147 protein-coding genes and 3 pseudogenes (1 of these 150 cut by a window edge) are annotated in these 167,713 nt (G+C 62.5%); 73 read left to right on the top strand and 77 right to left on the bottom strand.

Going from position 1 to position 167,713, the window contains the following annotated elements; all coding sequences use genetic code 11:
- From AWB82_RS03030 to AWB82_RS03065, 8 genes are all read right to left on the bottom strand, one after another.
- On the bottom strand, nt 1–47 hold the beginning of the coding sequence (locus AWB82_RS03030) for an alkaline phosphatase family protein (RefSeq protein ID WP_086965798.1). The gene continues 1,420 nt to the left of window position 1, outside the view; the window shows 47 of its 1,467 coding nt (coding positions 1–47); the start codon lies at nt 45–47; its stop codon lies off the left edge, out of view.
- A 147-nt stretch (nt 48–194) separates the two neighbouring features.
- Nucleotides 195–566 carry a GFA family protein gene (locus AWB82_RS03035; protein WP_086965670.1) on the bottom strand — a complete coding sequence of 124 codons (372 nt, stop codon included), beginning with the start codon at nt 564–566 and terminating at the stop codon, nt 195–197.
- Between the two features lie 27 nt (nt 567–593).
- Entirely contained in the window at nt 594–986 is a 393-nt protein-coding gene (locus tag AWB82_RS03040; protein WP_086965671.1) for a tautomerase family protein, read from the bottom strand.
- Nucleotides 987–1,089: 103 nt separating this feature from the next.
- Nucleotides 1,090–2,256, bottom strand: a complete 1,167-nt coding sequence (locus AWB82_RS03045) for an ABC transporter permease (RefSeq protein WP_086965672.1) — start codon at nt 2,254–2,256, stop codon at nt 1,090–1,092.
- Between the two features lie 9 nt (nt 2,257–2,265).
- Nucleotides 2,266–3,420 carry an ABC transporter permease gene (locus AWB82_RS03050; RefSeq protein ID WP_086965673.1) on the bottom strand — a complete coding sequence of 385 codons (1,155 nt, stop codon included), beginning with the start codon at nt 3,418–3,420 and terminating at the stop codon, nt 2,266–2,268.
- 6 nt (nt 3,421–3,426) lie between these two features.
- On the bottom strand, nt 3,427–4,119 hold the full coding sequence (locus AWB82_RS03055; RefSeq protein WP_086965674.1) for an ABC transporter ATP-binding protein: 693 nt from the start codon (nt 4,117–4,119) through the stop codon (nt 3,427–3,429).
- Nucleotide 4,120: 1 nt separating this feature from the next.
- The gene (locus AWB82_RS03060) at nt 4,121–5,329 is read right to left on the bottom strand and encodes an efflux RND transporter periplasmic adaptor subunit (protein WP_086965675.1); all 1,209 of its coding nucleotides are present in this window, start codon (nt 5,327–5,329) and stop codon (nt 4,121–4,123) included.
- Nucleotides 5,330–5,440: 111 nt separating this feature from the next.
- Nucleotides 5,441–6,361: a LysR substrate-binding domain-containing protein gene (locus AWB82_RS03065; protein ID WP_086965676.1), complete on the bottom strand. Its 921-nt coding sequence runs from the start codon at nt 6,359–6,361 to the stop codon at nt 5,441–5,443.
- A 122-nt stretch (nt 6,362–6,483) separates the two neighbouring features.
- Between AWB82_RS03065 and AWB82_RS03070 the strand changes: the two genes are divergently transcribed.
- Nucleotides 6,484–7,569 carry a tartrate dehydrogenase gene (locus tag AWB82_RS03070; protein WP_086965677.1) on the top strand — a complete coding sequence of 362 codons (1,086 nt, stop codon included), beginning with the start codon at nt 6,484–6,486 and terminating at the stop codon, nt 7,567–7,569.
- Between the two features lie 121 nt (nt 7,570–7,690).
- Nucleotides 7,691–9,010, top strand: coding sequence for an MFS transporter (locus tag AWB82_RS03075; RefSeq protein WP_086965678.1), 1,320 nt, complete (start codon nt 7,691–7,693; stop codon nt 9,008–9,010).
- Nucleotides 9,011–9,023: 13 nt separating this feature from the next.
- Here AWB82_RS03075 and AWB82_RS03080 read toward each other — a convergent pair.
- Nucleotides 9,024–9,581: pseudogene (locus tag AWB82_RS03080) on the bottom strand (GntR family transcriptional regulator); the annotation flags it as partial.
- On the opposite strand from AWB82_RS03080, the pseudogene AWB82_RS03085 reads away from it, so the two are divergent.
- From AWB82_RS03085 to AWB82_RS03100, 4 genes and pseudogenes are all read left to right on the top strand, one after another.
- Nucleotides 9,578–9,849: pseudogene (locus tag AWB82_RS03085) on the top strand (aldehyde dehydrogenase family protein); the annotation flags it as partial. The pseudogenes AWB82_RS03080 and AWB82_RS03085 overlap by 4 nt on opposite strands.
- Nucleotides 9,850–10,083: 234 nt before the next feature.
- Entirely contained in the window at nt 10,084–12,375 is a 2,292-nt protein-coding gene (locus AWB82_RS03090; RefSeq protein WP_143756674.1) for a site-specific recombinase, read from the top strand.
- A 277-nt stretch (nt 12,376–12,652) separates the two neighbouring features.
- The gene (locus AWB82_RS38795; protein ID WP_268811016.1) at nt 12,653–12,778 is read left to right on the top strand and encodes a hypothetical protein; all 126 of its coding nucleotides are present in this window, start codon (nt 12,653–12,655) and stop codon (nt 12,776–12,778) included.
- A gap of 158 nt (nt 12,779–12,936) precedes the next feature.
- On the top strand, nt 12,937–13,710 hold the full coding sequence (locus AWB82_RS03100) for a hypothetical protein (protein WP_235023148.1): 774 nt from the start codon (nt 12,937–12,939) through the stop codon (nt 13,708–13,710).
- Between the two features lie 23 nt (nt 13,711–13,733).
- Here AWB82_RS03100 and AWB82_RS03105 read toward each other — a convergent pair whose 3' ends face one another.
- The 7 genes from AWB82_RS03105 to AWB82_RS03135 form a co-directional block, all read right to left on the bottom strand.
- Nucleotides 13,734–15,215: a M81 family metallopeptidase gene (locus tag AWB82_RS03105; protein WP_086965681.1), complete on the bottom strand. Its 1,482-nt coding sequence runs from the start codon at nt 15,213–15,215 to the stop codon at nt 13,734–13,736.
- Nucleotides 15,212–16,471, bottom strand: coding sequence for a Zn-dependent hydrolase (locus tag AWB82_RS03110; protein WP_086965682.1), 1,260 nt, complete (start codon nt 16,469–16,471; stop codon nt 15,212–15,214). Before AWB82_RS03110 ends, AWB82_RS03105 begins: the two co-directional genes overlap by 4 nt.
- A 36-nt stretch (nt 16,472–16,507) precedes the next feature.
- A complete protein-coding gene (locus AWB82_RS03115; protein ID WP_086965683.1) occupies nt 16,508–17,209 on the bottom strand; it encodes an ABC transporter ATP-binding protein in 702 nt (233 codons plus the stop codon).
- A complete protein-coding gene (locus AWB82_RS03120) occupies nt 17,206–17,973 on the bottom strand; it encodes an ABC transporter ATP-binding protein (protein WP_086965684.1) in 768 nt (255 codons plus the stop codon). Before AWB82_RS03120 ends, AWB82_RS03115 begins: the two co-directional genes overlap by 4 nt.
- Nucleotides 17,970–18,959: a branched-chain amino acid ABC transporter permease gene (locus AWB82_RS03125; RefSeq protein WP_235023161.1), complete on the bottom strand. Its 990-nt coding sequence runs from the start codon at nt 18,957–18,959 to the stop codon at nt 17,970–17,972. Before AWB82_RS03125 ends, AWB82_RS03120 begins: the two co-directional genes overlap by 4 nt.
- A 29-nt stretch (nt 18,960–18,988) precedes the next feature.
- Entirely contained in the window at nt 18,989–19,849 is an 861-nt protein-coding gene (locus AWB82_RS03130) for a branched-chain amino acid ABC transporter permease (RefSeq protein ID WP_086965686.1), read from the bottom strand.
- Between the two features lie 84 nt (nt 19,850–19,933).
- Nucleotides 19,934–21,142: an ABC transporter substrate-binding protein gene (locus AWB82_RS03135; protein ID WP_086965687.1), complete on the bottom strand. Its 1,209-nt coding sequence runs from the start codon at nt 21,140–21,142 to the stop codon at nt 19,934–19,936.
- Nucleotides 21,143–21,359: 217 nt separating this feature from the next.
- Here AWB82_RS03135 and AWB82_RS03140 point away from each other — a divergent pair, with 217 nt between their 5' ends.
- The 3 genes from AWB82_RS03140 (at nt 21,360) to AWB82_RS03150 (ending at nt 24,714) form a co-directional block, all read left to right on the top strand.
- A complete protein-coding gene (locus tag AWB82_RS03140; protein ID WP_086965688.1) occupies nt 21,360–22,196 on the top strand; it encodes a FadR/GntR family transcriptional regulator in 837 nt (278 codons plus the stop codon).
- A gap of 196 nt (nt 22,197–22,392) precedes the next feature.
- On the top strand, nt 22,393–23,973 hold the full coding sequence (locus AWB82_RS03145) for a sensor domain-containing diguanylate cyclase (RefSeq protein ID WP_235023149.1): 1,581 nt from the start codon (nt 22,393–22,395) through the stop codon (nt 23,971–23,973).
- A gap of 96 nt (nt 23,974–24,069) precedes the next feature.
- Complete coding sequence (locus AWB82_RS03150; RefSeq protein ID WP_086965689.1) at nt 24,070–24,714, top strand: LysE family translocator; 645 nt, start codon at nt 24,070–24,072, stop codon at nt 24,712–24,714.
- Nucleotides 24,715–24,848: 134 nt separating this feature from the next.
- On the opposite strand, the gene AWB82_RS03155 is transcribed toward AWB82_RS03150, so the two are convergent.
- Nucleotides 24,849–25,043, bottom strand: coding sequence for a hypothetical protein (locus AWB82_RS03155; RefSeq protein WP_086965690.1), 195 nt, complete (start codon nt 25,041–25,043; stop codon nt 24,849–24,851).
- 351 nt (nt 25,044–25,394) lie between these two features.
- Here AWB82_RS03155 and AWB82_RS03160 point away from each other — a divergent pair, with 351 nt between their 5' ends.
- From AWB82_RS03160 to AWB82_RS03190, 7 genes are all read left to right on the top strand, one after another.
- Complete coding sequence (locus AWB82_RS03160) at nt 25,395–27,338, top strand: sigma-54-dependent Fis family transcriptional regulator (RefSeq protein WP_086965801.1); 1,944 nt, start codon at nt 25,395–25,397, stop codon at nt 27,336–27,338.
- A 207-nt stretch (nt 27,339–27,545) separates the two neighbouring features.
- Nucleotides 27,546–27,620: a pyrroloquinoline quinone precursor peptide PqqA gene (gene pqqA / locus AWB82_RS03165; protein WP_008347847.1), complete on the top strand. Its 75-nt coding sequence runs from the start codon at nt 27,546–27,548 to the stop codon at nt 27,618–27,620.
- A gap of 66 nt (nt 27,621–27,686) precedes the next feature.
- Nucleotides 27,687–27,968 carry a pyrroloquinoline quinone biosynthesis peptide chaperone PqqD gene (gene pqqD, locus AWB82_RS03170; protein WP_086965691.1) on the top strand — a complete coding sequence of 94 codons (282 nt, stop codon included), beginning with the start codon at nt 27,687–27,689 and terminating at the stop codon, nt 27,966–27,968.
- Between the two features lie 240 nt (nt 27,969–28,208).
- A complete protein-coding gene (locus tag AWB82_RS03175; RefSeq protein WP_086965692.1) occupies nt 28,209–29,948 on the top strand; it encodes a methanol/ethanol family PQQ-dependent dehydrogenase in 1,740 nt (579 codons plus the stop codon).
- Nucleotides 29,949–30,021: 73 nt separating this feature from the next.
- Nucleotides 30,022–31,239, top strand: a complete 1,218-nt coding sequence (locus AWB82_RS03180) for a c-type cytochrome (protein WP_086965693.1) — start codon at nt 30,022–30,024, stop codon at nt 31,237–31,239.
- Nucleotides 31,240–31,383: 144 nt separating this feature from the next.
- Nucleotides 31,384–31,569 (top strand): hypothetical protein, encoded by a 186-nt coding sequence (locus AWB82_RS03185; RefSeq protein WP_086965694.1) that lies wholly within the window; start codon nt 31,384–31,386, stop codon nt 31,567–31,569.
- A 215-nt stretch (nt 31,570–31,784) separates the two neighbouring features.
- Complete coding sequence (locus AWB82_RS03190) at nt 31,785–32,846, top strand: FUSC family protein (protein ID WP_086965695.1); 1,062 nt, start codon at nt 31,785–31,787, stop codon at nt 32,844–32,846.
- Here AWB82_RS03190 and AWB82_RS03195 read toward each other — a convergent pair.
- The 7 genes from AWB82_RS03195 to AWB82_RS03225 all read right to left on the bottom strand — a co-directional run bounded on the left by AWB82_RS03195 (nt 32,843) and on the right by AWB82_RS03225 (nt 42,851).
- Nucleotides 32,843–33,991, bottom strand: a complete 1,149-nt coding sequence (locus AWB82_RS03195; protein ID WP_086965696.1) for a DSD1 family PLP-dependent enzyme — start codon at nt 33,989–33,991, stop codon at nt 32,843–32,845. The two genes, AWB82_RS03190 and AWB82_RS03195, sit on opposite strands and share 4 nt — an antisense overlap.
- A 96-nt stretch (nt 33,992–34,087) precedes the next feature.
- Nucleotides 34,088–35,326, bottom strand: a complete 1,239-nt coding sequence (locus tag AWB82_RS03200) for a CaiB/BaiF CoA transferase family protein (protein ID WP_235023150.1) — start codon at nt 35,324–35,326, stop codon at nt 34,088–34,090.
- 1 nt (nt 35,327) lies between these two features.
- On the bottom strand, nt 35,328–36,110 hold the full coding sequence (locus AWB82_RS03205; protein WP_086965697.1) for an enoyl-CoA hydratase/isomerase family protein: 783 nt from the start codon (nt 36,108–36,110) through the stop codon (nt 35,328–35,330).
- An 85-nt stretch (nt 36,111–36,195) separates the two neighbouring features.
- Complete coding sequence (locus tag AWB82_RS03210) at nt 36,196–37,482, bottom strand: MFS transporter (RefSeq protein ID WP_086965698.1); 1,287 nt, start codon at nt 37,480–37,482, stop codon at nt 36,196–36,198.
- Nucleotides 37,483–37,776: 294 nt separating this feature from the next.
- Nucleotides 37,777–40,815, bottom strand: a complete 3,039-nt coding sequence (locus AWB82_RS03215; RefSeq protein ID WP_086965699.1) for an FAD-binding and (Fe-S)-binding domain-containing protein — start codon at nt 40,813–40,815, stop codon at nt 37,777–37,779.
- Nucleotides 40,816–40,869: 54 nt separating this feature from the next.
- Complete coding sequence (locus AWB82_RS03220) at nt 40,870–41,634, bottom strand: 2-keto-4-pentenoate hydratase (RefSeq protein ID WP_086965700.1); 765 nt, start codon at nt 41,632–41,634, stop codon at nt 40,870–40,872.
- Nucleotides 41,631–42,851, bottom strand: a complete 1,221-nt coding sequence (locus AWB82_RS03225) for a pyridoxal-phosphate-dependent aminotransferase family protein (protein WP_086965701.1) — start codon at nt 42,849–42,851, stop codon at nt 41,631–41,633. Before AWB82_RS03225 ends, AWB82_RS03220 begins: the two co-directional genes overlap by 4 nt.
- 164 nt (nt 42,852–43,015) lie before the next feature.
- On the opposite strand from AWB82_RS03225, the gene AWB82_RS03230 reads away from it, so the two are divergent.
- Together AWB82_RS03230 and AWB82_RS03235 are read left to right on the top strand one after the other, a co-directional pair.
- On the top strand, nt 43,016–43,771 hold the full coding sequence (locus tag AWB82_RS03230; RefSeq protein ID WP_086965702.1) for a GntR family transcriptional regulator: 756 nt from the start codon (nt 43,016–43,018) through the stop codon (nt 43,769–43,771).
- Nucleotides 43,772–43,854: 83 nt separating this feature from the next.
- Entirely contained in the window at nt 43,855–44,217 is a 363-nt protein-coding gene (locus tag AWB82_RS03235) for a hypothetical protein (RefSeq protein ID WP_200818027.1), read from the top strand.
- A 32-nt stretch (nt 44,218–44,249) separates the two neighbouring features.
- Here the strand turns inward: AWB82_RS03235 and AWB82_RS37885 are convergent, their stop codons facing one another.
- Nucleotides 44,250–44,417: a hypothetical protein gene (locus tag AWB82_RS37885; protein WP_200818028.1), complete on the bottom strand. Its 168-nt coding sequence runs from the start codon at nt 44,415–44,417 to the stop codon at nt 44,250–44,252.
- A gap of 160 nt (nt 44,418–44,577) precedes the next feature.
- Between AWB82_RS37885 and AWB82_RS03240 the strand changes: the two genes are divergently transcribed.
- Together AWB82_RS03240 and AWB82_RS03245 are read left to right on the top strand one after the other, a co-directional pair.
- Nucleotides 44,578–45,501, top strand: a complete 924-nt coding sequence (locus AWB82_RS03240) for a DNA-3-methyladenine glycosylase family protein (protein ID WP_086965804.1) — start codon at nt 44,578–44,580, stop codon at nt 45,499–45,501.
- Nucleotides 45,502–45,730: 229 nt separating this feature from the next.
- The gene (locus tag AWB82_RS03245) at nt 45,731–47,749 is read left to right on the top strand and encodes an MFS transporter (RefSeq protein ID WP_086965805.1); all 2,019 of its coding nucleotides are present in this window, start codon (nt 45,731–45,733) and stop codon (nt 47,747–47,749) included.
- 7 nt (nt 47,750–47,756) lie between these two features.
- On the opposite strand, the gene AWB82_RS03250 is transcribed toward AWB82_RS03245, so the two are convergent.
- Nucleotides 47,757–48,887 carry a peptidyl-alpha-hydroxyglycine alpha-amidating lyase family protein gene (locus AWB82_RS03250; protein ID WP_407642972.1) on the bottom strand — a complete coding sequence of 377 codons (1,131 nt, stop codon included), beginning with the start codon at nt 48,885–48,887 and terminating at the stop codon, nt 47,757–47,759.
- 158 nt (nt 48,888–49,045) lie between these two features.
- On the opposite strand from AWB82_RS03250, the gene AWB82_RS03255 reads away from it, so the two are divergent.
- Nucleotides 49,046–49,477, top strand: coding sequence for a hypothetical protein (locus AWB82_RS03255; RefSeq protein ID WP_086965704.1), 432 nt, complete (start codon nt 49,046–49,048; stop codon nt 49,475–49,477).
- 57 nt (nt 49,478–49,534) lie between these two features.
- On the top strand, nt 49,535–50,089 hold the full coding sequence (locus AWB82_RS03260) for a TetR/AcrR family transcriptional regulator (RefSeq protein ID WP_086965705.1): 555 nt from the start codon (nt 49,535–49,537) through the stop codon (nt 50,087–50,089).
- A gap of 8 nt (nt 50,090–50,097) precedes the next feature.
- Here AWB82_RS03260 and AWB82_RS03265 read toward each other — a convergent pair whose 3' ends face one another.
- Entirely contained in the window at nt 50,098–51,051 is a 954-nt protein-coding gene (locus AWB82_RS03265; protein WP_086965806.1) for a D-2-hydroxyacid dehydrogenase family protein, read from the bottom strand.
- 259 nt (nt 51,052–51,310) lie between these two features.
- Between AWB82_RS03265 and AWB82_RS03270 the strand changes: the two genes are divergently transcribed.
- From AWB82_RS03270 to AWB82_RS03280, 3 genes are all read left to right on the top strand, one after another.
- Entirely contained in the window at nt 51,311–52,378 is a 1,068-nt protein-coding gene (locus tag AWB82_RS03270; RefSeq protein WP_407642970.1) for a hypothetical protein, read from the top strand.
- A gap of 168 nt (nt 52,379–52,546) precedes the next feature.
- A complete protein-coding gene (locus AWB82_RS03275; RefSeq protein ID WP_407642971.1) occupies nt 52,547–53,887 on the top strand; it encodes a TAXI family TRAP transporter solute-binding subunit in 1,341 nt (446 codons plus the stop codon).
- A gap of 27 nt (nt 53,888–53,914) precedes the next feature.
- A complete protein-coding gene (locus AWB82_RS03280; RefSeq protein WP_086965707.1) occupies nt 53,915–55,471 on the top strand; it encodes a phospholipase D family protein in 1,557 nt (518 codons plus the stop codon).
- Between the two features lie 14 nt (nt 55,472–55,485).
- Here the strand turns inward: AWB82_RS03280 and AWB82_RS03285 are convergent, their stop codons facing one another.
- From AWB82_RS03285 to AWB82_RS03300, 4 genes are all read right to left on the bottom strand, one after another.
- Nucleotides 55,486–56,463: an aldo/keto reductase gene (locus tag AWB82_RS03285; RefSeq protein WP_086965808.1), complete on the bottom strand. Its 978-nt coding sequence runs from the start codon at nt 56,461–56,463 to the stop codon at nt 55,486–55,488.
- A gap of 218 nt (nt 56,464–56,681) precedes the next feature.
- Nucleotides 56,682–57,578: a transglutaminase family protein gene (locus AWB82_RS03290; protein WP_086965708.1), complete on the bottom strand. Its 897-nt coding sequence runs from the start codon at nt 57,576–57,578 to the stop codon at nt 56,682–56,684.
- Nucleotides 57,575–60,199: a circularly permuted type 2 ATP-grasp protein gene (locus AWB82_RS03295; protein WP_086965709.1), complete on the bottom strand. Its 2,625-nt coding sequence runs from the start codon at nt 60,197–60,199 to the stop codon at nt 57,575–57,577. Before AWB82_RS03295 ends, AWB82_RS03290 begins: the two co-directional genes overlap by 4 nt.
- 44 nt (nt 60,200–60,243) lie before the next feature.
- A complete protein-coding gene (locus tag AWB82_RS03300; RefSeq protein ID WP_086965710.1) occupies nt 60,244–63,684 on the bottom strand; it encodes a transglutaminase family protein in 3,441 nt (1,146 codons plus the stop codon).
- Nucleotides 63,685–63,848: 164 nt separating this feature from the next.
- Here AWB82_RS03300 and AWB82_RS03305 point away from each other — a divergent pair, with 164 nt between their 5' ends.
- The gene (locus AWB82_RS03305; protein WP_086965711.1) at nt 63,849–64,919 is read left to right on the top strand and encodes a zinc-binding metallopeptidase family protein; all 1,071 of its coding nucleotides are present in this window, start codon (nt 63,849–63,851) and stop codon (nt 64,917–64,919) included.
- Between the two features lie 10 nt (nt 64,920–64,929).
- Here the strand turns inward: AWB82_RS03305 and AWB82_RS03310 are convergent, their stop codons facing one another.
- Nucleotides 64,930–65,949 carry an alpha-E domain-containing protein gene (locus AWB82_RS03310; protein ID WP_086965809.1) on the bottom strand — a complete coding sequence of 340 codons (1,020 nt, stop codon included), beginning with the start codon at nt 65,947–65,949 and terminating at the stop codon, nt 64,930–64,932.
- Nucleotides 65,950–66,010: 61 nt separating this feature from the next.
- Nucleotides 66,011–67,483, bottom strand: coding sequence for a circularly permuted type 2 ATP-grasp protein (locus AWB82_RS03315; RefSeq protein ID WP_086965712.1), 1,473 nt, complete (start codon nt 67,481–67,483; stop codon nt 66,011–66,013).
- Between the two features lie 430 nt (nt 67,484–67,913).
- Between AWB82_RS03315 and AWB82_RS03320 the strand changes: the two genes are divergently transcribed.
- From AWB82_RS03320 to AWB82_RS03345, 6 genes and pseudogenes are all read left to right on the top strand, one after another.
- Nucleotides 67,914–68,621 (top strand): YceH family protein, encoded by a 708-nt coding sequence (locus AWB82_RS03320; RefSeq protein ID WP_086965810.1) that lies wholly within the window; start codon nt 67,914–67,916, stop codon nt 68,619–68,621.
- A gap of 3 nt (nt 68,622–68,624) precedes the next feature.
- A pseudogene (gene mnmD / locus AWB82_RS03325) lies at nt 68,625–69,332 on the top strand (tRNA (5-methylaminomethyl-2-thiouridine)(34)-methyltransferase MnmD); the annotation flags it as partial.
- Between the two features lie 293 nt (nt 69,333–69,625).
- Entirely contained in the window at nt 69,626–69,826 is a 201-nt protein-coding gene (locus AWB82_RS03330) for a DUF3311 domain-containing protein (protein WP_086965714.1), read from the top strand.
- Entirely contained in the window at nt 69,823–71,304 is a 1,482-nt protein-coding gene (gene mctP, locus AWB82_RS03335; RefSeq protein ID WP_086965715.1) for a monocarboxylate uptake permease MctP, read from the top strand. The genes AWB82_RS03330 and mctP overlap by 4 nt, the downstream gene beginning before the upstream one ends.
- A 103-nt stretch (nt 71,305–71,407) precedes the next feature.
- Nucleotides 71,408–72,367 carry an LLM class oxidoreductase gene (locus tag AWB82_RS03340; protein ID WP_086965716.1) on the top strand — a complete coding sequence of 320 codons (960 nt, stop codon included), beginning with the start codon at nt 71,408–71,410 and terminating at the stop codon, nt 72,365–72,367.
- A gap of 26 nt (nt 72,368–72,393) precedes the next feature.
- Nucleotides 72,394–73,866 (top strand): amidase, encoded by a 1,473-nt coding sequence (locus AWB82_RS03345; RefSeq protein ID WP_086965717.1) that lies wholly within the window; start codon nt 72,394–72,396, stop codon nt 73,864–73,866.
- 35 nt (nt 73,867–73,901) lie between these two features.
- Here the strand turns inward: AWB82_RS03345 and AWB82_RS03350 are convergent, their stop codons facing one another.
- Nucleotides 73,902–74,333 (bottom strand): H-NS histone family protein, encoded by a 432-nt coding sequence (locus AWB82_RS03350; RefSeq protein ID WP_086965718.1) that lies wholly within the window; start codon nt 74,331–74,333, stop codon nt 73,902–73,904.
- Nucleotides 74,334–74,670: 337 nt separating this feature from the next.
- Nucleotides 74,671–75,255 (bottom strand): DUF3331 domain-containing protein, encoded by a 585-nt coding sequence (locus AWB82_RS03355; protein WP_235023151.1) that lies wholly within the window; start codon nt 75,253–75,255, stop codon nt 74,671–74,673.
- A 208-nt stretch (nt 75,256–75,463) separates the two neighbouring features.
- Between AWB82_RS03355 and AWB82_RS03360 the strand changes: the two genes are divergently transcribed.
- Complete coding sequence (locus AWB82_RS03360) at nt 75,464–75,838, top strand: DUF1488 family protein (RefSeq protein ID WP_235023152.1); 375 nt, start codon at nt 75,464–75,466, stop codon at nt 75,836–75,838.
- Nucleotides 75,839–75,868: 30 nt separating this feature from the next.
- Here the strand turns inward: AWB82_RS03360 and AWB82_RS03365 are convergent, their stop codons facing one another.
- The 4 genes from AWB82_RS03365 to AWB82_RS03380 form a co-directional block, all read right to left on the bottom strand.
- The gene (locus tag AWB82_RS03365; protein WP_086965721.1) at nt 75,869–77,137 is read right to left on the bottom strand and encodes a cytochrome c; all 1,269 of its coding nucleotides are present in this window, start codon (nt 77,135–77,137) and stop codon (nt 75,869–75,871) included.
- Nucleotides 77,138–77,147: 10 nt separating this feature from the next.
- Nucleotides 77,148–79,382, bottom strand: coding sequence for a xanthine dehydrogenase family protein molybdopterin-binding subunit (locus AWB82_RS03370; RefSeq protein WP_086965722.1), 2,235 nt, complete (start codon nt 79,380–79,382; stop codon nt 77,148–77,150).
- Between the two features lies 1 nt (nt 79,383).
- The gene (locus AWB82_RS03375; protein WP_086965723.1) at nt 79,384–79,839 is read right to left on the bottom strand and encodes a (2Fe-2S)-binding protein; all 456 of its coding nucleotides are present in this window, start codon (nt 79,837–79,839) and stop codon (nt 79,384–79,386) included.
- Nucleotides 79,840–80,126: 287 nt separating this feature from the next.
- Complete coding sequence (locus tag AWB82_RS03380; protein WP_086965724.1) at nt 80,127–81,002, bottom strand: LysR family transcriptional regulator; 876 nt, start codon at nt 81,000–81,002, stop codon at nt 80,127–80,129.
- Nucleotides 81,003–81,103: 101 nt separating this feature from the next.
- On the opposite strand from AWB82_RS03380, the gene AWB82_RS03385 reads away from it, so the two are divergent.
- Nucleotides 81,104–82,108, top strand: coding sequence for a zinc-dependent alcohol dehydrogenase family protein (locus AWB82_RS03385; protein ID WP_086965811.1), 1,005 nt, complete (start codon nt 81,104–81,106; stop codon nt 82,106–82,108).
- 11 nt (nt 82,109–82,119) lie between these two features.
- Here the strand turns inward: AWB82_RS03385 and AWB82_RS03390 are convergent, their stop codons facing one another.
- The 7 genes from AWB82_RS03390 to AWB82_RS03420 form a co-directional block, all read right to left on the bottom strand.
- Nucleotides 82,120–82,647: a chromate transporter gene (locus AWB82_RS03390; protein ID WP_086965725.1), complete on the bottom strand. Its 528-nt coding sequence runs from the start codon at nt 82,645–82,647 to the stop codon at nt 82,120–82,122.
- 4 nt (nt 82,648–82,651) lie between these two features.
- Entirely contained in the window at nt 82,652–83,263 is a 612-nt protein-coding gene (locus tag AWB82_RS03395) for a chromate transporter (protein ID WP_086965726.1), read from the bottom strand.
- Between the two features lie 30 nt (nt 83,264–83,293).
- Entirely contained in the window at nt 83,294–84,280 is a 987-nt protein-coding gene (locus AWB82_RS03400; protein WP_086965812.1) for a substrate-binding domain-containing protein, read from the bottom strand.
- 64 nt (nt 84,281–84,344) lie between these two features.
- Nucleotides 84,345–85,058 carry a class II aldolase/adducin family protein gene (locus AWB82_RS03405; RefSeq protein ID WP_086965727.1) on the bottom strand — a complete coding sequence of 238 codons (714 nt, stop codon included), beginning with the start codon at nt 85,056–85,058 and terminating at the stop codon, nt 84,345–84,347.
- An 87-nt stretch (nt 85,059–85,145) separates the two neighbouring features.
- Nucleotides 85,146–86,234: a Bug family tripartite tricarboxylate transporter substrate binding protein gene (locus tag AWB82_RS03410; RefSeq protein WP_086965728.1), complete on the bottom strand. Its 1,089-nt coding sequence runs from the start codon at nt 86,232–86,234 to the stop codon at nt 85,146–85,148.
- Between the two features lie 74 nt (nt 86,235–86,308).
- Nucleotides 86,309–88,504, bottom strand: coding sequence for a tripartite tricarboxylate transporter permease (locus AWB82_RS03415; protein WP_086965729.1), 2,196 nt, complete (start codon nt 88,502–88,504; stop codon nt 86,309–86,311).
- 265 nt (nt 88,505–88,769) lie between these two features.
- Complete coding sequence (locus AWB82_RS03420; RefSeq protein WP_086965730.1) at nt 88,770–90,008, bottom strand: aromatic ring-hydroxylating dioxygenase subunit alpha; 1,239 nt, start codon at nt 90,006–90,008, stop codon at nt 88,770–88,772.
- Nucleotides 90,009–90,306: 298 nt separating this feature from the next.
- On the opposite strand from AWB82_RS03420, the gene AWB82_RS03425 reads away from it, so the two are divergent.
- From AWB82_RS03425 to AWB82_RS03445, 5 genes are all read left to right on the top strand, one after another.
- Complete coding sequence (locus AWB82_RS03425) at nt 90,307–90,861, top strand: MarR family winged helix-turn-helix transcriptional regulator (protein WP_086965731.1); 555 nt, start codon at nt 90,307–90,309, stop codon at nt 90,859–90,861.
- Complete coding sequence (locus tag AWB82_RS03430; RefSeq protein WP_086965732.1) at nt 90,861–92,021, top strand: Gfo/Idh/MocA family protein; 1,161 nt, start codon at nt 90,861–90,863, stop codon at nt 92,019–92,021. Before AWB82_RS03425 ends, AWB82_RS03430 begins: the two co-directional genes overlap by 1 nt.
- An 85-nt stretch (nt 92,022–92,106) precedes the next feature.
- Nucleotides 92,107–93,081 (top strand): PDR/VanB family oxidoreductase, encoded by a 975-nt coding sequence (locus AWB82_RS03435; protein ID WP_235023153.1) that lies wholly within the window; start codon nt 92,107–92,109, stop codon nt 93,079–93,081.
- 126 nt (nt 93,082–93,207) lie between these two features.
- Entirely contained in the window at nt 93,208–93,774 is a 567-nt protein-coding gene (locus tag AWB82_RS03440; protein WP_086965734.1) for a cytochrome b, read from the top strand.
- 115 nt (nt 93,775–93,889) lie between these two features.
- Nucleotides 93,890–95,014: a VIT1/CCC1 transporter family protein gene (locus AWB82_RS03445; RefSeq protein WP_086965735.1), complete on the top strand. Its 1,125-nt coding sequence runs from the start codon at nt 93,890–93,892 to the stop codon at nt 95,012–95,014.
- 46 nt (nt 95,015–95,060) lie between these two features.
- Here AWB82_RS03445 and AWB82_RS03450 read toward each other — a convergent pair whose 3' ends face one another.
- From AWB82_RS03450 to AWB82_RS03460, 3 genes are read right to left on the bottom strand one after another with little or no spacing between them, the layout of a single operon-like run.
- Nucleotides 95,061–96,053, bottom strand: a complete 993-nt coding sequence (locus AWB82_RS03450; protein ID WP_086965736.1) for a 4,5-dihydroxyphthalate decarboxylase — start codon at nt 96,051–96,053, stop codon at nt 95,061–95,063.
- A gap of 57 nt (nt 96,054–96,110) precedes the next feature.
- On the bottom strand, nt 96,111–97,151 hold the full coding sequence (locus AWB82_RS03455; RefSeq protein ID WP_086965737.1) for a 2Fe-2S iron-sulfur cluster-binding protein: 1,041 nt from the start codon (nt 97,149–97,151) through the stop codon (nt 96,111–96,113).
- 26 nt (nt 97,152–97,177) lie between these two features.
- Complete coding sequence (locus AWB82_RS03460; RefSeq protein WP_086965813.1) at nt 97,178–97,999, bottom strand: IclR family transcriptional regulator; 822 nt, start codon at nt 97,997–97,999, stop codon at nt 97,178–97,180.
- A 484-nt stretch (nt 98,000–98,483) separates the two neighbouring features.
- Here AWB82_RS03460 and AWB82_RS03465 point away from each other — a divergent pair, with 484 nt between their 5' ends.
- The 6 genes from AWB82_RS03465 (at nt 98,484) to AWB82_RS03490 (ending at nt 104,070) form a co-directional block, all read left to right on the top strand.
- A complete protein-coding gene (locus tag AWB82_RS03465; protein WP_086965738.1) occupies nt 98,484–99,620 on the top strand; it encodes a porin in 1,137 nt (378 codons plus the stop codon).
- 85 nt (nt 99,621–99,705) lie between these two features.
- Entirely contained in the window at nt 99,706–100,746 is a 1,041-nt protein-coding gene (locus tag AWB82_RS03470; RefSeq protein WP_086965739.1) for an ABC transporter substrate-binding protein, read from the top strand.
- A gap of 9 nt (nt 100,747–100,755) precedes the next feature.
- A complete protein-coding gene (locus AWB82_RS03475) occupies nt 100,756–101,580 on the top strand; it encodes an ABC transporter ATP-binding protein (protein ID WP_086965740.1) in 825 nt (274 codons plus the stop codon).
- Nucleotides 101,577–102,410, top strand: a complete 834-nt coding sequence (locus AWB82_RS03480) for an ABC transporter permease (protein WP_086965741.1) — start codon at nt 101,577–101,579, stop codon at nt 102,408–102,410. Before AWB82_RS03475 ends, AWB82_RS03480 begins: the two co-directional genes overlap by 4 nt.
- A gap of 25 nt (nt 102,411–102,435) precedes the next feature.
- Nucleotides 102,436–103,146 (top strand): class II aldolase/adducin family protein, encoded by a 711-nt coding sequence (locus tag AWB82_RS03485; protein WP_086965742.1) that lies wholly within the window; start codon nt 102,436–102,438, stop codon nt 103,144–103,146.
- Nucleotides 103,147–103,158: 12 nt separating this feature from the next.
- Nucleotides 103,159–104,070: a CobW family GTP-binding protein gene (locus tag AWB82_RS03490; protein WP_086965743.1), complete on the top strand. Its 912-nt coding sequence runs from the start codon at nt 103,159–103,161 to the stop codon at nt 104,068–104,070.
- Nucleotides 104,071–104,111: 41 nt separating this feature from the next.
- On the opposite strand, the gene AWB82_RS03495 is transcribed toward AWB82_RS03490, so the two are convergent.
- Nucleotides 104,112–104,438 (bottom strand): non-heme iron oxygenase ferredoxin subunit, encoded by a 327-nt coding sequence (locus tag AWB82_RS03495; RefSeq protein ID WP_086965744.1) that lies wholly within the window; start codon nt 104,436–104,438, stop codon nt 104,112–104,114.
- 189 nt (nt 104,439–104,627) lie between these two features.
- Here AWB82_RS03495 and AWB82_RS03500 point away from each other — a divergent pair, with 189 nt between their 5' ends.
- From AWB82_RS03500 to AWB82_RS03515, 4 genes are all read left to right on the top strand, one after another.
- Nucleotides 104,628–105,914: an aromatic ring-hydroxylating dioxygenase subunit alpha gene (locus tag AWB82_RS03500; RefSeq protein ID WP_086965745.1), complete on the top strand. Its 1,287-nt coding sequence runs from the start codon at nt 104,628–104,630 to the stop codon at nt 105,912–105,914.
- Between the two features lie 43 nt (nt 105,915–105,957).
- Entirely contained in the window at nt 105,958–107,094 is a 1,137-nt protein-coding gene (locus AWB82_RS03505) for a zinc-dependent alcohol dehydrogenase (RefSeq protein ID WP_086965746.1), read from the top strand.
- Nucleotides 107,095–107,201: 107 nt separating this feature from the next.
- Complete coding sequence (locus AWB82_RS03510; protein ID WP_235023154.1) at nt 107,202–107,585, top strand: hypothetical protein; 384 nt, start codon at nt 107,202–107,204, stop codon at nt 107,583–107,585.
- 46 nt (nt 107,586–107,631) lie between these two features.
- Nucleotides 107,632–108,915 carry an MFS transporter gene (locus AWB82_RS03515; RefSeq protein WP_086965748.1) on the top strand — a complete coding sequence of 428 codons (1,284 nt, stop codon included), beginning with the start codon at nt 107,632–107,634 and terminating at the stop codon, nt 108,913–108,915.
- Between the two features lie 112 nt (nt 108,916–109,027).
- Here AWB82_RS03515 and AWB82_RS03520 read toward each other — a convergent pair whose 3' ends face one another.
- Both AWB82_RS03520 and AWB82_RS03525 read right to left on the bottom strand, forming a co-directional pair.
- Nucleotides 109,028–109,993 carry a PDR/VanB family oxidoreductase gene (locus AWB82_RS03520; RefSeq protein ID WP_086965749.1) on the bottom strand — a complete coding sequence of 322 codons (966 nt, stop codon included), beginning with the start codon at nt 109,991–109,993 and terminating at the stop codon, nt 109,028–109,030.
- 42 nt (nt 109,994–110,035) lie between these two features.
- A complete protein-coding gene (locus tag AWB82_RS03525; RefSeq protein WP_235023155.1) occupies nt 110,036–110,815 on the bottom strand; it encodes an IclR family transcriptional regulator in 780 nt (259 codons plus the stop codon).
- A 150-nt stretch (nt 110,816–110,965) separates the two neighbouring features.
- Between AWB82_RS03525 and AWB82_RS03530 the strand changes: the two genes are divergently transcribed.
- From AWB82_RS03530 to AWB82_RS03545, 4 genes are read left to right on the top strand one after another with little or no spacing between them, the layout of a single operon-like run.
- Nucleotides 110,966–112,309 (top strand): Rieske 2Fe-2S domain-containing protein, encoded by a 1,344-nt coding sequence (locus AWB82_RS03530; RefSeq protein ID WP_086965751.1) that lies wholly within the window; start codon nt 110,966–110,968, stop codon nt 112,307–112,309.
- 21 nt (nt 112,310–112,330) lie between these two features.
- Entirely contained in the window at nt 112,331–113,353 is a 1,023-nt protein-coding gene (locus tag AWB82_RS03535; protein WP_086965752.1) for an aldo/keto reductase, read from the top strand.
- A gap of 55 nt (nt 113,354–113,408) precedes the next feature.
- Nucleotides 113,409–114,488, top strand: coding sequence for an ABC transporter substrate-binding protein (locus AWB82_RS03540; RefSeq protein WP_086965753.1), 1,080 nt, complete (start codon nt 113,409–113,411; stop codon nt 114,486–114,488).
- A 54-nt stretch (nt 114,489–114,542) separates the two neighbouring features.
- Nucleotides 114,543–114,908 carry a VOC family protein gene (locus AWB82_RS03545; RefSeq protein ID WP_086965754.1) on the top strand — a complete coding sequence of 122 codons (366 nt, stop codon included), beginning with the start codon at nt 114,543–114,545 and terminating at the stop codon, nt 114,906–114,908.
- Nucleotides 114,909–114,933: 25 nt separating this feature from the next.
- Here AWB82_RS03545 and AWB82_RS03550 read toward each other — a convergent pair whose 3' ends face one another.
- Genes AWB82_RS03550 through AWB82_RS03575 form a run of 6 tightly spaced genes read right to left on the bottom strand, consistent with a single transcriptional unit; the run spans nt 114,934 to nt 120,967 of the window.
- On the bottom strand, nt 114,934–115,971 hold the full coding sequence (locus AWB82_RS03550) for an NAD(P)-dependent alcohol dehydrogenase (protein ID WP_086965755.1): 1,038 nt from the start codon (nt 115,969–115,971) through the stop codon (nt 114,934–114,936).
- A gap of 32 nt (nt 115,972–116,003) precedes the next feature.
- Nucleotides 116,004–116,750 carry an SDR family oxidoreductase gene (locus AWB82_RS03555; RefSeq protein ID WP_086965756.1) on the bottom strand — a complete coding sequence of 249 codons (747 nt, stop codon included), beginning with the start codon at nt 116,748–116,750 and terminating at the stop codon, nt 116,004–116,006.
- A gap of 10 nt (nt 116,751–116,760) precedes the next feature.
- The gene (locus AWB82_RS03560) at nt 116,761–117,741 is read right to left on the bottom strand and encodes a sugar-binding transcriptional regulator (RefSeq protein WP_086965757.1); all 981 of its coding nucleotides are present in this window, start codon (nt 117,739–117,741) and stop codon (nt 116,761–116,763) included.
- A 34-nt stretch (nt 117,742–117,775) separates the two neighbouring features.
- Nucleotides 117,776–118,642 carry a carbohydrate ABC transporter permease gene (locus AWB82_RS03565; protein WP_086965758.1) on the bottom strand — a complete coding sequence of 289 codons (867 nt, stop codon included), beginning with the start codon at nt 118,640–118,642 and terminating at the stop codon, nt 117,776–117,778.
- The gene (locus tag AWB82_RS03570) at nt 118,639–119,568 is read right to left on the bottom strand and encodes a carbohydrate ABC transporter permease (protein ID WP_235023156.1); all 930 of its coding nucleotides are present in this window, start codon (nt 119,566–119,568) and stop codon (nt 118,639–118,641) included. Before AWB82_RS03570 ends, AWB82_RS03565 begins: the two co-directional genes overlap by 4 nt.
- Nucleotides 119,569–119,596: 28 nt before the next feature.
- Nucleotides 119,597–120,967, bottom strand: a complete 1,371-nt coding sequence (locus tag AWB82_RS03575; RefSeq protein WP_086965760.1) for an ABC transporter substrate-binding protein — start codon at nt 120,965–120,967, stop codon at nt 119,597–119,599.
- 257 nt (nt 120,968–121,224) lie between these two features.
- Here AWB82_RS03575 and AWB82_RS03580 point away from each other — a divergent pair, with 257 nt between their 5' ends.
- Both AWB82_RS03580 and AWB82_RS03585 read left to right on the top strand, forming a co-directional pair.
- Nucleotides 121,225–122,346, top strand: a complete 1,122-nt coding sequence (locus AWB82_RS03580; RefSeq protein ID WP_086965761.1) for an ABC transporter ATP-binding protein — start codon at nt 121,225–121,227, stop codon at nt 122,344–122,346.
- Nucleotides 122,347–122,669: 323 nt separating this feature from the next.
- A complete protein-coding gene (locus AWB82_RS03585) occupies nt 122,670–123,554 on the top strand; it encodes an EAL domain-containing protein (protein ID WP_086965762.1) in 885 nt (294 codons plus the stop codon).
- A gap of 118 nt (nt 123,555–123,672) precedes the next feature.
- Here the strand turns inward: AWB82_RS03585 and AWB82_RS03590 are convergent, their stop codons facing one another.
- Both AWB82_RS03590 and AWB82_RS03595 read right to left on the bottom strand, forming a co-directional pair.
- A complete protein-coding gene (locus tag AWB82_RS03590) occupies nt 123,673–123,960 on the bottom strand; it encodes a DUF4148 domain-containing protein (RefSeq protein ID WP_086965763.1) in 288 nt (95 codons plus the stop codon).
- A 98-nt stretch (nt 123,961–124,058) separates the two neighbouring features.
- Nucleotides 124,059–124,502 carry a MarR family winged helix-turn-helix transcriptional regulator gene (locus AWB82_RS03595; protein ID WP_086965764.1) on the bottom strand — a complete coding sequence of 148 codons (444 nt, stop codon included), beginning with the start codon at nt 124,500–124,502 and terminating at the stop codon, nt 124,059–124,061.
- 145 nt (nt 124,503–124,647) lie between these two features.
- On the opposite strand from AWB82_RS03595, the gene AWB82_RS03600 reads away from it, so the two are divergent.
- Entirely contained in the window at nt 124,648–126,189 is a 1,542-nt protein-coding gene (locus AWB82_RS03600; RefSeq protein ID WP_086965765.1) for a DHA2 family efflux MFS transporter permease subunit, read from the top strand.
- Between the two features lie 49 nt (nt 126,190–126,238).
- Here AWB82_RS03600 and AWB82_RS03605 read toward each other — a convergent pair whose 3' ends face one another.
- From AWB82_RS03605 to AWB82_RS03620, 4 genes are all read right to left on the bottom strand, one after another.
- Complete coding sequence (locus AWB82_RS03605) at nt 126,239–128,230, bottom strand: tetratricopeptide repeat protein (protein WP_327344014.1); 1,992 nt, start codon at nt 128,228–128,230, stop codon at nt 126,239–126,241.
- A gap of 50 nt (nt 128,231–128,280) precedes the next feature.
- A complete protein-coding gene (locus tag AWB82_RS03610) occupies nt 128,281–130,350 on the bottom strand; it encodes a putative bifunctional diguanylate cyclase/phosphodiesterase (protein WP_086965766.1) in 2,070 nt (689 codons plus the stop codon).
- 108 nt (nt 130,351–130,458) lie between these two features.
- Nucleotides 130,459–131,742: a cardiolipin synthase gene (gene cls, locus AWB82_RS03615; RefSeq protein ID WP_086965767.1), complete on the bottom strand. Its 1,284-nt coding sequence runs from the start codon at nt 131,740–131,742 to the stop codon at nt 130,459–130,461.
- Between the two features lie 77 nt (nt 131,743–131,819).
- The gene (locus AWB82_RS03620) at nt 131,820–132,641 is read right to left on the bottom strand and encodes a DUF4410 domain-containing protein (protein ID WP_200818029.1); all 822 of its coding nucleotides are present in this window, start codon (nt 132,639–132,641) and stop codon (nt 131,820–131,822) included.
- Between the two features lie 287 nt (nt 132,642–132,928).
- Here AWB82_RS03620 and AWB82_RS03625 point away from each other — a divergent pair, with 287 nt between their 5' ends.
- On the top strand, nt 132,929–133,717 hold the full coding sequence (locus tag AWB82_RS03625; protein ID WP_086965768.1) for an SDR family NAD(P)-dependent oxidoreductase: 789 nt from the start codon (nt 132,929–132,931) through the stop codon (nt 133,715–133,717).
- A 5-nt stretch (nt 133,718–133,722) separates the two neighbouring features.
- On the opposite strand, the gene AWB82_RS03630 is transcribed toward AWB82_RS03625, so the two are convergent.
- Together AWB82_RS03630 and AWB82_RS03635 are read right to left on the bottom strand one after the other, a co-directional pair.
- Nucleotides 133,723–135,141: a UdgX family uracil-DNA binding protein gene (locus tag AWB82_RS03630; RefSeq protein WP_086965769.1), complete on the bottom strand. Its 1,419-nt coding sequence runs from the start codon at nt 135,139–135,141 to the stop codon at nt 133,723–133,725.
- Nucleotides 135,141–136,352, bottom strand: coding sequence for a putative DNA modification/repair radical SAM protein (locus AWB82_RS03635; protein ID WP_086965770.1), 1,212 nt, complete (start codon nt 136,350–136,352; stop codon nt 135,141–135,143). Before AWB82_RS03635 ends, AWB82_RS03630 begins: the two co-directional genes overlap by 1 nt.
- A gap of 116 nt (nt 136,353–136,468) precedes the next feature.
- Between AWB82_RS03635 and AWB82_RS03640 the strand changes: the two genes are divergently transcribed.
- The 3 genes from AWB82_RS03640 (at nt 136,469) to AWB82_RS03650 (ending at nt 137,740) form a co-directional block, all read left to right on the top strand.
- The gene (locus tag AWB82_RS03640) at nt 136,469–136,690 is read left to right on the top strand and encodes a hypothetical protein (RefSeq protein WP_086965771.1); all 222 of its coding nucleotides are present in this window, start codon (nt 136,469–136,471) and stop codon (nt 136,688–136,690) included.
- Nucleotides 136,691–136,841: 151 nt separating this feature from the next.
- Complete coding sequence (locus tag AWB82_RS03645) at nt 136,842–137,141, top strand: hypothetical protein (RefSeq protein ID WP_235023158.1); 300 nt, start codon at nt 136,842–136,844, stop codon at nt 137,139–137,141.
- Between the two features lie 299 nt (nt 137,142–137,440).
- Nucleotides 137,441–137,740, top strand: coding sequence for a hypothetical protein (locus tag AWB82_RS03650; RefSeq protein ID WP_086965772.1), 300 nt, complete (start codon nt 137,441–137,443; stop codon nt 137,738–137,740).
- Nucleotides 137,741–137,751: 11 nt separating this feature from the next.
- Here the strand turns inward: AWB82_RS03650 and AWB82_RS03655 are convergent, their stop codons facing one another.
- The gene (locus AWB82_RS03655; protein ID WP_086965773.1) at nt 137,752–138,684 is read right to left on the bottom strand and encodes an aldose 1-epimerase; all 933 of its coding nucleotides are present in this window, start codon (nt 138,682–138,684) and stop codon (nt 137,752–137,754) included.
- On the bottom strand, nt 138,681–139,481 hold the full coding sequence (locus AWB82_RS03660; protein WP_086965774.1) for a phytanoyl-CoA dioxygenase family protein: 801 nt from the start codon (nt 139,479–139,481) through the stop codon (nt 138,681–138,683). Before AWB82_RS03660 ends, AWB82_RS03655 begins: the two co-directional genes overlap by 4 nt.
- 210 nt (nt 139,482–139,691) lie before the next feature.
- On the opposite strand from AWB82_RS03660, the gene AWB82_RS03665 reads away from it, so the two are divergent.
- From AWB82_RS03665 to AWB82_RS03695, 7 genes are all read left to right on the top strand, one after another.
- Nucleotides 139,692–140,780 carry a LacI family DNA-binding transcriptional regulator gene (locus AWB82_RS03665; RefSeq protein ID WP_235023159.1) on the top strand — a complete coding sequence of 363 codons (1,089 nt, stop codon included), beginning with the start codon at nt 139,692–139,694 and terminating at the stop codon, nt 140,778–140,780.
- Between the two features lie 123 nt (nt 140,781–140,903).
- Nucleotides 140,904–141,911 carry an ABC transporter substrate-binding protein gene (locus AWB82_RS03670; protein ID WP_086965775.1) on the top strand — a complete coding sequence of 336 codons (1,008 nt, stop codon included), beginning with the start codon at nt 140,904–140,906 and terminating at the stop codon, nt 141,909–141,911.
- 67 nt (nt 141,912–141,978) lie between these two features.
- On the top strand, nt 141,979–143,547 hold the full coding sequence (locus tag AWB82_RS03675; RefSeq protein ID WP_086965776.1) for a sugar ABC transporter ATP-binding protein: 1,569 nt from the start codon (nt 141,979–141,981) through the stop codon (nt 143,545–143,547).
- Nucleotides 143,544–144,527, top strand: a complete 984-nt coding sequence (locus AWB82_RS03680) for an ABC transporter permease (protein ID WP_086965777.1) — start codon at nt 143,544–143,546, stop codon at nt 144,525–144,527. The genes AWB82_RS03675 and AWB82_RS03680 overlap by 4 nt, the downstream gene beginning before the upstream one ends.
- A gap of 8 nt (nt 144,528–144,535) precedes the next feature.
- On the top strand, nt 144,536–145,489 hold the full coding sequence (locus tag AWB82_RS03685; protein WP_086965778.1) for an ABC transporter permease: 954 nt from the start codon (nt 144,536–144,538) through the stop codon (nt 145,487–145,489).
- Between the two features lie 148 nt (nt 145,490–145,637).
- Complete coding sequence (locus tag AWB82_RS03690) at nt 145,638–147,443, top strand: hypothetical protein (RefSeq protein ID WP_086965779.1); 1,806 nt, start codon at nt 145,638–145,640, stop codon at nt 147,441–147,443.
- A 15-nt stretch (nt 147,444–147,458) separates the two neighbouring features.
- On the top strand, nt 147,459–147,944 hold the full coding sequence (locus AWB82_RS03695; RefSeq protein ID WP_086965780.1) for a hypothetical protein: 486 nt from the start codon (nt 147,459–147,461) through the stop codon (nt 147,942–147,944).
- 114 nt (nt 147,945–148,058) lie between these two features.
- Here the strand turns inward: AWB82_RS03695 and AWB82_RS03700 are convergent, their stop codons facing one another.
- Nucleotides 148,059–149,486, bottom strand: coding sequence for an MFS transporter (locus AWB82_RS03700; protein WP_086965781.1), 1,428 nt, complete (start codon nt 149,484–149,486; stop codon nt 148,059–148,061).
- A gap of 300 nt (nt 149,487–149,786) precedes the next feature.
- Nucleotides 149,787–150,041 (bottom strand): DUF6723 family protein, encoded by a 255-nt coding sequence (locus AWB82_RS03705; RefSeq protein WP_086965782.1) that lies wholly within the window; start codon nt 150,039–150,041, stop codon nt 149,787–149,789.
- A gap of 294 nt (nt 150,042–150,335) precedes the next feature.
- Here AWB82_RS03705 and AWB82_RS03710 point away from each other — a divergent pair, with 294 nt between their 5' ends.
- Entirely contained in the window at nt 150,336–155,210 is a 4,875-nt protein-coding gene (locus tag AWB82_RS03710; protein ID WP_086965783.1) for a response regulator, read from the top strand.
- Between the two features lie 13 nt (nt 155,211–155,223).
- Here the strand turns inward: AWB82_RS03710 and AWB82_RS03715 are convergent, their stop codons facing one another.
- A complete protein-coding gene (locus AWB82_RS03715) occupies nt 155,224–156,342 on the bottom strand; it encodes a 3-deoxy-7-phosphoheptulonate synthase (protein WP_086965818.1) in 1,119 nt (372 codons plus the stop codon).
- A gap of 177 nt (nt 156,343–156,519) precedes the next feature.
- On the opposite strand from AWB82_RS03715, the gene AWB82_RS03720 reads away from it, so the two are divergent.
- The gene (locus tag AWB82_RS03720; RefSeq protein WP_086965784.1) at nt 156,520–157,194 is read left to right on the top strand and encodes an HAD family hydrolase; all 675 of its coding nucleotides are present in this window, start codon (nt 156,520–156,522) and stop codon (nt 157,192–157,194) included.
- 30 nt (nt 157,195–157,224) lie between these two features.
- Complete coding sequence (locus tag AWB82_RS03725; RefSeq protein WP_086965819.1) at nt 157,225–158,250, top strand: aldose epimerase family protein; 1,026 nt, start codon at nt 157,225–157,227, stop codon at nt 158,248–158,250.
- Between the two features lie 7 nt (nt 158,251–158,257).
- Here AWB82_RS03725 and AWB82_RS03730 read toward each other — a convergent pair whose 3' ends face one another.
- The 6 genes from AWB82_RS03730 to AWB82_RS03755 all read right to left on the bottom strand — a co-directional run bounded on the left by AWB82_RS03730 (nt 158,258) and on the right by AWB82_RS03755 (nt 165,365).
- Complete coding sequence (locus tag AWB82_RS03730) at nt 158,258–159,394, bottom strand: porin (RefSeq protein WP_086965785.1); 1,137 nt, start codon at nt 159,392–159,394, stop codon at nt 158,258–158,260.
- A 209-nt stretch (nt 159,395–159,603) separates the two neighbouring features.
- Nucleotides 159,604–161,118, bottom strand: coding sequence for an ATP-binding cassette domain-containing protein (locus AWB82_RS03735; RefSeq protein ID WP_086965786.1), 1,515 nt, complete (start codon nt 161,116–161,118; stop codon nt 159,604–159,606).
- Nucleotides 161,115–162,041, bottom strand: a complete 927-nt coding sequence (locus AWB82_RS03740; RefSeq protein WP_086965787.1) for a branched-chain amino acid ABC transporter permease — start codon at nt 162,039–162,041, stop codon at nt 161,115–161,117. Before AWB82_RS03740 ends, AWB82_RS03735 begins: the two co-directional genes overlap by 4 nt.
- A 2-nt stretch (nt 162,042–162,043) precedes the next feature.
- The gene (locus AWB82_RS03745; protein WP_086965788.1) at nt 162,044–162,919 is read right to left on the bottom strand and encodes a branched-chain amino acid ABC transporter permease; all 876 of its coding nucleotides are present in this window, start codon (nt 162,917–162,919) and stop codon (nt 162,044–162,046) included.
- A gap of 114 nt (nt 162,920–163,033) precedes the next feature.
- Nucleotides 163,034–164,272, bottom strand: coding sequence for an ABC transporter substrate-binding protein (locus AWB82_RS03750; RefSeq protein ID WP_235023160.1), 1,239 nt, complete (start codon nt 164,270–164,272; stop codon nt 163,034–163,036).
- A gap of 196 nt (nt 164,273–164,468) precedes the next feature.
- Nucleotides 164,469–165,365, bottom strand: coding sequence for a LysR family transcriptional regulator (locus tag AWB82_RS03755; protein ID WP_086965790.1), 897 nt, complete (start codon nt 165,363–165,365; stop codon nt 164,469–164,471).
- Nucleotides 165,366–165,457: 92 nt separating this feature from the next.
- Here AWB82_RS03755 and AWB82_RS03760 point away from each other — a divergent pair, with 92 nt between their 5' ends.
- From AWB82_RS03760 to AWB82_RS03770, 3 genes are read left to right on the top strand one after another with little or no spacing between them, the layout of a single operon-like run.
- Nucleotides 165,458–166,234: an NAD(P)H-dependent oxidoreductase gene (locus AWB82_RS03760; RefSeq protein WP_086965791.1), complete on the top strand. Its 777-nt coding sequence runs from the start codon at nt 165,458–165,460 to the stop codon at nt 166,232–166,234.
- Between the two features lie 59 nt (nt 166,235–166,293).
- On the top strand, nt 166,294–166,920 hold the full coding sequence (locus AWB82_RS03765) for a glutathione S-transferase family protein (RefSeq protein WP_086965792.1): 627 nt from the start codon (nt 166,294–166,296) through the stop codon (nt 166,918–166,920).
- Nucleotides 166,921–166,935: 15 nt separating this feature from the next.
- On the top strand, nt 166,936–167,571 hold the full coding sequence (locus AWB82_RS03770; protein ID WP_086965793.1) for a glutathione S-transferase family protein: 636 nt from the start codon (nt 166,936–166,938) through the stop codon (nt 167,569–167,571).
- Nucleotides 167,572–167,713 lie beyond the last annotated feature (142 nt).

The raw sequence follows: 167,713 nt of genomic DNA on the forward strand, positions 1-167,713 counted from the left end.
AGACGCCGGGGTAACGCGCCGGGTTCGATAGAGAGCTTCTGTGCCATGACGGCGCTCCGTCTGAGTGTATTTATCGAACGCCGTTCCAAGGCAACGCGGTTGCGTTTCGGAACGTCGAACGCGAACGGCTCGTGGGTGTCGGGGCTCAGCATGCGGCGCGTTCCCGGCATCTTTCGCTCACACGGGCGGCGCGGCTACGCGCGTCCGACGACCGAACTGCTCGCGCCATCCTTGACGGGCGCATCGAGCGAATAGGCGTCGACGCCATCGATACAGCCGAGGTTGACGCGCCACTCATCCGGATTCGAGCGCGTCTGATGAAACGTGTAAATTCCACAGCGCTTGCAGAAGAAATGCTTCGCGACCTGCGTGTTGAATTGATAAAGCGCGAGGTCGTCTTCACCTGACAGGATGCGAAGCCGGTCCCTGAGAAACGGCGGCGACATCACCGCGCCGCGCCGCCGGCAGAAACTGCAATTGCAGCGCGCGGCGGGTTCCGACCGAGTGTCCACTTCGAACGTGATCGCGCCGCAGTGACACGCGCCTTTCAGGGTCGTCGGATTCATCGTGGGTTCGTCTCCTTCGGTTTTCGGTCAGGGCGCGTCCTCCACATACTGCGCGAGCCCGCGTCCGAACGACCAGTCTTCGCGGCGATTCGGCGCGAGCGCGATCATCACGTCGTCGGGGCGCAGTCCCGGCGATGCGACGAGCTTCGCGACCAGTGTCCTGTAGAACGCTTTCTTCGTCGCCGTGTCGCGCCAGTCGCTCGCGGTAATGTGAATGAACACGAGATCGTCGCTTCGTTCGACATCGAGATAAGTGGGATCGTAAATGAAGTGGTCGCGCTCGTGTTCATCGATCAACTGAAAACGATCGTTGGCGGGCACCTTGAACGCTTCGACGAGTGCTTCGTGCACACCGTTCGAGATCGCGCGAATATGCTCGCGCGGCTTGCCTTTCACGAGTGAGATTCTGACGAGCGGCATGATGAAGCTCCTTCGAAATCGAGTTCGGGTGAATTCGACTCTACGCCGCTCAATCGATGCTGAAAATTGAATTGTTTTGCATCGACCATTCGAAGAAACCGGATTATCGCGCCCGCAACGCGTCGACAATATTCATGCGCGAAGCCCGCATCGCCGGCAGGAATCCGCCGACCAGTCCCATCAGAAGCGAAAACGCGAGCGTCTTCGCGATGACCGAAGGCGTCAGGAGAAAGCGGAACGACAGGTCCGCGAAAGTCTGAAAATTGGTCGTCGAGAACGAAGCAAATTGCATCAGCGCGGCGCACGCAAGCCCGGCCACGCCGCCGACCAGTCCAAGCAACAACGCTTCGAGCAGAAACGCCCCGAGCACATCGAAGCGCTTGAACCCGAGCGCGCGCAAGGTGCCGATCTCCGCGACGCGATTCGCGACCGACGCGTACATCGTGATCATCGCGCCGATCATGGCCGCGATCGAAAAGATGATCGACAGCGAGAAGCCGAGGATATTGATGAACGTCGACAGCGACTTCGACTGATCGCCGTAGAACACCTGTTCACGCTTTGCTTCGTCGGCGAGGCGCGGGTCCACGTCGATATCGGCGCGAAAGCGCTCGAACGCATCGCTGCGCGCGAGCCGCACGACCATCGACGAATAACTCGTGCGCCGGAACGATTGCATCAACTGATCGACGTCGCCCCATATTTCCGAATCGAAGCCGCTGCCGCCCGCATCGAAATGGCCGACGACGGTCCAGTCACGCTGCGCGAAACGCAAGTGATCGCCGATGCGCGTGCCGCCGAATCCCTTCGCGATGCTGCTGCCCACGATGATCTCCGACGACCCGCGCCTGAACATGCGCCCCGCCCTGAGCGTCACTTGCGGACGCAATTGCGCGCCCATCGGCGAGACGCCGCGAATCACGACGTTGGCGGGCGTGTTCGCGCCGCGCTTGGTGAGCGTGATCAGCACGACGGTTTCCTTCGAAGCGAGCGGCTCGCCGTCGCCGTTCATCGCGACCGATGGGTGCATCTCCATCACGTTCGCCTGATTGCGGTCGATTCCGCTCTGGATCTCCGTTTCCGCGCCCTTGCGGATCACGACGACGTTGTCCGCTTCGCCCGTCGATACGAGCGTTTTCTTGAGGCCCGCGTCGAGCATCAGCACGGTCGCGAACACGAACACGACGAGCGCGAGACCGCCCGCGGTGAGCATCGTCGTGAGACGGCGCGCCCAGAGATTGCGCGCGACGTAGGAAACGGGAATGGCCATCGCGCGTCCTCAGCCGATCGCCCGCAGGCCTTCGACGATGCGCACGCGGCTCGCCTGCACCGCCGGCACAATCGCGGCCGCCATCGCGACGACGAACGCGCATGCGGCCTGCAGAAGCATCGTCTCGCGCGACACCATGAAGACGGGAAACACGCCGCCGGTCGCGTGCTTGAAGACTTCGGCGATCGGCGGCGTCGCCAGTATCCCGATGCCGCCGCCGATCGCGCAGATCGCCATCGATTCGCCGAACACGAGCACGGAGAGAAACGCGGAGCCGAAACCGAGCGCCTTCAGCGTGGCGTACTCGGTAGTGCGTTCACGCGCGCTCATCGCCATGGCGTTCGCCATCACAGCCATGATGATCAGGATCACTACATAAGAAACGACGCGTATCGCCGCGATGATCTGATTCGACATCGCGACGAAGCCGAGTTGAAACGCCTGCTCCGTTTCCGTCAGTGTTTCGGCGAGCGAGTTCCTGAAAACGTTGTCGATGTTGCGCGAGACGGCAGCCGCTTCGTCCGGGTCCTTGATGCCGACCACGTACACGCCGACCTGATCGACGTTGCGTTTGGTCGTCTTGCGGGCCGTCTCGTTCAGGTAGTCGTAGTGAAAGATCAGTTGCCGCGTGATGGTCGATTCATCGCGCCCTTCCATGATGCCGCGCACGACGAAGTCCCATGTCCCCGGATAGATCGTGCCCTTCAGCGGAATGACGTCGCCGACCTTGAAGCCGTATTGATCCGCAAGCTGACGGCCGATGAGCGCGCCTTTGCGATCGCGTCGATAATCGGCGCGTTGCTGCTCGGAGATGATGAACTCGGGATAGAGGTCGAGATAATTGTCCGACACGGCGAACTGCGCGAAGAAGTTCTTCCGATCGCGATAGATGCCGCCGAACCAGTTCGAGCGCGCGACGAGCGTCACGCCATCGACGCCGCGTATGCGATTCTCGTAGGCGAGCGGCAGCGGAAACACGAGCGAGATCGCGTTGCGCGTGACGAGCCGCGCGTTCGATGCCGCCGCCGCGCCCGCATACCAAGCATCGACGACCGTATGCAGCAGGCCGTAGGCGAGCACCGCGATGGTCAGCCCGAGCACCGTCAGCGTGGTGCGCAGCTTGTGCCGCAGCGCGTTGCGCAGAATCAGCTTGAGCACGAACATGATGGTTTAGCGCGTGGTTCCATCGATCAGCTCGCCCTTCTCCAGATGCACGAGCGCCTTCGCCGCGCCGGCCGCGTGCGCGTCGTGCGTCACCATGATGATGGTCTTGCCGAGCTTGTCGTTGAGACGCTGCAGCATCGCGAGGACATCGGCGGCCGAGCTGCGGTCGAGATCGCCGGTCGGCTCGTCGGCGACGATCAGCGTCGGGTCCGTGATCAGCGCCCGCGCAATCGCGACGCGCTGCTGCTGCCCGCCCGACAACTCCGACGGAAAATGGCTCATGCGGTCCGCCATGTTGACCATGTCGAGCACCATCGCGACGCGTTCCTTGCGTTCATGGCGCGTGAGGCGCGTCAACATCAGCGGCAGTTCGACGTTCTCGAACGCGGACAACACCGGCATCAGGTTATAGAACTGAAAGATGAAGCCGACGTGCGCCGCGCGCCAGTCCGCGAGCGCGGCTTCCGGCAGGCGCGTGATATCGAGCCCGCCGACGAGCAACTCGCCGCTATCGGGCCGGTCGATGCCCGCGATCAGGTTGAGCAGCGTGCTCTTGCCCGAACCCGACGGCCCCATCAACGCGACGAAATTGCCCTGCGCGATGGACAGCGTGATGTCGGTCAGCACCGGCACGATCTGCACGCCGCGCCGATACGACTTCACGACATGACTGATCTGAACGAGAGGCGTCGTGCTCACGTTATTTCTTCGCCAGCGTGACTTTTGCGCCGTCCGCGATCTTGTCGCCGGGCGCGAGCACGAGCACGTCGCCGGGCTTCACGCCCCGCACCGCCAGCAGATCGCCAATGCGCTCGCCGGTCGTCACCGGCACTTCGCGCGCGGTGTCGTGTTCAACCGCATAGACGACCTTCTTGCCGCCGCGCGTGACGACCGCCGATGGCTGCACGGCGACGACCGCCTTTTTCTCCTCGGGCGGCACCGGCTTCGACAGAAACGCGATCTTCGCGGACATCTCGGGCAGCACGCGCGAATCGCGCTCGACGAAACGCACTTTCACGAGCACGGTGGCTTTGGAGCGATCGACCGTGGGCACGATGCGCGACACGCGGCCCGCGAAGCGCACATCCGGCAGCGCGTCGAGCTGAATCTCGCACGGCTGGTCCACGGCGATGCGCGCGATGTTCGACTCGGCGACATCGGCTTCGACTTCGAGCGTCTTCATGTCGGCGATGGTGACGACCGCGCCCTTGCTATCCGACGCCGACGAGAACGGCGTGATGTTGTCGCCGACGTTCGCGTGCTTTTCGATCACGAGGCCGTCGAAGGGCGCGCGGATCACCGTTTGATCGACGGCCACTTGCGCGGCTTGCGCGTTGGCTTGCGCCGAAACGATCGCGGCTTCGTCGCTGTTGATGGACGCGCGCGCCTTGTCGTAGCGGGCGAGCGCGGCGTCGTACTGTGTCGCCGGAACCGCGCCTTGCGGTGCGAGGATCTTGTAGCGTCTGAGATCGACGTCGGCGTTCTTCAGCTCGGCGCGCTGAAGTTCGAGATTGGCTTGCGCGACCTTGACCTGCGCCCGCGCCTGCGCGAGCGACGCGGCGACGTCATTGCTCTCCAGCCGCGCGATGATCTGACCTTCCTTCACCGGCGTGCCTTCGAGCACGCCGAGCCATTCGACGCGCCCTTGCCCTTTCGATGCGACCGCCGCCTTGCGCTGCGGCACGACATAGCCTGTGGCGTTCAGAAGCGTATAGCTTTGCGAGGGATACACGGATGTGACCGTGGCGGTCTCCACGGCCTGCGGGCCGGTAAGACGGAGCGCCACGCCGATGAGCGCAAGTACAATTGCAACGACGATGACGTAACGAAGCCAGTTGCGCCGGCGCCGCGGCATCGCGGCAGACGGACCCCGGTCGATTTTGAGCTTTGCCAGATCGTGTTCAGCCAATTTATGGACGTGCGCCGCGGGATGGGCCGGCGGATCGGGTGCGGTGAAGGGACGCTCAGTATAGCGCCGTCGATTCGCACATTTACGAAGCCTTTACGTGTTCATCGACACTCAAACGCCATGCGCGCGCTTCAGATCGTCCGCGATGAAATCGACGAACGCGCGAATCCGCGCCGACATCTGATGCCGTTGCGAATACACCGCGTAAATGTCCGCATTCGGCGTCTCGTGCTCGGGCAGCACGAGCACGAGGCGGCCGTCGTCGAGATAGTCCCTGATGTCCCACTCGGCGCGCATCAGAATGCCGTGCCCTTCCAGCGCCCATTTCACAGCGATCTCGCCATCGTTCGTCGTGAGATTGCCCTTGATGCGCACGGCCTCCGTCTTGCGCGCCGCGCCGCGGCCCGTGCTCAGGCGCCATACGCCGTAGGCTTCGTCGCCCTGACGAATGCCGATGCAGTTATGCCGCGTCAATTCGTGCGGCGTCGCGGGCATGCCGTGCGCGGCAATATACGCAGGCGCCGCGCACAACAGACGCCGGTTCGGCGCAAGGCGTCGCGCGATCACCCGCGTGTCGGGCGGCTCGCCAAAGCGGATGCAGACGTCGAAGGTATCGTCCGTGAGCGGCGGCGGCGCAACTGACAACTGAAGCTGCACCGACACCTGCGGATGCCGCGCGACGAAGCGCGAAATTGCCGGCGCGATGTGACTGCGCCCGAAGCCGAGCGTCGCGTTCACGCGCAGCAGCCCCTTCGGACTCTTTTTCGCGCTGCCGAGCAGTTCGGCCAGTTCGTCGATCTCGTCGAGAATGCGCCGCGCGTGCTCCAGATACAGCTCGCCTTCGGGCGTGAGCATCATCCGGCGCGTCGTGCGGTTCACGAGCGGCACGCCCGCGCGCGCTTCCATCTGCGTGAGACGCTTGCTGACGGCCGCAGCCGTTACGCCCAGTTCGCGCGCCGCCGCGCTCAGGCTGCCCGAGGCGGCAAGCGTCGAGAAAAAGCTCAGATCCGAGGGCTGAACGGTGTCCGCCATGACGCTCACTTGTGAATAAAAGTTAAAGATGCTTTGAGTTTAGCACCGGTTTCGGCAGCGTAAGTTGGGTAAAGTGAGCCCACGCTGTAACACACCCGACACATCGAAAACGGAGACGAGACATGAAGACATATCGCATCGCGACCATTCCCGGCGACGGCATTGGCAAGGAGGTCGTGCCCGCCGGCCAGCAAGTGCTCGAAGCTTTGGCACGCTGCACGCAAAATTTTGAATTCCAATTCGAAAATTTCGACTGGGGTGCGGACTATTACCGCCAGCACGGCGTGATGATGCCCGCCGATGGTCTCGACGCGATTCGCGACAAGGACGCGATCCTCTTCGGCTCCGCCGGCGACCCGGACGTGCCCGATCACATCACGCTGTGGGGCCTGCGCCTGAAGATCTGCCAGGGCCTCGACCAGTACGCCAACGTGCGCCCGACGCGCATCCTGCCGGGCATCGACGGGCCGCTCAAGCGCTGCAAGCCCGAGGATCTGAACTGGGTGATCGTGCGCGAGAACTCGGAAGGGGAATACTCCGGCGTCGGCGGCCGCGTGCATCAGGGCCATCCGATCGAGGCGGCGACCGATGTGTCGATCCTCACGCGCGCCGGGGTCGAACGCATTATGCGTTTTGCATTCAAACTCGCGCAGTCGCGTCCGCGCAAGTTGCTGACCGTCATTACCAAGAGCAACGCGCAACGTCACGCGATGGTCATGTGGGACGAGATCGCGCTCACGATCTCGAAGGAATTCCCCGACGTGAAGTGGGACAAGGAACTCGTCGATGCCGCCACCGCGCGCATGGTCAACCGTCCGGCCACGCTCGACACCATCGTCGCCACGAATCTGCATGCCGACATCCTGAGCGACCTGGCCGCCGCGCTCGCGGGCAGCCTCGGGATCGCGCCGACCGGCAATATCGATCCGGAGCGCCGCTATGCGTCGATGTTCGAGCCGATCCACGGCTCCGCGTTCGACATCATGGGCAAAGGTCTCGCCAATCCGATCGGCACGTTCTGGTCCGTCGTGATGCTGCTCGAACACCTCGGCGAATTCGAAGCCGCGAAACGCGTAATGGCCGCGGTCGAAGCGGTCACGGCCGATCCCGCGCTGCATACCGGCGATCTCGGCGGCAAGGCGACGACCGCGCAAGTGACGGCCGCCGTGTGCGCCTTCGTCGAGCGCGTGGAAGCCGCCGCCGCGTAACGACCCCCAGAATCCGGCCGCATCACGCGGCCGTCACGCCTGACGCGCGATGCCATGCACATCGCGCGCAGGGAACGCGCATGCCTTCGCTGCGCGTATTTTCCTCAACAGGAGGAGACACATGCAACCCTGCACCGAATCCGGCGTCGAAGCTCGCGTATCGCGCAAGCTCGCGTGGCGCATCATTCCGTTCGTGATGCTGCTCTACTTCGTCAGTTTTCTCGACCGCGTCAACGTGGGTTTCGCCGCGATGACGATGAACAAGGCCATCGGCCTTTCGCCCACCGCGTTCGGTCTCGGCGGCGGGCTGTTCTTCATCGGCTACTTTCTGTTCGAAGTGCCGTCGAACCTGATTCTGCACAAGGTGGGCGCGCGCATCTGGATCGCGCGCGTGATGGTGACGTGGGGCATCGTGTCGGTGGCCTCCGCGTTCGTCACGGGACCGACGAGCTTCTACGTATTGCGCTTTCTGCTCGGCGTCGCCGAAGCGGGCTTCTTTCCCGGCGTGATCCTGTATCTGAGCTTGTGGTTCCCCGCCAAGCAACGCGCGGTCGCGGCCGCATGGTTCATGGCCGCCGCGCCGATTTCGACGGCGATCGGCTCGCCGCTCTCCGGCGCGATCATGCAGTTGCCGCCGATGTTCGGCCTCGCCGACTGGCAGATCCTCTATGTCATCGAAGCGTTGCCCGCGATCGTGCTCGGCTTCGTCGTGCTCCGGTTTCTGACGGACTCGCCCGCGAAGGCGCACTGGCTTGCGACCGATGAACGCGAATGGCTCATCGCCAAGCTGAAAGCCGAAGCCGATGAGAAGCAGTCGCACGCAGGCCATACCGCGGGCGCATGGAGTGCGCTGCGCGATCCGCGTGTGCTGGCGCTCGCGCTGATTTACTTCGGCACCTCGGCGGGACTCTATACGCTTGGGCTGTGGGCGCCGCTCATCATTCGTCAATACGGTTTCAGCGCGCTGGAGACGGGGTTCATCACCGGGATTCCGAGCGTGATCGCAGTCGTCGCGATGATTCTTTGGGCAAAGCATTCGGACCGTACGCAAGAGCGCACGTGGCACGTCGTGATTCCTTGCGCGCTTGCCTGTATCGGATTCATCTTCGCGGGTCAGGCGAGCACGGCGCTCTTCGTGATCCTCGCGCTCATCGTCGTGAACGTGGGTATCAGCGCGGCCAAAGCGCCGCTCTGGGCAATGCCGAGCATGTTCCTCTCGGGCGCGGGCGCGGCGGCGGGTATCGCGATGATCAACTCGATCGGCAACCTCGGCGGCTTCGTCGGACCGTTCGCGATCGGCTGGCTCAAGAACACGACGGGCAGCTATTCGGCGGGCTTGTATGTGGTCGGCGCGACGCTCGCGATGTCCTCAGTGATCACGCTCTTGTTGAGTCGCAAGGCGAAGAACGACGAACGACATGCGGCGACGGCAAGAACATAGTCGGCATCTTCGTTCAACTAAAAAGAGCGGCACGTGCCGCTCTTTTTTTTGAACCCAACGCCACCCGCTCCGGCTCATCCGGCTCGAACCAATCGGGGTTACGTTCCGCGATGGGATGCAGCGACACCAGAAGTTCGCGCAGATGCGCGCGCATGGCTTCCTCGGCGCCATCGGGATCATGCGCCTTCAATGCGCTCACGATCCGCGCATGTTGCTTGATGAGCAGATCGAGCGGCGCTACGTCAGGCAAGCTCAGATACCGCACGCGATCCATCTGCGCCTTGATGTCCTGAATCGTGTCCCATGCGGCCACGCAGTCGATCGATTGCGCGATCTGCATGTGGAACTGCTCGTCGAGCATGAGAAAGGCGCTGGTGTCGTTCGCTTTCGATGCGCTCTTCTGCTCGCGAAGATTCGCGGCGAGATCGTCGAGTTGAGAATCGGTGATGGCGAGCGTGGCCTTGCGCGCGACCGCCGTTCCAATCGCCTCGCGAATGAAATGCCCTTCGCGCACCTGACGTGGCGCGATCTTCTTCACGAAGGTGCCGCGCTGTGGCAACACTTGCAGCACGCATCGTTTGCGGCGGCAAGGCGCACACGGCGGCATGCGTGCTCGCGCATGAGGAAACCTTCGAGCCGGTGGCGGCGCTGTTCCGTTTCGATAGGGAAGAAGAAGCGATCCAGGCCGCGAACGATGCCAATTTCGGTCTTGCCGCGTATTTCTATTCGCACGACATCGGCCGTGTGTGGCGGGTGGCGGGAATCATCTCGACCGAGGCGGCGGTGTGAGAGAGTCGGGCCTCGCGCGCGACGGGCCGAAGTACGGACTCGATGAATAACCCGAAACGAACAACATGATGGTGGGTGTATTAGCTGACAAAACTGTAAGCCGAACACTCCCCACGCGACCTGCGCCGGCTGGCCGCGCGCGTTGCCTGTTCCGGGTGGAAGCCGTCACGTGAGAGCGTGGCGGCTTTTTTGTTTCCCGGGCGCTCACAGTCAGTCCATCCGCATTCGTGCGCGGCCAATCGTCGCTAGGCCTGCGTGGCCGAGAACCCGCCACAGGAAAGGGCTTGACCGGCGACAACTCAAGGCGACTTACGACTTTCTCTGACGTCGTGTTCAACTTAACCTGTCGCGTTCCTAAACACCTGCTCATCACCACTCCTCCATTCGGCATTGCCTTTCGCTCCCCGCCGCTGACGCCACGTCTTCTGTGCAAGTTCTGTACAGGTGGCCCCCGATCTCTCGCACTTGTTGTCCCGCAGCCCATGAAGAATCCCGTCGCTCCCGAAGATCACCAGTCGGCTTTCGAGTCTGTCCTGAGTCGTTCGGCTCGCGTTCACGAACCCGATATCGCGCTCCTGAACGACGTTGTCAGTTGCATGCGCCCACCCCGAGCAAATGACGGCGATGCGGCCCGGCACGCAATCCACACGCTCTGCGAACTGCTGGAACGGAACGACCAATATCGGGCGCGGCTACGCGGTGCGCTGTGGCGTCTGATGACGGAGCGCAGACAAGTGGCGCTCTACGCGGACGTCGGCATTTTTCCGAATCGCGGCTTTGTCACGGAAGTTGCGCGCCGTCTCGCCCGCAGCACGCTGCTGCCCGATCTCTTCGATTTGTCACAGTTATGCGATGTGATCGCCAAGGTCTTCAAACGGGCAAGCGATCAACTGTGGGTTCGAGAGGCCGGCACTCAGGCGTGGACCCGGCTGCTGCAAGCGCTGCGCTTCGACGAGGCGTCCGAGCCGAATGGCGCTTGCGACGCGCAGGGCTCCGTGCGGCCGCTACACCAGTTACTCGAAGCGTTGCGGGTGCTCTCTTACCGTATCGCAGCCATTGGTCTGGAGCGGGAGGTGCGTCGGCACGATCCCACGCTCAATTCGGGGCGTTCGCCATTCATGGCGCAAAACCAGGAAATGATCGCGTATCTCGCGCGCTTCGACATGGCGTCGAACGCCGCGCTTTTGCCCGCCGTCGATCCTTGTGGCCACGGCAATGCGATCCAAATGCGCGCTGAGGGCGAGGACGCGCAACGTCTCACGGCGCTACTGAACGAATGCCGCGCGGTGGGCGACCGCATTCGCATGCGCGCCGCGCAGACCGGCACGAGCGTTTCGTTGACGCTGCATCTGCTGCGCCTGAACCAGCATCTGGCGCGTGCGGAAAGACTGATCGACCTGACGAGCGCCCTGGGTGAAAAGCGCGGCGCGGAAATCGAGCTGCCCATGATCGCCGACCTGGGTTCCGAACTGATTCAAGCGGAATGTTGCCGCAATAATCTGCACGATTATTTCCGGCAGAACGTCGAGTTGATCGCACTGCGTGTCACGGAGAACGCCGGACGTGCGGGCGAGCACTATATAACGTCGAACCGCAGGGACTATTTTGCGTTGCTGCGTTCCGCGCTGCTCGGCGGCTTTCTGATCGGCTTCATGTCTGCAATCAAGTTCATGATCGTGGGACTCGATTGGACGCCGCTTAACAAATCGATTGCCTTCGGCCTCAACTATGGCCTTGGCTTTGTCCTGATTCACCTCTTGCATGGCATCGTAGCCACCAAACAGCCGGCGATGACGGCTCATGCACTCGCTGCCGCGATCAAGGACAACAGTCGCAAGGGCGGGCGCGACCTCGGACATCTGGTGACGCTGATCGTGCGGACCATGCGCAGCCAGACGGCGGCGATTCTCGGCAACGTCGTACTTGCAGTGCCCGTGTCGATAGCGATCGCTCTCGCGTACCAGAAAGTGATGGGGCATCCGTTCATCAGCCCCCCGGCAGCGACGGAACTGCTCAAGGAGGTGGCCTTCCGGCCGTCCACGCTTTTCTATGCCGCAATCGCGGGCGTGTGCCTCTTTCTTGCCGGTCAGATCAACGGGTATTGCGACAACATGTGTTCCTATGAACGCATCCCCGAGCGCATCATGCATATCCGCTGGGCGCGCCGCATGTTCGGCGAACGTCGCCTCCAGCGAATCGCCAACTATGTGAAAGACAACCTCGGCGCGTTAATCGGCAACTTCGTTTTCGGCTTCATGTTGAGCGGCGTCTGGGCGCTCGGCATGCTGTTCGACTTGCCGCTCGACGTCCGGCACGTCGCGTTCGTGTCCACCTACTCGGGTTTCGCCAACGTCTCGCTCAACTTCGCGGCGCCTCACTCGCTCATGTTGGCAGCCGTCGTGGGCACCTGGGCCATCGGAACGTTGAACCTGTTCGTCAGCTTCAGCCTTGCAATGTGCGTCGCGCTGCGCTCGCGCGGCGTGACACTTGCAGAGACACGCCAGCTCTTGCGCGACGTGCTGCTGCGCCTGCGCCGTTACCCGAGCGAATTCTTCTTCCCCCCTCAATCGCACTAGTCCGCGGAGCCGGGCGCATATCGGGGCCCGGCTAAATCCGTAGCACGCAGAAGCCGTTGCAGACTGCCGAACACGCCGATTTGCATGTCGATGTGTTCGAACACGTCGATCGTGATGGGTCTTTCGAAGGGTGCCGTGACCGCTGCGACGTTGACGTGAAGGCAAGCAGCCGGCTCTGCCCGACGCAAACTATCGCGTCGCGGCGGCGCCCGCGGTAGTTGCTGTAGTCGCCGAAGACGCGACCACGCCGGAAAGCCTCTTCGATGCACTCCCCGCCGTGAACGAAGTCTTCCCTGCATCGCTGGCACGCAATCCGGTTCTTCGCGATGCGCTTCTGCGCGCGGCGACGAAATTCGAGGAAGGCGCGCTCGCGGCGATCAATGAATACGCGCGAATGGATTGAATTCATTATCACGCGTGCAAAATACCGATCGGCTCGCTTCGTTTTAAGATAGCCACTTCCATCACGATCGGCGGATGCGCCAGGAGTGGCATGTGTATTTATTGAAACGTGGACGTAGCACTGCGCTTTGCATCGCCTGCTCGTTGTCATGCGTGTCGGTGTCCGCTTTCGCGGCGACGGCGGGCGCCTCCGCCGCGCCGCGCGGCGCCCATGCGGGCAGCGCTGTCGAGGTCGCAAGCGGCGTAACTGGGCAAGGCATCATGTCGGTCGATGCGCTCGCGCCCAATTTCACGGGCGATGATCCCGAACACGTCCGCGACGCGCTCGCCGGTCATCCCGCACCGGGACAGCCGGCGTCGATCACGAGCCGCGTGCGGGCGTTTCTTTCGCGTCCATTTACCAAGGCGCAGCATGCCGCCAGCCAATCGAGCGCGCGAGCAGATCGCACGTTCACGTTCGTCATTCCGGTTTCCTACGGCGTGCGCTATCTGTCGAAGAAGAAGGTGCTGACCGTGAACGTCTCGCTGGCGGCGTCCGAAGATCCCTCCGCCATTCTGCTCAAGGAAACGGTGAAGGGGCAAAGCGGCCGCAAGCTCGTCGTCGCGGCCGAAGCAAAGGAAAAGGGCTTCGTTCAGACCTTCGACAGCATTCAATTGAAGCAGGAAGGCAGCGCCAGAACGACCGTCCGCTTCAGCGCGGTGCTCCCGAACTTCGATCACGAGCACGGCAACGGCGACTTCGCGATCGTGCTCATCTGCACGCTTGCGCCGCCCTATCTGACCGACGACATCGAGCACAGCGCGCCCACCGACGAAGAACCCACGGATATCACGCGCCGAACATCGACGTTGCATGGACATGTCGATGCAGCCTGGCTCATCGACCGCAATGAAGGCACGATCATTTCGAAGCGGCTGCGCCTCGTGAAGTGAGACGCGCGCCGCTTTCGCGTCGATCAATACTCGACGTTCGAGTCCAGCGGATAGACTGGCCGCTTCAAATTCTCGAACGCAAAGAGTCCGTAATCGGAACTCGTGACGCCACGGCTATCGCATTCGACGAGGCCGCCCGATATCGGAACGAACACGGGGCGGCAGTACATGCGCGACTTGAGGATCAGAAAGCGGGCACTGCGAGGATCGATGCCGACACTCTCGAACACGCCCAGGTCCCACGGCTCGTGCGTGCGTTCCGTCACGAGAATCCGCGCCGCTGCCGTCTCGATCACGGCCGCGCGGCCCATATAAGCATGCTGTCCTGTATAGGTTGGTCCACTGATGATGTATTCGCCATCTGTCAGCGCGCGCACGACGCCCGTAACTTTCAATGGCGGCTTTCCTCGCGAGGCCACGCTCGCAAGCTTGTTGCCGATACCGATCGTGACGGACGTATCCTCGCCAACTGCGAAGAGCCGCGCGACCGCTTCCGGATCGCATAAAGGTCCGACGACGATGCCATCGAGTCCTTGCTTCAACGCTTCTTCGAATGCGTCGGTCGTGTCGCACGTTCCGCCCGACATGCAGTTGTCGCCGTGATCGAGCAGCAGCACGGGCTTGTCGGTTTCGCGCGCGAGTGCCGCGCCTTCGCCGATCGATTGCGTAAGCGGCGCACTGCGATAGACGAACGCGTCACGCTCGTTCCAGATCTGCCGCGCGATACGGTCCGCCACGTCCTGCGCCTTCTTGCTGTCGCCCTCGGCCACCACGACCACGCTGATGCAAGGCGCGGGGATATCCGCAAGCGAGAAACCCGACAGCACCGATACGGCCAGCACGCCATCCTCACCTTCGGCTGCGCGCGCGGCGTCGACGGCGCGTTTCATCGCGCCTTGCGCTGTCGAACTCCTCAGCGTGTGCGTGAGCAGCGGCGGCTGCGCCCACGCGATCACGGGCTTCGCCCTCTCATGAACGAGATCGAACAGAAGCCGCGCCGCATGCTCGCCGCTTTCGTACATATCGACGTGCGGATAAGTCTTGAAGCTTGTGATCACGTTCGCGTTATCGATCATCTTCTGCGTCACGTTCGCATGCAGATCGAGCGAGACGGCGATGGGCGCATGCGGTAGCGCGCGTCGCACGCGTTCGAGCAGATCGCCTTCGCCATCCGGCGAGTTCTCCGCGACCATTGCGCCGTGCAGATCGAGCATCACGGCATCGCATCCTTCGGTTGCATCGACGATCGACTGGCAGATCGCGTCATAAGCTGCAGCGGCGACGCGCCCGCTCGGATTCGCCGAGGCCGATATCGGCGTAACGATCTGCGCATGCTCGCGCTTCGCCGCATCGATAAACGCGGACATTGCCGTGCGCATGCCGTCGTTCTCGCGATACGCATCGTCGCCATAGCACGGACCGTCCCGCCCGAACGCTTCGATCGGCGTCGCAACGGGCGAGAACGTGTTGGTCTCGTGATTCATCCGCGCGATAAGGATCTTCATGCCGCTTCTCCTTCGGACGCGTTCGCCGCGCGCAGCATGGCTTGCAGCAGCACATTGCAGCCCGCTTCGAGATGATCGGCGCGTGCATCTTCGATTTCGTTGTGACTGATGCCGTCCTTGCACGGCACGAAGATCATCGCCGCCGGTGCCACGCGCGCGAGATAAACGGCGTCATGGCCCGCGCCGCTCACGATATCCATCGACGTTAAGCCGAGCGCATGCGCGCTCTCACGCACCGAAGCGACCAGCGATGCTTCGAACGGTTGCGGCGCAAAGTAGACAACTTCGTCTACCTTGACCGGCAAGCCCGCTTGCTCGCATGCTTCGCGCAATGCGCGGTCCATTGCAAGGAGCGTGGCATCGTCGGCGGCGCGCAGATCGACGGTCAGCTTCACGCGTCCGGGAATCACATTGCGTGAGTTCGGATGCACGTCGACCCAGCCGACCGTTCCGCGTCCATGCGGCGCGTGCGCGAGCGCGATGCGATTCACCTCGCGTATAAGATCGGCCGCGACGAGCAAGGCATCGCGGCGCAGTTCCATCGGCGTCGGGCCCGCGTGCGCTTCCATGCCTTCGATCGTCACGTCATACCAGCGCTGGCCGAGCGCTGCTTGCACGACGCCGATAACCTTGTCGTTCGCCTCCAGCACAGGGCCCTGTTCGATGTGCGCTTCGAAATACGCACCCACGTCGTGCGCGACGACGCCTTCGCCGGCATAGCCGATAGCCGCGAGCGCATCGCGCACGGACACGCCTTCGCGATCCTTCTGCGCGAGCGCATGGTCAAGCGTGAATGCGCCCGCGAATACGCCGGAGCCCATCATCACCGGCACGAAACGCGAGCCTTCCTCATTGGTCCAGACCGCGACTTCGAGCGGGGCCGCCGTGCGCACGTTGTTATCGTTCAGCGTATGCAAAACTTCGAGTCCCGCCAGCACGCCGTAGTTGCCGTCGAACTTGCCGCCGGTCGGTTGCGTATCGATGTGGCTGCCGGTCATCACGGGCCGCAGATCATCGCGCGTGCCAGCCCGGCGCGCGAAGATATTGCCTATCGCATCCACACGCACCGTGCAGCCGATATCCTTCGCCCACGCGATGAAAAGATCGCGACCCTGCTTGTCGAGTTGCGTTAGCGCGAGACGGCATACACCGCCCTTCTCCGTCGCGCCGATACGCGCGAGCTCCATCAGACTGTTCCAGAGACGCGCACCGTCGACGCGCAAGCCGGCCAGCGCCGGCATATCATGAACTTGCATTCGAGGTTCCTGAGCTTAGTGTTGCTGATATGACGTTCAGACGACGCCCACGCCGAGATAACGATCCTTGATCGACTCATCGGCGATGAATGCATCGTTAGCACCTTCGTACACGATGCGCCCTTGCTCGATGATGTAATGGCGATCGGCGAGTTGCGTGCATACTTCGAGGTTCTGTTCGACGAGCAAGATCGCCACGCCCGCTTGGCGAATCAGCTTCAACTGCGCGACGATCTCTTCAACGATCACCGGCGCGAGTCCTTCCACCGGTTCGTCCAGCATCAGCAATCGCGGATGATTCATCAACGCGCGGCCTATCGCGAGCATCTGCTGCTCGCCTCCGGAAAGTTGTCCTCCACCGTTCGTGCGCCGCTCTTTCAGGCGCGGAAAGATACGATAGATATCCGCGAGCTGCCACGGTGAATCCTTGCGCGCGCCGAGCCGCAAGTTCTCTTCGACGGACAAGAGCTTGAAGATGCCGCGATGCTCCGGAACGAAGCACACGCCGCGCGAAGCGATCTTGTGCGGCGGCAGCTTGGCGAGTTCCACGCCCTTGAACTTCACGCTGCCTTGCTGCGGCGTCACGACGCCCGCAATGCTTTTAAGCGTGGTCGATTTGCCCGCGCCATTGCGCCCGAGCAGCGTGATGGTCTCGCCCTCACCTATCGTGAGCGACACGCCCTGAAGAATATGACTCTTGCCGTAATAGCCGTGAATGTTATCGACATCGAGCATCATGCGCGGCCTCCGGTGATCATGTTGCCGAGATAGGCCTGGCGAACGCGCTCGTCGCCGCGAATCTCGGCGGGTTTGCCTTCGACAAGCACACGGCCTTGCTGCATCACCGTGATGGTGTCGGAGATGTCCATCACGATATCCATGTTGTGCTCGATCAGCACGACCGTGTAGTCGTCGCGCAGACTGCGGATCAGATGCTTCATGTCGTCGAGATCGTCTATGCCCATGCCCGAGGTCGGCTCGTCGAGAAAGATCGCCTTGGGCCGCGCGGCGAGCGCCATGCCGACTTCGAGACGCCGCTGCTGGCCGTGCGATAACGCGCTCGCTTGCGTCGAAGCCAGGCGTTGCAGCGCGAGACGTTCGAGAATGCCATCGACGGTATCGCGATGTTCGAGCGCGCCACGTGGCGGCGTCCATGCATTGAGCGCGCGTTTCGAATCCACGCCTTGCGCGGCGAGCCGCAAATTCTCACGCACCGATAGATTCGCGAAGAGACTCGTCACCTGAAACGAACGCGCGATGCCACGCTTCACGCGACGATGATCGGGTTCGTGTGTCACGTCATGACCGTCGAACACGATATTGCCCGCGCTGATCGGCAAGGTGCCCGTCAGCACATGAAAGAGCGTGGTCTTGCCCGCGCCGTTCGGTCCGATCACGGAATGCACCGTGTTCTTCGCGATGCGCAGGTTCACATCGGTGAGCGCCGCGAACTTGCCATAACGCTTCGCGACGCCCTTTGCCTCCAATATCGACGCGCTCATGCCGGCTCTCCTCGATCGCGCTTCACCGCGCGCCAGATGCGTTCACCCAGTCCCCACAAACCGCGCTGCATGAAGAGGCTCGCGGCGATCAGCACGAGTCCGAGCAACAGTAGCCAGCGCGGCCAGAGTGTCGAAAGCCAGTCGGCGAAGAGCACATAGAACGCTGCGCCGAGCACGGAAGAAAAGAGATTGCCCGTGCCGCCGATAACCGTCATCACGAGAATCATCTCGCTCGTGTGATAGTCGATGTTCGATAACGGCGCGATGCCTGTCATCATCGCGTGCAATGCGCCGGCGAGACCGGTAACGGCGCCCGATACGATGAACGCAACGAGCTTGAAACGCCTGACGTCATAACCCACGGCAGCGGCGCGCGCTTCGTTATCGCGGATTGCGAGCAGCGTGCGGCCGAACACCGAATGCGAGACGCGCAGCATCAGCCAGAACGCGATCAGGAACAACACCGCGACGAACGCGTAGTACTGCCACGGCGATGCGAGCGAGACGAGTCCCTGTCCGAAGATCGACAACGCGGGGCGCGGGATATCGAGCAGGCCATTGTCGCCGCCGGTGAGATCGGGCGTCGTATAGGCGAGGAAGTAGAACATCTGCCCGAATGCGAGCGTGAGCATCACGAAGTACGCGCCGCGCTGACGAATCGAGAACCATCCGACGACGGCCGCGGCGATAGCACCGACGACGATTGCGCCGAGCAATGCAGCAGGCGCCTGAAGCCCCGACTTCGTGAGTATCAGGCCCGCGGCATAACTTCCCAGGCCAAAGAAGATGCCTTGTCCAAAGGACAGCAAGCCCGTATGCCCTAGCAACAAATTGCAGCCGAGCGCGGCGAGCGCATAGACGAGCACTTCGGTTGCGAGCGATCCGGAACGAATCGTCATCGGGAGAATGCAGACGACGATAGCCGCGAGCAACAGGAAGCGATAACGATGCAGCGAATGTCTAAGAGATCGTTGCGGCACGCTCATATCCAGTGTCTTCGAATCCAGTTTGGAATTCACGCGGTCCTCCCGAGCAATCCATTCGGACGCAGCAGCAACACCGCGGCCATCGCCACATAGATCATGAGACGCGCGCCTTCGGGCCACAGCGTGCTCATCACGCTCTGCACGATGCCGACCAGCAATCCGCCGACGAGCGCGCCGAGAAAATTCCCCATGCCGCCCACGACCACGACGACGAACGCCACCCCCAGCGCCTCGATACCCATGAACGGTTCGACGCCGCGTATGGGCGCGGCAAGCACGCCCGCGAGCGCCGCCGTGCCTGCGCCGAGCGCGAATACAAGGCTGAAGATGCGCGTCACGTTGATGCCGAGCAGCGCGACCATCTCGCTCGATTCGCTGCCGGCGCGCACCGCGCTTCCGAGCCGCGTGCCTTCGAGCACCCACCATAAAATGCCGGCGAGCACGGCCGTGAACGCGATCACGAAGAGGCGGTACTTCGGGTAGATGAAGCTGCCCCACATCACGACGCCATTGAGCACGTCGGGCACCGGCACGTTATCGCCGATCGGTCCCCACGCGATGATTGCGCATTCCTGGATGACGAGTGCGAGACCGACCGTCGCGAGAATATGAAATTCGTGCTGCTGTGCATAGACATGCCGCAGCACCACCTTCTCGACGATCCATGCGATCGCACCGACGACAATCGGTACGACGACGAGCGCGCTCCAGAAATTCATCGACCACTGCATCGCCTGATAGCAGAAGTACGCGCCCAGCAGATAGAAAGCGCCGTGCGCGAAGTTCACGAAGCGCAGCAGCCCGAACACGATCGACAAGCCGACTGCGAGCAAAAAATACAGCATGCCCACGCCGATGCCGTTCACGACCTGCAACAGATAAACGTTCATGGCCTTGCATCAGAAGAGTGGCGGCGCGAACGCAGGGCTGGCCCGCATTCGCATGAGAACGACGCGCGTCAGGACATCGCTCGATCAGGCGAGCTTGCACTGCGTCTTGTCGAGCGGCAGGAACGATTGACCGGAACTCACGATGTCGGCGTAATCGTCCTTGTCCTTCATCTTGCTCTTGGGCTTACCCTTCAGCAGATAATAGTTTTTCAGCACCTGATGATCGCCTGCGCGAATCTCCTCGGACCCGGTCAGTCCCGCGTACTTCATGCCCTGAAGCGCCGCGACTACTTTCTTCGGATCGGCGGTGCCCGCTTTCACGATGCCATCGAGAAGAATCTTCGTGCAGATGTAGGAACCCGCGAGGCTATAGTTCGGGTTCGCCTTGTAGACTGCGTTCACGCGCTTGACGAGATCGTGATTGAGCGGCGCATCGATCGCATGCCAGTATTGCGCGCCGAAATACACGCCCTCGCAAATATCCGGTCCGAGCGCTTCGAATTGCTCCAGACCCGATGCCCATGCCATCAGAATCGTGCAGTTGTTCTTCATGCCGAAACTCACGGCCTGACGCAATGTGTCCGACGATTGCGAGCCGAAGTTGAGGATAAGAAGAACGTCCGGTTTAGCGGCGACCGCATTCGTCAGATAACCGCTGAACTCTTTTTCATTGAGCGAGTGATAACTATTGCCCACATGCTCGATACCTTTCTCTTTAAAAATGTTCTTGGCCGCCGATAAAAGTCCGTCGCCGAACACGTATTGCGGCGTGATCGTGTACCAGCGCTTCGCGTTGGGCATCGACTGAATGAGCGGTCGCACGGTCTGTTCGATCGCGCCGAACGTCGGCACCGACCAGCGGAAGGTCGCGCTGTTGCAGTCCTTGCCCGTGAGTTCATCCGCACCCGCCGTCGTGATGAAGATGCCACCGGCCTTTTCGGCTTCCTTGCCCATCGCGAGCGCTTCAGAGGAAAGAATGCCGCCCGCGAAATAACGTGCATTCTTCTGTTGCGCGATTTCCTGCACACGTCGCACGGCGGTTGCGGGTTTTCCCTCGGTATCGAGCGTCGTATAGGCGAGCGGTTGGCCGAGCACCTTGCCGTATTGATCGATCGCCAACTTCATGCCGAGATCGGCGTACTTGCCATTGGCCGCGAATGGACCGGACATCGGCACCGGGCACGCGAACTGGATCGGCGAGCCCTGCGCGAAGGCGCTTCTTGCGACGAGGGCTTCGATCGATCCCGGAATGGCCGACAGCGCGGCCAGCTTCAACATGTTTCGGCGATTCAAAATTGACGCTCCTTGAGAAGATAACCTGCGCAGTCGCCCCGCATTTTTTGTCGTGGTAGGTTCGAGCCTCGGTGCGGTTCATTCTATTTATCATGATAAATAGAATGAACACGATGCTAGGAACAATAAATTCGGGTGTCAATAAGGCAATATTCCAGTCTGCGATTTCGCGATGCGCGCGCGTATAAAGCAGGCAACGACGACAGGGAGCATCGACATGGTGATGGAGCATGCAAAGCGCGCGGGCGCGGCAATCGAGATCGCGCAGCAGCCGATCAAGCAGCCCAAGCGCGCCGATCTGGTCGCGGAAGAGATCAAACGGCTGATCACGGAAAAGAACCTGAAGCCCGGCGACAAGCTGCCGCGCGAAGTCGAACTGCAGCAACTCTTTTCCGTGAGCAAGAGCACGATTCGCGAGGCGCTCAAATCGCTCGAAGTGCAAGGGCTCATCAAGGTGACGACGGGGCCGTCAGGCGGCGGCACGATCGTCGAGGTACCGCTCGATCGAACGTTGCAGCTCTTGCAGAACTATTTGTTCTTCAAGGACGTGACCATCGACGACATCTATACGGTGCGTCAATTGCTTGAGCCGGAACTCGCGGCAGGCGCGGTGCCGCACCTCACCGACGAGGACTTCACGGCGCTGGAAACGAACATCGCGTGTTGCGACGAACACGCCTCGACGCATGCGAATCGCGATATCGTGCGGCAGCGGCAGGAAGACGTGAACTTCCACGACATTCTCGCTGCAGCGAATCCCAATCCGTTCTTGCGCTTCACGTGCGAACTGATCAACGAGATGATCCGCCAACTCATCGAGTTCAGGAACGACACGCCGCAAGCCGAACATGAACGCTTCGGCCGCGCGAACGTGAAGATCCATAGGGCGATCACGGAAGCAGCGCGGGCGCGGGACGCTGACAAGGTCCGCGAACTGATGGTGATTCATATGACCGAGGCGCCGCGCTTTGTAAAGCGCATGAAGGGCAAGCTGCGCGGGCGGCTCATTCTCGACTCGGAGATTCGCAAGCGCATGGGCGGACGCGGCGGGTGATTCATGCACGCCCGCGCGAAACGACCCGGCCCGACCGACTACAATCGGAGAGCCAATACGTGCATTGCTATTCATCAGATGCGCGTCAGATGCAAATCACCCCCTAAAACACGGAGTTTTTCGACACACAGCGTAGTCGCGCTGCACACCATGTCGTACTCGGTCGTGCGGAAATCGCGTCACGCGGAGAACCTGAATGCCCGCCAGATTGAAGGCCGTTCGCAAGACCGGACGCATGGTCGGCCGCCGGTTGATGCGACGCAACAGCACCGCCGGGATGCGCTTCGCCGAAGCGTTTTCGCGCTTTCCGGCGCTCGCCGGATTCATCGGCACGGCCATCGCCATTTGCATGGCCGTGTTGTCGTTTGCGGCGCTGTGGCAAGGACGCGCGCAGGCGCTGCAAAACGCGCATCAGGCCGCGGCCAATCTCGTCGCCACCTTGAGCGCCGATATCGCGCACAACATCGAATCGAGTGACCTGTCGCTGCGTACCATTGTCAGCGGCGCGCAAAACCCTGCCGTGATGGCGCTTTCGCCCGACCTGCGCAAGCTCGTTCTTTTCGATGGCGCCACCGGTATGAACTCGGTGGGCGGCGCGTTCGTGATGAATCGCGAGGGACGCATCGTCGTCGAGCGCGATCCTTCCGAGCATGCCGATCTGCTCTTCAACGATCGCGATTACTTCAAGGTTCATGCCGAGCGTCCCGACGCCGGCCTCTATATTTCCGGGCCCTACGCGTCGCGATTGCGCGAGGGCGCGGCGTCGCTCGCAATGAGCCGGCGCATCGATGCACCGGATGGCTCGTTCGCGGGCGTCGCCGTGATAGCTTTGAACGTCTCCTATTTCAAGGACCTGCTTTCGCGCGTGAAGGTCGGCCGGTCGGGCTCGGTGTTCATCGTGCAGCAGGACGGCGTGATGATCGCGCGCAAGCCTGCGCTGCCTTCCGATGGCGAGGGCTATGTTGCCAAGTCACCGAGCTTCACCGCGATGCAGGATGCGCCCTCCGGTTCGTATATCTCACGGTCCGCGCTCGATGGCGTCCGGCGGCTCTATACCTTCCAGCACGTGCCGGGCACGCGGTTGATCGCGGCGGTCGCGCCCGCCGAGGATGAGGTGCTTGCGGCCTGGCGCGAACGCAGCCTCGTTATCGGCGGGTTGACGATGGCGTTCGGAGGCGGCTTTATCGTCATCTCATGGCTGCTCGCGATCTCGCTGCGCTCACGGGCGATCGCGCAAGAGAAGCTGCAACGGCTTGCAGGTACGGATTCGCTCACCGGGCTGTGCAATCGCCGCGCGCTGGACCGTCGGCTCGAAGACGAATGGCGTCGCGCCCGTCGTGCCGGTGATCCGCTGTCGGCACTGTTCATCGACGTAGATCACTTCAAACTCTATAACGACACTTACGGTCACGTGATGGGCGACGATGCGCTCGTCGCGGTGGCCGACTGCATACAGAATGCCGCGAAACGGCCCGGCGATATCGTCGCGCGCTACGGCGGCGAGGAATTCGTCGTGGTGCTGCCGGGCGCAGCGGCGAGCGGGGCGCTCACATTCGCGGAGCGTCTGCGCGCGAACGTGGAGGGACTCGCCATTCCCCACAGTGCGGCGCACAAGGGCGTGCTGACGATCAGCATCGGCATTGCGACCGCCTCGCCACGCCATAGCGACGACGCGCTCAAGTTGCTCAACAACGCCGACGCCGCGCTCTATCTCGCCAAACGCACGGGACGCAATCGCGCGATCCACGAAGACAGCGTCGCGGGCAACGACGCCTGACGCATCGCTCGCGAGGCCGGGCGTATCATGCATCGTGAATGCGATTCGGCGTTTTGCATATCGCATTCAAATTAGATATTCGAAGGAGAAAATCCGATGACCGCATCGACCGCCGTGCTCGCGATCTTGTTTTCACTACTGCTGGGCGCGATGATTCCGGGCCCGAGTTTCGTGATCGTGGCCCGCAATGCAATCGGCATATCGCGCGCCGATGGTGTCGCGACCGCGCTCGGCATGGGCGTGGGCGGCATCTTCTTCGGCGGCGTCGCGCTCGCGGGCCTGTACACCCTGCTCGTTGCCGTCGAGTGGCTCTACGTCGCGCTGAAAGTAGCAGGCGGCCTGTATCTGATTTATGTCGCGTCGAAGATCTGGCGGAGCGCCGCTCAGCCGATGCAGATGCCGGCACGAGACGATGCGCCCCGGTTCGGCGGACGCGCGCGCAAGTCTTTCTGGCTCGGCCTTTCGACGCAACTGAGCAATCCCAAAACCGCCATCTGGTACGCGAGCATCTTCGCGGCGCTGCTGCCGCAACACCCTCCGCTGTGGTGCTACTTTGTGTTGCCGCCGATGGTCTTCGCCGTCGAGACCGGCTGGTACACCATCGTCGCGCTGGGCTTCTCCAGCAGACGTCCGCGCGAGATGTATCTGCGGACCAGGAAGTACACGGACCGGATCGCGGCGAGCGTCATTGCGATGCTCGGCCTGCGCCTCGTGCTCACGGCGGGTCGAACGGGTCTGTGATTTCGCATGCAAAACGCATAACGCAAAACACCATCGGACATTCTGGATGCAAAAGGCAAAAGGCAAAAGGCAAAAGGCCGGGCGCGCCGCGAGGCACGTCCGGCCTTCCTACAAGCAGGCTCGAAGCGCGTGCATTACAGCGGATGCAGTTTGCCGTCGAGATCCATCGTCCACTTCGAGCCGTCCTTGAACGTCAGCACGCCGCTCTGAGCGTCGATATGAGTTGGCCGGCCAGCCGGTTCGTTCTTGTCGCCTCCGACGATGCGGGACATCTCGGAAGTGGAAAGCTCCTGGGTATGTTGCAGGTCGTCGAGCTTCAGGTTCGGCATGACGTTTCTCCTTGCGGTGCGTGAGCGAGAGGTTCATCTGATTCGAATCGAGCGTGTGTCGGCGCTCGTCTGGTCCTTTGCATTGGTTATGCCAATGCGTAGCGTCTGAGGCTTGGATGCCCGCAACGCCTTACGCCGCGTGCTTGCGGCCTGCCGACGCGCATTCCGTCGGCGCCCGCGCGTCAGACGTAACCCAACACAACACGGGCGGCTCTGTTGGTCTCGCGATAACACACCTCAACCTTTCGTTTCCCCAACACAAACAATCGACTACATTCCTTGGCGCACGTCTTGCTTTTATCCGCGTTCAACATCCGGCGACTCGACCGGCACTTGCACAAGGAGGAGATGATGCAAGACGATATCCGCGAGATCGCGGCGACCCACGATGAACGAGAGAGCGCCTGGCTGATCCCGGCGATTCGCAAGGCGCACGAACGGTCGGAGACGTTCGGCCTGAACGCATCGACGCGACCCGACTATGACGTGCTCACCGAAGGCGAGTTGCTGCTCAAGCTCGAACAGAACCGCGTGCTGTGCGCGCACGCGACGCCGGTGATGGAGACGCTGCGCGAGCAGATCGTCAACACGCAGAGCATGATCGTGCTGACCGACGCGCAAGGACTGATTCTCCATTCCACGGGCGACGACGACTTCCTTGCACGCGCCGAAAAGGTCGCGCTCAGGGCCGGCGCGAACTGGGCCGAGGAACGGCAAGGGACCAATGCCATCGGTACGGCCATCGCGGAGTGCTCGCCGACGGTCGTCCATGGCGATCAACACTATCTCGCCGCCAATCGCTTTCTCACCTGTTCCAGTGTGCCGATTCTCGATCCATACGGCGATCTGATCGGCGTGCTCGACGTCACGGGCGATCATCGCAGTTACCATCGCCACACGATGGCGCTCGCGCGCATGTCCGTGCAGATGATCGAAAACCATCTGTTTTCAAGCACTTTTCAGGGAATGCTGCAGATCGCATTTCATAGCCGCCCCGAATTTCTCGGCACGCTAATGGAAGGCATCATGGCCTTCACTTGCGATGGACGCTTTCTCTCCGCCAATCGCAGCGCGCAGTTTCAGTTCGGCCTGCCGCTCTCGGCGCTGCGCGCGCATACGCTGTCATCGCTCTTCGGACTCACCAGCGCCCAACTGATCGATCGTTCGCATGCGAGCCGCGCGCCGCACATTCCGCTCGATCTCAACAACGGCGCCGTCGTGTGCGCACGCGTGCGCCTGAACCGCGCGCCCTTCGCCGAGGTGGCGTCCACGTCCATCGCGATGAAACCCGCGCCGCGGGCATCGTCAGCGATGAATGCATCGTCGAAACTCGCATCGCTCGACACAGGCGACCCGAGAGTGGCAGCGGTCATCGGCAAGGTGCGCAAGGTGATCGGCAAGGACATACCGATACTCATCACCGGCGAAACGGGAACCGGCAAGGAACTGCTCGCGCAGGCCATTCATAGCGACTCGCCGCGCCGCGCGGGACCGTTCGTCGCGGTGAACTGCGCATCGATTCCGGAGAACCTGATCGAATCGGAACTCTTCGGTTATGAGGAGGGCGCGTTCACGGGCGCAAGGCGCAAGGGCGCGGCCGGCAAGTTGCTGCAGGCCAACGGCGGCACGCTCTTTCTCGACGAAATCGGCGACATGCCCTACCCGCTGCAAGTTCGTTTGTTGCGCGTGCTGCAGGAGCGCGTCGTCGATCCGCTCGGCTCCAGCAAGTCGATCCCCGTCGATGTGGCCATCATCTGCGCGACGCACCGCAACTTGCGCGAGATGATCGAGCAGAACCGCTTCCGCGAGGACTTGTACTATCGCCTGAACGGGCTCGTCGTCAAGCTGCCGCCATTGCGCGAACGCACGGACCTCGCGGCCGTGATCACGAAAATGCTGCACGCCGTGAGCGCCGATGAAGCATGCGGCATGCGCCTGTCCATCGATGACGAAGTCATGGCGCTCTTCGAGCATTGCGCGTGGCCCGGCAACTTCCGGCAATTGTGCAACCTGCTGCGCACCGCAGCCGCGATGGTGGACGACGACGGCTGCATCCGCCGGCAACATCTACCGGAAGACTTCTTCGATGAACCTCGCGTCAACGCGCAAAGCACGTCTGAAACATGTGCTCCATCGGCGCTTGCTTCGGGACGCTTGCAGGAGGTCACGGCTTCCGTGATCGCAGCGACGCTCGCGCGACATCGTGGCAATGTTTCCGCCGCCGCGCGTGCGCTGGGGATTTCGCGCAACACGATCTATCGCAAGATGCCCGCTTGTTCAGCAATGGAGCAATGAACTGTTCCATGAAGTGTTCCACTTCGATACACCCTTGTTACGAAGAAGAACAGCTTCGACACGATGACCACGCGTCATCGAAATCGAAGTGAAAGGCAGAAAGCGTGCACATGCACTGTCTTTTATCGAAGGCACGGACTTTGCATTTCGACGCCCGATTGCGAAACGGTTCGCGATCCAACTCGAACATCACCCAAGGAGATGAACATGCAATGGACGACGCCCGCCTTCACCGATCTGCGCTTCGGCTTCGAGATCACGATGTATATCGCCACACGCTAATGCTTCGATGACGGCAAGCCCGGGTCGCATCGAACCCGGGCCTGCACCCTTCTCTTTGCCTCCCACATGAACTCTTCGACCGCGCATGCGGGCGCATTCGCGCGTCCGCGACTGCGTGCGCCATTGAAGCTGCATTGGCATGCGGACATGCGCACGTGCGAGATCGTGCATCCGCGCGGCAGCGTCGAACTGAACCGCAGCGCGGGCGAGATACTCGCGCGCTGCGACGGCACGCGCGAACTCGACGACATCATCGGCGAACTGGAAACGCGCTTCGGCATCGCGGGTCTCGCGACAGATGTGTATCGCTTCATCGATGCAGCACGTCGTCTCGGCTGGCTCGACTGAATTCGCGCTGTCACATCGGGCAACACGTCAAACGTCCCACTGCTCCACGATGCAACACCTCTGCAATAACGCGTAGCGACGCTCGCATCGAGCGCTTCGTGTCCGATAGCCGCATACAGCAAGGCATTCGCGCGCATCGATGGTCAATGGCACATGACTTGCCTTGACGATGTCGCAACCGTTTCGCATCGCTATCGAGTTTCAATAAGACGTTGCATCGACAATACTCAGGAGACAACGATGAAGATTCGCTTCAGTCCGGCCATGCGCATCGCGGCCCTTGCAGCAGGCGCCGTTGCTGCATTCAGCGTAGCGCAGCATCATGCCATCGCGGCACAGGGCACACCGGCGCAGTATCCGGACGTCAGCTATGAACGTCTCGCGAGCGCGCAAGACGATCCCGGCTGGCTCACGTACTACCGCACGTATAACGGTCATGGGCATTCGCCGCTCAAGCAGATCGATACGAGCAACGTGAAGAACCTGAAGCAGGCATGGAGCTATAAGTTTCCCAAGGATTTGCAGCAAGGCTTCGAGGCCACGCCCATTGTCAACGGCCGCTTTCTCTTCGTGACGACGCCCAAGGACAACGTCTACGCCTTCGATGCGGCAACGGGCAAACAGCTCTGGAAATACGAGCCGAATCTCGATGCGAGATCGTTCAAGACCGCATGTTGCGACGTGGTCAATCGCGGCGTCGCGCTATACGGCAAGAATGTCTATGTCGCGATGCTGAGCGGCGAAGTGGCCGCGCTCGATGCGCAAACGGGCGCACTCGTGTGGAAGAAGGCGATGTTCGATCCGGGCGTGGGCTACTCGTTCTCGCTTGCTCCGCTCGCGCTCGATGGCGCACTCGTCGTCGGCAGCTCGGGCGGCGAGTATGGCGCGCGCGGCTTTATCGCGGCACTCGATCCCAACGATGGCAAGGTGCTGTGGAAACGCTATACGGTGCCCGGCGCGAAGGAACCCGGCGGCAACACATGGCCCGACGGCATGCAGGAACACGGCGGCGCGCCCGCATGGCTCACGGGCACCTATGACGCGGCGAGCAAGACGCTCTATTGGGGCGTCGGCAATCCGGGACCGTGGCTCGCCGATCTTCGTCCCGGCGACAACCTCTATTCCGACTCGCTGCTCGCACTCGATCCGAAGACGGGCGATCTCAAGTGGCACTATCAATACACGACGCATGACACGTGGGACTACGACGGCGTCAACACGCCCGTGCTCGCTAACATCAAGTATCAGGGCAAGGACTACGACGCGATCATTCACGCGGACCGTAATGGCTTTTTCCATGCTATCGACCGCAGCAACGGCAAGCTGATCTATGCGCGCCCCTTCGTCACCGCGACATCGGTAACGGGCTATTCGGACGACGGTAAGCCGATTCAGGATGCGGCCAAGTATCCGAAGACGGGCACGACCATCGAAACGTGTCCGAGCTTCCTGGGCGGCAAGAACTGGTGGTCCGTGTCATACGATCCGCAGACGCATCTCGCGATCGTGCCGGCTCTGCATGCGTGCATGTCCCTGTCCGGCAAGTCGGTGAATTACATGGAAGGTCTGCCTTATCTCGGCGAAGGCTTCGAAATCAAGCCGGAACCGAACAGCAAGGGCTATGGCGAATTGCAGGCCATCGATGTCGATACGGGCAAGAAGGTCTGGAGCCACTGGACCAAGTTGCCCTGGAACGGTGGTGTCGCGACGACGGCGGGCGGCCTCGCATTCAGCGGCTCGCTCGACGGTCATCTCTACGCGTTCGACGAAAAGACCGGCAAGGTCTTGTGGCAAAGCCCCAAGCTCGCAAGCGGCATCATCGCTCAGCCTTCGGTGTATGAGATCGATGGCAAGGAATATGTCGCCATTCTCGCGGGCTACGGTGGCGCCAACCCGATCTGGGGCGGACCGATGGCGAAGGCCGCGGACAAGGTGCCGCGCGGCGGCACGCTCTACGTGTTCGCGCTCAATCGCACCTGACCCATCCCGATCGATCCGCGGGCGCGCATCGTCGCGCGCTCGCGGTGTCACCGACATCACCGGACGCTTCGACATGAATCATTCCCTCAATTCCATTCGTGCAGCGGGCATGCTGGCGGCATGCATCGCGCTCGCGCCATCGGCTTCGGATGCCGCCGTGAAGATCTGCACGTTTCCCGGTAGCCCTTCGGCGGCGCTGGATCGTAGCGTGGCGCAAGCCGTCTTCGCGCGCGCGAACATCGCCGCGACGTTCGTGTCGCACGGTATCGGCGAAGGCGACGACGACGGCGTGTCGCTCCACGAACTCGACAAGACGCTCGCGCGCGATTGCGATGTTATCGCGGGCTTTCCCCGCTCCACGGTAGCCGATGCATCCGGCAGCAAGATGCAGTTTTCGCGCGGCTATTTGCGCGCGGGCTACGTCAGCATCGAAGCGCCCGGCGTCGAACTGAACGACGCGGCCAAGCGCACGGTCGCCGCGACATACGCAAGCCCCGCACAACTGATCGCCGTGCAACAGCACGACATCACGTTAGATCTTGAGAACACGTCGGCATCGACGGTCGATGCCGTTGCGAACGGACGCGCTCGACGTGCAATCGTGTGGTATCCGGCTGTCGTCGCTTATCGCAGGGCGCATCCGGAACATAGCTTCACCGTTGCAACCGCGGATTCGCCGTATGCGGACTGGCATCTGGCATTCGCATTCGGCGATAGAAGCGCCCCGTTGCGCCCACGCATCGACGATGCGCTTACATCGATGACCAACGAAGGCCGCCTGCAAGCTATGACGAAGCTATGGACGCTGCCTGTCCAGACCGCTTCGGCGGCGCGCTATCTCGACACGCCTTCCGCAGCCTCGTCGATGCATTCGGGCTTCATGCTCGCGGATGCGAACGCAGCGCGCGCCGGCCGTTTCATCAAGGTCGCGAATGAGGGAGGAGCCGAACCGCCGACGTTCGAACAAGCGCAAACCACGCACGGCAAGACGCTTTATTCGAGCTCGTGCGCGAAGTGTCACGGCGCGCAGTTGCAAGGCGTGACCGCACCCGCGTTGCAAGGTCCTTCGTTCGCGCCGCCATCGAACTCGCATCTCACTCTCGGCGGCATCTTCACCTATATGACGACCAATATGCCGGCGGATCGTCCAGGCAAGATGAAAGATCAGGACTATGCCGACATCATGGCCTTCCTGCTCATGTCGAACGGCTACAAGCCAGGCGGACCGAAGATGACAGCCGACAGCGCGCGCGCATCGAAACTGCCGCTCAACGCCGGGCCCGCCCGATAAGGCCGGCATATGAACACCGTCCGCGCGGGTTTAAATACATCACAACGTGACATATAATTGAGATGTCGCGCGGGCGGATCGACACGGCCGCAACGCGGCGCAACGTGCAAGTCAGCCGGTTCGAACCGGCGGGAGGCCAGCGTCGTGCTCATCGATAACAATTTTGAAATCGGCTATCTTGTCGTGGTTTTTGCTTTGCTCGGCGTCATCCTGATCGGCGCGCTGCTCACGGCGCTGCATCTGGATCGCTGGCATCCGAAGCTCATCGGCGCAGCCCTCGGGGCGCTACTCGGGCTTGCACTGATCGAAGCGGTGCCGATCCTCACCTGACGGCACACCCTGACGCTTCGTCGAAACTTCGGTTCGTCGCGACACAAGGCGGCGCACATGCCCGGCAACATCGGGCATGTGCGCCGCCTTGTTTCCTTTTCCCTCTGAACAAACTTCATTCGTTTCGCGCCGTGCGCATTGGCATAATGCAGCACCGGGCGCGCGCGTGCGTCGCGTCTTCGCGCCCGTCCCGCTTCGTCACCCACCGAGACCGCATGACTGCGATTACCCGCACTCCACCTCAGGCGCGCGCCTTCTTCGGCGCACCCGAAGCAAGACGCCTCCTTCGCACGCTGATGAGTTGCACGATCAGCTACGGCGCCGCGCGACTCGCTACGCTGCCCGAAGGATATTGGGCGCTCATTACGACGCTCGTCGTCGTGACGCAACCGACCCTCACGCAGGCCGTCGATATCGCGCGCGATCAGATCATCGGCGCGTTCATCGGCGCGATGGCGGGCGTGCTCGGCATCGTCGCGATGCAGCGCGGGGCGCCGCCGCTCGCGGTCTTCTCGATCGCGCTCGTGCCGCTTGCCGCGTTGAGCGCAAAGCGTCCCGCACTCAGGCTCGCATGCGTGACGCTGGTGATCGTCGTGCTGATTCCGGCGGGACCGGGCTCGCCTTTCGAGCGGCCGATGCATCGCGTGCTGGAGATTCTGATCGGCGCGGCTTCGTCGTTCGTCGTGTCTGCGGTCTGGCCGAATCCCACACTCAAGGCCGCGCATCGCAGCGTCGCGGATACATTGAAGAGTCTCGGTCAGTTGATCGGGCTTTATCTGTCGGGCGAGCCGAACGAAGCTCGCGCGACGCGCCTCGAAACGCAAAGCACCGATGCACAAAAAGCTCTGGACGATGCATTGAAGGAAGCTGAACGCGAGCACGTCATCGTGCTCGTGCAGGATCGTCGCTCGGATGCCATCGATAAGGCAGCGCCTTTTCTGCGGCGTCTGCATGGCGATGCGCTCTTCCTCGCGAAAGCGGTATCGCACCTCGACCGCGATACTTGCGCGGCCCGGCTCGGCACGACCGGTCGCGAATTGCAGGCGTTGTTCGAGACGCTCGCGGGCGTGCTTGCATCGAATCGTCCATCGAATCGTCAGGACGATGCGAAGCTCGCGGGCGCACGGTCGGCCGTGGAGGACATCAAGAGCATGCTCGCCCAGCAAGAGGCGACGCACGGCGCGCAGGCCGTGGCGCAGTTCGTGATCGGCTTGATCGTCGCGGATCTCGATGCGCTGATCGCCACGATCTATCCACCGAAGGAGTCAGCGGCCTAGCGCGAGAGACCGCGTGCATCGATCCGCCATATATCGGTCACGCGTTCGCCTCGATAGCACACGTATTCGTCGTAGAGATTCACGGTCGGATCGCAATGGCCCGGCGGCAACAGCAGACGCTTGCCGACGAGATCCGCAAAGCGGCCTTCAGAATCGTGCTGCGCTTGCAGCATGCCGTGCTCATCGTTCGCGGAGACATACGCAAGCGCGGGCTCGGCGCTCGCATCGAGCCAGTTCGCGCTGCGCGGCAAGCCCGAATCCACCGCCAGACCCTTCAGGCCGACATCGCATACGGCCATGCCGGGCCGCGTCGCGCTCATGACCGTCGACAGCACGAATAGGCTATGACGCCAGCGCAATTCGCCGCTCCAGCCGATGCCGCCATAATCGCCATCCATGAACAGATACGAGCCGGGCTGCAATTCGGTGAAGACGCCGCTCGCCGCATCGAACTCGACGGTGCCGGTGCCGCCTCCCGTCACGATATCGCAACGCACGCCGCGTGCATCGAGCGCGCGGACGTAGCGTGCCGCGATATCGGCGGCGCGGTTTGCTTCGGCCTTGCGCGCGGTCCAGTCGGCGACATGCTGGATGCCGCCGTGGTAGGCCTGCAGTCCCGCGAAGCGCAGCGCGCTCTGCGCCGCAATGCCGTCGACGAGCGCGAGCAGCGCATCTTCGCTCGTCACGCCGCAGCGATGCTGACCCGCATCGACTTCCGGCAGGACGTCGATCGCTACGCCTGCGCGCGCCGCCGCGTCACCGAGCGCCTGGACTTGCGGCAACGCATCCACGCATACCGAGAGCCGCACATGCGACGCGAGTTCGACGGCCATCGCGAGTTTGTCCGCGCCGACGAACTCGTTGCTGACATGAATGCTCGCGATGCCCGCCGCCGCGAACGGATACGCCTCCGACAGCTTCTGACAACACACGCCGACCGCGCCCGCGCCGATCTGACGCTTCGCGATCTCGCTGGACTTGTGCGCCTTCGCGTGCGGACGCAACGCCACGCCATGACGCGCCGCGAATGCCGCCATCGCCGCGAGATTGGCGTCGAAGGCATCGAGATCGATCATCAGGGAAGGCGTGGCGACGGATGCGAGTGAATCGCCCACGCGGGCGGCGAGAGGAGGTGCGAGCGTCATGGCGGGTCGGGTCGATGAAGTTGGATCAGGCATCGATCATAGCGTCTGCATGTTGCATGATGAATGCATAAAACCATTTTTGCTCGCGCGTCGATCTCACGCGGGAACTTCCGTTTCCAGGATCGCGCCTTCGTCCTTGAGCGCCTGAATGCGTGCTTCATCGAAGCCATATTCGTCGAGCACTTCGCCCGTGTGCTGCCCGAGCAGCGGCGCGGGACGCGAAGCCTTCGTGCAACCCTCCGAGAAGTGAATCGGCAAGCCGATGCCGCGCATCGGGCCTGCGAGCGGGTGCGCTGTCTCGACGATCATCCCGCGCGCGATCGCCTGCTCGTGCGACGACGCTTCCGGCACGCCCAGCACCGCGCCGCTGGGCAAGCCGATCTCATCGAACGAAACGAGCCACTCGTCGGTCGTGCGCTCGACAAGGCGCGCGCTCAGGATCTCGACAAGCGCCTCGCGATGCTTGAGGCGACCCGCATTGGTCTGAAAGCGTTCGTCTTCGTCGAGGCCCGGAATATTCAACACGCCGACGAGACGCTCGTAGTTGCTCTGATTCGCCGCGCCGATGTTGACCCAGCCGTCGCGCGTGCGAAATGCCTGATACGGCGCGCTCGTCGGATTGGCCGAGCCGGCTTTCGGCAAGACCGTGCCATCCGCGAAGTAATTGGCGAAGGCCCAGTACATCTGCTGCAGGCCGGCTTCGAAGAGCGAGGTATCGACCATCTGCCCGAGGCCGGTCGCCTGCTTTCTCGCATAGGCCGCGCTGATGCCGAGCGCCGCCAGAATGCCCGCGTTGATGTCCGTGACGGGCGAACCGGCCTTGATCGGCGCTTGCCCCGGCTCGCCGGTCATGCTCATCAGACCGCTCAGGCCTTGCGCGATGAGATCGAAGCCGCCCTTGTCGGCCATCGGTCCGCTGCGGCCATAACCCGATATCGCGCAATAGATAAGCCCGGGATTCATCGCCTTGAGCGCTTCATATCCCATGCCGAGCTTTTCCATCGTGCCGCGTCGATAGTTCTCCGTCACAACGTCCGCGCTCGCAAGCATCTTTCTCAGCACTTCCTTGCCGCCTTCCGTCTTCAGATTGAGGGCGATGCCGCGCTTGTTGCGGTTCACGATCATGAACGAAGCCGATTCTCCGCTCGGGAGAATGGGCGCGAAACGACGGCAATCGTCGCCGCCGGGGAACTTCTCCACCTTGATGACGTCGGCGCCCATGTCCGCGAGCATCATCCCGCAGATCGGCCCCGACATGATGTGCGCGAGCTCGATCACGCGCATGCCCGCAAGCGGACCCGCGCCAGGCGCTGCCGTCGATTTCGTGTCTGCCATGTCAACGTCCCTTGAATTGCGGTTTGATCTTGTCGAGGAAGGCCTGATAGCCGGTGCGAAAATCCTCTGTGCCGAAGCATGCGAAGCCTTCATCGCGCTCTTCGTCGGTGAGCGGCTCGGGTTCCATCACGCGACGCACGAATTGCTTGTGCCAGCGCGCGACGAGCGGCGCGCCGTCCGCAATGCGCCGCGCGGTTTCATAAGCGTGCGCGGTGACTTCCCCATCCGCGACGACGCGCGTGACGAGGCCTTTCGCGAGCGCTTCCTTTGCATCGAAAATGCGTCCTTCGAGAAGTATTTCGAGCGCGGCGGCAGGCCCCGCCAGACGCACGAGCCCTTCCATTTCCGCATGCGCCATCACGAGGCCGAGATTCTTGATGGGCACGCCGAAGCGGCTCGATTCGCCGCAGATGCGCAGATCGCACATCGCGGCGATTTCGAGACCGCCGCCGACGCAGATGCCATGAATCATCGCGACGACCGGATGCCGGCACTCGCGCAATGCATGCAAAGTGCGATGTATGATCGCGCCATACGCGCGCGCCTGTCCGACGTTCGAGCGATCCGTGCGGAACTCTCCGATGTCGTTGCCCGGCGAAAACGCCTTTTCGCCCGCGCCGCGCAACACGATGCAGCGCAGTGTGTCGTCGCCGGACAGCGTCTCGATGGTCTCGCCGAGCGAGCGCCACAAGTGCTTGGTCATCGCGTTGAGCTTCTCGGGCCGGTCAATCACGACCGTCGCGATATCGCCGTCGCGCTCGATCAGGATGGATGGTTCCGCCACGTCGCCTCCATGAATTGAATGCTAAATGCGTTATTCGATGCGGTTCAATGCATGCAAAATGCATTGAACCGTTGCCTGCGCAGGGTCACACGAACTTGCGCGCGTCAGCCGCGTCTTTCTCCTCCTCTACTTCGAGCGCGCGATCCGGGCGCATCGTGAACGACAGGATGATGCCCGCTGCCATCAGGATCATCGACACGGTGAACGGCAGGTTCCAGTTGCCCGTCCGGTCGATCAGCCAGCCGCCCATGACAGGGCTGATGATCGCCGCCAGCGCCGAACCCGAATTCATGATGCCGGACGCGGTGCCCGAATGCTTGGGCGCGATATCCATCGGCACGGACCACATCGGACCGATGGTCATTTCGTTGAAGAAGAAGCCGGCGGAAAGGCACACTGCCGCGAGCGTGATGGAGATGTCGGAAACCAGCATGATCGGCGCGAGAGACAGCAGCGTCAGCAGCATGCACACGCCGACCATCACGTTGCGCGCGAGACGCACATTACCGCTTTTTCTCAGGATGCGGTCGGTGAGGGAACCACCGAGCCAGTCGCCGAGCACGCCCGCGAAGAACACGCCCGACGCGAACAACGCCGACTTGCCGAGCTGCATGTGATAGCTATGCAGGAAGTACTGCGGAATCCAGCCGAGAAAGAGCCACAGCACCCAGCCATAGCAAAAATATACGGCCGTGACGGGCGCCATGCGGCCGAGCAGCGCGCGCCATGGCACGGGGGTGCGTTGCTTCACGCCCGAATAGGTCGCGAGCGTCGCGCATTCGGTCTCCGTGATGCGCGGATGATCTCGCGGGTTGTCGCGGAAGTAGAAAACCCACGCCAGCGCCCAGATGAAACTGATGACCCCGGTGATGATGAACGCGCCGCGCCAGCTCGTCGCGATCATCAACCAGACGATGAGCGGCGGCGCCACTGCATTGCCGATGCGTGATGCTGCATGCGTAATGCCTTGTGCAAAGCCGCGCTGATCGGCGGGCATCCAGTTGGACATCGCGCGCGTCGCGGTCGGGAAGGTCGCGCCTTCGCCGAGGCCGAGCAGCACGCGTGCCACGATCAGCGATATGAAGCCGCCCGAGAGACCGGTCAGCACGGTGGCGCCCGCCCAGATCATCGCGCACAGCGTGAGCGTGCGGCGCGGGCCGAAACGGTCGCCCACCCATCCACCGATGATCTGAAACACGAGATACGGATACGCAAATGCGGAAAACACGAAACCGATTTGCGTGTGCGAGAGGCCAAGCTCCGCGCCGAACTGGACCGCCGCGGTGCTGACATTGACCCGGTCGATATAGGTGATGAAATACATCGCGCATAGCAGCAGCAAAACGCGCGTCGTGGCTCGACGGAACATCATCGTCTCCTTGTTGGCCGCGTGCGCGCCCGACGCCCTCGAATATCGAATGGCGCCGATGTCACGGCATGCGGAACTTCGCGTGGGTACGTCGGATGAGGACTGCGGCTCGACAGGAGCCTGCTTATTGCGTTCTACGGCGCAGCTTGCGAATGCGTGGTTTGCGCGGTGATGTCATGCTTCGTCTCCTGGTCGCGGCTCGTCGATGTCCGCTGTTTTGCTTCGGTGAATGAAACTCTCGTCTTGCTGGTCTTGCTGGTCTTGCTGGTCTTGCTGGTCTTGCTGGTCTTGCTGTCTTCAATCCTTTGCATCGAGCGCCATCGCGAGCACGCGCGCGACATGCAACGCCTCTCTTTGCGCACCATCTGCGATCTGATGACGGCAACTCGTGCCGTCCGCCACGATCAGCGCATCGCGCGCGGCGCGCACCGCCGGCAGCAGCGACAACTCCGCCATTGCCTGCGACGCGTCGTAATGCTCCGCTTCATAGCCGAAGCTGCCCGCCATGCCGCAGCACGACGATTCGATCGTCTTCACATCGAGCCCCGGAATCCAGCCGAGCACCTTCTCGACGGGGCGCACGGCATCGAATGCCTTCTGATGGCAATGTCCATGCAGCAGAGCGTTCGGCTGATTCAGCGCTTTCAGCTTCAATTGCAATCGTCCGGCCGCCTCTTCGCGCACGAGGAATTCCTCGAACAGAAACGATGCTTGCGATAACTTGCGCGCGGCATCGCCATAGCCGTATCCGAGAAATTCATCGCGCAGTGACAGCAGGCACGAAGGTTCCAGGCCGACTATCGCGACGCCGCGCTCGACATAAGGCATGAGCGCATCGAGCGCGCGACGTGCTTCGGCCTTCGCTTCATCGACGAGACCGGCCGAAAGGAACGTGCGCCCACAGCACAGCGGCCGTTCGCCCGCCTTCACGTTCAGATGAACGCTATAACCCGCAGCTTCGAGCACGCGCTTTGCGGCGCTCGCGTTCTCGGGCTCCATATAGTTGTTGAACGTATCGACGAAGAGCAGAACCTGATTAGTTGCAGGTGCAACCGGTTTGTCTGCGGCGTTCGCGAGAAACGGTTTCGTGAAACGCGGAAATGCGCGTTGCGGCGCGAGGCCGAGTTTCGACTTGAGCCAGCGTGCAACACCCGGCATGTTCGTTTCGAACGCATTCGACAGCGCCGGCATACGGCTCGCATACGGCGCATAGCGCGGCAGGAACGCAATCAGCCGCTCGCGCAAGCGCACGCCATGACGCTGCGTCCATGCGGCGCGCGCCTCGATCTTGATGCGCGCCATGTCGACACCCGTCGGACAATCGCGCTTGCAACCCTTGCACGACACGCAGAGATCGAGCACGTCCTTCACATCCTGACTCGCGAGCCCGTCATCGCCCAGCTGTCCAGACAATGCGAGCCGCAACGTGTTCGCACGGCCGCGCGTGACATGCTGCTCGTCCTTCGTTATGCGATAGCTCGGACACATCGTGCCCGCATCGAACTTGCGGCAATGGCCGTTGTTGTTGCACATCTCGACCGCTTTCGCGAGGCCGCCCGACAGATCGCCGCCCGATCCCGGCGCGCTCTGCTCGCCCGTCGACGGATCGCGCGTGACGTTCCATGCCGACCAGTCCAGGCGAGGCGTCAAACCGCGCTCGCGATAAGAAGGCGGAAAGCGGAAGTTGCGCGCATCGTCCATCTTCGGCGGCGCCACGATGCGATCCGGGCTCAGCCGGTTCTCCGGATCGAAGAGCCGCTTGATATCGCGGAACGCCTCGTTGATGCGCGGCCCGTATTGCCATGCGACCCATTCGCCGCGGCACAAACCGTCGCCGTGCTCGCCCGAGAATGCGCCCTTGTATTCGCGCACCATCTCCGCGGCTTCTTCCGCGATCGCGCGCATCTTGACGGCTCCGTCGCGGCGCACGTCGAGAATCGGCCTCACATGCAGCGTGCCGACGCTTGCATGCGCGTACCACGTTCCTTCGGTTCCATGTTTCCTGAAGACGTCCGTCAAGCGACTCGTGTACTCGGCGAGATGTTCGAGCGGCACCGCGCAGTCTTCGATGAACGACACCGGCTTGCCATCGCCCTTCATGCTCATCATGATGTTGAGGCCGGCCTTGCGCACTTCCCACAACGCCTTTTGCGAACCGGCGTCGGGCATCTGCACGACCGATCCCGGTAAGCCGAGATCGCTCATCAACTCGACGAGTTGCGCAAGCTTTGCCACTTGCGTATCACGTTCAGCGCCCGCGAATTCGACGAGCAGAATCGCCTCCGGTTCGCCGACCAGTGCCTTTTCGATGACGGGACGAAACGCGGGATTCGACATCGAGAGATCGATCATCGTGCGATCGACGAGTTCCACCGCCACGGGTCCCAGCTTCACGATGTGTTGCGTCATGTCCATCGCATCGTAGAAGCTCGGGAAGTTCACGACGCCGAGTGTCTTATGCGCGGGCAGCGGCGCGAGCGTCAATGTCAACTGGCGGCTGAACGCGAGCGTGCCTTCGGAACCGACCAGCAGATTCGCAAGATTCGGCTCACCGTCGCTGCTGAAAGCGAGCGGGCTCTGGCAATCGAAAAGATCCAGGTTATAGCCCGCCACGCGCCGCAGCACCTTCGGGATACGTTCGCGCATTTCCTGTTGCTCGCGCGTCGCAATGCCCCGCACGCCATCGACGAGATCGCGCGTGCGTGCATCGGTCATCATGGACGAGAGCTTGCCGAAGCGCGCTTCGTGACCATCGGCGAGGATCGCGTCGATCGCGTCGACGTTATGCACCATGATCCCGTATTCCATCGATCGCGAGCCGCACGAGTTGTTGCCCGCCATGCCGCCGATCGTGCATTGAGCGCTCGTCGATACGTCCACCGGAAACCAGAGACCATGCGGCTTGAGCCACGCATTCAGATGATCGAGCACGACGCCCGGCTCGACCGTGACCGTGCGCGCGTCCTTGTCGAAGTGAATGATGTTGTTGAGCCACTTCGTCGTGTCGACGACGAGCGCCTCGCCCACTGTCTGCCCGCATTGGCTCGTGCCCGCGCCGCGTGCAAGCACGCTCGCGCGGCTGTCGCGGGCGATCTGCAACGCGAGGCGCAAGTCGTCCTGATCCTTCGGCACGACGACGCCGAGCGGCATGATCTGATAGATCGACGCATCGGTGGCGTAGCGCCCGCGCGATGCGCGATCGAACAACACATCGCCCTTCAACTCGCGTTGCAGTCGCGCCTGCAACGGCGTTGGCGTGGACGCGACCCGCGCACGCGCCGAAGCGGGCATCAGGTGGATCGGCTTGACGAGCCGGTCTGTGGGGGAATTGAGCATCGTCGCTGTCGGTGAATGCCAGAGTGTCGTGCGGTCCCTGGCCTTATGAATGCGTTATGCGAAATGCAGTTCGACGGCAGGCAAGCCTTCGATGGTGCCCACGGCCGTGCCGGGCGCATCGGGAAAGGCCATGCCGGTGTACGAGCCCGCCGTGAGCACGGTTGAGCGCTCGACCGCTCGCCCGCGCGATACGCTGTGATTCACCGTCCACGCGAGCAGGCGCCGCGGGTCGCCCGCCGGATTCGCCGAAGCGCCGTTGAACAGCGGCGCCCCGTCGAACGTGAACGTCATCGCGGGCGATACGAAGGGAAACGCCGCGTCGTACGGCACGCCCTCGCCGACGATCAACGCGCCGTGATTCTGCAAGTCGGCGAGTTGCGATGGCTTATCGACATCGGGCCACGCGGAGAACCGGCTCGCCACCACCTCGATGGCCGCATGCACGGACTCGATCGCGGCGATCACTTCTTCATCGCTGTACGGTCCGCTGCCCGCTTCGAAACGCCTGCCGAGCCGGAAGGCAACTTCGAGTTCGAGACCGGCCTTGCCGAACGTATGCATCGAAAGACGTGCGCCGGTTTTATGCATGCCATCGACGGGAAGCGGCGCACCCTGAATCGGGCCATCGTGCGTTTTCGCGCCGACCTTCCATCCGCCGACGTCCGCGCTCAGCGCACGCAGCGTCGCGTCCTGCGCGGCATAGGCATCGTCGGCATCGGCCGGACGCGCGCCTGCGGGCAACGCGCCGAGCTTCGCGCGATGCGCGCGTGCCTCGACGAACAGCCGTGCGAGCGCGTCGGCGTCGAACGCGGCGCTCATGCGGCCGCCTTCAGCGCGGGCTTCGCGACGTGGCTCGTCAGATACTCCATCGCCGCCGCGACGCCGCTGCCCTTCAACTCGATACCCGAGAGCTTCAGCCCCATTTCGCAACCGGTGAGCGCAGCCATCAGCGTGAGATCGTTGCAATCGCCGAGATGACCGATGCGGAACATGCGGCCCTTCAGCTTGCCGAGCCCCGTGCCCAGCGACATGTCGAAATGTTCGTAGATGAGCTTGCGCACCGCATCGGCATCGACGCCTTCGGGGGTCATCACGCCCGTGAGCACCGGCGAATACACGGCGGCATCGGCGCATTGAATCTCAAGGCCCCATGCGGCGACCGCCGCGCGGCATGCGGCCGCTAGCCGTTGATGGCGCGCGAACACGTTGTCGAGCCCTTCGCCGAGGATCATGTCGAGTGCTTCCGAAAGGCCGTAGAGCAAGTTAGTGTTCGGCGTGTAAGGCCAGTAACCGTCCTTGTTCATCTCGATGATGTCGCTCCATTCCCAGAACGCGCGCGGCAGCGTGGCGCGCTTCGACGCCTCGCGCGCCTTCTCCGACACCGCGTTGAAGCTGATCCCCGGCGGCAGCATCAAGCCTTTTTGCGAGCCGGAGACGGTCACGTCGACGCCCCATTCGTCGTGGCGATAGTCGGCCGATGCGAGACCGGAGATCGTGTCCACCATGAGCAGCGCGGAATGCTTCGCGGCGTCGATCGCGCGTCGCACGGCGGCGATGTCCGACGTCACGCCCGTCGACGTTTCGTTATGGACGACGCACACGGCCTTGATCGCGTGCTGCGTGTCGTCGCGCAGGCGCTTTTCGATCATGTCGGCCTGCACGCCGCGCCTCCAGCCTTCGATGCCGGGCAAACCGAGAAACTCCGGTTTCAGCCCGAGGTTCTCGGCCATCTTCTTCCAGAGCGTCGCGAAGTGGCCCGTCTCGTACATCAACACCGTGTCGCCGGGGCTCAGCGTGTTGCAAAGCGCCGCTTCCCATGCGCCCGTGCCCGAGGCCGGATAGATCACCACCGGCTGGCTCGTCTTGAAGATCTTCTTGATGCCATCGAGCACCTTGAGACCCAGCGCGCCGAACTCCGGCCCGCGGTGATCGATAGTCGGGTAGCTCATCGCTCGCAGAATGCGATCGGGCACGGGGCTCGGTCCCGGGATCTGCAGGAAGTGGCGGCCAGCAGGATGGAAATCGAACTTCAACATGGGTCGGCGTCCTCTTAGATGTAATTTTGCATGCAAAATACAATAACGCAGCGACGGAGGCAGGTAAAGGAATACATAGGCCGAACGGCCTAGGGATAACCCGCTGGCGTTTTTTTCAACTAGGGCTGGGTTAAAATTGCCGGAAACAGAATTCGAGGTATTGAATGCAAAATCCCGATATACCAGACCTGCACGTTTCTTCTGCGCTGCCGAAAGTCGAGCGCCTGCGTCTGCACGACACCGTGGTCGACCACTTGCGCGGCTTCATCGTGGAAGGCCTGCTTGCGCCCGGCGTCAAGCTCAACGAGCGCAAGCTGTGCGAAACGCTCGGCATTTCACGCACGCCGCTGCGCGAGGCGTTGAAGGTGCTCGCCGCCGAAGGGCTGATAGAAATTTCGCCGAACCGCGGCGCGTCGGTATCGCAGATGAGCGAGTTCGAGATCCGCGAGATGTTCGAACTGATGAGCGGGCTGGAAGCGTTCTCGGGCGAGCTGGCGTGCGAGCGCATCACGCCGCTGGAGATCGCCGAGATCAAGGCGCTGCATTACGCAATGCTCGCCTGCCGCGCGCAAAACGATCTCTCCGGCTACTACAGCCGCAATCAGGCCATTCACGACAGGATCAATGAAGCAGCGCGCAATACGGCCTTGCGGCAGACCTATGTGTCGATTAACCGGCGCCTGATGGCGTTGCGCTTTCGTTCGAATTTTCAAACGCCGAAGTGGGACAGCGCCATTCGCGATCACGAAGAAATGATCGAAGCGCTGGAGACGCGCGATAGCCGGCGCATGGGCGAGATTCTGCGCAAGCATTTGCTGTCCAAGCGCGACGCGGTGCTCGCGGAGCGCACCCTGACGACGGTGAAACCCGCGACGTCGAAAAGACGCGCGACGGAGAAGTCGGCGCCGGATGGGCGCTAACGAATAGAACGGTCGCGCGAGTTCCCGGAAGCTAAGGTAGGATACGGCCCCACGGCCGTTAGAGCCTTCAATCGGGGATAGCGTTGACTAAAATTCGAGGGGCATGCATCGCGCTCGGCGCGGTGCTCGTCATCACGGGCTTTACCTTCTATCACTCGCCGGACTTCGACGCCGCGCAGGCCGCAATGGACCGCGAGACCGTCGACTGCCTCACGCGCGGACTCACGCGCGACGAAAAAGTCCACATCGCCCGACTGACCGCGGCGCACGACCGCGAAGGGCTTCGTCCCATCTACAGCGATGTCCTCGCGCGCTGCGTCGTGCGCTCCGATCAATGGGAGCGTCGCCCGCAACTCGTCACGAGCGCGCGCCAGGCGCTTTCTCAAGATTCCGAATTCAGGCAGATGCTGCACGCGAGCACGATGGAACTGGCGACGCGCCCCTGATCCGACGCGCGCCCTGATTCAGCGCGCATCGATCAAGCCGTCAGTCCGCTGCCCGCGCCGAGTTGAACCTGGGCGCGCGTGCTCGCGGCATGCGCGCTGAGCACGGCGATTTCATGCTGCGTGTAATGTGTGACCGGCGCGATGGCCGCGAGCGCGGCGGTGATAACGATGGCGACGATGCTGATCGAGATGGCGTTCATGTTCGGCTCCTTCGGCTGGCTGAGATTGATTCGTTGCTGTCGATGTGAGGCATTGTCGACGCCGAGAGTTAGCGAAGAATGAGCATCGCGACGCGACGGCCATGCGGTCCGCCGGAGTAACATCGGCATGCATTCGACCAACGCGCATACGGCATTCAAAATGCATTCGACCATCGACACATCGACCGCCACGCTCGAATTGCCCTTCAGACGGCCCTTCGACTGGACACGCATGCTGAAATTCATCGGCGGCCGCGCGTCGGCGGGCGTCGAGTCGGTCGAGGACGGCGTGTATCGGCGTGCGATCGAATGGCAAGGTGCCGATGGCACCGTCGAAGTCCGGCCGCACGAACGCAGGCAGCGGCTCGTCGTGAATGTCGAGGGCGCGGTGGCGCGGCACGCCGAAGCTCTCGCCGCGCCGCTCGCGCGCATGTTCGACCTGCACGCCGATCCGCGCGAGATCGCTCGCTGCCTCGGCGCCGACCCTGTGCTCGCGCCGCTCGTCGAGGCCTCCCCCGGTCTGCGCGTGCCCGGCGCGTGGTCCGGCTTCGAACTCGTGGTGCGAACCATCGTCGGGCAACAGGTGAGCGTCAAAGGGGCGTCGACGATCATGAACCGTATCGTGCAGCGCGCGGGCAAAAGGATCGAAGGCCATCCGCACGAAGGCACTGCGTGGCGCTTTCCCACGCCCGCCGAACTCGCCGCCGCCGATCTGGAGAAGATCGGCATGCCCACCAGACGCATCGAGACCGTGCAGCGTTTCGCGCACGCGGTCGCAACCGGCGCGCTTCCCCTCGATGAACCCGGCGCCGATCCCGAACGCGTGAAACGCGACATGCTCGCCATGCCGGGCATGGGGCCGTGGACCGTCGGCTATGTCGCGATGCGTGCGTTACGCGATCCCGACGCCTGGCCCGACGCCGATCTGGTCCTCATGCAGGCGATCGCGCGACGCGACCCGTCGCTTGCCAAACCCGCCCAGCAGCGCGCGCATACCGAGCGCTGGCGGCCGTGGCGCGCGTATGCGGCGATGCATCTGTGGAACGACGTGGCGATGGAAACAGGACTCGCGCGCGGCGGCTGACATCGCACGCATGCATTCGACCGTGGCCGCATTTTGCATGCAGCATCACGCATGCAAAATGCCAGTCGCGCTGATAGCGTGCAAAACATCGCGCCGATCATTCCATTCCGTTGTCTGAAAAATGGACTAATCTGCTTCGAGCGGGGCGTCGCCGAGGCCGCAAAGCTGCGCGCGCGGCGCAAGGTCCAGAGTCGAAGATGCACTGATGAAACGCCATCGGGAGACGCTCATGAACGCATCATCCCTCGACGCGCAAGGCCCGAGAAGCGCAGACGCGGCATCGCGAACGAAACCCGCGTCCGATGTACCGATCGTGCCGCGCGTGCAGAAGATCGTCGTCGCGATACATGGCATCGGCAATCAGCTGCACAGCGACACGGTGCGCTCGGTGGCGAGCCAGTTCGGCGCGCGCTATGAGCCGCCGCTGCCGGTAATGCCGCTTGGCTACTTCGACATCGCGGGCGTCGGCGAAGTGGATGTGCGCCAGCTCGATCTGCCGCCGGGCGGTCCTTATACGGCCGCGCAACGCGACTTCTATTCCGCCCTTGGTTTCGCTGAAGTGTATTGGGCCGACATTCCGCGCGAAGTCGTGAAGCAGGACGACACGCTGGAAGAGAGCAAGGCGTGGGGACTGTCGATCGTGAGCCGCGCGCAGGCGACCTACATGCTCAACGTCGACGAACGCAAGCTCGAACCCGCTGATTTCTCGCTCGCGTCTGGCATCGTCGAAGAGATCGTCGAAACCGTGGCCGTGATGCAAAGCCTGCTCGCGGTGACGGAGAAAGCCGGCATCTTCAAGTTCGACCTAGCGCCGATGTTGCGCGATTATGTTGGCGACGTTCAGCTCGTCGCGGATTTCAGGCAGCATCGGGAAACCATCGTCTTTCGCTTCCACCGTGTGATGGAGCGGCTCGTCGCGCTCGCAACCGCGCGTTGCCAGTGCGCGCCCGAGGTGTATATCGTCGCGCACAGCGAAGGGACCGTGATCAGTTTTCTCGGGATTTTGCAGGCGTTATCGACACCGACCGTGGCCGACCCGAAGGACGGCAAGCAGATCATCAGCACCGACTGGGTGCAAAGTCTGCGCGGCTTCATGACCATCGGTTCGCCGATCGACAAGCACATCCTCTTATGGCCAAAGCTATGGGAAAGCATGGCGTTGAAGAGCGAACTACAAGGCGATACCGTGACCCTGATCGAGCGTCCCGGCGGCCCGATAACCTTGCCTTCACGCATTCGGTGGCGCAACTATTACGACTTCGGCGATCCTGTCGGCTTCGCGCTGGATACGGCGCGCGCCTATCTCCGTCATCGTGGTTGTCTTGCGTTCGAATTCGAGCCGGAGCATGACATCGGCTTCTCGCGCTACTGGCTACCGGGCAAAGCGCATACCGACTACTGGACCGACGGCGATGTCTTCAGCCACTTCATCGAGAACGTCGTACTCGACAGGAACACCGCAAAAGCCCCGCAAAACAGGCGTTTTCGCGGCGTCGTGAGCACGGCGATTCCTTATCTGCTGAGCTTCGCGCTGCATCTGCTCGCCGTGTTCTTCATCTATAAAGCCGTCACGGCCTCGTCCGACTCCGGCGCGGGCGGCACGAGCACCGCGCCCGAGTTCATCTATCTCACGCGCTCCGTGTTCGCGCTCGCCTGCCTGTTGATGGGAACGACGGTCGCCGCGCGCCTTCCGCGTCTCGTCAAGGCGCGCGGCGCAAGACACACGGCCGCGTGGCTGCGCTGGCGCATCGTCGCGCTTCTGTCGTTCGTCGCGGGTGCGCTGATCTTCTGGTTCGTTCTCTTGAGCGGCGTGGCCGCGTTTCTCGCCAGTCCGTTCGCGGATATCCTGCATCGCGATAGCGCGGACCCCGTCGTCGGCAAGGCGGTCTTCGTACTCGCGGGACTCGTCTGTGCGATAAGCGGCTGGCTCGCGCCACGCAAACCGCATTGGGGACGGCGTATTCTCGTCGCGCTCGGCACGCTGACGATGGTGCTGATCGTAGGCGTGAGGTTATGGGGCGATCTTGCCGGCAAACCCTTATGGCCCGTCGTCCTTGGCGGAGCATTCTTTCTCTATGCGTGGTGGCTCGCGATCCTGATCTTCGATCTCGCCTTCGTGTGGCATCGCTATGTGCGCAATTCCGTCGCGCTCGATACGGTGCGCGCGTGGCGGGAGAATCGATGCGACGCGCAGCCGACGCCCATCATGTCGATGCGATCGAAGCGACCGAAGCCATCGAACAAGTAATGCGCAATCACCCATGCAATACAAGCTTCTGCACTCGCCAATTGAGCAACTCCGCGACGAACAACGTACCTTCCGCCGGGCACGCCATTTCATGAATCCAACCGAACTGCTTCAATTGCTTGCCCGATTTCCCGAGCACGCCGAGCAATTTTCCGTCGAGCGATAACTTGTAGATCCGGCCCGGAAAAGCATCGGAGCAATACAGCACTTGATTCGGCCCCGGCGAAATACAAATGGCCCAGGGCGAACCCGGCGCGAATGTCCCCGCCGCGATCGCCGCTTCATCGGGCATGTTGCCGATTGCCGGGCGCGCATCGGGCGGCACGGGCACGTCGATCGTGAATTGCCGCTGAAAATTGCCTTCGCCGTCGAAAACCTGAATGCGCCGGTTGCTGCGATCGGCGACATAGACCAGGCCGTTCCTGTCGACTGCAATGCTATGCGGCGTATGAAATTGCCCCGGCTCCTTGCCGCGTTCGCCCCATGACTTGAGCCAGTTGCCGTCCTTATCGACCTTCGCGACGCGCGAGTTGATGTATCCGTCGCTGATATAGGTATTGCCGGACGCATCCCATGCAACGTCCGTCACCTGTCGAAAACGCCCCGGCTCGGAAGGCAACGGCGGATTCGGATGCTTGAGCGGCGCGGTCTCTTCATCCGCTGCTTCCTGCTTGCGTCCAAACACCATCGCGACGCGGCCTTCCGGTGTGAACTTGATGATCATGTCCGAGCCCTTGTCAGTCACCCAGACATTGTCTTGCCGATCCACCTTGACCGTATGCGCGAACGACCAGGCATAAAGGTTATGGCCGATCTCGCGCACGAAGCGTCCATTGCGATCGAATTCGAGCAATTGCGCCGCGGCTGCGCCATAGGCGGGGCCGATGCTATTGCCGCGCGATAACACGAAGATATGCCCCGCCGAATTCAGCGCGACGCCGGAGCATTCGCCGAAGTACGTATCGCGCGGCAAACGTACAGGATCGGGAACGGAATCGTAGGCAATGGACGGCACGTCGTTATCGGCGTACGCGAGATGCGGAAAGAGCGCGAGCGCGGCGGCGCTTTGACCCGCGAGCGCCAGGAAGCGACGCCGGCTTGCGGCGTTCGGCGCGGTGTCGCAACATGGGCAGTACATCGAATGTCGAAGACTCACTGATAACCTCCTCTTGTTCGTCGACTGCATTGATGAACGTCGATGGCCGGCTTGCTTCGCAATGCGAGAGGAAGTGTAGTGCATGAACTGCATTATTCACATGCGAGTCGATAGATTGCTTTCAACATCGAAAGGACATCATGGCCGAATCCTGGCAATACCAAGTTCGAATCCGCCTCGCGCCCGAATACGCGGCAATGGCGCGTCTAGACCCGGCAAACGAAAAGCTCGCCTCGATCAACGGATTGCTGATCGAACACGACGCTCAATTGAAATGCCAGTACGACGCCTTTGCCGATTACGTCGCGCAGGCGGAACGCGATGGCATCGAGCTCTATCCGCTATACCGGTGGACGCGCGAAACCATCGAGAATCCCGGCAAGAAAGCAAAATATCTCGAAGCGTTCACACTCTATGTAAATGGCGACGAAGTCTATGACAAGGCACTCGCCGATGCGCTCGAAGCCGATCTTCGATCGCTCGCAAGCGCGGCGATAACCGACATCCGCATGTTCGACACGAACCCCGCGCACAATCCGCAGCCGCCGTCCTATGACGATTCACGAGGTTGACGCCGTGCATCGCTCACGCTAAGGTTTGGTAATTTAACCAAACGTGGATCGCACCCCGTGCAGGATCGTCGACAGACCATACTCGAAGCCGCCCTCGCCACCTTGCGCGAAGAAGGCTATTCAGGCTTCACGCAACCGCGCGTCGCTGCGCGCGCGGGCCTGCGTCAGAGTCATCTGACCTACTATTTCCCCACGCGCCTCGCGTTGATCGAAGCTGTCGCGCGCACCGCCATCGACGGACAACTCGCCGCAGTCGATGCCTTCGCGGGCGAAGCGTCGCTCAAGATCACCGCGGCATCGATAGCGAATGTCGCGATGCGCCACGAGAACACGCGCGTCTTGATGGCGCTCGCGCAAGCCGCCGACGAAGAACCGACCATACGCAGCCTCTTCCGCGAACTCGCCGAAGGCGTTGCTGTACGCATCACGCGCATGCTCGAAGCAATGGGCCTTGCGGTCACGAAAGAGCATGTGTCGATGGTTCATGCGCTCGTCGTAGGACTCGCGGTCATCGATCTCGCGGTCGGCCGCACGGACGGCAAGCGCCGCGCGAACTCCGCGATCGAAACGTTGTTTTTGCTCTTGCCGCCCGGCGAATCGAAGGCGTCGTAAGCGCGATATCAAGCTTTGCGCGCATCGAGCCATTCGACGATGTTGCGCACCGTATCGCCGTAAAACGTGCGATACAGATCCTCCGATACATAGCCGATATGCGGCGTCGCCAGCACGTTCGGCAGTGAACGCAGCGGGTCGTTCACAGCGAGCGGTTCTTCATCGTAGACGTCGATGGCCGCGCCCGCGAGTTTGCCCGACTTCAACGCATCGACGAGCGCCGCGCTATCGACGATCGGTCCGCGCGACGTGTTGACGATGCGACTCGTCGGCTTCATCTGCGCAAGCTCCCGCGCGCCGACGAGATGATGCGTGCGCTCGCTCAGGCGCAGGTGAACGGAGAGCACGTCCGAGGTGCCGAAGAGCGTGTCCTTGTCGACGAGTTGCACGCCCTTTTCCTCGGCGCGCTCGCGTGTGAGGTTCTGGCTCCACGCGATCACGTTCATGCGAAACGCGCGGCCGATCACGCCGACCGCCGAGCCCACGCGACCAAGGCCGAGCAAGCCGAGCGTCTTGCCCGCTAGCTCCGTGCCGAGCGCAATCTGCCAGCCGCCCTCCTTAAGCGAGCGGTTTTCGGGGGGAATGTTGCGCATGCTCGCGAGAATCAGCGCCCAGGTGAATTCGATCGTCGGTGTGGACGTATAACCCGTGTGCCGCACTTCGACGCCGCGTTCGGACGCCGCATCCAGATCGATCGATGCATTCGCCGCGCCCGTCGATGCGATCAGTTTCAGGTTCGGCAGGCTCTCGATGATGTCGCGCGAGAACGGCGTGCGCTCGCGCATCGCGCAGACGACGTCGAACGGCCGCAGACGTGCGAGCAGCGCGCCGCGTTCCGCCATGTGATCGTTGAACACGGTGATCTCGGCGCGCGCGTCGAGCGGCGACCAATCGGCCATGGAGAGCGCGACGTTTTGATAGTCATCGAGAACGGCGATCTTGATCGGAGTAGATGTTGTCATGGCGATTTCAAATGTTATGACGAATGGATCGAACGATAGCCGCCAGTGTGACGCAATGCGCGAATTCATGCCGCGCGCGGCCGTCGCGAGATTCTCAGCGATCCGGTAAACCCTTGTTCCATGCGGCATAGCGCCGTGCCGCCAGCGATGACATAACATGAAATAAGTTATCGCGGGACTTCATAAGAGCGCGTCTCTATAGTCACTTCCGTCGCCACACGAAACGCAACGTGGCCTAAAGAACCGAGAAGGACATCCCGTGAAAAACAGATCGACTTTCGCTTCGAACGTCCGCGTTGCGCCCGCATGCGACGCGGATTCGGGCAAGCGCCGCGTGCGCCGTGTGCGTCAGTTACTCGTCGTCGCGGCAACCGCCGCGCTCACGCTGTGCAGCAGTTCGGCCTTCGCGGGCTGGGCGCGTGGCGGCACGGCCTACACCGGCCGCGGCGAATATCAGGGCGCGCACGGCGGTTCCTGCGGCGGCGGCAGTTGCTCGCATGCGGGCGGCGTCGAGAATCCGTGGGGCCGCGTCGCCACCAACTCCGGCACCGTGACGCGCACCGCGCCCGGCCAGTTCTCCAACTCCGGCACCGCTTACGGTCCGAACGGACGCTCGGTGCAGCATGCGGGCGACACGAGCTGCGCGGGCGGCAGTTGCTCGCACAACGGCAGCGCGACCGGCCCGAACGGCAAGACCGCGACCGGCAGCGATACCGTGACACGCACCGCACCCGGCCAGTACTCGTCGTCCGGCTCGGTGACGGGACCGAACGGCAACACGTCGACGCACTCGGCATCGACGAATTGCGCGGGCTACACCTGCAACCGCTCCGGCACCGTGAACACGGCGAACGGTGGCACCGTCACGCATTCGGGTAGCGCGACGAGCGTCGCGCCGGGCGTGGTCACGACGTCGGGCACCGCGACGGTCACGAACGGCTCGCACAGCACGACGGTCGTCGGTGGCGGCGCGGTCACGTCGAGCACGACGGTGGTCGCCACGACGCCCGTCGTCAGCGGAACGACGGTCGTTGCCGCGCCCGTCATGCTGCCGCCGCCTCCGCCGCCCGCGACGACCGTGGTGATCGCACCGCAGCCGGCTCCGTCGACGGTCGTGGTCACGCCGCCCCCGCCGACTCCCGTCAAGACCGTGGTCGTCGCACCGGCGCCGGCTCCCGTCAAGACCGTGTATGTCGCGCCGGCTCCGGCTCCGGTCAAGACCGTGTATGTCGCGCCCGCGAAGACCGTCTATGTGGTCCCGCATCGCGCGGTTCTGATCCCGGGTCACTGGGTCGGCAGGTTCTGGATTCCGGCGCACTGGGCATAACCGGGCATCGACGAAAGAAGGCCGGCCGCGTGCGCGCCGGCCTTGTCGTTTTGTCTGCGTCCCGCGTTACACTGCGAAGCAACGCCGCTTCCGACACCGACACGACATGCTCCATGTCCTTCCCGACACGCAAGCAGTCACAAACGCACGCTCATGACGAGGCATCGCATGAAGCGCCCGCATCTGCCTCGCGATCATGCAAAGGGCGTCCTGCACGACATCACATGGACGGCCGGTCCCGTGGTGCTCGTCATTGCTATCGTCGTCGCGCTCGTCTACTGGCTCGTCGATCCCGCGCCGCCCAAGACCATCACGATGAGCGCGGGTCAACCCGACAGCTCGTTCTATGTCATCTCGCAGGAATACGCGAAGCTGCTCGCGCGCAACGGCATCACGCTCAAAGTGCTGCCTTCGGACGGCTCGGTGCAGAATCTCGAACGCCTGCTCGATCCGAAGCAGCACGTCGATCTCGCGCTCGTGCAAGGCGGCATCGCGACGAAGGAACAGGCATCGCACCTGATGTCGCTCGGCAGCGTGACCTATGTGCCGCTCGTCGTGTTCTATCGAGGCAAGGGCCTCACGCTCCTCTCGCAACTGGCGGGCAAGCGCATCGCGATAGGCCGCGAAGGCAGCGGTACGCGCATGCTGTCGCTGAACCTGCTGGAAGCGAACGGCATCTATCCCGGCGGCGACACACAGCTTCTGCCTACCGACGGCTTGCAGGCCGCGACACAACTCGTCAGCAACGAGGCCGACGCGGTCTTCCTCTCCGGCGATTCCGCGACGCGCGGCCTGATGCTGCGCCTCTTGCGCGTGCCCGGCATCTCGGTGATGGACTTCAAGGAATCGGGCGCCTACACGCGACTTTTTCCATATCTCGACGATATCGAGTTGCCGCCCGGCGTGCTCGATCTCGGCCGGCGCATTCCACCGGAGAGCGTGCATCTGATCAGCCCGACTGCCGAACTGGTCGCGCGGCCGAGCCTGCATCCGGCGCTATCCGACTTGCTCATCGAAGCCGCGCAGGAAGTGCATGGCACGGCCGGTTTGCTGCAGCGCGCGGGGCAATTCCCGAGTCCTGTCGCGCATGAGTTTCCGATCAGCGAAGACGCGAGCCGCTATTACCGCTCGGGCAAGAGCTTCCTGTATCGCACGCTGCCGTTCTGGCTCGCGAATATCGCGGATCGCGCGCTCGTGTTGTTGCTGCCCGTCGCCGTGCTGATCTTTCCCGCGCTGCGGCTCGTGCCCGCGCTGTATCGCTGGCGCGTGCGCTCGCGCATCTATCGCTATTACGGCGCGCTGATCGCGGTGGAACGCGGTGCGATGCGCGTCACGAGCGAAGACGAACGTCGCGCGCTTGTCGTCGAGCTCGATTACATCGAGGAATCGCTTGATACGCTCAAGCTGCCGCTCGCCTACGCCGATGCGCTCTACGTGCTGCGCGAGCACGTGAGCTTCGTGCGCGCGCGTCTCACCGAAGCGTTGCGGCGGGAAAAAAGCGTGGTCTAGCATGCAGCACATAGCCGAGGGCACGCAATGAAATTTCGTAACTGGTTCGCCATTGCGTTCGCACTGTTGATGACGGCCTGCGCGAGCCTTCCGCCTCAGACCGGACGCATGGACACGCACGCGCTAGCCGACACCGCGAACACGCGCCTCGGCACGACCTTCGCGGCGAGCGAAGCCGCGCATCCCGGCGACAACGCGTTCCACCTGCTACCGAACGGCATGGACGCGCTCATCGCGCGCGTGATCCTGAGCGAGGCCGCGCAGCGCACGCTCGACCTCCAGTACTACATCTGGCACGACGATCTGACGGGCCGCGAAATGGCCGCATCGGTCATGCGCGCGGCCGATCGCGGCGTGCGCGTGCGCCTTCTGCTCGACGATCTCGGCACCAATGCCGACGATCGATTCCTGCTCGCGCTCGCTTCGCATCCGAACGTGCAGGTGCGGCTTTTCAATCCCGTGGCGAACCGCACGTTTAAGCGGCTCGGCTCCGCGGTCGAGTTCTTTCGGGTGAATCGCCGGATGCATAACAAGGCGCTCATCGCCGATAACCAGGCCGCGATTCTCGGCGGGCGCAATATCGGCGACGAATACTTCGGCGCATCGAGCACGGTCGCATTCGGCGATCTCGACGTGCTAGTACATGGTCCTGTCGTGCGCGAGGTATCGAGTGCATTCGACATGTACTGGAACTCGGATGCGGCCTATCCGATCGAGAACCTGGTGCGACGTCAAGCCGATCCCGACGCGCTCGCCGGTTATCGCCAGAAGCTCGACACGTATTTGTTATCGGAACAGACCTCGCCTTATGTCGCGCAAGTTCGCAAGCGCTACACGAAAGTTATCGAGTCGCACGACACCGCGTTTTCGTGGGGCAAGGCGACGCTTCTGTATGACGATCCCGCGAAGATCACGCGCGCGCCCGGCGACACCGAAGGCCATTTGATGTCGCAATTCAAGGCGCTTAATCTCGATCCGGACAAGGAAATGCTGATCGTGTCGCCCTACTTCGTGCCGCGCGACGAAGGCGTGCGATGGCTGCGGTCGATGACAGCGCGCGGCGTGCGCGTCACCGTGCTCACGAATTCACTCGCGGCCACGGATGTCGGCGCGGTGCATGCGGGCTATCAGCGCTATCGCCGTGACATGCTCGAAGCGGGTGTGCGCCTGTACGAGCTGAAGCCCGTCGCATCGACGGACGACGACAAGAGCGCGAAGAAAACGACCTTCGGATCGTCGAAGGCGTCGCTGCATGCGAAGACCTATGTGTTCGATCGCAAGCGCATCTTCATCGGCTCGATGAATCTCGACCCGCGTTCTGTAGAGTTGAACACGGAGATCGGCGTCTATTGCGAAAGCACGGCAGCCGCCGAGCAAGTGGCGGATGGCATCGGGACGAACATCGATCGCATCGCGTGGCGCGTCGAACTGCGCGACGACGGCAACGGCGGCACGCGCATGGTGTGGATCGACACCGACGCCAACGGCAACACGACCGTGCTCGATAGCGAGCCGGGCGTGTCCGCGTTCAAGCGCGCCGGAATCTGGATGCTGGGCCTCTTGCCAATCGAATCGCAGCTATGATCCGCGTGATTTTGTCATTTGAAACCGGACACGGCATGCGGCACATACGGCGCTTCGAGTTGCGCGATCTCCTCGGCCGTGAGATTCAGCGATAAGGCCGCGACCGCATCGGCCACATGACCGGGCTTCGATGCACCGATGATCGGCGCCGTCACCGGCGCCTTCTGCGCGACCCATGCGAGCGCCACCTGCGCACGCGGCACGCCGCGCGCCTTCGCGAGAGCAGCCACGGCTTCGACGACCGCGCGATCGGCATCGTCGGTGCGATATAGCGTGCTGCCGAACGTATCCGATTCCTGACGCGCGCTCGTCGCGTCCCATTCGCGCGTGAGACGGCCGCGCGCGAGCGGACTCCACGGCAACATGCCAATGCCCTGATCCTTGCAAAGCGGCATCATCTCGCGCTCTTCCTCGCGATACAGCAGATTCAAATGATTCTGCATCGTCTTGAACCCGGTCCATCCGTTCGCGCGCGACGTATAGAGCGCCTTGCTGAACTGCCACGCATACATCGACGAAGCGCCGATATAACGCGCCTTGCCTGCCTTCACGACATCGTGCAGCGCTTCGAGCGTTTCTTCGATCGGGGTCGTGTAATCCCATCGATGAATCTGATAGAGATCGACGTAATCCGTGCCGAGCCGTTTCAGACTGTTATCGATCTCGTTGAAGATCGCCTTGCGCGAGAGCCCCGCGCCATTCGCGCCGGGACGCATGCGATTGAAGACCTTCGTCGCAATCACGATATCGTCGCGTTTCGTGAAATCGCGCAGGGCGCGTCCGACGATTTCCTCTGACGTGCCATCCGAGTAAGTATTGGCGGTGTCGAAGAAATTGATGCCCGCTTCCAGTGCTTCCTTGATGAGCGGACGGCTCTGTTCTTCGTCGAGCGTCCACGGATGCGTGCCGCGATCGGGCACGCCGTAGGTCATGCAACCCAGACAGAGCCGCGACACATCGAGACCGGTCGAGCCCAGTTTCACGTAGTCCATCGTGCGAATCTCCTTGCAAAGCGAAAGGCGCGCGCGAAGCTTGCGCATAGCGAAGAAAGCCTAGACATTAACGCAGTCCGACATCGCGTGCTTGTATCGCGCGGGCACGCAATCTGCAACACGGGCATCCCCACGACTTCGATGGCTGGGAAGCGGTGTCGGCGGGCGCGGATTATCCGGAAGGAGAGTAACGAAGCACGCGCCGTGCGCGACGTTCTTCACAGCGCCAGCACGTTCACCGCGACATCGACGTGATGCGCGCCTCCGCCGAGAATCATCCCGCGCAACAACGATACGTCGCTGTAATCACGCCCCGTCGCCAGCGTGACATGATCGAGGTCCGCGAGCGCGTCGTTGGTTGGGTCCAGATCGATCCATCCGCTTTGCGGACAATGCACCGACACCCACGCATGCGAAGCATCGGCGCCGATCAACCGCGCATGTCCCGGTGGCGGATCGTTGCGCAAATAACCGCTCACGTAGCGCGCCGGCAGCCCGAGCGCGCGCAGGCAACCGATCATCACCTGCGAGAAATCCTGACACACGCCATGACGCAATTCGAACGCGCGCGATGCGGGCGTATCGAACGCGGTGGCGGACGGCTTGTACTCGAAGTCCGCATGAATGCGATGCATCAGATCGATCGCGCCCGCAATGAGCGGCTTGCCCGGATGGAAGCTAACCTGCGCATAAGCGCGCAGCGCATGATCGAGCGAGATGTTAGGCGACGCATAACAAAACTCGCTCTCCGGATAAAACGAACCACTCGCGCAATAGCGCAGCCGGTTCGCGACCTCTTCCCACGGCGGCGTGGCCTCGGCATCGAGCGCATCCCAGCGCGGTGTGAGTCGAACCGTGGTTTCGCTCGTCATCGAAAGACGCTCGTGCGGCGCATCGAGCGAAAAGTACAGCACGTCATTACCGAATGCATCGACGCGGCTATGCACATAAGACGGCACCGGCTCGATCCGCTCCGTATGCGAGATCACTTGTTGCCACGGACAATGCAGCGGACGGATCGTCGCAAGATGCTGCGCGATTTCGACGGGCGTCGAGTAACGATAGGTCGTCCGATGCGTGACCGCGAGCACGGTGTCGTTCAGGCCGAGGCTCATGACGACACCTGCGCGGCGGGCGTATTCGCATGACTGAAATAGCGCGCACTGACTTCGTTCGATGCCGCGCCGACCGAGGCAACGAGCCTGTCGCATAGCGCCATCAACGCGTCGTGACGGCCGTCGGATCGCGTTCGGCACAGCGCGGTGAGATCCGGCAATGCATCGGCGTGTACGAGCAGATCCGCGAAACGCGTCGCTTGCATGCTGCGCGCGCCGCCCGCCGCGGCCGCGATCTCATCGAGCTTCGTGCGCAAGCGCGCGTACACGCCATAGAGTCCGCGCGGATTGGTTTGATCGACGACGATGAGATCGATCAGCGCCGGCACTTCGAGCCTTCCAGGATAGAGCGAGCGATACGTGAGCGTGCTGTCGAAAAGTTGCAAGAGCAGATCGAAGCCCGCAGGCGATGCGAGCGCGCCGCGCTCGGCGACCACGTGCAGAATCGTGGCCATTGTCGAGACGCGTTCGATGTGCCGCCCGATGAAGAGCAGCCGCCACGCTTCATCACGCGTCATGCGATCGCCTTGCGCGCCGCTGATCGCGGACAGTTGTGTCGCGAGTTGTTCGAGCGCGCCCGCAAGCATCAGACGGTCGTAATCGCGGCCGATGCGAACCGTGCCTTCATCGGCGGTATCGCTCTGCACGAGACGCGCGAGCGCATCGCGAAAGTCGTTGCGCGACGCGAGAATCGTGCGCCAGTGGTCCGTCGAAAGCCGGTCGCGAATTTCACCGCACGCGCGCGCCTGATCCGCGAGATTGCCGCCGATGCTCGTCGCCTTGCTCGACTCCGGCAGCCCCGCGACGAGCACGCGTTCGAACGCTTGCGGCGTGCTGCGCGCGAGTGTATCGACCGATGGAATCAGTCCGCATTGCGATGCGAGTTCCGTGAGCGTCGGAAAGAGTTCCTCGGCATTGCTGCCATCGAGCATGCCGAGCAACAGACGGCATAAGCGCACGTTGTTTTCGGCACGCTCGCCGTAACGCCCCGCCCAGAAAAGACTCTCCGCGGCGCGGCTCGATACGATGCGATGCTTACGCAATTCGCCCGGCTTCATCGGCGTCGGGCGCAACGACGCCGCGCCGCCGGGTTGACTCGACATCACCCATGTATCGACGCTGCTGCCGCCGAACTGCATCGACACCGTCGCGCGCTTGTCGGCCGCGAGTCGCGTGAAGCCGCCGGGCATCACGCTCCAGCTTCCGTCGATGTTCGCGATGGCGTAGGCGCGCAGCACGCACGGACGCGAACCGAGCGCGCCATCGTGAAAGCGCGGCGCCGTGGAAAACGGCAGATTCTCCTGCACCGTGAAGACATCCGGCGAGCGTTCGATGCGTTCGCGCCATGCCGCAAGCTCTTGCACGCCCGCATCGATGCCCGGCGCGCGATCGGCCTGTGCGCCGGGCCATGTCGGCGCGATGAGTGCGCTATCGAGGCGCTCGAATACTTCGCGCCGCGCGGCCTCTTCGCCGCACCACCATGTCGGCACGGTCGGCAATTCGAGTTCTTCATCCAGCAGCGCCTTCGCGATGCCCGGCAAAAACGCATTGAGCGCGGGCGATTCCGTGAAGCCCGTGCCCGGCACATTCGACACCATCACATTGCCCGCACGCATCACCTGCAATAAGCCCGGCACGCCGATGGTCGAGTCCGCGCGCAATTCGACGGGGTCGCAGAACGCATCGTCCAGACGCCGCAACACTGCATGCACGCGCGACAAGCCGGCCAGCGTCTTGAGATAGAGCTTGTCGTGGCGCACCGTGAGGTCCTTGCCTTCGACGAGCGTGACGCCCAGATAACGCGCGAGAAACACATGCTCGAAATACGTCTCGCTGAAGGGACCGGGGCTCAGCAATGCGATATGCGGCGCATCGTTCGATGCATTGCTGCGGCCGTCTTCGTCATCGCGCATCGTCGCGCGGGCAGCTTGCGCGATCGTCGCGATGAGTTGCGAGTAAGTTGCCGCGAGACGGCTCGCACGCATTGCGCGAAACGGATCGGCGAACAGACCCACGACGATCAATCTGTTTTCGAGCGCATAGCCGAGCCCCGAAGGCACCTCCGTGCGATGCGCGATGACGGTCCACGCACCCGATGGCGCGCGCGCGAGATCGACCGCGACGATCTGCAGAAAGCGGCCGAGCGGCGGCATGAAACCCTTCACCGCGCGCAAGTAGCCGGGATGCCCGAACACGAGCGCGCCCGGCAAAAGGCCGCGATGCAGCAAGGTCTGCGGGCCGTAGACATCGGCGACGATCGCTTCCATGAGCCGCGCGCGTTGGGCAACGCCGCGCTCGATCAGCGCCCACTCTTCTTCATCGATGATGAGCGGCAAGAGATCGAGCGACCACGCACGCGGCTTGCCGTTATCGGCATAGACGTTATACGTGATGTCGTTGTCGCGGACTTGCTGCGCGACGGCGGCAACGCCATCGTCGAGCCGCGCGATGCCCTGCTCGCCGAGCAACTCGAAGAACTGCCGCCACGGCTCGCGCAACTGGCCCGCCGCATCGCGCAGTTCGTCCCAGTGCCCTTCGCGCGCGGGCAGCGTGCGCAACAGCGCGAGCGCATCGATGCGCGCCGCGCCGATGTCGAACGGCAAGGTCGATTGATAGGCCAATGTCGTCTCGGTTCCTGGTTCTTTATTCGAATGATGATTGCACGTCAACGATAGCGTAGGTCGAGCGTGAACGGAAATTCGAGGCTGCGTTCGCGGCCCTTTACGTGCATCGTGCCGGGCGTGTGGCCCGTCGCGAAGAAGCGTGCACGTCTGCGGCTTTCCGCTTCATATGCGTTGACCGGGAAGGTCTGATAGTTGCGCCCTCCCGGATGCGCGACGTGATACTGGCAACCGCCGATCGCGCGTCCCGTCCATGTATCGACGATATCGAACGTAAGCGGCGCATGTACGTCGATGGTCGGATGCACCGATGCCGCCTGCCCCCACGCGCGAAAGCGCACGCCGGCGACGTATTCGCTCACGCGCCCCGTCGGTTGCAGCGGCAACGTCTCGCCGTTTACGGTGACGACATGTCGATTGCCGTTCAGTCCGAGCACGCGCACTTCGAGACGTTCGACGGACGAATCGACAAAGCGCACCGTGCCGCCGATCGCGCCCTCTTCGCCCGTCACGTGCCACGGTTCGAGCGCATTGCGAATGGTGAGCGCGATGCCGCTCGTATCGTATGCGCCGACGAGCGGGAAGCGGAACTCGAAGTGCGGCGCGAACCAGCTTCGCTCGAATGCGAAGCCCGCATCGCGCAATTCGCCGAGCACGTCGTCGAAGTCCATCTGCACGAAGGTGCCGAGCATGAAGCGGTCATGCAGTTCCGTGCCCCAGCGCGTGAGTCGCGCGGTATAGGGCGCTTTCCAGAAGCGCGCAACGAGCGCGCGCAACAGCAGTTGTTGCACAAGACTCATGCGCGCGTGCGGCGGCATTTCGAACCCGCGTAGTTCGAGCAGACCGAGCCGGCCGGTTGGTCCATCGGGCGAATACAGCTTGTCGATGCAAAATTCCGCACGATGCGTATTGCCCGTCACGTCGATCAGGATGTTGCGCAAGATGCGGTCGATGAGCCACGGCGGCACGGTCGCATCGTCGCGTGTGCCGAGCAGATCGAGTTGACGTTGCAATTCGGCGAATGCGATCTCCAGTTCATAGACCTGATCGTTACGCGCTTCGTCGACGCGCGGCGCCTGGCTCGTCGGACCGATGAAGAGCCCCGAAAACAACGTCGACAACGACGGATGGTTATGCCAATACGCGATCAGGCTCGCAAGCAGATCGGGGCGACGAAGGAAAGGACTGTCCGCGGGTGTCGCGCCGCCGAGCACGAAGTGATTGCCACCGCCCGTGCCGGTGTGCCGGCCGTCGAGCATGAATTTCTCCGGGCTCAGATAAGACTCGTGCGCCGCGTTGTAGAGAAACTCGGTGTGTTCGACAAGATCGTTCCAGTTCGCGGCCGGATGAATATTCACCTCGATCACGCCGGGGTCGGGCGTCACCTGCAGCATCTTGAGACGCGCGTCGCGCGGCGGCGGATAACCTTCGACGATGACAGGAATCTGCAAATCGGAAGCCGTTGCTTCGACGGCCGCCAGAAGATCGAGATAGTCGTCGAGCGCGGTGAGCGGCGGCATAAAGACATGCATCAACTTGTTGCCGTTGCCGAGCTTCGCGAGGGCGTCGGCTTCCGCTTTGGGACCGGCCGCGCGCGCGGGATCGCGCGCTTCCACGCACAACGCGATGCGCGCGATCCAGCCGGCCGACTCGCCACGCTGCGGGACGCGATCCCGCGATTTACCGGGTGCTGCGGCATGGTGCTTATTCTTATTAAGCACATCGGCATTTCGCATGCGAGATTCATTATCCAAATCCGCATATTGCATGCGTAATTCAGTCGCGGTGCGCAAGGGCGTGGACGGCGCGAACGGGTCGTGCGCGTGCTGCCACGGGTAATCGCCTTCCGACACCCACGGCAGCGAATCGAGCGGCAAGCGATAGCCTATCGATGCATCGCCCGGAACCAGGTACATGCGCTCGTCGCGGAAGAACCACGGACCGGTCGTCCAGCGGTCCGACTGCGTCGCGGAGTCGCTTTCGCGCGCGATCGGCAGCGCGTAACCCGTGATCGACGGAAGGCCGGCATCGAACACGCGGCGCAGGCGCGCGCGCTCCAGTTCGTCGTCGAGACGCGAGTCGAACGGATCGACGTTCACGGGCAAGCGGCGTTCGCGCCACAGGTAGTACCACGTGTCCTCGTATGCCGGTTGAATGTATTTTGAATCCAAAGACAGCTTGCCCGCGAGATGACGAATGAAGCGCGCGGCGTCATCGGCCGTGTACGACGCAGGCTGCCGCTCGTCCGCGAAGAGCGACGGGTCGTGCCAGCACGGTTCGCCGTCCGCGCGCCAGAACAGCGACAGCGCCCAGCGCGGCAATTGCTCGCCCGGATACCACTTGCCCTGTCCGATGTGCAGGAAACCGCTCGTGCCGTACTGTGCGCGCAGCTTGTCCATCAGCGAAACGGCGTAGGCGCGTTTCGTCGGGCCGAGCGCGTCGGTGTTCCATTCCGGTTCGTCGCGATCGCGGACCGACACGTAAGTCGGCTCGCCGCCCATGGTGAGCCGCACATCCGATACGTTCAACTGCGCATCCACCTCGCCGCCCATACGCAGCACCGCGCTCCAGTCGTCCTCGCTGTAAGGCTTCGTCACGCGTGGCGTTTCGAGCACGCGCTCGATCGACATCGTGTGGACGAATTGGACTTCGCATTTTTCCACCGCGCCCGAAACCGGCGCGGCGCTGTCCGGCTCCGGCGTGCATGCAACCGGAATGTGTCCTTCGCCCGCCAGCAAGCCGGAAGTCGGATCGAAGCCGATCCAGCCTGCACCCGGCAGGAAGACTTCGCACCACGCGTGCAGATCGGTGAAGTCCACTTCGGTCCCGCTCGGGCCATCGAGCGATTTGGTGTCCGGTGCGAGTTGCAACAGATAACCCGACACGAAACGCGCAGCCAGCCCGAGATGCCGCAGCGTTTCGACGAGCAGCCAGCCCGAATCCCGACACGAACCCGCCGCGCTTTCGAGCGTTTCCTCCGGCGTTTGCACGCCCGGCTCCATCCGGATCAGATAACGAATCTCCTGTGAGAGCCTTTGATTGAGTGCGACGAGAAAATCCATCGTCGCGAGCGGAGAGCGATCGATACTTTCGACGAATGCCGCAAAGCGCGGCGTTAGCTCGCGCTTGACCATGTAGGGCGCGAGATCGTGCAGCAACTCGGGCGCATAAGTGAACGGAAATTTTTCGGCGGCCGGTTCGAGAAAAAAGTCGAACGGGTTATAGACGGCCATTTCGGCGACGAGATCGACCGTCACCGTGAATTCGCGCGTTTTCTCGGGAAAAACCAGACGCGCCTGATAGTTCGCGAACGCGTCCTGCTGCCAGTTGATGAAATGGTCCTCTGGCTCTACGCGCATGGAAAACGAAATGATCGGCGTGCGGCAATGTGGTGCGGGCCGCAAGCGAACGACTTGCGGCGACAGACCGACGAGCCGGTCATAGCGATACTGCGTGACATGGTTCAACGCGACACGAATGGACACACCGGACTCCTTTGCTCAATTGATGCTGCACACGCGGCACGCGCTGCAACGCGATCTCTGTTTGTCATGGAAAAGACGGCCTGATTACGGCACGATGTTTGCGACAGCATCGCCGACAGCGCGCACACGAAACGTCGCGCCATAACATTTCCACCGACCACACGATGAAGACCTTTCACTGCAATCGCTGCAACCAGCACGTATTCTTCGAGAACACGCATTGCGAAAACTGCGGCGCGCGGCTCGGTTACATACCCGATATCGATCAGATCAGCGCCTTCGAGGAGAATGGAGACGGTCGCTGGCGCAGCCTGCATCCGCTCGCGAAAGATCTTCTCTATAGGCCGTGTCATAACTACGCGGTCGAAAACGTCTGTAACTGGGTCGTCCCCGCGCCCGATCTCGAACCATACGACCCGCTTTGTTGCTCGTGCCAGTTGACGAGCACCATTCCTAACCTCTCGAATCCGGAGAACCTCCTCTACTGGTATCGCATCGAAGCCGCCAAGCGCCGCCTGCTGTACACGTTTTCGGAACTGGGTCTGCCTGTGAAATCCCGTGAAGAAGATCCCGAGCGCGGCCTCGAATTCCAGTTTCTCGAAGGCGATGCGCAAGGTCACGGCGTAATGACGGGGCACAACAACGGCATCATCACGCTCAACGTCGCCGAAGCGGACGACGCTCATCGCGAGAAAACGCGCTCCGCGCTTCATGAGCCGTATCGGACCTTGCTCGGTCATTTCCGCCATGAATCCGGGCACTATTTTTTCGATCGCCTGATCGCCGACACGGCTCGCATCGCACCGTTTCGCACTGCATTCGGCGACGAACAAGCCGACTACGCCGCCGCAGTCGATCGCCATTACCGGGAAGGCCCGCCCGCTCGATGGGAAGACAATTACATCAGCGCCTATGCCACGATGCATCCGTGGGAAGACTGGGCGGAGACCTGGGCGCATTACCTGCATATCGTCGATACATTGGACACCGCCGTATCGTGCGGCCTGGTGCTCGTGCCCGATAGCCCGCACGAGCCCACGCTCACCGATCAGACGCCGGTCGAGGAAACCACGTTCGATAACCTGATGAAACGCTGGTTTCCGCTCACTTATGTCCTGAACAGCCTGAATCGCAGTCTCGGCATGCCTGACGGTTATCCGTTCACGCTCGCTCCGCCTGTCGTCGACAAGCTGCGCTTCGTGCATCGCGTCGTCGCGGCGGCGGCCCAGCGCTGAGCGCACGCGCTCAGCCTTTGCTTTGCGATTGGGACTGCGATTGCGATTGCGAATCCGATTCCGAATCCGATGGCATCGGCGGCTCCGGTGCTATCGGCAACAGAAAATCGTGGCTCACGCGGCCCGCGAGATCGTTCACGCGCGCGAGAAAATCGACGAGATAGGCGTGTAGTCCGCCCCTCAGAATGTCGACGATGCGCCCATTCTTCAGTTCCGAACTCAATTGCCCGGCTAGCCGCGCCGCTTCCGAATCGCGCCCTTTCGTCACCTGGCCGATAAGCTGCTCCACTTCCGCGATGCTCGCGGCGAGCGAACGCGGCCAGTCGCCATAAAGAATCAGCAAGCCCGCAACGCGTTCGGGCGTAATGACGTCGCGATAAACCCGTCGATAAACCTCGAAACCCGATACCGAACCGAGCACCGCTACCCAATGGTGATAATCGAACGGTTGTGCGGAAGTATCCGCGCGTTGCTCCATCATTTCGAATTTGACGTCGAGAATGCGCGCCGTATTGTCCGCGCGTTCGATGAAAGTCCCGAGGCGCATGAAATAAAACGCATCGTCCTTCACGAGCGTGCCGAGCTGCACGCCGCGCGACAGATGCGAGCGGAACTTCACCCATTCGAAGAACGTATAGGGTTCCCGCTCCAGAATGCCGTCGGCGAGCATGCGCTGACAGTCGAGCCACGTCGTGTTGAGCGATTCCCATAACTCGCTATTGGTTGAACTGCGCACGGCGCGCGCATTCTCGCGTGCAGCCCGCAAACAACTGACTATCGACGAAGGGTTCGAAAGATCACGCGCCATGAAGTCGATCACGTCGCGGCTTTTCATGCCGTGATGAGCGGCCGAATAGATTCCGCTCAACTCCGATATCGATAACATCGCGCGCCAGCCCAGTTCCGCATATTCATCGGACTGCGGCAAAAGCGAGAGCTGATAGTTCGCATCGAGCATCCGGGCAGTGTTCTCGGCGCGTTCGGTATAACGCGCCATCCAGAAGAGATGATCCGCGGTACGGCTCAGCATGGGTGTTCCCGGTTGTTTGTCGTTGTCTTTGGTGACGCAGTGCATTCCTCAGGACTTTGCGTCAGCGCTCCAGAACCCAGGTATCTTTCGTGCCGCCGCCCTGCGACGAATTCACGACGAGCGAGCCTTCCCGCAACGCAACGCGCGTCAGGCCGCCCGGCACCATGCGCACTTCGGTGCCCGACAACACGAACGGGCGCAAGTCGATATGACGCGGCGCGATACCCGCCTCCACGTAGGTCGGACAAGTGGAAAGCGCGAGCGTCGGCTGCGCGATGTATTTCTCCGGATGCGCTTCGAGCACCGCGCGAAACTCCGCGATCTGCGAGGCGGTCGAAGCCGGACCGACCAGCATGCCGTAGCCGCCCGCGCCATGCGTCTCCTTCACGACGAGTTCGGGCAAATGATCGAGCACATACTTGAGATCGTCGGGCTTGCGGCACATCCACGTCGGCACGTTGTTGAGAATCGGCTCTTCGCCAAGATAGAAACGCACCATGTCCGGAACATAGGGATAGATCGACTTATCGTCCGCGATGCCTGTCCCGACCGCATTGCACAACGAGACATTGCCCGCGCGATATGCGCCGATCAATCCCGGCACGCCAAGCGCGGAATCCGGCCTGAACACGAGCGGATCGAGGAAGTCGTCGTCGACACGGCGATAGATCACATCGATCCGCTGCGGCCCCTGCGTCGTGCGCATATACAGGTATTCGTTTTCGACGAAGAGGTCCTGCCCTTCGACGAGTTCGACGCCCATTTGCTGCGCGAGAAACGCGTGTTCGAAATAGGCCGAGTTATACATGCCGGGCGTCATAACCACGATGGTCGGATTCTCGACGGCCGCGGGCGCGGCCGCGCGCAACGTGTCGAGCAGCAAATCCGGATAGTGCGCCACCGGCGCCACGCGATTGCGCGCGAATAGATCCGGAAAGAGCCGCATCATCATCTTGCGGTTTTCGAGCATGTACGACACGCCCGACGGAACGCGAAGGTTATCCTCAAGCACATAGAACTCGCCCTGTCCCGCCCGCACGATATCGATGCCCGCGATATGCGCATAGATATCGCGCGCGACATCGACGCCACGCATCTCGGGACGATACTGCGCGTTACCGATTATCTGCGCCTCGGGAATGATGCCTGCGCGGATGATGTCCTGCTCGTGATAGATATCGTGGATGAACCGGTTGAGCGCATTTACGCGCTGCCGCAGGCCACGCTCCAGCGCGCGCCATTCATCGGCGGGAAAAATGCGCGGAATGAGGTCGAAGGGAATCGTGCGCTCGGGAATGATGCCGGGAAGATCGCTCGTTCCGTAGACGGCGAAAGTTATGCCGACACGCCTGAAGTTGAGATCCGCTTCGGCGCGCTTGACATCGATCTGCTGCTCGCTTTGAGCGGAAAGCCAGGTCATGAAGTCGCGGTAGTGCGTGCGTGGATCGCCCACGCCGAGAAATGCCACCGCCGACAACCCGCGCGCCTCCAGATCGCTGCGCTCGAACATCTCGTTGAAGAATGCTTGCGTCATAGCCGGTCTTCCAAATGAAGTGCATGCCGGGGTGGCGATTCCCCTTCGCTCGTATTCCTGGTTGCACTCGCAAACGCTTGAAGAGCCCGAAAGACGCGACGCGTCCGACAACATGGATACGTCGTTAGGCGACCTCGAAGCGCGATGCTTTATTTATCTGTCACACTTTTTCGTGCGAAGCATCGATTGCGTGGGCAGCCCAGTGCCGATTGAGAAAAAGCAACTTCAATGCCAATGATCTGAACGGTTCCCCTCCTTGTTTAAAGCATGTCTCCATGCGCGAATCCCGTTGTTTTGCACCAAAACGGCGCGTCCCCACAGAACGTTGCACAGTCAGAGGATAAATTTCATGCTGCATGACGGTGCGCGGATTTCGGACGGGGTCGGCGTCGCCGGTATCATAGGCGTCTTACCGCACGTCACCAAGCCCATGAACACGCCCTCCGAAGCCACACCCCGTCCCGCCTTGCGCGAGCTCACGCCTCTCGAAGCGCGCGTGCTCGGCGTGCTCGTTGAAAAACAGCATACCGTGCCGGACACTTATCCTCTTTCGTTGAATTCCCTAACAGCAGGCTGCAATCAAAAGACCGCGCGCTCGCCGGTGATGAACGTGAGCGAAGACGAAGTGCTGACGACGATCGATGGCCTGAAGCGCCTGAGTCTCGTCTTCGAAGCAAGCAGCAGCCGTGTACCGCGCTTCGAACATAACGTGAACCGCGTACTCGGCGTGCCGAGCCAGTCGGTCGCGCTGCTCGCCACGCTATTCCTGCGCGGCCCGCAAACGGCGGCGGAATTGCGCGCGAATAGTGCGAGGCTGCATTCGTTTGCGGACATATCCTCGGTCGAAAGCTTTCTCGATGAACTCGCCGCGAACGATCCGCCGCGCGTCGTAAAGCTGTCGCGTACGCCCGGCGAGCGCGAAAGCCGCTGGGCGCATCTTCTTTGCGGCGAAGTGAGCATAAGCGATATGCCTTCGCGCGAAACCCAGGGCGGCGAATCTTTTTCCCTTTCCGAATTCGAAGCATTAAAGTCGGAGCAAAAACGCCTTGCTCACGAAGTCGTGCAATTGCGCGCAATGGTTCAGCGAATGGCGAGCGAACTGGGCATTACTCTCGATGAATCGTCCCCCGATGCCTGAACAATGGATGAGCCGCTGATATCGGCATCGCTCGTGTTTCGCGACGACGGAACGCCGTACTCGCCGCGTCACGACGACATCTATCACAGCGCGGCAGGGGCGCTGGCTCAGGCGCGCCATGTCTTCCTCGATGGCAATGGCCTGCCCGCGCGCTGGGGCGGCAGGCCGCGCTTCACGGTGCTCGAAACGGGTTTTGGCATGGGCGTCAATTTCCTTGCGACGTGGGCGGCATGGCTCGCCGATGCGCACCGGCCGCCCGTGCTCGAATTCGTGTCGATAGAAAAACATCCATTCAGCGCGGACGATTTGCGCAAAGCGCACGCGGCGATCATCGACGATGCCGCTGTCACGCCGCTCGCCGATGCGCTCGCGTCAGTATGGCCGCCGCTCGAAAGCGGCGTGCATCGGCGGGCATTCGTTGCAGGCGCCGTCACGTTGACACTCGCGTTCGCCGATGCCGCCGACCTCTTGCCGCACCTCGCCATTCACGGCATCGCAGCGGACGCGATCTATCTTGACGGCTTCGCGCCAGCCAGGAACCCGGACATGTGGACGCCCACCGTCTTCGCTTCGCTGGCGCGCATGGCGAAAGAAGATGCGACCTTCGCTACCTTCACCAGCGCGGGCATTGTCAAACGCACGCTCATCGAAAACGGGTTCGACTATCGCAAGGTCGCGGGATTCGGCGGCAAGCGCGCGATGCTCGTCGGCACGCGATCCCAATCTCCACGCGTTATAACTTCGTAAGAATAGATCGTGTCGTTTGAAGGCACGAGTTGCGCGACACGAACGCCGATCCGCCAAGTCCGACATGCGCGGAAAGCATTGCGTAATCGTGCATCGGCATAAGTTCTCTCCAGATTCCGAGCGTCCGGCAACAAAGCAGGATTAGTTGGATAATGCGCACCCGTTGGCGGCGCGGCCTTTGCTCGCATCAGCAGAACAAAGGCCGAGACCGCGCCCCGGCACGTTCTTATCGGCGCTGATTCATGAGGAGAAAAGCTTTGGAACCCAGCAACGATGCGCCCCGCAGCCCATGGCTCTGGGTCGTACTATTGATACCCTACGTCGCACTGCTTTGGCTGCCGTTCTATAACGACACGCGCCCTTCGTTCGCGGGATTCCCGTTTTTCTATTGGTATCAGTTTTTGTGGGTGCCGCTCACCTCGCTCCTGCTTTATATCGTGCACAGGGGCATGAAATGAACGATCTCACACCTATCGATCCAGTCGCGATGACCATCTTCATCGCGTTCTTCGTGCTCGTGACTGTCGTCGGTTTCTTTGCCGCGCGCTGGAAACGAGGCGATCTCACGCAGCTTCACGAATGGGGCCTCGGTGGCCGCCAGTTCGGCGTGTTGATTTCATGGTTTCTCGTCGGCGGCGATTTCTATACCGCCTATACCGTGATTGCAGTGCCGGCACTCGTCTATTCGGTCGGTGCCTATGGGTTCTTTGCGCTGCCTTATACCATCATCGTCTACCCGTTCGTGTTCGCGGTGATGCCCAAGTTATGGAAGATCGCGCATGCGAAGAACCACATCACCGGCGCCGACTACGTGCAAGGCGAATACGGCGGAAAATGGTTTCCTGCCGCGGTGGCGATCACGGGAATCGTCGCTACGATGCCGTATATCGCGCTGCAGCTCGTCGGCATGCAAGTAGTCATCAAGGGCCTCGGCGTGACGGGCGAACTGCCGCTCATCATCGCATTCGTGATTCTCGCGCTCTATACCTATACGAGCGGCCTGCGCGCGCCCGCGATGATCGCCTTTGTGAAAGACATCATGATCTATATCGTCGTGATCGCGGCGGTATGGCTCATTCCTCTGAAGCTCGGCGGTTATGCGCATGTATTCGATTCGGCCGATCAATACTTCAAGGCGAAAGGCGGACCGACGGGCATCATCCTCAAGCCGGGTCAATTCACGGCCTATGCCTCACTTGCGCTCGGCTCCGCGCTCGCCGCATTCATGTATCCGCATACGATGACCGCGGTGCTCGCTTCGTCGTCCGCAACGACGGTGCGCAAGAACGCCATCTTTCTGCCGGCTTATACGCTGCTGCTCGGTTTGATCGCGTTGCTGGGCTATATGGCGATTGCTGCGGGCATACATGTGAAGACGGCATCGGATGTCGTACCGGCGTTATTCGGCACGCTGTTTCCCTCGTGGTTCGTGGGCTTTGCGGCCGCGGCCATCGCGATCAGCGCACTCGTGCCGGCGGCGATCATGTCGATCGGCGCCGCGAACCTCTTCACACGCAACTTGTGGCGTCCGCTCATATCGCCTGACATGTCATCGGCCGCCGAAGCATCGACGGCGAAGCTCGTGTCGCTCGTCGTGAAGTTCGGCGCGCTGCTGTTCATCGTGTTCCTGCCGACGCAGTATGCGATCGACCTGCAGTTGCTCGGCGGCGTGTGGATCCTGCAGATATTCCCGGCCATCGTGTTCACGCTCTATACACGCCGCTTGACCACGCCCGGTCTTTTCCTGGGATGGCTATTCGGTATCGTATTGGGCACGGGTCTCGCAATCTCGCAAGGGCTCAAACCGGTCTATGTCGTCCATCTCGGCGATGCTTCGTGGCCGGTCTATATCGGCCTGATTGCGCTCGTGGTGAATATCGTCGTGACGCATGTCGTTTCGCTCGTCACGCGGCGCAGCATAGTGTCCGCGGCTTAAAACCCGACGATCGACGATGCCCGGTGTTTGATCGCGCCGGGCATCGTTTGCAAAGGCAGTGATAACATCGGCGTCAAGCCTTTCCTTTTACGCAATGCGTGTCATGCTCGCTAGCGAAAACACTCCGATCCCGTCTCCCATCGCGAACGCCGTGTTTGCGGAAGACAAGCTCTCTATCGGCATCACATTGCCGATCACGCGCGATAACCAGAGCATCGTCGACTTCCAGGAACAGATAGCACTGGCGCGGCTCGCTGACCACCTCGGCTTTCGTGCGCTCTGGGTCCGCGACGTGCCGCTCAATAGCATCGATTACCCGGACCCGACCGGACATCTCGATCCGTGGGTCTTGCTCGGCGCGCTCGCATCGAATACGGAACGCATTGCGCTAATCAGCGGCGCGATCGTGTTGACGCTCAGACATCCCCTTCATGTCGCTAAAGGCGCAATTTCCGTCGACACGCTGTCTCGGCGACGCTTCATTCTGGGCGTCGGTTCAGGCGATCGTCCACCGGAATATGCCGCCTTCGGCCGCGATCCCGATGCCCGGCGCGATCTATACAGACAGCATTGGGAAACGCTCGCCGCTGCCGTTACCGCGCCCTCTCGCGTGATCCCCGATCAGGCGCCCGACGGCGCACCCGAGTTCTATCTCTTGCCTCGCCTGAACACTTCCATTCCGATGCTCGCGGTCGGTTCGGGCGGCCAGAGCGTCGACTGGATTGCGCGTCATTCGCTCGGCTGGATGACTTACCATCACGAACCGCAAGCGCAGCGCGGCCGGTACAGCATGTGGCGTGCTGCAGTCGATCGCGCGGCTTCCGGCGGCTTTCGCGCATTCGGCGTCGCGATGCGGCTCGATCTCAGCGCCGATGCGAACGAGCCATCGACCGACATATCGCTTGGCTATCGCACGGGGCGTCGCGCGCTCGTTGCGCTCTTGCATAAGATGCGCGACGGAGGCACGCATCATGTGACGCTCAACATCACATCGGAGCGACGGCCTGCGCGCGATATCATCGAAGAAGTCGCCGCACATGTTCTTCCCGAGTTTCATCGCTGAATTCATTTGTTATTCACGACAAAACCATGACCGCACCCGACGCAAACCCCGCTTGCACACCCGATGACGACATCGTTTCGCTCGAAGCTGTCGCGCTTTCTCAAGCGATTCAAGCACGCGACGTCTCGTGCGTCGAAGTGATGAAAGCCTATCTCGCGCAAATCGATCGCTTCAACCCCGCAGTCAATGCGATCGTCGCGATACAGGATCGCGATGCGCTATTTACTCTCGCCACCGAGCGCGATGCACAGCTATCACGAGGAGAAAGCCTCGGGCCTTTACATGGGTTTCCGCAAGCGCCCAAAGATATCCTTCCCGTTGACGGCATGCTCACGACGAAAGGCTCGCCTTTGTATGCAGGCGAAGTCTCAACAGTCGATGCCGTCATCTTCGAGCGCATGCGCCGAGCTGGCGCGATATTCATCGGTCGCACGAACTCCCCGGAATTCGGCTTGGGCGGACACACGTATAACCCGGTGTACGGCACCACGCGCAACGCGTTCGATCAATCGCGCTCGGCGGGCGGCAGCAGCGGCGGCGCCGCGGTTAGCGTCGCATTGCGCATGCTGCCGTGCGCGGACGGCACCGACATGATGGGCTCTTTGCGCACGCCCGCTGCCTTCAATAACGTCTTCGGCTTTCGCACAACACCGGGATGTGTGCCGTATGCGCCCAGCGACGATGTCTTCTTTCAGCACTTCAGCGTCGCTGGTCCGATCGCGCGGACCGTTCCCGATCTTGGCTTGCTATTGTCGGTGCAGGCGGGCTTCGACGCCCGCGCGCCTCTTTCGCGCAGAAACGACCGGCCCATCGACTTCACGAACGCGTTGGAGCGCGACATGCGAGGCACACGCATAGGCTGGCTCGGCGATCTGAATGGACATCTGCCGATGGAAACGGGCTTGATGGACCTATATGCAGCGGCGCTGCATCACTTCGAAACGACGGGTTGCGTCGTAGAGGCTGTAGATATCGACTTCGATCTCGACCGTCTCTGGAATGCCTGGATCGATCTGCGCAGCCTCACGTTCTCCGGCACCAATGCGCCGCTCTATCGCGACGCTGCCAAGCGCAAGTTGCTCAAACCCGAAGCGGTATGGGAAATAGAACGAGGTTTGAAGTTATCGGGAGAAGATGTTTCCCGTGCAATTCGCGACCGCTCGGCGTGGTATCAAGCAATCAATGCGCTATTCGATCGCTTCGACTATCTGGTGATGCCTTCGGCTCAGGTATTCCCTTTCGATGCAGAGTTGGACTGGCCGCACGCTATCGACGGCCGGGGGATGGATACCTACCATCGCTGGATGGAAACCGTGGTCGCCGCAACCATGGCATCCCTGCCCGCGCTCAGCGCGCCAGCCGGCTTCGGCCCTGGTGGCTTGCCGACCGGTCTGCAGATCATCGGACCGACGCAAGGCGATCTGGGCGTATTGCAGATCGGCCTTGCTTACGATCGCGCAAGCGGATTTTCCCGCGCACGCAGTCCCTTGCTTGGCTAAAACCCGAAAGCTTGTTAGCTTTAGGCAGGGGCTCTCTAAGCGCTCTTGCGCGCGGTCTTCTTTGCGGCCGTGCGGCCAGAACGCTTCGCGCCTTTCTTCGCCGCACCGTTCTTGCGGCCTGCGCCAGCGATCAGATATACGGTGCGGTCAGCCGCATCCTTGATCCATGCGGGCGGGCGCGCATGACCGCTCCACGTCGCGCCGGATTCCGGGTCGCGATACTTCGGCGGAAGTTTGGACTTGTTCGCTCCTTTCTTAGTACCGGACGATTGCCTTGAACCCGCTGGACGGCCGCGCTTTTTAGCTGGGCTTGAGCCGGCTTCGGCGAGATCGGCCGGGGTCAAGCCATATTCATCCATCAATACTCTTATCTTGGCGATCACCTCGACCGACTTTCTTTCTCGTAACGCATCCGCACGGCGCTGCAATTTCTGAATCTGGTTTTCCAATTGTGCCAATGTAGCCATCTTTCCTCCCGTATCCGTCCGCAAACGTCGACCGAAATGAGCAACGTATGCGCGTCGTGAATTACAAGCTGTTGTCTAATGAGTATGCTCGACACGCGATTGCGGCGATATGCAGATCTTATATGGATAACATCGACACTAAGCGCTTTTGCGAAAAATTTTGCTTCTCTGCACACCGATCTCTAAAACGCGCATATGATGAGCGCGCTCATCAGACGATAGGCGATAACGCGACCCAATGAATCGTCAATGCAGATCATGCACGCGGGCAAGCGCCGGTGCGTGCATATGACAATGACGCGTGCATTGCGCACGCGTCACGCAAGCGCGAAACAGATCACTCCGAGACGAATCTCGCTTCCTGTTCAGCGGGAGTCAGCGCAAGCGCCAGGATCATCGCGCCGCTATTAAGCGGCACCGAGCTGCCGACGCGCCTCGGCCTATAAACAGGCTGCCCGCGCCTGATCGCCTGTCCGCTCAACGCACATGTTCCGCGCTTGCGGGCAGTGCAAAGCGCCCAGACCTGCTCCGAGTAATTGAACGACGTTGGATCGTGCCATGACAACGATAGCGTCGATTCACTCAGGCGCTCCAGCACGCGAATGTTGACGCAATGCGCCTCGGCCGGTCCGATGCATACACTCTTGCCTTGTACATTCCGCACGAGCGATCGGGTCATCAGTGCGAGCTTCTCGTTCGCTTCCGACGGGCGGTCCGGAAGGCTGTCGAGCATTGCCAGGGTACGGCTCCAGGGATCCATCAACCATGGATGCTTCATGTTCCGCTCCTGCTGGCGGCAACGCCCGCCGCAACAGAAGCCGGGTTGACGTTGCCGGTGGCGTTCCGGGAATGCGCCGCGCAACCCACTTTCTGGACTGGTCTTGCCGCGCCGCGTCGGATGATCGTTCCTAGAGTAGTACACCTGAGCATGCTTTTCTTTTCATTTTTCATGGACATACCTAGACAAGCACGCCAGCTTTGGCGTTCGGATTCGCGCGCGGAGTGGTGCCCGGGAGGTTGCACCCTGAACTAATCAGCAGATAGTTAATGCCGATTAGACAAGAACGAACGTTCGATTAAATCGTATGATGTTTGCGCGGCGTCGAGGTTAGCTTTGGCACGAAAACCGCGTGCTTCTGGCCGTTTGCGCACGTTTCATGCTCAATCGAGGATTCGCGAGTTCACCGATTTCTGACACAATAAAATCCAGTGAACCGTATTTCTCCTGTCGAATCATGACAAGCAAGCTCTCGATCCATGCCACCATTTCGTCGGACCGCGCCTCCGTCAGCTTCGTCGCGTTCTCTCGCGAGCAGGAAATTCAATGCAATATCACGCGCAAGGCGCTGGAGCAATGCTTTTGGGCACCGACAGGAGCGAGCGACGAGCGCCTGCTTAAAGCGTTGAGCGATGGTTATGAGCGCATCAGCGCGCGCGTGCATCGAAAGTTTCTTGCGCATCCATCCAGTTCGATTCATCTGGATGTCATGGATTTTTCTTCCTGACGCCACCATTCAGTGCACAAGCGGCGTGTATCAGCGCGCCGCTTGTGTCGCCTTGCGTATCTTCGTCACATCTTCAGCCTGCACCGCCGAGGTGCCGTTGTTCCAGGCGCCGCGAACGAATGTCAGCACATCGGCGATCTGCCGATCGTTGAGCACGGGCGCATAGCGCGGCATCGGATACGGTGCGGGCACGCCGTCGAGAACGAGATCTCCGGTGCCGTTCAGCGTCACGTTGATCAACGACGATGCGTCCTTCTCCAGAACATTTGGATTTCCCGCGAGCGGCGCAAGCATCGGCGCAAAGCCTCGGCCGTCCGCACCGTGGCAATGCATGCAATACGCGGTATAGATGCGCGCGCCGGAATCCGATGCACCCGGGCGTGTCAATGACACTTTTGTCGCTTTAGGATCATATGAATAGGGCGCGTTGCCATTGCCGCCGGACGCGGGCAATGACTTCAGGTACCGCGCCATCGCTGCAATATCGGCGTCGCTCAACATCTGCGTGCTGTTGTTGATGACGCTCGTCATCGAGCCGAATGCAGACGCGTGCGCATTCGCACCCGTCTTGAGAAAGCCTGCGATGTCCTGCTCGGACCAGCGTCCGAGTCCGGTATTGTGCTCGCCCGTCAGATTGGAAGCGAACCAGTTATCGAGCAATCCGCCCGTCAGGTAAGCGCTATTGCTTTCGTCGAGTCCTTTTTCCTGAAATGCAATACCGCGTGGCGTATGGCACGAGCCGCAATGCCCGAGCCCCTGAATCAGATAGGCGCCGCGATTCCAGGTGACATCCTTGCCGGGCTTGTTCTGATAGACGCTCTTATCCAGAAAGACCACATTCCAGAGCTTGAGCGGCCAGCGCATATTGAGCGGCCACTTGATATCCGGCTCGCGATTGGTTTGCTTGACAGGCGTGACGCCATGCATGAAATACGCGTAGAGCGCATGCATGTCCTCGTCGTTTATCTTTGCATAGGAAGGGTAAGGCATTGCCGGATAAAGGTTATGGCCGTCCTTCGCCACGCCCTGACGCAACGCGCGCGCGAACTCCTCTTCCGTATAGCGGCCTATTCCCGTGTCCGGATCGGGCGTGATATTGGTCGTGTAAATGGCGCCGAGTGGCGTCATCATCGGCAAGCCGCCCGCGAGCGGTTTGCCGCGTGGCGCAGAGTGACAGGCGACGCAATCGCCCGCTCTGGCGAGGTACGCCCCACGCGTAACGAGCGCATCGTCGGCCGCCTGAGCCGAGGACGTCAAAGCAAACAACACCGCAAAGAGAGGCTTGAATGCGTTTTTCATGACGGCCTCCTCAGGCGCTACGCAATTGATCGCCTACGGGTAAGCGTCTCAATCGCTTGCCCGTCGCGGCATGGATCGCATTGGTGATGGCAGGCGCAAGCGCCGCCGTACCCGGTTCGCCAATGCCGCCAGGAGGTTCGGTGCTTTTGACGATATGCACTTCCACCGGTGGCGTTTCGTGAATGCGCAGCATTCGATAATCAGTGAAATTGCTTTGTTCGACGCGCCCGTCCTTGATGGTGATTTCGCTATACAGCGCGGCCGTGATGCCAAAGATGATGCCGCCCTGCACTTGCGCTTCGACGGTATTGGGATTGACGACCATGCCGCAATCGACGGCACACACGATGCGATTAACCTGCACTTCGCCGTTCTTATCGACAGCGACATCCGCGACGATAGCGAAGAAACTGCCGAACGCGTGCATCACCGAAACGCCGCGCCCCTGTCCTTGCGGCACGGATTGCTGTCCCCAGCCGGCGGCCTGCGTCGCGACGTCGAGCACGTTGCGCGCACGCGGCGAATTGCCCAGCAGATCGCGCCGATATTTGACGGGATCGACTTTCGCCTGCACGGCCAGCTCGTCGATAAAGCTTTCCACGACGAAGGTGCCGCGCGTCGGCCCCACGCCGCGCCAGAATGCAGTGGGCACGTCATGCGGTTCGAGCCGCACATAATCGACGAGCTGATTGGGCAGATCATAGGGAAGATCGGACGCCACTTCGACGGCATCCGGATCGACACCGTCCTTCACGGCCGGCGGCGCAAAGCGCGCGAGCACCGACGATCCGACGATACGATGCGTCCATGCAACCGGCTTGCCGTTCGCATCGAGTCCCGCGGATAACTTGTCGTAATAGCACGGTCGATACATGTCGTGCTGAATGTCTTCCTCGCGCGACCATGTCACCTTGACCGGCACGCCGAGCGCCTTGCCGATCTTGAGCGCTTGCGTGGCCATGTCGAATTCGAGCCGCCTGCCAAAGCCGCCGCCAAGCAAATGGTTATGCACGAAGATCTTATCCGCGGGCAAGCCTGTCGCCTTCATCCCGGCATCGCGGATACGCGTAGGCACTTGCGTGCCAAGCCATATATCGCAACCATCGGGACGGACATGCACCGTGCAATTGATCGGCTCCATCGTCGCATGCGCGAGAAGCGGTTGAACATAGACCGCATCGACGCGTGTCTTCGCCGTGGAAAACGCGTTGTCGACATCGCCTTGCTTGCGTGCGACCGCGCCCGTGCGCTGGGACGCGTTCGCCATGTCGTCGACGATCTGTCTTGTCGATACATTGGCGCCCGCGCCTTCTTTCCACTGAATCTGCAAGGCAGCCGCGCCGCGCTTGGCGGCCCAAGTATGATCGCCGATAACCGCAACGCCATTGTCGAACTTCACGATCTGACGCACGCCCGGGATCTTCTTCGCATTGCTGTCGTCGACGGACACGAGCGTGCCGCCGAATACCGGGCAATTCACGATCGCCGCGTACACCATGTCGGGCACACGCACGTCGAGACCGAACATCGCGGTGCCATCGACCTTTTCCGGCGAATCGAGGCGCCTCGCCGGCGTGCCCACGATCTTGAAGTTCTTCGGGTCCTTTAGCTTGATGTCTTGCGGCACGGTCAATTTCGCGGCCGCCTCCACAAGATCGCCATAACTTGCGCTGCGATCGCCCGATGCATGCATAACCTTGCCGTCTTGCGCAAGACAGGACGACGGATCGCATTGCCACTCCTGCGCAGCCGCCGCGACGAGCATCATGCGTGCCGCCGCGCCCGCCTTGCGCAATGGCTCCCATGCATAACGCACGGAAGTCGAACCGCCCGTCAACTGACCGCCCAGAAGCGGGTCCGTGAAGAGCTTTTCGTTCGGCGGCGCGTGGTCGACCGTGACGCTGTCGAGCGGCACTTCGAGTTCCTCGGCAATCAGCATGGGCAACGCGGTATAGACGCCTTGTCCCATTTCGACCTTCGGGATGATGAGCACGACCTTGCCGGTCTTATCGATCTGCACGAATGCATTCGCCGCGAACACGCCGTCTTGCGCCGACTCGACGCCATCGCCTCCGATCACCGACTTGCCTTTGCCCTGGTCCTGGCTCGCGGCCGGCAGGCTGAAGCCAATTAACAATCCGCCGCTCGCAGCGACACCCGCCGTCACACCGAGCTTCAAGAACGCGCGGCGCGATAGCCCCGCACGAGCCGTGTGACGTCCCGCTTCGATCAATCCTTGCGACATGTCACGCCTCCTTCGCGGCCTGCTTGATGGCGGCGCGAATGCGGTGATAAGTGCCGCAGCGGCAGATATTACCCGCCATCGCGGCATCGATATCGGAGTCGTTGGGGTCAGGAACAGTCGTGAGCAACGCCGTGGCGGACATAACCTGTCCGGACTGACAGTAACCGCACTGCACGACATCGAGTCGACGCCATGCCGCTTGCACTTTCTTGCCGGCGGGCGTGTCGCCGACACCTTCGATCGTCGTCACCTTGCGATCGCCGACGGCCGCGATCGGCAATACACATGAACGAACGGCTACGCCATCGAGATGGACGGTGCACGCACCGCATTGCGCAATGCCGCAGCCAAATTTGGTTCCTGTGAGTCCCACGATGTCCCGCAGTACCCAAAGAAGCGGCATGTCGGGCGGCGCATCGATCGTATGGTTCTGGCCGTTAATAGAAAGCGTTGTCATGAGCGGCTCCGGCTTATGCGTGGTTTCGGCGGATATCGCAGATGGCCGACTGCGTGGGGCGGCAGTCGGTTTTAGGAATCGGGATTGTAGCGCCGCTTTAAAAATCAAGCTTGGATCGCGCAGCGCTTATGGATAGCTTCGATTAAACGCATCAATATGGTGCGCGTTTCTGGAATGTGCTTTGATTGCCTGAAACTCCGACTGCTCGCTCTTTTTTAATCGTGTGCGTTCAGCTGCACTTCAATTCAAAGTGGCCGAGCGGACAAGACAGTTAGTTGCATCGCTAATCATTTGGTTGATCCGCCGAGCGCCGCCAGCGTTTCTTCCAGCAAAGCACGCAAGCGAGCGACTCGTTTCAGATCCCGGTGATAACCGAGCCAGACGTCTCGTCCGGGCGGCGCTTCTCCGAGGTCGAAGCGCTTGAGGCGCGCATCCGCATCGCCTAGTGGACATGGCAATACCGCATAGCCCGCACCTAATGCGCACATACTCGCTTGCGCTTCGCGGTTATTGCTGCCGAAGACGATCTTCGCTTGGGGCAGCACACGCTTTACCCAAATCACATCCGGCAACTGATCGAATGCGCTGTCCATGCTGATGAGCGTCTGCCCTTTCCCGTCGCCCGCCCTGGGCAATCCGAGATCGATATGTCCATACAACGCGTAATCGATATGCATGAGCTTGCGCTGCACGACATCGGGCTCGTCGAACGGCGTGATGCGAAACGCGAGATCTGCTTCGCGCCGCGCGAGGTTATAACGGCGCGCATCGGTGACGAGTTCTATCGATACGTGCGGATGCTTCGCGAGAAAGCGCGCAAATACCGGCGTCAGCACATGCACGCCGAACCAGTCGGACGACGAAACCCGCAGCAAACCGGTCAGCTTTGCATCCTGACCCGCGAGCGCACGTGTGAAGCCAAGCGCCTCTTCCTCCATGCGTTCCGCATACGAGAGGATTGCCGCGCCTTCATCGGTCAACACGAAACCATCGCGCGTCCGCTGAAAAAGCACATGACCGAGCGCTTCTTCCAGCGCGCGCAAGCGCCGGCCCATTGTCGGCTGCGTCTGGCCGATCGTCCTCGCGGCCGCGCCCAACGTGCCGCTACGCGCAATTGCGAGGAAGATGCGTACGTCGCTCCATTCGAGAGTGTGGCCATTCATTTTCGTATGACCGTAGTGCAATTCTGTCGATTTACATGCTTGCGTGCATGGCGGAGTATGAGCGCATTGCAATCAACGTTCAATCTTTCCGGGAGTCGTCGATGTCCACCATGCAAGCACTCGTTCTCGATCGCCATAACGGTCCGCTCGAACTCGTCGAACTGGATCGTCCCGAACCGGGCCCGGGACAAGTGCTCGTGCGCATCGCCGCGAGCGGGCTGAATCCTCTCGACACGAAAATCCGCGCGGGGGCGGCGGCTCATGCGAAGCATCCCCTGCCTCTGGTGCTCGGCATCGACATGGCGGGTATCGTCGAAGCTGTCGGTGCGGGCGTCGATGCGTTCAGATCAGGCGATGCGGTCTATGGCATGACAGGCGGCGTCGGCGGCATTCAGGGCTCGCTGGCGCAATACGCCGCCGTGGACGCCGCGCTGCTCGCGCACAAGCCCGCGAATCTTTCGATGCGTAGCGCGGCCGCATTGCCGCTCGCGTTCATCACGTCTTATGCGGGCATCGTCGATCGCGCCCATCTACATGCGGGACAAACAGTTCTCGTGCAAGGCGGCGCTGGCGGCGTCGGTCACATGTCCGTGCAACTGGCGAATGCACTCGGCGCACGAGTATTCGCGACGGCAAGCGAGCGCGATCACGAATACATTCATAGCCTTGGCGCGACGCCTATCGATTACCGCACAACTAGCGTCGAGCAATATGTCGCCGCGCATACGAACGGCGCGGGTTTCGATCTCGTCGTAGATACGGCCGGCGGTGCTTCGCTCGATGCATCGTTTGCAGCGGTGAAGCACTTCGGCCATGTCGTTAGCGCATTGGGATGGGGCACGCATGCACTCGCGCCACTGTCGTTTCGCGAGGCGACTTATTCGGGCGTGTTCACGTTGCATCCGCTTTTGACGGGAGAACATCGCTCGCATCATGGCGAAATGTTATGTGAAGCGAGACAACTCGCCGAGGCGGGAAAGCTCGTCCCGCGCATCGATGCGAGAGGCTTCGATATGCCCAGCGCGGAGCGCGCTTATGAAGCATTGCTGGATGGCACGGCGCGCGGCAAAATCGTCGTCGATATCGACGAGGTGCTATCCCGCTGAACGATCAACGATCAACCGAAGACGCCCGCCAGTCCGAGAAGCGCGCTCGCCGCGACGAGATAGATAGGATTGAGCTTGCTGCGATAAGCGACTGCCGCGCATACCATCGTGCAAAGCGCGCGGGACACGTTCACATCGGTCTCGCGCGCGAACACGTAGGCCGCCGATACGAGCAAACCCACCGTTACGGGTGCAAGTCCCTTGCGAATCGCGGTGACGATGCGCGAGTCCTGCCGCCGTTCCACCCATGCGCTCACGAAATACGCCATCAACGAAGACGGCACGATCTTGGCGACAGTCGAAACGAGCGCGCCCGCAAGTCCCGCCGCCTGAAAGCCGATCAATGCGACAGCCATGCCGTTCGGTCCCGGCGCGGCCTGTGTGATCGAGAAGAAGGTGACGAACTGCTCGCCAGTAACCCAATGACGCGTATCGACCGCATAACGCTGGATATCGGCGAGCGTCGCATTCATGCCGCCCACTGCGAGCAACGACCATATTGCACCGTGCAAGAAGAGATCGGCGAGTGTGTTCAACATCGCGTTACTCCTTGCGCGCGCGTCGCAGCATGAAGAGTGTGCCGAGCGGACCGAGCACGGCAAGCACGATGAGTAGCGGAATCTTCATGATTGCTATGGCGATGAACGTTGCGGCCACGAGCACGATGCTCGCCGCGCCGCGCGGCAAGCTCGTCACGAGCTTGAGCACGGTCGCGATGACGAGTCCTGTCGCGGCCGGCATGAGTCCGGCGAAAAGGTGCGCGGTGATCGGCGCATGTCCCCAGCGAGCATAGGCATAACCTATGCCGATGGTGATAACCGTGGGCGCGAGGTATAACCCGAACACCGCCATCGCCGCGCCCTTGGCTCCCCGATATTGCCGCCCCAGCACGGTCGCGATGTTCGCGACATTCGGCCCAGGCAGTAATTGCGCGAGCGGCAATAACTCCGCGAACTCGCGATTCGTAAGCCAGCCCAGACGTTCCACCAGCATGCGCCGCGCCCACGGCAACACGCCGCCGAAACCCGTCAGTCCGATAAAGAAGAATGCCTTGAAGAGCGCGAACGAAGTGGGCACGGGCGGCGCGCCGCATATGTTCACTTCGTTCGAAGATGCGGCGGCGGGCGAGATCTCGTGGATCGTATGGGCGGTCATCGTAATGCGTGCTTTCAGGAAGAGGCGCGCTTATATCCTGGCCGTTTCGAACGTGGCCGGGTGAAAGACATCTTCGATACTCAAGCGGCGTTTCGATAGCCCTTGCGAATGATGATGGCGCAGGAAGGTTTCGAGCGTATCGCGATTCGCTTCGATGCCGTAGGACCAGTAATCGTCGCCCATCAACTCGCGCGCGGCTTTCAATTGTTCTTCGACGAAAGGTAACGTAACCTTCGTCGCCGATGTATCCGACAAGCGCGCGAGCGCCACGCGCTTCGCTTCGGTAAATGCCTTGAGCACGGCTGCGGGCAGCCACGGATGCTGCTCGACGAGCGTCTTGCGAATGCCCACGACATGCATGATCGGGAACACGCGAGTGCGACGGTAATAGTCCTTCGCCGCCGCTGTCGGATCGCGAAACAGCCAGCCGACGTTCGGGTTCGTCGCGGCGCAGCCGGGCGGACGCGGCGCCATGAAGCCGTCGATATCGCCGCGATCGAGCATCGCCGAAATCGTGTCGTTATCGGGCGCGGCTTCGAGACGGATATCCGATGGCAAATCGAGCTTGATCTTCTCAGGCCGCCCCGGCTCGTCGATGCCGCCGCGCACCCACTTCACGTCGCTCGGCTTCACGCCAAAGTCGTCTTCGAGCACGGCGCGCGCCCATACGTTCGCCGTCAGCTGATATTCAGGCAGGCCGATGCGCTTGCCCCTGAGATCCTCGGGCCGTTCGATGCGATCCGTGCGCACATAGATGGACGTATGGCGAAAAGCGCGCGAAAGAAACACCGGGATCGCGATGTAAGGGCACGTGCCGTCCGCCGTCTTCACCGCGTAACTGGAGAACGACAGCTCGCTAATATCGAACTCCTCGTGGCGGAAGGCGCGAAAGAACATCTCTTCAGGCGATAGCGTCATGAACACGGGCTCGGCGCCGTCGATCTGCACCTGACCGTCGAGCAACGGACGCGTTCTGTCGTAGTCGCCCATCGCGACTGAGAGTCTGAGTTTTCCGATCATCGGGTAAGTCTCCTGCGTTTTGTGTACAAAAAACCGTTTTGTCTGTTGCATGCAAAGTGCATTAAACGAGCGAATGCACGAGACCGCGATTGACCTTGCGGCGCAGGAATTCGAAATTGACGGCGAATTGCTCGGCACGCGTCACCGCGTCGTGCAGACGCTCGACATCCTCCGGCGAGAAGGTTTCGCCGACACCGCCTGCCGCCTTCGTCAGCAATTGAATGCGGCATGCACTATCCAGAAGCAGCGACAGCACGACCGACTCCTCGATGGATCGCCCGACCACCGCGACGCCGTGATTGCGCATGAGAACAGCCTTGCTGGAACCGAGCGCCCGCGCGACGCCTGCGCCCATGTCCTGCGTGCGGATGAGGTTCATCGTTTCGGTGTAGTACGGCAGGCCGTCCGCGAAGTGCACGCTCGGCTGGCTGATCATTTCGAGCGGCTGCCCCGTCGCGGAGAGCGCGACCGCATGCGTCGGATGAGCGTGGATCACGCTCGTCACGTCGGGGCGCATTTTGAAGATCTCCGAGTGGATGAATACTTCGCTGTGACGGCGGCCGCCGCCGCTCACCTTCTCGCCTTCGAGATTGCAAACGACGATGTTCTCGTCGGTGATCTCGTCGAAGCCGTGGCTATGCGGCTTCATCAGGAAATGCGTGGGATCGCCGGGAATGCGCACGGAAATGTGCCCGCGCGTGAGATCGCCCTGACCTTCGGCTTCGAGAATGCGGCCGGCGTCGATCAATTTTTGCTTAGCTTCGTCCAGAGTCATGGTGTCGTCCTGCGTTCGAGTGAAAACGGGCGGCCAAGGCCTGAGCCAGATGCTTGCCGCGCTATCGTGATGATCGTGATGAATCGGTTAGAAGCGCCCACCCACCGCGGCCTTCGCTTTCGAAAGCACATCGGGCGGAGTCTTGTATAGCTCGTCGAGCAGCTGGTCCATGCGCTGCCATGAAACGGGGCGCACTTCGAGGCCCATGCGCTTCGCTTCGGCGAGGAACTGCGGGTCCTTCACCGTCTGCTCGAATGCCTGGCGCAACGCGGCCGTGCGCTCCGGCGGAAGGCCCGGCGGCGCCGCGAACGGCCGCGCGAAGACCTGGCTCGCGACGATCACCTTCAGCACCTGGCGCGTCTGATCGTTGGGCGCGAGATCGAGCAGCAGCGGCACGTCGGGCAACTCGGGATGCTTCTCCAGCGCAACCTGAACGAGAATGTTGATCTTCTTGCCCGAGATCCAGTCGGGATGGCGCGTCTGGATCGTGCTCCATGACACGCCGCATTCGCCGTCGATCTCGCCGCGCTCCATCGCGAGCGCGGTTTCGTTGCTGCCCGGATAACCCGTGACGAGTTTCAGTTTCGAATTGAAGAGATTCTTGATCGTGGACGCGATGACGTCAGGGTCCGAACCCGCGCCCTGCCCGCCCATGCGAGCTTCCTTGTCGACGAGATCCTTGAACGTCTTGACCGGCGATGTATTCCACGTCACGCAAAGGCTCACATCGCTCGTGATGCTGCCGAGCCAAGTGAGCTTGCGCGCGTCGAAATTTGCATCGCCGAGGAGCGGTTCTTCGGGCATCGTGCGGCCGAAGGTGCCGAAGGTCGCGCCATCTTTCGGCGCGATGCCATAGAGATAATTCACCGCCTTCAGACTGCCCGCACCCGGCATGCTTTGCGGCGTGATCGTCGGCTTGCCCGGAAGAAAGTTGCCGATGTATTTGCCGAGCAGGCGCGCGTAAGTATCGTAGCCGCCGCCGACCGAATAACCGATCGTCATCGTGACATTGCGGCCGTTATAGAAGTCCGCCACCGATTCGGCCGCCGCGCGGCTCGCGAGCGGTGCGCAAAGCAGCGTAGCCGCAAGCGCCGAGATAGTTGCATGCGCAATCATGCGGCGGCCCTTTCTTTCGAGGCCTTCGCGCGATGAGCGCTGCGAGAGTCGATCTTTCATGATGTTGTCTCCAACAGTTATGACCAGCTGGCCGATGTGGGCCGGCCGCCGGCGTCTTTTGATTGTGAGCGTGATCAAACGAGACCGCCGAGTTGACGCAGCGCCGGCAACCAGTCACCGATGAGCGATTGCGGCCACGGCGTCGAAAAGATGCGGCCGAACACGAGCCACAACGCGACGGTCATCGCAATCGACAACAGCGCCGATGTGCGCCAGCGCTCACCGAACTCGAAGCGCGCGACGAGCAGCATGAACATCAGCAATGCGGGCAGCAAGCCGACGACCGAAGCCACCGCGAGCGCGCCCGCGACCCACGCGAAGAAGCGCACGCCGCGCACATAGAGGGTCCGCGTGTCGAGCGTCGATGCGAGGCTGTCGTGCAACGAAGGATCGCCGTGCGCGCCCAGGCCCGCGCTCGCGCCTGCATGCGCATTGGCCTTTGCGATGACGCCGGGTTGCGTATCCACGTCCACTCGCGGCTCGCTGAAATGCGCAACGGCGCCGGCCATCGCGAGCTCGCCCATCGGAGCGGGGGCATCGAACGAAGGCGGGGCCGCGGTCACGTCGCGCGTGAACAATTGCTCGATCAACACGATGCAGCAGAACACGAGCGCGGCGCATGCGCTCGTCATCGGCATCAGGCTCGCGGCGAAGGCCCAGTCGCGCGCGACGGTCATTGCGGCGATCACTAGTGCGGTGAGCATCAGCGTAAAGACGATCTGCCAGTCGAAGCGACGCAGTCGCAGTTTCAACGCAGGCACTGCGCCACGCGAGGACGATTGCGAACGCGCGCGCAATGTCTTGCGCAAACCCTTGATCGTCGGGCCGAGCACGACCCACAATGCAGCGAGCAGAATCACGATCACGACCGGGCGCGCGAAGAGACCCATGCCGTAGATCTCGTGCGAAATAAAGTAATAGCGCTCGAAAATGCTACCGAGCACGAGGCCGAGAATGAGCGGCGGACGCGGCCAGTTCAGGCGCTTCATGATCCATCCCACCGCGCCGAACAGCACGAGCGAACACAGGTCGCCCCAACTCTGGCTCGCATTGAATGCGCCGAGATAGACGATCGCGATGACGAGCGGAATCAGGATGCCCACGCGCACCGTTGCGAGCCGCGCGAAGAGGCTGCTGCTCGAAAGACAGATCACCGCGCCCATGATGTGCGAGATGGTCAGGGTCCAGATGATCGTGTACGTCACGTCGAGATGCTTGGTCAGCATCTCGGGTCCGGGTGTGAAGCCGTGCATGATGAATGCCGATAGCAACAGCGCCATCGACGCCCCCGCGGGCATGCCGAACGCGACGGTCGGAATCAGGTGACCGCCCTCCTTCGCGTTGTTCGAGCTTTCCGATGCGATCACGCCGCGAATATCGCCCTTGCCGAAATTCTCCGGGTTCTTCTCCGTGCGAATGGCGTGACCATAGGCCATCCAGTCGATCACGGCCGAACCGATGCCCGGCACCGCGCCGAGCAGCGCGCCCAGTCCGCTGCAGCGCAGGATGAGCCACCAGTGGCGCGCCGCGTCCATCACGCCGTCCCATTGCGTGCTCGCGCGCACGCCGGGTTGCGGACTCGCGCGCGCAATGCCTGTGCGCTCGATTGCCATGTCCGCGAGCTCGGGCAGCGCGAAGATACCGAGCGTGACCGGCACGATCGGCAGATGGTCCCATAAATACAAAGTGCCAAACGTCCAGCGCAGCGTGCCCGTTTGCGGATCGGAGCCGATCAGCGAAAGCATCAGGCCGAACGATGCGACGGCGAGACCTTTCATCGGCGCCTTGCCCGAGAGCGTCGCGACCATCGAAAGACCGAAGATGCACATCGCGAGCAACTCGGCCGAGCCGATGTAAAGGACGATCAGGCGCAACACCGGGATCGCGAGCGCGAGCAGCAGCGCGCCGAAGATGCCGCCCGCGAGCGACGACGCATAGCCTGCCCCAAAAGCCCGCCGCGCATGCCCCTGTTTGGCGAGCGGATGGCCGTCGAGCACGGTTGCAGCGGCGCCCACGGTGCCGGGCACGCCGAACAGCACGGCCGGAATGAAGTCGGACACCGTCGTCACCGAGGCCATGCCGAGCAGGAGCGCGAATGCGGTGTAGCCGTCGAGGTGATAGGTGAACGGAATCAGCAGCGCAAGTCCGACGATACCGCCCAGGCCCGGCACGACGCCGAGCGCGAGTCCGAGCAGCACGCCGCCCAGCATGATCCCGAGGCGCAGCGGATCGAGGATCAGGGTCAGCGCATGGAGGGCGGCGTCGAGCATCAGCGCACCTCCCGGCGAGCCTGCTTCGCGGCAAGACAGCCGTCGTCACAGCGCGATCGAGTGCATGTGGGTTGCATCTCAAGTCTCCGGTAGTCGCCCGGCTGCGTGGCCGGGCGTTATGGTCGAACCGTCAGTCGAACTGCTCGTCGCCGCACGTGGCGCGTGATTGCATGATGTGTTTTGCATCACGCATTCAAGATTGCCTTTTGAGTAATGCGTTTTGCATGCAACATGCCATCGCGGCGATGTGCGCTGCGCAGAGCGCCTATTCGAAGATGCGCACCAGATCCTGCGCGATCGGCGAATACTTCGCGTGCGTGCGCAGCATGAAGCTCGCAAAGCCGTCGCTGTTGTGATGCTTCTTGCGCTCGTTGGGCAAGTCGATGCACTGATTGCGCACGGAATCGCGCACGATGCCCATCGGGTCTTCGCCCGCTTCGACCTTCTTCATCTCGCGGCGGAGCATGCGGCGGTAGATCGCGAGACCCTGGTCGGATGCGCCGAGGTTCTCGCGCGTGCGGTCCGCGATCGCGCCTTGCGTGATCCACGCCATCATGTCCTGCCCGTCGACGTTATCGACGATGAACTCGCCGTCATCGTCCCTGAACGGCACGTCGTAGGTATGCAGGCGTTCGGTGAGTCGCGCCGGGACGTCGATGCCCTTCGGCGGAATGTATGCGTTGTACCAGAGGTGCAGCGTGTGTTCGTCATCGACCGGCACGCGAATCTGGAACGAGTAGTAGCGCGAGGCCTCGTCGCCATTGCCCACCGCAAGCATGTTCGGGAACACGATCGGATGACCGATGAGCCAGTCGTCCGAGTCCTCCGAATGTCCCGCGAGGAGGCGGTGCTTGGTCACGCCGAACTCGAACTCGTTGAACGCGATTTTCTCGTGCTTCGCGCTGATCGCTACCTTGACGCCTTCCTGTTCCTTCTGGAATTCATAATGATGACCGTGCAGCCACTCGGTGTGAATCGGATCGACCGAGTTCTCCATGATCTGCAGCCAGTTCACCGGCAACAACGCGCGCCCCATCATGCGGATCGCGCCCTGCGCGACGAAGCCGTCGAAGCGCGGCAACAGCGGACGCGGCTCCGGCCCCATATAGGCGAACAGGAGGCCGCCGAGCTCCTCGACCGGATACGCATCGGTCGCAACCTTGTCGCGAAAAGCGCAGTTGTCCGGCTCGTTGGGCTGATCGAGGCATTTACCCTCTGCGCTAAACTCCCAGCCATGATACGGACAGCGAATGCCTTGCTCCGTGGGGATGCCGTGCGCGAACGACGCGCGCCGGTGCGGACATTGCTCCGCGATCAGGCCGCGCCGTCCTTGCCGATCGCGAAAGAGCACGAGATCCTCGCCAAGCAGACGCACACGCTTCGTCCACTTGTCGTCGAGTTCCGACGCCGCAGCGAAGGGTTGCCAATAGCGACGCAACAGCTTGCCCATCGGCGTGCCGGGCCCGATGCGCGTCATTGTTTCGTTTTGTTCTGCCGTAAGCATGAGTCGATTCCCGTATGTTGGAAGAGCGCGCCGGAGGCACCGTCCCGCCACCAGCCTTGAACCCATATTATTCTTAGGTACCTAACTTAAAAATAATGGAAAATACTAAGGAGGATCACGCGCCTCGCCGAATGCCCTCTGGCACGGCATGTCGCTGTATACAGGCAGTAGTGCACGAAACTCGCAGCGCGTCCATCAGATCCGGATTCACCCTATGATCCGAATCGTTGACAAATTTAACTTAGTTATCTAAGTTTACGAAAAAAGGCATGCATTCATGCCGGAGACAGGTGAGAGGATGAACAAGAGCGAGCAGAAAATTCCACGCGACCCGCAGCCGGGCACGCTCAAGCACTGGCGCGAGGCGCTGCCGGAAGAGCGCATGGCGCATCTCGTGAAGGACGCGGCACGCGGCTTTTCGCGTTCCTTGCAGGCTCGTCTCAGGGAGCACTCGGTGCTCTATGGTCACTGGACGTTTCTGCGCATCCTGTGGCAGACCGATGGCCTCACGCAGCGGCAATTGAGCGAGCAGGCGGGCGTCGCCGAGCCGACCACGTTCTCCGCACTGAAGACGATGGAGAGCCTCGGCTACCTCACGCGCCAGAAGCTGCCCGACAACCGCAAGCAGGTGCGCGTGTTTCTCACGCCGAAGGGCGTGGCGCTGCGAAGCGTGCTCGTGCCTTACGCGATCGATGTGAACCGCATCGCGCTCGCGGGCATCGCACCGGAAGACATCTCGGCCACGCGGCGCACGCTGCTCGCGATGATCGAGAACCTGTCCGCCGACCAGATCGCCGCTCCGAAGAACGGCCGCGATTCGGCCAATGGCGACGCAAACGAGGACTCACTGTGATGAACCCAAGCGACATAGCGAAGAGCGTGCGCATCGGCATCGTCGGCTTCGGCACGGCGGGACGTGCGTTCGTGCCCGCCATCGAGAAGCATCCGGGCTTCGTGTTCGCGGGCTTCGCCGATCCTTCGGCGTCGGTGCGCGAACAAGGCGCGCAGGAATTCGGCGTCGCGGCTTACGAGAGCATCGACAAGCTGATCGAGCACGGCGCGCTCGACGCGGTGTACGTTGCATCGCCCACGACGCTGCATCGCGCGCATGTCGAACTCGTCGCGCGCGCGGGCAAGCATGTGCTCGTGGAAAAGCCGATGGCCGCCAATCTCGACGATGCACGCGCGATGGTCGCGGTCGCCGATGCGGCGGGAATCGTGCTGCTCGCCGGACACTCGCATAGCTACGATCAGCCGATTCACGCGATGCGCGAGCTCATCGATTCGGGCGAACTCGGCCGCGTGCGCATGGTGCATACGTGGTGCTTCACGGACTGGATCTACCGCCCTCGCCGCCCCGACGAACTCGACGCGTCGCAAGGCGGCGGCGTGACCTTGCGTCAGGGCTCGCATCAGTTCGACATCATCCGTCTGCTCGCCGGCGGCGCCGCGCGCAGCGTGCGGGCGAGGACGTTCGACTGGGACCCCGAGCGCAGCGCGATCGGCGCACATACGGTGTTCATCGAATTCGACGATGGCGCCGCCGCCACCGCGGTCTACAACGGCTATGGCCGATTCGCGAGCGCGGAGTTGTGCTTCGACGTCGGCGAATGGGGCTTTCCCGCGCAATCGCGCGCGCTCGCAAAACCGGCGAGCCTGGAAGACGAACTGCGCGCCAAGGCCGAGCGCGCGCGCAACGCGATTCCCGCGAGCGCGCCCGATCAACCGTTCTTCGGGCTGACGCTCGTCAGTTGCGAGCGCGGCGAAATTCGCCAGTCACCGAAGGGATTGTTCGTTTATACGCGCGACGGCAAGCGCGAAATCGAATTGCCGACCGATGTATCGCCGCGCGAACTCGTGATGCGCGAATTCCACGATGCGATCAGCGGACGCAAACGCGCCATCCACGACGGCCGCTGGGGAGTGGCGAATCTAGAAGTATGCGCAGCGGCGATTGCATCGTCGGATCGTGGCGAGGAAGTTTTTCTGGAGCATCAGGTCGCGCTCGCTTGATCGCCTGATTACCTGATGACCTGATGACCTGATCGAACTGTGAGGCGGCGAACGAGTCCGCGTGGGAAACATGAATACACTTAGCATGCCTGATCGAATCGATTCCGCCGACGCAACGCTTGCGCTCACCGTCGCCGACAAACGCGAAATCGCCGAAGATATCTTTCTGTTCGAACTGCGCGCCGGCGATGGCGGCACGTTGCCGCCCTTCACTGCCGGCGCGCATTTGCTAGTGAAAACGCCCGCTGGCATCGCCCGACGCTATTCGCTCTGCAACGATCCCGCGCAACGAGATCGCTATGTGATCGCCGTGAAACGCGACGCCGCGGGCGGCGGCGGCTCGCTCAGCATGGCCCACGATGTTCAGGTCGGCACGACGCTCGAAGTCTCGTCGCCGCTCAACTACTTCCCGCTCTCGGGCGATGCATCGCGCTATCTGCTGATCGCGGGCGGCATCGGCATCACGCCGATGCGCGCGATGATGGCCGAAATCGCAGCACGTGGCGCGCATTTCGACGTGATCTATTGCACGCGCTCGCCCGAATCGACCGCATTTCTCGACGAACTCAACGCAAGCGAGTTTGCCTCGCGCGTGCGCGTTCATCACGATTTCGGCGAGCGCGCGCAGTCGCTTCCGCTCGCGCCGCTCGTCGCCGAACGCGTCGGCGATACGCATATCTACTGCTGCGGCCCGCGCCCCCTGATGCAGGCGGTTCGCGACGCCGCTTCGCACTGGCCTTCTTCCGCCGTGCATTTCGAGGACTTCGGCACGAGTGCGCATGACAACGCGTCGGGCGACAAAGCCTTCACCGTGCGGCTCGCGAAGAGCGGCGGATGCGTGAACGTTGCGCCGGGCGAAACCATCCTCGATGCATTGCGCGCGAACGGTATCGACACGCCGAGTTCCTGCGAGGCCGGCACGTGCGGTTCGTGCAGAACGCGTCTGCTCGGGGGCGAAGCCGATCATCGCGATTTCGTCCTCGATGAAGACGAGCAAACGTCGGAAATCATGATCTGTGTGTCGCGCGCGTGCTCGAATGAACTCGTCCTCGACATCTGATTCGCCGGCTCGACTACTCATAACTTTTTTCGACGCCATAAGGCTTAGCTAAGCTTTTTTCTCCGATGATTCACGGTTCAGTCGGCCGCTCGCGGCACTGCGCCCTGCTTTATTGGAGATTCGTTCATGCGATATGAACCCGCGCCCGTCTATAACGCGCCCGCCCGCTTACTTCACTGGGCCACCGCCCTGCTGTTGCTCATCCAGTATGTACTCGCCTGGACCATGCCCGACATGCATCGCGACACGCAACCAATCGGTCTGATTGCGTGGCACCTCGGTCTCGGCGTGGCGATCTTTCTGCTCGTACTCGTGCGGCTTCTCTGGCGCAGCGCGCACGCCGCACCGCCCGAGCCCGCAAGCTTGCCGCCCGCTCTGCGCGCGTTCGCGCGTTACACGCACTGGCTGCTCTATGCGTTGCTGATCGCGGTTCCGTTGATGGGCTGGGCCAATGCATCGTCACGCGACTGGCCCGTCTCGCTGCTCGCCCTCATGCCGATGCCTCCCCTCTCGCCCACCGGATCGCCCATCGGTCACGCGCTCGGCGACTGGCATCGCAACTTTGCGTGGGTGCTGCTCGCGCTCGCCGGCCTGCATATCGCCGCGGCGCTGTTTCATCGATTCGTCTTGCGCGACAACACACTGACCCGCATGTTGCCGAAGCACCGCAAGCAAGCCGCGCCTAAACAATGACGACGATGAGACGCGATTCCATTCTCACTCACTGCGTATCGTAGGGTTATTAGCCGCGTGCCATGTCGTTCGTCTTTACTCTTGAGTCACGAAACGAACGATAAAAGGTGACGTCATGGCGTCCCAGACAGAACTCAAGCGCTTCACTTCCAATCTCGCTGACGAACTCGACAGCGCCGCGCTCTACGACACGCTCGCACAAGCGGAAAAGCAGGACGACAAGCGACGCGTCTACGCGGAACTGGCCGAGGCCGAGCGCCGTCATGCCGACATATGGGCCGCGAAATTGCGCGCGAATGGCGTGTCCGTTCGAACGCATCGCATCAGCGCGAAGACGCGCATCATGCGTGCGCTTGCACGGGCATTCGGACCGGATCTCGTATTGCGCTCCGTCGCCGCAAACGAAATGGCCGATCGCGACAAATACGCCGGTCAGCCCGATGCCGCGCAGATGTCGGCGGAGGAGCGGGATCACGCGGACATCGTGCAGGAGGTCGCGAATCGCAGCAAAGGCCTGAGCAAAGGCGGCGCGATCGCGGCGGCGGAAACGTGGCATCGCGGCGTGGCATCGGGCAACGATTTGCGTGCCGCCGTGCTCGGTGCGAACGATGGCCTCGTGTCGAACTTTTGCCTCATCATGGGCGTCGCGGGCGCGGGCAGCGACAGCCGGACAGTATTGCTCACGGCGTTCGCGGGACTTATCGCGGGCGCGGCCTCGATGGCGCTCGGCGAGTGGCTCTCGGTCACGAATGCGCGCGAACTTGCACGCACGCAAATCGCGAAGGAAAAAGACGAACTCGATCATATGCCCGACGCCGAGCGGCACGAACTTGCGCTCATCTATCAGGCAAAGGGCATCGACGCCACGCAAGCGAAGCGCCTTGCCGCTGAGATCATGCGCGACAAGGACAAGGCGCTCGATACGCTGACGCGCGAAGAACTCGGCATCGATCCGCGCGAGCTGGGCGGCAATCCCTGGACGGCCGCGCTCGCATCGTTCACGTTGTTCGCGGTGGGCGCGATCATTCCAGCTATCGCGTTCGTATGGGCGAGCGGCGTGGAAGGCATCGTGCAATGCATCGTGTTGAGTGGACTCGGGCTTGCCGGTATCGGCGTGTTCACGTCGCTGTTCAGCGGACGTGGCGCGATCTTCTCCGCCGTGCGGCAAGTGTTGATCGGGATGGTCGCGGCGGCCTGCACGTATGGCATCGGCAAGTTGCTGGGCGTGTCGCTTTCATGAACGATGCGCCGCGTATTGAAGCGCACGGCGCATCGTGTTCGCGTCGTCAGATCTTGAACGACTCGAACGTTTCCGGCGCGAAGATTTCTTCCGGTTCGAGCCGGCGCTTCGACAAGCCCTGCTCGTATGAATAACGCAGGAAGGTACGCAGATTCTCGCGATTCCGGTCGAGACCATAGGGCCAGAAATCGTCGCCCATTTCCTGGCGCGTCTCTTCGACGTGCGCATTCAACCAGGGCAGCATCGACTTGAGCGCGGCCGTTTCGTTGAGATCCGCATACGTGCGGCGCTGCGACTCGATCAACGCCTTGTAGAGCGATTGCGCGGCCCAGCGATTCGCTTCATACACTTCGCGCTTGAGAACGACGGTATGCATGATGGGGAACATCTTCGTGTTGCGGAAGTACTGACGCTCCACGTCAATATAGTTTTCGAACAACCGCTTCACGCGCCCTTTGCCATTCACAAACGACGACGGCATACGCGCCGTATAGAGCGCGTCGATCTCGCCATCGAGAAGCATCTGCGAAAGCGTCTTGTCCGCGCCGATCTGCTCGACGCGAATATTCGAAGGCAGATCGAGCTTCAATTTTTCGGGGCGATTCGGCTCTTCCTCGCCGCCGGTGTAATACGTGACGCTATCGACGGGCACGCCATAATGATCGGAGAGAATGCCGCGAATCCATACGGGCGCGGTCATCTGATACTCCGGATTGCCGACGCGCTTGCCGATAAGATCCTGCGGCTTTTCGATGCCCGAATCCGCGTTCACATAGATGCACGAGTGACGGAAGAAACGCGATGGAAACACCGGAATCGCGACGAACGGACGTGGTTCGCGAAAGCACGACATCGTATACGACGAAAGCGACATCTCCGATGCATCGAACTCGTTAAGACGCAGCATGCGAAAGAACGTCTCTTCCACGGGCATGTTCAGATAGTTGAGATCGATGCCATCCGGCTGCACGCTGCCGTCCATCAATGCGCGCGTGCGGTCGTAATTCCAGCATCCGAAGGTAAGTCTAAGCTTGGACAAGTTCTGCTCCTGGCAGCGTGTGGGAATATTCATGCGATGCGTAACGTCGAGCGCGTATCAATAGAACTGGTCGAAATGCACCTGTTCGAACGGAACTTTCAATGCGATCAACGCGCGCTGAATCGCCGTGCCCATTGCGGGCGGACCGGCGAAATAGATTTCCATGTCGCGCAGGTTATCGCCGAAGAGCGTTTCGGCAACGGTGTGAACGAAGCCGACGTGACCGTCCCATGCGGTTTCGCTATCGGGCACGACTTCGGAAACGGCCGCCTGAAAATGCAGGCGCTCGGCCCAACCCGGCAACGCTTCGAGCATGTCGCGGCCGCATACATCGCGTGGCGTGCGTCCGCCATAGAGAAAATGCAGCTTGATGCCATCGAGCGCGGGCTCGGCTGCGACGCCGCGAGCAATCGAGATCATCGGCGCGAGGCCGGAACCTCCGGCGATGCATAGAATGTCGCGCTTCACGTCGCGACGCAAATAAGCCATGCCATACGGACCATCGATATCGATGCACGCGCCGATTTCGAGCGCATCGAAGAGCACGCCCGTGCCCAGCCCGTTCGCCACGCGTCGCACCTGAAAGTGCAGTTCGCGCGGCTTCTCGATGCCATCGGCGATATTGCTCATCGAATACGCGCGCTGCCCGTTCACGCCGGGCAGCTTCAGCAACGCATATTGGCCCGGTTCGAAGGGCATGTCGCCGGAGAGCGTGAAGCGAAACTCCTCGATATCGTGCGTGATTGCACGACGCTCGGTCAGCGTGCCGTTCACACGGCGCGGCGCATGCTTGGGCGCGTAATGCGCGGAAGGACGCATCTTGATCGTGCAATCGCCGCGCGGCGCGGTCTGACACCCGAGATAGCGGCGGCGTTCGCGGTCCTTCGCGGTCCAGCCGGGCGCCTCGGGCCATGCGACATCGACATCGCCTTCAATCAGTTCGAACTTGCAGTTGCCGCACGCGCCCACGTTGCATTCGTAGGGAAACGCGATGCCCGCGCGCAAGGCCGAGCGCAGCATCACATCGCCGGCCTCGCATTCGTAAGTCTGATCAGATGCTGCGAGCGTGATGCGATGTGCGTGGCCGTCCGAATGCATGAATCCACCTTGTCTCAAGAGTTATTTCATAGCGGCCTGTGGTATCCGAGCGTTGCGGAAATGCCTTCGGCCGCGGTAAGCAAATGCGGCACCGCTGCGCGCAGCGCCTTCTTCGTGAGCCGTTGCGCCGGCCCGCCGACACCGACAGCCGCCACCACGTTGCCCGTGATATCGCGCACGGGCGCCGCGATGCCACGCATGCCGACCTCCGACTCTTCGTCGTCGATCGAATAACCTTCGCGGCGCGCGGCGTCCAGCGCCTTCAGAAACACTTGCGTGTCGGTGTTGGTCTTCGGCGTGCGCGCAACGAGACCTTCCTTCAACACGCGCGAAACCACATCGGGCGTACGCGACGCGAGCAGCACATGACCTTCTGCGGTGCAGAACGCGGGCTTGCGCACCCCGATATACGAACGCATGCGGATCGCCTGATCGCTTTCGAGATTGAACAGGTACACGATGCTCGTATCGTCCAGCACCGCGAGATGCACGGTTTCGTCGGTGTGCTCGCGCAGCACGTGCAGAAACGGCACGGCCTGCTTCGTCACATCGAAGCGCCGCCGCACGAGCGCGCCCAGCGTGAACAACTGAATGCCGAGCCGATAGCGCCCGTTATCCGCGTTCTGCTCCAGCATGCCCTCGGCCAGCAACGCGCTTGCGAGCCGATGCGCCGTGCTCTTCGCGATACCCATGCGCTTCGCCAGCACGCTGATGCCCAACTCCGGCTCATGCTCCGAGAACACCTTCAACAACTGGAGCGCCGCCGTCACCGAAGACAGGCGCTGCGGCCCTTCGTCTTTCTCCTGCGCCTTGCCTGCTTCGACCTGCGTTACGTCCGATTTCGCCAAAATATACTCCACGAAATACAATAATGGAATAGCGTTCCGTATATAGGAACGCTACGAATTTAGTATCGCCGCCGGCGGAACTGTTACCTCACGATGCAAAAACAACGGATCGTTCGAATTCCGGACGGCTACGTGCAACACGAATGCGTAATAACCCTGACAAGCTTTCGAACCGCTTGACTTAGGGACCTAAACAAAGCGAAACTCAGTTCGTGCCATTTTAGCAGACCAGCGTTCTGCATAGAGGAACAAAATAGCAGTCCCCGATTTTCACCGGCCACGCCATCGCAGAGCCATCGACATAGGCGGCGCCACGCCGCGAAAGTAATCGAACATTCGTAAATGAAAGCGCTCAAGGAAGCGCGCAAGACGCGAATACCGTTAGGCATACGAAATTAAAGCGTCGACATAAAAAAGATTCCGCAGCAAAGCATCCCGGTTCGGAAACAACCGGCATCACTATGAATCAAGGGACGGAGACCCCATGAAAAAGACAGCGCTGTTTCTCGCACTTCCCATGCTGGCAGGCGTCGGCGTGGCGCATGCCCAAAGCTCGGTGACGTTGTACGGGCTGCTCGATGCCGGTGTGGTTTATATCAACAATCAGTCGGGCCATGCGAACGTCGAGACGGTGACGGGGCAAACGAACGGCAGCCGCTGGGGTTTGCGCGGTTCGGAAGATCTCGGTGGCGGCATGAAGGCGATATTCACGCTCGAAAACGGCTTCGATACGTCCAACGGCAAACTGCTGCAAGGCGGACGCGAGTTCGGCCGGCAAGCGTTCGTCGGATTGTCGAGCCCTTACGGCACGGTCACGCTCGGCCGCCAATACGATCCGATGACCGAATGGATCGGCGAGATCGCGGCGACTTCACTGTGGGCATGGGTCGGCACGCATCCGGGCGACTTCGATAACCTCAACTCGAACTTCCGCGTGAACAATGCGGTGAAGTACATGTCGCCGAATCTGTACGGGCTGCGTCTGTCGGGCATCTTCGCGCCCGGCGGCGTCGCGGGCAACTTCGGATCGAACCGTATCTACACGCTTGCCGCGTCGTACGTGAATGGTCCGATCAGCGCGGCGATCGCCTACGACAACGTGAACAACCCATCGGTCTCCGCCTACGACGGCACCGTGAACCCCGGCCAGCCAGGTTATACATCGCCGGGCAAGAGTCCCGTATATAGCGGCTATGCATCGGCGAACTCGGTGGAAATCTTCGGCGCGGGCATTTCGTATAGCTTCGGCGCGGGCAAGGTCGGCTTCGTCTATACGAACACGCGCTTCAACGACATCCTGCGCACGCCGACCACGCCGAATACCGGCAAGGCCACGTTCAACAGTTATGAAATAAACGCGCGCTATTTCGTGATTCCGACATTGCAGATCGCCGCCTCTTTCGATTACACGAAGGCTGAATCGGCGAAGTACGAGCAAGTGGATTTCGGGCCCGACTACTTCATCTCGAAGCGCACCGACCTGAACCTCGTCGGTGTATGGCAGCACGCATCGGGCATCGATTCGACGGGCAAGTCCGCCGTCGCGGCAATCGGCTCGCTCGGCCAGTCCACGACGCCGAATCAAGTGGCGGTCAAGCTCTCGCTGCGTCATCGCTTCTAAGCGACGCTGCATGAATGACGTGCGGCGCGCGAGCGCCGCGGCTCACAAGTAATGCGCGACAGATGTTCGATCAAGGAGACAAGCAGTGAAAGGAGTCAGGCTATGGGGCGCGGCGCTCGTCGCGTATGTCGTGTCGGGGTCGGGTGCGGCGTTCGCCGCCGATCTCACGACGGTGCGCGTCGGCATCGCCAACGCGAGCAGCGACGTGGCGTTTTTCATCGCCGAGAAGAAGGGTTACTTTCGTCAGGAAGGACTCGACGCGAAGTTCATCCCGTTCGACTCCGGCGCGAAGATGGTCGCGCCGCTCGGCGCAGGCCAGCTCGACGTGGCGGGCGGATCGCCTTCGGCAGGTTTGTATAACGCGGTCGTGCGCGGCATCGGCATAAAGATCGTCGCGGACAAGGGCTCGACGCCGCCGGGTTATGGTTATCAGCCGCTGCTGGTGCGTGCCGATCTCGTCGCGAGTGGCCGCTACAAGTCGCTCGCCGATCTCAAGGGCATGAAAGTCGCGGGCAGCGCGACGGGCAGCGCATCGACGTCGACGATGAACGAGGCGCTCAAGAAAGCCGGCCTCAAGACGAGCGATGTCGAGCGCATCTATCTCTCGTTTCCGCAACATGTGATGGCGCTGCAAAACAAGGCTGTCGATGCGGCGCTCACGACCGAGCCTTCCGCGACCGAGGCCGTGAAGCGCGGCGCGGCCGTGCGCGTGGTCGGTGACGATCAAATCTATCCGAATCATCAGCTCGCGGTCGTGCTCTATTCGACCGGCTTCATCAAGGATCATCCGGAAGCGGCGAAGGCGTTCATGCGCGCGTATATCCATGCGGTGCGGGACTATAACAATGCGCTTTCGAACGGCAAGATCGCCGGCCCGAACGCGCCCGAAGTTATCTCCATCCTCACCGAATACACGCCCATCAAGGACCCTAACATCTATCGCACGATCGTGCCGCAGGGCACCAATCCGGACGGCAAGCTCAATGTCGCCAGCCTGGAAAACGATCTCGCGTTCTTCAAGAGCGAAGGTGTCGTGAAGGGCAACGTCACGGTCGCGCAAGTGCTGGACACGTCCTTTGCGGAAAACGCCGTGAAGCAACTCGGCCCGTATAAGCCGACCAAGTAAGGAGCCGGCATGTCGATTCCCTCTCTTTCCGATGACGCGCCGGTCAAGATCCGCCTGCGCAATCTGACCAAGTCGTTTCAATCGGGTGGCGGGACCGTAACCGCGCTCGACAACATCACGCTCGACATTCCGACGGGCTGCTTCTTCATGATCGTCGGGCCGAGCGGCTGCGGAAAGTCCACGCTGTTGCGCATGCTCGCGAATCTCGACGAGCCGACGAGCGGTACCGTCGAAATCAGCGCGCCCAGCGAAAAGCGTCCGAGCAATTCGATGGTCTTTCAAGGCGATTCGCTCTTCCCGTGGATGACCGTGTGGGACAACGCCGCTTACGGTCTCAAGTTGCGCGGCGTGCCGAAAGCGCAGATACGCGAAGTGGTCGGACATTACCTGAGTCGCACGGGCCTCACGCGCTTTGCGAAGGCTTATCCGCATCAATTGTCGGGCGGCATGCGTCAGCGTGTATCGATTGCGCGCGCGTTCGCGAACGATCCCGACATCCTGCTGATGGACGAGCCCTTCTCCGCACTCGACGAGCAGAACAAGGTGCTGCTGCAGGAAGAGTTGCTGCGCATCTGGGAAGAGACGCGCAAGACGGTGCTATTCATTACGCACAGCGTCGATGAAGCGGTCACGCTCGGCGATCGCGTGATGATCATGACGGCGCAACCGGGCACGGCAAAGCAGATCGTCGACGTGCCGTTCGAGCGTCCGCGCTCGGTGCTCGAACTGCGTTCGCGGCCCGAGTACGGCGAGTTCGTCTATTCCATCTGGGGACAATTGCGCGACGAAGTTCAGCGCGCCCGTGCCCGCGACCTTGGCGAGATTCACGCATGAAAACCGCGCAAAAACTGACCGCACCGGCGATGCAATACAAGTCCTCTCCTTCCCGGCTCAAGCGCTTATTCTCGCGCAACAATCGTGACCGCATGATCAGCATCGCGTCGCCGATCGTGCTTCTGCTCGTGTGGCAGATTCTCGCGGAAACGGGCGTTATCGACGAACGCTTCTTTCCCGCGCCGTCGAAAGTGTTCGGCACGTTCATCGCGCTCGTGAACGACGGTTCGCTTTGGGACAACACGTGGGCGACGCTGCAACGGCTCTTCTGGGGCACGCTCGCGGGCGGCATCCCGGCATTGCTTCTCGGCGTCGCGATCGGACTCTCGCGGCCGCTGCGCGCCGTGTTCGATCCGCTCATCGCGGCGACGTATCCGGTGCCGAAGAGCGCGATTTTCCCGCTTTTGTTGCTGATCTGCGGCCTCGGTGAAGCCTCGAAAATCGTGATGGTCGCGATCGGCGTGTTCTTTCCCGTGCTCATCAATACCGCGACGGGCGTGCTCGAAATCAACAAGATCTATCTCGACGTGGGCCGCAACTTTCGCGCGAGCCGCTGGCAAGTGTTTCGCACGATCGCGCTGCCGGGCGCCGTGCCGCACATCATGAGCGGCATCAAGCTCGGCATCGGTCTCGGTCTGATGCTGATCGCGATTGCGGAAATGATCGGCTCGAAAAGCGGCCTCGGCTACATGATCTGGAACGCGTGGGAACTGCTCTCCGTGGAACAGATGTATGTGGGTTTGCTCGTCATCGCGGCGCTCGGTTACATCATCTCGGTCGTGCTGACCGAGCTTGAGCGCAAGCTGATTCCGTGGAAGTCGTCGCGTTGAACGCGGCTCATCATTTCGTCACGACATGAACTCGACCGCAACGATTCAAACCGAAAGCCACACCGGCCAGAAGCGCATGCTGGCCGACGCGATCCTCATGCTTGAACGCGCCGGAGTCATCGACTTCAACGGGCATGCAAGCTGGCGCGTGCCGGGCCAGGAGCGCATGTTGATCAACTCCGGCGCGTCGGTGCGCAGCGCGCTCACGGCGGCGGATATCGTCATCGTCGATTTCGACGGCAACCTGATCGAAGGCGATGCCGTTGCGCCGATGGAGTTTCATATCCACTCGGAGATCTATCGCAAGCGGCCGGACGTCGGCTCGGTGATTCACGCGCATCCGCTATGGTCCACGCTCTTCAGCATGACGGGCAAGCCGGTGCTGCCGGTGATCATGCAGGCGGCCGTGCTCGGCGAGATTCGACGCTTTCCGAAGACCGCTTCGATCAATCGCCAGGAACTCGGTGAAGCGCTCGCCGACGCGCTCGGGCCGCATCGTGTCGCGATGCTTAAGTCGCATGGTTCGGTGATCGCGGCATCGAGCATTCTCGAAGCGTTCGTGCTCGCGTTCTATCTGGAGGAGAACGCGCACCGACAGTATCTCGCGAGTCAGCTCGGCGAACCGACCGTGCTCGATGCCGATCAGATCGCCGTCATTCAGCGTGATCTATGGAAGCCGCACCTCCTGCAGAAGGTCTGGGACTATCACGCGGGCAAGCTCCGCGCTCGCGATTGAGTTTCGTATCGAATGCATCGCGAACGCATACCGGTCTATGTCGTGACCGGCTTTCTCGGCAGCGGCAAATCCACGCTGCTATCGCGCTGGCTGAAGGAAGCGCCCTTCTCGAATGCCGCGCTCATCGTCAATGAAGTGGGCGAGGTCGGCATCGATCATGCAACGCTCGGCTTCTCGGGCGATGCATCGATGCTGCTCGCCGATGCGTGCGTCTGTTGCAGCGGCCTGCCCGCGCTCAACGAAGCGCTCGAACAATTGTTCTGGGCGCGGCTCCATCGCAGCATCGCGCGCTTCGAGATGGTTGTCATCGAAACTACCGGCCTCGCCGATCCGGGACCGCTCGTTGCATCGCTGAGTCTCAATGCATTCGTGAAGGAACGATATCGCATGGCGGGCACGTTCACGACGATTGCCGCGCCCAACGCAATCGATACGCTCGCGCGCTTCGCCGAGGCCCGCGCGCAACTCGGCGGCGCGGATGTGGCGATTGTCACCAAGACGGATCTTGTCAGCGCGGAAGAACTCGACGCCTTGAATGCGCAGTTGCCCAACGCGCGCATCGCGCATTCGGCGAACGCCAGCTTCGCGTTGCAGGACGCCCTCGCGCTTCTCGCCCAACCCGCGCATCGCATTGAAAGACCCGTTGCGCGTCCCTTCTCACGTCCGCGTTCGCACGATGCCGTGACGCACTTCATCGCCATCGACGAAGCATCCGATATCGACGGTCTGCACGCGCAAGTGCGGGACATCACGGCGCGCCATGGCGATTCGCTGCTGAGACTGAAGGGATTGGTGCGTCTGAAGAACCGTGAGGCGCTCGCGCTCGTGCAGTTCGCGCGTGGGGACGCGCATGCGCGAATCACGGAATGTGCCGCGAATGCCGTGAAAAGCGGTCTTACGTTGATCGTAAGAACGCAGGCCTGACGCTAAACGCGCGCGCCGAAACGCACGCGCTATAGCCAGTTTCATTCGCCGTCGATCTCGATCGTCACCTCGCCATCGGCGACACGCGTCTTGTAGGTCTTGAGCGGAATCATGCAGGGCGGCGCGACGACTTCGCCCGTCTTGATGTTGAACGAGCCGTTATGGAAATCGCATTCCACCACGTCGCCGTCGATATAGCCCTCGGACAACGAGCCCGGCCCGTGCGTGCAGGTATCGTTGGTGACGAAGTACTCGCCCTGAATGTTGAACACGGCGAGCGTGAGGCCGTTTTTCTCGACTTTGATCGCCTGACCCTCGGCGACTTCGCCGGCTTTGCAAAGACTGGCAAATGCGCAAGCTTGATGCATCGGTTATCTCCTTCTCCGTTTGACATGAGATGGGCCAAATGATAACTTTGTTCCTGTTTGATGAACAGCGTTCCTTTATACGGAACGCATCGAAAACAACGCCAAAGGCGTACCCGTGAAAAGCGGCGCGAACGAACGGTCCACACGAACACACGTCGAGAGACGAGCGCAAACCCTGAGGCAAGCACTATGTTGAGAAAAGAGCAAAACGATCTGGTCACGCAAACCGGCCCCGCCACGCCGATGGGCGAATTGTTCCGCCGCTTCTGGCTGCCTGCGCTCCTGTCCGAGGAAGTCGCGGTGCCGGGGGGCGAACCAGTGCGTCTGCAATTGCTGTCGGAGCGCATGCTCGCGTTCCGCGATTCGGAAGGCAAGCTCGGTCTCATCGACGAGTTCTGCGCGCATCGCGGCGTCTCGCTCTGGTTCGGCCGCAATGAGGAAGGCGGTATTCGCTGCCCGTATCACGGCTGGAAATACGATGTGAACGGCCAGTGCATCGACGTGCCGTCTGAACCGGCCGCGAGCGGCTATTGCAACAAGATCAAGCTGAAGTCCTATCCGCTCGTCGAGCAAGGCGGCGTGGTCTGGGTGTACATGGGACCGAAGGAAGAGCAACCGCCGCTGCCCGCATTCGAGTTCTCGACCGTGCCCCAGAGTCAGTCGTTCATGACCAAGCGGCTCCAGGAATGCAACTGGCTGCAGGCGCTCGAAGGCGGCGTCGATTCGAGCCACGTCTCGTTTCTGCACAGCGGCAGCCTCAACACGGACCCGCTTTTCAAGGGCTCGCGCGGCAATCAGTACAACCTTTCCGATCTGAGCCCCGTGTTCGAAGTAGTCGAATCCGATGGCGGCCTCTTCATCGGCGCGCGCCGCAATGCCGAGGACGACCAGTATTACTGGCGCATCACGCCGTGGGTCATGCCCTGCTTCACGATGGTTCCGCCGCGCGGCGATCATCCGGTGCATGGCCACTTCTGGGTGCCTATCGACGATGAAAACTGCTGGGCCTGGAGCTTCGACTATCACCCGACGCGCGATCTCACCGAAACCGAAGTGCAGGCAATGAAGGACGGCAAGGGCATTCACGTGCGCTACATTCCCGGCACGTATATTCCGCTGCAGAACAAGACCAATAACTATCTGATGGATCGCGCCGCGCAAAAGACGGGCATCACGTATAGCGGCATCGAAGGTATTGCGATGCAGGACGCATCGCTTCAGGAAAGCATGGGACCGATTCAGGATCGGACTCGCGAGAATCTGGTTTCGACGGACAACGGCATCATCATGGTGCGTCATCGTTTGATGAAGGCGGCGCGCGCGCTCGCGGAGAAAGGCATCGAGCCGCCGGGACGCGATCCGGAATCGCAAAAGGTGCGTTCGGTCGCTATCGTCCTGCATCGCGAAAAGCCCTTCAAGGAAGGCGCGCACGATGCGCTTCACGCCGAAGCGGGCAAGGCACACACCACCATCTGACGAGGACGCGCCCGGTTCGTCATGAATCGCGCGCCATTGATGCATGAACGAAATACACGGACATAGCGAAGCCTCGCGCACATTCAAGGCCGCTGTTGCGGTCGAGCCGTCGCGCACGGAGATTCAGACGTTCGAGCGGCCCGCCATCACATCGTCGACGGGACTGTTGCGCGTCGCCATCACCGGCGTGTGCGGCAGCGACGGTCCCTACTATCGTCAATTGCCGCAAAGCCGCGGGCCTTTGATTCTCGGGCACGAAACGGTCGGGCATATCGAGGAAGCAGGCGAACTCGCGCGCGCACGATGGGGCCTGAAAGAAGGCGATTACGTCGCGCTCGAAGAGTACGTGCCGTGCGGCCATTGCGAGTACTGTCTCTCCAACGAGTTCCGTCTTTGCGATGCCACCGACTGGCGTCTCAACGGTCTGCGTTACGGCGCGACCGGTTTGCGCACCGCGCCGCGTTTTTGGGGCGGTTTCAGCCAGTATCAACATCTGCATATGAATACGGTGTTTCATCGCGTGCCCTCGAAGGTCGCGCCGAAACATGCGGCGCTTGCGCTCCCGCTCGGCAACGGCATCGAATGGGCGTATCTGCAAGGTGGCGCGGGGCCGGGTCAGGCCGTCGTGATTCAGGGACCGGGACAGCAAGGGTTATCGTGCGTCGTCGCGGCGCGTGAAGCGGGCGCGGCGAAGATCATCGTGACGGGGCTTTCGACGAAAACCGATCGCGAGCGTCTCGAACTCGCGAGGCGTCTCGGTGCGGATCACACGATCGAAGTCGATCAGGAAGACGTGCTCGAACGCGTCGCCGATCTCACCGGCGGCGCAATGGCCGATCTCGTGATCGACTGCGCATCGGGCGGGCCGTCCACGGTCACGTCCGCGATCCAGCTCGCACGCAAGCGCGGCACTGTCGTGCTCGGCGGTCAGAAGCGCGTGCCGATTCCCGAGTTCAACAGCGACATGATCATCGCGCGTTTTCTCACGGTGAAGGGCATGCGCGGGCATAGCTATCAGTCGGTCGAGCTCGCGCTGCAACTCATCGCCGCGAATCGTCACGATGTCACGCAGATGAGCACTCACACTTTCGGCCTCGGCGACACCGATCTCGCGCTGCGCACCTTGCAGGGCGACGGCGTCGAAGGCGCGATTCACATGACGATCGATCCATGGCAGTGACGACATCCGAACATCGCGCGTCTTCCGAGGTGCGTTTCAGGGTCCGGTCCCCGAATTCCGCGCCGCGCCGCATCAGGGTCATTGCTCTTACGGATGACGACGCGGAAGTGAGAAGATGCGCCGGGCGCGCGCACGCCGACGTGCACTTCGCGCGTGCCAGCGAGCTAGCCGCGTTGTTGCAGACCGAAGGCACGGATGCCGCGAGCATTCTGCGCAGCGTCGATGCGAACACGGCCGAGTTGAACGCATGGCTCGGCACGCCCGACCTCGTCGTCGTCGCGGGGCGCGAAGGCGACGATGCACAAGCGGGCGCGGTTGCGGCGAAGGCGTATCGCAGCCGCGGCGTGACTGTATCGGGCGTGATCGGCCCGCGCGACAATCACAGCGAACGCGCCGGCACCGCCGATCTTTTGCGCCCTCATTGCACGATGCTGATTCTTCCAGTAAGCGCAGGCTATCTGGAAGATCTGCTCGTCGCGCTCGGCGCATGACAAACGAATTCGTCCACGCACGCGCGGACATGCAGGAGACAAGGCCTTGAAGCAAGACATCAATCGATGGTGGACCGTCCTCGGCGGCGCGATCTGCCTATCCGTCGGCGCGGGCGTGGTATCGGCGTTCATGTTCGGCACCTTTATCAAGGCTATCGCCGCGGAAAACGGCTGGAGTCGCGCGCAAGTGTCGCTCGGCCTCACCATCTTCGAGTTCGCCATGGGCCCGGGCACGATCGTGCTCGGCTCGCTGATCGACCGCTTCGGCGTGCGCCGTCCCACGATGTTGTTCCTGTTGCTATTCGCGGCATCGATTGCGCTCGTCGGCGTGATACCCGTTTCGCTCGCGCTCTTCTGTCTCGTGTTCGTGATGGTCGGCTTCTTCGCGCCCGGCAGCAATGCCTTGCCGTATGCGAAGGTGGTATGCGCGCGTTTCGATCATCGACGTGGATTGGCGCTCGGCCTGACCGTCGGCGGCACGGCCATCGGCGCGATGCTGATGCCGCAATACGCAGGTTATCTGCTGCGTCATTTCGGCTGGCGCACAGGTTATCTCGGCGTCGCCGCGTTGATGGCAGTGTTATCGATTCCCGCTCTCTACTTCCTCGTGAAGATGCCGCCCGGCGTCGATGAAGCTATCGCGCGGCGCGCACGCGAAGCACGCGCCGATCTTCCTTCCCTCTGGACGATCTTTCGTCACGACCGCACGTTCCGCTTGCTGGGCATTGCGATCTTCTGCATGTCGGGCGTGCTGCTCGCGTTGCTGTCGCAACTCGTTCCGATGATGACCGATCGCGGCGAGACCGTGCGCGCGGCGGGCGCGATGCTTTCCATTGCCGGTCTTGCTTCGGCTGTCGGCCGCTTGTTCGCGGGCTATCTGATGGATCGCGTGCATGCGCCGTATGTCGCGGCGATGTCCTTCGGTCTGACGCTATGCGGCGTGCTGGTTCTCGCGGCGGGCGCGACCGGCGATGCGGCGATGGCCGCTTCCGCGATGATCGGCGTGAGCATCGGCGCGGAGGCCGACATCATCACGTTCATCGTGAGCCGCTACTTCGACTTGCGCCTGTTCGGGCGCGTGTGCGGCGGGATGTGGGCATGCTGGGGATGGGGCGCGGGGATCATGATCTTTCTGTCCGGCCTTTGCTATGACCTCACGCATTCTTATCATCTGGCGTTATGGGTCTTTTCCGGCATGGTGGCCGTGTCGGTGATTTCGATTATCCGGCTGGGGCCTTATGCTTATCCGGAGCAAGGCGATCCTAGAAAAGCTATGAAAACCGATTCGGGTTCCGTTGTCGACAGGCCCCCGGTCGAGGTGAATTCCTGATTTGAGTTTTATAAGTCCGGGGGCGTGGAATCCTGTTTTCGTGTCGGTTTATTAGCACAGGCGCAGTGCTAATCCGCCACGAAAACGGAATCCGGCGATAACTCAAAAAAAATTAAAAGTCGATCACCAATCGCCCGCTCTTCGACCCGGAGCAACAGATCAGCATCGTATCGCCCGCCGCTTGTTCACGCTCGCTGAGCACGCTATCACGATGATCCGGCGTTCCTTCGATCACGTCCACCTGACACGCACCGCAGATACCCTCTTCGCACGAATACGGCGCGGACACGCCGGCTTCGCGCAAGACCTTGAGAATCGTCTTTCCCTGCGGCACTTCAAACTGCTGGCCCGTGCGATGCAATTGCACGACAAAGCCGCCTTCACAAGCGGCCGCCGCGCGTGGCGCGAAGTATTCGATGTGTACCCGCGCCTGATCGATCGAAGCCGTGGCGGCCTCATATCCGGCCAGCATCGGCTGCGGACCGCAGCAATAGAAATGCGAGCCTTCGGACGCATTCGCGACGATAGCGGCGATATCGAGCACGCGGCCATTCTCTTCGGAATCGAAATGCAGCTTCGCTTGCGGCAAGGCCGAGAACGTATCGATAAAAGCCGCCTCTTTGCGCTCACGACACGCGTAATGCAACTCGAACGAACGATTCAAACGCATCAGACGTTGCGCCATACACCAGATCGGCGTGATGCCAATACCGCCCGCGATCAGCACGGTATGCGAAGCCGTCTCGCACAACGGAAAGTTATTGCGCGGCCCGCCGATATCGAGCATCTGCCCGACGCGCAATTGCTCGTGCATGAAGCGCGACCCGCCGCGGCTCGCGCGATCGCGCTTGATGCCGATGAGATACGCGCGCTCGTCGCCGTCGGCGGTCACGAGGGAATACTGGCGCATGAGGCCGCTCGGCATGTGCACGTCGATATGCGCGCCCGGCTCGGCGTGCGGCAATGCCGCGTTGTCGGGACGACGGATCTCGTACACGTTGATATCGTCGGCCGCGTAACGGATGGCCGTCACGCGCATGTTCATCGGCGCAGCGGATGCGCTCATCTGCAAAGACATGAAACCACTCCTCCATACGTGCGGCGTCGTTGCGCCGCGAGATCAATCATGGTTGATGCGATGCGCGGCGCTCGTGAGCACGCTTTTCATCGGCAGACGCGGCTTGAGCGCGGCGGCGGTATCGAGCAGCATCTTGCGGAATACCTTCACCTGATCCGTCGTGAAGCGCGTGAGCAGCCCCGAGACCGTCAACGCGCCAAGCAATTCGCCACGCTCGTTCAGAAGCGGCACCGCGACCGCCGCGAGATCGGGATCGCGGTCGCCCTTCGATACGACCCAGCCGCGCGAGCGCACCGGCAGGCTCGTTTCCTCGCCGCGCGATTGCGGATCGAATGCCCACAACACACGGCCCGCCGCCCCGCCTTTCAACGAATGCCGCGAGCCTTCATCGAGGTGATGCCGCGCCGAACGCGGCGAATTCACGCGATAAAGACAGACGCGTTCGTCGCCGTCGCGCACATAGAAAGAAGCCGTTTCGCGCGTGAAGGTCGAAAGCTTTTGCAGCGCCGGACGCACGAGGTCTTCGAGACTGACGTCGGCCTGACTCAGCGCGCCCAGGCGCCGCAATTCCGGACCGAGCGTGAATTGTCCGCTCGCATCGCGATCGAGAAAACGCATATGCACGAGCGATGCGCACAGCCGCAAAATCGTGCTCTTGTAAAAGCCCGAACGCTGCGCAAGCACCGCGAGCGAGAGCGCTTCGCCCGGCAGACGAAAACACTGCAGAATCGCGAGCGAACGTTCGACCGCTTCGACGCGCGGACGCTTGTCCTCGATCTCGTTCGCTTCATCGAATGACGCATCGGGATGTGTAGCTTGCATTGGGTTATCGAGGATCATCGCTTCTCTCCAACGTTCGTTCATGACGGAATTTATAGCCGCGACGCGAGGTTCTGTCCAACAGAATTTGTGCCGCTTGTCAGAACGCTAGGTGAACCCTAATCTGCACCCATCTGAACACGGAGACGGAACATGCTGAGTGCAGCGATGAACGAAAGACTCACGCGCGTCGGCCCGGGCACGCCGGGCGGCGAACTGATGCGGCGCTACTGGATTCCCATCGCGCCCTATTCGCAGTTCGACGACGAAAATCCGGTGCACAAGGTGCGCGTGCTCGGCGAGGATCTCGTGCTCTACAAGGACAAGAGCGGCACGCTTGGGCTCATCGGCGATCGGTGTCTGCATCGCAACGTCGATCTGCAATTCGGCATTCCCGACAACTGCGGACTGCGCTGCCCCTATCACGGCTGGCTCTTCAACGAAGATGGCAAATGCGTCGAGCGGCCGATGGAAGCCACTCCGCGCGGCGAGATCAAGCAAAAGCTCAAGGCGTATCCGGTGCAGGAAATGGGCGGGCTCGTGTTCGCCTATCTCGGCCCGCTGCCCGCGCCCGCGCTGCCGCGCTGGGATCTCTTCGTGTGGCCCAACGCGATCCGCCAGATCGCGATCATGAAGATCAACTGCAATTGGCTGCAGTGTCATGAGAACACCGGCGATCCGACGCACAGCGCATGGGCGCACGGCCACATGTTTCAGTACGTGCTGGAAAAGCAGGGACGTTACGAGGAAGCGACGGCGCGCGCCGAACACACCTTGCATACGCGACTGAAGACGGGCATCGGCATCAAGGAGCTGTATGCGAATCCGAGCACGCACGGCATCTCGAAGGGCGTGCGCTACTCGAAGGAACTCGGCGCGGACGAAGACTACACGCGCGAACACTCGACCGTGATCTTTCCGTTCTTCACGCAGACGGGCAAGACCGGCGCGCCGCGCAGCGAGTATCAGATTCGCGTGCCTATCGACGACGAGCACACGTACCACATCTGCTATCAGGTTTATGCGGCGCCGCCGGGCGTCGAGGCGCCGAAGCAGGACAGCGTGCCGTGGTACGAGCCGCCGCGTTACGACGAGAACGGCAAGCCGATTCTCGATTACGTGCTCGCGCAAGATGCGCTCGTGTGGGATGCGCAAGGCGCGATCATGGATCGCTCGCAGGAACTGCTCGGGCGCACGGACATTCCCATCGTGCTGTTGCGCAGACAACTCGACGAGCAGATTCGCCGCGTCGAGGATGGACTGGAACCCATCAACTTCTGGCGCCACGAATCGCCCGAGATCATCTACGGATCGGGCGAAGCGCCGGACTACAGCAAGCCGCTTCTCAAGCACAATTTCCGCAAGCTCTATCATCGCGGCTTCTTCAATGACGATGCGGATCGCTATGGCCCGATCATCGAAGACGTGAAGGATCTGCATCGCCGCATCGAGGAAGCGGAGATCGCCGCGCGCGAAGCCAGCGCGAGCCCGACGTGATTACGAGCGGAGAGCCTCTCGATGAAATATAGAAGCATCGGGCATACGGATCTCAAGGTGTCCGAGATCGGCTTCGGCTGCGGCGGCAATGCGGGATTGATGGTGCGCGGCGGCTTCGACGAGCAGTTGCGCATCGTCGCAGCAGCGCTCGAAGCGGGCATCAATTACTTCGATCTCGCGCCCGATTACATCGGCGCCGAAGCGAATCTCGGCCGCGTGTTGCGCGCGCTCGGCGCGCGGCCTTTGCTCAACTCGAAGGTCGAAATACGCGCGGAGAATCTGGACGACGTGGCGGCGCATGTCGAGCATTCCGTCGAATCGAGCTTGAACGCGCTCGGCGTCGATCGACTCGATGTAGTGCAGATTCATAACGCGCCCGTGTGCGGATCGCGCGCGCCTGCGGGACGCGACTATCACACGCTCGGCGTGCAGCACTTTCTCGGCCCGCGCGGCGCGCTGGAAGGCTTGAGGCATCTCGTCGATGCCGGCAAGGTGCGATACCTGGGCTTCGTCTGTCGCGGCAACGACGCGCCTTACGTGCGCGAGCTGCTTGCGACCGGCATGTTCAGTCTGCTCAACGTGCCCTACACGCTGCTCAATCCGAGCGCGGGCATGGTGCTGCCCGCAAACCTCGCCGTCGATAAAGACGGCGGCGCCGTGCTCGACGCCGCGCTCGAAGCCGGCGCAGGCACTGCGATTTACAGCGCGCTCGCGCGCGGCTTCCTGTCGGACACGAGCGTTTCGGGGCAAGCGCATCATCCCCTTGCGCGCGATGTCTCCGGCAACGCCGCCGATGCCACGATGATGCGCGAGCGCGCCGCGCGTGTCGGGTTTCTCGCGCGCGAGTCCGGCATTTCGCTCGCGCAGGCCGCGTTCCGCTTCGTGCTCGCGCATCCCGGCGTGAGCACGGCGCTCGGCGGATTCTCCTCGATGGAACAACTGAAAGAGCTATGCGCGGTGTCCGGCATGGGCCCGTTCGCCGACGATCTCAACGCGCGGCTCGAACGCCTGTGGCAAAGCAATTTCGCCGAAACGGAGTCATGATGTCGCCTATAGTTGCAACCGCAATTATCTCGCAGCGAAGGAGGGTCGCGTCCTCATGACAACGACGAGAAGAGACGTGATGCGTCTCGCCGGCGCGACGCTCGCGCTCGGCGCCGCTGGCCTGCCCATCGCGGCTCGCGCGAAGGACTCGCAACCGCAGCCGAACATGACGCTCGCGTCATACGAAGGCGCGGACCGCTCCGCGAAGATCCTCGCGGCCGCGAAGGCTGAAGGCGAGCTGAACTTCTACACGTCGATCGCGCAGCCCGATGTCGCGCCGCTCATCGAACCCTTCGAGGCGCGCTACGGCATCAAGGTCAACGTATGGCGCGCGGGCGACGAGCAAGTGGTGCAGCGCATCGTCGCGGAATCGCAGGGGCATCGCTATATCGTCGATGCGGTGCACACGGGCTCGTCGTATCTCGATGCGCTGCGCCGCGAGAAGCTGCTCGCGCCGGTGACGTCGCCGGTGCTCGCGGAACTCGCGCCGAACGTCGTGCCCGAGCATCGGCAATGGGCATCGACGATGCTGTCGGTGTGGGTTCAGGCGTATAACACGCACCTCATCAAACCCGCCGACTTGCCGAAGACTTACGACGATCTTCTCGCGTCGCACTGGAAAGGCAAGCTCGGCATCGAAGCGAAGAGCAGCGACTGGTTCGCGACCGTGGCCACGAAAATGGGCCGCGACAAGGGCGTCGAATTCTTTCGCACGCTCGTCGATACGAACGGCGTGGCCGCGCGCACGGGCAACTCGTTGCTGAATAATCTCGTGGTGGCCGGCGAAGTGCCGCTTGCGCTGGAGGTCTACAACTACATGCCCGCGCAAGCCAAGCGTCGTGGCGCGCCAATCGACTGGTTCGTGTTGCAGCCCGCGGCGGCCCGCGCCAACGGCGTCGCACTGCTCACGCACGCGCCGCATCCGGCCGCCGCGCTGTTGCTCTACGACTATCTGCTATCCGTCGATGCGCAACGCATACTCGTGTCGCGCGACTATGTGCCGACGAATCGCAACGTCGCTTCGCCGATGCAGGGTGTGAACGTCGCGCTCGTCGATCCGGCGATGACGATGCGCGAGCGAGGAGAGTGGAACAGGACCTTCAATCAGATCTTCCTGCACGCATCGGAATCGTGACGGGCGCACGCGCGCGGGTACACTGTGCGCTCCCAGTCACGCCGACTTTTCCCGATGAGCCAACTCCTCGCGCTGCGCCCCTTCGTTCCCGCAAAGGACTTCGAGCTGTCCAAGCGCTTCTATGAAGCATTGGGCTTTCGCATTTCGCATCAGGATGACAACATCGCGATGATGAAAGCCGAAGGCTTCAGTTTTATCCTCCAGAACTTTTACGTGAAGGAGTTCGCGGAGAACTGCATGCTGCAAATGCTCGTGCGCGATGTCGATGCCTGGTGGCGTGAAGTCGATCCCGAAGCGCTGAGCAGCCGCTTTTCCGTCAATCCCGCGCGCGCCCCCGCCATTCAGAGTTGGGGCATGAAGGTCGGTTTCGTATTCGATCCTTCCGGCGTGCTGTGGCATGTGGGCGAGGTGCCTTTCTGAGGCACGCAGCGCCCATGACACGGAATCACTCTTCCAGTACGATCTGCACCTTGACGTCGGTGGGCACGCCGCTCGCCGCTTCCTCGAATGCTTCGATGCCTTGCGCGAACGGAAACGAGCGCGAGATGAACGGCTTCACATCGAGCTTGCCGGATGCGATCAACTGGATTGCTCGCGGAAATATATTTGCATAGCGAAATACCGATTCGATGCGGGCTTCCTTGATCTGCACCGCGACGACGTCGAGCGGAACCGCGCGTTGCGGCATGCCGACGAGCACGATGCATCCGCCCGGACACAACAGATCGACGATGCCCTCGAACGCCTTCTCGTTGCCGCTCGCTTCGAACACGATGTCCGCGCCCCAACCCTCCGTCAGTTCCTTGACGACATCGAGCGCGCGCTTCTCGCGGATGTTCACCGCGCTCACGCCTTGCACGCCGCCGATAATCTCCAGCTTCTCCGGCACGAGGTCACAGACAATCGCGCGGCTGCATCCGCCCGCGAGCGCGGCGAGCGCGCACATCATGCCGATGGTGCCCGCGCCGAGCACGACAGCCACATCGCCCGGCTTGATCGCGGCTTTCTTCGCGGCCTGCAATCCGATCGACAGCGGCTCGACGATCGCGCCTTCCGCGAAGCTCACGTTATCGGGCAGCTTGTACGTGAACGCGGCCGGATGCACGACATAAGGCGCGAGACATCCGTGCACCGGTGGCGTCGCCCAAAAGCGCACTTTCGGATCGAGGTTATACAGCCCCTCGCGCGACGCACGCGACTCCATGTCCGGCACGCCCGGCTCCATGCAAACGCGATCGCCCGCTTTCAGATGCTTCACTTCCTCGCCCACTTCGACGACCGTGCCCGATGCCTCGTGCCCCAGCACCATCGGCTCGTTCACCACGAACGGCCCGATGCGGCCATGCTGATAGTAGTGAATGTCGCTGCCGCAAATCCCGACCGTATGAATCTTGATGCGCACGTCGCGCGGGCCCACGACCTGCGGCAAACTAAACGGACGCAAGCTGATGCGTTTCGCTTCCTCCAGAACCAGTGCTTCCATCATCGTTCCTTTGATAGAAAAAATAGGCCGTCTCAGCAGGACTGAAATCCACCGTCCACCAACAAGCTCACGCCGCTGACCATGCTCGAATCTTCGGAAAGCAGATAAGCGATCGTGCGCGCGACTTCCACCGGCTCCACGAAACGGTTCATCGGAATGCGCGCGAGCATCGGTCCGGATTTCGCGGGATCGCTCCAGGCTCGTTCGCCCATCGGCGTCATCGTGACGGTCGGAAGCACCGCGTTCACGCGTATGCCATGCGCGCCGAGTTCGTTAGCCATCACGCGCGTCATCGCGTCGAGTCCGCCTTTCGATGCGCAATACGACGCGTGCAGCGCAAAGCCCACATTCGCCGACAAGCTCGATACGTTGACGATCGACCCGCCGACGCCGCGCGCGATCATGTTTTTCGCGCACTCTTGCGCGACGATCATCGCGGCGCGCACGTTCACGTTCATCGTCAGGTCGAAGGCTTCCACGGTCGTTTCGAGGAACGGCTCCAGCACGGCAATGCCCGCGTTGTTCACCAGCAGATCGACGGGCTGAACGGCACACGCCGCGTCGCGCGCGGCATCGGCATCGGCGAGATCGGCGGTGATGATTTCGCAACCGGTTTCTTTCTTCAGCGCATCGAGATCGGCGGCGCTGCGGCTCAACGCGATCACGCGCGCGCCGCGCTCGATCAGCAAATGGACCGTCGCGTGACCGATGCCCTTGCCCGCGCCGGTCACGAGCACCGTCTTGCCCGCGAATTCGCGATTTCTGTCGATCGTCGTCATGGTGTCGTCTTCAAGGCTCGTTGCACAGACGTCTCGCGGTGTCTTCATCGGTCACGAGCACGGAGGGATAACGCCCGCGCAACGCCGCGCGCGTCACATGAAATTTCTTCTTGCCGCCGCTCACGAGAATCACGCGCCTGATCTTGCGCAGATCGTCCAGCGTGATCGCTACAGTGCGGCGATTCAGCGGATGATCGATCAGTTCGCCGTCTTCATCCATGAAATGACCGAGCATGTCGCCGACCGCGCCCGCCTTTTCCAGCGCGCGCAGTTGCTCGGGATTGTCGATGCCGTATGTCACCACGAGCGATTCCGTCAGATCGCCGCACGTCAGCAATGCGAGGTCGGCATTGCGCGCGAGTTCGTAGGTCTCGCGCACGGTTTCTTCCTGCAGGATCACGTCCCGCACCTTCTGGCTGCTTACGTAGATCGGCGCGGCGAAAAGATAGCCGTCGGCGCGGCAGATATTCGCGAAATCCGACACGATATCGAACGTATTGATGCTCGGGCAATGCGACAGTCCGCCCTGCAACGACACCGCCGACACCGCGCCATACGTGCGCTGCGGCATCGCGCGCAACACGGCGCGGATCGTGCGGCCCCAGCCGAGGCCGATAGTTTGCCCTGCAACTATCTGCCTGGCGAAATAGGAAGCGGCGCCAATGCCGAGCGCCGCATTGTTCGCCTCGTTGTTCGTGCCGGTCGGCACGACCACCGCGCATTCGAGGCCGAAGCGCTTCGCAAGGGCTTCTTCCAGCGCGACGCAAGGCGCGATCTTGCTGTTGATCGTGATCTGCACGAGGCCGGATTCGCGGCTCGCCGCGAGTAGCCGGTTCACGCGCACGCGATTGCTGCCGATGCGCTGCGCGATTTCCTGCTGCGTCAGATTGCCGACGTAGTAATGCCACGCGACGCGCGCCTGAAGTTCCTCTTCCGAGTCGATGGAATCGTCCGCTTCTATGACGGCTACGGGCGGTGCGCTCTTGCTCATGTTGTTCCGTTGTTCAATGAAAGGCCGCGCGATTTTATTTCACCGCGCCCATCGTGAGCCCTTGCACCAGGCGTCCCGATACGGCCAGCGCGAACACGACCATCGGCAGCACGATCAACGTGCCCGTCGCCATGATCTCGCCCCACGGCAATTCATAGCCGCTCATGTAGCTCGTCGCGGCCACCGGCGAGGTGATCGCGTCGCTGCGCGTGAGCACGAGCGCATAGAGCAGATCGTTCCACGAGAAGATGAACGCGAAGATCGCCGATACGACGATGCCCGGCATCGCGAGCGGCAGATTGATGCGCCAGAACACGCGCCACGGCGACGCGCCGTCGAGACGCGCGGCTTCGTCGAGTTCGACCGGAATGTTGCGGAACTGGTCCGTGCAGATCCACACCACGATCGGCAGCGAGAAGGTCAGATACAGCAGGATCAGCACGATATGCGTATCGACGAGATCGAGCTTCGTCGCGATCAGAAAGAACGGCACCGCGAGTACGACCGGGCTCACCATGCGGTTCGAGATGAACCAGAACCACAGGTCTTCCTTGCCGCGAAATTCGTAGCGCGCGAGCGCGTAAGCGGCGGGCGCGCCGAGCAGGATCGCGAGGACCGTGGTGCTGCTCGCGATGATGAGCGAGTTCAGCAGACTGCCCGCCACGTCATGCTCGAACAGCGCCGCCGAGTAGTGATGAAAGGTCGGCGAGAACAACCATTTCGGCGGGTACGCGAGCGCGTCGGCCTGGCTCTTGAGGCTCGTCGTGACCATCCAGTAGAACGGAAACACCGACGACATGAACACGACGACGAGGCCGATGAAATGCCATACCGTCGCGCGCTGTCGTGCGGCGCGTGCGCGTCTTGCGCGTTGCGTGGTCTGAACGTTGGATGAACTCACGCGGCCTCCCGATACACGAAGCGGATATAAAGACGCGACAGCACGATCGTCAGAATCAGCAGGATGATCGCCTGCGCGGACGCCATGCCCTGATCGAAGAGACGAAAGCCGATGCGCTGGATATAGACGCTGATGAATTCCGTCGCGGCGCCGGGTCCGCCGCGCGTCATCGTGAACACGGCGTCGAACATCTTGAGCATGTCGGCGGAACGAAGAATGAGAATGGCCGTGAGACCGGGCAGCAGATACGGACGCTGCAAGTGCCAGAGGATCATGCTCCACTTCGGCGTTTCGAGGCGCGCGGCTTCCTCGGCTTCTTTCGGCACCATCGAAAGCCCGGCGAGCAAGATGAGCGCGCAGAACGGCGTCCATTGCCAGATATCCATGATCATCACGGAGACGAACGCGAGCGTCGGGTCCGCGAGCCAATCCTGCGGCGGTATGCCGATGAGACCCGTCAGATAGTTCGCCACGCCGAATTGCCGATTGAAGATCAGCCGGCCGATGAGACCGACGACCGCATACGTCGTCGCCATCGGAATGACGAGACTCACGCGCGCCGCCGCGCGCATCCACGGCAACGCCGTGCGATGCAGCAGCAGCGCGGCGAAGAGTCCGAGCGCGACTTCGATCGGCAAGGTCACGCACAGGAACAGGGCCGTGCGCCCGAGCGCTTCCCAGAAGGACGGATCGGTGAGCGTCGCGACGTAGTTATCGACGCCGACGAACGGCGTGCCCGAGCCGAGATCCGCGAGCTTGTACTGACGAAACGAGTTGTAGAGCGCGAGCAGCAGCGGATAAACGCCGATGATCGCGAGCGCCGCGATCGCGGGTATCAGGAACCAGAAGGCGGGCGAGCGCGGTAAAACGCCGAAGTAGCGCGCGGGCTTGCGCGGTCCGCGCGCGTGCATTGCAGGTGATGCCATTCGGTCGCCTCCGGTTCCTTGAACGAAATTACTTCAGCAAAGGCTTCTTGCCGTCGTAATAACCCGCTTTCTTCAGGATGTCCTCGGTCTTCTGACCGATGGTCTGCGCGCCCTCCTTCACCGTCACCTGGCCGAGCATCATTTTGCTGCCCCATTCGCCGATGACCTCCGAGATCGCCGGCCACTCCGGGAAGCGCGGACGATAATCCGGCACGCCGCCCTGCCACGATTCGACCATCGGCTTCACGAACGGATACTTGTCCTGCACGGCCTTGTCCTGATAGATGGCCATGCGCGCCGGCACGCCGCCCGCTTCGAGATAAGGCTTCGCCATGGCTTCGGACGTGATCCACTGAATGAAGAGCCACGACGCGGCCTGCTTCTTCGCATTGGACTTCGCGTTCACCGCCAGCGAGAAGCCGCCGAGCGCGGGCTTCAACCCGGCCGGCCCTTTCGGTTCGGTCGTGATCGCGAGACAGTTGCCGATCTTCGACTTGCTCGGATCAGTGAGCGTCGGATAGAACGCGGACCATTCGGTGATCATCGCTACTTGCCCTTGCGCAAGCGCGTTCACCGCTTCGGCGTGATCGAAATCGACGATGCCCGGCGGCATGAACTTCATCAGCTTCTGCCGATATTCGAGCCCCGCCTGCGATTGTGGCGACATCAGGTTCGACTTGAATTTCGCATCGAGCAGCGAACCGCCATTCGGCCACAGCACGCGCATGAAGCTATCCGCCGATTGCGTTTCGCCGCGCCGCGATTGCAGCGCGAACGCGAACTTGTCGCCCTTCGTGAGCTTCGGCGCATAGGTGTTGAGCAGGTCGTCCCAGGTCTTCGGCGGCTCGTCGAAGCCCGCGTCCTTCAACATGCATTTGTTGTAGAACATCAGGCCCGAGTAGTTATCGAACGGCAGGCCGTATGTGACCTTGTCCCACGAGCCGAACGAATCGAGCAGGATCGGAAAGAAGCCTTTGAGGTTGAGATTCGGGTCCGCGAGTTTTGGATCGTCGGTGAACTTCTTGATCGGCACGAGCCACTTGTTGCTCGCGAATTCGCCGATCCACACGACGTCCACGAGCACGATGTCTTGATCGCCGCCGCCCACGAAGTTGAGGACTTCTTTCTCGCGCGTGTTCTCGTAGGGAATCACTTCCCAGCGCACCTTGATGCCCGTCTCCTTCTCGAACTGCGGAATGAGTTGTTGCGCGGCCTTGTAGCCGGGACGATCGAGAAAGATGGCCTTGATCGTCGTGCCCGAGTACGGCTGTGCCGCTTCCTTCACAGTCCAGGCCTGCGCGTTCGATGCGGCGAACGCCGCGCTGGCCGCCAGGAGCGCGACTGCCGCGACGTGTTTGATCGGGCCGGCTTGCATGGCCGGAATGAAGCGCTTCTTCATGCCTGTCTCCTTGGTTTTTTTCGAGCGGATATGGCTTGCGGGTGCGGTTCTTTCGTCGATTCCGTTGCGTTTCTTCCTGCTGTCGAAGATGTGAACTCACGCTGTCACGAGGCGCTCGCGCGCTTCGCATCCCGCGTGTCGTTTCACTTGTAATTTCGGTTTTACAATTGTATATTTTGGCCCGAACAGCTTGTCAAGCACAAATTCGACGATGCATCCGATGCTGCGCTGCCGCAGCAGCAAACGGGAGACAACGTATGAGCGCAGTCCATCTGCAGCAAATCCGCAAGTCCTTTGCCGGTGTCGACGTATTGAAGGGCGTCGACATCGAAGTGACCGATCGCGAGTTCATGGTTTTCGTCGGTCCATCGGGATGCGGAAAATCCACCTTGCTGCGCAGCATCGCCGGACTCGAACGCTGCGACTCGGGGCAAGTGCTGATCGGCGGCGAGGACGTCACCGACCTCGAACCATCGCAACGCGGCGTCGCGATGGTGTTTCAGTCGTATGCGCTCTATCCGCACATGTCGGTGTACGAAAACATTGCGTTCGGACTGCGCATGCTCAAGTTGCCTGAAGCGCAGATCAAGGAGCGCGTGCATCGCGCGGCCGAGATTCTGCAGATCGGTCAGTTGCTCGAACGGCGTCCGCGCGCGCTATCGGGCGGGCAGCGTCAGCGCGTCGCCATCGGCCGATCCATCGTGCGCGAACCGAAGGTGTTTCTCTTCGACGAGCCGCTCTCCAATCTCGACGCCGCGCTGCGCGTGCAGATGCGTCTGGAGCTCATCAAGCTGCACAAGCAACTCAACGCGACGATGATCTACGTCACGCACGACCAGACCGAAGCCATGACGATGGCCGATCGTATCGTCGTGCTGAATCACGGAAGCGTCGAGCAGATCGGCTCGCCGCTTGAGTTGTATCGCACGCCGCGCAATCGCTTCGTCGCGGGCTTCATCGGCTCGCCGAAAATGAACTTCATGGATGTGCGCGTGACGCGCGTCGATGCCGCGGGCGTGACCATCGAATTGCCTGGCGGCGCGGCGCTCACGCTGCCGTTCGCGGCTTCCTCGGTGCAGGCGGGCGAGACGCTCACGCTCGGCATCCGGCCCGAGCATTTCGTCGAATCGGGCGGCGGCGATATCGACAGCGGTCTCGCGGGCGAGGTCATGGTGATCGAACATCTCGGCGGCGAGACGCTGCTGCATGTGCGTCTGCCGAACGAACTCGTGATTCAGGTGAAGGGCTCGGGCGAATCGACGGCCGTCGAGGGACAGCGCCTGAACGCGGGCTTCAGCATTCGCCATGTGCATCTGTTTCGCGAAGATGGCAGCGCGCTCGAACGCATGCGGCCTATAGCCGAGACCGCGACCGCCTGACGAGCGAGTTCGTGTTCTGAGGAAGCCGTGCGCATCCCTTCTTGGTGCGTGGCCGCCGTTCGTTCGACGCATCGACACTAGTCGGGATTACAAATGTTCCGGCATCGCGCAGTACAAAACTTCAAACGACTTGCCGATGCGCTCGATGCGACCTTGCCTTGTGTGCGCCAACCCACATAGCCCCTAACGCCTCATCGGTTCGAGCCCGCAAACGTTGGCCCGCAGACCGAAACTGAACTGACGTGCTTCAAATGGCGCACGGACGTCACGTCGGGCACGACTCGTGCGACCGCTTCCACGACCAACTGAGGGATGGCTAGAGCATGAAAGGAACGACACACGGCTCGCCTGTCGCGAAAGCCGCGCCGAAGTCAGATCATGCATTCAGGCATCGCATACTCGACGGCCTCCAGGCTGGAGAATTCTGCATCGCCTATCAGGGAATCTACCGAGTCGACAGCGGCGAACTCGCGCAGATGGAAGTGCTGATTCGCTGGCGTCATCCGGAATTCGGCGTCTTGCTGCCAGGCGCATTCATGGAGGCGTTCGAGGACGCCGACATCAAGCGCGAACTCACGTGGTTCGTGCTGGACGCGGTCGCGTTCGAAATCGGCGCATGGCGCGCAAGCGGCGGCGCGGATTATTCGGTCGCGGTGAACGTACCGCCCTCCGTTGCAGCGCTGCCCGGCTTCACCGAACGGATGGAGTCGATTTGCTTCGCGCACGGCATCACGCCCGATTGCATCGAACTCGAACTACTGGAGAGCGAGGATCTCGCGCGCATGCCGTCGATACGCAAAGTCGTGCGACGTCTAAGGAACAAGGGCGTAAGCGTTGCAATGGACGATTTCGGCACCGGCTATTCGTGTCTGGCCGCCCTCGGGCCGATCGACTTCGGGACGGTGAAGATCGCGAAGGAACTGCTCGCCGAAGCACCGAGCTGCCCGAACGCGTGCCTGGTGTTTTCGTCGGTCCTCGCGCTTCTCACGCGGCTGAAGGTGGCGATCGTCATCGAAGGCGTGGAGACGGCCGCGCAGGCGCAGTGGATCGCGCAATGGCCGCACGTGCTCGCGCAGGGCTTCTTTCTGGCGCGGCCCGCGTTCGGCATGGACAATGTGCCCGGCGCGCTGTTGAGACGGCCGGCGACGCAAGCCAGGGCGGCGCGGCGCGAAGGGCCACGAGCCATCAGGCTTGCCGATGCGGCCTGACGAATTCGAAGCGCGGACTACGCCGGCGCATTGATGCGCCGGCTTTTTTCCGCGTAGCGGCCCTCACTTGCCCGACGCCCGTGACAAGCGCTCCGGGCGGCAACGCTCAACCCACCCATCACGGCGTCGATGCCGGCGCCGGCTTGCCCGCCTTCTGCGCGTTGATCTTCGACTGCGCGTTCTGCAGATTTTGCGGATAGTTCGTCTGCTCGCCAGCGGGGTTATAGCCGTTCTGCTCCAGTTGCTTCAGCTCGGCGTTCTTCTTCGCGCGCGCTTCCTTGCTCTGCGCCTTCTTGATCTGTTTCGGCGTGGATGCGGCCGTATCCTGCGCCTGCGCGACGGGCGCCGCGACGAAAGCGGCAACGGACAGGGCAATGACGGCCAGCGGTGCGATGCGTGTGTTCATGATCGATCTTCTCCGGATGGATGGCGACAGTCGCCAACGACGCTTGCGGGTTCGCGTTAGCAATCCGCGGTCCACATGCGGCGCGGCCGCAAAAACCGTCACCGGTCGACGATCCGGCTCAGATTCCCGCGCACGCGTTGCAAGAGCGCGATCAGCTGCTCGCTTTCCTGGCGGCTGAAGCCCGCGAGCGCCTCCGCCGTGATCTCGTCGCCGACGTGCCGCGCGCGGTCGAGCGCCTTCTCGGCCTTCGCGGTCATGCGCAACTGACGCTCGCGACGGTCGTCGGGATTCAGCCGGCGCTCGATCCAGCCGCCCTCTTCCATGCGGTCGAGCAACCGGCCGGCGGAAATAGGCGCGACTTCCAGCAGCCCGGCGAGCCGCGCCTGATTCACCTCGCCGTAGTGCGAGAGATACGCGAGCACGCGGCATTGCGCGCGCGTGAGATTGAGCGACGACTTGGCCAGCACGTCGAAACGGTTGCCGCACAGGCGGTCCACGTCCGCGACCAGAAAGCCGAAGCGTTTATCGAGTTGAGTTTCCATCGCGCGATTATAGGTAACGGCTTTCGATGCGCGCACCTCGTGCGCACCCGGTAGTCGACCGTATTGCGCGGCATCGCGGCCACCCTATAATAAGCCTGCTTATTATCAACTAACTCATAAAAGCCGCTGCCTCGCGGCAATCTCCATGTCCTCCGAAGCCTTCCCGGAAAGCGCCGCGGCGCCCCTGAACCGCGGCATGCTGACCGTATCGATCATGCTCGCCACGCTGATCCAGACGCTCGACAGCACCATCGCGAACGTCGCGCTGCCGCATATGCAGGGCACGCTGTCGGCCTCGCAGGACGAAATTACGTGGGTGTTGACCTCTTATATCGTCGCGGCGGCGATCGCGACGCCGCTCACCGGCTGGCTTTCCGACCGGTTGAGCGTGAAGAAGCTCCTGTGCGTTTCGATTGCGGGCTTCACCGTGGCGTCGGCGTTTTGCGGCCTGTCGGAGACGCTCACGCAGATCGTCGCGTCGCGGCTGTTGCAGGGCGTGTTCGGGGCATCGCTCGTGCCGTTGTCGCAATCGATCCTGCTCGACATCAATCCGCGCGAGAAACAGGGCCAGGCGATGGCCGTCTGGGGCATGGGCGTGATGGTCGGGCCGATTCTCGGGCCGACGCTCGGCGGCTGGCTCACCGACAGCTACAACTGGCGCTGGGTGTTTTTCATCAACGTGCCGATCGGCGCGTTCGCGCTCTTCGGCGTATCGACGTTCCTGCCGGCGCAGGCCGCGCGGCGCGCCGTGAAGTTCGATGCGTTCGGCTTCGCGACGCTCGGTCTCGCAATCGGCGCGTTCCAGGCGATGCTCGATCGCGGCGAGCAACTCGACTGGTTCGGTTCGATGGAAATCCGCATCGAGGCGATTCTCGCGGTGCTGAGTTTCGTCTTCTTCATCGCGCATACGGCGACCGCTGGCACGCGCTCGTTCTTCAAATATCAGTTGCTGAAGGATCGCAACTTCGCGACCGGCACGTGCTTTATCTTCGTGATCGGCGCGGTGATGTACGCGACGCGCGCGCTGTTGCCGCCGATGCTGCAGAACCTGATGAACTATCCCGTCGCGACGACGGGCCTCGTCACGGCGCCGAGCGGCGCGGGCACGATGATCGCGATGCTCGTCGCGGGACGCCTTTTGAAGCACATCGATGCGCGTCTGCTGTTGCTGTCGGGGTTCCTGATTTCGGCGTTCGCGCTCTGGCAGATGATGCAGTACACGATCGTGCTGTCGGCATCGGATATCGTGTGGCCGGGCGTGATTCAGGGCTTCGGGCTGGGACTCGTCTTCGTGCCGCTGTCGGCGCTGACCTTTTCGACGCTCACGTCCGAGCTGCGCGCCGATGGCACCGCCACCTACAGCCTCATGCGCAATATCGGCAGCAGTATCGGCATTTCGATCGTGCAGACGCTGATGACGCGCAACACGCAGGTCGCCCACGCGGACCTCGCCGCGCAGGCGACGCCATTCAACCCGGCGATGCAGTCGCTTCTGTCCAGCGGCTCGATGCAGGACATGGCGATGCTGAATCAGACGATCACGCAGCAGGCCTCGATGATCGCGTATCTCAACGACTTCAAGCTGATGTTCGTCGCGACGCTGCTGGTGGTGCCGCTATTGCTGCTGATCCGGCCTGCGGGCAAGTCAGCCGCCGGGGAATCGGTGGCGCACGCGGCGATGGATTGAGCGCGGCGACCGTGATGAACACGAGCGCCGCGCCGTCGCCCGCCCCGGCTTACTTGCGACTCTTGCGGGCGGGACGCCTGGCAGCCGTTGCGCGATCCAGCTTCGTCGCGGACTCGACGAACGCCCTCAACTCGTGTGCCGCGCGCGCGATCACGCTTTCCCATTCGCCCGGCTCGGTCTGACGGAAGAGCCGCATCGACGGATACCACGGGGTGTCGTCACGTTCGGTCATCCATCGCCAGCACTGGTCGAAGCGCGAAAGCATCCACACCGGCTTGTTCAGCGCGCCCGCCAGATGCGCGGTGGACGTATCCACGGCGATCACGAGATCGAGATTTTCGATGATCGCGGCGGTATCGGCGAAATCGGTCACGTCGCTCATCGGGTCGAAGGGACGGATTTCGGCGGGAATCGCCTCGATCTGAGGCCGGGTCGTCGCGCCCAGTTGCAGGCTGACGAAGCTCACGCCCGGAACCTGCAACAGCGGCAGGAACTGGCGTGCGTGGATCGAGCGCCGCTTGTCGACCGCGTCGGCGTTCTTGATGTCCCGCCGCCGCTCGCCCGCCCAGACGAGGCCCACCTTCGGCGATGCGCCGGGCAAGCGCGTTTTCCACGCATCGGCGAGACCGTCGGGCGCGCGCAGATACGGCACGAGAGCAGGAATCGAGTCGAGCGCCGTGTTGAAACGCAACGGCAGGCTCATCATGAAGCACCAATAATCGTGCGCGCGCAGGCCGCTCGCGTCCGCCCTCGTGATGCAGGCGTCGACTTCCTCGATTTCCTCGATCAGCCGCGAGAGCGGACGCTCGCAGACCACGGTCAGATGCTTCAGGCCCTTCGCTTTCAGCAACGGGAGATAGCGGCAGAATTGCAGCGTGTCCCCGAATCCCTGCTCCGCCACCACGACGAGCGACTTGCCACGAAGCGCTTCGCCCCGCCATTGGGGAGAGGCGAAGCCCGAATCCCAGGCCAGCGGCCCTCCATGACGCGCGGCGAAGCGCGATTCGTAAAGCCTCCAGCCTTCGGCGAATTGCCCCTTGGCGAGCAACACGAGCGCGAGATTCGCCTGCAGGTCGGGATCGGCGGGCCGCGCCGCCAAACCGCTCCGATACGCCGACTCGGCGTCGTCCAGGCGCTGCAAGCCTTCCAGCACGCGGCCGAGGTTGAGCCACGCTTCGACGTATGACGGATCGAGTTCGAGGGCGCGCTGCAACGACGCCTGCGCCTCCTCGGAGCGGTTCGCGCCCATCAACACGGTGCCGAGGTTGAAGTGCCCGCTCGCCTGCTGGCCGTCGAGACTCAGCGCGTGGCGCAACACCGCCTCGGCTTCGTCCAGACGATCGAGTCTGAGCAGCACCGCGCCGAGATTCAGATGCGCGTCGAAGAAGTGCGGAGCCATCCGGATGGCCGCTTCGCACGCGGCTTTCGCGTCGTCCAGACGCTCTTCGTGCGCGAGCACCGCCGCAAGACCCGACATCGCGCGCGCATCCGCCGAATCGCGTTCGAGTGCGCCGCGAAAGAACGCCTCGGCTTCGTCGAGGCGCGCGAGCATGAACATCGCCCGGCCCGCATTGCGGTGTGCGCCGGGAAAGCGTGCGTCGAGAGCGAATACCTGGCGAAGCGCGGCTTCGGCTTCCCCGGCGCGCGTGGCGTCGAGCAGCAGCACCGCGAGGTTGTAGTACGCGGCCGGAGCGCGCGCATCGAGTTCAATCGCCCGCCGGAACATCGCTTCGGCCTCGACCGTGCAACCTTCGTCCAGCAGCACGCTGCCGAGACTGCCGACGAAACGCGCCTGTTCATCGACGGCGATCGCCTGACGGATCGAGCTTTCGGCTTCCGTCAGCACGCCGTGGTCTCGGAGAATCAGACCGAGCAAATGCAATGCGTCGGCATGACGAGGATTTTGAGCGAGCACTGAGCGATAGCCTGCTTCGGCTTCGTTTAACCGCCCAGCGATATGTGATTCGAGTGAACGATCAAAGAGAGGCATGAAAAAGGACAAATACGCTAATTCGGGATGCCGATTATCAACGTCGTCCATCGATCATTTGTCGAAAAGTGTCTCCCTCCGTGTGACACTGCGCCGCCTCGCTACACGCTGACCTCGCGCGTTTGCAGCATCGTTCCGAACTCATTGGCGGAGAGCGGCATCGCCAGCAAGAAACCCTGCATCTCGTCGCACATCATGTCCTGCAGCCGGTCGAGCTGCGAGCCGGTCTCGACGCCTTCCGCGACCACATCCATATCGAGCGAATGCGCGAGCGCGATGATCGCCGATACGATCGCGCGCCCTTCCTGCCCGTTTTCGTCGAGCCCATTCGTAAAGAACCGGTCGATCTTCAGTTGCTTCGCGCGAAAACGCTGCAAATACGCGAGACTCGAATAGCCCGTGCCGAAATCGTCGATCGCGATCTCGAAACCGCTCTCCTGGAACGCGCGAATCATCTCGATGGTGCGCGGCGCGTCCTGCATCGCCACCGACTCGGTAATCTCGAACATGATCTGCTCGCTCTGCACGCCTTCGTCGCGCACGATCGTCATGATGTTCGCGACGAGATCCGCCTCGTGCATCTGCCGCGGCGACAGGTTGATCGCCACCTTCACCTGCTCACGCCCCTCGGCGCGCCACTGCGCCATGTGCCTGCAAGCCTCCCGCACGACCCAGTAGCCGATCTGCACAATCTGCCCGGAACGCTCCGCGATCGGGATGAATTCGAGCGGCGTGAGCGTGCCGATCTCCGGATGATCGAGCCGGATCAGCGCCTCCGCGCCCGCCAGCTCGCCGCTCGTGCCGCGAAACTTCGGCTGGAATAGCAGATAGAAGTGGCCGCCGTTCAGCGCCTCGTGCAGCGCCTGCTGAATCTGCAAAGTGCGCACTGCCGCCTCGTTCATGCTCGCCTCGAAGAAGCGATACGTGCTGCGCCCGCCGCGCTTCGCCTCGTACATCGCGACGTCCGCGTGCTTGAGCAGCGACTCGACGCTGTCGCCGTCCTGCGGATACAACGCAATGCCGATGCTCGCCATCACCTGCAACGGATGATTCCCGACGACGAGGCCTTTTTTCATCGCGTCGAGAATGCGTTCGGCCATCTTCTCGGCGTCGGTCGGCGCGTGCAGGTTTTCGAGCATCACGACGAACTCGTCGCCGCCCAGCCGCGCCACCGTATCGCCGCCGCGCACGCAATCCTGCAGGCATCGCGAGAAGGCCTTCAGCACCTCGTCGCCGACGGTGTGGCCGAGCGAATCGTTGATCGTCTTGAAGCCGTCGAGGTCCATGAAAAGAATCGCGAAGCGGCTGCCGTCGCGCCGCGCGTTTCTGATCGCACGATCGATGCGCTCGTTCATCGTGCGGCGGTTCGGCAGGTCGGTGAGCGTATCGAAGGTCGCCATGCGCACGATCTGCCCGTTCAGGCGCGACACCGAACCGGCGAGCAGCGCCGTGCGCGCGTCGAAGCGCGAGAGCACGAGCGTGATGATCAGGATGGCCAGCGTGAACAGCACGATAGTGGTCGCGAGCCAGTGCGCATCGACATCGTTGGCCGCGCCGCAGATCGAGCCCGGCAGAAATTCGGCCGCCGCGTTGCCCGTGTAGTGCATGCCGGTGATCGCGATGCCCATCACCAGCGCCGAGCCCGCGCGCTTCGCGAGCACGTTCGTCTGATTCGCGTCCGATAGCGTGTGCGCGATCCACAGCGCCGCGCCCGACGCGACCACCGCGATCGCGATCGACGCCGCGAACAGGCGCGGATCGTACTCGATTGCAGGGAGCATGCGCATCGCGGCGTCGCCGGTGTAGTGCATCGCCGCGATGCCCGCGCCCATCAGCACGCTGCTCGCGACGAGCCGCTTCGCCGTGAGACGCCTGCTCGTGATGACGAGGAGCGCGAAAAACGACACGAGCACCGCGATGCCGAGCGACCCGGCGGTGATTTTCAAGTCGTAGCCGAGCGGAATCGGCAATTCGAAAGCGAGCACGCCGATGAAATGCATCGACCAGATGCCGATGCCCATCGACGCCGCGCCGCCCGCGAGCCAGACGTGCCGCGTGCGCGACTGCGTGAGCGACGCGAGCCGGCCCGAAATATCGAGCGCGGTATAGGAGGCGAGCGTCGCGACCACGAGCGATGCCGCGACCAGCCAGAAGTTATAGGTGCCGTGCATGATGCCGTATACCGGAGGAGACTCGTTAGCGTGAGCGTCTTATCGGCTTACTACAGTCGATCTTTAGGCACGGGATGCGAAATATTCGCCACGCGCGGCGCGCCAATCTCAAAGCTGCGAATCGAGCAGCGCGACCACGCGCTCCAGCAGCTTTTCGAAGAGCGGACGACGGCGCCAGTCATCGAGCGTGATGCGTTTCGCGTGGGTGACGTCGTCGTCGAAAATCGCCGTCTGCTGGCGCGCGAAGTCGCGGTCGTAGATATTCAGATTGGCTTCGTCGTTCAGCTTGAAGGAGCGGCTGTCGAAATTGGTCGAGCCGACCGACACCAGATATTCGTCGACGACGATCAGCTTGCAGTGGAACATCGTCGGCTGATATTCGAAAATTTCGACGCCCGCCGCGAGCAGGTCGCCCCAGCACGCGCGCGACGCCTCGCGCACCGTATGCGTGTCGATGCGCTTGCCCGGCGTGATGATGCGCACCCGCACGCCGCGCCTGGCCGCCTCCACGATCGCGTTGATCGTCAGCTTGTCCGGCACGAAGTACGCGCTCGACAAGTGGATGGAACTCGTCGCGGCGGTGATCGCCATGAGGTACATCAACTGCATGTCGTCGCTGCCGCCCGACGGCGAACTGCTGAACATGTGCGCGCAGCCGTCGCCCGCGTCCTCGATGTCCGGAAAGTAGCGCGGGCCGTGCAACACGTTGCCCGTCGTCTTGATCCAGTTGTCCATGAACACGGCCTGCATCTGCCCGACCGCCGGGCCTTCCACGCGAAAATGCGTGTCGCGCCAGTGCTTCTCGTCCTGCGCGCGCCCGGTCCATTCCTCGGCGATGCCCACGCCGCCCGTGAAGCCGATGCGCCCGTCGATCACGAGCAGCTTGCGGTGCGTGCGATCGTTCATGCGCCCGAGCCCGGTCCAGTGCGGCTTGTGATACAGGATGACTTCCGCGCCCGCGTCGCGCAGCATGCGCAGATAGCGCTTGTCCATCTTCGACGAGCCGACCCAGTCGAGCAGCACATGCACCGAAACGCCCGCGCGCGCTTTCTCGGAGAGCGCCTGCGCGAAGTCCTCGCCGATCGCGCCCGACCAGTAAATGAAGGTCTCGAAAGTGATCGTCTTCCGCGCCGAGCGGATGCCTTCGAGCATCGACGGAAAGATCTCGTCGCCGTTCACGAGCACCTCGAAGCGGTTGCCGCCGATGACGGGCGGCCCGAGCAGCAAGCCCATCGATCGCACGAACTGCGGATCGTCGCTTGCGTACAGCCGTTCGATCTTGTGCTCGATCTTCTTTTCGCCGCTCGTCAGATTCGCGATTACCAGCACAACGACGAGGGTCGCGACAATCGTTAGAACAATAATCAGCACAATCAGGGCAATCGTCGGCATGCGCGGCCTCGCAAAGCGAACATTCGTCCGGAATCTTACTGTAAGCAGGTTCCGGACCGCGATTCAGCCGTCTTCGTTCAGCTTTTCGCCGGCATCCAGCCCTGCTCCTGGCCGAGCTTGGCGATCTGCTTGGCGATGGTGTCGCCGAGGCGCTTTTCATCGGACGACACACCCGCGTGCTTCGTTTCCGAAACGGCGTGCAGCCCGCCCGACAGCGCGAGCGAACTCGCGACATGTCCCACCGCCGCCCCCACGCCCGCCGTTTCCGCGACGCCCGGCGCGTGGCCGCTGTCGGCTTTCGCGTCGAACTGTTCGAGCAATTGCGGCGCGCCGTGCGCGGGCTTCAAGACAAGTTGCACGGTCGCGCCGACTTTGCTTTCGCCCGCGCCGAGGCCGATCACCATGCGGCGGCGGCGATTGCCCGCGTCGATCGTACCGATGCTGCCCTCCACGACGAGCACGTTCTGGTCTTGCGGCGGCGGCGCGTCGGCGCGGATCGCGGGCAGACCCATCGACTGGAGCTTGGCGACGATTTCGTTCGCGACTTCCTCGCGCGCCGCGACGGCGTCCTGCGCCTGCTTCTGCGTCTGCGAGTCGCCGGACATCGCGGAGCCGATCTTCGAGATCAGGCCGTGATTGTCGAGCTTGACGTCGCTTGCGTCGCTGGCGAATGCGTAGACGTAGATCGTGTCCGGGCGCGCGGCGACGGTCTGCGTATATTGGCCGGCGAGTTGGCCGGCGAGTTGGCCGCCGTTCTGGCCGTATTGACTCGACGCTTGTGCGGGATTGCTCGCGCAGCCGGCGAACAGCGCCGTGCCGACGACCAATCCGGCGAGCGCCACGCCGCGCACCTTCTTGAAGACCGTATCGAGCGACGAGAATTTGATCGAGTTGGACATGTTGCACCTCCGTACCGGCCGCGCCGGGAATCGTGAATGGATGGATTCGTTGATGCGTGATACGGCTCTCGGTTCTCGTTGCTGCGTTTGTTTCGTTTCACGCTGGGCGCAACTATGAACGAAGGCCGCGGCGCAGGCCATCGAGCATTTATGTCGCGCGGTTTCACGGGCGTCGCGGGTCCGTGGGACGGCGCTTCAGCAAACCGCGGCGCTTCTGGATAACATGCCCGGGACGCGTCGTGGAACAGGCATCGGCGCACACCACAATCTCGTTCGAAGGAGCAGACATGGATCTGAAGATCGCCAACAAGCTCGCGCTGGTGTCCGGATCGACCAAGGGCATCGGTCATGCCATCGCCGTGGCGCTCGCGCGTGAAGGCGCGCGCGTGATCGTCAATGGCCGCTCGCAGGCGTCCGTCGATGCGGCGCTCGCGAAGCTGCGCGAACTGGTGCCCAACGCGCAGGGCGAAGGCTTCGCCGGCGACGTCTCGGACGCGGCGCAAGTCGACGAACTCGTGAAACGCTTCCCGGACGTCGACATTCTCGTGAACAACATGGGCATCTTCGATCCGAAGCCGTTCGAGGAGATTCCCGATGCCGAATGGCTGCGCTTTTTCAACACCAACGTGATGTCGGGCGTGCGGCTGTCGCGCGCGTATCTGCCGAAGATGAAGGAGAAGAACTGGGGCCGCGTCGTGTTCATCAGCAGCGAGAGCGGCATTCAGATTCCCGTCGAGATGATTCATTACGGCGTGACGAAATCGGCGCAGATTTCGCTCGCGCGCGGCCTCGCGGAAAGCTGCGCGGGCACGGGCGTGACGGTCAATTCGGTGCTGCCGGGGCCGACGAGTTCGGAAGGCGTCACCGAGTTCGTCGAGAAGCTTTCGGGCGGCAAGAGCTTTCACGAATTCGAGAAGCAGTTCTTCGAGGAAGCGCGGCCGACGTCGATTCTCAAGCGCTTCATCACGCCCGAGGAAATCGGCAGCATGGTGGCATATGTGTGCTCGGAGCTTTCCTCCGCGACCAACGGCGCGGCGTTGCGCGCGGACGGCGGCGTCGTGCGCGCGGCGTTCTGAGCGCGCTACGCCTTTAGCGACGACGCGAGTTCGAGCGCCGCGACGATAGCCGCGACGGTTCGCTCGCGCGCGGCTTCGTCGTTCTGGCGCAGCGCATACGACGGGTGATACGTCGCGACGACCAGCTTGTCCAGATACGGCACGACGCGCCCGACATGCGCCGAGAGCGTCGCGCGTCGCCCCAAAAGCGCAGCCAGCGCCGTCGCGCCGAGCGTGACGATCACCTTCGCGCCGACGTCGTGCAGTTCCTGTTCGAGCCAGTAGGAACACGCTTCGACTTCCTGTTGCGCGGGCGTCTTGTGCAGACGCCGCTTGCCGCGCGGCTCCCATTTGAAATGCTTCACCGCGTTGGTCAGATAGACCTGCTCGCGCGCCACGCCGGCACGTTGCATCGCGTCCTGAAGCAGTTGCCCCGCCGGTCCGACGAACGGCTCGCCCTTCAGATCCTCCTGATCGCCGGGCTGTTCGCCGAGCAGCATGATGCGCGCATCGGACGGACCGGCGCCGCGCACCGCTTGCGTCGCATTGCGCCACAGATCGCAGCGGCGGCACGTGTCGAGCGACGTGGGCGCATCGCGTTCGGGCTGCGCTTCGCGTGCATCGACCTGCACCGCCTTGCCGCCGAGCGCGCCAACACTTTGGGCCTGCGCGACGCGTCGCGCGCCGCCGCGCGCATCGCTCACGAGCTTCGGGATCAGCGCGCCTTCCGGCAGTCCTTTCCAGAAGCGCACCGGCATATGCTGTTCGAGCGCGGATTCGTTCAGGCGCGCCGGGTTGAAGATGCTGCGGTAGTAGGTCATCCAGAGCGCTTCGGCGGCATCCGGCGCGACGTTCGCATGATCGGACGCGAGCGCCCGGCCGCGCTCCAGGCGCAGACGCTCGCCGTCGAACATCGCCGCTCCGTCGGGCGTCGCGATGAGCCATGTCGAGCGTCCCATGCGCGCCGCGAAATGCTCCGCGCCCCATGCGAGCACGTCGTGATCGGGCTCGTACCAAGCGACGAATTCGGGCGCGCCGAGCGACGCGTCGCGCTGCCGGAAGCGCACATACGCGATCATGTCGTGCTGCGCGCGGCGCACCGCCTTCGCCATCTTGTAGAGGCGCGCGCCGTCTTCATCGGCGGGCGATGCAACCGAGCGGTCGCCTTGCGCCCAACGCCACAGCACGCGATAGAGAAAACTCCAGCGGCGCGCGTCGCGAAAATGCGCGGCGTCTTTCAGGAGCGATGCGAGTTCGCGCGACACGCGGATGTGCGGCGCGTCCGCTGCCTTCGGCGGTGCCAATGCTGCCGTTTCGTTGAACAACGCCGGCTCCGCTTGCGACGTGCGCCAGTCGATCGATTCGGGCGCGAGGTTCTGCGCGAGCGCATCGAGCGCGGCGGCGCGCCAGGCGTCGAACTCGTCGTCGATGGCGATGACGTGCATCAGATCAGCGAAAGCTGCACCGGACCCGTGGCGAGCGCGCGCCGCAGATTTTCGGAGGGCGCCTCGGTGAGCGGCGGCCGGTAATCCGCCGTGACGACGAACGGCTTCACCTTGTCCATGCCGCAGCGCAGCCGCACGAGGTCGTGATAGCGCACGCGCCGCTCGCGCCGCAACGCCACGATGCGCTTCGCGTTGCGCATGCCGATGCCCGGCACGCGCGCGATCGTGCGCGCGGGCGCGGCGTTCAGATCGACGGGAAAACACTCGCGATGCGCGAGCGCCCACGCAAGCTTGGGATCGACGTCGAGCGGAAGATTGCCGGCGTCGCCCAGCAGTTCGGCGGCAGCAAAACCGTAGCCGCGCATCAGAAAATCCGCCTGATACAGCCGATGCTCGCGCAACAGCGGCGGCGCCTTCGACGGCACGCCCGAAGGGCTGTCCGGAATCGGGCTGAACGCCGAGTAATAGACGCGCTTCAACTGGTACGAGCCGTAAAGCGTTTCGGCAGTGCCGAGAATCGTGCGATCGTCGGTTTCGTCCGCGCCGACGATCATTTGCGTGCTCTGTCCCGCCGGCGCGAACTTCGGCGCGCGCGGCTCCGCTTCCGATTCCTCGCGCGCAACGCGAATATTGCCCATCGCCATCTTGATCGTGCGGCCGCTTTTTTCGGGCGCGAGCCGTTCGAGGCCGATCTCCGTCGGCAACTCGATGTTCACGCTCAGACGATCCGCGTAGCGTCCCGCCTGCGCGATAAATTCGGGATCGGCATCGGGAATCGTTTTCAGATGGATATAGCCGCGAAACGCGTGCTTCTCACGCAGCGTCTTCGCGACGAGAACGAGCTGTTCCATCGTGTAGTTCGATGAACGAATCACGCCGGAACTGAGAAAGAGGCCGTCGATGTAATTGCGACGGTAAAAATCCAGCGTGAGGCTGACGACTTCCTCGGGCGTGAAGCGTGCGCGCGGCACGTTGCTCGAACGGCGGTTGATGCAGTAGCGGCAGTCGTAGAGACAAAAGTTGGTCAACAGAATCTTGAGCAGCGAGACGCAGCGGCCGTCGGGCGTGAAGCTGTGACAGATGCCGGAGCCAGTGCTCGCGCCGAGCCCGTCGATGCCGCGCGACTCGCGCTTGGGCGCGCCACCGCTCGCGCATGACGCGTCGTACTTGGCGGCGTCGGCGAGAATTTCGAGCTTTTCGGAGAGATCCATCTTGATTATGATACTGTATGTTTATACAGTATGTCACGAGAAGTGCGGAGTCAAACGTAACCACGCCTGGCGCACGCTTCGCGCCTGCCCTCGCAATCTCTTTTCCGGAGCCCTTCATGCGATTCGACTACAAGACGTTCCACATCGATTGCACCGCCCACCACGCCGAGGACGGCAACTACTACGCGCACGCGCGCATTACGCGTTCGCCCGAGCAGCACACGGCACATGTCGAAGCCTTCGAATCCGGCGAACTGGATGCCTTCACGACTGAATCGGATGCCGTTCATTGCGCGCGGGCATGGGCTATCGAATGGTGTGACGAGGCCGTGGCGTAGCGCGTCGCGCCTCTTCTCCCGTATCGAGGTCTCACGCTTCGCCGGCTGCGTGATCGCGCGCGGCACGCCGATTGCGCTAAGTCATGCGCGACGCCGCAGCTTTTTGCGAGACGGCGCGCATCAAGACTATCGATCAACGGGAGGACACACCATGAAAAACGCAAAGAGAAATCTGCTTGTTTCGGCCATGATTCTCGGCCTGTCGGGCGCGGCGTTCGCGCAAGGCGCGGGTGGAGGTGGAGGCGCAGGCGGCGGCTCGGCGGGCGGCAATGGCGCGGGCCAGGGCGGCACCGGCATGAGCACGCCGAACAGCAACGGCGTGACCGGCTCGACCTCGGGCGCATCGGGTGCGAACACGATGGACTCGACGCACAGCAACAAGATGCAAAAGAACAAGAAGAGCGGTTCAAATTCGGATACGTCGAGCGGCGGTGCCGCCAAGTCATACTAAACGTATCGAGTCTCATGTTTCGGCGCGCCCGGGCTTCTTGCAAGTCCGGGCGCGTTTTCATTCTTCTACGGTCTCGGTAAAGAACCGCTCCGCCGCCTTTTTGCCTTACCCCTCCAAAGCATCCCTGCCAGATGGGGATTTCTCACGCTCCCGCATCGACGTAACGTAATCCCTGAGCGCTGTTCGCCGCATCGGGCGAAGCGTGTGCGCTCATCCATTCATCATTCATCGACAACGCTGCAAGGAGTCCGAGAATCGCGTTCCCGGCTGCTTGTGCATTCGCTTCAAGGAGCTGGAATATGAAGGCAAAGATCACCCCGAAACTCTTCGCAATGTCGGCCGCATGCGCGATCGTCGCCAGCATGGGCGTGGCGCACGCGCAAGGCATGCCCGCCGATGCGCAGCAACTCGTCCAGACCATGCGCCCGATGGTTATGTCGCAAGCCATGCCGGACGACGCTCAGCCGCAAACCGCCGCCGCCCCGCAACAACCCTCCGGCGACGACTCCGCATACGGCGGCATGATGCCCGCCTCCGCGGGCGGGCACCGCGATGGCGGCTGCAGCGCGGCAAGTTGCAACGTCTTCTTCGGTCAGTAAGCGCGGACGCTTCAGTCCACGCGAGTCGTCCAGGCGAATGTCGCGCTGACCGACCCGCCCGGCTCAAGCACCGCGCCGCCCTTCGCGGCGCGGTCGACGTCGAGATTGACCCAGTCCGCGACGTTGCTTACAGGCTCCACGCAAAGCAGCGCCGGATGTGACGCCGGCGCGTACACCACCATGTGATCGAACGGCGCTTGCGCGCTCAGCGTGATCGCGCGTCCTTCGTCCGGCCACGCGATCGTCGCCGTGCGCGACCAGCCCGCGAAGTTGTTGTCGAGATCGAATGCATCGGCGGACATACCTTCTTGCGACGCCATCGCATCGACACACGGATGCGCTCCCGCACGCGTCGGCAGCAAGTCGGGGGTGCTGCGCCACATCGCCGCGACGCGCGCATGAACGCGCGTGTTTCGCGTGCGCGGATAGTACGGATGATGTCCCATGCCGAATGGCATCGGCCGATCAGACAGGTTGCGCACAAAAAGGCTGACCGTTAGCGTGTGGTCATCGAGCACGATGTGCTGCGTCGCTTCATACGCGAACGGCCAGTGACGCGCCGCTTCGCGCGAAGGCTGATGCAAAAAATGCAAAGTCGCGCGCGAGTTCGACACATCACCCACGCGCCACGGCAAGCGCCACGCGTTGCCGTGCAGCGCGTGCGCAAAGGCATTGCCGTCGCCGGATAGATCGATAAGCTCGCCGTCGAACATGAAGCGCGCATCGCGAATGCGATTGCAATACGGGAAAAGCGGAAAGCTCGCCATGCCGAGCGGATCGCGCGCGGCCAGCGCGGCGGGCGTCGCGGGACGCAGCCAGTCGATCGTTCGGCCATCGCGGGTTTCGTCGAACGCCGCGATCGATCCGCCCACATGCGGCGCGAGCAGTACGCGCCGCGCGCCATGACGCAGCTCGACGAGCGTATCGGACGGCGCGGCGCTCAATATGCGAACTGCCGGTAGTTTTCGTCGAAGGTGCGCGCCGTCTTCTCGACAAGCGGACTAAACCGCAAGAGACGCCGCGCCCGCGCGGGCAAGGCGGCGAACACGTCGCGCGGCACGTCGATATGCACCTCGGGCCGGAAATACCACGCGCGGCTGTAGCCGATCACGACCATCGGACGCGGCTCGCCGATCAGATTCGGCGTGCCGCGATGCAGACCGCGAACATCGCGAATCATCACGTCGCCGACTTGCATTGGCACGCGCTCGGCGGCGAAACGTCCTGCGTTCAGGCCAGCCAGCGCTTCGTCACGCGACATGCGATGCGTGCCGCGCGTCGTTTCCAGCGGACCGTTGCGGTCGTCCACATCGACGAGCGGGAAATTGACCGCAAGCTGGAACGAAGGCGTTTCGGGCGCATCGTCGAACAGTGCGGGTGTATCGCGATGCCAGTCCTGGTACTCGGAGCCGGCAACCGGCGTATCGGTCGCGAGCTGGCACATCACCGGATCGCGACCGGCCACGCGCTCGACGATGCCGACGATGTCTTCATCGCAAAAGATCGACGGGTCCGCGAATTCGCCTTCGAACGGCAGCGTCACGTAGTAGCGGCCCGGCCCGCGATTGCCGCTCTCCGACGCCTCGCGCGCCGCTTCGACATGCGGTTGCAGGAGCGGCGCAAACGCATCGCGCCACGCATCGAGCGTCGCACGCGGGAAATGGTCGCGCAGCAGCACGAATCCGTCTCGTTCGAACCCTTCGGCGAGCGCGTCTCGCGTGCTCTCGTCGTACTTGCCCATGCGCGTTCTCCTCGTTGCGAGTGGAAAACAGAATCGCACGCGTGTAATTCGTTCGTCAATATTATTAGTAATAACCAGTGAAAACCCTGAGCGAAAATGACCAATAAAGCCGTGCTTTCCGCGTCGTTCATCACTAATATTAGTGGCAAGTTTCTTCGGCCCGCGAGGCATGATTCGCGACGCATTCAGCCGCCCGACGCGGCACGCACAATGAAAAAATCCACGCAACGCCGCCCGACGATGACCGACATCGCGAAGCTCACAGGAGTCTCGCAATCGACGGTCTCGCTCGTGCTGAACAACGCAAGCGGCGCGAAGTTTTCCGACACCACGCGCGACAAGGTGCTGCGCGCCGCGCAAGACCTCGGCTATCGAATGACGCAGCGCGAACCCGTGGCCGCACTCGACAGTCAGCGCGAGCGCAATCTGATCGTCTATCTCGCCGATGAAATTTCGACGAGTCCGCATCCCGTGGTCAGCATCGACGGCGCGCGTGACGCCGCGTTCGCCAATGGGCGCATGCTCGCGGTGTACTCGACGCACGGCAACGCGCAGATCGAGGCGCGCGTGCTCGACGCCACGCTCGGCAATCCGAACGTGCTCGGCGTGATTTACGCGACCGTCTACACACGCCGCGTCACGCTGCCGGCGGTGCTCGCCAAGGTGCCGACGGTGCTGCTCAACTGCTATACGAGTGATGGGAGCGTGTCTTCGGTCGTGCCGGCGGAAGTCGCGGGCGGCCACACCGCGACGGATCATCTGCTGGCCGCGGGGCACAAGCGCATCGGTTATATCAACGGCGAGCCGTGGCAGGATGCGGCGCGCGATCGCCTGAAGGGTTATCGGACCGCGCTCGCCACGGCCGATCTGCCGTTCGCGCCGGAACTCGTGCGCGAGGGCGACTGGAGCCCCGACACAGGCTTCGAGCAAACGCTCTCGCTGATGCGCGAGCCGAATCCGCCGACCGCGATCTTCTGCGCCAACGACCTGATGGCGCTCGGCGCGATCGAGGCATTGAAGCAACTCGGCCTGCGCGTGCCCGACGACGTCTCGGTGCTCGGCTACGACGATCAGGAAATCGCGCGGCATACGCATCCGCCGCTTTCCACCGTCGTGCTGCCGAACTACGAGCTTGGCCGCTGGGCCGTCGAGACGCTGCTGCAGGAAGAAGAGAACCGCGCGGCGGGCGCACCCGTGCGGCGGCGCACCGTGAAGCTCGACGGACCGCTGATCGAGCGCGGCTCGGTCGGGGAAAACAGCGAAGCAAAACAGTTGGCAATTAATAATATTAGCGATTGACGGTTAATAAAACGCGATGAAATAATCGCCGCAGTTCGCAGTATCTACTCTCGCAGCAGGCAGACCGGGCAACACAAGCATCGGCGTCATTAGAAAAAGGCAAACCATCCATTGGAGGAAGACATGCTGTCGCTAGAGAAGAAAACGCGCCTGGGCCTGCGCCCGCTCGCTGCCGCACTCACCGTATTGACGCTCGCGGTCGGCTTCACCGCCGCCCATGCCGCCGATGACGGCTTGCCGAAGATCGCGAACAAGAAGCCGTTGAAGGTCGGCTTCGCGCAGACCGAGAGCAATAATCCGTGGCGTCTCGCGGAAACGAAGAGCTTCAAGGACATCGCGGCGAAATGCGGTTGGCAGATGGTCATGACCGACGCCAACAGCTCGGCCGCCAAGCAGGTTTCGGACATCCAGAGCATGATCGCGCAGCACGTCGATCTGCTCGTCTTCCCGCCGCGCGAGGAAAAGCCGCTCGTGCCCGTCGTGATGCAGGCGAAGAAAGCGGGCATTCCCGTGATTCTCGTCGACCGCAACATCGACCAGTCGATGGCGAAAGCGGGCAAGGACTACATCACGTTCATCGGCTCGGACTTCATCGATCAAGGTCAGCGCGCCGCCGACTGGCTCGTGAAGGCGACCAACGGAAAGGCCACCATCATCGAACTGGAAGGCTCGACGGGCGCCTCCGCCGCGAACGATCGCAAGAAGGGCTTCGACGACGTGATCGCGAAGAATTCGGGCATGAAGATCGTCGCGTCGCAAAGCGGCGACTTCGCGCGCGACAAGGGCCGTCAGGTGATGGAGACGCTGCTGCAGGCGCATCCCGACGTGACCGCGGTCTACGCGCACAACGACGAAATGGCGCTCGGCGCGATCGCCGCGATCAAGGCCGCGGGCAAGCAGCCGGGCAAGGACATCGTTCTCGTGACGATCGACGGCACCAAGGGCGGCCTCGAAGCGATCAAGGCGGGCGAACTCGGCGCGAGCGTGCAGTCGAGCCCGTTCTTCGGCCCGCTCGCATGCGATGTCGCGCAGAAGTACGCGAAGGGCGAAACGGTTCCGCCGTGGGTGAAGGTCTCGGACCGCTTCTACGACAAGAGCAACGTCGACGCAAGCATGCAGTACGGGTACTGAGCGAAGTGTGTGACTTGCGGGCGCCTGAACGAAGGCGCTCGCTTTTTCATTTCGACGGACATCACGCATGGCTCAGACTCCCCTTCTCGACATGCAGGACATCGACATCGCGTTCGGCGGTGTCGCGGCGCTCAAGCGCGCGCGCCTGACCGTCGCGGCGGGCGAAGTGCACGCGCTCATCGGCCAGAACGGCGCGGGCAAATCCACGCTCATCAAGATTCTCACCGGCGCGTATCGCAAGAGCGCGGGCACTATTCGTTTCGATGGCCGCGAGATCGATTTCCGCACGCCGAAGGAAGCGCGTGAAGCGGGCATCAGCACGATCTATCAGGAGATCAATCTCGTACCGTTTCGCTCGGTCGCGGAGAATATCTTTCTCGGACGCGAGCCGCGCCGTTTCGGTCTCATCGACTGGAAGACGGTTCAACGTCGCGCGAGCGAACTGCTCGAATCGTTCGGATTACGAATCGATGTAAAGAAACCCGTGCGCGAATTCTCCACCGCGATCCAGCAGATGGTCGCGCTCGCCCGCGCGGTTTCCTCGGATGCGAAGATGGTCATCATGGACGAATCGACGTCCTCGCTCGACGAGCGCGAAGTGGAACTGCTTTTCACCGTCGTGCGCCGTCTGCGCGACGATGGGCGCGCGGTCATCTTCGTGTCGCATCGGCTCGACGAACTGTATGCGCTGTGCGATCGCGTCACCGTGATGCGCGACGGGCAGACCGTCGCCGAAAACGCGATGCAGGACATGGACAAGCTCAAGCTCGTCACGACGATGCTCGGCCGCACGCTCGCCGCCGTCGTGCACGAGGACAGCGCGGTGAAGGAAGCGAATCTCGCGAAGCGTGGCCCAGTCGCGCTGGCGGCGCAAGGGCTCGCGGCGGGCGCGAAGGTCACGGACGTATCGCTCGATGTCCACGCGGGCGAGGCGGTCGGCCTCGCGGGTCTGCTCGGCTCGGGCCGCACGGAGACGATGCGCCTGCTCTTCGGCGCGGACCGTCCCGCGAAGGGCGCGCTTTCCATCGGCGGCGAGCGCGCCGCGTTCAAGTCGCCGAAAGATGCCATCGCGCGCGGCGTCGCGTATCTGACCGAGGATCGCAAAGCGGAAGGCATCGTGCCGGAGCTTTCGGTGCGCGACAACCTCACGCTCGTCTGCCTGCCTGCGTTGACGAAGCGCGGCGTGGTCGATGTCGCGAAGCAGCGCGAGATCGTCGATGGTTTCATCGAGTCGCTCGGCATCAAGCTGCGCTCGCCCGATCAGCCGATACGCGAGCTGTCGGGCGGCAATCAGCAGAAGGTCTTGCTCGCGCGCTGGCTCGCGACGCACCCGCGCGTTCTGCTGCTTGACGAACCCACGCGCGGCATCGACGTGGGCGCGAAAGCCGACGTCGCGAAGATCGTGCGCGAGTTACGCGACGCGGGACTGGCGGTGCTGCTGTCCGCATCGGAACTGGAAGAACTCACGGCCGTGGCCGATCGCGCGGTCGTGATCCGCGACGGCGAAACGGTCGCGCAACTCGATGGCGCGCAGATGAACGAGACGTCGATCATGGACGCGATCGCGTACGGCGCGGGCGAACGCTCGGCGCTGGTCGAAGCGGTGCAATCGACGGCGCGAGGAAGCGAACGATGATCGACAAGACGCAACCCGCCGCCTCTCTGACGCAAACGCCGCCCGTGAAGAAAAAGCGCGGCGTGGCGATTCAGCGCGAAGTCGCCGTGCTGCTCGCGATGATCGTGTTCAATCTGATCTTCACGCAGCACTTCGTTTCGCTGCAGACGTTCAACGTGAATCTCACGCAGGTGGTGACGATCGTGATCGTCGGAATCGGCATGACGCTCGTCGTCGCGACGGGCGGCATCGACTTGTCCGTGGGCGCTTCGATGGCGATAGCCGGTGCGCTCGCGCCAATGCTCTTCATGAACATCGCGGGACCGCTCGGGCTCGTGCTCGCCTTCACGCTACCGATCGTGGCCGCCGCCGCGTGCGGCGTCTTCAACGGCTTTCTCGTGACGAGGCTGAACGTGCAGCCGATCGTCGCGACGCTCGTGCTCTTCATCGCGGGACGCGGCATCGCGCAAGTGGTCACGGACGGCAGCCTGCAGGCGTTCACCAATCCGGCGTTTCAATGGATCGCGCTCGGCAAGGTCGCGGGCGTGCCCTTCCAGATTCTCCTGATGCTCGCGCTCGTCGCGTTCTTCACGTGGATCGTGCGCAAGACGTTGTTCGGCAAGTTTCTGCTCGTCACCGGCGGCAACGAAGAGGCCGCGTATCTCTCGGGCATTCCGACCGCGCGCGTGAAGATGATCGCGTACACGGTGTGCGCGGCGCTCGCCGGACTGGCCGGCCTGATTTCGATCTCGGTGAATTCGTCGTCGGATGCGAACGTCGTCGGTCTCGGCGTGGAGCTCGATGCGATCGCGGCGGTGGCGGTCGGCGGCACCGCGCTGACCGGCGGCAAGGCGTACATCACGGGCACGCTGATCGGCGCGCTCATCATCCAGTTGCTGCGCTATACCTTGCTCGCGCACGGCATTCCGGATGCGGCAGCGCTCGTCCTGAAGGCCGCGATCATCATCGTCGCGGTGTACGTGCAACGCAAGCGGGGCTGAACATCGACATGAAAAAGAACTTGCCGATTCTCATCGCGCTCGCGGCGCTGCTCGTGCTCGGCGTCACGCGTTACGAGCATTTCGCGGACGCGTACAACATCACGTCGTTCTGGCGCTACAACTCGATGTTCCTGCTGATATCGATCGGCATGGCGTTCGTCATCATCACGGGCGGCATCGATCTGTCGGTTGGCGCGGTCGCCGCGCTGGCGAGCGTGGTGTCGGCGCTCGCGAGTTCGCACGGCGCACTGGCCGCCGTGCTTGCCGGCTCGCTCGCCGGACTCGCGGTGGGCGTGCTGAACGGACTCGTCATCACGCATATGCGAATTCTGCCGTTCATCGTCACGCTCGCGACGAGTCTCGGCGCGCATGGCCTCGCGTTGCTGCTCGGGCACAACGACGCGGTGGGCATTTCGTCGGATTCGAACTTCGCCGCCTTCGGCCAGGGCGATCTGCTAGGCCTGCCGATTCCCGGGATCGTGTCGGCCGTGGCTGCGCTGCTCGGATGGATCGCGCTGCGCAGTTCGCGCTTCGGGCGGCATGCGCTCGCCATCGGCGGGAGCGAGGAAGCGTCGCGTCTGATGGGCTTGAACGTGGATCGCACGCTCGTTTTCGTGTATGCGGTGAGCGGCCTGCTCGCGGGCATCGCCGGCGCGATCCTCGCGGCCCAGTTCGGCGCGGGGCAGCCGAACGAAGGCGTCGGCTGGGAGTTGTTCGCGATTTCCGCGGTCGTGCTCGGCGGCACGCGTCTGACGGGCGGCGACGGGTCCATCGCGATGACCATTGCCGGCGTCGCGCTGCTCGGGCTCGTGTTCAATCTGCTGAACTTCGAGAACGGGCTCGGGTATATCTCGCTTTCCGCTTACTGGCAATCGGTGATTCGCGGCGCGTTCCTGCTGCTCGTGATTGTGTTGCAGGCGCGGGTGTTGAGCGGGAAGAGAGCGGTGAAAGTGGCGCATTGAGATCGCTTCGCTCGTTTCCGTAGCCCCGCCTCACGTTTACCCGCCTTCTCCTCGCGCGCCCGGCCAATTAAGAAATATCCGATAGAGCCGGAAGCCCGTAGAAACTTAGCATGCCCAACTTCTAATAAGAATGAAAGGAACTAAGGGCATGGTTCGATACACGAGATGGCCGGTCAGCGCGCCCGGCATCCGCAACATTGCACTGAGCGTCTTGTCCGCAGCGGTTCTGAGCGCGTGCGGTGGCGGCGGCGGAGGCGGTTCGGATAACGGCGGCGTCGTCAACAACAACAGCGGTGCCGGAGGCGGAAGCAATACAGCGGCGGGCGGCGATTCCGGCGGCAGCACGCCGACGCCGGTCAAGAAATCGGGGACGGTCACGGGCAGGGTCAGCTATGACTTCGTTCCCACCGTCACGAGCGCCGCCGCGAGCGGCGACCTGAAGGCGAGACTCGACTATGGCCGCACCTATCGGCGTCCGGTGCGCAGCGCACTCGTCGAAATCATGTCCGAAGACGGCGCGACGGTCATCGGCAAGACCTTCACGAACGAAGCCGGCGTCTATTCGATCGACGTGCCGGCGGATACGCGCGTCTACGTTCGCGTGACGGCTCAGGGCATGTCGGGCGCGGATGGCGCACCCGATTATCTGATCAAGGTTCGCGACAACACCGCGCCCGAGTACCGGCGCGCCCCGAGCAGCGCCCCGCTTTATTCGATACGCGGCGATGCCTTCACAACCGCGACGAGCGGCTCGCAGGCCGAACTGAATGCCGCATCCGGCTGGACCGGCAACGGCTACGGCGCGGCGCGTTCGGCTGCGCCGTTCGCCATCCTGGACCAGCTCGTGACGGCCGCGCAGAAAATGCACGACGTCGCGCCCGAGGTCGCGCTTCCCGCGCTCAACGTCTATTGGAGCGTGAACAATCGCCCCGGCGACGGCGACATCGCGAATGGCCTGATCCGCAGCAGCCACTACGATCCCAATGCCTCGACCAAAGGCCTCTACCTGCTCGGCGCCGAAAACGTCGATACCGACGAATACGACGCGAGCGTGGTCGTGCATGAGTTCGGCCACTATTTCGAATACGCGCTTTCCCGCTCCGACAGCTTCGGCGGCAGCCACTATCAGGGCGACGCGCTCGACATGAGCGTTGCGTTCAGCGAAGCCTTCGGCAATGCGTTTTCTTCGATGGTTCGCGATTCGCCGATCTACTCGGACACCATGGGCGCGCTTCAGAGCGAAGACGGCTTCGGTTTCGATCTCGATACGCCATCGAACGTCTGGTCATTCCCGGCATGGTTCGACGAGACCGCACTCGGCAATGCGTTGTACGGCTTGTACAAGTCGCCGGATATCGGCTTCGCGCCGATTTATCGGGCCATGTTGAACGGTCAGAAGAACACGCCCGCGTTCACCAGCATCTTCTCGTTCGCGACGGCGCTGCGGCCCCTTGTCGGCGATGCGGGAAAAGCGGCGCTGGACGCCTCGCTATCGAAGGTTCAGGTGAATGGCGGCACGCTTCTCGACGCATGGGGAACCGCGACCGTCAAGGGCAACTGGGACCCGACGCCCGTCGACTCTGCGATCCTGCCCATCTACGCGGCGCTCAAGCCGGGCGGAAGTGCATCGTCATGCACCACGACGATTTTTGGCGGCGGCAACAAGCTTGGCAATTTCGGCCATCTGCGTCTGACCATTCCGGCGACGGGCGTCTATAAGCTGACACTTTCGCCGCAGTCGGGAGGTCCCGCGATCGGCGACTACGCGATCACCGCCTATAACGCGGGCGCAAAGATCTCGCCCGCTTTCACGAGCGCGGGCTCGTCCACGTACACCTTCCTCGCGGCGGGCGATTACGCCGCCTACGCAGCGCCCCGAAGCAACAGCGATTTCAACGCCGCTCGAACGAATTCCGCCGGTTGCGTGAATGTGTCGTTGCAAGCCGGTATGTGATAACAGGAGTATCCAATGAAATTCACGAATCTCATTCTCGCCGCCGTTCTGATGCTCGGCGGCTCGCTCGCCGTGGCGCAGACCAATCCGGCGAGCGGCGCCTTCGGACGTGATCCGGGCGCCCTGAGCATCAAGGCAACGGCGCCCGCGCAAGGCGCTCCCGATACAGCGGTGAACGTACAGCTCGACTACACCGGACTGCCGCAAGCCGGCGTCGCCGTGAAGTATCGGACCGAGGGCGCGTTGACGATCCTCGGTTCCGCGAGCCGGCACATGACGCCGGATGGCGCGGGATCGGCGCAGGACACCGTCGTCGTCCGGGCAGCGTCGGCGGGCGTGTATTTCCTGAACGTCTTCGCGACGATCAAGGGCGCGACGAAAGTCGTCTCGGTTCCGGTCACGATAGGCAGCGCCATGCTCAAGCCGCGCGCGGCGAGTTCGGTCGCCACACCGGGCGGCGAGCGCGTCATCGAAATGCCGGCGCAACAGACGGTGCAATAAGCGAGCGACGCGGGAGGCGCGGTTCGGCATCCCGCGTGGCCGCGAACCGTTGCTTCATCATGCATACGGCCCGGCGCACATGCGCCGGGTCGCGTTTATTTCAGACGACTCGCTTCACGCGTGCCGATGCTCCGCAAGCGCCTCGTGCACCGCCTCGTGCATCGTCTCCCCCCGCCGCGCTCCAGCCGCTTGCTTCGCACCGGGAATCTCGCGCCCACGCAGCGAGCAGCCAACCGTCTCCGTGACGAACAACAACGCGATCGCGCCCACCGCGCAAGCGCCCATCATGTAATACGCCGGCACCAGCGTGCTACCCGTGCGGCCGATGAGCCAGTCGGTGACCATCGGCGCCGTACCGCCGAATATCGACGTCGACAGGTTATAGGCGATCGCCATGCCCGCGTAACGCGCCTGCGTCGGGAACATCGCGGGGAACATCGCCGAGATGCTCGCCAGTTGCGGCACATACAGCAGGCCCAGCACAGCAAGACCGATCAGCGCGCCCGCAATGCCGTGCGTCATCAGCGAGAACATCGGCACGGCCGCGACGAAGATGCCGAAGAGCGAAAGCCACCACACCTTCTTGCGCCCGATGCGGTCCGACAGCGCGCCCGCGAAAGGCAGCAGCACCATCATCGAGAGCATGCCGATGAGCGGCAGCAGCAGCGAGAGGTTGTCGCTCATGCCAAGCTCTTTCTTCATGAACGTCGGCATATAGGCGAGCAGCACGTAGTTCACGACGTTGAGCGCCACGACCAGTCCGCCGAGTTGCAGCAGCGGCTTCCAGTATTTGCCGAACAACTCGCCCAGCGTCACGCCCGCATGATGCTCGCGTTCCGCCGCTTCGGCGCACTCGCGAAACACCGGCGTGTCTTCCATCTTCGAGCGCAGATAAAGTCCGATGAGACCGAGCGGCGCCGCGACGAGGAACGGCAGGCGCCATCCCCATGAATGCATCGCGTCGTTGCCGAGCAGGACGGAGCAGCCGAGCATCAGGAACGCGCCGAGCGAAAAGCCCGCGAGCGTGCCAAATTCGAGAAAGCTGCCGCAAAAGCCGCGCTTGTCATCGGGCGCGTATTCGGCCATGAAGGTGGCCGCGCCGCCGTATTCGCCGCCCGTCGAGAAGCCCTGGATCATGCGCAGCGCGACGAGCGCCACGGGCGCCCATATGCCGATGCTGCCATACGAAGGCAACAGGCCGACGAGCAGCGTCGCCATCGACATGATGATGATGGTCAGCGCGAGCACGTGCTTGCGGCCGAGACGGTCGCCGAGCGGGCCCCAGAAGAGGCCGCCGAGCGGACGCACGAGAAACGAAATCGCGAACGTGGCGAGCGCGAACAACGTGGCTTGCGCGGTGCTGCCGGGAAAAAGCGCGGCCGAGATATAGGTCAGGCCATAGCTGTAGATGCCGTAGTCGAACCACTCGGTCGCATTGCCTATTGCCGAGGCGGCCATGGCGCGCCGAAGCGCCGCGCGCGGCGTCGTTCGATCAGGCGCGGTGTGATGGCCCTGCCTCGTGGATGGTTGCACGTAACTCATAGTCGTCTTCCGGATGCGTCATGGACCCGGTGCTGCGCTCGAATTCGCGCGCCATGCACCGCCTTGAGATCAAGATACAGACGCATGCCGCCTGCCTCGCATGTCCTAGGACGATCGCGACGCTGGGGTTTTCCCGCAAGCGCGGGCCATTCTTGCCGATCGCTCAGGGAAACCGCCGGGCTTCTTACCGCGTGGCTTACAGGCTTGTCGGATTCGCGGCGTGAAGCGCGCCGCCCGCGTGGAAAACGAGGTATGTCGCCTGCCCGCGCCACGTGTCATAGGACAATGCGCGGGCTAGGCTCAAGGCTCGGGATGAGCGAGATCCGCCGCGACGATCCGCAGACCGAGCGCCTCCGCCGCACGCCGCGCGTCGTCGCTCGATTCGAACGGGCCGATGGTCTCGCAGCCATCGAACGGATAGAGCACGCGCCGGTCGCGCTTTCTCACGACCTTCAGCGTGCCGATGTGCATGCCCGTCGCATTCACCACGTACGATGCGTAAATGTCGAAGTCTTCGTGCGCGCCTGCGCCTGATGTTGATGTGGCTTTAGGCATCGGTCTGGACATGGGTCGCTTGTGTGAGGCGGGCGCGTGAAGGTCATGCGCAACGTTATCTATTTGAGCGACATATCCAGCAAAAGCCGTGCCGCGCCGCCTCGAACGCCTTGCCGGGCGGGGCTGACGCGCGTGCGGAGAGTTTAAGAAAGCGCGTTTTCCGTGCGAGAATTCAGAATCGTTCGCACCGTATCCGAAAAGCGCCACATGAACGATTCGAATCCCGCTACTGGCAGTGTCCCGGACAAACCTGCATCGCTCGATCGAGAGGCCGCGCGAGGAGACCAAGCGCCGATGAAAGCTGACAATCTGATCGCGGATACGAGGATGAACGGGCTCGACCCGAGCTTCCTCCTGGGCGGCGGCGAAATGGGCGCGCTCATCCGCGGATTCGACTGGACGCAGACCGCGCTCGGCTCGCCCGAACACTGGCCGCAAAGCCTCAAGACGGCCATCCGCATCATGCTGACCTCGCGCCAGCCGATCTGGATCGGCTGGAGTCGCGACCTGCTCTTCTTCTATAACGACGCGTACAAATCGATCGTCGGCGGCAAGCATCCGCAGGCGCTCGGGCAGCCGACGCAGGCTGTATGGCGCGAACTCTGGAGCGATATCGGCCCGCTGCTCGAAACGGCGCTCACGGGCGTGGAAGGCACATTCGTCGAACAGAAGCTCCTCATCATGGAGCGCAACGGCTTTCCGGAGGAAACGTATTACACGTTCTCCTACAGCCCGATTCCCGACGACCGCGGCGGCACGGGCGGCATCATCTGCGCGAACAGCGACGACACGCGGCGCGTGCTCGGCGAGCGCCAGTTGAACGTGCTGCGCGACCTGGCGGCATCGGCGGCGGATGCGCGCTCGTGGCGCGAGGCCTGCGAGCTTTCGATGAACGCGCTCGCCGGCGCATCGCGCGACGTACCCTTCGCGCTGCTCTACACGGTCGAGCCGGGCGACGACACGGCGACGCTCGCCGGCGCGTGCGGCATCGAGCCCGGACATGCGGCCGCGCCCGCGAAGCTGCATGCGTCGCAGGCCGCGCCGTGGCCCATCCAAAGCGTGCTGCGCGACAACCAGGCGCGCGTGGTGACGAATCTGGAACGCCTCTTCGACACGCCGCTGCCCACCGGCGCGTGGCACGTCGCGCCTTCGAGCGCGGTGCTCGTGCCGATCGCGCCTTCGGGCGAGACGGGCCGTGCGGGCGTGCTGATCGCGGCGCTCAATCCGTGCCGCCTCTTCGACGACGCATATCGCGCGTTCATGAATCTGATCGCGGGGCAGATCGGCGCGGCGATCGGCTATGCGCACGCCTACGAGGAAGAGCGCCGCCGCGCCGAAGCGCTCGCCGAAATCGACCGCGCGAAAACCACGTTCTTCTCCAACATCAGCCACGAGTTCAGGACGCCGCTCACGCTGATGCTCGGCCCGCTCGAAGAACTGCAGGCGAATCCCGCGCGCATCGGCCGCGAGGACTTGCGGCTCGTCGAGATCATGCATCGCAACGGCCTGCGGCTCCTGAAGCTCGTCAACGCGCTGCTCGACTTCTCGCGTATCGAGGCCGGGCGCATCGAGATGCATCGTCAGCCGACCGACATCGCCGTGTTCACCGCCGAACTCGCGTCGCTGTTTCGCTCGGCGATCGACACGGCCGGCCTGCGTCTCGACATCGACATCGCGCGCGCGCCGGTGATCGCGGACATCGATCGCGACATGTGGGAAAAGATCGTGATGAACCTGCTGTCGAACGCGTTCAAGTTCACGTTCGACGGCGTCATCCGAATCTCGCTCCATGCGAACGCCGATCGCGGCATCGAAATGAGCGTGCGCGACACCGGCATCGGCATTCCGGAGGCGGAACTCACGCGCGTGTTCGAGCGCTTTCATCGCGTCGCGGGCGCGGCGGGCCGCTCGGTGGAAGGCAGCGGTATCGGCCTCGCGATGGTGCAGGAACTCGTCAAGCTGCACGGCGGCACGATTCGCGCGCAAAGCACGCTCGGCGAAGGCACGTGCTTCACCATCACGCTGCCCGCGCCGCGCGAGCCCGCGCTCGACGTCGAAGCCGCGCCGCACGCTAGAGCGAGCGTGCGCGCGCTTTCGTATGTCGATACAGCCAAGCGTTGGATGCCGAACGCGGGCGAGCCGCCCATCGTCGAAAGCGAGGAAGACGCGCCGCTCGGCGCGATGGCGGCCGACGAACCCACGCCCGCCGGCGCGCTGCCGGGCCGCGTGCTCGTCGTCGACGACAACGCCGACTTGCGCGACTACATGCGCCGCATGCTGATCGCGGCGGGCCATGACGTGAGCGTCGCCGCCGACGGCGAAGCCGCGCTCGCGACCGCGCGCGAGGTGCATCCCGAAGTGATCGTCTCCGACGTGATGATGCCGCGTCTCGACGGCTTCGCGCTTCTGCGCGCGCTGCGCGAAGACGAAGCGCTGCGCGAGACGCCTGTCGTGCTGCTCTCGGCGCGCGCGGGCGAGGAGGCGCGCGTCGACGGTCTCGAAGCGGGCGCGGACGACTATCTGACCAAGCCCTTCTCCGCACGCGAGCTGCTCGCGCGCGTGGCGAGCAATCTGCGGCTCGCGCGGCTGCGTCATGCGACCGAGCAGAAGCTGCGTGACGAATCGCGCACGCTGGAGATTCTCAATCGCGTCGGCACGACGGTCGCCGGCGAGCTCGAACTGAGCCGCGCGGTGCAGGTCGTCGTCGATGCCGCGACGGAACTCACGGGCGCCTCCTTCGGCTCGTTCTTCTATAACGTGCTCGACGACAAGGGCGGCAGCTACACGCTCTACACGCTTTCGGGCGTGCCGAGGGACACCTTCGCCAGATTCCCGATGCCGCGCAACACCGCGGTGTTCGGTCCGACGTTCGCGGGTGAAGGCATCGTGCGTTCGGACGACATCACGAAAGATCCGCGCTACGGGCACAACGTGCCCCATCACGGCATGCCGAAGGGCCATCTCGCCGTGCGCAGCTATCTCGCCGCGCCGGTTCTCTCGCGCACGGGTGAAGTGCTCGGCGGGCTGTTTTTCGGGCATCCCGAGCCGGGCGTCTTCACGGATCGCGCCGAGCGCATTCTGACGGGCATCGCGTCGCAGGCGGCGATCGCCATCGACAACGCGCGGCTTTTTCAGGCCGCGCAGGACGAGATCGCCGAGCGCACCAAGGCGCAGGACGCGCTGCGCGATCTGAACGAAACGCTGGAACGCCGTGTCGCCGATGCCGTCGCGGACCGCGATCGTTTGTGGGAACTGAGCGAAGACCTGTTCTTCGTCGCGAGCTTCGAGGGCGCGCTGTTGCGCGTGAGCCCTTCATGGACGACGGTGCTCGGCTTCGACTCGCAGCGCCTGCATTCGCACGCGGTGATGGACCTCGTGCATCCCGACGATGCGCGCGCCGCCGCCGCGGAACTCGACAAGCTGCGCGCGAACGGCGTGCCGGTGCGCTACGAATGCCGCCTGAGCCGCTCGGACGGCGGCTGGCGCTGGATCGCATGGACCCTGTCGCTCGATCCGCGCTCGCGGCGCATTCACGGCGTAGGCCGCGACGTCACGTCCGACCGCGAAACCGCCGACGCATTGCGCCATGCCGAGGAAGCGCTGCGCATGGCGCAGAAGATGGAAGCCATCGGCAAGTTGACGGGCGGCATCGCGCACGACTTCAACAACCTGCTGCAAGTGATCGGCGGCAATCTGCAGTTGCTCGCGAAAGACGTCGCCGGACGGGACAAGTCCGAACAACGCGTGAGGAGCGCGCTCGCGGGCGTCGCGCGCGGTGCGAATCTCGCGTCGCAATTGCTCGCATTCGGCAGACGTCAGCCGCTCGCGCCGAAGGTCGTGAATCTGGGCCGCTTCGTGCGCGGCCTCGACGACATGTTCCGCCGCGCGCTCGGCGATGGCATCGAGATCGAAACCATCGTGTCGGGCGGCTTGTGGAATACGCTCGTCGATCCGTTCCAGGTCGAGAACGCGCTGCTCAATCTGGCGATCAACGCGCGCGACGCGATGACCGGTCACGGCAAGCTCACGATCGAAGCCGGCAACGCATCGCTCGATGAAACCTACGCGATGCGCAACGCCGACGTTTCTCCCGGCCAGTACGTGATGGTCGCGGTCACGGACACGGGCTCGGGCATGTCGCCCGAAGTGCAGGAGCGCGCCTTCGAACCGTTCTTCACGACCAAGCGCGAGGGCCAGGGCACGGGCCTCGGGCTTTCGATGGTGTACGGCTTCGTCAAGCAGTCCGGCGGCCACGTGAAGGTGTACAGCGAACAAGGGCACGGCACGACGGTGCGTCTCTATCTGCCGCGCGCGCGCGAGGAAGAGGACATCGAAACGACTATCGACGCGGGACCGGCCAACGGTGGCAGCGAGACCATTCTCGTCGTCGAGGACGATGAAGAAGTGCGTGCGACCGTGGTCGAATTGCTCACGGATCTCGGCTATCGCGTGTTGCGGGCGAAGGACGCGCAGAGCGCGCTTGCTATCGTCGAGAGCGGCGTGCCGGTCGATCTGCTCTTCACCGATGTGGTAATGCCCGGGCCGCTGCGCAGCACCGAGATGGCGCGCAAGGCGCGTGAACGCGTGCCGGGTATCGCGGTGCTGTTCACGTCGGGCTATACGGATAACGCGATCGTGCATGCCGGACGGCTCGACGAGGGCATCGATCTGCTGAGCAAGCCATATACGCACGAGGCATTGGCGCGCAAGGTGCGGCACGTGCTGGGACAACGCATGCCGGCACCGGCTACCGCCCGGACCGAGGGCGACGCGAGCGTGCCGAGCGTCGCGCAGGACGATGCGTTGTCGCGCATGCGCGTGCTGTTCGTCGAAGACAATGAACTCGTGCGCGAAAGCACCGCGGAGTTGCTGCGCACCTTCGGGCTCGATCTGATGGAAGCAGGCAGCGTCGATGACGCGCTCGCGCTGTTGCGCGAGCATCGCTTCGAGCTGCTGCTGACGGATGTGGATCTCGCGGGGCACTCCGGCGTGGAACTGGCGATCGCGGCGTGTCGCAAGACGCCGGGACTCGGCGTCGTGTTCGTGACGGGCTACGATCTCGCGCTCGACGAGGAAGAGCGGCGCGCGCTGCCGAAGTCGATTCAGTTGCGCAAGCCTTTCGATCCGCTGGCGTTGATCAACGCGTTGAATGCCGCGGTGGCGAGGTAAAAAGTTTCGACGATCAACCCGCGCGACGCTTTCTCACGGCTTGTGCGAGCAGGTCGAGCACGGGTTCGCTTTGCGTCCAGCCAAGGCATGCATCCGTGATCGATACACCGTGCTTCAGCGGCACGCCCGGCTTCAGATCCTGACGGCCTTCTTCCAGATGACTCTCGATCATCACGCCGGTGATGCGCCGCTCGCCCGCTTCCAGTTGACGCGCGATGTCCTGCGCGACATCCACCTGACGCAGATGCGACTTGTTCGAGTTGGCGTGCGAGCAATCGATCATCACCTGTTCGCGCTGGCCGAGCTTGGCCAACGCAGCGCACGTCGCCGCGACGCTTTCGGCGTCGTAGTTCGGCCCCATCTTGCCGCCGCGCAGAATGACGTGGCAGTCGTCGTTGCCGCGCGTCTCGAAGATCGCGGCCATGCCCATCTTCGTCATGCCCATGAACGCGTGGCTCGCGCGCGCCGCGACGATCGCGTCGGCCGCGACCTGCACGCCGCCATCGGTGCCGTTCTTGAAACCGATCGGGCAGGAAAGACCCGACGCAAGCTGACGATGGCTCTGGCTCTCCGTCGTGCGCGCGCCGATCGCGCCCCACGCGATCAGATCGGCGATGTATTGCGGGCTGAGCAGATCGAGAAACTCGGTTGCGGTCGGAAGACCGAGACCGCTGATGTCGAGAAGCAGTTCGCGCGCGCGGCGCAGGCCTTCGTTGATGCGGAAGCTGCCGTCGAGACGCGGATCGTTGATGTAGCCCTTCCAGCCCACCGTCGTGCGCGGCTTTTCGAAATACACGCGCATCACGATGACGAGATCGTCGCGCAACGCATGCGCGACTTTCTTCAGGCGCTGCGCGTATTCCATCGCCTGATCGTGATCGTGAATGGAGCACGGACCGACGACCACGACGAGCCTGTCATCGCGGCCATGCAGAATATTCGCGATAGCCGTGCGGCTTTCCTCGACGAGCGTCTGCACGCCGGGCGTGACCGGCAGTTCGTCGAGCAGCAAGGCCGGCGAGATCAGCGGACGCACCGCGCCAATGCGCGTATCGTCGATGCGGGTCGTGTCTTGCGTGGAGTCGGCCACGCCTGCCTCCTGATCGCGGGAGGGATTGTCGATGCGGGTCAAGATAAGCTCCGTCATGCGTAATTGATGCAGAATTCAGGGACTTTATGCGTTATTTCCGCGATGAAACGGGCTCGCGGCGCAAACATCCATTATCGCATTTGCCGCAGCCCGCTCGCCGCATCGTGCGTATCATGAAGCCAACACGACACGCTCAAACTCACTCGAAGGGAGCAGACCATGCGCATCGAAACATCATTCCTGTTCGACCTGGACGGCACGCTCGTCGATAGCGTCTATCAGCACGTGCTCGCGTGGAAAGAAGCGCTCGACGCCGAGGGCATCGAGTTGTCCGTGTGGCGCATTCATCGCAAAATCGGCATGAGCGGCGGCCTCTTCACCGATCAGTTGTTGCGCGAGACGCATGGCGAGATCAGCGCGGATCGCGTCGAGCGGCTGCGCCAATTGCATGCGCAGGCGTACACGCGGTTGCGCGCGCAGGTGTGCCCGTTGCCCGGCGCGCGTGAATTGCTGGACGCGTTGACGCAAGCCGGCACGCGCTGGGCCATTGCCACGAGCGGACGCATGGAAACCGCGCAGGTCAATCTCGAAGCATTGGGTGTCGATCCGTCGAAGCAAGTGGTCATCACACGCGACATGGTGAAGTACGCGAAGCCCGATCCCGACCTGTTCCTCGCCGCCGCCGAGCGTCTGAACGTGCCCATCGAGCATACGGTCGTCGTCGGCGACAGCATCTGGGACATGCTGGCCGCGCGTCGTTGCCGCTCGCTCGGTGTCGGCTTGCTGTCGGGCGGTTATGGCAGCGATGAACTGGAGCGCTCCGGCGCGTTGCGCGTGTACGAAGATCCGGCGGACTTGCTGCTGCATCTCGACGAAGTCGCGGCGCGGCCTTGAAGCGCGTTCAATCGTGAGATGATCGCGCCCATGACGCCCTCTTCCATCGACGTGCGCCCCTGGCGCAATGCCAATCTCTACACGCTGCGCAATGCATCGGGCATGCGCGTCGATATCAGCGACCTCGGCGCGACGCTCGTTTCATGGTTCGCGCCCGATCGACAGGGACATTTCGCCGATGTCCTGCTCGGTCACGACACGCCCGACGACTATGTGAACGGCAGCGCGTTCATCGGCGCGATCGTCGGGCGCTGGGCCAATCGAATCCGCGACGCGCGCTTCGTGCTCGATGAGCTCGCGCATCAGGTCGAGCGCAACGAAGGCGCGAATCATCTGCATGGCGGCTCGGCGGGTTTTCATCGGCAGATGTGGCGCGCGCAGGCGGCGCACGGCGCGCTCGTCATGACGCTGCGTTCGCCCGCGGGCGCGGCGGGCTTTCCCGGCAATCTGGATGTGACCGTGCGTTATGCGCTCGACGACGGCGGAACGTTATCGATCGACTACGAAGCGCACACCGATGCGCCGACGCCCATCAACCTGACGAATCACGCCTACTTCAATCTGGGCGATGACGCGAGCATTCGCGATCACGAGTTATCGATTGCATCGGATACGTACTTCGCAATCGATGCGACGTCGATTCCCGTCGCTCGCGAAAGCGCGAAGGACAGCGTGTTCGATTTGCGCGCGCCTTCATCGATCGGCGCGCGTCTCGATGCGGCACATCCGCAACTCGCGCTCGCGGGCGGCTTCGATCATTGTTATGTCTTGAACGACGATGCGAAAGAACCGCGCACGGTTGCCGTGCTGTTCGATCCGTCGAGCGGACGCGAGCTGAGCGTATCGACCGATGCACGCGGCTTGCAGTTCTACTCGGGGAATTATCTGGAAGATGTGCCCGCACGCGGCGGATCGCGTTATCGCAAGCATGCGGGGTTATGCCTCGAAGCGGGTGGCTTCCCGAACGAGATCAACATGAAAGACGGCGAGCGCGCCGTCTTGCGTCCTGACGAAAGTTATCGCCAGCGCACGCGCTATACCTTGCGCGTGCGCTGACGCGACATCAGAAGATATTGCGCAAGCCGATCGACACGCCGGTCTGATTCGAGCGGCCCGGCAATTCGACATCCGCCGCGCCCGTCACCTTGTTGAAGTCCACGGTGCCGTAGACTTCGGTGCGTTTCGACAGCGCATACTCCGCCAGCGCGACGCCCGTGTAGCGATTGCCGCTGCCCGTCGCGCCGCCGCCGATGGCCGCGTTCTTCATGTGGTCGTAATAGAACGCGCCCGTGAGCAACAGCGCCGGTGTGACCTGATAGGTGACGCCTGCGAACGGGCCATCGTCGCGACGGCCAGAGCCTTTCAGGATATCGGTGCCCGACACGAGGCCGCGTTGCTGCAGGATGCTATCGACGAAGCCCGTGTCATCGGTCGAATGCAGATAGCCCACATAGAGCTTCGCCGCGCCGATTGCATAGACCGCGTTCGCGTTCCATATCTTCTGCTTGTTCGCGGAGTTGTCGCTGTTCTGCTGATAGCCGCCGCCGATGGAGAGCGGACCCATTGCATACGACGCGGTGAAGCCGTACATGTTGCCCGCGCCCATGTGACCCGGAACCTGACCCGAGAAGCCGCCCGCGCCCGTCGACGTATAATTCGTGCCGAACGAGTACATCGCGCCGATCGTGAGGCCCGCGAACGTGCCGTTGTACTTGACGGCATTATCCGCATAGAGACCCGCGCCGAGCGCAACCGGCAGCCACGCATTCTCGAAGTAATTACCGACGGTGAGCGGATCGTAGGTGTCGCCGAGCATGTCGAAGAGCGGCGTCTTCTGACGGCCGAGTGTCACCGTGCCATATTGATTCGACAGACCGACGAAGGCCGCGCGGTTGAAGGCGCGCGCGCTGTCGGAATACTGGCCGTTCTCCAGTTCCACGCCGCTTTCCAACTGGAAGATCGCCTTCAGGCCGCCGCCGAGATCTTCCGTGCCCTTGAAGCCGATACGGCTGTTGGTGATCGCGCCGTTGGTCATGAACAGCTTGCCGTCGTTGTTGGCATTGGCGTTCGTGAGATAACGCACGCTCACGTCGGCGACGCCATAGAGCGTGACCGAGCTTTGCGCGAATGCGGATTGACACGCGAGCGCCATGACCGATGCGCCGATGCCCGCGAGGGCACGCGATGTGATTGTCTTCATGATGTGTTGGAAGCGCGTATTAGTTAGCAGTTTTTTTACGGGCTTCGATGCGTCGCCTTTCAGATCGCTGTCTGATCGCGAACAGCTTCCGCGTGACGCATGAAAGCACGCGGTTTTTTAACACATCAATTATCGCGACGTCTGATTTGGTGCAATACGTGTAGTGTTTTATGCAACAACGGATACGCGTTTAGTTGCATGTGCACGCTTCATACCTTCGCTTGCGCGACTTGCGCTGGCTCGGACGGCACCGCTTCGAGGAAGCCTCTTCCCATCTCCTTCTCGAATCGCGACGGACTGCCCTCCCACACGATGCGCGCATGTTCGAGCACATACACGCGATCCGCATGCGGCAGCGCGAACGTGACGTTCTGCTCGCCCAATAGCACGGTAATCGGCGTGGTCTTCTGCATCAACTCCATCGCCTTCGACAATTGCTCAAGAATCACCGGCGCGAGACCGAGCGTGGGCTCGTCGAGGATGAGCAGCTTCGGCTGCATCATCAGCGCGCGTGCGATCGCGAGCATCTGCTGCTCGCCGCCCGACAGCGTGCGCGCGGTCTGCGCCTGACGCGATTCGAGTATCGGAAAGAGTTCGAAGAGCCACTTGAGTTGATCGGCGCGCATCTTGTCCGGAAGATGATAGCCGCCGAGATCAAGGTTCTCGCGCACGGTCATGTCGCCGAAGAGTTCGCGCGTTTCCGGGCATTGCACGATGCCGCCGCGCGCGATCGCCGCGCCGCTCATGCCCTTTAGATCCCGCGAGCCGTAGCGAATGGTTCCCTGATAAGCCACGAGTCCGGAGATCGCGTTGAAGAGCGTCGTCTTGCCCGCGCCGTTCAGTCCGACCACCGATACGAACTCGCCTTCGCGCACGTGCATGCTCACGCTGTCGAGCGCGCGCGCCTTGCCGTACAGCACGCCGACATTCTCGACCTGAAGAATCGATGGCTTGTCGCTCACGACTTCCGCGCCGCGCTCGCGCGCCTCGATCTTGCCGCCGAGATACACGCGCCGCACGGTCTCGTTGCGCATCACCTCGTCGGCGGTGCCTTCTGCCACGTACTCGCCGAGATACATCGCGAGCACGCGATCCGCGAGCGCCGCGAGACTCTTCACGTTGTGATCGACGAGCAGCACCGCGCGCCCTTCCGCGCGAAAGCCGCGAATCAATTCGGAGAACGCTTCCGACTCGGCGGCGGTGAGGCCCGCGAAAGGCTCGTCGACGAGCACGACGCGCGGATCGCGCGCGATCGCCTTCGCCATCTCCATGCGGCGCAGATCGGCGAAAGGCAGCGTCGCGGGATGACGATGCATCACGTGGCTCAACCCCACGCGCTCCGCGATCTCGCGCGCGCGCCGGTTCACATGCGGATCGGCGGCGAGCTTCACGAGCGAATCGGGCAACAGCGCGAGCTTGATGTGTTCGAGCACCGTCTGCCGATGCAGCGGCCGCGAATGCTGGAACACGATGCCCACGCCCGCGCGCGCGATGCGATGCGGCGGCCAGCCGGCCATCTCCACGTCATCGACTTTGATCGACCCCGCGTTGGGCCGCTCGATGCCCATGATGAGCTTCATCACCGTGGACTTGCCGGAACCGTTCGGACCGATGAGGCCGAGTATCTCGCCGGGCCGGATATCGAAGCCGATGTCCTTCACCGCGACGAGACCGCCGAAGCGCTTGGTGAGGCCGCGCACCGAGAGTAATGGCGTATCGCTCATTCGCGCTCCCTCACACGCAGGATGTTGCCGAGCAATCCATCCGGAAAGAATAGAATGACCGCGAGCGCGACAGCCGCGACCACGAACGTGTTGATCTGCCCGAGCGGACGCAGGAATTCCCCCGCGACGATGAGAAAGATCGAGCCGAGCACCGCGCCGAGTATCGTGCGCCGCCCGCCGAGCACCGCCGCGATGATGATCTGCACGCCGATGCCGATATCGACCACCGTGCTCACCGACGCCGTGCCTTGATAGAACACGAGCATCGCGCCCGCGACGCCCGAAAACACCGCGCTGATGCAAAACGCCGCGAGCTTATGCTTCACGACGTTGAAGCCGAGCGCTTGCGCGCCGACGGTATCCTGGCCGCTCGCCTGCAGAATGAGACCGATCGCCGAGCGCGACAAGCCGAACAGGATGATCGCGCAGCCGATCAGGAAAGCGAGCGCGATCCAGTAGTTGATGCTCGCGTCGACGGACATTACATCGGGCACCATCATGCCGATCTCGCCGCCCGTGATGCCCGCGAAGATCACGATCGCGTTCTGCAGCAACAACACCGCGACGAGCGTGACGAGACCGAAGTACGGTCCGCGCAGGCGCAACGCCGGCACCGCGAGCAGCAAGCCGCCGACGAGCGCGACGAGGCCGCCCGCCATCACGCATATCGGTATCGGCGCGGCGGCGTGCGCGTTCAGTATCGCGGCGGAGTATGCGCCGAGGCCGATCAGGAACGTCGGCCCGAAGTTCACTTCACCCGCGAAGCCGAACAGCAAGTCCCACGACATCGCGAAGACGCCGAAGTAGTAGGCGACGGTCAGCACGCCGAGGATATAGCCGGTGAGCCACCACGGCAGCGTCGCGGCGACGATCGCGAGCAACACCGCGGACCCTATCAGACGCGAGCGAACGATCTCTTTCATGATTAGCGCCGTCCGAGAAAGCCTTGCGGCCGCACATACACGACGAGCACGAGCAGCAGCAGCGCGGGCAGCGGCCGCAGCGTCGGCGCGATGAGATAAGCGGTGATCGTTTCCAGATAACCCACGACATACGCGGCCATCAACGAACCCGACACGCTGCCGAGGCCGCCCAGCACGACGATGGAAAACGCGCTCGCCGTGAGTTGTCCGGTGTTGTTCGTGCTCACGCCGAGAAACGATGCAAGCAGCACGCCCGCGACGCCCGCGAGCACGCCGTAGATGGTCCACGCGAGCAGATAGATATTCGAGAGTTCGAAGCCGAGCAGCGTGAGACCGCGCGGATTCATCGACGCCGCGAGCAGCGCCTTGCCCGCCTTCGTGCGATTGACGAAGAGCCACAGCAATCCGATCGTGACCCAGCATACGACCGCGATCATGATCTCGTTGTACGGCACGCGCACGCCCGCGATACTCGCGACGCCGGGAATCAGCGGACGCATCGTGACGGGATTGTCGGAGAAGAGATACGCCATGCCCTGCTGGATCATGATGCCCCAGAGCAACGTGCCGGTCAGCACGAAGATCTCTTTCTCTTCACGCGGAATGGCGGTGGAACGTTGAATGGGCCGCACCACCAGGAAATAGGTGACGTACGCGGCGATCATGCCGCAGATCACGCCGAGCGGCGTGCCTAGATACGTGCCCAATCCCGCTTCGCCCGCGAGCGCCCAGCCGAGCAGCGCGGAAATCAGCATCACGCCGCCATGCGCGAGATTGAGCACGCCGGAGACGCCGAAAATAAGCGTGAAGCCGATCGCGCCGAGCGCGTAGAGCGAACTGATCGCGAAGCCATCGATGAGTATTTGCAGTGGCAACATAGCGGCCCTTTATGATTTCCATGTCGATGCCAACGTGGAACCGGTCCCCGCGACATGCGCCGCAACGCGCGCGCGCCTTCGAAAGCGCACGCGCATTACGACACGAAAACGCGCTTAGTTCGCGGCTGCCTGCACCTTCACGAAGGCCGGAAATTTGACCTTCGCGTTCGCCACCGACTTCGGCCATATCGCCACTTGTTTGCCGTTCTGCCATTGCAGGTTGATGCCGGTGATATAGCCTTCACCGTACTTCAACGCATGCGTGAACTGATCGTTCTTGCCGTAGAACTGCCAGCGTCCGATCGTGCCGACGTAGTCGGTCTTTTCGAGCGCATCGACCATCTTGTCGGGATCGGTCGAGCCTTGATTGCGATGTATCGCGTCCGCGATGATGTACACGAGGTCATAGCTCGTGAAGCCGTCGTATGCGGGCGACACGCCGGCAAAGTGCTTCTGATACGACTCGACGAAGGGCACGGTCTTCGGCGTCACGGCAACGCCGGGCGCCGCCGCCGACGCCGTGATGACGCCTTCGGTCGCGCCGTTGGTGTCTTTCCAGAAGCTCGTGGTCGTCGCTTGCGAGCTTTGGCCCGACATCGGAATCGGCACTTGCTGATCGTGCCATTGCACGGTCGGCTGCACCCCGACGTGGCTGATGCCGGTCGTGATCGTGTCTGGATGCTTCGCTTCGATCTGGTTGAAGATCGGCGTGAAATCCGACGTGTCCGGATTGAAGCGGATGTGATCCAGCACCTGCAGGCCCGCTTTAGGCAGACATTCGAGGTAGCGCTCGTCGAGCGGCTTGGTCCACGCGGCGTCTTCGCTCATCACGACGGTCGTCTTCATCTTGAACTCGCCGACGAGCACGTCATGCGAGAAATCGCAGATCGACTGCGCGATGAAAGCCGATGTCATCCAGCCGTGGAACGTGTACTTGTAGTTGTTGTAGTCGTCATGCACGCGCTTCGAGATTTCATTGCTCGCCGCGCCCGGCGTGATGAAAGGCATCTTCAGGCGCGCGGACCACGGCTCCATCGCGAGCGCGACTTCGCTGATATAGCTGCCGATGATCGCGACCACTTTGTCCTGACTCGCGGCGCGCTGAAACGCCCGCACGCCGTCGGAGGCCGACGAGTGGTCGTCATACGCGACGATCTGGATTTGCCGGCCGTCCACGCCGCCCTTCGCGTTGATCTCTTCCGCGGCGAGTTGCGCGGCCTTGCTGATCGAAGCGCCCGCCACGGCGGACTCTTCACTGATGACGCCGATCTTGATCGGCTCCCCTGCCGCGTGCGCCGCGACCGCGAAGCTTAAGCCCGCCATCGCCGTACCCGTTGCGATGACGGTGCTCATTCCCCGCCACGTCTTGCCCTTAACCATCATCAGTCTCCTCTTTTTAATCGATCGTGGAGCGACGCCAGCCAGACACATGACACATGCAGCAATTAAGGATTTGCCGACAAACAGTAGCACTCGCCTTTCAAGCACTGAATCAGTAATAACGATAGAGACGGTCATGCGCAAACGTCATCAATCGCCCATGATTCTTTCAAACAGCTTGCGCAATGAACTCGCGCAGCCATCGATGCGCCGGATCGCGATGCACGCGTTCGTGCCAGTACATCGACATTTCATAGCCGGGGACATCGACGGGTGGCGCGACGATGCGCAACTCGGGCCAGTGCTTCGCCAGCCTGAGCGGTTGCATCGAAACGAGATCGGTCGTCGCGAGCACGGAGCGCACGAACAGGAAGTGCGGCACGGAGAGCGCCACATGCCGCTTCATGCCGAGCGTCGCGAGCGTTTGATCCGTCGGCCCGAAGAATCCCCCGCCATCGGGCGACACGATCACATGATCCAATGCGCAGTACTGCGCGAGCGTAGGTCGGCGCTTCAATCGCGGATGATCCTTGCGTCCCACGAGTACATAGCTTTCCGTGAAAAGCAGGTGCTGATGAAAGCCGGTGGTTTCCGGCGACGTGATGTGAAACGCGAGATCGATCTCGCCGTTCTCCGCCTGCTTCGCAAGGCGCGGCGGCAGCAATTCCAGCACCGCGATCCGCGTGTGTGGCGCGGCCGCGCGCAAGCCGCTCAACGCGGGCAGCAGCACGGTCGATTCGCTGTAGTCGGTGGCGGCGATGCGCCATGTGTTGTCTGCGGTGGCGGGATCGAACGGGGCTTCTGGCAACACTGCGCGTTCGAGCGACGCCAGCGCCTCGCGCAATGGTTCGCGCAGACTTTGCGCGCGCGCCGTCGGACGCATGCCGCGCGGACCGGGCAACAACAGAGGATCGCCGAAGATATCGCGCAGCTTCGAAAGATGCACGCTCACGGAAGGCTGCGAGAAATGAAGACGCTCGGCCGCGCGCGTGACGTTCTGCTCGGCGAGCAGCACGTCGAGCGTGAGCAGCAAGTTGAGATCCAGCTTTCTCAAGGTATTAGTCATTGAAATGCCTGCAATTTCATATATTCATTTCGAATATACCCGAGGAGCTTCTAAGCTGAGCGCCATTCCTGAACCGAATTGGAGAAAGCCTCATGAATGTGCTGATCGTGCATGCCCATCCGGAACGCCGCTCGCTGAATGGCGCCATCAACGATTTCACCGTCGAGCGTCTGCGCGCGAACGGCCACAGCGTGCAAGTCTCCGACCTGTACGCGATGAACTGGAAAGCCCCGCTCGATGCCAACGACGTGCGCGAGCGCAATGCCGATGCGCCCTTTCACGCGAGTCTCGATTCGAAGCGTGCATTCGAAAGCGGCCTGCAAAGCCGCGACATCGAGATCGAGCAGGACAAGCTGCGCTGGGCCGACGCCCTGATCCTGCAATTCCCGATGTGGTGGTTCTCGATGCCCGCGATCATGAAAGGCTGGGTCGAGCGGGTCTATGCGTATGGCTTCGGCTACGGCGTCGGCGAGCATTCGGACACGCATTGGGGCGACCGCTACGGCGAAGGCCTGATGGCGGGCAAGCGCGCGATGATCGTCGTCACGACGGGCGGATGGGAATCGCACTACGGCGAGCGTGGCATCAACGGCCCGATCGACGATATTCTCTTCCACATCCAGCACGGCATGCTGTTCTATCCGGGCTTCGACGTGCTGCCGCCTTTCGTTCTCTATGAGACGCATCGCATGGATGAAGCGCGTCTGCAAGCCACATACGACGCGCTCGGCCAGCGTCTCGATCGCCTCTGGAACGACGCGCCCATCGCGTTCCGCAAGCAGAATCACGGCGACTACGCGATTCCCCAACTCACGCTGCGCGACGAACTCGCCGCGGGAAAGATCGGCTTCGGCGCGCACATCGACTGAGCTAGAGCGCGAAACACGGCTAAGATGGACCCTTCGACAAGTACGGAGGAACACATCGAATGCTGACGATCTGGGGCAGAGCCAACTCGGTCAATGTGCAGAAAGTGCTGTGGTGCTGCGATGAACTGGGGCTCGCGTACGAGCGCATCGACGCGGGCCTGCAATTCGGGCGCAACAACGAGCCCGACTATCTCGCGATGAACCCGATGGGCCGCGTGCCCACGCTGGTCGACGGCGATTTCGTGCTGTGGGAGTCGAACTCGATCATCCGCTATCTCGCGATGCAATACGGCGCCGCAAGTACGCTCTATCCCGCCGAGCCGAAAGTGCGCGCGAGCGTGGACCGCTGGCTCGACTGGTCGCTTTCCACGCTGCAGCCCGCCGAACGTCCGGTCTTCTGGGGCTATATCCGCACGAGCGCCGCGGATCGCGACGCGAAGCAACTCGCCGCCGCCGCGAGCGAAGTGGAAAAGCTCTGGCGCGTAATCGATGCGCATCTGCAAGGCCGTGACTATCTCGAAGGCAACGCCTTCACGCTCGCCGATCTCGTCATCGCCGCGTATGCGCGCCGCTGGTTCGGCATCGTCGAACTCGCGCGGCCCTCGCTCGCCGAACTCGAACGCTGGTACGTGGGCATCACTCAGCGTCCGGGCTTCGCGCGTCATGTGTCGCCCGCACTGACCTGAACGGGACGCCTCGCCATGACCATCGAACTGCATACATGGAACACGCCCAACGGACGGAAGATCAGCGTCGCGCTGGAGGAACTGCAACTGCCTTACGCCGTGAAAACGGTGAACATCGTGAAGGGCGAGCAGCACGCGCCCGAGTTTCTGCGCATCAGCCCGAACAATCGCATTCCGGCGATCGTCGATCCGGACGGACCCGACGGGCAGCCGATCAGCGTGTTCGAATCCGGCGCGATCCTCCTTTATCTCGGCGAAAAGACCGGCAAATTCCTGCCCGCGAGCCTGCGCGATCGCGTGCCGGTGCTCGAATGGCTGATGTGGCAAATGGGCGGCTTCGGCCCGATGCCCGGACAGGTGCACCACTTTCGCATGGTCGAAGCCGAGAGCGATCGGCGCTATGGATTGAAGCGCTATTCCGATGAAACGCGTCGTTTGTATGGCGTGCTCGACAAGCGCCTCGCGCAGGTGGAATACGTCGCGGGCGAATTGTCCGTCGCGGATTTCGCGATTCTCGGCTGGGCGTGGCGGCATGAACGTCATCAGGTTTCGCTCGATGAATACCCTAACGTCAAACGCTGGTATGAAGCGTTGTTCGCGCGTCCGGGCGTGAGGCGCGGCTTCGAGGTGAAACTGGACGATCTCGTCTGACGGATTCGGCTGGAACGCCGGCGTCAGTCGTGTGTAAGGCTCGCGCGCATAATTCGAATAAGCGCATCGAAATGCGCGCACAGGAGGCGACACCATGACAGCCGGCATGTACGACGATGGCCTTCCGAAAACGGCCGCCAAC

Source organism: Caballeronia glebae (assembly GCF_001545035.1).
Lineage (GTDB): Bacteria > Pseudomonadota > Gammaproteobacteria > Burkholderiales > Burkholderiaceae > Caballeronia > Caballeronia glebae.

What these genes read in the sequence shown, in the direction of transcription:
- AWB82_RS03035 (WP_086965670.1), bottom strand. Translation starts at nt 566, where the DNA reads ATGAATCCGACGACCCTGAAAGGCGCGTGTCACTGCGGCGCGATCACG.
- AWB82_RS03040 (WP_086965671.1), bottom strand. Translation starts at nt 986, where the DNA reads ATGCCGCTCGTCAGAATCTCACTCGTGAAAGGCAAGCCGCGCGAGCAT.
- AWB82_RS03045 (WP_086965672.1), bottom strand. Translation starts at nt 2,256, where the DNA reads ATGGCCATTCCCGTTTCCTACGTCGCGCGCAATCTCTGGGCGCGCCGT.
- AWB82_RS03050 (WP_086965673.1), bottom strand. Translation starts at nt 3,420, where the DNA reads ATGTTCGTGCTCAAGCTGATTCTGCGCAACGCGCTGCGGCACAAGCTG.
- AWB82_RS03065 (WP_086965676.1), bottom strand. Translation starts at nt 6,361, where the DNA reads ATGGCGGACACCGTTCAGCCCTCGGATCTGAGCTTTTTCTCGACGCTT.
- AWB82_RS03070 (WP_086965677.1), top strand. Translation starts at nt 6,484, where the DNA reads ATGAAGACATATCGCATCGCGACCATTCCCGGCGACGGCATTGGCAAG.
- AWB82_RS03075 (WP_086965678.1), top strand. Translation starts at nt 7,691, where the DNA reads ATGCAACCCTGCACCGAATCCGGCGTCGAAGCTCGCGTATCGCGCAAG.
- AWB82_RS03105 (WP_086965681.1), bottom strand. Translation starts at nt 15,215, where the DNA reads ATGAAGATCCTTATCGCGCGGATGAATCACGAGACCAACACGTTCTCG.
- AWB82_RS03110 (WP_086965682.1), bottom strand. Translation starts at nt 16,471, where the DNA reads ATGCAAGTTCATGATATGCCGGCGCTGGCCGGCTTGCGCGTCGACGGT.
- AWB82_RS03115 (WP_086965683.1), bottom strand. Translation starts at nt 17,209, where the DNA reads ATGATGCTCGATGTCGATAACATTCACGGCTATTACGGCAAGAGTCAT.
- AWB82_RS03120 (WP_086965684.1), bottom strand. Translation starts at nt 17,973, where the DNA reads ATGAGCGCGTCGATATTGGAGGCAAAGGGCGTCGCGAAGCGTTATGGC.
- AWB82_RS03125 (WP_235023161.1), bottom strand. Translation starts at nt 18,959, where the DNA reads ATGAGCGTGCCGCAACGATCTCTTAGACATTCGCTGCATCGTTATCGC.
- AWB82_RS03130 (WP_086965686.1), bottom strand. Translation starts at nt 19,849, where the DNA reads ATGAACGTTTATCTGTTGCAGGTCGTGAACGGCATCGGCGTGGGCATG.
- AWB82_RS03140 (WP_086965688.1), top strand. Translation starts at nt 21,360, where the DNA reads ATGGTGATGGAGCATGCAAAGCGCGCGGGCGCGGCAATCGAGATCGCG.
- AWB82_RS03145 (WP_235023149.1), top strand. Translation starts at nt 22,393, where the DNA reads ATGCCCGCCAGATTGAAGGCCGTTCGCAAGACCGGACGCATGGTCGGC.
- AWB82_RS03150 (WP_086965689.1), top strand. Translation starts at nt 24,070, where the DNA reads ATGACCGCATCGACCGCCGTGCTCGCGATCTTGTTTTCACTACTGCTG.
- AWB82_RS03155 (WP_086965690.1), bottom strand. Translation starts at nt 25,043, where the DNA reads ATGCCGAACCTGAAGCTCGACGACCTGCAACATACCCAGGAGCTTTCC.
- AWB82_RS03160 (WP_086965801.1), top strand. Translation starts at nt 25,395, where the DNA reads ATGCAAGACGATATCCGCGAGATCGCGGCGACCCACGATGAACGAGAG.
- pqqD (WP_086965691.1), top strand. Translation starts at nt 27,687, where the DNA reads ATGAACTCTTCGACCGCGCATGCGGGCGCATTCGCGCGTCCGCGACTG.
- AWB82_RS03175 (WP_086965692.1), top strand. Translation starts at nt 28,209, where the DNA reads ATGAAGATTCGCTTCAGTCCGGCCATGCGCATCGCGGCCCTTGCAGCA.
- AWB82_RS03180 (WP_086965693.1), top strand. Translation starts at nt 30,022, where the DNA reads ATGAATCATTCCCTCAATTCCATTCGTGCAGCGGGCATGCTGGCGGCA.
- AWB82_RS03190 (WP_086965695.1), top strand. Translation starts at nt 31,785, where the DNA reads ATGACTGCGATTACCCGCACTCCACCTCAGGCGCGCGCCTTCTTCGGC.
- AWB82_RS03195 (WP_086965696.1), bottom strand. Translation starts at nt 33,991, where the DNA reads ATGACGCTCGCACCTCCTCTCGCCGCCCGCGTGGGCGATTCACTCGCA.
- AWB82_RS03200 (WP_235023150.1), bottom strand. Translation starts at nt 35,326, where the DNA reads ATGGCAGACACGAAATCGACGGCAGCGCCTGGCGCGGGTCCGCTTGCG.
- AWB82_RS03210 (WP_086965698.1), bottom strand. Translation starts at nt 37,482, where the DNA reads ATGATGTTCCGTCGAGCCACGACGCGCGTTTTGCTGCTGCTATGCGCG.
- AWB82_RS03215 (WP_086965699.1), bottom strand. Translation starts at nt 40,815, where the DNA reads ATGCTCAATTCCCCCACAGACCGGCTCGTCAAGCCGATCCACCTGATG.
- AWB82_RS03220 (WP_086965700.1), bottom strand. Translation starts at nt 41,634, where the DNA reads ATGAGCGCCGCGTTCGACGCCGACGCGCTCGCACGGCTGTTCGTCGAG.
- AWB82_RS03225 (WP_086965701.1), bottom strand. Translation starts at nt 42,851, where the DNA reads ATGTTGAAGTTCGATTTCCATCCTGCTGGCCGCCACTTCCTGCAGATC.
- AWB82_RS03230 (WP_086965702.1), top strand. Translation starts at nt 43,016, where the DNA reads ATGCAAAATCCCGATATACCAGACCTGCACGTTTCTTCTGCGCTGCCG.
- AWB82_RS37885 (WP_200818028.1), bottom strand. Translation starts at nt 44,417, where the DNA reads ATGAACGCCATCTCGATCAGCATCGTCGCCATCGTTATCACCGCCGCG.
- AWB82_RS03240 (WP_086965804.1), top strand. Translation starts at nt 44,578, where the DNA reads ATGCATTCGACCATCGACACATCGACCGCCACGCTCGAATTGCCCTTC.
- AWB82_RS03245 (WP_086965805.1), top strand. Translation starts at nt 45,731, where the DNA reads ATGAACGCATCATCCCTCGACGCGCAAGGCCCGAGAAGCGCAGACGCG.
- AWB82_RS03250 (WP_407642972.1), bottom strand. Translation starts at nt 48,887, where the DNA reads ATGTACTGCCCATGTTGCGACACCGCGCCGAACGCCGCAAGCCGGCGT.
- AWB82_RS03255 (WP_086965704.1), top strand. Translation starts at nt 49,046, where the DNA reads ATGGCCGAATCCTGGCAATACCAAGTTCGAATCCGCCTCGCGCCCGAA.
- AWB82_RS03265 (WP_086965806.1), bottom strand. Translation starts at nt 51,051, where the DNA reads ATGACAACATCTACTCCGATCAAGATCGCCGTTCTCGATGACTATCAA.
- AWB82_RS03275 (WP_407642971.1), top strand. Translation starts at nt 52,547, where the DNA reads ATGAAGCGCCCGCATCTGCCTCGCGATCATGCAAAGGGCGTCCTGCAC.
- AWB82_RS03280 (WP_086965707.1), top strand. Translation starts at nt 53,915, where the DNA reads ATGAAATTTCGTAACTGGTTCGCCATTGCGTTCGCACTGTTGATGACG.
- AWB82_RS03285 (WP_086965808.1), bottom strand. Translation starts at nt 56,463, where the DNA reads ATGGACTACGTGAAACTGGGCTCGACCGGTCTCGATGTGTCGCGGCTC.
- AWB82_RS03290 (WP_086965708.1), bottom strand. Translation starts at nt 57,578, where the DNA reads ATGAGCCTCGGCCTGAACGACACCGTGCTCGCGGTCACGCATCGGACG.
- AWB82_RS03305 (WP_086965711.1), top strand. Translation starts at nt 63,849, where the DNA reads ATGAAGACCTTTCACTGCAATCGCTGCAACCAGCACGTATTCTTCGAG.
- AWB82_RS03310 (WP_086965809.1), bottom strand. Translation starts at nt 65,949, where the DNA reads ATGCTGAGCCGTACCGCGGATCATCTCTTCTGGATGGCGCGTTATACC.
- AWB82_RS03315 (WP_086965712.1), bottom strand. Translation starts at nt 67,483, where the DNA reads ATGACGCAAGCATTCTTCAACGAGATGTTCGAGCGCAGCGATCTGGAG.
- AWB82_RS03320 (WP_086965810.1), top strand. Translation starts at nt 67,914, where the DNA reads ATGAACACGCCCTCCGAAGCCACACCCCGTCCCGCCTTGCGCGAGCTC.
- mctP (WP_086965715.1), top strand. Translation starts at nt 69,823, where the DNA reads ATGAACGATCTCACACCTATCGATCCAGTCGCGATGACCATCTTCATC.
- AWB82_RS03340 (WP_086965716.1), top strand. Translation starts at nt 71,408, where the DNA reads ATGCTCGCTAGCGAAAACACTCCGATCCCGTCTCCCATCGCGAACGCC.
- AWB82_RS03345 (WP_086965717.1), top strand. Translation starts at nt 72,394, where the DNA reads ATGACCGCACCCGACGCAAACCCCGCTTGCACACCCGATGACGACATC.
- AWB82_RS03350 (WP_086965718.1), bottom strand. Translation starts at nt 74,333, where the DNA reads ATGGCTACATTGGCACAATTGGAAAACCAGATTCAGAAATTGCAGCGC.
- AWB82_RS03365 (WP_086965721.1), bottom strand. Translation starts at nt 77,137, where the DNA reads ATGAAAAACGCATTCAAGCCTCTCTTTGCGGTGTTGTTTGCTTTGACG.
- AWB82_RS03370 (WP_086965722.1), bottom strand. Translation starts at nt 79,382, where the DNA reads ATGTCGCAAGGATTGATCGAAGCGGGACGTCACACGGCTCGTGCGGGG.
- AWB82_RS03375 (WP_086965723.1), bottom strand. Translation starts at nt 79,839, where the DNA reads ATGACAACGCTTTCTATTAACGGCCAGAACCATACGATCGATGCGCCG.
- AWB82_RS03380 (WP_086965724.1), bottom strand. Translation starts at nt 81,002, where the DNA reads ATGAATGGCCACACTCTCGAATGGAGCGACGTACGCATCTTCCTCGCA.
- AWB82_RS03385 (WP_086965811.1), top strand. Translation starts at nt 81,104, where the DNA reads ATGTCCACCATGCAAGCACTCGTTCTCGATCGCCATAACGGTCCGCTC.
- AWB82_RS03390 (WP_086965725.1), bottom strand. Translation starts at nt 82,647, where the DNA reads ATGTTGAACACACTCGCCGATCTCTTCTTGCACGGTGCAATATGGTCG.
- AWB82_RS03395 (WP_086965726.1), bottom strand. Translation starts at nt 83,263, where the DNA reads ATGACCGCCCATACGATCCACGAGATCTCGCCCGCCGCCGCATCTTCG.
- AWB82_RS03405 (WP_086965727.1), bottom strand. Translation starts at nt 85,058, where the DNA reads ATGACTCTGGACGAAGCTAAGCAAAAATTGATCGACGCCGGCCGCATT.
- AWB82_RS03410 (WP_086965728.1), bottom strand. Translation starts at nt 86,234, where the DNA reads ATGAAAGATCGACTCTCGCAGCGCTCATCGCGCGAAGGCCTCGAAAGA.
- AWB82_RS03415 (WP_086965729.1), bottom strand. Translation starts at nt 88,504, where the DNA reads ATGCTCGACGCCGCCCTCCATGCGCTGACCCTGATCCTCGATCCGCTG.
- AWB82_RS03420 (WP_086965730.1), bottom strand. Translation starts at nt 90,008, where the DNA reads ATGCTTACGGCAGAACAAAACGAAACAATGACGCGCATCGGGCCCGGC.
- AWB82_RS03425 (WP_086965731.1), top strand. Translation starts at nt 90,307, where the DNA reads ATGAACAAGAGCGAGCAGAAAATTCCACGCGACCCGCAGCCGGGCACG.
- AWB82_RS03430 (WP_086965732.1), top strand. Translation starts at nt 90,861, where the DNA reads ATGAACCCAAGCGACATAGCGAAGAGCGTGCGCATCGGCATCGTCGGC.
- AWB82_RS03435 (WP_235023153.1), top strand. Translation starts at nt 92,107, where the DNA reads ATGCCTGATCGAATCGATTCCGCCGACGCAACGCTTGCGCTCACCGTC.
- AWB82_RS03440 (WP_086965734.1), top strand. Translation starts at nt 93,208, where the DNA reads ATGCGATATGAACCCGCGCCCGTCTATAACGCGCCCGCCCGCTTACTT.
- AWB82_RS03445 (WP_086965735.1), top strand. Translation starts at nt 93,890, where the DNA reads ATGGCGTCCCAGACAGAACTCAAGCGCTTCACTTCCAATCTCGCTGAC.
- AWB82_RS03455 (WP_086965737.1), bottom strand. Translation starts at nt 97,151, where the DNA reads ATGCATTCGGACGGCCACGCACATCGCATCACGCTCGCAGCATCTGAT.
- AWB82_RS03465 (WP_086965738.1), top strand. Translation starts at nt 98,484, where the DNA reads ATGAAAAAGACAGCGCTGTTTCTCGCACTTCCCATGCTGGCAGGCGTC.
- AWB82_RS03475 (WP_086965740.1), top strand. Translation starts at nt 100,756, where the DNA reads ATGTCGATTCCCTCTCTTTCCGATGACGCGCCGGTCAAGATCCGCCTG.
- AWB82_RS03480 (WP_086965741.1), top strand. Translation starts at nt 101,577, where the DNA reads ATGAAAACCGCGCAAAAACTGACCGCACCGGCGATGCAATACAAGTCC.
- AWB82_RS03485 (WP_086965742.1), top strand. Translation starts at nt 102,436, where the DNA reads ATGAACTCGACCGCAACGATTCAAACCGAAAGCCACACCGGCCAGAAG.
- AWB82_RS03490 (WP_086965743.1), top strand. Translation starts at nt 103,159, where the DNA reads ATGCATCGCGAACGCATACCGGTCTATGTCGTGACCGGCTTTCTCGGC.
- AWB82_RS03495 (WP_086965744.1), bottom strand. Translation starts at nt 104,438, where the DNA reads ATGCATCAAGCTTGCGCATTTGCCAGTCTTTGCAAAGCCGGCGAAGTC.
- AWB82_RS03500 (WP_086965745.1), top strand. Translation starts at nt 104,628, where the DNA reads ATGTTGAGAAAAGAGCAAAACGATCTGGTCACGCAAACCGGCCCCGCC.
- AWB82_RS03505 (WP_086965746.1), top strand. Translation starts at nt 105,958, where the DNA reads ATGAACGAAATACACGGACATAGCGAAGCCTCGCGCACATTCAAGGCC.
- AWB82_RS03520 (WP_086965749.1), bottom strand. Translation starts at nt 109,993, where the DNA reads ATGTCTTTGCAGATGAGCGCATCCGCTGCGCCGATGAACATGCGCGTG.
- AWB82_RS03525 (WP_235023155.1), bottom strand. Translation starts at nt 110,815, where the DNA reads ATGCAAGCTACACATCCCGATGCGTCATTCGATGAAGCGAACGAGATC.
- AWB82_RS03530 (WP_086965751.1), top strand. Translation starts at nt 110,966, where the DNA reads ATGCTGAGTGCAGCGATGAACGAAAGACTCACGCGCGTCGGCCCGGGC.
- AWB82_RS03535 (WP_086965752.1), top strand. Translation starts at nt 112,331, where the DNA reads ATGAAATATAGAAGCATCGGGCATACGGATCTCAAGGTGTCCGAGATC.
- AWB82_RS03540 (WP_086965753.1), top strand. Translation starts at nt 113,409, where the DNA reads ATGACAACGACGAGAAGAGACGTGATGCGTCTCGCCGGCGCGACGCTC.
- AWB82_RS03545 (WP_086965754.1), top strand. Translation starts at nt 114,543, where the DNA reads ATGAGCCAACTCCTCGCGCTGCGCCCCTTCGTTCCCGCAAAGGACTTC.
- AWB82_RS03550 (WP_086965755.1), bottom strand. Translation starts at nt 115,971, where the DNA reads ATGGAAGCACTGGTTCTGGAGGAAGCGAAACGCATCAGCTTGCGTCCG.
- AWB82_RS03555 (WP_086965756.1), bottom strand. Translation starts at nt 116,750, where the DNA reads ATGACGACGATCGACAGAAATCGCGAATTCGCGGGCAAGACGGTGCTC.
- AWB82_RS03560 (WP_086965757.1), bottom strand. Translation starts at nt 117,741, where the DNA reads ATGAGCAAGAGCGCACCGCCCGTAGCCGTCATAGAAGCGGACGATTCC.
- AWB82_RS03570 (WP_235023156.1), bottom strand. Translation starts at nt 119,568, where the DNA reads ATGGCATCACCTGCAATGCACGCGCGCGGACCGCGCAAGCCCGCGCGC.
- AWB82_RS03575 (WP_086965760.1), bottom strand. Translation starts at nt 120,967, where the DNA reads ATGAAGAAGCGCTTCATTCCGGCCATGCAAGCCGGCCCGATCAAACAC.
- AWB82_RS03580 (WP_086965761.1), top strand. Translation starts at nt 121,225, where the DNA reads ATGAGCGCAGTCCATCTGCAGCAAATCCGCAAGTCCTTTGCCGGTGTC.
- AWB82_RS03585 (WP_086965762.1), top strand. Translation starts at nt 122,670, where the DNA reads ATGAAAGGAACGACACACGGCTCGCCTGTCGCGAAAGCCGCGCCGAAG.
- AWB82_RS03590 (WP_086965763.1), bottom strand. Translation starts at nt 123,960, where the DNA reads ATGAACACACGCATCGCACCGCTGGCCGTCATTGCCCTGTCCGTTGCC.
- AWB82_RS03595 (WP_086965764.1), bottom strand. Translation starts at nt 124,502, where the DNA reads ATGGAAACTCAACTCGATAAACGCTTCGGCTTTCTGGTCGCGGACGTG.
- AWB82_RS03600 (WP_086965765.1), top strand. Translation starts at nt 124,648, where the DNA reads ATGTCCTCCGAAGCCTTCCCGGAAAGCGCCGCGGCGCCCCTGAACCGC.
- AWB82_RS03605 (WP_327344014.1), bottom strand. Translation starts at nt 128,230, where the DNA reads ATGGACGACGTTGATAATCGGCATCCCGAATTAGCGTATTTGTCCTTT.
- AWB82_RS03610 (WP_086965766.1), bottom strand. Translation starts at nt 130,350, where the DNA reads ATGCACGGCACCTATAACTTCTGGCTGGTCGCGGCATCGCTCGTGGTC.
- cls (WP_086965767.1), bottom strand. Translation starts at nt 131,742, where the DNA reads ATGCCGACGATTGCCCTGATTGTGCTGATTATTGTTCTAACGATTGTC.
- AWB82_RS03620 (WP_200818029.1), bottom strand. Translation starts at nt 132,641, where the DNA reads ATGTCCAACTCGATCAAATTCTCGTCGCTCGATACGGTCTTCAAGAAG.
- AWB82_RS03625 (WP_086965768.1), top strand. Translation starts at nt 132,929, where the DNA reads ATGGATCTGAAGATCGCCAACAAGCTCGCGCTGGTGTCCGGATCGACC.
- AWB82_RS03630 (WP_086965769.1), bottom strand. Translation starts at nt 135,141, where the DNA reads ATGCACGTCATCGCCATCGACGACGAGTTCGACGCCTGGCGCGCCGCC.
- AWB82_RS03635 (WP_086965770.1), bottom strand. Translation starts at nt 136,352, where the DNA reads ATGGATCTCTCCGAAAAGCTCGAAATTCTCGCCGACGCCGCCAAGTAC.
- AWB82_RS03640 (WP_086965771.1), top strand. Translation starts at nt 136,469, where the DNA reads ATGCGATTCGACTACAAGACGTTCCACATCGATTGCACCGCCCACCAC.
- AWB82_RS03645 (WP_235023158.1), top strand. Translation starts at nt 136,842, where the DNA reads ATGAAAAACGCAAAGAGAAATCTGCTTGTTTCGGCCATGATTCTCGGC.
- AWB82_RS03650 (WP_086965772.1), top strand. Translation starts at nt 137,441, where the DNA reads ATGAAGGCAAAGATCACCCCGAAACTCTTCGCAATGTCGGCCGCATGC.
- AWB82_RS03660 (WP_086965774.1), bottom strand. Translation starts at nt 139,481, where the DNA reads ATGGGCAAGTACGACGAGAGCACGCGAGACGCGCTCGCCGAAGGGTTC.
- AWB82_RS03665 (WP_235023159.1), top strand. Translation starts at nt 139,692, where the DNA reads ATGAAAAAATCCACGCAACGCCGCCCGACGATGACCGACATCGCGAAG.
- AWB82_RS03670 (WP_086965775.1), top strand. Translation starts at nt 140,904, where the DNA reads ATGCTGTCGCTAGAGAAGAAAACGCGCCTGGGCCTGCGCCCGCTCGCT.
- AWB82_RS03675 (WP_086965776.1), top strand. Translation starts at nt 141,979, where the DNA reads ATGGCTCAGACTCCCCTTCTCGACATGCAGGACATCGACATCGCGTTC.
- AWB82_RS03680 (WP_086965777.1), top strand. Translation starts at nt 143,544, where the DNA reads ATGATCGACAAGACGCAACCCGCCGCCTCTCTGACGCAAACGCCGCCC.
- AWB82_RS03685 (WP_086965778.1), top strand. Translation starts at nt 144,536, where the DNA reads ATGAAAAAGAACTTGCCGATTCTCATCGCGCTCGCGGCGCTGCTCGTG.
- AWB82_RS03690 (WP_086965779.1), top strand. Translation starts at nt 145,638, where the DNA reads ATGGTTCGATACACGAGATGGCCGGTCAGCGCGCCCGGCATCCGCAAC.
- AWB82_RS03695 (WP_086965780.1), top strand. Translation starts at nt 147,459, where the DNA reads ATGAAATTCACGAATCTCATTCTCGCCGCCGTTCTGATGCTCGGCGGC.
- AWB82_RS03700 (WP_086965781.1), bottom strand. Translation starts at nt 149,486, where the DNA reads ATGAGTTACGTGCAACCATCCACGAGGCAGGGCCATCACACCGCGCCT.
- AWB82_RS03705 (WP_086965782.1), bottom strand. Translation starts at nt 150,041, where the DNA reads ATGCCTAAAGCCACATCAACATCAGGCGCAGGCGCGCACGAAGACTTC.
- AWB82_RS03710 (WP_086965783.1), top strand. Translation starts at nt 150,336, where the DNA reads ATGAAAGCTGACAATCTGATCGCGGATACGAGGATGAACGGGCTCGAC.
- AWB82_RS03720 (WP_086965784.1), top strand. Translation starts at nt 156,520, where the DNA reads ATGCGCATCGAAACATCATTCCTGTTCGACCTGGACGGCACGCTCGTC.
- AWB82_RS03725 (WP_086965819.1), top strand. Translation starts at nt 157,225, where the DNA reads ATGACGCCCTCTTCCATCGACGTGCGCCCCTGGCGCAATGCCAATCTC.
- AWB82_RS03730 (WP_086965785.1), bottom strand. Translation starts at nt 159,394, where the DNA reads ATGAAGACAATCACATCGCGTGCCCTCGCGGGCATCGGCGCATCGGTC.
- AWB82_RS03735 (WP_086965786.1), bottom strand. Translation starts at nt 161,118, where the DNA reads ATGAGCGATACGCCATTACTCTCGGTGCGCGGCCTCACCAAGCGCTTC.
- AWB82_RS03740 (WP_086965787.1), bottom strand. Translation starts at nt 162,041, where the DNA reads ATGAAAGAGATCGTTCGCTCGCGTCTGATAGGGTCCGCGGTGTTGCTC.
- AWB82_RS03745 (WP_086965788.1), bottom strand. Translation starts at nt 162,919, where the DNA reads ATGTTGCCACTGCAAATACTCATCGATGGCTTCGCGATCAGTTCGCTC.
- AWB82_RS03750 (WP_235023160.1), bottom strand. Translation starts at nt 164,272, where the DNA reads ATGAGCACCGTCATCGCAACGGGTACGGCGATGGCGGGCTTAAGCTTC.
- AWB82_RS03755 (WP_086965790.1), bottom strand. Translation starts at nt 165,365, where the DNA reads ATGACTAATACCTTGAGAAAGCTGGATCTCAACTTGCTGCTCACGCTC.
- AWB82_RS03760 (WP_086965791.1), top strand. Translation starts at nt 165,458, where the DNA reads ATGAATGTGCTGATCGTGCATGCCCATCCGGAACGCCGCTCGCTGAAT.
- AWB82_RS03765 (WP_086965792.1), top strand. Translation starts at nt 166,294, where the DNA reads ATGCTGACGATCTGGGGCAGAGCCAACTCGGTCAATGTGCAGAAAGTG.
- AWB82_RS03770 (WP_086965793.1), top strand. Translation starts at nt 166,936, where the DNA reads ATGACCATCGAACTGCATACATGGAACACGCCCAACGGACGGAAGATC.